The following is a 230686-nucleotide window of genomic DNA, read 5'->3' on the forward strand; positions in this document are numbered from 1 at the left end:
GTGTGAGGACCCGGCACAGCGTGCTGTTAATTGTTATTTTCCAATAAAATAAAATATGAGCATCGCAGACAAGTTTAATTCCTCGTGTTATAGGCAGCCGCTCGCATGATTTAGGCTTGGCGGACATGAACGGGATGATGCGCATAGAAGGCAGCGAAGAAAACCGGTGGCGTGCGGGCGGGACCTCTGCTGCAGATGGTCTTGGCCGATGATCGATGTCGATGCACGCCATGAAGTCTACATCGCCAACCGCAAGGCGTTGATTGCCTATGCCACGCGGATTCTTGGCTCGCGGGAGGTGGCTGAAGACATCGTGCAGGATGCCTTCCTGCGGTTCTCGCCGGCCAATGCGAATACCGGCACATCGGCGCAGACACTTGCCTATCTCTATAAGATCGTGCGCAACCTTTCCTTCGATTTTCTGAAGCGCCAGAAAGTCGAGATGCGGGAAAAGCAGAACGAACCACCATTTTGGTCGATCCCGAACGAATTGCCGACGCCGGAAGATTTTGTTGTCGTGACGGATGAGGTGCGGCAGATATCCCGGATTCTGGATGATCTTCCCGCCGATGTGCGCACGGCGCTTGAGATGCACCGGTTCGGCGGATACAATCTGGAAGAGATTGCGGCCCATCTGGGGATCTCGGTTGCGACAGCCCATCGCCACGTGCGCACAGCCATGGTCCGGGTGGCGACGATGCTGGTTGCAAATGCGTCGTGAAATACTGTCATCCGTATGAAAAAAATTCTATCGCAGTTCGTCTTTATCCAAGAGAGGATGGTTCGGCGAGACATGTCCGGCGTGACATCAGCCGATCGCTGCAGGTACGATTTTGACTGAGATTAACACCATACCGCCCGCGATCCTGGAAGAAGCCATGGACTGGTTTCTCACCCTGAAGGCGCGGCCGGACTGTCGGCAGACGGAAGACGACTTTCAGGCGTGGCGATCCCGCTCGCTTGTGCATGCGCGCGCCTGGGAACAGGCGCTGAAAACCTGGACGCTGCTGGGCGAAGTGCCGCCGGTCTACGAGCATCTCTGGCGGTCTGCCCGCTCCGTTACGGCCATCCCACTAGCGCAACGCCGCCGCTGGAAGCGGTGGACGGCCGGGATCGGCGTGGCGCTTGCCGCCAGCGCGTTCCTCTTGCTTGCCGGACCATCGCTTCTGATCCGCTGGCAGGCGGATCATGTCACCAGCACGGCCGAAACCCGAACCCTCGCGCTGGCGGATGGCACCGTCATCGAGATGGGCGCAGACAGTGCGCTTGCCACCGAGATCACGCCGTCCGCCCGCCGGGTCACGCTTCTTTCCGGCGAGGCGTTTTTCGACGTCGCGCATGACGTCTCGCGTCCGTTCACGGTCAATGCCGGCGGCGTCGCGGTTGCGGTACTCGGCACGGCGTTCGACGTCCAACTTTCGGATGACGCAACGACGGTGGAGCTTGCGCGCGGGACTGTTGCCATCTCCTACGATGGTCCGGACCACAAGCAGAATTTCGAACTTGCGCCGGGGCAGATGGCGGCAGTCGATCATAAAACCGGGGCGGTGATGCGCGATGCGATTGCGCCGGAGGATATCGCCGCCTGGAGAAGCGGGCGGATGTTTGTCAATGACATCACCGTCGGCGCGGCCACCGAGCGGTTGCAGCGCTACCATCCGGCCTGGATCAGCATACCCGACCCGGCCCTTGCCTCCCGCCGTGTGACCGGTCTCTACGATCTGAAGAACCCGGACGCAGCCCTTGAGGCGATCGTCAAACCGTTTGGCGGCAGGGTTCGCGAGGTGACACCCTACGGCCGTGTGCTCAGCCGATTTTAAGCTGACAAAAACAATCAAGAAAATTCCGATTGGATGAAAAAAATCGGAAGCCGGTCGTCTTTGGTTTGAAGCGCATGCCTGGGACGTTGCGCGGGAAACCGAGACTGAGTTAAATGCGTTCGCAGACAGGCCGCAACGGCAACAGATTTTTGACAGCAAGGCATAGCCGCGCCCACGGCCTGCGCCTGCTTGCCACGTCGGCGGTCATCGCACTGACGCCGCTTAACCCGGCATCGCTCTCTCCCGCCTTCGCGCAGGACAAGACGTCCCGGCTGAACGACACCGAAAGTTTCAACATCCCCTCCCAGCCGCTTCCCGGGGCATTAAATGCCTTCGGGCGGCAATCGGGCCTTCAGGTGACGCTTGCCGCCGCCACGTCACGCGGCGTTCGGTCAAACGCGGTCAACGGCACGCTTGCGCCGCAGCAGGCGCTGGCACAGCTTTTGTCCGGCACTGGCATTTCCTACCAGATCACCGGCGGCACGGCCGTGATCGGCCAGGCCGCGTCCTCCGGCGATGGAACGGCAGCAGCGGCGGCGGCTGGCGCGACCGCGCTTGAACCGATCTCCGTCTTCGGCGAGAGCGGCACTCTTGGCGCCGGTGAAATCCAGATCTCTGCAAAGGATCTGGAGCGGAAGAACCCGGCCAGCATTGCCGATGTCTTTTCCGGCGAGCCGGGTATTTCGGTCGGCAGTTCTCTGCCGATGTCGCAGAAGGTCTATGTCCACGGCATCGAGGAAAACAACCTGGCTGTGACCGTCGATGGCAGCCGCCAGAACAACAAGGTCTTCCACCATGCCGGCACCAACCTGATCGACCCCATGCTGCTCAAGGCCGTCAGCGTCGATGCGGGCGTGGCCCCTGCCGATGCCGGTCCGGGCGCCCTTGGCGGCGCCATTGCCTATGAAACCAAGGATGCCCGCGATCTTCTCGATGGCGATGGTTTTGGTGGCTTTGTCACCTCAAGGCACAACTTCAACAGCGATACCGTGACGACCGGAATAGCCGCCTACGGCCTCCACGAAGGCCTGGAATTCCTCGGCGCTTTCAACTTCGGAAAGGGCGACGGCTTCACGGCGGGCAACGGCGAGAATGTCGAGGGAACCAGCACAGACATCCTGAGTGGACTTGGAAAACTCGGCTACGAGTTCGACAGTGGCGACCGGATCGAAATCAGCCATGAGCGCATCCACGATGAAGCACCCCGGCCCTATCGCGCCAATGCCGGGTTTGTCGATCCTGGACGGCCCTGGAAGGAGCCGACGATCCGCGACTATATCCTGGATCGCCAAAACACCGTGTTGACATATACGGACAGCACCCCGGAAGGCTGGTGGGATCCGAAGCTTGTGCTCGCCTATAGCAGAACCGAACTGGAAACGACTGTTTTCCTCGACCCCCGCTTCAACATTGCGCCCTATGCGGCGATCGGCACGACCGAAAGTCTGAACGGCAAGTTCGAGAACAAATTCTCCCTCGATATCGGCACCATCGTCGCCGGCGTCGATTTCTATAGCGACAAGGCTGATCTTGAGGATGCGTTCGATCCGGGAACCGAAAAATCCCGCAATATCGGCCTCTACGCGCAAGCCCGGATCGAGCCCTGGGACCGCACGCGGCTTTCCTTTGGTGGACGGGGCGATAGTCAAAAGTTCACCGGAACCACCGGCGAAGACTGGAATAATTCCGGTCTTAGCGGCAATATTTCCGGCGAATACGATCTGATCGAGGATGTCCTCGTCGCCAAGGCCGGCTATTCGCATGTCTGGGCGGGCCCTACACTCGCCGAAAACTTCGTTGTGAACCCCAGATGGGACTATGGCGACGGGCCGAAGCCTATTACGGCGGATAACTACAATATCGGGCTGGAAGCCAACTATAATGGCTTTACGATTGAAGGCAGCGTCTTCCAGACAAGGCTCGATGATGCCCGAGCCCCACGTTTTGCAATCGCGCGCGCGATCGAGACGCATGACGTCCGCTCAAGCGGCTTTGAAATTGGCGGCGGCTATAGCTGGGGCGACGGCTTCTTCACGGTGAAATACGCTGATATCGATGTGGAAATCGATGGAAAGCCGGCCGATTCCGATATCGGCACCTATCTCGCCGCACCGGCGGGCCAGATCATCACCGTGCAGGCGGTACATACCTTCACGGATTGGGGTATCACGCTCGGCGCCGACACAGAAATCGCGCTCGACTATGATCACGTAGCGCCAGGCAGCAAACCCTATGAGAGCTACCAGGTCTTCAACGCCTTTCTTGAGTACAAGCCACCAACCCGGCCGAACCTGACATTCAGGGCGGACATCAAGAACATCTTCGACGAAACCTATTCCGACCGCGCAACCTATGGCCAGGAATTTGCCAACGTGGTCCCGCTCTATGAGCAGGGCCGCGCCTTCATCCTGACCGCAAGGGCGACGTTCTGACCGGCTGATTGCATCGCCGGTCCGGCGATGCGCGAAAGACGAGAGTGGGAAACCGGCGAAACATCGCCGCAGGCCGCTCTCCAAGACCCAAAGTCGAAAGACAGGAGTTCCAGATGCAAGAAGCGACAACCCGTTTTACGACGGAAAACGGCCAGAAATATCTGACCCAGCTCTGCAAGCATTTCGGCCACAAGATCGACGTCACCCAAGCGGACGATCAGGGCGAGCTCAGATTTTCCTGCGGAACAGGATATCTTCAAGCCGATCCGGATGGCCTCAACATCCGGGTGCAGTCGCCCGACGAGGCCAATCTGACTGACACCAAATCTGTGGTCGAGGATCACCTCCTGCGGTTCGCGTTCCGGGAAAACAGCGGCCCGCTTCTGTGGCAGCCGCCCGGCTGACGGTCGAAGAGACCAATCGAACTCATCCATGAATTTCATCGCGTTGGATGACAACGCTCTTGCGCGGCTCCGCGTGCCGAGGAACGACACGATGCAATCGTCTAGGCAAATCGCAGAAATGGCGACCTTTCAGAGTTTTGCCAATTGCTATCTGCGCGAAGTGAATGCCGGCACATCGGTGCTGCACAGGACAGCGGCTGGCCCGGTGGATTGCATCGAATGGTCGCTGCCCCGCCAGCAGATTATCCTTCGCGCCGAGATTACCTCAACGTCCCTCTGCGGCCCGCAGCATTTCGGCCGGGTCTGGTGCAGGGGCGCTTCGGACGCGATCTGGCGGCCGCTCGAGCTGATCTCCGCACTTCACAGCCTCATCCACGAATCCTATCGCCAGGCGGACGAGGGACAGGCCGATGTTCTGCGCGGCTTTGAACTCGAACTGCTGATGCGTGTGCTGCAAAGCTATCAGCAGACTGCACTGTTCATCGAAAAGGCGGACCCGGTTCCGGCCGATGGAGATCACTTTATCGAGGCCGAACAGTCGCTCGTGTTCGGCCATTGGCTGCACCCGACCCCGAAGAGCCGGCAGGGCATGACGTTTTGGCAGCAGGAAAGCTACGCGCCGGAATTGCGCGGCCAGTTCAAGCTGCATTACTTTGCCGCCAAAATGGACCATGTCCGCCATGCCTCGGCGCGGCCGGTGGCAGCCCCCGATATCGTCCTCTCCTTAGCAGATAGCGCCGGCGAACCCCTTGCCGCCGGGCACGACGAATACCTGCTGCCCATGCATCCCCTCCAGGCAGAGGCCCTGCTGCTCGATCCGGACATCCAGGCCATGCAACACAGTGGGAGCCTGCGCCATCTTGGCCCGGCCGGTTCACCGTTCACGGCGACCTCGTCCGTCCGCACCGTCTATAGCGGCGATAAGGACTGGATGCTGAAATTCTCGCTTCCAGTTCGCATCACCAATTCGCTTCGCCTCAACCGGCGCCAGGAGCTGGAAGCCGGGGTCGCGATGGCCAAGCTGATCGACCGGATCGGTTTTGCGCGGCGGTCGAAACACTTCCAGATCATCCAGGACCCGGCCTATATCACGCTCGACATTCCCGGCCGCAGCGAAAGCGGATTTGAGGTGATCCTGCGCGAAAACCCGTTTTCAGGCGACAGGGGCAAAGGCATCATCACCGTCGCCGCCCTGACCGCCGATCCTGTTGCGGGCGAACTGTCCCGGCTGGAACGCCTTATCCGCAACATCGCCATGCGCGACGGCGAGACCGTGTCCGATGCCGCGCTCGTCTGGTTTCAGCATTATCTCACCTGCGCAGTCGAACCGCTGATCAGGCTTTACGACGATTATGGTATCGCGCTGGAAGCGCATCAGCAAAACAGCCTGCTGGAAATCGGAACCGGCTATCCCACCGTCAGCTATTATCGCGACAACCAGGGCTTCTATCTGTCCGAACGCTACCGCAGCCTTTTGTCAGGCCATGTTCCCGAAACGGAAGCCATAGGCTCCCTCTATTTCCCGGAGGCGGAAATCCGCGACCGGTTCGCCTATTACTTGATCGTCAATCAGGTGTTTTCAATCATCAGCCGCATGGGACATGACGGGCTGTGCGGCGAAGGGCAGCTGTTGCGGATGATGCGCGCGCATCTCGAACGCTGCGCACACGGCATGACCGGCGCTGGCCGGGATTTCGCCCGCCACGTTCTCGACCTGCCGACCATTGCGTCGAAAGCCAACCTGACGACGCGGCTGTTCGATGTCGATGAGTTGCAGTCGGACAATGCGCCGTTGCTTTACCGTCCCATGCCCAACCCTTTGAGAGGGCCGGCAGCACTGACCGTTGCAAGGACCAGCCATGCCATTGCCTCTTGATCTCAAAGGGCAGCCCGGTGAGCGGGTGTTGCGCCAACTCGTGGCCGCCCTCCTCTACGAAGGTGTCATCGACGCCAGGCAAAGCGTTGACGGCGGGCTGACGCGCTTCCAATGGACATTGGGTGGCCGCTCCTACCGGTGCAGCGGGTCCGTTGGACCATTCGGACGCATTCGCCCGATGGCCGGATCGATAGAGGTCGAGGATGGCGGTATCTGGGGCGAAGTCTCGACCGCTCAATTCGTCTCCGCCCTGCCCGGTACGGGCATGGCCCGCGGCAAGCTTCTCGGCGAGATGACGCAGACGATTGGCTTTTCAGAGTGGAATGATCGCCACATCGCCCCCCGGCAACGCCGCTCCATGTCTTTTTCCGCGCTGGAAGGCGCGCTGGACGAAGGCCATCCCTATCACCCCTGCTACAAGGCAAGGACCGGATTTTCCGAGGCCGATCACGCCGCCTATGGCCCGGAAACCGGCAACGTCTTCCAACTGGTCTGGCTGCTCGTGGCCCGCAAGCATCTTCGCCATGCCTTGCCGGAGGAGGAGGCCATTTTCTGGAAAACCGAACTCGGTGACGAAACATGGATACATCTGCAAACGATGCAGGCGCAACTCGGCCTGTCAGCGGAAGACTTCGGGCTGGTGCCGCTGCATCCTTGGCAATGGCGCAATCTCGCTGAAACCTTGGGTGACGGCTGGATCAGCGCTGGCGAGGCCCATTGCCTCGGACCGGCCGGAGATCGCTACACCGCAACGCAATCGGTGCGCTCGCTCTTGAACCAGGACCGCCCGCTTGCAGCCAGCATCAAGCTGCCGCTCAACATGATCAACACCTCGTCGCGGCGCACGCTGGAGCCGCACTCGGTGTGCACCGCACCGGTGCTCTCGCGCTGGATCGCCGGTATCGTCGAGGGCGATCCGCTGTTCCGTGACCGGTATCCACTCACTGTCCTGCAGGAATATGCCGGGATCATCGCCGATGCCGACGGCCCGCTTGCAGGCCAGATCGGCGCAATCTGGCGGCAGAATGCGCAGGCAACGCTGTCGCCGGGCGAGGCGCTCATTCCCTTCAACGCCCTGATGATGGTCGAGGCGGATGGCAGGCCATTTGCGGGCGACTGGATCCAGCGTTTCGGCCTGATGGCATGGATGAACCGGCTGATCGAAATCTCCGTCCTGCCCGTCTGGCATCTGCTTGTCCATCATGGCATCGCCGTGGAGGCTCATGGCCAGAACATGCTTCTGGTCCACCGTGACGGCTGGCCGGTACGCCTGATCCTGCGCGATTTCCACGACAGCATGGAATTTTGCCCGGCTTTCCTGCGCGAGCCCGCAAAGGCCCCGGATTTCCTCTCCCTGAACCCGCTCTACCGTCAGGCCGAGCCGGACCAATATTACTGGACAGACAATCTGGATTCGCTCCGCGAACTGGTGATGGATACGCTGTTCGTCTACAATCTCACCGAAATTTCCCACCTGCTCGACCATTGCTACGACCTGCCGGAACAGCGTTTCTGGCAGCGGGTCGAAAGCCTCCTGTCGTCCTACGCCGTTGAGCACGAAGCTATGGAACGGCAGGCGCAGCTTGGCCACGACCGGCCCCATATCCTCACTGAATCCCTGATGACGCGAAAGCTGTTCGCGCTGAAGCCTGAGTACCACCACACGGTGCCCAATGCCTTGGCGGCCGATCAGCTGCAACGAAGGAGAAAGCCATGATCAAGATCGATGACAGGCTTTACGACAACGCCTATTTCGAAAAAACCTCGGCCCGCCTGACGGAGCAAACCGGCCTTTTATCGCGCGATGGCGGCCGCTACGCGGTGTGTTTTGCGGAAACGGTGGACTGGCTGTCGCTGTTTTTCGCCATCCGCACGGCCGGCGCCAGCGTCCTGCCGATCCATCCCGGCACGCCCTATGCCGCCGCCCGCAAGCTTGCCATCGGCGCCGGCTGCGACCGGCTGTTTTACAACAGCCTGACAGCGGACGTGCTCGATGCACCGTCGGTATCTTTTGAGAAAGGCCAGCTTCTGCAGATGAGCTCCGGCACGACCGGCGCGCCAAAATGCGTGGCGCGGAACTGGGACGAGATCGACGCCGAGATCGAAAGCTATGTCCGCGCATTCGCAGAGCCGGAAGATATGACCCCGGTCGTCGCCTGCCCGGCCACCCATTCCTATGGGCTGATCTGCGGTATTCTCGTGGCGCTGAAGCGCGGCCAGGTGCCGGTGGTCGTCAATACTGCCAATCCGAAATATCTCCTGAAAATTCTGCGCGAAACCGAACGGCCGCTGCTCTATTCGTCACCGGCGATCCTGCACACGCTCGCCCGGCTGTTGCCGCAGGATGAGCAGATCCACGCAACCATGACATCCGGCACGCTGTTGCCCGATGCCTGGTTCTCGCTGATCCGCGCGAAAAGCCAGCACATGTTCCAGCAATATGGCTGCTCTGAAGCGGGTTGCATCGCCATCAACCCCGACGTGACCGCAACGGGAGACATGGGGTTCGTCCTGCCGCATCTGACGGCCGAAACGGGCGGTAGCGCCGATGACGCTGGCGAGATCGTGGTGAAGAATGCGGCCGGCAGCGTGATCCACACGCGCGACCTCGGCTATCTCAGCGATAACGGCATGCTCGTCTTCATCTCCCGCATGGACGACATGATCAACGTCTCCGGATTGAACGTCTATCCGAAAGATGTCGAGGACGCCGTCATGATCATGCCCGATGTCACCGACGCCGTTGCCTTCCGCAAGGCGGACCGGTTCGCCGGCGAGCGTGTCGCGCTGCTGTTCAGCGCCAGCCAAAGTCTGGCACCGCAGTCGGTGCGCGAATGGTGCAGCCGGCATCTGGCCAGCCACCAGTTGCCGATGGAGATCCTGCAGGTCGACGCCATTCCGCGCCAGGCAAACGGCAAGATCAGCCGCCGCGACGTGGCGGAACGCCATGCTGCAGGCGAGTTTGCAACACCTTCCGCCGGAGCGGCATCATGACCCAGAGCGAAATCCTCACCGCCATCCATACGGTTTTGAGTGAACATATGCAGCATGCGCATCTCGACGGCTTCGGTCCCGATGCGCGCCTGAACGAGGACCTCTACCTCGATTCCGTGCTGATCCTGCAGATTTTCCTCAATCTCGAGCTGGAATACGGCCTTTCCGTTCCGGAAGAGGCGATCGCCAAGCAGGATATTGAGACCGTCGCCGATCTGGTTGCGCTGTACCATCAGGGCGATGCCACGGCCGTGGTCCCGGCGTTTGCCCTCACCGGCGGCACCAGCGACGAAGGCGTACATGGAGAGGCCTATTACGACATCAAGGTTCACTGCTTCGTCAGTTGCGTCTGCGACGGCCTGAAGCGCCGGGGCCTTGATCACAGGCCGTTCTACTTCGGTGTCTGGGACGCACAATTTGCCATCGGCGACCGGTTCGAACTGCTCTATCACGCCCCCGGGATCACCCAGGAATTCCTGCATGGATGGTTCCAGCGGCTTTATGGCGTCGCGGTTCGGGAGTGGTACGATCCTGAAAGGACCAAGATCGAAAACCTGGCGTCGCTGCTCGACCTCCTTCAGAACCGTAGCGACACCGGGTCCGTCATGGTGATGCTGGACATGTTCCACCTGCCGGAGCGCGAAAACAAGTTCAACCAGAACCCGTTCCCGCATTACCTGATGCTCCAGGAAACCGGCGATCCGCAAACCTGGTTCGTGCACGATCCCGATTATCGCTGGGAAGGCGAGATCGCGCGCGAAAAGGTCATTCACGCCATCATGCAGCCCACCGTCGGCGGTGGCTACGTCTTCGACAGTACGCAAGCGCGAACGCCCGAACCGGACGATCTCAAAGCCTATTTCGAAGCCTGCTTCGTGAGAGAGACGAACCCGCTCGTCGATGCGGTGCGCACCATCGTCACGGCACATCTTGCCAGAGACGGCGGCATAACATTGTCCGGCCTGACGGCTGCAGTGCGCGAACTGCCCGTCATCACCATCCGCAAATATGCCTATGAGCACGGCTTCGCCTTCTTCTGGCGCGCGCTGAAACTGCCGGCCGCGGAGTTTGAAACATGGTGCGAGGAGATCGAAGCGCTGGTGCAATCGCTCAAGACGCTGCACTACGCCTGCATGAAACTCTCCCAGACCGGAGATCGCGCGCTTTCCGCGCCAGTGTTCGAAAGGCTCGACGAGGCCGGCCGGCTGGAGACCAGGCTGAAAGACAAACTGGCGGAGATCTTCGATCTCTGGTGCGAACAGAATGTTGCGCCGCGCGTCAATGTCACAATGCTGAAAAGGGCCGTCTGATGCGAGTTTCGCTTTGCACCATCACCTTTCGTCACCATCTCATCTCGCTCGGTGAAATCGCCGCCTGGGCGCAGTCCAACGATTTCCAGGGCATCGAGCTCTGGGGCGCACATGCGCGCAATCTAGCACAGCAGCCGGACCGCAACGCGGAATGGCTGGACGGTTTCGGGCTTTCGGTGCCGATGATCAGCGACTATCTGCCTGTTGATGCCGATCCCGAAACCTTGCGCCTCAAGACCGTGGAACTATGCAGGCTCGCCCGCCGCTGGCGAACGCGGAAAATCCGCACATTTGCCGGCAATCGCGGCAGTCTTGCCACATCGGCCGAAGACCGGCGCGTGATGGTCGAACGGCTGCACGATATCTGCGCCATCACCGCCAGCTATGGCATCCACCTGCTGGTGGAAACCCACCCGCAAACATTGGCCGATACTGCCGGCTCCACCCTGCAACTGATCGCCGAGGTCGATCATCCCTTCTTCTCCATCAACTATGACAGTTTACATGTCTGGGAAAGCGGCGCCGACCCCGTCACCGTGCACCGCGAGATGAAGCCGCATATCCGTCACTATCACCTGAAGAACATTCGCGACCGGTCCGATCTTTCCGTGTTCGAACCCGCCAACGTCTATGCCGCCGCAGGACGGCGCACTGGCATGACGCCGCTGTTTGAAGGTGCTGTCGATTACACCACCTTTCTCGCCGAGCTGTCCGGCGATCCACAGATCGATGCCTCGCTGGAATGGATCGGCAACGATTGCCTCGACATCCTACGGCGCGACCGGCGGCAGGTACGGCAGGTGATCGACCGGCGTGAACCTTTACGGCGGACAGTCAATTTTTAGGATGGTGGCGAGGCGGAAACTGACGATCGCTCTGGCCGCTGCGCAATGGGCGGTTGCCTTCATGGCCACGGCGGGGCCGGTGACGATCAACATGACCATGGAGGGCGATAATCTTCTCCAGCGTAACATCAGACAGCACTTGGGGTTGCCGAAGTGCTTCGCTATGCCGTCAGCGATGACTATTGCCATGATCTTCCTATTTTACAGCGCCGCCCGTCAACCCAAAAGGGATCGAACTCTTCGCCAAAATCATCGATCAGTTCCAACGAATAAAGCGCTGCCGCGTCATCTCTAAGAAGATTAAACCGGCAACGGCATTTCGGTTGCATTTACTGCAAGTCCTTAGCAGATAATTACAATAATACTGTGGAAACGCGCCGTGACAAGCCGCCGCCCATTCCCCCTTTCCCAAGCGGACTGTACAACACCTCTAGTATAAGTTGAGGGGCAGGGGTGCTTACGATTCGGGTTGGCTTCAGCATGGTTCTCGCCGTGCTGGCGGGGTGTGCCTCGGAAAATAGCGATGATAAGTGGGCGTCGTTGATGGAAGGTGTCGAGCGGCCGCGGGCGCATGACGCGCGCGGTTATCCGAATTCCAACGTGATCAAGGGCGGCACGGTCACGGGCTCGACGCCGGCGGGATTTGCGCAGATCGGCAGTGGCGAGTTTACCGGACAGTCCATGTCGTCGGTGACGGGTGGTGCGGCGGCGGATGGGTCCGAAGGCTATACGATCAATCTCGTCGATGCGCCGGTGGCTTTGGCGGCCAAGAAAATCCTTGGCGACATCATGGGATATACCTATCTCGTCGATCCCAAGGTTACCGGCACGGTGACATTGCAGACCAGCCATGCGATGTCGAAACAGAGCCTTTTGGATATCCTTGAAGTATCTTTGGCCGCCAATGGCGCAGCGATCGTCAAGAAGGCGGACCGCTACGAGATCGTGCCCTATTCCGAGGCAACGGCATCGAACGCGATCATCAGCGGCGGCCGTCTGCCGAAGAACGAGCCGGGCATGAAAGTTCAGGTTCTGCAGCTGAAATATATCGCAGCCGACGAGATGCGCGACATCATCGAGGAGGTGAGCAAGAAGGGTGCGGTGCTGCGCACCGACCCTGCCCGCAACTATATCGTTGTCGCTGGCAACAATGGCGAGCTTTCTGCTATCCGCGAAGCGATCTCGGTCTTCGATGTCGACTGGATGAAGGGCATGTCGACGGCACTCTATCCTTTGAAGGCTTCGCAGCCGCAGGAACTGGTGAAAGAGCTCAATTCGGTGTTCGGGGCGGACGCTGGTCCCAACTCCAAAACGATCCGTTTCATCCCCAATACCCGTCTGAACGCGGTCCTTGCGATCACGTCGCGCCCGGCCTACCTGCCTAAGGTCTCCGCCTGGATCGCCAAGCTCGACAAGATCGCGCAAACCAATGAGGAGCAGCTGTTCGTCTACGAGATCCAGAACCGGCCGGCGGCGGAACTGGCAAAAGTGCTGCAGAACGTGCTCGCCAGCGCCAAATCGAATGGCGGGACTATGGCTAGGCCAAGCCCGGTGGCACCCGATCTCGTTGCCGATACGATGCAGAGCGAGGGTGTCGATTATTCTCCGGAAGCCCAGGTCGAGAGCGAACCCGCCCTTTTGACAAGCGGCACTGTTCCATCCGTCGTTGCCGATACGGAAAACAACGCGCTGCTAATCTCCACCAATGCCCGCGAATATCAGAGGATCGAGCAGATCCTGCGCCAGCTCGACGTTCTGCCAACCCAGGTCTTCCTCGAAGCTGTCATTGCCGAGGTGACGCTGAACGACGAACTCAAGTTCGGCCTTCGCTGGTATCTGGAAAACGGTAACCATTCTCTGGGCCTGTCAGATCTGGCATCCGGCGCGGTCACGGCGGCATTCCCCGGCTTTAACTGGACCCATGTTTCTGCCAACGCCCAATCGGCCCTGTCGGCACTCTCAAGTGTGACCAAGGTCAAGGTGATCTCGTCGCCAAACCTGATGGTCATCAACAACCAGCAAGCGAAGTTGCAAGTCGGCGATCAGGTTCCCGTCATCACCCAGACAAGCACCAGCACGGAATCGGCCAACGCCGTCATCATCAACTCCGTCGAAATGAAGGATACAGGCATCATCCTCTCGGTCACGCCCCGGATCAACAGTTCCGGCCGGGTGATGCTCGATATCCAGCAGGAGGTCAGCAATGTCGTTGCGACCACCACGTCGGGGATTGATTCGCCGACGATCCAGCAGAGAAAGATTGCGACCCGCGTCGTCGTTCATGACGGGGAGAGCCTGGCACTCGGTGGATTGATCCAGGAGAAGAAATCCCTCAACCAGAGAAAGGTGCCGGTGCTCGGCGATATCCCGCTGCTCGGCAATGCGTTCAAGTCGAAGACCGATGGCATCAACCGCACCGAGCTGATCATCTTTATCCGTCCGCGCATCGTCCGCGATAGCGAGGAGGCGCGTCAGGCGACCGACGAGTTCCGCCAGCAGTTTGATTTTGGAGACAGCGATACGCCCGGCAAGCGCATGAAGCGCGATCTCATCCGGTTGGCAAACTAGATGGAGACGACAGAGATCAGCGTTCTGTTGCTTCTGGCGGTTCAACTGGCGGTGATTGCCATGATCGATCTGCGCAAGCTTGTCATTCCGGATCTGTGCAACATTGTGTTGGCCGCAACTGGATTGGCTGCGCATTGGCTACTCGGCAGTTTTGACCCGGTCCGGATTTCACTTGGAATACTCGTATTCGCAGGAACGTTTTCACTGGTTCGTTTCGTCCATTTTCGGGCAAGAGGCCAGATCGGCCTTGGACTGGGCGATGTCAAAATGGCCGCTGCCGCGGGATGCTGGATCACGATTGCCAGTTTTCCGCTGTTTCTGGCGGTTTCCAGCCTCAGCGCGTTGGCATTCGCCCTGCTGACGCTTCCTTTCTGGAAGAAGGGTGCGCGGATGCAAAGAGTTCCGTTCGGCCCATTTCTCTCCGCCGGACTGTTGCTGACCTTTGTCTTTGAACTCAACTCCATCTCCGTTTTGATTGTCTAGGTGCCGTCGATGATGCGTATGCTCTCCTCCCGTTTCCAAATGTTCAGGGCAAGGCGAAAGCGGTCTGCCGAACTGGAGGCTGGTTTCTCGCTGGTGGAGCTTCTTGTCGTTTTGGCGATCATCGCCATGACCACCGCAATCGTCGCTCCCCGCGTCCTTGGCTATCTCGGCTCCGCACGAACCGATAGCGCCAAGGTTCAGGTGAAAAATCTCGAAAGCGCGCTTGAACTCTATTTTCTGGATTCGGGCCGGTATCCGACACAGGAAGAGAGCTTGGCGGCTCTTTCAACCCGTCCAGCAGGCAGTCCTGTCTGGAACGGCCCCTATTTGAAGGATGCCGGAGATCTGAGGGATCCTTGGGGCAACGTCTACCAGTACCGGGCTCCGGAGGGTGACACTTCCTTTGCTGTGATTTCGCTGGGGAGGGACGGCAAAACAGGGGGCGAAGGGGAAGACCGTGACATCCCTTAGCGCATCGCCATCCTTTTCGCGCCTGAGCGACGGCTGCCTCGATTTCTTCGTCTGGTGGCAGAACGAGATGCTGCAGATGCGGCCGCACCTGCCCTGGAGAAAGACGAAACAACGGGATCAACGTCAGGTCGTGATCGGCAAGTCCGGCTTCTCGCTTGATGGTGGCGCCTTCCAGCCCCTGTCAACGATGGGTGAGACGTTGCTCGCATTGAAGGCGGCCGGAGATTTTCAGGATGACGCGATCCGACTTGTTCTGAATGACACAAGATATCTCGAACGGACCATTTCACACCGGCGGCTTCCGCTATCGATCTTGAAACGGGCTGCCGAGCTGGACATCCTCACGGAAACGCCATTCCGCGTCGAAGACGTCAAAATTCTTCTGTCAGAGCCGCACAAACGCGATGCCACCTATTTCATTTTACGGCGTGACGTCATTGACGAGTTGAGAACGCAATTTCGGCATGCCGGGGTTGAGGTCTCCGGTATTTATCTGGGATCCGGGCAGGTCGAGGTACTCTCCGGCTTGCGGCCGGCAGATTTTTCGCAACGGCCGCACCGGGATATTCGCCGGACACTCAACTGGCTTCTTGCACTTTTGATTGTTCTTGGCTGCTTGTTTTGCGCTTACCAGGTTCAGCAAAAGACATCTACCGCAGCGGCCGTGCTTGAGGTTGAAATCGGCGAGGCCAGCAAACAGGCGCATGCCGCCCGGGCCCGTTACGATCAATATGCGAAAAAATCCCAGCAGTTGCAGGCGCTCAAACAGTCGAAAAAGCTGGAGGTGGTCAAGGCTTGGGAAGAACTCAGCCGCATTCTTCCTGACACCGCATTCCTGACTGATCTGACCATCAAGGACGAGAGAGTTGCAATAGCCGGCTTCTCGGAAAAACCGGCAACGCTGATCGGCAGTATCGAGGCAAGCGCCTTGTTTCAACGGGCGCAATTTACATCTCCTGTGGTGAAGGTTCCGGGATTCGCCGGGGATAATTTTCACATTTCATTCGAGCAGGAAGAGCAATAGAATGCTGGCTTCCCTGATGAATGCCACGAACCGGACACAGCGCATCGTTGCATTGGTTTTTGCCGTGGTGATGGTCGCCGGGTTGGCCGGCGTGATCCAGATGGCGGTGACAAGCCTTTATTCCGGCTACACGGCCATCGACGAGAAGAGAGCCTTGCTCGGCAAGCTTAAAGCCATCGCTACTGCAGGCGTGTCATTCGAAGCGCAACTGCTTCCCGAAAATGACGGAAACCCGATGCTTTTGAGCGGCGAGAATGAAGCCGTCATGAGCGCTGCCTTGCAATCCTGGCTGCAGGATGTGGTTGGCACAGCCGGGGGGCAGATAAACTCCGTCAACAATGTCAGCGAAACCGGTGAAAACGGCTTCAGGATGATTGGGCTTAAAGCCAACCTGTCCGGAAGCATGGAGGTTGTTCATCGCACCATCGCATCGATCGAAAACAACCAGCCGAGGCTTTTCATCAAAGAGGTGGTGCTGAACTCGACCTACCAGCAAACATCAGCCGAAGAAAACCTGCCTGCCGAACTGACGGCCACGATTGTCTTTCTGGGTGCTTCCGGTGCTCCAGGCAAACCGCTGTAGGGAGATCGAATGACCCTGCAAAATACGATTTTAGGGATCATCGGGGTCGTAGCCGTGGGCATAATGTCCGTCTGGTCATATCAGCTCCAGATCGCAACGACGGCCATTCCAGCTGAATTCGCATTTACCGGTATCGAACACCTGCGGGAAGATGACAGCCTATCGGCAGATGGGGCCGGCGCGGAAACCACGGAGACATACGCCCGCCCGTTATTTTCGAAAAACAGGCGCCCGTTTCAAACGGCGGAAACAACCGAGCCGGATTTGCAACCGGCTCCTCCGGTCATGGTGGAGGAAGAGACGTCAGCCGTTGCAGTCGAACGGCCGCAGCTGAAACTGTTGGGCACGGAATCCGTGGCGAAGATACCAAGTGCATTGATCACGATGGAGGATACGGGAACGAGCGCATGGTTTCACCAGGGCGACCTGATTACCGGCTGGCGCATAACCAGGATCGGGACAGACGATATTGAGCTTTCTCATGAAACTGACCAGGACTTGAGTTTTAACCTTTCCCTGTATCCGGATGCACAATGATGTCTTGCAGTGACGGCATCAAACCCAATGAGGGAAACGATGGTTTCGGCCTGATCACAGCGCTGATGTTCGTTCTTCTCGTCGCGGCGGTGATTACACCCCTCGCCGTGCTTGGGCGTGGCCAAGTCTTGGCGTCGGCCTATAGTACGCGGCGCACGGCGTTCGAGTTGCTTTCGCCCGGCCTTTCGCTTGTCGCCTACGCCGGCCAGCCGAAATCTCCGATCTTGACCGGCTGGCAGCAATGCATGGGCGATGGCAAGGTTTTCTATCTGCACATACAGGATCAGAACGGTCTGATCGGCCTGAACAGCGCGAGCAACGCTCTTTTGAAGATCGGTTTTCTATCGCTCGGTTATATCGAAAGCGATGCCACGCGATTTGCCGATCGCATCGAAATCTATCGGGAGATTGGCTCTGATGAACCGGGAACGGACAAGGATGCCGCGTTCATTGTAAAACATGCGCCCTTCGAGAATATTGCCGAACTCTACGATGTGCTCACGCCTCCTCTTCCGGACCTTGGGAAAATAGCGCGTATCTTCACCATTCAGAACAAAACCGACACTGTCACGATTGCACATTCGCCCCCAGCTCTTCGCCGGCAACTGGAGCGGCATGACCAGGCACTGCAATTTGCGGCAGCTGGTAATCTGCCGTCGGGGCATGCCGAAATTTCATTTGCGGAATTCAAGGCGGGGGAGCCTTCCGGATTTTTATCGACGGTGATGCTTGCCAGCGCGACCGGAGACGGCGCCTCTCCAAACATTCTGCAGAAGGAGACGGTGTTCACCAGCTTGAGCACTCTGGATCTTGACCCGATGGCGCCGATGCCATGCCCGGACCTTCTAAAGAGATTGACGGAGGGGCTATGATGCGAGCGCATGGGCACAGCATATCTGAGACTGATTTCATCGAATTCCTAAGGGGCAAAGGCGTCCTCTCTGTCGAATCGGCCCACCGGATCTCGGCCGCCATACGCTCAAGCCCATTGCCGTTCGATGTTGTGATCACGGAGCTTGGCCTATTGACCGAGGCCAGCCTGGCTGAATGGTTTAGGACCTATTTAGACGTACCACGCACGGTATTCCCGGCACCTTTCTCCATGGTCCCCGGCCTGGAGACCTATGATCTGGACTTTGCCAGAACACGAGGCGCCATTCCGATTGGTCTGGAGGAAGGCGAGTTGCTGGTCGCATTCGCCAATCCGCTTGAGAAGGGTTTGCTGGAAACCCTCACCTATTATTTTCAACGGGAAATCCAGATCAGAGTCTTTCCGCGAAAGGAGATTGTGCTGGCGATCGATGCGGTGGCGGCGCATTCGCAGATCGCAACCAACGATGACAATGCTCCCGCTGAGCAATCCGCCTTTGACAACGATGTCGATCGATTGAGGGATATCGCGCTGGAGGCGCCGATCATCAATTTCGTGGCAAAGATGGCGCAGAACGCATTCGATGCCGACGTGACCGATATCCACATCGAACCCTTTTCGGATCGGGTCCAGATCCGGTATCGCCGCGACGGCGTGCTCTCTCGCAGTGACACCGTTCAGAAATCGATGCTGTCAGGCATTGTCACCCGCATCAAGATCTTGTCCGGGCTTAACATTGTCGAGCGCCGCCTGCCCCAGGACGGCCGCATGCGGCTTTCGATCCGAGGCACGGAGATCGATTTTCGCGTGTCGATCGTTCCAAGCCTGCATGGAGAGACGATCGTTTTGCGCCTGCTCAGAAACCTGAATGTTTCGAGCGACTTGTCCGATTTGGGTTTTGACGGCGAAGCCCGCCGCACGATTTCTCAACTGGCGCAATCATCGAACGGAATGGTGGTTGTTACCGGCCCGACAGGCAGTGGCAAGACGACAACGCTCTATTCCCTGGTAAGCTTGCTCAACAAGGAAGGAGTAAAGATATTCACCATCGAGGACCCGGTGGAATATCAGCTTGAAGGCATTACCCAGCTTCAGGTCAATTCCGCCATCGCCCTCGACTTCGCACGTTCCTTGAGATCGGTCCTGAGACAGGATCCGGATATCATCCTGGTTGGTGAAATTCGTGACAAGGAAACAGCGCAGATTGCCATACAGGCCGCGCTGACCGGACATCTGGTGCTGACCACCTTGCATACCAACACTGCCGCTGGCGCTTTCACGCGTCTGCGGGATATGGGGATTGAAGAATATTTGATCGCATCGACGATCCGCGGCGTGATCGCGCAACGTCTGGTTCGCTTGCTGTGCCCGTCCTGCAGCGAGGATGAGGTGACCGAATGCCCGGCTTGCCGTGGCACCCGCTATTCCGGCCGAACAGTCATCTACGAAGTTCTGGAGGCGGGAGGCCGTGTGTCGGCGCTGGTGGGGTCCGGCGCGACAGAGACGGAAATCGTCAAACAGGCTGTTGCCGATGGCATGACGACGATGGCGGCCTGCGCATCCAGATTGGTTGATGCGGGCGTCACCTCGAAATTGGAAGTTTCCCGGGTTCTCAACACGGCGGCGGAAACGTGACCAGATTTTCATATCGCGCCTATGGCAAGGACGGAACCGAGACAAAAGGCATCATCGACGCAGGAAACCGGCTGGAGGCGGCTCGGCTGGTATCAAAAAGTGGGCGCAAGCTTGTTGATCTCAGAGAAGAGACGGCGAGCTTCGGTACGATCTCCGGCATCTGGGCGCAGATCGCTCCGCAACATTCGATGAATTACCATCGCCTGTTCTCGGAACTTGCCATTCTGCTGCAGGCGGGCTTCCCTATCGACGCTGCACTCAAGGCAATCGCCGCAAGTCAGAAAGGCAAATCCGGCCTTGCTGAAATCGTTGAAGCGATCGGATCCGGCAGCTCTTTTTCCGAGGCTGTGGCGAAGCGCTCCGACGCCGATCCGGCCGTCACTGCTTTGGTCGTCAGCGGCGAACATAGTGGACGTCTGGACGAAGTGGTTCTGGTACTGGCGGCCATGTTTGAAGAGGAGAAGAAGAGAAAGGCGGATGTGCTGGAGGCCCTGCTCTATCCCGCTTTTCTGGTGCTGATGATGTTCTTTGCCGTTGGGATCATCATGTTCGCCCTGGTGCCGGCGATCGATCCGGTATTTGAAGGCCTTGCCGATAAACGGCCAATGTTGATTTCCGTGCTGGCGGCGGGCCGGCTTTTTCTTCTCTCCTATGGCTGGCTCCTCCCAATCGGCCTTCTTTTGGCCGCAGCTGCGATTGTGTACGCTCGCCGGACGGTGGCGGGGCGCGACACCCTCTCCCTTCTCTGGCTCAAAATACCTTTCCTCGGCCGGATCAGCGGCGCGCGCGGCTGCGCACGATATCTGCAAGTCCTGGGAATGCTTCTTGCAAACGGGGTGCCGATGAAAAAGGCGCTGGAACTGTCAGCGCGATCCTGTCCAGTCACCGCATATCAGCCAGGAATGACGGCGATCAGAAGTGCTGTCACAGCCGGCATGCCGTTCCGGCAGGCGGCCCGGGAATCAAACCTTTTTGACAGCACCAGCATGTCGCTGATCGAGATCGGCGACGAGGCAAACAGACTGGCGGACGCACTCAAGCGCGCCGCATTTCTGCTGGAAACAGAGGCGAGCCGTGATATTCGCCGGGTTCTGACGCTCTTGACCCCAGTGATCACGATTGTCATGGGTGGCGCGATCGGCGGTATCGTCGTCTCCGTCATGGACGCCCTGCTCAGCATCAACAATCTGGCCGTCCAATGATGAAACCGAGGGCCTCCGCACCAGCGACGGCGACAGCAGGCTTTAGCCTAATAGAAATGCTGGTCGTCCTGGCGATTGTTTCGGCGGTCGCGGGGATCGCAGCCGTTTCGGTACATCAGGTCCGAAATGGCAGGTCGCCTTACACCTATGCGGCCGATATCGCCGGGAGCATGACGGCGCAACGATATCGCGCCATGAACACCGGGCGCATTCAAACATCGGACATTGATATCGAAAGAAAGACAATCTCCAATTCAGGACAAAGGGGACGCATCGCGATTCCTAAAACATGGGACTTTTCGGTCACGATCGGCCGTGGCCCAACACCGGGAGAAACCGTTCCGCAGATCATATTCCTCCCGGATGGCACCTCGTCTGGCGCAGAAATCACGGTTCGAAACCAGAGTGGTGAGGCAGCTTATGTCCGTGTCAATTGGTTGACCGGACTGACGGAATATTCTCGCAATGCGTTCTGAAGACAATATCGGATTTTCGCTTCTCGAAGTCTTGGTCGCTTTCGTGATCCTGTCTGCAGCACTGGTTGCGGCAAACCAGTCTCTGTCCTACTCGTTTCGATCCTTCGCCTCTGCCAAGACGGCGCGGGCGGCTGATCGTGTCGCCGAGGAAATCTTTGCCGAACGGCTGCTTCTATCAAATCAGCCGAGCGAGGAAGAAGGCGTTACGTCCAGCGGCCTCAAATGGAACCTGAAACGTGAACCGTTGTCACTTGGGCGAGAAAACAGTGAAATCACGGCGGAAAAATTGATCCTGGACGTGATCTCGCAGGCAGATGGCCGCGCCGCCCGGCGTTATGTTTCCTATGGTCTTGTCCAATCGCGTGGCACCGGCGATGCACCATAAAGGCGAGCGACAACCCGGCGAGAACGCGGCCGGGCAACAGTACCCGGATGACGCAGGTTTCACGCTGCTCGAAATGCTGGTGGTCCTGGTCCTCACGGCTGTGATGGCGGCAATGATGGTCGGTGGCATCCGCCAAATGCAGACCTGGACACAGATTGAGAAGCGGCAATCGGTGCAGTCAACATTGGAGGCCGCTGCCGATCATCTCTCCAGCGAATTGTCCGGTGCGCTTTCGCTGCCGGTCCTCGATCGCGGCGATGAGGCTTTCACGCCGATGATCGGGGACGCTGACAGCATCCGTTTCGTGGCCGTGATCCGAACCGGATTTTTGGCCAGGGGACTGCGGCAAACATCCTATGTGACGGAGCCATCGCCCATGGGCAAGGCTTTAGTCAGAAAATCCAGCCCCCACCGCCTGCCGCAGCAAGACGAGGTTCTGCCCATGCAATCGGACGAGTTGCAGGTGGGCGTGACCGGCCTTCAATTTTCCTATCTGACACTGGATGACGAGGAGGCGCCGACATGGCTGGGTACCTGGACGAGGCAGCCGAAACTCCCTGTGGCCGTGCGGGTCACGATTTCTCAGATCGTTGATCGTATTGAGCTGAGTGCATCGCGCACGATCTCGCTCGTGCAGTGATCACAGAACGAAGGGGTCAAACGCCACTTTAACGTGAAAATAATCATTCACCCGAGTTGCGGAAGATGCCGACTCGTGAAAAGAAAGCACTCGTATGGGTTGGTGAAAGCAGACGTTAATTGGCGGACGTCTTTCGTAAGACTCTTCCAAATTAATTAGGGCTGCCCGATGCGGATCAAAACTCTTTGCCTCTCTCTCTTGACCGGATTTTTGCTGAGCACATCGACGGGTTATGCCGCTTGCGATCGCGCTGACGTCGTTGTCTATGGCGGCACGCCGGGTGGTATCGCTGCGGCCATTCAGGCCGCGCGCTTGAAGAAAAAAGTCATTCTGCTGGAGCCGACGCAGCATGTTGGCGGCTTGATGTCGAACGGACTGACGAAGACAGACGCATCGCCACGGCCGAATGTCTACGGCGGCATCGTTGCGGAATTCCTTGCCCGCGCGAAAGAACGCTATAAGACCCCTGATCCAATCCGGATTTACTTTGAATCGAAATGGGCGGAATCGACTTTCGGAACGCTGTTGCGCTCTGCCAATGTGAAAGTTGAAAACGAACAGCGCATTTTGACAGTTGTCCGCGCCAACAAAGTCATCAAGGAAATTGGCATGACGTCCGGCCGCTCTTTCTGCGGGTCGGTGTTTATCGACGCCAGCTATGAAGGCGACCTGATGCAGAAGGCGGCAGTCGAAACGATCGCCGGCCGGGAAAGCCGCGATAAATACGGCGAGAGCGCCGCCGGTGTTCAGAAGCTGGAGCGGCCGCTCGTCGGCAACAAGTCCATCCTTGTTGATCCGTATGTCGTGCCAGGCAAGCGCGACAGCGGCCTGCTTCCCGGCGTGATCGACGTTGGTCAGAAAAATATCGGATCGGCAGACAATAGTATGATGGCCTTCAATTATCGGCTTTGCGTGACCCAAAATAAAAGCAATCGCATCCCCTTCACGCGGCCGGACGGTTACGATCCTCTTCGCTATGAAACAACAGCCAGATTCCTGGCGGCGCTTCAGAAAGCTAAAATTGCGGTCGGTCCGGGTCACTTCATCGGCAACGCGGCTGTGGTGGTGGGAAAGCTGGATGTGAATTCAACGCGTTACTTCTCCACCAATGTCTGGCACATCGGATATGACTATGCGACAGGCAATGAAGAAAAACGCAACCAGATCAGCACAATGGTCCGCAATCATATTCAGGGCTTGATGTGGTTTGCGCAATCGGATCCGCGCGTGCCGAAAGCCGTGAGAGATCACACCGCGAGCTTTGGTTATTGCGCCGACGAATTCACGGATAATGGCGGCTTCCCCCGCCAGATGTATGTGCGCCAGGCACGGCGGATGATCGGTCAGTTTGTCCTCACCCAAAAGAATCTTGCCGGCAAGACCACATACAACGACACCATCGGCCTCGGTTTCTATCCAATGGACGAGCACGGGATGATACGAACTGTCTTGAACGGCTATATCGCGGACGAGACACGCGCCAGTATTGGTGTCGGTCCCTATGAAATTCCCTATCGCGCCATGCTGCCGAAGAAGACACAGGTGACGAACCTCATCGTTCCCGTGGCAATCTCGGCAAGCCACGCCGCCTTTACATCGGTTCGTGTGGAGCCGACCTTCATGGTCCTTGGCCAAGCAGCGGGAGCAGCGGCGGCCCTTGCACCCGGTGGAAACGTCAACAATGTCAATATATCAACACTTCGAAGCACCTTGAAGCAGCACAAGCAGATCCTAAAATTCGGTAAGTGATCGGCAAACACGCATTCATGCCAATCCCTCCACTTCGCCCTCAAATGTCTCCTCCGCATCGGTCCTCAGAAAGATGAAAACCACGATTGCTGTGAGAAGGGTGATGCCGGTCAAGAGCAGCAGGAGATTGCTGAACGCCTGCGAATAGAGTGGCACCAGCGCCACGCGGTCCATCCCCGGCATGGCGTTTGCGGCCATGGTGATGTCTCCGGCGGCGAGCCTTTGGGCGGCGGTGGCGATGGCGGCTGGTGGGGCGTTTGCGTCCAATCTGCCCGCGATCAGCATGGACAGGATTGCGCCGACGACCGCCAGCGCCACGCCCTCGCCCGCCACTCTTGTGGTGCTGAAAATGCCGGTCGCCATGCCAGCGCGTTCCTTGGGCACGACGCTGACGGCCGGTCCGTCCATCAGACCCCAGGGCAGGCTGATCCCGGTACCGATGGTCAGCATCGGCAGGGCGATCATCCATGGCGGCGCACCGGCTGAGATCTGCGCCAGCCAGAACAGGCCGCCGGCCGAGATCAGCAGTCCTGTTCCACAGATCGTGGCTGGACGGAACCAGCGTGTCAGAAGCCCAGCCGCAATGGGCAGGATCAGCAGTGGCGCCGAGAGCGCGATCATCAGCGTACCCGCCGCGATCTCGCGTAGGCCTTCGATGCCGATAAAGCGTCCGGGAAGCAGGATCAGCAATACGACGAAGCCATAGGCTGGCGCTGCCGCAAGCAGTTGAACGCCGACAAAGCGTGGATAGGCAAACAGCGAGAGGTCGAGCATCGGCCGGGAGACCATCCGTTCGATCGCCACGAATATGACGAGGAGGAGCGACGCGCCGGTCAGCAATGTCACAACCCCAAAATCGCCCCATCCGCGCTCCGGCGCCAGCAGAATGCCGTAGGTGAAGAGACCAAGCGCTACAGTTTCGAACTTACGGCGTGGATACCGGTCTCCTCAGCCCGTATCACGCTCCTCCCAGATTGCCGTCGTCTGGCCGTCAACATGTCAAAACAGGATAAATCGGTCAATACTGTGATCACAGATCACGATAAGAAATTTCAGGCCGTTGGCCAAAAAATTATGGTTTTACGACAGTACGGAATAGTTATTCTATTGATATAAATGAATATTGCCCGGCGAGAATTTTTCTATGCTGCGCCCGCACAACGCAAATGCAGCAAAGAATATGATCATAATAATATTATTGTGATCACAGATCACGGTATTGACAGTTTTTTTTTATGCGCCTAGCGTCTGGCTCATGCGGTCGGGAGGACGATTGGCATGAGGCTCTGGAGACACCACTTTGACAGCGGTGCCGGAGATCTTTTGAGCAAAACGGTCGTGTTGGAGCGACGCCGGTTTCAAGGAGGAGAAGTCATGAATATCCTGGTCAAGAACGATTTCCTGAGCACGGAAGTATCGAATTTCGTGCGCGCCAAGCACTATCTGTTCATCAACAACAAGAAGGTACTGCCGCGGAGCGGAAAGACATTCGATGTGCTGAACCCGGCGAACGGCCAGAAAATCGCCGAAGCTCCGGAGGCAGGCCCAGAAGAGGTGGAAGACGCCGTCCGGGCGGCCCGCGCCGCGTTTGAGAGTGGCCCTTGGGCGCGGATGTCGCCGAACGATCGCGGCAAGTTGGTCTGGAAATTCGGCGAGCTTTTGGAAAAATACGGCGATGAGCTGGCGCAGATCGAAAGCCTCGATAATGGCAAGCCCGTCACCTATGCCCGCAATGTCGATGTGGCCTTCAGCGCCGAATTGATGCGCTATATGGCGGGGTGGTCGACCAAGATTTTGGGCAATAGCATTCCTGTTTCCCTGCCGGGCGACTGGCATGCCTATACCCTTCGCGAACCCGTCGGCGTATGCGCCCAGATCATTCCCTGGAACTTCCCGCTGCTGATGGCCGCCTGGAAGCTTGCGCCGGCGCTCGCCGCCGGTTGCACGATCATCCTGAAGCCGGCCGAGCAGACGCCGCTGAGCGCACTGCGCCTAGCCGACATCATTGCCGAAGCGGGGTTTCCGGCAGGTGTCGTCAACATTCTCACCGGCGACGGCCGGGTGGGTGCTGCCCTTGTCGAACATCCCGACATCGACAAGGTCGCATTCACCGGCTCTACGGAAGTCGGCAAGCTGATCATGAAGGGCGCCACCTCCAACCTGAAAAAAGTCAGCCTTGAACTCGGCGGAAAATCGCCGGCGATCGTCTTTGACGACGCCGATCTCGACGTTGCGATAGCCGGCGTTGCCAACGGCATCTTCTTCAATTCCGGACAATGCTGCACGGCCGGCTCGCGTATCTATGCCCACAAGAAGATTTTCGACAAGCTGATGGCCGGGCTCGCTCTGGAAGCCGGAAAAGCCAAGCTCGGCCTTGGCCTTGACCCGGCGACCACGGTCGGGCCGCTGATCTCCGACGAACAGTTTGGAAAGGTCTGCGGCTATCTCGAAGCCGGCCGCCGCGATGGCGCGGAAGTCGTGGCGGGCGGCAGCCGTTGGGGAACCGAAGGCTATTTTGTCCAGCCGACGGTTTTTGCGCATACGACACCGGAGATGTCTGTGGTGCGCGAAGAGATCTTTGGCCCCGTCGTCTGCGCCATGCCGTTCGATGACGACGATCTTGAGAGCCTGGCGCGAAAGGCCAATGATACGGTCTATGGCCTCGGTGCCAGCGTCTGGACCCGCGATATCGGCAGGGCCCACAAGATGGCCCGCCGCATCAAGGCGGGCACGGTCTGGATCAATTCACACCTGCCCAATGACGTCGCCCTCCCCTTCGGCGGTTTCAAGCAATCCGGCTTTGGCCGCGAAATGGGCTACGAGGCCATCGAGCTCTACACCCATGTGAAAACGGTCGCAGCCAGCCTGTAATCGGCCTGCCGCTGACGAAGCCATCGCGCGTGGTGGCTTCCTTTTCCCTATCCGGAGCAACGATTATGACCGACTATATCATTGTAGGAGGAGGCTCGGCAGGATGCGTCCTGGCCAACCGCCTTTCCGCAGACCCGACCGTCAACGTAACCCTGTTGGAAGCTGGCGGATGGGACAAGAGCATTTTCATCCATATGCCTGCAGGCTATTTTCAGCTGATGAAGACCGGCCGCATCGATTGGGGCTATCACACGGCGCCGCAGAAAAATCTCAACAACCGCACCATGTTTTGGCCGCGCGCCAAGGTTCTCGGCGGCTGCAGCTGCGTCAACGGGATGATCTATATCCGCGGCAATTCCAGCGATTACGACCAGTGGGCGCAGGCCGGCAATCGCAACTGGGCCTACGAAGAATGCCTGCCCTATTTCCGGAAATCGGAGACATGGGAAGGTGCCTCCGGCGAATTCCACGGCAATGACGGACCGCTGCGGACCAGCCGCCATGGTGTGCAGCATCCCTTGGCCAGGGCTTTTGTCGAAGCCGGTGTCCAGGCGGGTTATCCCCGCACCGACGATTTCAACGGTGCCCATCAGGAGGGTTTCGGCCCTTGCGACAGCACGATGACCGCCGATGGCAAGGCCAAACGCTCCAGTGCCTCGCAAGCCTATCTCCATCCGGTCCGCCACCGCAAAAACCTCTCGATCATCACCGGTGCGACGGTCAGCCGCGTCATCATCGAGAATGGCCGCGCCACCGGCGTCGAATATGTTTCCAACGGCCGGACAAACATCCTGCGCGCAGACCGCGAAGTCATTCTTTCCGGCGGCGCGATCAACTCGCCACAATTGCTGCAGCTTTCGGGCGTCGGCGATCCGCACCATCTGAAATCGCAGGGCATCAAGGTTCAGGCGGAACTTCGCGGCGTCGGCGAAAATCTGCAGGATCATCTCGCAATCGGATTGAAGAACCGCGTCACATCGCCGATTTCGCTGCTGCCGATGGTCAACCCGCTTCGGTCAGCGCTTGCGCTGGGACGTTACATGCTCAATGGAACGGGACCGGCGGCCTATCACGGCATCGAGGCTTTGGCCTTCGTCAAGACGCGGCCGGAAGCGATTGCCGCCGAACTGCAATATCACTTCATCATGATCATGTACGACGACCACGGCCGCAACATCATCCCCGAACATGGGTTCATGCCCTATTTCAACATTGCCCGGCCCAAAAGCCGCGGTTCGATCCGCATCAACTCGGCCGACCCTCTGAAACATCCAACCATCCAGCCCAACTACTTCGATGATCCCGACGACCTGCGCGTCATGCGCGAAGGCATCAAGATCAGCCGCGATATCGTCGCGCAGAAGGCTTTCGATCCCTATCGTGGCGAGGAATATGCGCCCGGCCGAGATGTCCGCACCGACAGGGAAATCGACGATTATCTGCGCGCCAGGATCGAGTCGATCTACCATCCCGTCGGGACCTGCAAGATGGGTTCGGATCCGATGGCCGTGGTGGACGACCGCTTGCGCGTGCATGGCGTGGACGGCCTGCGCGTCGTCGATGCTTCCGTCATGCCGACACTGGTTACGGGCAATACGAACGCACCCACGATCATGATTGCCGAACGGGCCGCCGACTTCATCATCAAGGGTGACGCGCAGTCCGCGCCGCAGGAAAAGCGGGCGTTTGCGTGACATCTGCCGAGAGCGCTTCCAACGGGTGCCGGTTAGAGGCATGCGTTACAACAACGGAAAAACGTCCATGACAGAGCATAAAGTCATTATTTCCTGCGCGGTGACGGGCGCCATCCACACGCCTTCAATGTCCCCCTATCTGCCGGTCACGCCGGCAGAGATCGCGGCATCCGCACTCGAGGCGGCCGACGCTGGCGCCGCCATCCTGCATCTGCACGCCCGCGACCCCATCACCGGCAAACCCGACCAAACGCCACAGGCTTTTGCGCCGTTTCTCGCCGAAATAGCCGCACGCACCGACGCGGTCATCAACCTGACGAGCGGCGGCAGCCCGTGCATGAAGATCGAGGAACGCATACAGCCGTCCATCGCCTTCAAGCCCGAGCTCGCGTCTCTAAATATGGGCTCGATGAATTTCGGCCTGTTTCCGATGCTCGACCGCTACAAGACGTTTCAGCATGACTGGGAACGGGAAGCACTGGAAAACAGCCGCGACCTGATTTTCCGCAATACGTTCAAGGATATCGAATATGCAGTATCTGCCCTTTCGGGCAACGGCACCCGCTTCGAGTTCGAGTGCTACGATACCAGCCATCTCTATAACCTCGCCCATTTCGCCGATCGCGGCCTGGTAAAGCCTCCGTTCCTGGTGCAGACCGTCTTCGGTATTCTCGGCGGCATCGGCACCCATCCGGACGATGTCCAGCACATGCGCCGGACTGCGGATCGTCTGTTTGGCAAGGATTATCGCTGGTCTGTTCTCGGCGCCGGCCGGGCACAAATGCCGGTCGCAGCGATGGCGGCTGCAACCGGCGGCCATGTTCGCGTCGGTCTTGAGGACAGTCTGTGGATGCGCCGGGGCGTTCTGGCCAAGACCAATGCCGAGCAGGTTCGCAACATCCGCAACATTATCGAGAATCTCGGCCTGACAATCGCCACACCTGATGAAGCCCGTGCGCTCCTGGATCTCAAAGGCAAAGCCTCGACGGCAATGCCGCAGAAAGCCTTGCTCGGGCAGGTGGGATAGTTTGCGAGGCGACGGATACGCTGCAATCAGTTTAAATCGGGATGTTGAATTTCAGTGATTTACCGGAACTCTTCGAAGTTTTCGACTGTTATATATTCGGCTGTTATATAAAGAATAATCCTGCAATAGGCTCTTCCGGCAGCCGCCACTTTCGCCTCAAGGGGCTCCGGAACCAATTTAAGGATCGATGCAAGTGACTGTGCAACAGGATAAGATAACCACGATCGACGTGCGAAGTGTGCACGAGCGTGTTTATGACGAGTTGCGCCGCTCGCTCCTCCAGGGCCATTATGCCGCAGGACAATCGCTCACCATAAGAGGGCTTGCTGCCACGCTCGGCACCAGCGAAATGCCGATCCGCGAAGCGATCAAGCGGCTGGTGGCAGAACGCATGATCGTCCAGCTTTCCAATCGCACCTTCCAGGTGCCGGAGCTGGAATGGGCCCAGTTCGAAGAATTGACCAGCCTTCGCATCTCCATCGAGGGCCTGGCCGCCAAACGCGCCGTCCCCAATATGGACGATGCCTTGCTGGGCAAACTTACAAGGCTTAACGCCACCATGAAAGCCGGGCTGCAGAACAACGATCGCGCGCTCGTTCTGCGCAGCAACCAGGAATTCCATTTCGCACTTTACGCCGCATCGGGGTCACCTTTGATGGTGGAACTGATCGAAATGCTATGGATGCGCAGCGGCCCTTACCTAGCCGAAGCAATCCAGAAAATCGATGACGCCAACTTTTTCTTCGCCCGCGCATCGGACATTCATGACACCCTGATCACCGCCCTGATCGCCAGAGACGAAGAAGCCGTCTTCCAGGCCTTGAAACAGGATCTATGGTCAACCGCATCCTGGTACAAAGACCGCATCGACATGGCCCGCAGCCATCCCCCCGACATCGCCCCCATGACATTCATCCGGTTTTCGGGTGACCGGTGATGGTTGATGTGTGAAGAGCGGTGGGTGCTGTCACTTTTGTGGATGGCGAGCTTTTTCGCCTCCTCATCACCAGCAGCAGAAGCCACCATCGACGAGCAGATCGACGCCGGTGACGTAGCTTGAGGCGTTTGACAAGAGGAATACGGCGGGGCCCACCATTTCATCGACATTGGCCATGCGCTGCATCGGCGTCTGTTCTTCAAACGATTTCGTCTGATGCACCATTTCAGGCCGGGTGTTCATTGGTGTCGCCGTGTAGCCAGGGCTGATCGTATTGACGCGGATACCGCGATCGACCCATTCCATCGCCATCGATTTGGTCATGTGGATGACGCCGGCCTTTGAGGCGTTGTAGTGGCACTGGTTCAGCCCGCGATTGACGATGACGCCGGACATGGAGGCGATGTTGACGATCGAGCCCCGGCCGGATTTCAGCATCGCCCGTGCTTCCGCCTGGCAGGAGAGAAATACGCCTTTCAGGTTGATGTCCATCATCGTCTGGAACTGGTGTTCCTCCATCTCCTCCGCCGGATTGGCATTGGCAATACCGGCGGCATTGACGGCCAGTGTCAAGGACCCGAGCTCCGCTTCGGTACGCGCAACCGCGTCGCTCAATGCCGCACTGCTGGTGACGTCGGCAGCGATCTGGACGCTGCGGCGTCCTGCCCGCGCAATGAAATCGGCAGTCGTTGCCAGGCCATCGTCCGTGCGGCGGTCGAGAAGCGCGACATCTGCGCCGCATTGCGCGATCCCCACGGCGATCCGCTGCCCGATACCGCTGCCTGCACCGGTCACTATTGCAACATTTCCGGACAGATCGAACAGTTTTTGCGCGTCGAGCTTGATGACAGACATTGAGCATTTCCTCTTTAAATGGTCGCCAGTTCCATGACCGAGACGTCGTTGGCGTCTTCGCGGTTCAGGATGCCGGCTTGTTTTCCCTGGGCCATGACCATGATGCGGCTGGAGACGCCCAGCACCTCCTCAAGGTCAGAGCTGACCACGATCACCGCAACGCCCCCGCGTGCGAGATCCATGATCAGATCATAGATGGATGAGCGCGCGCCGACATCGATGCCGCGCGTCGGTTCGTCCAGAACCACGACCTGCGGCTTTCGCGCCAGCCATTTTGCCAGCACCACCTTCTGCTGGTTCCCGCCTGAAAGTTCACCGGCATTTTGTCCGCCGCGCCCCTTGACGCCGAACCGCTTGATGAATTCATCGGCAAATTCGCGGATACGGCGCGACGATATCCAGCCGTTGCGGGAGATTTCACCGAGATTGGCATAGGCAATATTTTCCGCGATCGAATGCTCGAGCACCACGCCCTGCAGCTTGCGATCCTCCGGGACGAGAACGATGCCGTTGCGGATCGCATCGATCGGCGATCGCGGCGTGACCGGCTTTCCATGCAGCAGGACCTCGCCTGCGGAGATGGGATCGGCTCCGGTGATGGCACGTACCAGCTCGGTACGTCCGGCACCCATCAGGCCGGCAATGCCGAACACTTCGCCCTTGCGAACCGAGAAATTGATATCGCGGAACGTATTGGAGGGCGAAGAGAGCCCGCGAACCTCAAGCGCAACATGGTCCGACGGGGCTGGAAGAGCGGGGAACATACGCTCCAGCGAGCGCCCAACCATCGCCTCGACAATGGTGCGGATCGGAACATTGCCGGTGTCAAACTCCTGCACTTTCGCGCCGTCGCGCATGACGACGATGCGGTCTGCAATCTGACGGATTTCTTCAAGACGGTGCGAGATATAGATGATGCCGACCCCGTCTGCCTTTAACCGCTCGATTTGCTGGAACAGAAGCTGGGTTTCCTCGCCGCCAAGTGCGGCCGTCGGTTCGTCGAGAATGAGGAGACGTGCATTCAGCGTCAGCGCTTTGGCAATCTCGATCAGCTGCTGCTTTCCGGTCGACAAGCCCTCGACCAGCCGGTCGGGCGAGACGTCGAGACCCAGTCTCTTCAGGCCGCTTCTTGCACGCTCTTCCATGCCGGCACGATCGACGCGGCCGGCCTTCATCGGATAGCGCCCGACGAAAACATTTTCGGCAATGGACAGTTTGGGGAGCAGTTTCAGCTCCTGGTGGATCATGCCCACGCCTTCATCCATGGCGGCGCGGGGGGAGGCGGGGGCATAGGCTGCCCCCGACCAGGTCATCTCTCCGGCAGACGGTTGAACGGTGCCTGAGATAATGTTCGACAGGGTGGATTTTCCCGCCCCGTTTTCACCAAGCAGCGCCACGACCTCTCCCGCGTAGATATCGAGATCGACACCGTGGAGAACCTTGATCGGACCGTAGGATTTCTGGACCCCACGGAGCGAGAGGATGGGAGAGCGGGTCGTCATGGCGCTGCCTTTCGCATCAGAACGGATTACGGATGGTTCTTGACGAATTCCGGCGCATTTTCGCAGGTTGTCAGAACCGCATTCGGGGTCTGGCGCTCTTCGACCTTCTGGCCGGCGGCAACCGCAATCGCGGATTCGACAGCCAGGACACCCATTTTCTGCGTGCTCTGGGTTGCCGTTGCAATATACGGGCCCTTGCATTTGGCGAGATATTCCAGCGCCGAGACGTCGCCGTCATAACCACCGATGATCACCTTGTCGGAGAGGTTGGCGACATCGACAGCCTTGGCTGCACCCATGGCAAGACCATCGGCCTGGCCGAAGATGATCGTGATTTCCGGGTTTGCCTGCAGCATGTTCTGCGCGATCGAGAAGCCCTCGTCCGCCGACCACATATTGCTCCACTGCTGATCGACCAGCTCGACGCCCTTGTTCTCGTCGATGGCGCGCTTGCAGCCGGTGAAGCGATCGACTTCCGGCGTCGTGCCTTTCTGGCCATGGATGATCGCCATCTTGCCGGCGCCGCCAGCCTTGCCGATGATGTATTTGCAGACTTCATAGGCAGACTCGACGCTTTCGCCGGCGATGAACGTATCACCTGGCGCGCCTTCGGGCGTGCGATCGACATTGATAACGGGAATTCCGGCTTCGCGGGCGAGGCGCGTCGGAACGGCGGCGGCAGCGGCACCGGCCGGGATATAGATGAAGGCGTCGATATCCTGCGTCATCAGGTCCTGCACCTGACTGACCTGCGTGTTCGTATCGTTCTTCGCATCGACCACGACGACCTCGATGCCTTTTTCCTTGGCATGCTTTTCGACGCCCAGCTTGATCTGGTTGAAGAAGTCAGCCTGGAGATTGGGAACGGCAAGACCGATTTTCTTGATTTCGGCAGCACTTGCCGGCAGGGCCAGCAGCGAGGCAGCGGTTGCCGCCAAAAGAATTTTGGACAGTTTCATGGTTTCTCCTCCAAGTTACCCGGTGATCCCCTGCCCTCGCAGGCGCCACCGTCCTTTTTGCCGGCCCGCACCATTGCGAACCGTTTTCACCACCTCGCCGCACTCCCGCAGCGAGATGAAATTCCTATTTGCGCTTGCGGTAGGTTTCCGCCGTGACGGCGAGCACGATGACGGCGCCGATGATGACCTGCTGCAGGAAGGGCGAGACGCTGAGCAGGTTGAGACCATTGCGCAGCACGCCGATGATCAGAACCCCGATGATCGTGCCGCCGATGCCGCCGGTGCCGCCCGACAGCGAGGTGCCGCCGATCACGACCGCAGCAATCGCATCGAGTTCATAGGACACGCCCGAAGACGGCTGAACGGAATCGAGCCGGGCCGCCAGCACCATGCCGGCGAGGCCGGCGAGCAAGCTGCACACCACATAGACGAGAACGGTGGCGCGCTGGACATTGATGCCGGCAAGGCGTGCCACTTCCGGGTTCCCGCCGATGGCATAAAGTACCCGGCCTCCATGGCGGTAACGCTGATAGAGAAGGCCAATGATGAAAACCACCACCATCACGGCAACCGTCAACGTCACGAAGCCGCCGAAACGCACGATGGCCATCATGTTGAACCAGGCGGGAAAACCGATGATCTGCTGGCCGTCGGTGATCATGTTGGCGATGCCACGCGCAATCGACATCATCGCGAGCGTTGCAATGAAGGGCGGCACGTTGAATCGTGTGATCAATAATCCCGCGATCAATCCGTTCAGCGAGGCGGCGCAAAGCGCCAGCGCGATCGCCAGCGGCATCGGCACTCCGAGCACAACATTGAGATAGCCGAGCACCATCATGGCCAGCGCCATGACCGAGCCGACGGCAAGATCGATGCCGCCGATGAGAATGACCAGCGTCATGCCCACGGCCATGACGCCAAGGACGGTGATCTGATCGAGCACATTGAGGAAATTCCGCACCGACATGAACTTGTCTGTCGCGAAGGTGAGGAAAAGGCAGAGCACGATGAGCCCGATCAGCGGGCCGGTCGCCCCACGCAGGGACGGAAGCAATCCGCCGGCAAAAGCCCGTCTTTCCTTGATTGCCGCCACCATCAGCGCTTCTCCTCCAAGCCCGACCGCTACATGGAGTGAGCGGTACGCATAAATATTCACTAACGTGTGTAAATTCGTAACTGGCATTAATCTGACTGTCAATACATCATCAAGTGCTTATTTTTCGCCGGGACAGTCACGTTTTGGCTTGACTTGCCAGAAGTCCATGCAAATATAAAGGCAACTGTATATTTATTCACAGAGAGGGTTTCATGCAGCCGAACGATCTCGACCGTATCGCTCAACAGATCCGTCTGCGCGATCTGCAAGCGGTTTTCGAAGCTGGCGCCGGCCATATCGGCGGGGAAATGTCCGCCATCGACATTCTGACGGCGCTGTATTTCCGCGTTCTGCGTATCTGGCCGGATCAGCCGAAGAACCCGGAGCGGGACCGGTTTGTCCTGTCCAAAGGCCATGTTGCCCTCGCGCTTTACGTGACACTCGCCAAACGGGGCTTTATCCCTGAGGAAGAGGTGAGCACGTTTTTAAAGCCGCATTCGCGTCTCAACGGCCACCCGAATTGCAACAAGGTGCCCGGCGTCGAGACCAACACTGGTCCGCTCGGCCACGGCCTGCCGGTTGCCGTCGGCATGGCGAAAGCGGCCAAGCTGACCGGTGCTGCCTATCACACCTATGTCATGACCGGCGACGGCGAGATGCAGGAGGGTTCCAACTGGGAGGCCATCGCGTCGGCTGCTCAGTTCGGCCTGAACAATCTCACGCTGATCATCGACCACAACCGCTTTCAGCAGGGGGCATCGCTGCAAGACACCAACAATCTTGCGCCTTTCCCCTCCAAGCTCTCAGCTTTCGGCTGGGATGTCAGCGAGATCAACGGCAACGTCATGAACGAGATCGTTCCGGCTCTCGAAAAGCGCGGTTCGCGCCCGCATTGCATCGTTGCCCATACAAATAAGGGTCATGGCATTTCCTTCATGCAGGATACCGTCGATTGGCATCACAAGGTGCCGAACGCTGACCAGTACAAGATTGCCGTGGCTGAGCTTTCGGAGGCCCTTTGATGACAGACGTGACGAACTCCCCCAAGCTGCACGATTGCCGCGATGCTTTCGTTGCCGTGCTCGAACGCCTCGGCGCGGACAATCCGAAGATCGTCGCGGTGTGCAACGATTCCGTCGGCTCTTCCAAGCTTGGAAATTTCAAGTCGAAATGGCCGGAACGCCTGGTCAATGTCGGCATCGCCGAGCAGACCATGGTCGGTGTCGGCGCGGGCCTGGCCAATGGCGGCCTGCTGCCATTCGTCTGTGGCGCTGCCTGCTTTCTGACTGGCCGGTCGCTGGAACAGATCAAGGCCGACATCGCCTATTCCAATGCGAATGTGAAGCTGATCGGCATCTCCTCGGGCATGGCTTACGGCGAACTCGGCCCGACGCACCATTCGATCGAGGATTTTGCTTGGACGCGCGTCATCCCCAATCTTCCGGTTATTGCACCCTGCGATTCCATCGAGACGGCGGCGGCGGTCGAATGGGCGGCGCGTTATGATGGCCCGGTATTCCTTCGGCTATCGCGCGTCGGCGTGCCGGATCTGCTGCCGGCCAATCATACGTTCGAACTCGGCAAGGCAAACCTGCTGCGGGACGGCGATGCCATTACCCTGATTGCCAATGGCACGCTCACGCACCGGATGGTGAAAGCCGCCGAAATACTGTCGGCTCAGGGCATCGAAGCGCGCGTTCTCAACATGGCCACAGTTCGTCCGATCGACATCGATGCCGTGGTGGCAGCGGCTCATCAGACCGGCGCAATCCTAACCGCAGAAGAACACTCGACCTTTGGCGGCCTGGGCTCGGCCATTGCCGAGGTTGTGGTGGCGGAAGCGCCCGTGCCCATGAAAATCCTCGGCGTACCCGGCATCTTCGCACCGACCGGATCAGCCGAGTTCCTGCTCGACGAATTCGGCATGTCCCCCGCGGCCGTCGCGGAAGCGGCGATTGCGCTGATTGCACGCAAGTCTAACCGCGCATCCTGATGTAGGGTTTAGAGTTCGTGCCGGGCGCGGCCGGACCTCCCGGGCCGCGCCCTCAATTCCTGCTTTCCGGAGCCGCCATGACGACCGCCATCCTCGCCATCGACCAGGGCACCACGAATTCAAAGGCTGTGCTTGTCTCCACCGCCGGCGAAATCCTGTCGCGTGGATCGTCCCCGGTTGGGATAGAACATCCGCAGCCCGGCTGGGTCGAGCAAAACCCGATGCGCGTGTGGGAATCGGTAAAGGAAGCCATTGCCGCCTGTCTGAAGGCCGGTCCTGCCATCGACATCCTCGGCATCGCAATTTCCAACCAGCGCGAATCCGTTGCCGTATGGGATGCGGTTACGGGCGAACCGCTTGGTCCGGTGGTCAGCTGGCAATGCCGGCGCAGTGCACCGGCTTGTGCAGAACTGATCGCGGCCGGCCATGCGCCGCGCGTGCAAGCGTTGACCGGTCTTCCGATCGATCCGATGTTCCCCGGCCCGAAGATGCGCTGGCTGCTCGACCGCGTCCCTTCAGGCCGTGACATCCGGCTCGGCACGATCGACGCGTGGCTAATCCATTGTTTCACGGATGGCGCGGTGCATGCGTGCGACACGGCCAATGCCGCCCGCAGTCAGCTTTTTGATCTGAACAATCAGGTCTGGAGCGACGAACTCTGCGCGCTCTTTGGCGTGCCTAAATCCACACTGCCCGAAGTCCGCGACAGCGCCGCCCGGTTTGGCGTAACCCGCAATGTGCCAGGCCTTGCGGACGGCATCCCGATTGCCGCAGCCATCGGGGACAGCCATGCCGCGCTGTTTGGACATGGCGCATTCCATCCCGGCGACGGCAAGGTGACCTTTGGCACCGGCTCGTCGATCATGACGACGCTTCCGCGTTTCATTGCGCCCGAGCAAGGCATCACCACGACGATCGCCTGGTCGATCGGCGGCAAGCCGACCTATGCCTTCGAGGGCAATATTTTGGTGTCCGCAGCATCTCTTCCATGGATGGCCGAGATGCTCGGGCTTCCCGACGTGCAGGCCCTGACCGAACTTGCAGCCACCGCACAGTCCGGTGGTCCTGGCTTCGTGCCCGCCTTTGTCGGCCTCGGCGCCCCCTACTGGCACTCCGATGCGCGCGCGCTGTTTGCGGGCATCACCTTCGGGACAACACGCGCCCAGATGGCACGCGCCGTGACGGATTCGATCGCTTTCCAGGTCCACGACGTCTTCAGGGCTATGGCGTCGCAGTCTCCTGCCCCGCTTGGACGGCTCTATGCGGACGGCGGGCCGAGCCGCAATGATTTCCTGATGCAATGCGTGGCCGATACGCTGAACCACGCCATCATCCAATGTGACGCGCCGGAAGCCTCGGCCCTTGGAGCAGCCTATCTTGCCGGACTGTCGCTGGGTGTCTGGCCCGATCTCGCGGCAATCGCGGCTTTGCCGCGCATCGGCAATCCGATAGCCCCGCGCGCCGGGGATACGCCGGAACGCTTGCAAGTCTGGCAGGATGCAATCTACCGCTCGACCGTTTCCAGCCCTTCATCTATGAGTGAATAAAAATTCACTGTAGGAGATCTCCATGGGACGGCTCAACGAGTTGCGACTGATCGCCCGGATTGCTCAGATGTACCATGTCGAGGGCAAACGGCAGGCCGAGATTGCCGAAACCATGCACATGTCGCAGGCCACCGTTTCGCGGATGCTGAAGCGGGCTGAACAGGAAGACATCGTACGCACCACAGTCATCCCGCCGGCGGGCACCTTTGCCGAGCTGGAGACGGCGCTGCGGGATCAATATGGCTTGACCGAAGCCATTGTCATCGATTGTTCCGAGGACCGCGATGGTGCGATCATGGCGCGGATCGGTGAAGCCGCTGCCCATTTTCTGGAAGTCACCTTGCAGCAGGACGAAATCGTCGGCGTCTCCAGCTGGAGCCAGACGATCCTGCGCATGGTGGACAATATCCACCCGCTGAAGAACGCCAAGGCCAAGTATATCGTGCAAATTCTCGGCGGCATGGGCGACTCGTCGGTGCAGACCCATGCCACGCAACTGACGGCCCGTCTGGCGAAACTCACCGGCGGCGAGGCACGGCTGCTGCTTGTGCAAGGCATCACCTCCTCGCGGGAAGCCAAGCTCGTGATGCTGGCAGACCCGGTGGTGCGCGAAACGATGGACCTTTTTGGCCGTCTCAGCCTTGCCATCGTCGGGATCGGCGCGGTCGAACCGTCGGAACTCCTGGCGCGGTCCGGCAATACCTTTTCGCGCCAGGAAATGGCGATGCTGCATGAGGCGGGTGCGGTTGGCGAGATTTCCTACCGCTTCTACGACAAGGCCGGCAAGCCGGTGGAAACGCCGCTCAACGACCGCGTTATCGGCCTTTCGCTTGACGAATTGCGCAAAACCAACCGCGTCATGGCTTTGGCCGGCGGCGAATCCAAGACACTGGCCATCGCCGGCGCCCTGAAACTGGGCGTCATCGATGTGCTTGTGACCGACAAGTTCACAGCGGCACGGCTCACGGCCTGATCCATTCCCGGATCAGCCTTCGGCCTGCTGCGCAATATGGAGGAAAGACCATGAAACGTTTCGCAGGCCAGACGGTATTTGTGACCGGGGGCAACAAGGGCATCGGCCGCGGCATCGCCAAGCGCTTTGCCGAAGAAGGCGCAAAGATTGCTATCGCCGCAATCGAAAAAGACACGCCGGCAGCGGCCGAAGCGCTGGCGCAGGAAACCGGCGCCGAAGTGATCGGCCTCAGCCTTGATGTGACCGACGCGGGAGCCGTGAAAGAAGCCTACGGGGAGACCGAGGCGAAGCTGAGTGCCATCTCGGTTTCCGTCCAAAATGCCGGCGTCATCACGATTGCCAAGGTGGAGAACCTGACCGAGCGGGAATGGGACCTCAATCTCGACGTCAACACAAAGGGCGTCTTCCTGTGCTGCCAGGAAGCCGTCCGCCGCTTCCGCGCCAGCGGCACGAAGGGCCGCCTGATCAACACCGCCTCGGGCCAGGCCCGTCAGGGTTTCATCTACACGCCGCATTATGCCGCGTCGAAATTCGGCGTGGTCGGCTTGACCCAGAGCCTTGCGAAAGAACTCGCGCGTGAAGGCATCACGGCAAACGCGATTTGCCCTGGTATCATCCATACCGAGATGTGGGATTACAACGACCGTGTATGGGGTCAGATGCTCGGCGAATATGGCCCCGGCGAACTGATGGCGGAATGGGTTGAAGGCATCCCGATGGGCCGGGCCGGCACACCCGCCGAAGTTGGCGCACTGGTCGCCTTCCTTGCATCTCCCGACGCCGTCTACATCACCGGCCAGACCATCAATGTCGATGGCGGCCTCATCATGTCCTAGCGGGTGCAATATCCGCCCCATGTCCAACTGTTTGCGCGTCTCATTGCGGGCGCGCAAACCGTTTGGAAAGACGAACGATCGCCAGTTGAGCTTCACCGCGTGGGTTATCGAAGGCGAAGCGCCTCCACCAGTAGTGCGAAAGCCGGGGATGCCAGCCGGCAGCTCGGATAATAGAGGTGATATCCCGGAAATGGTGCAGACCAATCCTGCAGCACCGGAACGAGACGCCCTTCGTCGACCAATGGGCCAAGGTGATCGTCAGGAAGGCAGGCGAGACCCAGCCCATCCAGCGCAGCATCGATGATCATCGGGACGTCATTGCAGATGAACTGGCCGGTGACACGCACGTTGAGCGGACGGCCGTCCCTCTCGAATTCCCAAGTATATAATCCGCCAAGCGTCGGAAGACGCAGGTTGATGCAATTGTGCTGCGTCAGATCATGCGGTGTCTGCGGCCTGGGATGGCGCTCGAAGTAACCCGGCGAGCCGGCGACCATCATCCGCAGCTCCGGGCCGATCGCAACCGCGATCATGTCCTTTTCGATACTCTCGCCAAGCCGCACGCCGGCATCATACCGTTCGGCGACGAGATCAACGAACCGCTGGTCGATTGAGATCTCGATATTGACGTCCCGATATTCAGCCATCAGCCTTTTTGCGGCAGGCATAAGAATGGTCTCGGCCGCATGGCGGCTGGAGGTGATCCGGATCGTGCCGCCGGGGCTCTGGCGCATCGCGCTCAACGCATCGATCCGGCTGCGGATATCATTGAAGGCGGGACGCAGCGTCTCCATCAACTGCTCGCCAGCCTCTGTGGGAACGACATTGCGCGTCGTCCGCGTCAAAAGCCGCACCCCCATCCGCTCTTCGATACGGCGCACGGTGTGGCTCAGCGACGATTGCGACGTTCCAAGCTGGGCGGCTGCCCGCGTGAAGCTGCGCTCTTCCGCCACCGTCAAGAAGGCGATGAGATCGCCCAGTTCATCGCGCTTCATTCATGAATCCAAAGTATAGGTTCATGCACAACTTAGCATCTAATCAAATGAGACCGCCATGGCTATTTTCACTTAACGACGCGTTGATCTCCCGCTGTTCCCCAACAGGACATGCGGATGATCGTGTGCGCGTATTGGCGCGCCCCGCCGTTATCAATGGAGACAGGACATGAAAAAGCGCATTCTCGGCAAAACCGGTCTGGAAGTTTCGGCCATCGGCTTTGGCTGCATGGGGCTGGATTTCGGCTATGCGAGCAAGGTCACGAAGCAGGAAGGCGTCGCCCTCATCCGCCAGGCAGTCGATCGCGGCGTCACCTTTTTCGACACTGCTGAAGTCTACGGCCCGTTCACCAACGAAGAGATGGTCGGGGAGGCTCTGGCGCCGGTGCGCGATCAGGTCGTCATTGCCACCAAATTCGGTTTCAACATTGCCGATGGCAAGCAGTCAGGCCTCAATAGCAGGCCCGAGCATATCCGCAACGTTTGCGACGCCTCGCTGAAGCGTCTCGGGATCGAGGTCATAGACCTCTTCTATCAACATCGTGTCGATCCGGGTGTGCCGATCGAAGATGTTGCCGGCGCCGTCAAGGACCTGATCGCTGCCGGCAAGGTCCGGCATTTCGGCCTTTCCGAACCCGGCCCTCAAACCGTCCGCCGTGCCCATTCCGTTCAGCCGGTGACAACGCTTCAGAACGAATATTCGCTTTGGACGCGGGGCCCGGAGACAAACGGTATTCTGGACGTCTGTGAGGAACTTGGCATTGGCCTCGTTCCCTATAGCCCGCTCGGCAAGGGTTTCCTCACGGGCGCGATGAGCAAGGATACCAAGCTTGGCGAAGGCGATTTTCGGGCCATCCTGCCGCGCTTCACACCGCAGGCAATGGAAAAGAACCAGGCACTTGTCGATCTCTTGAAGTCGATCGCGGCGGAAAAAGGCGGCACGCCCGCACAAATCGCACTTGCCTGGCTCTCGGCCCGCAAGCCCTGGATCGTTCCGATCCCCGGCACCACCAAGCTGCATCGCCTCGAGGAAAACCTTGCATCAGTGGATGTCGAGCTGACCCAGGCTGACCTTGCCGTCATCGAAAAGGCTGCGGCAGACATCCAGATCGAAGGTGAGCGCTATCCGGAACAGCTCCTGAAGGCGACAGGCCTTTAAGCTGGCAATGGCAGACGAACACCGGATCAAAGAGGAAAATCAAATGAAGAATATTGCCGCAAGCATCGCCATGTCCGCCCTCGCAGCAACGGGTGCGCAGGCGCAGGAGGAACGGCGGCGCGTCGCTCCGCCGGCCGTCTACGACGTGGCGCCCGGCCTTGGCCATTTCACCGATGACGTGCTTTTCGGCGAAGTCTGGGAGCGCACCGAACTCAAACCACGCGACCGCAGCCTTGTCACGGTTTCGGTCATCGTCTCGACCGGAAAAACCGCCCAGATCGCCGGCCATGTCGGCCGCGCACTCGATAATGGCGTGACGCCGGAGGAGATCGGCGAACTGATCACCCATCTCGCCTTCTATTCCGGCTGGCCGAATGCGATTTCCGCAGTGGCCGAGACGAAGAAGGTCTTCGACGAACGCAACATCGGCGCCATTGCCAGCAGCGGCGCGGACCGTCTCGAACTTCAGGCTGTTGCCGAAGCTGCAAGATCGGCTTCCGTCAATGCCACGGTCGCTCCCACGGCCGCAGCACTTGCCGACCTGACCAACCGCGTGCTTTTCGGCGATCTGTGGCAGCGGCCGGACCTCTCGGCGCGCGACCGGAGCCTCGTCACCATGTCGGCGCTGATCGCCATCGGCCAGCCGGAACAATTGCCGTTCCATGCCAACCGGGCGATGGACAACGGCTTGAGCAGCGCAGAAGCCTCCGAAGCCGTCACCCAAACGGCCTTTTACGCCGGATGGCCGCGCGCCATGTCGGCAGTGCCGGTCCTGCAGCGTGTCTTCGAAAGCCGCAAAGCCGCCGCGCATGCGACGAAAACGGGAGAACCGGCCGTGCATTTACAAATTACCAGGGCAAACGCCACGCCGGCGGCGGGGCCGGCGGACTATTTCACCGGCGAAGTTCAGGTTTCCGGACACTACCGGGGAAACGAGCCGGCCAGAATCAGCGGCGCAACGGTTGCTTTCACGGCCGGCGCCCGCACCGCCTGGCACACGCATCCGCTCGGCCAGACATTGTTTATCGTTTCCGGCAAGGGCTGGGTGCAGAAGGACGGCGGCCCTGTCGAGGTGGTCGGACCCGGCGACGTCGTCTGGATACCGCCCATGGTCAAACACTGGCATGGCGCTTCGGCTAGCGAGCCCATGACCCATTTTGCCGTCGCCGAGGCTCTCGATGGAAATGTCGTCACCTGGATGGATAAGGTCTCCGATAATGATTACGGACTGGGCCTGAGGATCGACTAACCGGCTGGCTGAGCTTGAGGAGCCGTCGAAAGGCAAAATCATCGACGGTCCTCACACCGCCGCCTCTCAACGCACTTTGCGCGCCATCCCGACGGAGCGGGGTGCGGTTTCAGTAAAACCGAACTGCTGGTAAAGACGGTTTGCCGGGACGTCGGCGACCAGACTTATGTAGGCAGTTTTGGGCAGCTGGCTCTCGATATAACCGGTCAGTGCGGCCATGATCATCTTGCCCAGCCCCTTTCCCTGGTGTTCCGGCATGATCGCGATATCGGTGACCTGAAAGAAACAGCCGCCGTCGCCGATGATGCGGCCCATGCCGACAACAGCGTCACCGTTCATCAGGCAGACGCCAAAAATCGAATTGGGCAGCCCCTTTTCGGCGGCCTCGCGCGAAAAGGGGCTAAGACCCGACACGTCCCGCAATCGCAGGTAATCGTCGATCCCTGGAACGCGGGGCTCGATGCGGTAGTCGCCATGCTGGGTCACTCTAATGCCTTCCAATCCATGTCACGAAAATGCCTGACCACGATTATCGCGTTGCTGGTGGTTGATAGGCAAGCAATGCCGCTGTAAAAAGCGCAGTCACGGAGTCAAATGGCTCTGGAATTCAAAAGGAACTGTCATGGCTACCGGTACTGTGAAATTTTTTAACGACGACAAGGGCTTTGGTTTCATCACGCCTGAAAATGGGGGACAGGATGTCTTCGTTCACGTCTCTTCCCTGCAGCGCGGCAGCTCGCTCAGAGAAGGTGACAAGGTGAGCTTCGAGATCGGCCAGGACCGCAAGACCGGCAAGTCGAAGGCCGAAAACGTCAGCGTGCTTTGATTTAACGAGGCTCGTGCCTGGCCGGCGGGATATCGCATCCTGCCGGTCCAGCACTCCGTTTACCGTCATTGCGATTCACTTCGGTAAAACAAGTGGTTCGCTGGCGTTTGCGGGCAGAAGGCGATAGCTTTCTGCGAAGCGGTCAATGAATGTGAACGGCTTAACCGGACGGTCAGGTGACTTTCGGATCGATCCGTATGTTATCCTGGGCCGACCGCAGCTGATCGATCCGGGCCTTGCCATACTCGCGCGCGTCGATCTCGTTGCGGAACGATCGATTTTCGGTATGGCTGCCATTGTAGATGGTCACGACCCAAGCGCCTTTCACAAGGCTGATCTGGGATCGCACTTTCGTGCCGTCAAAACCCGTCATATGCGTCGTCTCCATTTCATTTTCACAGTGGGCATGATTCTCAATCTGGTCAGCCCCCAAATGAGGGCGTTGGTCAAAGCCTAGTACTCGTACCCAGGGTCAACGTTTCCTTTGGGACGCGGTAACGGGAACGCGATATCAACCTATTCATCCGCCCGGCCGGCGTTCGGCGTTTGACAATGCTGAGGTAACAAATGAGTGCCTCGTCTGCCGCCAGAATGAGCGCTTCTGCAACGGCCTCACTCGGCCCATTCTCTTTCAGCGCAGTCAGGCAGGCTTGAAGAGCATTCAGATATTCATCACCGGCGCTGAGCGGCCACTCCTGAAGGAGCAGTTCCGCCGCACCCATGACGGTGTCAACCGGCTTGTATCGTTCCCCAACACGCATAAGCAGCCAAATTGTAGGAAATTGGCACGATCTGCTTGAACACATGGCACCCTCCCAACTCTGGGCATATGTATATTAGCATCAATGCAATTATCGTTCCAAAACACGCCTCTCCGCGAACCGATGACTTTGGCAAGCGCGATTGGTGTGGAAAACCATATGCTGCAGGGCCGGAGGCTAGATTCACCCTATTGCACCACGCTGTGGAGTGACGGCAGATAGCTCACACACTCATCGGAGCGGGTATGAACCAACCTATTCTGTCGGACAGTGACATAGAGCTGCTCAAGCGCGCCCTTGTGGGCCGGTGCCAATATCTTGGCATAAGCCCCGATGGCGCGGCCGCCCACACGGCCGCCGGACAACTTCTCGAGTTGTTTTACCTCGGCTTCAGAAACGAACAGCAATTGGCGACAGGCCCGATTGCCATGTCCAGCGGACAGAATTGCCACTGACGGGTTGGGCTGATCGGTGGCCGTGGCCTTTGGCCGCCCAGATCACCCGCTAGCCAGGACAGATGCAGGTCAGTGCACAGCATTTGACAGGGTCAGATTCACCACTCCGATGACGATGTCCTGTAAATCCAGTATCACTGGATGTCATGGCACAGACGGGCAATACTCGTTTAGATACCCTCGGCAGCCTCGCCGACACGGCTTCGGACATAGTTTCGAATATCCAGGCTCCAGTCTTCCATCGGCGCATAATATCCGAAATGGTGGACGCGGTTGGCCATGCCGCGTTGGACGCGTTCGCAGGCCGACCAGTCCTGACGGTTGACCAGATCCCAGAAATCTACGGTGTCGGACGGGTCGAAGCCAGGTTTTTCGATCTCTTGCTGTTCAAACAGAAAGATACAGCTGATATCGGTCCGGCCCGGTCCCTTGGGCGTTAAAAGAAAACAGGCGGCGTGGTCGCAGGCGAGGCTGACGAACAGGTTGGGATAAACCAGTTCGCCCTTGTGCCGGATCAGTTCGTGCTCGTCGAGACCGGGAAACGGGCGGCGGCTCGTCGTACCCGAGGCCGTGAACGTATAGGCGCCTTCGCGGTGAGGCACGCCGTTTTCCCAATCCAGCATCGCACCGCCATTCTCACGGAAGGCCGGAACCACCGCGCACAGTTCCGGATGCACGCCGGCACAGTGGTAACATTCGTTATAATTCTCGGCGATCACCTTCCAGTTCGCATCAACTTCGTAGTGAAGCACGGCACCAACGCGCAGGCCGGCGAGCGAATAGCGGGCGATGCGCGCCGGCATCGGCCCCAGCTGCTCGGCCAGAGACGGCGCGCCTTCCGGCGTCAAGTGCAGGAACAGAAATCCGCCCCAGCTGTCCACGCCAACCGGATAGAGGGAAAAATCCTCTTTCCTGAGCGACACGCCCTCAGCGAGATGCGGCGCTGCGATCAGCGCGCCATCCAGAGTGTAGGCCCAGGAATGATAGGCACACCGGATCAGGTTTTTACCCACCACGCCGCCCTTCAACGGCGCGCGGCCATGACGCTCCTCTGTCCCGGCCGCAACACAGAGCTCGGCGCCGCGATGGCGGCAGACGTTGTAGAAGGCTTTCAACACACCCTCGCGGTTACGAACCACCAGAACGCTTTGCCCGAACACCTGGAATACCTTGTGCCCGCCGGCGAGATCGATCTCCTCGACGCGGCCGGCGCAAATCCATTCATTCAGAAAAATCCGCTGCTTTTCAAGATTGAAGATCCGGTCTTCGAGATACCAGGACGATGGCAGGCTGGCTTGCAGCTGCGCAGATTGCGCGGTCTGGGCGATATTCATGTCTGAACTCCCTCGATTACATCATGTGGCTGGGTCGCGGAAGCAACGTTCTTCCTGCCACCACGGCGGTGTAACCCGGCTTTATTAAGAGTCATCGGCACGATCTCTACCCCTTGGCGAAACGCGCGATATCGAGATAGCCGTCGGCCAGGATGCACGGCTTCAAACCGCCGCGCGCCACGGCTGCGAATGTTTCGTGGGTGAGAAACACGAAGCCGCCGGACTGTTCCATCAGGTCCTGCATCTTCCTGTAAATCCCCCCGCGCTTGTCCGCGTCCGGTTCGTTGGTGCCCTGCTGGTACAGCGCTTCGAATTCCGGGCTGTCGAACTGGGACCAGTTGTAGATGCCGATCTGCGCAGGACGGAACCAGGTCAGATTTTCCGATGGATCGACCCCGCCGGCAAAGCCCATCAGCACCATGTCGAGCGTCTTCCAGGTTTCGCCATTCTTGTCGCCCAGCGTCCAGTAGACGCCCTCATCGACAGCCTTTATCTCGACCGTGACGCCGATTGCGCCGAGCAATGCCTGAATGATCTGGCAGGTCAGCTGGCTGGTCTTGTCGTTCATGGCGGCCAGTTCGATGGTGAGATCGGAAACACCCGCCTCTTCCAGCAAAGCCTGCGCCTTTTCGGCGTCCGGCGCGTAAAGAATAGCGTCACGATGTCCGATCATGCCGGGCGGCACGACGCCGGTTGCCGGTGCCGCCAGGCCGGAATAGGAACCGTCCATGATCTGGCTGACGTCGAGCGCATATTGGATGGCGCGGCGCACCCGTTCATCCTGGAATTTGGGATTGATCAGGTTGATCGAAAGCCAAAGAAAGCGGTTGCCGTTCATCTCGATCAGCGATGTGTCGGCCGGAAGTGTATCGCGATAGCTGGCCAGAGTGTTGAGACTGATCTTGGTATAGGCAACGGCCTTGGATTCGTAGGCGAGCGCTGCTGCTTCGTCATCGGTGACGATCTCGAACTTCACCTTGGTGAAAGCTGGTGCATCACCCTTCCAGCCCGGATTGAGCGCAAGCTGAAGGTTCTGCTTCGGCACCCATTTCTCGATGATATACGGCCCGGAACTGGCGGGAATTTCGGTCGTAAATTTACCGCCTGACTTTTCCACCGCCTTGCGGCTGACAATGTGCCCCATATAATAGGGCAGCGTGGTCACCCAGAATGGGATCGACGGCGTCTTCAGGTGGATGATGCCGGTGCGCTCCCCCGTGACCTCGACCTTGTCCATCGCCTCGAAAGCATAGGCCCAGGCAGATGTATTAGCCGGATCTGCGACGCGCTCGAATGAAAACTTCACATCATCGGCAGTGACCGGACCAAAACCACCGGTCCATTCCAGCCAGTCGTGCAGTTCGAATTCGATCTCGGTAGGGGATTTTTGGGTAAGCGTCTTGGCGGCATAGGGCTGCCAGCCGGGCGTTTCGCGCACGTCGTTCAGCCGGTTGAGCGACACGAACAGGCAGCGGCCGATTTCCTCCTCGAGCAGGCCGTTCTGGAAAGCGGGATCGAGAACCTCGATATCGGAGGCGCCGCGGATCACCAGCGTATCGCCCTCGACGGCATAGCTGAGCCCCGGACGAAGGGTGATGGCGGCGGCAGCTGCGGCACTGGCAGTCAGAAACTGTCGTCTGTTCAGCGGTATGTTCGGTGTCATGATGCGTATCCCCTTATGGTTCTTCTTGATGTATTTTCTAAGCCTCTATCTCATAGCCATGGCAGACATGCCGGCCGGCGCCTCAAGTGGAAAATGGCAGCGCACGGTATGTCCTCCCGCAAACGGCATTTCCGCCGGCGCCTTGACCCGGCAACGATCCCGCGCGATACGGCAGCGTTGATGAAATTCGCACCCGGATGGGCGGTTCATGAGGCTCGGAACCTCGCCGATGACAGGCGGTTCGGCACGGAGGCGCTTCGGGTCGGGGACCGGCTCGCTGTCGAGCAATGCGCGCGTGTAGGGATGGCGGGGAGCGCGAAAAATCTCCGCCGTCGGTCCGCTTTCAACGACACGGCCGAGATACATGATGACGATACGATCGGAAACATGCCTGGCGACGGCAAGATTGTGGGTGATCAGCAGGAAGGCCGTGTCGTGCCGGTCGCGAATATCCAGGAAAAGGTTCAGCACACCTCCCTGCACCGAGACGTCGAGCCCTGCAGTCGGCTCGTCGGCAATGATCAGCCGGGGAACGACCGACAATGCGCGGGCCACGGCGGCGCGTCGGGCCTGTCCGCCTGAAAGTGCATGCGGGAAACGCGACAGAAGGCTTGCCCCAAGACCCGCCGTTGCGGCGAGATCCTCCAGATCGGTGCGGCTCATGCCGCCTTTCCCTGCAATGCGGCGCGGTTCTGCGATCATCGCGCCAATGCGCTGGCGTGGATTGAAGGAGGATGCCGGGTCCTGAAACAAAAGCGCGGCCTCGCGGCGGACTTTGCGGAAACTCGCTTTCGAGAAATCCGGCAGGGCCGTGCCATCCAGCCTGATCTCGCCACCTGAAGGACGCATCAACCCCATCAGGGCGCGTCCAAACGTGGTCTTCCCCGATCCGCTTTCGCCGACGATACTGACGATTTCGCCGGCACGGACGGCAATCGATACGTCGATAAGAATATCCAGCTTGTATGTCGGCTGAAAGAAATAATGCGGGCCTTCCGGCACGCTGACGGTCAGATGATCGGCGGATATGACCGGATTTTTCAGGGTCATGGCATCCCCCTCGCCACCGGCGCAACCCGGCGCAGCGCCTCATGATCGATGACAGGCAAACGGCCGATGCCTGTCTTGATCAGCGACGGTTCGCAGGCAAACAGTGCCTTGGTATAGGGATGACGCGGATCGGCGAAGATCGCCTCGACCGTGCCCTCCTCGACGATACGGCCGGCATACATCACCGCCACGCGGTCGCAGATTTCGGCGATGACACCCAGATGATGGGAGATCATCAAAATGGCCACGCCGGACTCGGCGCGCAATTCGCGCATCAGATGCAGGATCTGCGCCTCCATGGTGACATCGAGCGCGGTGGTCGGCTCATCGGCAATCAGGAGCGATGGCCGCATCAGAAGGGCTGCGGCAATTGCCACGCGCTGAAGCATGCCGCCGGACAACTGGAACGGATAGGTCTCGAGCCGTGCGGCCGGATCCGGCAATCCGACCTGCTTCAAGACGGCAAGAATACGCTCACGTTTTTCTTGTTTGCTTGCCTTGCGGTCGCGCCAGAGCAGATCGGTCAACTGATGGCCAAGCGTATGCAGCGGGCTGAACGCCGTCATCGGGTTTTGGAAAATCATGGCAGCGCCGGGACCGCGCAGCGATGCCACCGTCTTATCCGGCGATTGAAGAATGTCCGCGCCGCAGAGAGAAAGGTGCTGTCCGGTCATGACCGCCGATTGCGGCAGCAGGCGCAGGACCGCATGGGCGAGGGAAGTTTTGCCCGATCCGCTTTCGCCGATCACACCGACGACCTCGCCCGGCCGGACAGTGAGGTTGACGCCGCGCACCGCCGGAACGCCCCCGCTATAGGAAATCGTCAGGTCGCCGATATCGAGCACCGGCTCGGCCAATGCCGCACCCGTTAAACGGTTGAAGCCGAATTCGAGATTCATGGCCGGCTCTCCCGCGCAAGCTTCGGATCGAGCGCATCGCGCAGCGCCTCGCCGAAGAAGGTGAAACCGATCGTGGCAAGGATCAGCGGCAATCCGCCGGCGATGACCGGCAGCGGGGTGGTGCGGATGACAGCGAAACCGTCCGACAGGATATTGCCCCAGCTCGGGATTTGCGGCTTCACACCAAGCCCCAGGAACGACAGCCCGGCCTCAAGCGTGATGATCGTCGAAAGATCGAGACAGGCAAGGATGAGCAGCGGGCCAATGACGTTCGGCAGAAGATGGACGAAGAGGATGCGGCCGAGGCCGGCATTCATCGCCTGCTCCGCCTTGATGAAATCCCGAGCCTTGATGCTGAGCGTCTGCGTGCGGATCAGCCTTGCATAACTTGGGACCGAATAGATAACGATGACGAGAATGACCGTCGAAACACCGGCCCTCAGAAGCACGACCATGGCGAGCCCGAACATGATCATCGGCAGGGAGCTTAAACTGTCGAAGACGAGGATAAGGCAGGCATCGAGCCAGCGCGGGCCATAACCGGCGATCAGGCCGAGAGGCAATGCTGCGGCCAGCGCCACGGCCAAGGATACCAGCGCCACGGTCATGGCCGTGCGGGTGCCAAGAATGACGCGGGAGAAGAGATCGCGACCGAGTTGATCGGTGCCGAGCAGATGGCTCCAGGATGGATCAGCAAGCCGTTCCTTGACGTTGATAGCGGTCGGCGAATAAGGCGCGATCCAGGGCGCAAACACAGCTGTCAGCACGATCAGAATAACCAGCGCGCAACCGATGGCCCCGAGCGGCGTCGCGATGATCTGCCGCATCACGCCCGCGATGCGCGACAGCCTTCCGGGCTCGGATATGGCAGCGCGGGTCGTCATGTCCGGTGCCGCAAGTGCCATCCTATAAAGCGCTCCTGACGCGGGGATCGAGGAAAGCCGTGACCACATCGGCGATGATCATGCAGGTCACATAGAGGCCGGATGTCATCAGCACGGTGCCCATGACGACGGGATAGTTGCGCGAGATCACCGCATCATAGGTCATCTTTCCCAGCCCCGGCCGGGAGAAGACGATCTCCGCAAAGACCGAACCGGTGAGCAGCCCGCCGAAGCCGATGGCGATGACCGAAAGCACGGCGAGAAATGCCTGCTTCAGCGCATATCGATAGATGATCTTGCGTTCGGGAACGCCGAACGAGCGCAGGGTGCGCACATAAGCTTCCCCCATCGCCTCGATCATGGCGGCGCGCACGATGCGCGAGACGTAACCCACCCAACCAAGGCCGATGGCAAAAGACGGAAGGATCAGGGCCCGCGCTTGGCTCATGATATTGCCGGGCTCGCCCGCGCCGATCGCCGGCAGCCAGTTGAGCGTCACGGCAAAGATCAACAGCGAATAAAGTGAGACCACAAATGACGGCACGGCCACCAATCCCACGGACAGAATACCAATCAGCCAGTCCGGCCAGCGGCCATGATGGACAACGGCGGCGCAACCGAGCGCGATGCCGAGCGCCACGGCCCAAATGAAACTCGCAACCGCCAGCGTTACCGTATAGGGCAGCACTTCGAGGATCATGGTCAGAACCGGGCGGCGGCTCCAGACATCCTCGCCGAGATTGCCCTCTGACAGGCGCCCGAGAAACAGGCCGAGCTGCTCGAAAACAGGCCGGTCGAGACCCATCAATTGGCGGAATGCCTCCCGCATCTCCGGCGTCGAGCGCGGCCCCAGCGCCACAACGGTCGGGTCCCCGGGGATCATGTGCATCATCCCGAACAGGAGCAGCGCCACGATGAGCAGGATGACCAAGCCAAGGCCGATGCGGCGCAGAATGAAGAGGGTCATGGGCCGGCCCCCAGTTCAGCGGGGGAGCGCATCAGAGATGATCGCGGTCGAAGCATGTCGCGCCCTCCCTTTCAAACACGAGCGCATCCCGCTCGAACGCTTCCAAACGCCAGGATAGATGAAACTGACGGAGATCCGACGTCAGCGTCACCTTCGAGCGCGTTGTCACGTCGGCATCACCGCTGGCGAAACTTAAAGTCCAGCCGGTATCCAGACGCGCCGATAGCGGATCGCCTTCGGTGATCTGCATGCGATCCACCACGCGGGCGGCGGTCACGATGGCACGGTCAGTCAGGTGCTGGCGGCCGAAATCGCTGGTCAGGTTGATGGACTGCAGACCAGTGCCCACGTCAATGGCGATGTCACGACGATGCTCCTCCCGAGCGAGTTCGACAAGTGGCACGGCCGGGGAGGTTTCGGGAGGCGGGAATACCGGAGCGATTTTGTCTTTGACCCTGCGGACCGGCAGCGAGAGCGTGCACGTACCGGGCTCAATGGAGAGCTTCGGCGAAACGGGTGACGGCCACAGGATCGGCCAAAGCTGCGTGTTCAGCACCACGCGGAGGCGGTGGCCTGCGGGAACGCGGCGGCCGGTATGGTTGAGTGCGATGCGCACGGCGAATGTTTCGCCGGGCACCAGTTTTTGCGGCTCGGAACTGCCGTTGCGGTAGGCGAGATTGAGCGCACCCCAGGTGACCAGAGTCGATGTACCGTCCGGCGCGACATCACAGATTTTCGCGACCAGAAAGGCGTCGGCCACATCGCAGACAGCGGTCAAATCGATGAAGGGGGCGCCGAGCATATCGACATCATCGCTCAGCAGGGGCGTGTCGAAACACAGCCCAAGGCCGTCTTCCCGGCGCTGGTCGAGCGCCATGTCCGGGACCGTGCCGCCATAGCCGCCATAGCGGCCGAAATCGCGGCCGGCGGTTACCGGCGATGACAGCAGCATCACCGCACCCTGCGCTGCCGTCTCACTGAGTACGCCTTCGTTCAAATGCAAAAGACGCTGCGCGATATTGGGGGACGGCCATGCGGGCTCGGTGACCCAGCGGCCCGGATGATCGGCATAAAAGGGCGCCGGCGCATGCGGCTCCGTCATCCATGCCGCATAGGCCGGCTCGTCCATGATGCCGGTATCGGCCCCATCCAGCCAGTGACGCCACCAGCGGATCGCCTCCTGCAGGTAGCCGATGGCAGGTCCCGGATCGCCGAGGAAGGGATAAGCGTGGCTCCAAGGGCCGATCAGACCTTTGCGCGGGCCGGACAGTCCCTCCATCAAGCGCGGCACGGCGTTATAATAGGTATCATCCCAGCCGCTGATCGCATAGACCGGGATGGTGATTTTCGAAAAATCCTCGCAGACCGAACCACGCTGCCAATAGGCATCCCGGCGCTGGTGCTGCATCCAAATATCGGACCAGCAAGTGGTCGCTTCCAGCCGCTCCTCCCACATGGATCGCCAACGCTCACCGACGATCTGCGGGTCCGGCGGCAAGGCACCGAGCCCCAGGATGAAGGATGACCACATGGCATCCTCGGTCAAAAGACAGCCGCCATAATAATGCACATCATCGGCATAGCGATCATCCGAGCAGCAAAGAGCAATCACGGCCTTCAAGGCAGGCGGCCGGCGGGCTGCGACCTGCAGGGCGTTGAAACCACCCCAGGAAATCCCGGTCATTCCGACGGCGCCCGTGGACCAGGATTGTGCCGCAAGCCACGCGATGATCTCCTCGGCATCGTCGAATTCCTGTTCGGTATATTCGTCGGTGAGGATGCCGTCGCTATCGCCGGACCCGCGAATATCAACGCGGCAGCAGGCAAAGCCGTGACCGGCGATATAAGGGTGCATCTTCACATCGCGAAACACCGTGCCGTCACGCCGGCGATAGGGGATGAGTTCGAGGATCGCTGCAACCGGCGCCGTTTCGGCATCCTCCGGCAGCCAGATGGTGGCCGCAAGCCGGACACCGTCCTTCATCGGGATGAACACCGGATCAAGGCAGCGAACAGCGCGCGGGAAGGTTTCGGACACCCTGCTCATGGCGCCTCCCCTTTCGTCTCCGGCTGGGAACCACCGTCATCCTTGCGCGGCAGCCATTCGTAGACGGCGGGTGATGTCTGCGGATAGGCGACGAAATCCTCGCGGTTATCGACCTTCGGTTGCTGCAGCGTCCGCCACAAGGCAAAGCCGGCAAAGGCGAGCGACAGGACGATCGCATACCAGAAGAAGGAGGCAGCGCCGAACTGTTCCACGCCGGTCGCCGCGATCGCCGGACCAATGGTGCCGCCCAGGGCCCAGACCAACAGCAGATTGGACGACAGCGCCACAAATTCCGACGAGGTGGCGCGGTCATTGGCATGGGCGACGCCGAGCGGATAGAAAATTTCCGATATGCCGCCGAAGACCGAAAAAAGGATCAACAGCAACCAGAACGGTGTCGTGGCATCGATGGCGAGAAACAGCCCGCAGACCGCAGCCAGAACCAGGGAAAGCCAGAGCATCATGTTGCGCCGGTCGAGCTTGTCGGACAGCGCGCCCAGCGGAAACTGCAGGAACAGCGCACCCAGCGCCACCGCCGCCATCAGGACGACGATGCGGTCCTGGGCAAACCCAAGCTCCAGCCCGTACAGCGAACCGATGCTGGCAAAAGTCGAGGAAATCAACCCGGTCATCAGACAGGCGAGCGTGCCGAGCGGCGAGGTCCTGAATGCCCTCAAAAAATGCATGCCGACGGGCGCATGCAATTGCGGCTCCCCGACCCAGATGGCGGTGACCGGAACCAGCGCCAGCGCGTAAAAGGCGGCGGCGATCATCAGCATGGCATCACCGGCGGGATCGATGTCGCGGGCCAGCAATTGCCCCAGCCCATAGAAGAGACCGAGAACCAGGACATAAAGCGTCAGCGTGCGGCCACGTCCTGCATTCGGCACCATTGCATTCAGCCAGCTCTCGATGATCACCGATTGACCCGCATTGACAAAACCGACGACCGCCATGACCGCCATCATCACGGCGACGCCCGGCTGGATGGCGAGTGACAGGAGAAGCACGGCCGAGAGCGCGGAAAATGCCGCGTAAGCCCGCACCTCGCCGACCGAGCGGATCAACCGTACGGACCCCATGCAGCCCACGAGGAAACCGGCGCCTTCCGCCATGACGACGAGGCCGACAATATTGGCGCCGTCGCCATTGGCAATGATACGCAACGGCAGAAGCGTGTGAAACAGTCCCGAACCCGCAGCATGGAGCGCCCCACCAGCAAGCGGCGAGGCAATCGACCATGGCGACAGGCTTGGGATCGTGTTCATCAACCGCCCCCTATTCTGCAGCGACGCGCGGCGCGACGTCCGGCTCGGCATCGACAAAGGGCGCATCGCGGCGGTACGGCTTGCCGGTATCGGCAGTGCCCAGTTCACGGGCGAGCTTGTGGCCGCTATGAACGGCATGCGCGATCGCGCCGGGCGCCAGCGTATCGCCGATCCGCTCGACGCTTCTGATCCCGGCCGCAGTCAGTTCGTCCAGGCGGCTCATCAGCGCTTCATAGAGTTCGCCGCGCGGGGCCCGCATGCCGACGATCAGGATCGAATTGCAGGCAATAGCCGTCTCTTCTCCATTGAAGAGATGCGTCAGGGTGGCGACTTCGCCGTCAAAGGCCGTGACCATGTGCAGGGTCGTGACCGGCACGTTGCGTCTGGCCAGCGCCTTGTGCACCAACGGCAATTCGTTGGTCATGATCGTCCAGGCAGACGCCTGCCCGGCCGGCGTCACATAGGAAACGCCGATACCCAGCGACGCCAGATGCTCGGTCAGCACACCGCCCATGTAGTAATTGTCGAAATCGAAGACGAGCGTCGGGCCTTGCGGCATGCGGCCGGCGGCGATATCGTCGGGCGTGAACACGCTTGGATGTTCCAGCGTTCCGACCGGAATCTCCAACGTCGAATAAAGCATCTTCGTCCAGCGGGCACCGGTGGCGACGACGACGCGATCGGGGGCGAGATCGATGATCTCGTCAACCCCCAGATTGCTTTCGAGATACATAGAGACATTGGTTATCTCGTTCAGACGGCCGAGCCGGTATTCGGCGACACGGTTCCAGGCGGACAGGCCCGGCAATGTCTTTTCGAATGTCAGGCGGCCGCCAAAAGTCTTTCCCGCATCGGCCAGCGTTACATCGTGACCGGCGCGGCCCAGCGTCAGGGCGCATTCCAGCCCGGCAGGGCCACCGCCGACGATCAGCACCTTTTCCTTGACGGCAGCCGCTGGCACACGTTCGGGATGCCAGCCGCGCCGCCATTCCTCGCCCGCCGTCGGGTTCTGCGTACAGCGGACCGGCACCCCGTCATGCCAGCTGGAGATGCAGATATTGCAACCGATACATTCGCGGATTTCTTCCATCCGGCCTTCGCGGACCTTGGCAGGCAGGAAGGGATCGGCAATGGACGGACGCGCGCCGCCGATGAAATCGAGGATACCCCGGCGGATCTGCGACACCATCGTATCCGGCGAGGTGAAGCGTCCAACGCCGACCACCGGCTTTTTCGTTATTGTCTTGACGAAATCGATCACCGGCTCATGGCTGCCCTCGCCGCTGAACCGCGAGGCGGAACAGTCCGTCGGGCTCGAATCCATCTTCACATCGAACAGGTCGGGACAGTCGGCCAGAAGCTCGATCAGTTCATGCGCTTCGGACGGTTGGTTCCGGCCTGGCCGGCCGCGCAACTCTTCCAGGCTGACGCGCAGCGCGACGCCGCAATGCTGGCCGACCGCATCCTTGGTGACCTCGATCAGCTCCCGCACGAACCGCACGCGGTTGGCGATCGAGCCGCCATATTCGTCGGTGCGGTGATTATATTCCGGCAGCAGGAACTCATAGCCGAGATAGCCCATGCCCGCATAGACATAGACGATATCGAACCCGGCGCTTCGGGCCTTGCGGGCGGCCTGCGCCTGCCATTTCAGGACGTCGCGGATATCAGACTTGTCCATGATCTTCGGGCGCAGATTGCCCATGAACCCGGTATGGGTCGACATCCACGGAATGCCCGATGGCGAGAGCGGCGGCAAACGGCTGGCCCGGTTCATGACGGCGGCACCGCCATGCCAAAGCTCAACACCCGCCAGCGAGCCGTGCCTGTGGACGGCGTCCGTCATCAGCGCATGGGCGCGGATATCATTGTCGTCCCACATCGTTGCCATTGGCAAGGGCGCATCGTCAGAACTCGGATCGGTGGAACAGGCACCGGTGCAGATAACGCCCCAGCCGCCTTCGGCCTTGGCTTCCCGAAAGGCCGCGCGGACCCGTGGCAGGGCATTGGTCATGCCGCTCGCATGCGGCACCTGGTAAAAGCGGTTCGGCGCGGTCACCGGGCCGATCTTCACAGGCTCAAACAGCACGTCGTAACGGGAATCCCGCATCATGACTACCCTCGTTCCCTGCCGCTCTTTGGCGGATCATTGCAGAAAGGATAGGCACGAAAAAAAATTCACGCAATAGAAATTATACGATCTTATAATATCTGTTTTAATACGTTGTATTATATAGAAATTATGGTTATGATTTCCAAGAATTTTGGTCTCGGCGTTGCGTATCGCTGCTTTTTCTGAACTTGAAATAATTTGGAAATCGCTGTGCCGGAGATGATAAAGCTGATGTCGAATGAGCGCTGAACCCCTGTGATCAAGACCAAGTCTGCCAAAAGGCCCTCCACACGCTTCCGGCGGGAAACGCCGGAGGACCGACGCCGCCAACTCGGCGAGGCGGCTTTGCGGTGTATCGTCAAACACGGTAATGCCGGCGTCTCCGTGCGCCAGATCTCCGCCGAGGCCGGCGTGACGCAAGGGCTCATTACCCATCATTTCGGCGAGATCAACGAACTCGTCGCCTATGCTTTCGATATCATGTCGGAAGGCGTGCTGCAGGCGATCATCGCAGCGGTCGATGCTGCTCCGCCCTCGCCCCGCGAGAGGCTCGATGCCTTCATCGACGCCTCGTTTTCGCCAATGCTGTTCGACCGCGATGTGCTCGGCGTCTGGGTGGTCTTCTGGGGGCTCATCCTGCATTCGCCGCGGATGAGCGCCTCCCAGCAGGGCGAATATTCTTCCTATGTCGTCACCGTCGAGGGATTGCTCGCCGATCTCGCCAAGGCGGAGGGTTTTGCCATCGGCAATCTGCGGCTGACATCGATTGCCTTCACCGCCCTGCTCGACGGGCTCTGGCTCGCCTGGTGCTTGAACCCGGCCGCGTTCCGCCCTGAAGACGGAGTGGCGCTGTGCCGCAACTGGGTCGAGGGTATGCGGCGGGGTGCCTATGCCGAACCGATGCCGTTGCGATGAGAGAAAGGGTTTCGCATGCATGTCGTGAGCCTGCTGAAAAGCCAGATGTTCGATGTCCGGGTCGATGGAAAAACGGCGGCAACTTCAGACATCTTTCCGGATTGGCACGCCCATGACCGGTTTGGCCTGGTGATCGACGAACCCTTCGGCGGCATCGGGGCGACACATCTTTTACAGCTGGCAATGACCTGTTCTACGATATCAAGCCCAGCCGCCGCACCACGCTTGCGGTCTATCCGGAAATCTATGCATTTCATATCGGCAAGGGCCATGGAGCCCATGCGCCCTATGATTTCTGGCCGGCGCGGCGCGAAGTCATTCTCTCCGACGATCACCGCGAAATTCTCGATGCCATCAACGATCGCGGCATCACCCGGCTCGCCGTCCCCGAGCGGCAGCCAAGGCAGGTTACGCATCGTCCCAAGGAAGTTGACGCAGCCCTCGATCGCCTCGTCTCGGCTTTCGTCTATCGTCCGGACGGCAGGATCAGCAATGGCGATGTGGTGATCGCCGGCAACGACAAGCGCACGGAATACAATCCTAGGCAAGCCCTTCGCCCGTTCTCTCCCGAAGGCCAAACATCCGCCGTTTCAACGTCGGCAAGGCCGGTCAAGGAAACCGACACCTCATACCAGGACTGGCTACAGCAGCGAAGCAGCGACGTGTCAGAAGACCAGCGCCTTGCCATCGAGCAACGGCGCGAACACTTGCGGCAAAACGGCACCGTCTGGGAATCCTATCGCCGGATTGGCATTGCCGACGCACTCGCAACTCTGGCAGGAGCCGGAAGTCCCGCCAGAGATGCGGAACGTATTGGCTGAGGCGATTTGAACGGCCGGTGCTTTTCTCGTTTGGGTGTTTGCGAGGTAACGAACGTGTACTCCCTTCGACCGGGAATACACCAACTGCTGTACAGATCAGACTTTGGTCTGTAAGGCCGCTTTGCCAAAACCAGCTCCGCCGCCGCCGAATAGGCACCGCACGATTCTGCCGGAAAGCATAAAAAACTCAATCGACGCCGATCATCACATCGGAGGCCTTGATGATGGCATAGGCACATGCGCCAACAGTGAGGCCGAGTTCATCGACAGCTTGGTTGGTGATCGACGCCGTGACGATCGCCCCATTGCCGATGTCGATGCGGACATGGGAGGTCGTCGCACCCTTTGTCACTTCGACGATCTTGCCTTTGATTTGATTGCGCGCGCTGATTTTCATGGTGTTCCTCAGATTTTGTGCCTGGCTTTATCGTGCCGGACCTCATTGTGACCGGACCAGCATTGCCACAAACCCGGACCGTGAACAACTGCGGCAACCATGGTGCTCGGCGTCGCCGTCGCGGCAGCCATTCTCAACATCTCGCAGCTTTCGCGCGGAGGCGCGTCCCTGTCGCCTGCCGATTTTAGATGGTCATTCCTCGTCATCGGCGCAATCGGGATGGCTGCGTCATTGCGATATCTGAGCTTACGGAAGGACGCCGGCGCTGAAGTCTCGGGTCACAAAACAGACTGAATTCGAAGGACAGAAAACGGCATCAGCCATATAACAGTGTGAAATCAGCGGCTGTCAGTATTGCGAATGTCGAACAACCCTGTTGACTGCCTTGAATAGATTTGAGCTTGTTGTTATCGCCAAGAGCTTAAACATCGTCCAACAGGAGCTTTGTAACCAGATGCCTGCGCAATTTCGACTGCAGACGCTTGGACGCCTCCGTTTGTTGGACGCTGATGGACAGGACATTCCATTTCCACAAATGGGATTGATTATTCTTGCTTACTTGAAGTTGCGCGGCCTCTTAACCTTTTCCCGCGCCGATATTGCGACTTTGCTTTGGGGAGACGAGGATCCCGGTCAGTCATTTGCAAATCTGCGCAAATCGGCGTCGCGCATCCTGGCGCGGCAAAATACCATCGGGCACCAGTTTTTATCCTTCTCAAGTTCAGCGGTCACCATAGCGGCCGGCACGATAGAGACGGATGTTGATTTCCTGCCGACCGACGATCCCACGGTCGGCCGCGCCTTGACGGTCGCGCTCGCATCCCGGCTTCGAGAAGATTTCCTCAGAGATATTAAACCTTTAAGCAAGACCCTTGCCGACTGGATCGACCGTGAGCGCGAAGCCCATCTGAGCGTGCTGCGCCGGTGCATCCTCAGTATCGGACTGACAGGGGATGACGCGGAAAATCGCCCCATAAAAGACGCGGCCATCAAACTTCTGGAGCATGATCCAGCTGATGAGGAGGTTCGCAATCTTCTTCGTGGCTCCATGTATCAGAAAGCCGCCGCAGCAGTGGCGACGTTACAGACGGGCTTTGATCCTGCCGTGGCGATACCGGATCCTCGCCGCCCGGAGAACCGCAAGGGACTGCCCCGTCTCGTCCTGTTGCCGCCCTCGTCGGGGGAGGCAAGGCCGGAGGTTGCCTTGTTTGCCTCCGCTCTCATCGAGGACGTGACCATCGGCTTGTGCAGCCTGCGCTCCCTGTCGGTCATCGCACCCTACAGCGCTGCCAAGATGCGGGATCACGCCGACAAGGCCGCGACGTATGAACGCTATGCCATCAGTTATATTCTCGATTCCCGCCTGACGAACGAAGGCAACGGCCATTCGCTCTTCGTCCAGCTGATCTTTTTCGGCAGCGACGAGGTCATCTGGGCAGACCGTTTCGAACTCAGCGGCAACGGATTGGTCAAGTCCCGCCGCGATATCGCACACCGTCTTGCCGAGGCCGTTTCCCGGCAGATTCACATGAACGAAACGGTGCGCAGCGACTATGAACAGGATGCCGGGGTCTATCGCAGCTTCCTGCGCGGCCAGGGTCATCTGATGAACCTGGGGCTTCCCGAGGTCCGGCGGGCGCGAAAATACTTCCGCGAGGCCCTGCAGCTTAATCCGGCTTTCGCGCCGGCGCAAAGTGGACTGTCGCGCAGCTATTTCCTGGAATGGCTGGTGACAGCGAGAAATGACCGGAGCCTGCTCTCAATGGCGGAAGGTCATGCGCAGGACGCGATCGTTTCCGACCCGCATTTGCCCACTGCCTACAAGGAGCTGGGTGTCGCCAAACTCTATATGCGGCAGTTTGATGAAAGTGCCGATTTTTTCGCGACAGCGGAAGCGCTCAGCCCCAACTATGCCAATCTGATTGCCAGCTTCGGCGATGCGCTGATCCAGGCCTCACGGCCGCAGGAAGGCCTGAAAAAGGTCGAACATGCCATCGAGCTCAATCCGATCGCTCCGGACGAATATTTCTGGACTGCGGCGGGTGCCTGCTATTCACTGGGGCGTTACGAAGAGGCTCTAAGCTATATCGGCCGCATGAACGATCGGGCACCGGCCGACAGGTTGTCCGCCGCCTGCTGGGGAATGCTGGGAGACGGGCGCAAGGCCAGCCAGTTCGTCCGCAAGACGTTCGATGTTCATCCCGCGTTCGATCTTGACACGTGGATGGCGCTCGTTCCATTCAAAGAAGAGTGGCAAAGGCAACACTATAAAGAGGGCCTTATTAAAGCAGGCTTTTAATCCATCAACTCATACGAAAAGAGATTTTAAAATGGCAAATGTCGTCATCATTGGGATCGCTGGAGAAACGGGCCTTTGGGTCGCGGATTTGAACGCAGGCACGGTCACCAAATCAGCTGAACCATCGGCCGGTGCACTTCAAACGGCAAACGACCTGCGCAACAAAGGCGCCACCGTCACGAAGGGCGTCAACCTGGCGGTTCTCGCAACCTCCGCTGAAGCCGTGTCCGGCGGGTACATGGACGGCTGACGGTAACAACTGCCGCTCAGAGACGAATTCCACGATTTTGTGAGCCATTGCCGCCTGGCAGGATTATGCCGGCGCGCAGATGCAGTGCTATACGAAGCCCGACGGATGGGAAACAGCAAAGCGGCGCCCATCGATCGGGCTATTCGCAAATTCCGGTTTTGAAACTCATCTACCCGTCATCACCGCCACCGCGAAGTTTTCGGCGCGATGCGCCGAAAACAGACCAATCCGTTTTGGATGTCAGATATTCCAGCCCCAGCGTTCCGAGCCAGCTATTGCCCATTGGGTCCAGAGCCGGTGACCATACGGCAATGGATGCCAGGTGCGGCGCGATCGCCAGGATACCGCCTCCGACGCCCGATTTTGCCGGAAGACCGACACGGTAGGCAAAATCACCCGAGCCATCATATTGCCCGCACAGCATCATGATCGACAGGATGCGCCGCGCCCTGCGGGCGGCCCGCAGCTTGACACCATCCTCGTCCTCCGGATCATCCAATAGGAGGAAACGCCCCGCCTTTGCCAGTCCCCGGCAATCCAGCGTGATCGCGCATTGGTGGATATAGGCGTCCATGACCTTCTCGACCGGATGCTGTAGATTGCCATGGTGCCTGGCCATGAACATCAGGGACCGGTTCAGGTCGCCGCCGGTGCGGTCGCTGTCCATCACGTCCTGATTGAGGTCGGGGGCTTCACCATCAAGCATGCGTTTTACCAGATCAACAACATGGCGGTTGGGGCCTGCGCGTCCGCCAAGCCCGACCAGGCTATCGCAGACGACCAGCGCACCGGCATTGATGAACGGGTTTCGCGGAATACCCTTGGCACGCTCCAGATCGATGATGGAATTGAAGGGATCGCCGGACGGATCGCGGCCGACGCGCTCCCAGAGTTTCTCACCAAGCGCCTCAAGGGCGACCTCCAGTGCAAAGACCTTGGAAATCGATTGAATGGGGAAACCGACGCTCGCATTGCCCGCAGAGACCACGTCGCCGTTGCGCATGAACACAGCGATGCCGAACTGGTTGAAATCGGTCTTCGCGGGAACGGGTTTGCCGGCCGCCTCAGCCTTTTCAACCGCCTCATCGAAAATACCCGGTGCGGCCTTGCGGACGCTCGCCACGACCTCATTCAAAATGGACTTGAGTTCCGCTGCCATTCACTCGCCGTCCAATCGGGGCTTGCCGCCGGCTGCAGGCCAGTCATTGGCCGGCTCGGCCACTATCTCTTCCATCAAAGGATCGTCCGCCGGCGCGGGATCCCGCGCAAAGGCCTGGCGAAGTGCGATGATTTCGGCTTCGATGGCATCGAGGACGTCTGCTGGCTTGTCGCCTTCGACAACGAAGGTATCGACAAAGTCCTCGATCCGCTCTCGAACGCGTTCCCGTAATATCTCGCTCATTGTAGCCTCCACTTGTTGATTTCAATTCTCTGTAAGTTCAATCCAGACCGGAGCGTGATCGCTGGTGTGCTCCCATCCCCGGACATGTCTGTCGACACCGGCGCTCTGGAGCCGCTTGGCAACGGATGGACTGAGCAGCAGGTGATCAAGCCGTAAGCCGGCGTCCCGCCCATAGGCATTGCGGAAATAATCCCAGAACGTGTAGATCCGTTCATCGGGATTGAGTTCCCGGAGCGCATCCGTCCATCCCTGGCGGATAAGCTTGCGGTAGGCATCGCGGACTTCGACCCTAAAGAGCGCATCGTCCACCCAGCGCTCGGGCTTATAAACATCGAGTTCCGTCGGGATCACGTTGTAATCGCCTGCCAGAACCACGGGAACACCCAGCTTGAGCATATCAGCCGCATGCATGGTCAACCGTTTGAACCATTCCAGCTTGTAATCATATTTCGGTCCCGGCGACGGATTTCCGTTGGGAAGATACAGACAGCCGATGACCATCCCTTCGACTGCCGCCTCGATATAGCGGCTGTGAATATCGGGATCGCCGGGCAGTCCTTTGCGGGTGAGGATCGGTTCCCGGCCGCGGGCCAGTATCGCAACACCGTTCCACGATTTTTGTCCGTGCCAGATCGCGCCGTAACCAGCGCTCTCGATTTCCTTGACCGGAAATTTGGCATCCGGTGCTTTCAGCTCCTGCAGGCAGGCAATATCCGGCGATGCATCCCGCAACCATCTCAACAGGACATCGAGGCGGCCATTGACACCGTTTACATTGTAGGTGGCGATCTTCACGATCATCGTCTTTCTGCACGATCACTTCGGCGCAAAACCTGATGCCTGCCAAAATGTTCCAACGTCAATCTGCAGCAACGCCAACGGTATCGGCGACATAGGCACCCCGCTCTCCCAACGGACGCGGCGTTCCCGTGGTCGTATCGCGCGCGGTCTGGTGCTCGAGCTCCGCGTTGAGTTCCGCCCCGACAATGACGATGATCACCGAAATCCATGTCCAGATCATAAAGCCGATCAAAGCACCCAATGCGCCATACGTGGCCTGATAGTCCGCGAATGTCTCAAGATAGAATGAAAACAGGATCGAGGCCGTGACCCAGAGCAGGGTGCTGAAGACCGCACCCCAGCTCAACCATCGCGCCTTTGCCGATTCCCGGCTCGGTCCAAAATGGTATATCAGCGCAATGCCAGTGCCGACGAATAGAAGGATGACGGGCCAACGTCCGATACGGATCAAATTCTCCTGCCAGCGATCCAGCCACAGATAGGAAAGAACCGCCGGTACGCCGCCGATCGCTGCGACCAACACCGCCGCAAAGATCAACGCGATACCCGTAAAGGCCAGCGAAATCAGGTTCAGCCGTACAATGCCGCGCTTTTCCGCTTCGCCATAGGCGATATTCATTGCGTCGAACATGGCCTTGACCGCGCTATTGGCGCTCCAAAGCGCGACCATTAGCCCAAGCAGAAAGCCAAGGCTCAAGGACGATGGTTTTGCCTGAACCAGCACGTTAAGCTGAGCGAGAATGATGTCGAAAGCACCCGGCGGCAGGATGTCGGCTACAAACGTGATATGTTTCAACATCGTGCTGGGATCAGCAATAAAACCATACAGCGAAACCAGGGCGCCCAAGGCGGGAAACAACGAGAGCAGGATATAAAAAGACACGCCCGCCGCAACAAGCGTAACCCTATCGTCCATCACCTCGTTAACCACCCGCCAAAAGACGTCACGCAGCCCCTTGGCCGGGATCTCGTTCGGTGTTTCTGCACCCCGCCCCCTGCCCGGCTCCTCCGCTTCGATCCCGAAGGAAGCCCGTCCGCTACTCTCATTCATGCGCCACCTCCTGTCATCCCTTTGACTTAGGGCAGCTTGCCGTTTTTGCGACAGCATAAGGGAGGGGAACTTCCTGATATCCACCAGTCCTTGCGAGATGTCCTCAGCCAGGAGCCACACGTGCGTCCCTACATCCACAAAATCCCGGCTGCCGCTGGGTGATTTAGAGCGTTCAAGCCATATGCCACCTGTCGAGGGGAAGGCTCATCGCATGGCGACGATTTCGGATTTCCTGAAGCCGCTCGATGGGTCGTGATGACGTGCATGCTTTGAGAGAGTGCAAACCCTAGCACTCTTGTCGCGACCGATACAGCACCGTTTTGCCAGGGGCTCAGATATCGTAATGCCCCAGGCGAGAACTCCGCAAAGATCGGAACATTAGCATCAGCTCAGGACTTTGGGGCGACGGTCGCCAGCTTGCGAGAAGGGTCAGAACCTTAAGCGAGATGCGCTGTCCTGTGGTACCCGAACAATCGCGCCAGGCTGATCCGGACGAGTTCTGCATTATTTTACACTTTTTCAGTCTGCAGTATGCATAGGTCCTTCGGACTTTGTTGGCACAGCAGCTCATGAAAAAATGGTTGTAGAGCGCGTGGGTAGCGCCCAAAATCACTTGTTGGTCGCCTCAATCTCAACCGGGGCAACCTGTTGCGGCTCCCCCTGTGCCGCTCCCAAGACAGGCAGCCCAACTCCCTACCTTACGACCCGAAGAATACCCTTGACCACCTCATCTTGCAGCGAGGCCTGCTTCTCGACATTGAAATGATTGACGCGCAGGTCGCGCGATAGGTCGCGGTTGTCGAGCTTGCCTTTGAAGCCGGGGCCTTTCGTCAAGATCGCGCCCCAGCTATGGCTGGAGAAATAGAAATTCACAACGCGGGTGACATTGGCCGGAAGGGGGCTGGGGCTCGTTGCGGCAAACGAGGCCATGTAGTCCACCCGGATACCCCGTTGTTCCAATGCCTGCGCCAGGGAGATGATGGCGTTTGCTCCAAGCGAATGCCCGACCAGGATAATGGGCGACGGCCCGAATTTCTGCCGGTCGGCTAGGATTTTGTTGAGCGCAGACCGCCAGGCCATGAAGCCCTCGACATGGGCATCGACGCCTGCGGCCCGTAGCTTTCTGCCAATCTCATCGAGGCCCGTCGAAAAGATATTTGCCAATCCGCGAAAGAGATAGACCTGCGGAGGCCCACCACGCCTGCGCTTAACCGCCGCAACGGCCGGCTCCACGTGCAAACCGGTGACGGTGACAGCCAGAACTGAGGCCAGAAAGGAGCGGCGGCTGGTTAAGTGTTCAATCGGCGTTCGGGGTTTCTTCATTGCGTTACCAAGGTTTGGGAATGATGCGGCCGGTGTTTCTGGCATATTCGTCGTAGGATGCTCCAAACGCGTCTCGCATCATTGCCTCTTCGTGACGAACGCGGGAGAAATAGAGGATTCCAACTCCCACCAGACCGGCTGCCCCCGCAATGACATTGGGCAAAAGACAAAACTGAGCAGCGGCCCAAAGCCAGAATGACAGATACATCGGATGTCTGACGTAACGGTAAAGACCGTCGGTCACGAGCTTATGTTCGTTGCGGATTTCCAATGTCACCGACCAATTCTTCCCAAGCTGCCGGTGACTGGCGTAAAAGAGCCAGAGAAATGCCAGCTCGATCAAAAGCCCCAGCCAGCCAAGCCAAGGTTGAAACGTATAGTCGGCAAACGCCGGAAACCCCGTCGCGACAAAAACGATTGGGACGAGACTGAGCCCAGCGGCGGCGGCGGCCAAAGCCAGGCGATCTCTCAGCGTTTTGGCGCTGCTTGCCACCCGCGTTTTGCGCGCGCGGCTCCGATGCGGCACGCGAATGATCACCCACGCGACGAGACCAACGGCCCATACGATTGCAGCCAGTGTCGGTGTCATAGGGACGTCGCCTCTTTCTTAGGAAGTCCGCCAACAACGCGGCCTTCTACTCTTGCAGACAGGAACATTGGTCCGCAGCAAATTTGGAAGAAATCATACCAATACGGCTTCGTATTCGCGTAAACATATTGATAATGCACGCGAAAGAAGTTTCTTTTTATGCGCGCATAGGTCTCAGACTGCAGCATATCCCTGACTTTTATGGTTCGAACGACGGGGAAATCCTGACCGGCCTTCGGCGCAAGACCCATTTCCGCAACGGGGTCCGTCCGGTAGAAATTGATGGCATCCGTCAAACATTGAATCTCCACCCATTCCAATTGATCGGCATTGATGAGCTGCTCTACGGATTTCCGGAACTTCCGGCCAGCTGGATGATAGCCTGCCTTGAGTGCCGTTGATCCCAAGGTGAGGAGAACCACTTTTCGTGCCGAGCCTGCAAAATCCTTGTCGATGGAAAGGCAGCGTGCGGCGACATCGATCATCAGCAGGCCGCCGGTGCTATGGCCGATCAACAGGATCTCGTCATAGCTTTCTGCCCTTGCTTTGGCGACGATGGTCTCGGCAAAGCGCTGCAAGGTTGCATCGGCGTCCGCCCGCCGGCCACGGATGAAGTCCAGCGAAAACGACCATAGGTCCATCAGATGATGGATCGACCATCGTTTCCCGGCCACGGATAGAGCGAGGACAAAAGTCAGCACGCCTACCAGCCAACTTGCTGCACCCAACCATTGGGCTGTGACCTGCGCGGCACTGTAAGCCACCAGAGCAAACATCATCAGCACGAGAAATGGATAGACGAAATAAAGCCCGAAGCGCCAGGCCTTGTTGAAGAAATGGAACGCTGCGCCAGAAATCCAAAAATCGAAGAAGGCGCTGAGATAATGGAACAATCTGACGGGCATCGGTCGGGCGAAATCGCGAAGCACGACCTTATCCAGAGACAGAAAATTGAAATCGGTGCGTGTCGACCAGTGTTCCTCAGGCGCGCGTGTTGAGATTGTTGCGGCACCGGCTTCATTGTTCTGGGTGACGTCAACAGGCGAGATCTCCGAGCGATAGCCCCAAAGCGCATCGAAGCGGGAAACCTGTCTGAAAAGCCGGCTGAAAAAGACCTCGGGCGTTTTTGGCTCATAGCCACCAATGAAGAATACGGCGCGTTTCAAGACAGTCTGCTGCATTTCGGGACCGTAATTTGCCTTCCGGATATCGTCAAGAACTGCTGATGTGATCACAAAACAAATGCGTGGAGCATCCGCAAACGTCAGCGTGATCTAACCTTAGAATTTTTTCATGTCAGTATTTTTGAGGCCTGAACGCCTCAAAGACGCTTGGAATGAGAACTTTGTGGACGGTCTCAGAGCGTTGCTCGTTTCACGCCGCCTGGCAGTCGTTCAGGTTCGAGCGTCAGCCTGAACAGCGCGCCGCCTTTCGTTGGAAGTACCACCGCATCGCCTCCATGCAGGCGGGCGATCTGGCGGACGAGGTTCAGGCCGAGCCCGGCACCGGACGATTGGGGCTTGCTGCGATAGAATGGATCGAAAATCTTTTCGCGTTCCTCGTCCGGTATGCCCTCGCCCTCGTCCAAGACCTCGATCGCACCGTCAGGGCAGAGGCGAACCATGATCTGGCCGTGGTTTCCCGCATGCTGGATGGCATTGCGCACAAGGTTTGTAATCGCCCTTTCGACGGAGAGCCGGTCGGCGACAACGATCATGGAACTGCAATCGCTTTCGAATGCGAGATCATACCCGGCATTGATCGCCAGCGGCGCAAGGTCGGCAACAACCTGCTGGCAGAGCCCTACCAGGTCCGTGTCGGCCCGGGTCGGCATGACTGCGAACCTTTGTATGTCCAGCAATTGCTCAGCGACGGCTCCGATACGCGAGACGTCCAGAAGGAGACGGCGGTTCTGCTCGGTGTCTTCATAGCCTTCGATCCGCGTCTGCAGGATCGCAATGGGGGTTCGAAGCTCATGAGCCGCATCCGCGAGAAATCTCTCGCGGGCGGAGACATCGGTGTCCACCCGCGCCAGCGCCGCGTTGATTGTCTTGACCAGAGGCGCGATTTCCTCGACGACATCGTCGGTCGGCAGCCTCACGCCGGGCTTGTTAACGTCGATCTGGCTTGCAAGTGCCGTGATGCGTTTCATGCCCTTGAGAGAACTGTTGACCACAAGCGGAATGATCACCACAGCCAGAATAAGCGGAATGAGCGTTGTAGGGAGATAGATGACGTGCAGGGTGCGCACCATATATTCCAACACCGACCCCGGCGCCGATTTTCCGCCATAGATCGCTTTTACGGGACCAGCGTCCGTTTCCAGCAGGGCGAAGATTGCCGTCATCGGGGAATCATGGCCGACACGCACATCGAGCGCGCTGATGATGTCGAGGTTCGCCAGCACCGAGTCGAGCCCCGCCGGGGACCGGCCGATCCGGGCCTCCCTGCCCTTGTCGTCCTGAGCGACCAGCCAGAAATCAGGGTAGTCGCGGATGATCGTCTGGATGGCGCCGGTCGGGGAAATGCGCAGCGTGCCGCCGTCTAGATGGATCGATGCCGCGATCTCGGCCTTGATCGTGTCGTCCACGGGCGTGGCATCGGACGTCGCGGCGACGATCAGCCAGATCAGCGCGGCATAGAAGACCACCATCATCAGGGCGAGAGCGATGGAAAAGCGGGAGACAAGACGCCATTTCAGCGATCGTGGTTTGAACAGATATTTCACTTGGCCCCCTTGAGCATATATCCGACACCCCGGATCGTGTGGATCATCGCTTCGGCACCGGCGTCGGCCAGCCGTTTCCTCAGCCGCGATATATGGCTGTCGAGGGCGTTGGACTGGATTTCGTCATCAAAGCCGTACACCGCCTCCTCAAGCGAAGGCCGCATAACGGTACGTCCGGACCGTCTGATGAGGATTTGCAGCGCAAGTGCCTCCCGTCTCGGGAGGTCGAGATTGGTGCCGCCGACCAGAACCTGCAGAGTGCTGATATCCATCGACAGATTGCCTTCGGAGACGATGTTGGAGGCGTAGTTGGAAGCCCGCCGTGCCGCCGCCCTGATCCGCGCCAGCAACTCTTCCGCCACGAATGGCTTGCCGATATAGTCGTCGGCGCCCTCGTCCAGACCTGTGACGCGGTCCTTGGATGTGTCGTGCGCCGTCAGCATGATGACAGGCGTCGTGTCGCCTGTGCGGCGCATGTCCGACAGAAGGCTCATGCCGTCGCCGTCCGGCAACTGGCGGTCCAGCAGAACGGCTTCGTGAACACCCTCCTTTAGGGCTTCGCGACCCTGCTCGATGGTCGGGACGTGATCGACGATATTGCCGTGTTTCGACAGGACGGTGATGATCGCGGCAGCCATCTCGGGCTCGTCCTCCACCAGCAGCAATCGCATCGTCACCCTCCTCTGCCGAAACCAGCAACGCCGTTACCAGCGCTCCGTGCAAGTGCCGGTAAGCCTGTATCAACGCTGGCAAGCAGGCAAGGGCTTCCTGTTAAACATCGGATTTTCCGTAGCTTTTACGTCATCTGCAGCTCGCTATCGAAAAATTAGCGGTGATATTTCAAACCCGCAATGTTGTTGCAATGTCGGTCCCCGACTGTGGAAGTCCGGCCACGCGCCGGACCGAAACCGCGCCATTTGTCTGGCGCACGGGAGAATAAGATGAACACAGGAATGAAATTGTACGGCAGGCCCGCCCTGGCTCTGGCGCTTGCCTTGTCGCTGATGGCTCCGGGCATCGCCGAAGCCGGAAAGAAGGAACGCGCCATCGCGCTCGGGATCGGCATCGGCATGCTCGGCGGCGCACTCGCCTCGAACGGCGACCCCCGCGCCGTCATCGGCGGAGCGGTCGCCGGCGGCCTCATTGGAGGTGCTGCCCACAGGGATAGACGGGACTGGCGCGAAGACCGCCGCTCGTGGCGTGACGACCGCTGGGACCACAGACGGCCCCACCGCCGCGACTGGCGCTAAGAACTCCAAAACACAGGTAAGACTTGGAACACAGGAATGAATGACATGAAAACATTGCTCGCAACCGCCGCCTCCTTGATGGCCGTCACTTTCGCCCCAGCCATCGCACAGGAAAAACCTGGCGATGAAAAACCTGGCGAAAAGGAGATGATCGACAAGGCATTTTCCGGCATGGACACGAACAAGGACGGCAAGATCGATCGTCCCGAACTCGGGGTCTATATGCAGGCAATCGTCGATAAGCAGCGATCGGACTTCGACACCGGATTTGTCGAGGTGGATGTCAACAAGGACGGCAAGATCGACAGGGAAGAGGCCAAGGCGAATGCGATCCTGGTGACCTATTTCGACGCTCTGGACACCGACAAGGACGGTTTCCTGTCAAAGGCGGAGATGGATGCCGCGCTGGCTGAGGCCGCCAAGCTGAAAGGCTGAGATCCAAGACTGGCAATCACGTTGCCTCTGCGCCATCTTCCGTGAAGCGGGCTCCTCCAGTCCCGCATACGCGGCGGGTGGCGCAGAGGTGCTTGATTGGCAGGCATAAAAGCCAACCGGCCAAAGACCCTCCCAAACACCTCCTTGTGCGGAACCGTCCATGCTCGCGACCAGACCCATTATCCTTTCAGTCATGCTGATCCTCGGTGCCGGCTTTGCAGGCAAAGCGTTTCCACAGACCGCGCCAGGCGGAGCGGTGGAACTGGCCAGCGTCGATGTCAGCACAGTCGTTCCACGCAACATCGGCAGCGAGGTGCGGATATCCGGCTCCCTCACCCCGATCCGCCGGACCAGTCTGACGGCACGGGTCGCCGGTACGATCGTCGAGCTCCCGGTGCAGATCGGCGACGTCGTCAAAAAGGGCGATCTGCTGGTGCGCTTCGACACCGAGGGGCTGAACTCAGCACTGACCGCCCGCTCAGCCGAACTCGAGGCGATCGCTGCCCAGCTGGAACTGGCCGAAAACGTTCTCCAGCGCAATATCAGTCTGCAGGATCGCGGCGCGTCTTCGCAAGCATCCCGCCTCGAGGCCAACGCGCAGGTTCTCAATCTCAGGGCGCAGCTCCGGTCCAAACAGGCGATGGTCGCAGATGCAAAGCGCGCGCTTGACGATGGCGAGGTTCATGCGGAATTCGACGGCGTGATCGCCGCTCGCCCTGTCGAACAAGGGCAGACCATTCCGGTCAACGGCGAGTTGCTGACGGTCGTCGATCCAAAACGCATGGAAGTCGATGCGGGTGTGCCGACAAGCCGGATTCCCCGCGTGCGGATCGGACAGCCGGTCGAGCTTTCCGTCGAAGGGTTTCAGGACCGCAAGTTCACCGGCGAAGTGACGCGCATAGCACCAACCGCTGTCGCGGGATCGCGCGCCGTCCGGGTCTTCGTCGCCATCCGCAACGACGATCTGCTTTTGAAGGGCGGCATGTTCACGACGGGTGTCTTGAAGGTGGACGACCAGCAGAACGTCATCGCGCTGCCGATGCCGGCGATCCGGCACGACAGCGGCGGCCCGTTCGTCCTCAAGGTCGAGGAGGGATATTTGCGCAGACGCGAGGTTTCGCTGGGAACGGTATGGAGCGATCAGGATCTGGTCGAGGTTAGAGGGCTGTTGTCCGGCGATGTCGTTGTGTCTGCGCCCTTGCCGCAGCTCGTTGCCGGCGTACCGGTCATCGTGGAAGGTCAGTAACGCCATGTTCCTCACCCATATCAGCGTGAAGCACCCGGTCTTTGCCACCATGATGATGGTGACCATCCTGGTCATCGGCCTGTTTTCGTTCAACCGGCTCGGCATCGACCAGTTCCCCGAGACCGACCTTCCCATCGTGGTGATCACTGCCGGCTATACGGGAGCATCCCCCGAAACCGTGGAGAGCGAGGTTGCGCGGCCGATCGAGTCAGCACTCAACACGATCGGCGGCATCGACACGATCACGTCCGAATCCTACGAAGGCCGCGCCGTGGTCGTCGTACAGTTCGAACTCGACGTTGATTCCCAGGCCGCCGCGCAAGAGGTCAGAGACCGCGTGGCGCGGCTCGAAGCCGGGTTTCCGGATGGCGTGGACAGCCCGCAGGTCACGCGGTTCAATCCCGAGGACGCACCCATCGTGTCGCTCGCGGTCTCGTCGTCCAAACGCTCGCTTTCCGAGATCACCACGCTCGCCGACCGTGTCATCACCAGCCGCCTGAGTGTCATTTCCGGGGTCGGCCAGATTACGCTTGTCGGCGGCAGCGAACGCCAGATGCTCGTCGTCGTCGATCCCGACAGGCTGGAAGCCTACGGCGTCGGCGTTGCCTCGGTGATGGATGCCATCCGGCGCGAGAACCAGGACCGCGCCGCCGGCACGCTGATATCCGGCATCAACCAGCGCATCGTCACCGTCGAGGGCCGGATCGAGGATGTCGCCGGGTTCAACAGCATCATCGTCGCCCAGAGCGGCGGATATCCCGTCTACCTTTCCGATGTTGCGACCGTGGTCGATACGGGCGCCGAGGTCACCAGCCGGGCGACCTATCAGGGGGTGCCGTCGCTTGGACTGGATATCGTCAAGGTCCAGGGCGCCAATACCGTCGCCGTCGCTCAAGATCTGCGCAAGGAGATCGGAGCTTTGAATGCCGAACTCAAGGCCGAGGGCATCGAGCTGAAGATCACCCGCGACAACGCACGCGCCATCGCAGCACAGGTTTCCGAGGTGCAGCGAACGCTGATCGAGGGCGGCGTCCTCACCGTGGTGATCGTGTTTCTGTTCCTGAATTCATGGCGCTCGACTGTTATCACCGGTCTGACTTTGCCGATCTCGGTTATCGGCACGTTCGCGGTGATCTACGCCCTCGGGTTCACGCTCAACACCATGACCCTGATGGCGCTCTCTCTGTCGATCGGCATTCTGATCGACGATGCCATCGTCGTGCGGGAAAACATCACGCGCCATCTGCATATGGGCAAGGACCACATCCGGGCGGCACTGGATGGCACCAACGAGATTGGTCTTGCCGTGCTTGCGACGACGCTGTGCATCGTTGCCGTGTTCCTCCCCGTCGCCTTCATGGGCGGGCTGATCGGCCGCTTTTTCCTACAGTTCGGCGTGACGGTCGCTGTCGCCGTGCTGATCTCGCTGTTCGTTTCGTTCACGCTGGATCCGATGCTTTCCAGCGTCTGGTACGATCCGCAGTCGGAGAAGGATGCCCGTCGCGGACCGCTCGGCCAGTTGATCCTGCGCTTCGACCGCTGGTTCGAAAGGCTTGCCGGCCGGTACAGGACATTGATCCACTGGACCTTCGGGCATCGCAAGACGACGATCGGCGCCGTGGTTGCCCTATTTGTCGCGAGCCTGATGCTGGTGCCGATGATTGGTGCTGAATTCCTGCCGCCTGCAGACCAGGGCGAGGTGTCGATTTCTCTGGAAGCAAACCAGGGAGCATCGCTGGAATATATGGCGGCCAAGGTCGGACAGGTCGAGACGGCGCTGCGGGCATTCCGCTATGTCGAGACGATCTATTCGACGATCAATGCCAGCGGCGCGCGCGGTTTCAACCAGGCCGTCGTCGCAGTGCAGCTCACTGCCGGTGACCGCCGCGACATCACGACGGCCGAAGCGCTCGAACCCATTCGCCAACGGCTTTCGGCAATTGCCGGTCTCAAGATTTCTGTCAGCCAGTCGGACGCCGGCGCGACCGCTAAGCCGCTCCAGCTTTCCATACTCGGCGACGGTGACGACCAGCTGCGAAAGATATCCGGCCAGATCACCTCTGCGCTTTCAAAAATTCCCGGCGCGACGGAGGTGGAATCCTCCATCGAGAACGAACGGCCGACATTGGCCGTCAAGGTCCGGCGCGAAGCGGCAAGCGATCTCGGGGTCTCCATCGCGATGATCGGCGACACGTTGAGACCCCTTGTTGCGGGCGATGCCGTCTCCGTCTGGAACGCACCCGACGGAGAATCCTACGATGTCATGGTCCGGCTTCCTGCCACCGGCCGCCGTGACGCGGCCCAGCTCCGCAACCTGACGATCTCCACCAACCGCACCGACGCGGACGGCAAACCGATCACGGTACTCCTCGATCAGGTCGCCGACGTCGTCGAAAGCACGGCCCCGGATGCCATCACCCGCAAGGACCTGTCGCGGGAAATCCGCATCTCCAGCAATGTCGAGGGACGAACCCTTGGCGATGTGCGCCAAGACCTGGATGCTGCCATCGCAGCGATGGATATTCCAGCGGGCTACCGCTTTTCTTTCGGCGGCGACGCGCAAAACCTCGAAGAAAGTCTTGGTTATGCGGTGCAGGCCTTGGCGCTGGCAATCATCTTCATCTACATCATTCTGGCCTCCCAGTTCGGTTCGTTCATCCAGCCGATCGCCATTATGATGACCCTGCCGCTTTCGCTGATCGGCGTCCTGATCGGACTTCTGGTGACGGGATCGACGCTGAACATGTTTTCGATCATCGGCTTCATCATGCTGATGGGGCTCGTCACCAAGAACGCCATTCTTCTCGTGGATTACTCCAACCAGGAGCGGCAGGCCGGAAAATCACTGGAAGACAGCCTCGCCAATGCGGGCGCCGTCCGTCTCAGACCGATCGTGATGACGACGCTCGCCATGATCTTCGGCATGTTGCCGATGGCCATTGGCATGGGCGAAGGCGGCGAATCCCGGGCACCGATGGCCCACGCGGTCATCGGCGGACTGATCTCCTCGACGCTTTTGACGCTGGTCTTCGTTCCGGTCGTTCTGACCTATCTCGACGGTTTCGGCAGGCGCGCCGCTTCGCTGTTTCCGAAAGGGCCGGACAGCCGCGCAGCGGAAAAGGCGGGCTGACGCCTTTTTCAGTCTCCTTCCGAAACCTGCAATGTTGTCACAACGTTGCCACGGCAGAATTCGCCGTGTGGTGCCGAAGTCTTGGCGAAGGACAAGAAAGCCATCGTCAAGCGGACGCGCAAGGCCGCCGGTACGGCGTCTGCGAGAACCGGAGATCAATCCATTCAAATGAACTTTCCTGAGAGAACTATGACAATGACGAAATCCAATCCTGTGATGAAAACCCTGATGCCGATCTGCGCAGGCGGCATGCTTCTCCTGACCTTGGCGAGTTGCACGACGGCCGGAGCAGACGATTACGGCGACAGGCGGCGGTGTTCCGGGTCGCGTGATCGCTATGACTGCATGTCCATTCAGCAGCATCGCCGCGACCGCAAGCAGCTCATCAATCAGGAAAAGGCGCTGATCAACGCGGAGCAGGCGCGCGAGAACCTGCGGATGCTGAGGGAAATCAGAAGGAGACGCGGTGAATACTGATTTCCCCGGCGCGTGTGCCCGGCCTCACCAAAGCAACGTCCCAGGCAGGTACAAGAGATGACGATCAAGACCATGATCTGTCGAAAGCCGGGATGGACAACGCTCATCCGAGGCGGCCAAATTAAGAAACTGACCATTCTGCTCACCACCCCGTGAACGGGCCCAGGCCGTCGCGGAATGACTTTAGGAGATTTCCATGTCCGAGAAAAGTTGCACACCCCCCTCACCTCAGCAAAGACAGTTTATGGAGATCCGGGAGACCACCGAGAAAACCATGCTCGAGACCATCTACAAGGCGATCGACGATGCCGCTGCGGAGATGGCCGACAGGGTGCGCTCGGCAGGCATAGATATCCGCCCGACCGAGCGCGACTATTTCACCTTTGCAGCCCAGCAGGTTCTGTTTGTCCGACTTTGCGGTGGCGATCCGAACACCTTCGAGGGAGGAGATTCCGTAATCGGGGAACGGATCGTCAGCAATGGGCGGTATATAATCGATCACTACTGGAATAATAATGGCGCCCAGCCTGCGGAAAAGTCCTCGCAATGATCATCAGCGGTGCCCTTGAAGGGGCATCGTTGCGATGCATTTCTCCAACCCTAGAAACCCCTCACAGAAATGGACGAAAACCCCAGCGTTGTGCGAGATCAAGGCATTCGCGCCAGGACATGATGGCACCCGTGGTGGAAACACTGCGCAGAGAGACAGCAGCACAGGCATGGGCAAGGCTCAGGCTGTCGTTCGTGCTCCAGCTTTCGTGGATGCCATAGAGCATGCCGGCCGCAAAGGCATCGCCGGCACCGTTTGCGCCCATGATTTCAGTCTCGGGGATCGCAACGGAAGGTAGGACCGTCCTTTCGCCATCGCGGGTCACAACAAGGGCGAAGGACGGGCAGTGTACGGCGACCAGCTTCATTGCCCCCTTTTCCAGCACGGCACGGGCAGCCTGCTCGCAGGCATCACGATCCGTCGCGTCGCCACGCAACGTATCAACGCCGGCGATCGCCCCGATCTCGAGATCGTTCACGATCAGGAAATCGAGATGTGGGAGACAGGGTGCGACCAAGGCAGCCATCAGCCCCTTTTCAACGCTCGCAAGCTCCAGATTGGTCATCAGGCCCGAGGCTCGCGCCTGCTTGAGGACGGCGACCCAGCCGTTCGGTTCATCCTTCCACGGCGCATCGAGAATGCGATGCACTCCGGGCAGGCCGAGATGCAGATAGCGCATGCGCGTCGCCGAAAAGTCGAAGTGATCGGGCGTCAGGAGTGCTGCCGTACCGGCATGAAAGATATGGGTACGCCGGTGCGACGTACGCGACACATAGGCGTTGCAGAAATGCGTCGCGGCAGCATCGGTCACCGCGATCTGGCTGATATCAATCCCGGCTTTGGCGGCAGCCTCCCTGAGGTAGCGGCCGTCGCCGTCGTTCCCGACGAGACCGATCGTCTCGATCGGGATGGACGGGTCGAGTTGCCTGATATCGAGCGCCAGATTGCAGCTCGACCCACCTCCATGGCGCTCCTCCTCGAACAGCTCGGCAAGGCCGTCTTCGGCTGGCCAATGACTGAGACTGCGGTTGTAATCCACGCACCATGTACCGCCGGTGAGAATACCCCGCCTTTCATTGCTCATTTTGTCTGTTCCGGCTTGAGGACAGCTTCGGTGACGAGATTGTCGGCGGACAAATTACGGTGCGGTGCAATGCCGTCTTTTTCCAGCTGGCCGTGATAGGCCTTGACCGCCTCACCTGGCGAAACATTGCCAGAAGCGACCTCGCGCATGAACCGGACCATGGCCAGCGGATCCTCCGCCAGGTTGATCTTGCGGCCGAAGAGCGCAACGCGGGCGCCATATTTTTCAGCCTGATAGAGCAGCTCGAAGCAATCGCGGGTCGTGCCGGCACCGCCGCCGAGGACGCCGACAATGACGCTCGGGTCGTAGGATGCAAGCTCCTCCAGCGCCTTGGCGCCGTTGAAGGGGATCTTCAGGAACTGCGGACGATCCGCTTTCATCACACCCGCAAGGCAGCGCATCATGACATCATTGACATAATGCGGCTGCAGTTCCGGACCGATGCCGGAATCGACGTTCGGGTTGAACACCTCGAGGAAATATTTGAAATTGTTGCGCGCGGCATCGTCGCGAAAATCGGTGAACGCCTCCAGCGCATGATAATCGTGGTCGAGGTCGTTGTTGAAGGTGATGGAATAGAGGCCAAGATCCGTGCCGGTGATCGGGGCGCCCGGTGCCGGATCGACCGTACCGGTCGCAACCCGCGACAGCGATGCCGAGCGGAAAGGCCGGGACGGCTGCTTCGAATACGTGGCCCCGCGGCAGACCCATACATCCGTCGTATCATTGGCGCGGATCGCCGGTTTGACCGCGCTGTTGCGGAAGACGCCCATATCGGTCAGCGCTTCCATGTTGGACGCGGATGTCAGCATGATATCGACGATATCCTGCTCGACGACGGCGCGGATATTGTCCAGAAATTCCGGGCGCGTGTAGTGACGTGACCAACTGCCGTCCTTCTCGCGTTTGGGACCGCATGAGGTCATGCTTGGTCCCATATCGCCGTCCTTTGCGTCGGCGATGATGAAGTCGTTGCGGGTATATTGGCCGGCACGAATGCGCGCGAGTTTCTGATCCAGGCGATACATGAGTTTGCTCCGTTCGGTGGTGTCCGGTCGAAAAGAACCGGGCGGGATGGTTTAAGCAGTGGCGGCGCCAGTCATGATGGCGACAACGTCGTTCATGGAGTGGGTCTTCGGCGTCACCACGGCGGCACGCCGGCCGAGACGCATGATGTGGATGCGGTCGGCAAGGTCGAAGACATTGGGCATGTTGTGGCTGATCAGCACGACGGGCAGACCGCGGCTGCGGATTGACCGGATAAGTTCGAGAACCTGCCCGGTCTCGCGTACGCCGAGTGCCGCAGTCGGCTCGTCCATGATCACCAGTTTGCGTGCGAACAGCGCGGCACGGGCGACAGCCACCCCCTGGCGCTGTCCGCCGGACAGCATTTCCACGGGATTATCGATCGCCGGCAGCCGGAACTGCAGCTCGTCCATCACGCGCCGGGCTTCCTCGCGCATCCGCGTTTTGTCGAGGCGGCGAAACAGGCTGCCCATGATGCCGGGCGTGCGCAATTCGCGGCCCAGAAACAGATTGGACGCGATATCAAGCGCAGGCGCCACGGCGAGATCCTGATAAACGGTCTCGATGCCGGCATACCGGGCATCAAGCGGCCCCCTGAAATGAACGGGCTCACCATCGAGAAGGATTTCACCGCTGGTCGGATGCAACGCGCCGGTCAATGCCTTGATCAGCGTGCTCTTGCCAGCACCGTTGTCGCCGACCACGGCGAGAATTTCGCCGGCCCGCAATTCGAAATCGACGCCGTCGAGAGCCGTGACATGACCATAGGTCTTCACCACATTGCGTGCTTCCAAGACAACATGCGCGGTTGCGGCGGAAGATTGAGCGATATTGGCCGGCATCATCGTCTCCTCCGGGACATCTGGTCGAGCGCAACCGCGATGATGACGAGGATGCCCGTCACGAGGTCCTGCCAGAGCGGATCAATGCCGGCGAGTGTCAGCCCATTGCGCAGAACGCCGACGATCAAGGCGCCGATCAATGTACCGATCAGCCCGCCGCGCCCGCCGAAGAGGCTGGTGCCGCCGATGACGACGGCAGTGATGGAATCAAGGTTTGCGGTCTGCATTGCGTTCGGATCGGCATTGGGAATACGCCCTAGCGCCAGCCAGGCGCCGATGCCATAGATCAGGCCTGCCAGCACATAAACGGACATGAGATGGCGCCGGACGGGAATCCCGACAAGGCGGGCGGCCTCCGGATTGTTGCCGATGGCATAGACATGCCGGCCCCATTTCGTCTCATTGAGAAAATACCAGACAATCGCATAGAGCGCGAACATGATCACCACACCATAGGTGATCACAAAACCGCTCAGCCTCATCGTATTGCCCGTGCAGGACAAAAACGGATCGCGCACGGCAAAGGCACCGCCTTCCGATATCAGGCGAAGGGCTGCTGTCAGGATGCCGAGAATACCAAGCGTTACGATGAAGGGCGGAAGCTTCAGCCCGCTGACCAACCCTCCGGCCGCAAGCCCCGATATCGTGCAGAGCAGCACGGCAAAGCCCATCGAGAGAACAGAGTCATAGCCGAGATTGACGAGCTTTCCCGCCACGATCGTGCCAAGCACGCAGATCGCGCCGACGGCCAGATCGATGCCGGCTGTCAGGATGACCAGCGTCTGGCCAATGGCCAGAACACCGATGATGACGGTCTGCTGCAGGATGATCGACAGATTTTGCGTTGCGAGAAATCTTGGATTGGTGAATGCGAAAATCACGCAGAACGCGATCAGAACCAGAAGCGGTCCCGCCGAAGGAGCACCGACAATACGGGCCTTCCAGCTTCGCGGCCTATCGGGTGCGGAAGCAATGGCTGTGTTCATGGAAACCTCATGCCTCAAAGTCTTGCGCTATAGGCTTGACGCCAGCGCGACGGACGATCGCCCGGCCGGGACCGCGACCGGCATAAGCCTGACGCGATCCCACCGGGAGAAGAGGATCAATCACCCCAGCAGTTTTCCAGACCCCAGGCGGTGTCCTTGGATTCCAGGCCCTCCGCTGGCTTGTCGGTGATCAGGAAAGAGCCGGTATTAACGAAGCCACTGGGCTTCTTGCCGGAGGCGGCATAATCGGCGACGGCATCGACGCCCATGGAGGCCATCTTGTAAGGGAATTGCATGACGGTAGCGGCAATCTTCCCGTCCTTGACATCGCGAACGCCGGCGCATCCGCCGTCGATGGACGTCAGCATCACGTCGCTTTCCTTGCCGAAGGATTTCAATGCCGCATAGGCGCCGGCCGCAGCGGGCTCATTGATCGTGTAAACGGCATTGATATCGCCATTCTTGGACAAGAGGTTTTCCATACCGACCTGCCCCTTGTCCTGCGCGCCGTTGGTAATAGCGGCGCCCGCAATCGACGGATCGCCTTCGGCAATACCGAAGCCCTTCAGGTAACCATCATGGCGGAACGTATCGACCGTGCCGCCCGGCGTGCCATCCAGCATGGCAACGACCGCCTTCTTGTCGCCCATGGCCTTGCGGGCATAGGCACCCTGCTGCACGCCGGCTTCGAAATTGTCGGTCGCAAAAGTCGCATCAACGGCTTCGGCCGGGTCGGTCGCCGTATCGAGCGCGATTACCAGCACACCGGCGTCCCGCGCCTTCTTGATGATATCAAGCATGCCGGACGAATTGTTCGGCGTGACGAGAATGCCCTTGGCGCCGGCGCTGATCAGATCCTCGATCGCGGCAACCTGGCCTTCATTGTCGCCATCGAACTTGCCGGCGCGGGCGATCAGCTTCAGCCCTTTTTCCTTGGCGCGGGCCTCAGCCGCCTGGCGCATCTTGACGAAAAATGGATTGACCTCCGTTTTGGTAACGAGGCCGACAATAACCTCCTGCGCGGAAGCAGCGTCTGCGCTCAGAGCGAGGCCAAAAGAAAGACCGAGCACGCTGATCCCGGCTTTGAATGCATTGGAACGTGCGGATACGCACATGCGATGAAACGGCATGAATTCCTCCCAAAAGAGCAATGCCACTGAGCCCCTCCGGCTCCTGGCGAGCTTGGCCTCTCCTCAAAGGCCACGGAGATTAGGACATCCCTTTTGCATAAAGTCAAATATGAAAATCAGTTCTTTTGTATATTATTATACAAATATTGCGTCGCAACCGAATTTTTGGGGCGTTATTGCGGGGCAACACGATGCTTCGAGGCCGTTCGTGCAGCCAAATGGCTTGTCATAACGGAACCCAATTATGGATGAAATTGTACATAACCATGCTGAAACGCGAAAACACATCCTTTATCTCCACCGGCTTTGCCGTTAAACGGGGCATTGAATAGGAGCAATGCATGGATAGGCCAGAACAGGGACACGGCAAGCCGGCACTGGAAGATGCCGGCGGCATACTTTCTCTGATCGCCACCCGACGCGCATCATCGCGCGCCGAATTGCTGCAGGCATCCGGATTGTCTCGCGTCACCGTCACCCAGCGTCTGAACGCGCTGCTTCTCAGCGGCCTCGTGCGCGAAACGGAGGAAACCCTCCCAAGCGGTGGGCGGCCGACGCGGGTGCTGGCCGTCAATGCCGCAAGCGGCTTCGTGCTCGTCGCCAATATTGGCGAGACGCATATCCACCTCGCCGCCATGGACCTCAAGCCCGCCATCGTCGCGCAAACGACGATTCCCTTCACCGTCGAAAGCGGACCGAACGTCATCTTGACGCAGATCGAGGACGCATTTTCCGATCTGGCTGCGGAGGCAGCAAAAACCCACCATTTCTTCGTGGGCATCAGCCTCAGCCTGCCGACACCGGTGGATTTCAAGCGAGGCTGCGTCGTCGGCCCGTCGGTTCTGCACGGCTGGGACGATTTCGATATTATCGGCCGCCTGAAAGCCCGTTTCGACGTTCCGGTTTCAGTCGAAAACGACGTGAACCTGATGACGATCAGCGAGCACCGGCGCCGCTCTCCGCTGACGGATGATATGCTCTTCGTCAAAATAGGCACCGGCATCGGCAGCGGCATGATCGCGGCTGGCCATCTGTTCCGCGGCGCACAGGGCGCCGCCGGCGATATCGGCCATATCCAGTTCCTGTCCGATGATGCTCCCCTCTGCCGTTGCGGCAAGTTCGGCTGCGTCGAGGCCCGCGCCGCCGGCTGGGCGATCGCCCGCGATCTCTCCACCCGCGGCTTTAAAGCCGAGACCGCCCGCGACGTGATCGAACTGGTGGAACAGCGCAAGCCTGAAGCGTTGATGCTGGTGAGGGAAGCGGGGCGCACGATTGGCGAAGTCATCTCCGATGTCGTCAGCATCATCAACCCGAGCCTCATCGTCATCGGCGGAACACTGGCGCAGAGCGGCGACCTATTGCTGTCTGGCGTGCGCGAACTGGTCTACCAACGCTGCCTACCCCTGGCGACCCGCGACCTCACCATCGAGCTTTCCACCGCACAGGACGACAGCGCGCTGTTCGGTGCTGCCTATCTGCTGCTGGAGGACGTATTCTCACCGGGAAATGTCGGCCGTCTGATCGGACGTTTTTCTATGCAGCCCGGGACATAAGCCAATCAGGCAGCATTTACGCTGATGTTACGGTAGAAATCAGGTGTTTCGCCATGCTCAGTATGAGCATCCGCCAGCGAAGGGACCATTAGAAAAGCAATATGAATCCGCAGGAATTGAAAGCGGAACTATCGTCTACCTTCTGTCCGTAAGCGTTATTCTGGTTCTTCGGAAGTCTCGGCCGGTTGTGTCATCAAGGCCTGTTTCAATTCGTACCCGCCTTGGCCACATCGCGCGCCCGCAGGAACATGTTTTCCATCTGCCAGTGTTCGTTGGTGTAGCGTGGATCGCCGGCCCACTCGTCCCAGCCATGATTGCGGCGGAACTCGCCGAGCAGGCCGGAGGCAAGGATCGCCTCCTTATCGACCGGCTGCGGCTTCTCACAATCCGGCCCGACATAGATGGCGTCGTGTGGGCAATAAAGTTCGCACATGAAGCAGGTTTCGCAATCCTCTTGCCGGGCGATCTGCGGACTATGATCCGAAACGATTGCAAGGACATTTGTTGGGCAGATTTCGACGCATTTGTTGCATACGGTGCAGCGGTCTTCAAGGATGAGTTCGATCACGATGCAAGCTCCAACGGTTGGCTGCGATCCCTAAACGTCCAGACCTTGTCGAGCCCTCCGACCAGCATGCGGTGCTGCAGGCGCGCTTCCGTCTGCGGCCGGTCGTCGCGCTGGTGCATCCCGCGGCTTTCGTCACGGGCAAGAGCCGCCGCCGCCGACCAGCGCGCGGTAGCCAGCATCGCTGCGTCTCGCGCATGCGCAACACGTCGGCACCGCTACCGAGCGCATGCGCCTGGAAGATGCTCCAGATATCTTCCAGTACCTCTCCCGATCGCTTCAGCTTTTCGCCAGTGCGGAAGATGTTCTTGTTGTAGGAGAGCATTTCATCCTGGATGACCGACAGCGTTGCCCGCAGATCCACAGCACTCTGGGACACGGGCCGCAGGCCTGCTTGGCCGATCGGACGGCCGGCATCGCGTCCGCGCTGACGCGCTGCTAAGCGCGCAGCGCCCTCGCCCGCCCACTGCCCGGACGAAACCGCCCAGGCGGAATTAACATTGCCGCCGCCGGAAATTGCGCCGGCGACGAGTTCGCGGGTCGCCGCATCGCCAGGCTCTGCCATCCTCGATATTTTCGTGATGTACAAAGATTGCATCCGAGCGCCGCGCAGCGAAGTTTTTGCCATCTTCGGAAGCCCCCGCCTGGAAGATAACAGGCTGGCCCTGTGCGGAGCGCGCGATGTTGAGTGGTCCTTTCACCTGGAAGAATTCGCCCTTGTGGTTGAGCTTATGCAGCTTAGCAGGGTCAAAGAATATTCCGCTCTCTTTATTATGAACGAGCGCATCGTCTCCCAGGAATCCCAGAGACCTTGAACGACATCGAGATATTCGGCAGCCAGCCTGTAGCGTGTGTCGTGCGCCAGATGTTTCGACTTGCTGTAATTCTCCGCACTGCCTTCGAGCCAGGATGTCACGACATTCCAGCCCGCCCGTCCGCCGCTGATGTGATCCAGCGACGCGAACTGCCTGGCAACGTTGAAGGGTTCGCTGTAGCTTGCGGTCAGCGTTGCGACGAGGCCAAAACGATTCCACCGACGGACGCAACCAGGAAATGTCCTATCCCTGGGTACTGGAAGGCGTGGATGGCGCCCTGCACCTCGCGTACACCTATCACCGACGCGCCATTAAATATGTTCGCCTGGCTCCTGGCTGGGACCGTGCCGACGCAAGGAGACTGTTATGAGCAATATCATCGGAATCACCATGGGCGACCCTTGCGGTGTCGGTCCGGAAATATCGGTGCGCGCCCTTGCCGGCATGACGGCTGAAGAGCGCAAGACCATCCGCATCTACGGCAATCTTATAACCCTTGAGACAGCGCGCGAAGCGCTCGGCCTTGATATCGATCTCACTGCCCATGTCGTCGATCTGCCCATAGAAGGCGCGCCTTTGCCCTGGGGGAAACTCAGCCCTGTGGCGGGCGACGCGGCATTCCGCTTTATCGAGAAAGCAGTACGCGACGCGGAATCCGGTGTCATCGGCTGCATCGTCACGGCACCGATCAACAAGGAAGCGCTCAATCTTGCCGGCCATCACTATGACGGCCACACAGGAATGCTGCGCAGCCTTACCGGATCGACGGCCGCGTACATGCTGCTGGCTTCGGAGCATTTAAAAGTCATCCACGTTTCCACCCATGTGTCGCTCCAGGAAGCCATCCGCCGTTCCACGACGGAGAGGGTGCTAGCGACAATCCGGGCCGGTAACGCGCATCTGAAACGCACCGGCTATGAGGCCCCGCGCATCGCAGTCGCGGGCATCAATCCGCATTGCGGCGAAAACGGCTTGTTTGGCACCGAAGACGACGACCAGATTGCGCCCGCTGTCGCGGCAGCCCGCGCCGAAGGCATCGATGCCTATGGTCCGATTTCCGCAGACACGCTTTTTTACCGCGCCTACGCGGGCGCCTTCGACCTCGTCGTCGCGCAGTACCACGACCAGGGTCACATACCGGTCAAGCTCGTGGCGTTCGATACGGCCGTGAACGTTTCGGTGGACCTTCCGATCGACCGTACCTCGGTCGATCACGGCACCGCATTCGACATTGCCGGCAAAGGCATTGCCGATCACGGCAACTTGAATTCCGCAATCGCCTATGCCCGCAAGTTGGCGTCCGGCCCCGGCAAGCGAGGATGATATCATGACCATCGCTCCCATTTCGCTCCATCAACCGCGCCGGCTCGCCATCGGGGCAGGCACCATCGGCGATGTTGGTTCCTGGGCCGCTGATGCAAAATCGGTCCTTGTCATCGCAACGCCGATTACCGCCGACTTCGTTCTGCGGCTCAAACTGTCCGGCCGTATCACCCTGTTCGATGCCATTCCTGGCGAACCGGATACCACGACACTGGACGCCGCCCTCACGGCAGCGAGACAATGCAAGCCGAACCTCGTCATCGGCCTTGGTGGCGGTTCGGTGCTCGATGTCGCCAAGCTCGTCGCCGTGCTGTGGGACAGCGAACAGACACTTGCAGACGTTGCCGGCCCCAACCGGGTCACCGGCCGCCGGACCCGCCTCGCCCAGGTCGCCACCACAGCGGGCACGGGCTCCGAAGCTGGTATCCGTTCGCTGATAACCGATCCCGGCAAAGGCACCAAGATCGCGGTCGAGAGCCCGCACATGATCGCCGATTTGGCTGTCCTCGACCCGGAATTGACCTATTCCGTACCGCCGGCAGTGACCGCCGCCACCGGCGTCGATGCGATGGCGCATTGTGTCGAAGCCTTTACCAACCGTCGGGCGCATCCGATGATTGACGGTTTTGCCCGCATGGGGTTTGGGCTTGTCGGAAAGTATCTTGCGCGTGCCGTCAGGGATGGGACCGATACAGAAGCCCGCGAAAGCATGATGCTTGCCTCCTACTATGGTGGCATTTGCCTTGGACCCGTCAACACGGCTGCGGGCCATGCCATTGCCTACCCGCTCGGCACGCGCCTTCGCCTCCCACACGGTCTTGCGAACGCCATCATCTTTCCGCACGTCCTCGCTTTTAATCAAACGGTAGCGGGGGAAAAGACTGCAGAAGTGGCGGCGGCACTGGGGCTGGGCAACGATCTCGCCGGGGAACATCTGCTCAATGCGGCCCATGGCTTTTGCCGTGACCTCGGCATCGAGATGTCTCTGGCAGCCCACGGCGCGAAAACAGAGGATCTATCGCTTTATGCCAGTGAAGCGCATGCCAATCGCCGTCTGATGGACAACAACCCTATCGACATGAGCTTGGACGACGTTCTTGATGTCTATCAGGCGGCGTTTTGATACCGTTGTCACAGATTCCCCGGCTCAGCCGGGGCTTTTGTTCGATTTGAACAGGCGCTCGCGCGAACCAACCAGGTGATCAAGCATCAGCTGGTGCGCTTTTGGGCCATCACGCGCTGTGATGGCATCGGCGATCGCCTCGTGCTCGTCGAAAACACGTGAAAGGCCGGCGGTTTCACGTTTCAAAGACGCCCCGTGGAACCGCATGCCGACGGCGATATGGTCCTTCAGCGCTTCCATGGCGGTGAAAAAATAGCTGTTATGGGCAGCGCGGGCGATGGCCAGATGGAACTGGAAATCCGCATCCTCGCGGTGGGATTGCCGGTTGGTGGCGTCGCGCATGAGTTCCAATGCCTGGCGGACGGCAATGAGTGTCGCCGCATCGTGACGCTCCGCCGCCGCTGCCGCCGCCGCTGGTTCGACGGTCAATCTGAACTCGTAACAATTCACCAGGTCGGCAACGTTTTCCAGTGTGCCGAAACCAAGCGGCTCCCGCATGCCGACAGCACGAACGAAGCTTCCAGCGCCGCGCCGCGAGTAGATAAACCCCTGATCTCGCAACCGGCGCAGCGCTTCCCTGACGATCGGCCGGGACACCTCGAATTCGATTGCCAGATCGTGTTCCGTCGGCAGCCGCTCGTCCGGCCTATAGGCACCGGACTTGATCGCACGGTACATGCGATCGAAAACGAGATCGCCCAAGCTCCTGCGTGCTGTTCCTGTCTCCAGTCCCATGTCCTATCCAGTCTTGTGGCGCATCCGGCCTGCAATTTCTTTGAGCGTGTCCGGTTGTCCAAATCCACCGGATTTCGCGATAATGCAATGCCCTTGCGCATGCGCCAAGCCCAGCCCCGGCAAGCATTCACCCAGGAGGCGAAACCCTGTGATCCCCATCTTTTTCAAAATCGCCTCTGCAGTCGCACCACCGGCAAAAAGAATCGTCGATGCCCCGTCTGTCAAGGAAGGGCAGACGCTTTCTGCAAGAGCCTGCGATACCTGCTCGCTACTGACGTTTCCTTCGCCCGGAACGGCCTGCACAAGCGTCAAGGTGCTGCCATCCGCCTTGATGCCGTCAAGGCGCCCATCCGGCGCTTTCAAATGGCGGATGGTTTCATCGCGGCATAGAACATCGATTTGGGCCAGCGTGATGTCATCACGCGAGCCAATGACGAAAACGCCCGGTCCCACGGGAACATCGGCGGCAACTGAAGGTGCATTTCCACTCATCCGCTCAGCCAGCGCCTCGGCGAGGCCGCGTGCTCCAACGAGCAAGTCGATGCCGTCTGCCTCCGCCTGCATAAGCGAGCCAACCATCTCATCATGCGTCGAAATATCGGGAATTTTGGCACGCGCCGCATGCGAACCCAGCCTGCCGGCAACGGATATGGGCCGATCGACACCAAATCCCGTCACGCAGCCGTCTTTGACGATACGGCCGAAGGCCGGAATTGCGGGGATGACAAGAGCGGTCTTAAAGGGCATGGCGTCCAGTTCGGCAGCAATATGACCCTTGAGACGTGAATCCAACTTCTTGAAGAAACGTGTTCCGGCCGGCACGGCTGCGACCGCAGCCTCAATCTGCCGGCGGGCGGCAGCAGCACCGCCCTCGCGAGATGCGAGATGCGAGATTGATCGACAGAATCTGCGGGTTTTTGTCGAGCGCTTGTGCAATTGCGCTGACACCTAATGCCACTTCCACATGCATACCGCGCGCCGCAAACGGCGCCGCAGAATCCAACGAACCCGTCAGATCGTCAGCAAGAATGGCCAGCATACCGCGCCCCAGATAATGTTGTTATCTTATTTTCCCCATTTCTCATTGAAATGTCAACGAGTTTAGAAATAAGATTACAAATCAACTTGGCTTCTTCCGCCCGAGCACGGAAAGCAGGCGCTCGACTGCGTTGCCTTTGGCGTTTTAACCAGCCTGCTTCAGCACATCAGGCACGTCCTCGCCCGGGGTCCCGAGCCAGACCTTGAGTTCCCGCAGCCTGGTCTGGATATCGCCGACAGCGATCGCTGATGTCGGCACGCCACGGCTGGCAGCCAAGGCAGCACCGATCGCCGCTGCTTCGCCGGTCATCGTGCAGGCAGGCACGTTGCGGGTGGAACCGAAGGCGATGGCATCAGCCGAGATGCAGCGGCCGGCCATGATGATGTTGTCGATCTTGAGCGGGATCATCGTGCGATAGGGGATGCCATAGCCGATGCCGACGTGATCCATGATGGCTCGGCTGCCGCCGGGCTCATGTACATCGACGGGGGAATTGCAAAGGCCGATTGCATCCTCGAACCGGCCATTGCCGCGAACATCAGCCTCTGTGATCGTATATTTTCCGGTGATGCGGCGGGTTTCGCGAATGCCGAGCTTGGGCGCGACCTCAAGAAAGATCGCATCCTCAAACCCTTTGACGAAGCGCTGCAGGAAGTCGAAGGCGCAATAAGCCTGTTTGCGGATTTCGATTTCCGCCTTGCTGAGATCGCGGTCGTCCAGTCCGTTACCCTGGAAGCGGGTGACGTTGACGCTGATCTCGCCGGGGATCAGACCCGTCTTCATGGTGATGTGGTCTTTCGGGATGATCCAATCGAAGCCGTCGGCCACCTTGTCCTTGATGCGCTGCTGGAAGCCGGTGAGCAAAACGGCCATCGCATAATCTTCATTTCGATTGCCGGCTTCCTTCGGATAGACAACTTCCCACATGTCAGCACGGTTTGCCTCACAATCGGCGATCAGTGCCGGAACATTGACGTTCAGAACACGAAAATACGAAGTGATCGGCTGCGTCAGCCCGTCGGCTTCACGGCCAAGCATGAACTCGGCCCCTGCAAGGGCTGCTACATCGCCATCTCCAGACGCATCGATGAATGCCTTGCCCAGTACCAGGCTCTCGCCGGATTTGGTGCGGATGATCAACCCGTGGACTGCATTGTCCTTCATCACCGTCTGCACGACCATAGCGCGCAGCAACACTTCGACGCCGGCTTCCTCTACCATCTCGATGATGACGCGCTGCATGACTTCTGCATCGAACGTCCCGGTATATTTGCCCCAATAGGATTCGCGCACGCGGCCGTCTGCCCCCTTATAGCCGACGCAGCGGTCAAGCATTTCGTGGAAAATTGGCGAATTGATCAGCCCAGTCGGTTTCGTCAGTCTGCCACCGGTGATCAGGCCACCGAGAAAGCCGGTGCCTTCAAGCAGCAAGACCTTTGCGCCTTCGCGCGCCGCGCGGATGGCAGCGACGATGCCGGAGGAACCGGCGCCGGTGACAACGACATCATACGAGCCGAAGAGGTTCATGGGAGTAGTCCTTTCAGATGCGATGGAAATGGCGAGCGTCTGCCCTGCCCTTACCCGTTGAATTCCATGATGTAGAGACCGGCATTGTAATCGGTCACGTAGATGAGGCCCGTCTTGTCGACGAAGATGTCGCAGGTCTGGATGATCGGCTTCTTGCCGGGACGCTGGTCCATCATCGAGCGCGGCGGCGGCGGCACCAGGGCCCCGACCTCCTTCGGCTGGCGGGCGTTGGCGATATCGAAGACCCGGACCCCGGCATTCTGCCAGGTCGAAAAGATCAGTGTCGAACTCTGGAAGGTTCCCGGCCGGTTCTCGTGGATATTGTGCGGGCCGTAATGCGCGCCCTTGTGCGGATAATCCGCATCCATTGGCGGCGGCATGGTCGAAACCGGCACCGGATTGGCCGGATCCTTGACGTCGAAAATCCAGATATTCTTCAAGCCGTCCTCAAAATCGTCGAGCACAGCCTCGTCCAGCACAACCAGCAGATCGCGATCAGCGAGCGGTAGGCAATTATGCGTCCCGCCCTGGAACGGCGGCGACCAGTTGACGTGTTTGATCAGTTTTGGATTGGCGCGATCGGCGACGTCCATCACGACCAGACCGGCATCGCGCCAGGCGCCCCAAGCAATATCTCCGTTGACGAGCGCATGGTGCAATCCGAACTTCCGGTTCGCGTCCCATGAGGGCTTTTCCCCTGCGGCCTGGTGCATCCCCGGCAGCGCATAACGCCCGGCCTCGCGCGGATGCGAAGGATCGGACATGTCGATGGTCATGAAGATGAAATCCGTGTAGCCGTCGAGCAAGGCCGAAACATAGGCCCAGCGGCCGCCCGTGTACCATATGCGGTGAATACCGCCCGACACCGGCATGAAGCCGATCCGCTTCGGCTGACCGGCACTGGTAATATCGTAGACGGCAAGGCCAGCGTCCCAATTACGGGCGCTTGCCGGCGCTATGGTTCCAAGCGCTGTTCCAGCGGATGCCTTGTAGTAGCTCGCCTCATCGGCAAAGGCAGCATCGGCGAAGACGTCCTTGCCGTGAATCACCAGCAACAGATTATCGGCCACCTGCAGGTGGACATTCCAGGTATTCGGCGGGGCAGCCACATAACCGGCCGGCTTCGGGTTCTTCGGATCCCGCACATCGACAATGGAGAACCCTTGACTGAAAAGATGGCCGATATAGGCGAATCCGTTCTCCACCATGACCTGGATCCCATCGGCACGGCCGCCCTGGTCGCTGTGCCCGATGAGGCGCATGTTGCGGGCATGGTCCGGCGTCATGATATCTGTCGTGTTCACTGCAAGCTCCTGATCGTCAATCGCATTCGGCAGAAATCAGGGATGCGGCGGGCCGCACCCCTGTTGTTCATCGGGGGCAGATCACTTGACCATGTTGCCCCAGTTGTCCTTGCTGTCGACGTTTTCCTTCCAGATCATCACCGGCTGGATCAGCGTTTCCTTGGCAACCGGCTTGCCTGCAAAATGGTTTTCCATTTCGCCAACGATCGAAGAGCCCATCGAGAACGGATTTTGACCGACGTCGGCATCCTGCGTTCCCTCGCGAATACGCTGCAGGCCGAGCGGCGTGCCGTCGAAACCGATGACCGGAATGTGTCCTTCTTCGCCTGGTTTTTTCAGGCGGTCGATCTGGCGGAGCGCCGAGACGACACCGCGGATCATTTCATCATTGTGCGCCCAGATCGCCGAGACATTCGGATCGCGGGTGAACGCATCGACGGTCAGCGTCTGTGCGTTGTCGGCGGTCCATTCGGCTTTCAGGGTTTCGATCTTGATGTCCGGATATTTTGCGTCCATCTGATCGTGGAAACCCTTGTAGCGCTTTTCCGACTGGCCGGAACCAATCGCGCCGCGAACTTCCAGCACCAGCCCCTTGCCGCCTGTGACCTTCGCCACGGCATCGGCAGCGGCAGCGCCGCCGGCAACATCGTCAAAGGTATTATAGGCGACCCACTCCCCTTCCGGCGGCAGGTTTTCCAGCATGAACAACGGGATCTTGGATTCATTCGCCTTGCGCACCCCGCCCTGCAGCAGCGTCGCATCGACAGGGTTCAGCAGGATGATGTCCGGCTGCTTGCTGACCACGTCGAGCAATTGTGTTGTCTGGGTGCTGGCATCGCCCTTGCCGTCATAGACCGAGATGGTCATGCCCTTTTCGGCTGCCAGTTTCTTGACGTGATCGACCAGCGTCACCTGGTACTCGTATTGCAGGCCGAAGGCGATATAGGCAAGGCTTTTGCCCTTCAGTGCGCTGTCCTCGGCAAAGGCGGCTGAGCCGAAACCAACGCCTGCGATTGTGAGTGCCGCTGCACCTGCAGCAAGGCTCATAAAAGTCCGTCGTGTCGTCTTTATTGTTGTGTTGATATCCATGGTTTTTCTCCTCCCAATTGGACCACTGCTTCCGGTTGACAGGCAACAGACCTCCGCCATGGGCCGCTTCCGGCCATGTGGTATTGTCGATGCTGTCGCGAAAAGGCACGTTCAAGGATCAGGCCATGCGTTCTCCATCAACGCGTCCCACCGGCCTGCTTCACAGATGCGGCGATCCGCCCCTGCTCCTTGCCATCATGTTTGTTCTGCTAGGACGGCTTGGGCTGTTTGCCGGCTTTCGTTGCAATCACTTTCTTGCGCATGCCCGCCTCCAGATAATTTCGCCGGTAGACATCGAGGGCGGCGGCGGCGGCAATGACCAATCCGCTCACCACCGAGTCCCAGTTCGGCGGGACGTTCAAGAGATTGACGGCATTTTGCACGAGGCCAAGCAGCAGAACGCCGAGCAGCATGCTGCCCATATTGCCTTCACCCCCAAACAGGCTGACACCGCCGATGACGACTGCTGCAATCACCGCAAGTTCCATACCCTGGGCAGCGGTTGCCGCGCCGGCCTCGAAGCGAGCGGTGATCAGCAGGCCGGCAACCGCCGACATCAGCCCCGAGATCATGAAGGCTGCGATGATGACACGTTCCGTCTTGATGCCGGCGAGCCGTGCAGCCAGCGGATTGCCGCCGGTGGCATAGACGGAGCGGCCAAACCGCGTGCGCGACAGGACGACCTGGGCAATGGCGGCCAGCACCAGTGTCAGGACAATGACGCCGGGAATACCGAAGATGCGGCTTGCCTGCAGTTCGACGAAAATCTTTGGCACGGGCGCAATATTGGTGCCACCGGAATAGATGTAGGCAAAACCGCGCGCAATCGTCATCGTCGCAAGTGTTGCGATCAATGGCGGAATTCTGAGCTTCGTTACGGCGAGGCCATTGATCATGCCGACGCCCAACCCGGCAAAAAGTGCGGCGATGATGGCGATCTCGGGCGGAAAGCCTTGAAACTGGACCAATCCAACGGAAAGCACCGACGACAAGACGAGAACGGAGGCAACCGAGAGATCGATGCCGGAGACCAGAATGACGAAGGTCTGACCGATTGCCACAACAGCGATGATGGTTGCCGATTGCAGCACGTTCTCGATATTGCGCATCGTGGCGAAAACCGGGCTGAGCGTGGTCATGACCAGGCTGCCCAGCAGGATGACCGCCATGAGGCCAAGGCTCTGTACGAGGTCGATGAGCGAAAGCCTGCCGCGCAAGGCCGAAAGTCCGCCGGATCGTCGCGGCACGAGATCGGTCATGGGTGTATTCTCCACTGCCATTCCTTCATTCTCCTTGATGGGGTCACTGCGCGCATCGCCGGGATGCAGACATGCAGGCACCACGCTATGAATATGTCTACGCCTTCGGACCGTCCCGAAAGGGCAGTGCCCTACCCGGTTGTGGCAAAGCTCATGATCGTTTCGCTGGTTGCCTCTTCCCGTGTCAGCGACGCGGAAATCCGGCCCGAACGCATCACCAGGACACGATCGGTCAGCGTCAATATTTCCGGCAGTTCCGAACTGATCAGCAAAATCGCCATGCCGCCCTCGGCCAGCCGTAGGATCAGTTCGCTGATTTCCGATTTCGCTCCGACATCGATACCCTTGGTAGGCTCGTCGAGGATCAGAAGTTTAGGCTTGCGCGCCAGCCAGCGGGCGAGCACCACCTTTTGCTGGTTACCGCCCGACAGGGTCGAAACACGCGTGTTCGAAGACGGCGTCTTGACCGCCAGCGCCCGGATCTCGCGATCAGCGATCTGCTGTTCCTTGGCCATGTTGAGGAAACCAAAGCTGGAGATGCGATCGAGCAGGCTGAGAGTCACATTGCTTTTGACGCTCATCAAGCCGACCAGCGCCTGCCGCCGGCGGTCTTCCGGAACCAGGCCGATGCCGGCTTCGATGGCGGCTTTGGGATCATTCGGGCGGATCGCATCACCGCCGATCTCGACTGAACCGCTGTCATACGGGTCGATACCGAAGATGCAGGAAGCAAGCTCGCTGCGGCCTGCCCCGACGAGGCCGGACATCCCAACGATCTCACCGGCCCGCACCTCGAAAGAAATGTTGCTGAGGACATTGTCGCGAGAAAGATTGCTGACCCTCAAAACGACATCCCCGACAGGCCGCTTGCTGATGACGGTATCGCGAACCTCGCGGCCGACCATCATCCGGATGACCTTGTCATGATCGAGTTCCGAAATCGGCCGGCTGCCGACAAGGCGGCCGTCGCGCAGCACCGTCACGCGGTCGGCGATCCTGAAAACCTCATCCAGCCAATGGGACACGAACACGATAGCCATGCCCTTGCTTTTTAAATCGTCCACCACCGCAAAGAGCCGGTCAATTTCGGGTGGCGACAACGACGTGGTCGGCTCGTCCATGATCAGCACTTTGGAATCCTCGGAGATCGCCCTGGCGATCTCGACGAGTTGCTGGTCTGCGGAAGACAAACGCCCGGCGGGTGTCGATGGATTGAGATGCGGGGCAACGCGCGCAAGCGCGGCTGCGGCCTTATCCCGTTGACGCCGCATCTGCAGCCAGCCATAGCGCGTCGGCCAGCGGCCAAGCATGATGTTTTCCGCCACGGACATGGCCGGAACCAGATGCGCATCCTGGTGAATGGTCGCAACGCCAATATGGTGCGCAGACGAAGGATCGGCGTGCAGAACCGCGCCATCAACGGTGATCTCGCCGCTGTCCGGCGCATAAAAGCCCGCCATCATCTTGATCAGAGTGGATTTGCCGGCACCATTTTCGCCAAGCAGCGCGGTGACTTCTCCAGAACGCACGTCGAAATCGACATTGTCGAGCGCCAGGACGCCAGGAAACGACTTGGTAATACCGCGTGCCACCAGCACGGGGCGCGGTGCCTCGTCATGCAAGGACAAAGCATCGCTGCCGGCAGCGCTCATGACATCCACCCGGAAAGGGCACACTTGCCTCTGGCGATCACGTGCATCGAATTCCTCCCTCACCCATCACCGGCTCCTCCAGAAACCAGATGCAAACCGAAAGAGCATGACCCGTTCGCTGCGATGACCGGCACGCTATTGTTCCGTTATCGGCTTGTCAACTGGTAGTTATAGCGGACCAGTTGATTTTTCGTTGCGGGGGCCGCTCTGACACGATTCAGGTTAAGGATGCGATGGAAATTTTGAGGCCGGGGAAGTATGCGGCTTCCGCGTCAAAACGGCCGCTGCTTTCGCATCTGCAACAAAATGGCATTAATTATGAAAATACAAATATTTGATAAATAAAAATTTTCCGGGAAACGCTTCCGCACGACAGGGAAACCGGCTTCGCATTCGCGCCGCATGATGCGATATTTGTGGAAGAGGAACTCGCGAATTTATTTTTTTACACGTGACAGCGGCAAATCTTTGGTTTAACTGGTCCAACGAACAGTCCAGTTGTTGGTGAGCATATGTCAGCGCCGCTTTCTCCTTTACATGAAACAATCCACAAGCAGACCGCCAAAGAAATGATCCGCGACAAGATCGTTTCCATGATTGCTTCGGGCATCCTGCAGGTGGGTGACGAACTGCCCAGCGAGCGCGAACTGGCGACAATGCTGATGGTCAGCCGCGAAACGGTGCGCGGCGCGGTGCAACGCTTGGCCGCCGAAGGTATCGTCCAGGTATCACAAGGCGCACGCACGCGGGTGGCACGGGTAGACGTCGAGGTCAGTACCCAAAGAATAGGCGTCACCAACCCAACGTCGATCAACGGCTATAGTTTGGACGCCGTCCACGCCGCCCGTCTTCTGGTCGAAACGGCCGTGGTTGCCGACGCGGCCAAGCATCTCAGCGATGACGACATCCGGCGGCTGGAGGATTCCATCGCGGCCCAGCAGATGGCTTGCAATGATCCCGTCCGCTTTCTCATCTGTGACCGGGAATTCCATTTGACGATCTACTACGCATCATCGAACCGGCTGCTCGCCGATTTCGTCGTCGATCTCTATACCTATATGCTTGACCACCGGCGCATTGCCATGGCCCAGCCTGGCGCCATCGAAAAGAGCCTGGAGGACCACCGGTTCATCGTTCGCGCGTTGAAAATGCGCAACCCCGATGCTGTATCGGCCGCTTTCTCAGAGCATATCCTGCGCATCCACGATACCAGCCTTGCGGTCGATGAAGGAAAAAGCGTCAGGACGGCGCGCCCCTTTAGCGTCACGGACGGCAACAAGGAGTCCGTCTGACATGAACATATTGATCATTGGCGCCGCCGGCATGCTTGGCCGCAAACTTGTCCATGCGCTGATTGCCAAGGGCACGGTTGTCGACCGGCCCATCCGTCGTCTGGTGCTTGCAGACATTACGGCGCCGGAACGTCCGGACTTCGACGGTGAGATCGAAACGATTGCCGCCGATCTGTCGCTGCCGGGTACGGCCGAACACTTGATCGCATCGCGACCGGACCTGATCTGCCATCTGGCAGCCATCGTCTCTGGCGAGGCGGAAGCCGATTTCGAGAAAGGCTACCGTGTCAATCTGGACGGCACCCGGGCGCTGTTTGAAGCCATCCGGATTGCCGGGCAAACAGACGCCTATTGCCCCAAAGTGGTCTTTACGTCCTCGATCGTCGTCTTCGGGGAGCCTCTGCCGGATGTCATTGGCGACGACCATTGCCTGACGCCCCTGACCAGCTACGGAACCCAGAAAGCCATCGGTGAATTGTTGCTCGCCGATTATTCCCGCCGCGGTTTTCTGGATGGTATCGGCATTCGTCTGCCGACCATCTCCATCCGGCCCGGCAAGCCCAACAAGGCTGCATCCGGCTTCTTTTCCAGCATATTACGGGAGCCGCTGATCGGCGAAGAGGCCGTGCTTCCGGTCAGCGACACCGTGCGCCACTGGTTTGCCAGCCCGCGCGCGGCTGTGGACTTCATCGTGCACGCCTGCGAACTGAATACCGAGCAGCTCGGGTCCCGCCGTACGCTGACCATGCCAGGCCTTTCGGCCACAGTCGGCGACCAGATCGAAGCGTTGCGCCGCGTGGCCGGCGATGACGCCGCCAAACTCATCCGCCGCGAAGCCAACAAGACCGTTGCCGATATTATCTCCGGCTGGCCGCAGAGTTTTGATGCGAAACGCGCCGAAGCGCTTGGTTTCAAGGCCGAAATATCGTTCGATGACATCATTCGCGTCCATATCGAGGACGAACTGGGAAATACGCTGTCGGCTTGGGAGCGAGCGTAACATGCTGCTGGGCGCTGTAGCCGACGATTTCACCGGGGCAAGCGACCTTGCCAATACCCTTGCCAAAGGCGGCATGGCAACAATGCTCTTTGTCGGGCCGAACGGGGAGACGGGCGACTGCGAAGCCGGTGTGGTCGCACTGAAAACCCGCTCCATTCCGGCGAACGAAGCAGTCGCACAGTCTGTGGAAGCCGCGCGTTGGCTGCTCGCGCAGGGCTGCCAGCAAATCCTCTTCAAATATTGCTCGACATTCGATTCGACACCGTCCGGCAATATCGGGCCGGTGGCAGAAGCCCTTCTTGATCTTCTTGGGGCAGACGTGGCGATCGTTTGCCCCGCATTTCCGGCGACAGGCCGCCGGATCTTCATGGGACATCTCTTCGTCGGTGACCGGCTGCTCAACGAGTCCGGTATGGAAAACCATCCCCTGACGCCGATGACCGACCCTGATCTGCGCCGCTGGCTTCGGCGGCAGACACAAGGCGAGGTCGGCCATGTCTCGCTTGATAGCATTCGCGCCGGAAAAACTGTCCTGGCGGAAGCGATAGCTGCGGAAAGCCATGCCTCCAGGCGGTTGATCGTGGCCGACGCGATTGCCGACGATGATCTGCATGCGCTCGGCAAGGCAGCGGCAGAGCATAAACTCATCACGGGCGGCTCGGGCGTCGCTATCGGTTTGCCGCAGAATTTTCGCGATCAAGGCCAACTGTCGAACGAGAGGATTTCATTCCCTGAAGTCAGCGGACCCGGAATCGCACTGTGCGGTTCCTGTTCGTCCGCGTCGCAAAAACAGGTCGGCCAATACCTCAAACACAGGCCCGGCCTTGCCATCCACCCCAGCGCCTTAATGGAGGGCCAGATCGACGTGCCCCGCGCGCTCGACTGGATCAACAGCCGGAAGGACCACGAGCCGATGATCTACTCGACGGCTGACCCGGCCGCTGTCTCCGATGCGCAGGCCCATTTCGGTCGTGACGTGGTCGCCGCGGCCATCGAACGGTTCTTTGGCGATCTTGCCCGGACGCTCGCAGACAACGGCACTCGCCGCATCGTCGTCGGTGGCGGCGAAACCTCCGGCGCTGTCGTCGAGGCTCTGCGGCTGCAGAGCCTGCAGATCGGCGCGGAGATCGATCCGGGCGTTCCAGCACTGTTTGCCGATCGCAATGGTCCGATCGGAATTGCGTTGAAGAGCGGCAATTTCGGCTCCGAAGATTTCTTTGCTAAAGCCATGAAGAGGGTCGGACGCGCATGAACGATAATGAACTTCGCCACGACATCGTCAAATGGGGACGCTCGCTGTTTGAGCGCGGACTGACGGCTGGATCCTCGGGAAACATTTCGGTCCGGCTGGACGACGGATATCTCACCACACCGACGAATTCTTGCCTCGGGTTCCTCGATCCATCACGTCTAAGCCGGCTCGACGTTGCCGGCCGGCAGATTTCTGGTGATGTGCCGACAAAGGAACTGCCGCTGCATTTCGCATTCTATGAGCAGCGCCCGCAGGCCCGCGCCGTCGTTCATCTGCATTCCACCCATGCCACGGCGCTGTCCTGCCTTTCGGATGTCGATCCGCTGGACGCGGTACCTCCGATTACCCCCTACGTGGTCATGCGAGTTGGGCGTGTGCCCATCGTTGCCTACACGAGACCTGGCTCCGCCGATATCAAGCCGCTGATCGAGAAGATCGCGGGCAGCCACGCGGCAGCACTCTTGCAAAATCATGGCCCCATCGTTGCCGGCAACACATTGGATGCAGCCGTGTTTGCCATTGAGGAACTGGAGGAGGCCGCCAAGCTTGTCTTTCTGACACGCGGCATGGCCGTACGGATGCTGGACCAGAATGCGATTGCCGATCTCGATCAACATTTTAAACTGAAGTGAAACCCATGTCACGTTTTTCAGCAAACCTCGGGTTTCTCTGGCCGGACAGGCCACTTCTTGAGCGTATCGAAGCTGCAGCAAATGCGGGTTTCAAAGCGATTGAGCTACATTGGCCGTACGAGGTTCCAGCAGAGGCCGTTCGCGCGGCTTGTTTGAAAAATCAGCTTATTCTTCTTGGTTTGAACACCGCGACTGGCGACGCAGCCAAGGGTGAGTTCGGTTTGGCAGCACTTGCTGGGCGGCGCGATGATTTCAAAGCGTCCCTCGATCAGGCGATCGCTTACGCGCACGCCTCCGGAGCTTCCTCCATCCATGTGATGGCCGGCGTGGTGCCGGATGATGGCAAGGAGCAGGCGCGCCGCATTTTTGCGGAAAATCTCACCCTGGCTGCGGAAAAGGCTCCTGATCTAACCATTCTGCTGGAGCCGATCAATCAACGTGACAAGCCGGGCTATTTCTACTCGACGATCGGGGAAGCGGCATCGCTGATCGACGAGATCGGTCTGGCGAACATCAAAATCATGTTCGATGTCTACCATGTCGCAGTCAGCGAGGGCGATGTCCTCACCCGATTGAGGAAATACCTGCCTCTCATCGGCCATGTGCAGATCGCTGCCGTGCCCAGCCGGGCTGAGCCCGACGAAGGGGAAATAGCCTATCCCGCAATTTTTAAAGAACTTGATCGGCTTGGCTACACGGGTTGGATCGGGTGCGAATACAAGCCTCGAGCGCGAACAGAGGAAGGATTGGGTTGGACCAGCGCTTTGGGTATTTCACTTTGAGGCTGTGTCGGCATCATTAAAATGGGGACATAAATGCTAGCGACCAAGACATCTCTCACCATCGCAGCAGCCAAGGCCATCGCTGACGCTTGTGAAAAAGAAGCCAAGTCTAGGGGGCTTCGCGTTGTTATTGCAATTGTGGATGATGGCGGCCATCTTCAGCTTCTTCATCGCGACGACGGCTCTCAAGTCGGCAGTGTTGAGATCGCAACCTTGAAAGCCCGCACGGCTGTGTTGTTTCGCCGGAACACAAAAGCCTTTCAGGATGTGATTGAGGGCGAAGGACGTTATGCGCTTCTTTGCATTCCAAACGGCATTCCGCTCGACGGCGGCGTTCTCCTCAAGGCCGGCGAAGAGATCATCGGTGCAATCGGCGTCAGCGGCGCGAGTGACGAGGATGACGGCGATATCGGACGTGTCGGTGCGGCGATCCTTGCATCGGCAAAGTAGCCGGGTCATCCTTTGATCAAGCGATGCCCTCTCCTAGACATGATCGAGTAAACGCCTTGGACTGATCTCCCAATGGCTGAGCAAAATCGCCAAGCAATCCATCGGATTTGGATCGACGGGCAATGCGAGGGCTGTCCATCACCGTCAGACTGCGACGTCAGTCGCCATGGCGAGAAGGGCTGCGTAAAGCAATACCGTGCAGTTTTGCTCAGAGCCAAGAGGCGGCGCGTGCGACGCTGCGGATGTCAGCGCGGTCGATACCCAGATCGTGCAGTTCGCGTGCGCTCATGCGCCCCAGTTCGATAATGGTTTGGCGGTATTTACGCCAAGCGTTGAAAGAGCGCGCGACATTCATGATGATCCCTTTCCCGAAGGTCCGTTGGACGTCCGGAACCGCGTCGGGTTCCGCCGTCTTTCATGTCATCATCATAATTGCTCGCGTCTTGCCCGAATATCGACATTGCATCAGGCCAGCCATGCATAAAACGCATTGCGCCTTAATCATTGCTTAAAAAGCCGCCTTTTACGGCTGGCCACGGTTCAACAAGTCGTAGGACCGGATCACCTGGCTGTCGTCGATTGCGCCATCGCCCCGCCCGCTGGTGGCGAGAAACATCTGGTAGGCGGCAGCGGCAAGCGGGAGCGCGGCTTTTGCCTCACGGCCGGCCTCCAGAACGAGGCCGAGATCCTTCACGAAGATATCAACAGTGCTCGTCACAGCAGGATCGTCCTGCAGCATGCGAGGTCCGCGATCCTTTAGCATCCAGCTCGCGGCCGCAGATCCGCTGAGAATTTCGAGAATGACCTTCGGGTCGATGCCGACCTTGTTGGCAAGGGCAAAGCCTTCAGCGGCAACGGCGATATGGACGCCGCAGAGCAACTGGTTGACCACCTTCACCGTCGCGCCCTGCCCGGCTTCGGTTCCGACATGGAAGAGCTTGTCGCCCAAGGCCCGCAAGACGGGCGCCATCCGCTCGAAAGCCGCCTTTGGCGCTCCAACCATAATGCTGAGCGTGGCCGCCTCTGCTCCCGCGACACCGCCGGACACTGGCGCATCCAGAAACGAGCGCCCCGTCTTTTCGACGCGCGCGGCCATGGTTTTGACCGCGCCCGGCGGACAGGTGGCCATCAATACGACGGTACCAGCCGGCGCGAGCGCGTCGAGCACGCCGCCGTCAAACAGAGCCTGTTCAGCCTGAGCTGCATTGACGACCATGAGAATAACCGCATCTGCACCGGCCGCCGCGGCTTGCGCCGTAACGGCAGGCTTACCGCCATTGGCAGCAAACGCAGCCACGGCGTTCGAATTGAGATCGTATCCGGCAAGCGGGAAGCCTGCCAAGATCAGATTGCGGGCCATGGGCGTGCCCATGGAACCAAGGCCGATAAAGGCAATGTTCATATCGGATTTCCTCGAAATAAGCCGTCCGGCCTGGTTCGGGGAACCTCGTCATCTCGGCAGCGACAAGACCATTGATGTCTTCCCGGCAGACTGGTTTTCAAACCGCTCTGCCACCTCCCTTGCAATGCGAAACTCCTCCACCCAGACCGGGGTCAGCCGGTCAGTTCACATAAGTTTAGAAAGCAGCTTGCAAATGTTCAAACGAATTCGGGGCTCTGATTGTTGAATTCAGCTCAACCAAATGTCAGGAATGCATCGGTTGATTTCAGCGATCGAGCGACGTAATGGGAGTGGGACCATGAGGAAAATGCCGTCTTTGAAGTCGCTGCAGGCATTCGAGGCTGCAGCCCGTCGCGGCTCCTTTGCCGCCGCTGCGAACGAATTGCATGTTACAGCGAGCGCTATCAGTCATCAAATCCGGTTTCTCGAACAGGAGGTCGGCGTCAGCCTGTTTCATCGCAACACCAGAACGATTGCGCTCACCGATGTCGGGGAAAGCTATTTTCAGAGCGTGTCGGAAGCTTTTACCACGGTCGAGGCCGCAACCCGCGATATCGAGCGGCACGGCAAATCCGACATCCTGACGGTTCACTCCGTTCCCAGTTTCGCGGCACAATGGCTGATGCCGCGCCTTGCACGTTTCAGTGCGCAGCACAGCAGCATCGATGTTCGCCTTCATGCGTCGGCGGACCCTGTCGATCTCAATGCAGGGCTCGTGGACATCGACATTCGCTACGGCAGCGTTCTACCCACACGCGGCGTGGTGACCATGACGCTTCCGGAAGAGGCCATCATGGTCTTCTGCGCACCGGATGTCATTGCTCGCGGTCCGATAAAAGAGCTATCGGACCTTCGTCATCACACGCTCATTCATTCCGAAGTCAACCTGCTCAGCTGGCGCGGATGGTCCAAGCGTCATGGCGATGTCCCTCTGGATTTCGACAGAGGTCCCCGTTTCGACCGCTCGTTCATGGCCATCAGTGCTGCGGTCGATGGTCTGGGAATTTGCCTTGAAAGCCATTTGCTCGTCGAGCGCGAACGGCAAACCGGCCGCCTCGTTCCGCTCTTTGAAAATCACCATGAGATGATCGCCTGTCACAGCTTTTCAGTGCTGAAAGCCAAGCAGAACGTGCCGAAAATCAAAGCCTTTCAGAAATGGATTCTGGAGGAGTTGATACGGTCCAAATACAAGTAGGATTGCATGCGATTATGACGCAAGCTCGGACAAGCTGGATGCGGCCGCACGGCTGGCCAACGCAGAACGGTGAATTAGATTCATGAATAAAGCTTCATTTCGCGTTTGACCTAACGACCTGTCCAAACAAAGATCAGGAACAGAAGGTCCGGTTGGAGGAAATTTCGGACCTTTGGATACAGATCAGGCACGCGTGGTCGCAAGATCGTCTGCCGATCCGTTTGGGAGGAGTTCCGGATGCTGTTATCAAGCAACGATTTCGTGCGCGCTCGCATCATTATCTGCCGTGCCGTTCGGTATCGCGCTTGTAATGCATCACCTGTTTTCCCCCTGTATCAATGCTGACATGACCATTTGCGCCGACGGCCTCGCCCCGGCGCGATTGACAACACTCGTTTGACCATCATCGTCACAGGGAGGACTTTCAACGATGAACCTGACACTCAACCGACGCGGCTTTCTGGCCGGCACAACGGCCCTTCTCGCAGCGCCCGTCATCCTAAGTTATCCGCGTGGCGCACAGGCCGCCGTGACCATGACGCTTGGCCACAACGCCGCTCCCGGCAACCCGCGCGGCGCTGCTGCAGATGAATTTGCACGTCTCGTCACGGAAAAAACGGGTGGGGAATATGCGGTGCGCGTCGCCGGCGCCGAACAGCTTGGCAACGAGCAGTCGTTGCTGACCAGCCTTCGCACCGGCGCCGTCGATATGACCGTCAACAGCCAGGGATCCTGCGCCGCTCTCGTGCCTGAAGTCGCTGCCCTTGGTCTTCCTTTCCTGTTCGACAACAGCGCTGCTGCCTTCAAGGTGCTCGAAGGCGACACCGGCAAAGCGCTGGCTGAGCGGTTTGCCACCGTCAACATGGTGCCGCTTGGCTGGTGGGATAACGGTATCCGCCAGATCACCAATTCCAAGCGCCCGATCAACAAGGTCGCCGATCTCGCGGGCCTCACGATCCGCACGCCCCCGGATCCGATGACCATCGATATCTTCAAGACATTGGGCGCCAATACCGAGCAGATCAGTTTCGGCGAACTCTATATCGCGCTTCAGCAGGGCGTCGTCGATGGGCAGGAGAACCCGCTGACCAATATCGCGAGTTCCAAGCTGTATGAGGTGAACCCGTTCATTTCGATGTCCGGACACAAATGGGAAGTCTCGCCGTTCCTCATCTCTCAGATTCGCTGGGCGCAATTCGACGACAAGCAGAAAGCGGCGATCCAAGAGGCGGCCGATGGCGCGACCACGATGCAGCGCGGCCTGATCAAGGACGCCGAAGCGAAACATCTGGCAACCTTCAAGGCCAATGCGAGCCTGAAGATCAACGAGGTCGACAAGGACGATTTCCGTAAGGCATCCGAGCCAGTCGCTGAGATCTGGAAGGCCAAGCCCTTTGGCGAATTCGTCACCAATCTCATCGCAGCTGCAAAGGGCTGACCATGATTGGACCAGACGATACACCGCGGGAGAACCTGGGTAACTTCGCCATGGTTACCAGCCATCCGCTCACACCCATGCTCCGCCTCGCCAATGGGCTCGATCGTTTCGTCGCCGTCGTGGCGCGTACCATTGTGCTGGTCTCCGGCTGTGTCCTTCTGGTCCTGCTGTTCGGTAACGTCGTCGCCCGTTATGCTATGGGCGGCGGCTTCTCCTTTGCACAGGAGCTACCGGAGCGGATATTCCCCTTCTTCATCATGGCGGGTGTGGCGCTCGGTGTTCAGCACGGTGGCCATATGGCTGTCGAAATGCTGCCGGAAATGCTCGGCCGTCGCGCAGAACAGGTTTTCCGCATCCTGGCCCAGACCATCGTCATCATCGGCCATGCGGTCATGGTCTATGTGACGGTTCAGGTTGCCAATATCTCGTGGATCGACCTCAGCCCGGTTCTCAACATGCCGGCTAGCTATAGCTACTACGCGCTCGCAGGAGGGTCGGCTGCCGTCATCATCGCAACCGTGGCTCTGGTCATTCGCGTCACGATTATCGGTCCCGAGGCCATGCCCGTGCCGACCCCAGAGGAGACAGGCCAATGATGAGCCTTGCCATGATCCTTATCTTTTGCGTGCTGATGATGCTGGCGGTTCCCGTCGGTCATGGCCTTATCATATCGTCAGCTGCCGCCATCTTCTTCTTTGGCGGACTGCCGCTCAGCATCGTCGCGCAGCAGCTTTATCAGCAGACCCAGTCCTTCCCGATGCTCGCCATGCCTTTCTTCATGCTGGCAGGTACGCTGATGCTGGGCGGTAAACTTGGCACGGAACTGCTTTCGTTTGCCTCAAAGGTTATGGAGCGCTGGCGCGGAGGTCCGCTTGCAACGACGGTCGTCGCCTCGGTGGTCTTCGGCGGCGTGTCGGGTTCGGCAGTTGCCAATGCCAGCGCGCTCGGTTCCGTGCTGATCCCGTGGCAGAAGAAACAGGGCTACCCTGCGGCCCTTTGCGCCGCCAACAACTCCACATCCGCCGTCATTGATATCCTCATTCCGCCATCTATCCCGCTCATCCTCTATTCTCTGGTCAGCGGTACCTCGATTGCGGACCTGTTCACGGCGGGCCTCCTCCCAGGCGTCCTGCTGGCAGGCGGACTTTTGCTCACCTGCAACTGGATTGCCCGCCGTCGCGGTTTTTCCAAACCCGAGCGCTCCGCAACGATGCGGGAGCTTGGCCGCCTCGCCTTCTTGTCCAGCCCCGCACTGATGCTGCCGGTTCTCATCCTGCTCGGATTGCGCTTCGGCATTGCCACGCCGACGGAAATCGCCGTGCTGGCGGTCGTCTATGCCCTGATCATGAGCGTGTTCTTCTACCGTGACATCACGTGGACACGGTTCAAGGGCAACATGATCGAGGCAGGCATCGCCACCGGCGTCGTCATGCTCGTCATCATCGGCAGCGCCGTCTGCGGCTGGATCCTGACATTCGACCAGGTGCCGGAGCGCTTTGCCGAATGGATCGGCGCCACGGTCCATAACCCGATCCTGATCATCATGTGCATGAACATCCTGCTGCTATTGGTCGGCATGCCGCTCGACCTGCCGCCGTCGATCCTGCTGCTTGGGCCCATCTTTGTGCCGCTCGCCGCCACGATCGGTCTCGATCCGGTCCAGCTCGGGCTGATCATGGTGCTAAACCTTGGCATCGGGCTCTATACGCCGCCCATCGGAACGACCCTGTTCATATCAGCATCGATCGCCAAGACATCGCTTGGCGCCACTACCCGTGAGCTCTGGCCGTTCTTCCTGGTATCGATGATCGTGCTTCTCCTGGTGAGCTACGTACCGGCGCTGACCATCTACTGATCCAAGGTGGCGCGGCCGTTACGCCGCCGCGCCTCACCATCACCGCGTCCATCCACCGCATCGACGATCCCCGGATCGCCGAATGGACCCTGTCGTGCCTTCGCATGACGCCATTCGTACTGAATACAAGGAGAAGCACCCATGAGTGGGACCATCGCCACCCATCTGCCGAACATGAGCCTGCCACGCCGCGCGTGGGAAATCCGTCGCAAAGCCGTGCGCATGGGCGAAGTTCAGGGGCAAGGCTATGTCGGCCAGGCCCTCGGCATCGCAGACGTCCTTGCCGTGTCCTATTTCCATGCGCTGACCTATCGGCCCGAAGACCCGGAATGGGAAGGACGTGACCGCTTCCTGCTCTCCATCGGCCACTACGCCATCGCGCTTTATTCCGCCTTGATCGAGGCCGGCATCCTGCCCGAGCAGGAGCTGGAAACCTACGGAGCCGATGACAGCCGTCTCCCAATGTCCGGCATGGCCGCCTACACGCCCGGTATGGAGATCACCGGCGGTTCGCTCGGCCAGGGTCTCGGCATCGCCGTCGGCATGGCGCTCGGCCTCAAAGCGAAGAAGAACGCGGCTTTCGTCTACAATCTCATGTCGGACGGCGAACTTGGCGAAGGGTCGACCTGGGAAGCGGCAATGTCGGCGGCCCACCACAAGCTTTCCAACCTCGTCTGCATCGTCGATTTCAACGACCAGCAGGCCGATGGCAAATCCACCCAGATGCTCAGCGCGGAACCCCTCTCTGAGAAATGGACCGCCTTCGGCTGGCACACACAGCGGGTGGACGGCAACGATATGGACGCGCTTGTCGCCGCCTTTGATGTTGCCCGCAACCTCGAAGATGCAAGGCCCCGGGTCATCATCTGCGACACGCTGATGTGCAAGGGCGTGCCGTTCCTCGAGACCCGGGAAATCACTCATTTCGTGCGCGTAGAACCGGAGGAATGGCAGATGGCGCTCTCGGTGCTCGACGCAAACCGACCGGCTTGAAGGATAAAGCCATGACAGCAAACAGAAATTACGATCCCCATCGCAAGTGGGAACCCCGCATTCCCAAGCCTGGTGAAGGCGGCAAGACCTCGGCCATGATCGCTTCGCTCGCAGCCGAAGGTTACGACACGGTGTCGGCCCCGTTCGGCCATGCGCTAGTCGAGCAGGCCCGCAACAATAACCGTATCGTCGGCCTGACCGCGGATCTCGCGAAATATACCGACCTGCATGTCTTTGCCGAGGCCTTTCCCGAGCGCTTTTACCAGATGGGCATGGCGGAGCAGGTGATGATTTCGGCCGCCGCCGGCATGGCGCGCGAGGGGTTCATTCCCTTTGCCACAACCTATGCCGTCTTTGCATCGCGCCGCGCCTACGACTTCATCGCCATGGCGATCGCCGAGGAAAACCTGCCGGTCAAGATCGTCTGCGCGCTTCCGGGCCTTACGACCGGCTATGGCCCGAGCCATCAGGCGACCGAGGATCTCGCGATTTTCCGTGGCCTGCCAAACCTGACGATCATCGATCCCTGCGATGCGATCGACGTCGCCGAGGCCGTTCCCGCCATCATCGCCCATGACGGTCCGGTGTATATGCGCCTGCTGCGCGGCAAGGTGCCGTCCGTCCTGCGCAGGCATTGCCCGGACTACACGTTCGAACTCGGCAAGGCCAAGCTGGTGCGGGATGGCACGGATGCATTGGTGATCGCGTCGGGTTTCATGACCATGCGCGCGCTGGATGCTGCCATCGAACTGGAAAAAGACGGTGTCTCGGTTGGCGTGCTGCATTGCCCGACGATCAAGCCGCTCGATACGGAGACAATCCTGGCCGAGGCCGCAAAAGGTGGCCGCCTCGTCGTCACGGCGGAAAACCACACCCGCATCGGCGGGCTCGGCGAGGCCGTGGCATCGACGCTGCTGACCAATGGCGTGACGCCAGCATTCCGCATGATCGGTCTGCCCGATCAGTTCCTCGACGCCGGTGCGTTACCCACACTGCACGACCGGTACGGAATCTCCACCGCTGCAATGCTTTCCCAGATCCGCAGCTGGCTCTGACCACAAACGCAAAATCCACATCACCCTCCTCGCCTGGGGCGAGACATGGAAAGAAAAAGGAAATTTTAATGGCAAACGCTCTGCTCGAGGGCAAATTCGCAGTCGTGACCGGTGCCGCATCCAAGCGCGGTCTGGGCAAGGCCACGGCCAAACTCTTCGCCGAACATGGCGCGACCGTCGCGATCCTCGATCTCGATGAAGCTGCGGCCAAGGAAGCCGCAGCCGATCTTGGCGCGCAGCATGTCGGCATGGCCTGCAATGTCACCGACCTAGATGGCATCACAACGGTGATCGAAGCCCTTATTGCGAAATGGGGTCAGATCGACATTCTCGTCAACAATGCCGGCATCACCCAGCCGCTGAAGATCATGGATATCGGACCGGAGAACTACGACGCCGTGCTCGACGTCAACCTGCGCGGCACGCTCTATTGCAGCCAGGCGGTAATCCCGCACATGCGCGGCCGCAGAACCGGCAAGATCGTCAACCTCTCCTCCGTTTCGGCCCAGCGTGGCGGCGGCATTTTTGGCGGACCGCACTATTCTGCTGCAAAAGCCGGCGTTCTGGGCCTTACCAAAGCCATGGCACGTGAACTTGCGCCCGACAATGTCCGCGTCAACGCTATTTGCCCGGGCTTCATCGCGACGGACATCACCGGCGGCATGCTGACACCCGGCAAAATGGAAGAGATCAACGCTGGCATCCCCATGGGCCGCGCCGGCACGGCGGATGATGTCGCGGGCTGCGCGCTGTTCCTCGCATCCGATCTGTCGGCCTATGTCACCGGCTCGGAAGTTGATGTCAACGGCGGCTCGCTGATCCACTGATATCTCAAGCGGCGCCTGACGGGCGCCGCCCTGCCCTCAACGGAGAACAGCATAATGAAACTCGGATTGGGCAGCTATGCCTTCCGCTGGTCGATCGGGATCAAGGACCTGCAGCCCACCACGCCGATGACGGCAATAGAGGTTCTGGAGATTGCCCATGCGCATGGCCTTAAGCTGGTACAATATGCCGATAACCTGCCGCTCGACCGTCTGACGCCGGAAGAACATCGGGCGCTGAAGGCGCGTGCCGACAGCTACGGCATGTCTCTGGAACTCGGCACGCAATCCTTCGACGCGGTGGAGCTTGCACGCTACATCCCGATCGGCAAACGCATTGGCTCCAGGATCCTGCGGGTCGCGCTCGACGCGGAAGACGCGCTGATCCCCGTGCCGGAACTGGCGGCACAGATCCGCGACCTGCTGCCGGACGGAAAAGCGGCGGGCCTGCGGTTTGCGATCGAGAATCACTTCAACTATCCCTCCTCCCGGATGGTCGAACTGCTCGACGCCGTGGCCGACGAGGCACTCGGCGTCTGCCTCGACGTCGCCAATTCCATTTGCGCTGGCGAATGGCCGATGACGACGGTGAAGATGCTCGCACCCTACACAATCAACCTGCATCTCAAGGATTATCAGATCACGCCCGATCCATACGGCGTTGGCTTCCGCATTCACGGCACGCCGCTTGGCGATGGCCGGGCTGAGATTTCGGACATTCTCGATTGCCTTGCGCATTGCCCGGATGACATGAGCTGCATCCTCGAACATTGGCTGCCCCAGACACTCGACATGGAAGCCACGCGCCGCATGGAACACGAATGGCTGGAACGCACGGTGGCCGCCGCCAAACGGCTGGTCCCCGGCAACCACTGAAACCCACATCCGAACAAACCGGACCGGAATGATCATGACCCAGAAAACCAAGAAGCTCATCAACGCGCCCGAGAATATCATCCCGGAATTCATCGACGGCTTCGTCAGTGCCCATGCCGATATTTTGGCGGTGGAAGGGCCGACCGGCCGCGCTGTCGTCGCGCGACATGGCCCGCGCGATGGTAAGGTCGGGATGGTCGTCGGGGGCGGTTCGGGTCACGAGCCTGCCTTTGCCGGCTATGTCGGCCGGGGCCTGGCCGATGCCGCAGCAGTCGGCAATGTCTTTGCCTCCCCCTCGCCCCAACATATTCTCGACGCCGGGCGCGCTGCCGATGGTGGTGCGGGCGTGCTGTTTCTCTACGGCAACTATACCGGCGACGTTTTGAACTTCACGATGGCGGCCGAAGAGCTGCAGGCAGAGGGAACGCCCGTCAAACAATTTGCCGTTTCCGACGACATTGCATCTGCTCCGTTCGAGCGGCGAACCGAACGGCGGGGCGTTGCGGGAGATTTCTTCGTTTTCAAATGCGCCGGTGCTGCCGCCGATCGTGGCGAAAATCTCGACAGCGTGCATGCCGCCGCAATGCTTGCGAATGACCAATGCCGGTCGATGGGGGTCGCTCTTGGCGCCTGCTCGCTGCCGCAGACAGGCACCCTGAATTTCGAGATCGGCCCGGAGGATATGGAAATCGGCATGGGCATCCATGGCGAACCCGGCATGCGCCGCGAAAAGCTGGCGCCTGCCGATACCGTCACGGATGTGCTTATGGAGCCCATCCTGAAAGAACTGGCGCTTGATAGCGGCGATCGCGTGGCTGTCCTCGTCAACGGACTGGGCGCGACGACGCAGCTCGAACTCTTCGTCATCTACCGCCGCGTTCGTCAGATCCTTGATGCCTTGGGTATCGGCATCCATGCCAACTGGGTCGGTGAATATGCCACATCGCTGGAAATGGCAGGCGCCTCCGTCACCCTCCTCAAGCTCGATGACCAGTTGACCCGCCTACTCGATCATCCCTGCCGCACACCAGCGCTCACCGTGGGCGATGCAGGCAAGGCAGCGCCCATAACGCAGCGGTCGGAACGCAAGGTTCGAGCCGTCAAAAGGGACGTTGCTATCGACCGCGCGGCGCTTTTGACATCCGGCAGCGTCACATCATCAATTTTCGTGCAGATGATGATGGCGATTGCCGACACGATCCGCACCGAAAAAGACCATCTGTCCCAACTCGACGGTGTACTGGGCGACGGCGATCACGGCGTCACCATGGATATCGGCTGGACGGCGGTGCGCAATGAACTGGAAAACGGCACCGATAACGGGGTGATTGTTGAAGTCTGCGAGCGCATGGCACATGTGTTTCTGACCGCTGTCGGCGCGTCCTCCGGTCCGCTCTATGCCAGCGGCTTTCGCGGGGCTGGTAAGGCCGTCGCCGATCGGCTTAATCTCGATGGCGCAGCCATGGCCGCGTGGATTAAAGGCATGAGCGACGGTATACTTTCGCGAGGCGGCGCAAGCCCTGGCGACAAGACGATGGTGGATGCCTGGTTTCCAGCAGCAGAGGCCGCCGTCAAGGCAGCGCAGTCGGGTGCGGACGAGCTTGCGGTGCTGATCGCCGCGCGCGATGCGGCAAAAGCAGGCGCGGAACACACAGCAACGATCGAGAGCCGCCGCGGCCGGTCCGCGAAGCTCGGTGTACGCTCGGTCGGCCATATCGATCCCGGAGCTCTGTCAGCCTATATGATCCTCCGCGCCATGACCGCGTCGTTGCAAAACGCTTCGGCGTGAGCCTCTGCGAGCAAAGAGCCGCTGACCTGCGAAGCTTGCGCGTCGTGTCAAGTTCAGGCTGCCCCACATAGCTTCGCGCACCTCATTATCAACCAGATCGACCGTTGAGCCTCGGCAGCATTTGGCCCACCGTTCCGTTTATCCACGAAATCAGGTGTGGTGGTTTGCGTGCCCATGACTTTCTAGTCCGATCGAACCCCCAGCAAAATGTAAATAAGGACAAAATTCATACAAGAATTCAACAATTCAGGCTCTTCATATCGCATTATCCGTGCACTTATGATAAATTAATTATCTTAAACCGCACGGCGTGTCTGCCGAAAAAAACAAACGATAATGTTCTCTCTCTTTACTTTTTATTTGGTGCAGTTCCGCGCTGATATTATGGCGAGGAACTTAGAAATACCATCGCAAAAGAGCCATTTCATCCTGGGTGTAAGCTTTAAAGAGGTTGTCCATTCGGAGTAGATCTTGGAGACTGGAGTTGCCACACCTCAGTTTTCAGGATCGCTCATAATGAACATTCACAAGATGCTCGATTGACGCTTTTGCGTAGCGAAGAAATTACTTTGGCAGTGACCGGTGGCCAGCTCAATTAAGCACAGGCTGCCCGCATCATGGCGTTTCACCGAAGATCGTGCGCGCTGGGCTGCACAGCCAAATACAACGGCGCGACGATATGACGTACCCGTCATTGCGGCTCAACATCAGTCCCCCATGGACAGACGGCGGCTTGGCCGAGCGCATTGCAACTCTTCGCAAGCAGCGCCTGACCGGCAAGCACATTGCCATGGGGACGGGTGTTTTGCCTGCCACCGTCAGACGTGTTTTCAAACGCGCCGGCCTGTCGCGGATGGAGGACCTTGTGTCCATCGAACCGGCCGTGCGTTACGAATATGCCGAACGAGGTGGTCTGATCCATCTCGGCATGAAGCATCTCGGCCGCTTCGAGCGCGTCGGTCACCGCATCACCGGCAACAGGACTGGCCAGAGTAACTCCCCTGGCGTTGGCTGGGAATATGTCCATATCTCAATCGATGATGCCTCACGCATCGCCTTTACCGGCATCTTCCCGAACGAAAAGGCCGAAAGCGCGGTTGCCTTCCTCATGGCGGCCGTTGCCTATTACAACAGCCTCGGCATCACGGTCACACGCGTGATAACCGATAACGGTTCCTGCCACAAAGCCGGGGATTTCGCAAAAGCCTGAAAGAGCCTCGGCCTCAAGCACATCCGCAGCAAACCGTATACACCCAAAACCAACGGCAAGGCCAAGCGTTTCATTCAAAGGGCATTACGGATGACGCATTATCTCCCTTCGCACACTCGAAAGCTTATAGAACATCAGGTTTTTAGCGAAAGGGTAATCAAGAACCACCTCCTAGAGCCCTTAGGGCCGTCACAACCCGCGGCGAAATTGTCATTAACGGTGGGTTATCTACGAAATGCCCCCCGGTCTCAGCATCACCTACGCGGGACTAGCCCTAATCCGCAAATAGTTGTTGGAAGTTTGCCGCGGCAAACTTCTTTTCGCCACCAACCTATTTACTGAAAGCCCGTTTCTTCCAGGTTTGGGTTTACTAGGACGGATCGAGATTCAGGCTCTCAAATTGGCGGTCAGTAAGAAGTGATCAGTTTTGCGATTGGGGTTATGAGTACGATGAAACATTATGAATTGAATACGGCGCAACTGGCTCGGATCGCGCCTCCTTTTCGGGCAAGGTCGAGACGGTGCACCGCACAGCTTCACCCGTTGGTGTCAAGCGTAGGGAGCAAGTATTGACGCGCTGACGGCGGATCGTGACAACCAATATCCCATTCTCGATAATATCATTGTGTGGTCGCATCAATGGTCGATTAACGACAAAAGGATCAAGTGCTGGGGTGTTCTATACGGATCGATCACCAATACCCACGTGCTCGCCGGTACGTCTGGCCGCCCTTTACGAATCTGCATCAGATCAGGACAGTTCAGCGACATCAAATCTGTAGCGGATTTTCCCGAAGATTCATTGGCTGAAAAAGTTCCGACGCCTTGCTCCCCGTTACGACAGACAAAGGCCCACTTCACAGGCCCTATTCACCATGGCCCCAGCCATGATCTGGCTAAGATAAATGTCAATCCGGCCTAGATATGAAGATGGGGAAAACTGTCTCAACTACGCTTTTTTCTAAACGGCCTGGGAGAAAGCTTCAAGCCAGAGTTCAAACATCTTCTCGACGCGCCACCGCCTTTCTTCAGCAATATTTCCGGATATCAGCCGCATATGCTCCTTGCTCAAAAAAGCATTAAATTTGAAAACGTTGTGCGATGGACGCTGAAACGGCCGGTTGTGATATGGTCTTGAATGGGTATTTGTGTCTGCCGAGGTCGGCTATTACTTCGAAACATTTATAGTCCATCATTGGCTAGAGTTTGCCACGGCAAACTCTAGCCAAGCCTTACTATCATCCCAACCGCCTGCCCTCTTCGACCTGGCTTTTTATCAACGCCATAACCATCGGTCCCAGCGAAAACTCGCCTCGTTCTGCTCGCCGGGTCAAATCTCGCAGATATCCACCGGCTGAGTTGATCAAGCTGGCTCGCTCAAGAATAGCGGCCATCGCGACGGCAGCGTTCTCTTGCCCCATTGCCATGCACGCATCTTGATAGGCCGCAGGACTTACCCCCAGAACGGATCGAACCACGACAGCCGCAGATATTAGGTCTCGCCAGTTTCCGATATCTCCACCCGGTCCATAGTCGAGGATCGCAGGGCAGGCCCTCAAGACCAATCCGAGTGGGAAATTCTTCATCGGTTTTGTTTGAAGTGGCACATCACTCGATTTCGACGCCAGATCTGTTCGAACGCTTGGTTCAAATTCAGTAGGATAATTGGTATGTGAATTCTGTATGTGCTGCTCAATATGACTATCATTGCTGCTCAGATTTCCTGATTTTTCGTTGAAAGTCAGTCTCTTGAGAACTTCTTCCTGAAGTCTTTGCATTTTACCTAGCAGGTCTGTGACGGTCTCCAGCGTCGGCGATGCCGGGAATTTTTCGACGAGGGTGATGTACATGGCCTCGATCGCCAGCCAATCGCCGTCAGCACCTTCAGCGAGGGCGGCGCTGATGAGTTTGCGGGTATCGCGGCGGCATATTGTCAGGTTTTCTCTTGCTGCCTTCAACGCGACCCTGTCGGCCATTACCTGTTGGGCTGAAATGGCCAGTTCTTCGGCGCGGGCGAGGAGAGGTGAGAGGTCGAAGCCAAAAGCTTTTTCAATGTTGCCTGAGCTGCCCTTGCGAGCGTAGCGTTTGCCGTTTGCGCTGTCCTTGCGCGCAATCAAACCCGCGTCCACCAGGATGGCAAGGTGACGGCGGAGCGTTGCACCGGCCATCCCATGGGCGCGTAGCGCCAGCTGAATGTTTGATGGGAAGACGATGAGATTGGCGCCTTCGCGCAGCTCGGTCTCCGGATGGAAGCTTAAGAGTGCGTCCAGCACCGCGAGGCTGTTGGACTGTATCCCAAGGATGCTCATTGACGCGGAGGCGTCTCGCAAGATTTTCCATTTGTCTGCTGTCTTGCCCGGCTTGATATCAGCCAATGCCACTTGCTGTCGCACATGCGCAAGCGTCATCGGCCGCCGCCCGAACGGCGTCGTCACACTTCCTAACTGCATTCTCTCTCACCTTTCAGAAGGCAAAAGAAATTCGCTCGCCAAAACGGCGCCAAAACACTTGACTGTGATTCGAGGAAATGCGATTCTCTAGCTGCTTAGACGAGAGAGGCTTCCACGACGGCAACGTTTAGGGGGCCTTTTTCTTTTGCCGGCTTACTCTCCGTTGGTCTGTTGATCTTTTGCGCGGGCTTTGGAGCGATGCTCCTCAAACAGCGCGGTTAAATGTTCAAGCACGAAGGCCGCAAATTCCGGGGCTTTTCGCGTGTCGATGGAAATGTCGAGCTTGGCATTGGCTTTCGTCACCTTTGCCAAAGGCGCACCCGAACTGGTCTTCCAGATAAAAGGATCGGCCTTCTTCGCTTTTGGCTTCAAATAGCTGACCAAGGCCTTGAACCGGTCATCTGAGGGGAGGCGGCGCATATCGTCGGAGGAAACGAATTCCGTCGCTTCTCCGAAGCGATCGTTTTTCTCCAGGAAGTCGGCGAGGTCTGCCCAGCTTCGGCGCCCTACTCCCGGTGCTGCCCCAATCGCGTCGATCAGGTCTCCCGTTAAGCGCGAAACCACGGAAAGCATGATCGACACATCGCCTTTGTGGAGCGACATGGACGACATAATCACTTCTCGCGGAAACTGCGCCTTCAGCCGGTCTGCGAAGCGCGCCTTTTCAATATAGGTCAAATCCTGACGCTGGCTGTTTTCCTGGCCCTGCGCGACGACGAGTTGCTCGTCCGTCAAATCCCTGACGATTGCCTTTACGGACAGGCCGAGTTCCGTCACGGCGCGAAGGCGGCGGTGGCCGAATGCGACCTGGTAACGTCCAGGCAAAGACGGGTGAGGGCGCACGAGGATAGGCACTTGCTGGCCCTGCTCGCGAATAGAGTCCATCAGGCCGTCGATTTCACCCGGCATGCGGTCCTGCAGAAAGGACGGATCGATATCCGCAGGGTTCATGTCCACCACGGACTGACCTTCCGCTAGCCGCCGCTCGATTTCATCGGCACGTCCGAGCCGGTCGTTCTGCTCACGCAAGGCGTTGCCGATATTGGCCGTCAGCTTGGTCGCGGGGTCGCGTTCCTTGCGGGTGACGCCCAGAAGCGGCATGGCGCGGTTTTTTGGCGGGCCATCCTGCGCGACAGTCGGGACGTTTACGGAAACGCCGAGGAGATCCTTCCGGCTCATGCGGTTCTACCCCATGCTTTTTTGATCAGTGATTCAATTTCATCGTTTACAGCGTTCATCGCCTCCAGGGCGCGGTCATAGGTTGACCGCGTGAACTGGCTGCGTTCGACTTCGAACAATGTCTGGTTGGTCAGGCCGGCATCCGAGACGGCTGTTGTCTTCAGCATCGGAAAGTTCAAAACATTCTCGCCGAAGATCGAGCGGAGATAGCCCACCATCTGGTTCTGCGGCCCATCGCTGGGCTCGAAACGAGTGACGAGGTAGCGCATCCAGTTGAAGTTGAAGCGGGCTCCGGCATTTTCGATTTCGCGCAGCAAGTTCGATGTCATGGCCAAAAACTGGTTCATGGACATGACATCCAGCATTTGCGGATGTACAGTCACCAGGATCGATGTAGCGGCTGTGAGCGCCGACAGCGTCAGATAACCCAGCTGCGGCGGGCAATCGATTACGACGACATCGTAATTATCAGCGATATCTTCGATGACCTGGCTGATCCTGCCGTAGAACAGGGTATCGCCTTCCTTGCGCTGCATGAGCGCGCGGGGCGTATCGTGCTCAAACTCCATCAGTTCGAGATTGCCGGGTATGAGGTGGAGGTCGGGAATATAGGTGCCCCGAACCACCTCCTCAATCGGCCGCTGTTCGTCGTCGTAACGGATGGCGCCATAGAGCGTTTCGTTCGGGCCGACATCTGTTTCCGGCTGGCTTCCGAACAAAGCCGAGAGGCTTGCCTGCGGATCGAGATCGATGGCGAGAACGCGATATCCGCGCATGGCCAGATATTGCGCCAAATGGGCTGCCGTCGTGGTTTTTCCGGAGCCGCCCTTGAAGTTCATCACGGAAATGACTTGAAGCTGCTCGTCACTTCGGCGGTGCGGCAGATAGCGGCGGTTGCCGCGGCCGATCTGATCGAGATGCTTGCGAATACCGTGAATGTCTTCGATCGAAAAGATCCGGCGCCCGCCTGGGCTGGTGCTGACATTGAGCTCCAGCATGTCACCGGCAATTTGCCGAAGATAGGATTCGCCCACACCCAGCAGCTTGGCTGTTTCCGATGGCCCGAAGGTTCGGATTCCCTTTTGCGCGGTCGGCGGGAAGACCTTAAGGTGATGTGCCTGAAGCTGCGTAGACAGCGCTTCGGCATGCCGCTCCATCAAGGCTGTCAAGCCTTCGGCTAAAGGGACTGTTTTTTCGGCGGTTTGCGGCATTGCGAAACTCATTTTGTTGCCAGTGGCGATTTTTTGCGGGAAAGCGAACAATTTCCGCCGTTGGCAATAGGCTCCGATTCTGAGTTTTGGGCAAGACCTTTTTGGTTAACGATATCTTAACGTGGCGCAAACTTATCATGAAAAATCAATGACTAGATCGGTAAAAACCAAGCGGAACAAGCAATTGACGAACTCATCAAGCGCAAGAACTGAAAATCGGCGTACCTGAAAAAACGGGCAGGGGATCAATTTTCCGGAACTGTCATCCCGTTGAAGCCCGAGAAAAGGTTGCGCCAGCAGCCATGATCCGAATCGTTGCGGCCATCATCAGACTTTTTACTGTTCAGAATATACAGTTCCGGCTTGCTTTCATCGAGCATCCAGTGAAGCTTTTTCAAACGTGTCAAAAGCTCCCAACCGTCGATCATTTGCTGGGCCGTTTGGTTGGTCTTTTTTGCTTTGTAACCGAAGAACCGCGATGCAACGTTGTCAGGAACGTTGCATCCCTGATCGTGGCAGGGTAAAATAACACGTAGCTCACCAAAAGCCGGGCTGGTAGGATTATCAGTCATTATGGTGAAGCGACTGGCGGTGCGGTTTTCATGGAATTACCGACGATAACCGCCCAATCACGTTTTCCATTCTTCTTCAATGTCCGAGAAAAATCTGTCGCCATTGACAGACGCGTGATAGGCACACGTTTCAAGGACTATGAAGGAGATGCTCCATGGCCGTTGCGCTCTATGCGGACTATATCGCGGACGTGAGGGGTCTGTTCACGCAGTTGGACCGGCATCCCGAATTGTTCCAGACGTTCGAGGTTCGCCTGGAACTGGCGGCAGCCGGCAGCGTCATTGTCTATGAAACAAAGCGCAGAAGGGGCCAGACTGACAGTCTGTACTATGGCCGCTCTGCAGATGGCGCGAACCAGAAGGTTGCTCAATCCTCCGCATTTTCGGCAATGGATCGCTTTTTTGCGCTTGGGCAATTCGTTGCGCTTACCGATCCAGTGGATGGCGCGCATTCTGGCAAAGGCGCGCAGGCGGCGGCGGTAAATGCACGATATCCCCATTGCGCCGTCAATTTCTCCTATCGCAAGAAAGGCGAACCGGTCGCCCGCGCCATGCTGATGGTGTTTGTCGGGTTCAATGATGACGCTGACGCAGACAAATATGTGTCTGAAGCAGGCAATGGTTTTGTGTTGGAGAGTGAGCAGCCTTATCGCGCCGCGCGGCTTCACGAGTGGAAATAGAAAGCGGTATATAGAACGGGTTTCGCCGAGGACTACCGTCGCACTCGCCGACGTCTCATTGAAGAGAACAACGTTATTGGCGCGTCTTTGCAGGCAGTCCTGCCAAATATCTTGCTAATAAGCCCAATAGGTTCTATTCATCAAGTCATCGGATGACTGGATGAATGATGCAAGCTCTCTCGCGAACAAATCTGACTGACACGGCTGTCGAGGCGATGCGGCTGGAGATCAGTTCCGGCCGATGGCCGGTCGGTGGCCAGTTGCCGAACGAGGCGACGTTATCGTCGCTGCTGTCTGTCAGCCGCGGCACCGTGCGCGAGGCCGTCCGCGTTCTCGTTGCCAAAGGGTTTCTGGAGACGAAGCAGGGGTCAGGCACCTATGTCCGTTCCAAGACCGATCCTGTCGAAAGTTTTTCGCGCGCACGGGGTGCTGGGTTGCGCGATCTTCTGGAAGCGCGCTGCGCGCTGGAGGTCGAGGCCGCTCGCATGGCTGCCATCCGCCACGCTCCGGCGGCAATCCCGGCGTTGCGTTCACTGCTTGAGGTTCGCGGCCATAGCAACGAGGGCGACCGCGAGGACTATATCGTCCGGGATCTTGCCTTCCACAAAGCTGTCGTTGCCGCATCCGGCAATCAGGCCATGATCGAAATTTACGAATTCTTTTCCGCCTCCATCCGCGAGACCATCGAAGCCACGCTGTGCGATGAACTCCCCGAACCCGACATGCAGGCGCATGCCGCTATTATCGATGCCATTGCCTCCGGGTCGCCAGATCAGGCCGATGCGGCGACGCGCCGCTTCATGGCTCCGATACTGAGCGCACTCGACAGGATGCTTTTGTCATGACTGCCCAACCAAAACGGGTAAGGCCCCTTCAGGCTATCGATGACCAGCTGATTGATGCCGAGATCGACAGCGTGCCGCAACCGCGCGTCATTGCGCCGCCAAGTACCGCTGCGCGTTTGCTGCTCGGCGTGAGCCTCGTGCTGATCGCATTCAATCTTCGCCCGGTCTTTTCCAGCGCCTCCGCATTGCTTCCGGAAATTGCGCAGACATTCGGTCTTTCGACGGCAGCCATTGGTTTGCTCACCACGCTGCCGGTCGTCTGCCTCGGGGCCTTTTCGCCGCTCGCACCCTGGCTGGCACAAAAAATAGGAACGGAACGGACCCTCCTGGGCGTCCTTGCTTTATTGATGCTCGGAACTGCGCTTCGAAGCCTGAATTCCGTCCCACTTCTCTTTCTCGGAACGGCACTTGCCGGCGCCTGCATCGCCGTTGGCAACGTCCTTTTGCCTGGTCTCGTCAAACGGGATTTCCCTGACAAGGCAGCCCTGATGACCGGATGTTATACGATGGCGCTGTGTGCCGGTGCCGCAGCGGCTGCGGGGTTCACCTTGCCAATCGAACATCTGCTGAATGGCTCGGCACCTGCAGCTTTGGGGGCCTGGGCGCTGCCGGTTTTCCTTGTTCTGCTCTTATGGTTGCCGCAGGCATTTTGGCTCAGCCGCCGCCCGAAACAATCCGGGTTTCGGGTTCAGGCCCTGTTGCGCGATCGGCTTGCCTGGCAGGTGACGCTGTTCATGGGGTTCCAGTCCGCGCTAGCCTATTGCGTGTTCGGCTGGCTCGTGCCGATCCTGCGCGAGCGCGGCCTTTATGGCATCACGGCCGGTGCTGTCGTGTCTGTCTCGGTGATGGTCCAGGCCGGCGCCTGCCTTGTCATCCCGCATATTGCCGTGCGCCGGCCCGATCAGCGCGCCGTCGTCATGATGGTGCTTTCGTCAGCGGTCATCGCTTTGCTTGGCCTGCTTTTCGCGCCGTTATCGACGGTCTGGATCTGGGCCATTCTGCAGGGCATAGGGCAGGGGGGTCTTATCTCAGTTGCGATGACGATCATCGTGTTGCGGTCCCCGGATGCGCATGTCGCGGCGCATCTCTCCGGAATGGCACAATGCGTCGGTTATCTCCTGGCTGCGATCGGGCCGTTGATCGTTGGCCTCCTTCATTCCTGGACAGGCAGTTTCTCTGCAAGCGCCTTCCTGTTTATCCTGCTTGGAATTTCTGCCGGGATCGCCGGCTGGGGTGCAGGGCGCTCAGGACAGGTGAAGGCGCGCACGCTTGAAATCGAGCCGCAGCCTTGATCGAAGAAAGCCACTGTTTGTGAGGACAAACAGGTTTTAGGTTCAGTGATCGTGAGGACGGCTGGCTTCACCATTTGCTCCGGCCAGGACCCGGATGAAAAGCACGGCGGAGGCAGCACCCGGGTCTATGTGACCCAGCGAGCGTTCGCGCACCCTTGCCGCGCGACCCTTGGTGGCGATCATCGAGCGGGTGGCGTCGGCGCCGTTTTCGGCCGAGGTCAAAACATCGTGCCAATAGGCGCTTGCAGTCTTGTTTTCGGACAGAGCATTCCTCGCGGCGTCGGCGGCCGGGAGCCAGGCGTCGAGCATCGTCTTGTCGCCGCGCTGCCCCTTGCCGCGCTCACGAATGCCGGCAGCGATGGCTTCGATCATCTCGGTGCAGGCGGATAGATCCCAGGAGGTGCAACCGGCCAATGCCTTGGCGGCACGCTGGAAACCGGTTGCGTAAAGCGGCCCGGTCGAAGCGCCGACCGCATTCAAGAAGCCACTCGCAGCCGTCGACATCACGTCCGAGAGGCTTGCCCGGTCGAGATCGAGCTTGGACAATTCGGCATTGATGGCGCGAAAGCCGATTGACATGGTAATCCCGTGATCGCCGTCGCCAATGGCGCCGTCAAGTTCCGAGAGATGATCCTTTTCGGCCTCGATGACCTGCGACATCGTCTGGAACATTTTGACCATGCTGCGTGCCGCATTCTCCGACATGATATTCCTCCCAATGCCTTGCCAGCCTGCGGTCCTGTCGAACCGCTGATTTCATGCTTGATTGATATTCAGGACTGCGGTTTCGCAGGGATGATTCAACAGTTCGGTGAGCTGTTCGTCGAGATGCAGGATAGAGATCGATGCGCCGGCCATGTCGAGCGAGGTGCAATAGTACCCGATCCAGTTGGCCTCGATGACGACATTCTTGGCCGCCAACCTCTGCGCGACACGCCGGAACAGGATATAGAGCTCCATCAGAGGCGTTGCCCCGAACGAGTTGACGAGAACGGCCACCCGGTCGCCCGGCTGCGTCTTCATCTCCTTGAAGATATTGTCCATGATCGTGTCGACCACTTCATCGGCGGTACGGATGCGCTCGCGCGAGACGCCGGGTTCGCCATGGATGCCCATGCCGACTTCCATATCCTCCGGGCCAATCTCGAAATTGTGCCTGCGCGTCTGGGGCATGGAGCAGGGTTCAAGGGCAACGCCGACCGTGAAGGTGCGGGCATTGGCCTTGCGCGTGATGGCCTCGCAGGCATCCAGGGTCAGTCCTTGGTCACAGGCGGCACCGGCCACCTTGAAGATGAAGAAATTTCCAGCAACGCCGCGGCGGCCATCCTTGTCTTCCAGAGGGGATGAGGCGATGTCGTCGGTGGTCAGCACCGTGCGGATCTCTATCCCCTGTTCCTCTGCAATTTCAGCGGCCATTTCGAAATTCATCACGTCGCCGGCGTAATTTCCGTAGACAAACAACACGCCTTCGCCACCGGAGGCGGCGACTGCGCATTGAACGATGGGATCAGGCGGCGGGGACGAAAAGATGTTGCCGATGGCGACAGCGTCGGCCAAGCCCTTGCCGACATAGCCGATGAAGCATGGCTCGTGGCCGGTGCCGCCACCGATGACCAAGCCAACCTTGCCCTTGCGCGGTCCGTCACGTGCCACCAGCGCCCGGTGCGAACCTTTGACCGGTTGCAGATATTTGTCATGGGCTTTGATCACGCCGTCGAGCATCTCCTCCACGACATCATTTGGGTTGTTGAGGAATTTCTTGACATGGGTTCGATAGCTGCTGGGGGTGGAAACCGGCTTCTGCCGCTGCGACAGGCGGCTATCGAGGCTGGTGACGCCATCGGCCCGGAGAATGCCGCTACCGGTGGCAGCGTCCGTAATCAGAACGTTGGCATAGCCTCCGCGCAGCGCTGCGAGCAGGGCAGGCACCTTGTCAAAACCGCCGGCGACAGCGATCCGCGTGCCGATCCCGCGCAGCATATCCAGCGATATGCCGATGGTCCGGTCATCAAGCGGCCCCGTGACCGGCTTGCCGCGTTCGTCGATGAACCGTCCGGCAACGACGCCCGCCGCACCTTTTGCCAGATAATGCTGCAGAGGGACGGACTCAAAAAAGCCGCTGGTGTGGATCGTGGAGTTTGGCCTGAGCGACGAGATGCCGAAAATGATCCGGTTTGCGCGCGACAGGGTCGCGAATTGTTCCTTGAGCAGAGGCTCATCCAGAAGCATGCGCTGCATCTGCGCTGATGCGACAATGGCAGGTGCGGTGATGTTGACGCAACGCGCCGAGATCGATTTCGCGACCGCCGATGCCGTCAGTTCCGGCGTATAGGCAAAGGATGCCGTGGTGCCACCGGTCGCCTGAATAACGGTCATGTCCTGCAACGCGCCGATATCCGTATGTTCGCCGACCGACAGGATCGTCCGGCCCCAGGCGACGGCAAGCGTGTCGCCCGATTTCAGAAGCTTTTGCAATGCGTGGGCACCGGCAACGCCAAGCCGGTTGATCAGCGGCCGGGCATTGTCATCGCTCGGGACGACCAGGCAGTCCGCAAGGCCGAAGTGGCGCTTGAGTTCCTGCGCAATCGTCAGGGACGCCAGCCGCGCCGGCTCCAGTGAAATATTGACGATCCCCTTTTCGCGCGCATCGGCGAGATAGCTGTTGACGGTGGCGCGGGACACACCCATCGCATCGGCGATTTCGCCCTGCGTCATGCCGTCCTCATAGTAGAGCCAGCAGGCCCAGACATAAGGGTCGTCGCCATAGCGCAATGGCATGGCGTCGAGGCTTTCGGTCGTGCCAATCCTGTTTGCGCCGCCCTTTCGGGGTGAAAGTGCCTTGGGTGTCATGAAATTGCGATGTTCCCTCATTCGCTCCAGCGCCGCGCGTCCTGTTTGAGGCACTCAGGCTGCTGCAACAGTGCAGGCCGGGAAGATGGAAGCAATGCCGGTGGTTTGCAACAGCAATCGCAAAACTGCGGTTGCGCGGCCACAGCGTTTGTCGCCATGGCGGTTCTATCCATCGAAGACTTACTGCAAGCGCTCGCGGGCGCCGAGCGAGAGTTCCTTCAAGATGATGGCGCAGGATGTTGCGCCGGCATCGAGAACGCCGAGCGAGCGTTCGCCAAGGCGGCTGGCCCGGCCGATTTTTGCAACGAGATTGATGGTGGAATCGCGGCCTGCTTCTGCAGCGCTGACAAGCGCGGCGAGCGCATCGGCGAAAGACTGCCCCTCTCTTGTCGCGGCATCAAAAGCCTCGATCGCCGGCACAAGCGTGTCGATCAGCGTCTTGTCGCCAACCTTTGCCTCGCCGATTGACTGGATGCCTTCAAGTCCTGAATGCAGCATCCGGCTGTAGGCCTCGGCATCGATCGCCTCGGTGGTTTCGATCTTTTCGGCAAATTCGGTAAACATGACGCCGTAGAGCGGCCCCATCGATCCGCCGATTTCCGTCATCAGCAGCGTTCCCAGCGTGTCGAGCGCTTCGGCCAGCGATGCGTCCTTGCCCTTCAGCCGCTCGGCCGTCATGGCAAAACCCTTGGCCATGTTGACGCCGTGGTCGCCATCGCCGATCTTGCCGTCGATTTCGCTGAGATAAGCGCGATTTTCGATGATCCGCTCAGCGAGCGAGAGAACGATTGCGCCGCCGCCCGCATTTGGAAATGTCTGCATGATGCAATCCCCCGTCAAATTATGATGGCGCAGTGCGCCTCGGTATCGATGAGCGTCTTCAACTCGTCGTCGAGCGCCATCACCGTCAACGTCGCGCCGACCATTTCGAGCGATGTGAAATAGTTGCCGATATAGGTCTTGTGGATGTTCAGACCCCGAGCGGCGATCTCCTGCTCGATCGTATCGTAAAGAATGTAAAGCTCGTTGAGCGGCGTGGCGCCGAGGCCCGAAACCAAGACGACGACTTCCGTTTCGGAGGCAAGGTTGTGGTCATCGAGAACGATCTTGCACATATCCTTGGCGACCGCCTCTGCGGTCTTCAAGGGTTCGACACGGACGCCGGGTTCGCCATGGTGGCCGATGCCCACCTCCATCGTGCCCGGCGCGATCTGGAAATTCGGATGTCCGACCGCTGGGAGCGTGCACGGACCCAGGCCGACGCCGATCGAGCGGCAATTGTCGATGGCCTTCTGTGCGGTCGCCCGCACCTCTTCAAGACTTGCGCCGCCGGCTGCTTTTGCACCGCCGACCTTCCACATCAGGATTTCGCCTGCGACGCCGCGGCGCTTATGGCGTTCTTCCGGCGGTGCGGAGCAGACATCGTCATTGGCAACGACAGTGGCAATCTCGATACCGTCCTTGGCCGCCAGTCTGGTGGCCATTTTGACGTTCATATTGTCGCCGGCGTAGTTGCCGTACAGGCAGACTACGCCCTTGCCACCATCGGCCTCGCGCATGGCGTCGTAAAAGCTCTTGGCCGTCGGTGATGAAAACAGCTCGCCTACCGCAACAGCATCGAGCATGTTACGGCCGGTATAGCCGATGAAAGCCGGCTCATGGCCGGATCCGCCACCGGTGACAACGCCGACCTTGCCCGGCACCGGCGCATGGCGCGACACGATCACCCGCGGATTGTCGGCGAGGCGCACGAGATCGGAATGGGCCTTGACGAAACCCTTGACGGTATCTTCGACCACTTCGTCCGGATTGTTGATAAATCTTTGCATGGTAGCTCCTGTCTTATGGTCGTCCTTGCGTCAAAGGATCGTGTAACCGCCGTCGATCAAAAGATCGGCTCCATTGATCATGTCGGCTCCGGCCGAAACCAGGAAAACGGCGGCGGCGGCGATTTCTTCCGGATAGGCAAAACGGCCGGTGGGGATGCGCTTGCGGGCAGCTTCGCCCTTTTCGCCGGCCCATGCCTTCTTGCCGAGTTCGGTCAGGACGATGGTCGGCGACAGCGTGTTGACGGTAATGCCGTGTTTGCCCCATTCGGCCGCAAAGGTCTTCGACAGGCCGATGACGCCGAACTTGGCGGCGCAATAGGCGACATGCTCTTCGATGGCCACGGTGCCGGCCTGCGATGCGAGATTGACGATCTTTCCACCCTTGCCGGCGGCAATCATGGCGCGGCCAACAGCCTGCGTTACGAGAAAGGTGCCCTTGAGGTTGATGTCGATGGTCTTGTCCCAGTGATCCAGCGAGAGATCCTCGGCCGGGGCGAGAAAGACGACGCCGGCACTGTTGACCGCAATGTCGATACTGCCGAACGCGGCCAGCACATCGGCGACCGCCGCATGTACCGAAGCCGGATCGGCGACATTGCAAACGAACGGTTGTGCCCCGCCGCCAAGGCGCGCCGCCTGCGCGGCTGCGGCATCCGCATTGATGTCGAGCACGGCAACCCTTGCGCCCTTTGAGGCGAAGGCGGCGGTTACGGCGGCACCGATGCCGGATGCGCCACCGGTGACCAGCGCCACCTTGCCGGTCAAGGGAAAGTTCAGGTCGATCTGCGGGACAGTGTCGGTCATATCATCAAACCTCGATTGTGAAATGGGCGGGGCGGCCACCCTGGATAAACTGTCAAACGGAACGGCCGCCCTGCTGTATCTCTTACTTCCGTGCTTCCAGAAGCTTGTCGACATTCTCACTGGTTACCGGCGTCCACGGAACATTGTATTCCTTTTCCTTGCCGTCCTTGAACGGCATGTCAGGATACTGTGTCCAGATGGACGATTCCGGCTTGTAGTCGCCTTTCTTTGCATGGAAGATCGCAAGGTCGAGCGCGCCTTGCGCCTGGGCGCTGGCATCCTGCAGGATCGACGTCATCGTGCCGTTCTTGACGGCGGTCAGAGCGTCCGTGATGCCGTCAATGCCGGCGATGGCGAAATCCTCGGTCTTCAGGCCTGCCGACTTGATCGCCTCGATCGCGCCGAGCGCCATCTCGTCGTTCTGGCCGATGACGCCATTGATCTGGCCGGAATGCGATGTCAGCCAGTTTTCCATCAGGGTCTGGGCTTCTGCGCGTGACCAGTTTGCCGTCTGGTCCTCAAGGATTTTCACATCCGGGCATTCGGCCAGCGCCTTCTTGTTGCCCTCAAGGCGGGAAATCTGCGCGGACTGGCCGATCGGTCCTTCGAGGATGACAACATTGCCCTTGCAACCGATTTTATCGAGCACGGTTTTGGCTTCCATGTAGCCGGAGATCGTGTCGTCCGAGCCGACATAGGAGGTCAAGAGGTCCGAGTTGACGCGGGTGTTCGAGCCGACGACAGGAATGCCCGCGTCATGGGCTGCCTGAACGGCGGTAGCGCCGGCCTCGATGTCGATCGGGACGAAGATGATCGCGTCAAATTTCTGGGTGATCATCGTATTGAACTGTTCCTGCTGGACCAGGGCGTCGTAGCGGCCGTCAAAGACGGTGAGTTCGATCTCGCCGCTCTTGACGGCCGGGTGCTGTTCGAGCGCTGCCGACCAGATCTGCATGAACTCGGCATTGAGACCGTAGGGAGCCGCGCCGATCTTCAGTTTCTTGTCCTGGGCAGCAGCGGGCGACACCAGGATGGCTGTCGTTGCGGCAAGTGCAATAAGCAGTTTCTTCATTTCTTTCTCCTCCGTTGAGCATTCCGGCAGCCATCATGGCGCGCCGTTTCGATGACGGGTGCGGGCACCCGAAAGGCTTGGTTTACAGACCGTGATTGCGTTTCTGATCGAGCATGACGGCGCCGACGATCAGCGCGCCCTTCAAAACCTGCTGGTAATAGGACTGGATACCCATGAGATCGAGGCCGTTGTTCATCACGCCGATGATCAGCGCGCCGATGAGCGTACCGGTGACGCGGCCGACACCGCCCGAAAGACTGGTTCCTCCGATCACGACGGCGGCAATCGCATCCAGTTCATAGGCGATGCCGGCCTGTGGCAGAGCGGACCCCGTGCGGGCGGAAAGCATCATGCCGGCGAGGCCAGACAGGCTGCCCGAGATCATGTAGACCGAGAACTTCATGCGGGTCACGTTGATGCCGGAGGTCTTGGCCGCATGCGGGTTGCCGCCGACCGCATAGATATAGCGGCCATAGCGCGTACGGGTGAGAACCCACCAGGAGATCGCAAAGACGATGGCGAGCAGGATCACCGGCATTGGAATGCCCAGGATATTGCCGGTGCCGAGCCAGCGGAATTCGGACGTCAGCGCCGGAACGGGTTTGCCGCCGCCATAGATCAGCGTCATGCCGCGCGCCGCAGACAGCATGCCGAGCGTTGCGACGAAAGCCGGAACGGCAAAGCGCGAGACGATCAGGCCGACAAGGGCGCCGCAGGCAAGCCCGACAAGGATGCCGATCGTCAGAGCGACATAGAAGGGATAGGGGCCGCCGGCAATGCCGGCCGTCGCCGATGTCGTTGCGAAGCTGGCACTGACGATACCGGCGAGCGCCACGACCGAGCCGACCGAAAGGTCGATGCCGCGCGTCAGGATCACGAAGGTCATGCCGATCGCCAGGACACCATTGATCGAGGTCTGCAAGAGCACGTTGGAAATATTGCCCGGCGTCAGGAAATATTCGTTCGACAGCGAAAGAATGACGGCGAGCAGCAGGAAGGCGAGGAAGATGCCGTATTCCTGAATGATCAGGCGGCGCCTGTCGGAATTAAGCCAGCTATTGGCCGGTTTGTTGTCGATGCTGGACACGTTTGTACCTCTTTCGAATGCCGGACGGAAGCGTCGAGACGATTGTGCGAACCATCAGCTGATGAACGGCCTGTCAGGTGGACAGGTGCACAAGCGACTGGCCGTCCGTCTCCTCCCGGGCGTAGATCCCCACAGAACGGCCGCCACGCATCACCAGGATGCGGTCGGACATGCCGAGAACTTCATCAATTTCCGACGAGATCATCACCACCGTGCCGCCCGCGGCCGCAAAGTCGCAGATGATCCGGTAGATTTCGCGCTTGGCGCCGACATCGACGCCGCGTGTGGGTTCGTCCAAAAGCAGAACCTTGGGCTTGCGCAAAAACCATTTGCCCAGCACCACCTTCTGCTGATTGCCGCCGGAAAGACCGGAGACCGGCATGGTGTCGCGCGCAGCCTTGATCCCGAAATGCGCAATCATCTCGCGGCTGGCCGCCTGTTCCTCACGCTTGCGCATGGTGAAAGCCGGGCTCATTTCCGGCAGGCTGGCAAGGCAGATATTGTTGCGCACACTGTCGGAGAGATTGAGCCCGGTGACCTTGCGATCTTCCGTCACAAAGGCGATGCCCTGTTTCATCGCGTTGGCCGGTGTCGATACCGAAATGAGCTGACCATCCAGATGCACGTCGCCCTTGGACGACGTGTCGAGACCGAAGAGACAATTGAATATTTCCGTCCGCCCCGATCCCATCAGGCCGTAAATGCCGAAAATCTCGCCCTTGCGGACGGAAAAAGAAATGTCCTCGATCTTGCCGGGCGCCGAAAGTCCTTCAACCGCAAACCCAGTCACATCAGTCGGTTCGTTGGTCTTGATATATTCCTCGCCCAGTTCGCGGCCGACGATCAGGCGGATCAGTCCCCGCCGGTCGATATCGGCAAGCGCGCCACTTCCGACATGCGAACCATCGCGAAACACCGTGTAGCTGTCAGCGATCTGGAATATTTCCGACAGGCGATGCGAAACATAGACGACGCCCTTGCGCTCGGCCTTAAGCCGCGCGATCGCGGAAAACAGCTGTTGAGCTTCTTTCTCGCCAATCGCCGATGTCGGCTCGTCCATGAAGATCACTTCGGCATCGTGGCTAAGCGCCTTGGCGATCTCTACCAGCTGCATCTGCGCCACGGACAGGTTCATCATGTATTGATTGGCGCGGATATGAAATTCCAGCCGGTCGAGCAGCGCCTGTGCGTTCCGGTTCATCGTCTTGAAATCGATACCGCCGAAACGGGCCGAAGGCTCGCGGCCGAGATAGATGTTTTCCGCCACGGTCATATGTGGAACCGGGCTCAATTCCTGCTCGATGATGGCAATGCCGGAGGCAAGCGCCTCGGCCGGGCTGTTGAACTCCACCTGCACACCGCGCCGCCAGATCTTGCCGCCGTCGCGCTTGTGAATACCCATCAGGATGGAAAGAAACGTCGATTTGCCGGCACCGTTGCCGCCGCAGAGCGCATGCACCGAGCCGCTTTCAAGCTCGAAGCTGCCGTCGCGAAGTGCTGCGACGCCGCCGAACGACTTCGTAAGCCCTTCCACTTTCAAAAGCGGCTGCATGGCGTTCCTCCCGAACCCTTGGCAGCGCTCCTCCCTGCCAATTTGACAAATATCAGCCAGCAATCGACATATGTCAACTATGATAATTGACATATTCTGCGATGGCCTGACGTTTGTAGGCTTTGGCTACGCCGCAGGTTCGAAGGCACGCTTTCGCGATCCCCGCGCCTACACCGTGGTCCGGGTCGATAATCGATAAGTTGAATTCGAGATGATTGGTTTTGCGGCCTTCGTGCCGTCCCGCACAAGGCCGTGACGCGATCTTGGCGGGAATTGCGCAAGCACCAGCACACCCGGATTTCCGAGTGTGCCGGTGCTTGAAAACTCAAAGCGCTTCGCGATTTTTCCGGGCTGTGTGAAGCGCTTCAGGGTCCTTGATTTATGGGACAGGCGTTATTGCTTGCGCGGCCACGTATCCGCCAGACGGTATCCTGATGGCCAGGGATCAGTGGGGTCAAGCATGACCTGATGGGTGCCGGTCACCCAGGCGCGGCCGGAGATTTCAGGGATGATGGCGGCTTGTCCGCCGACGGTCGTTTCAGCGACAATCTGGCAATCGAAATGCGAGCCGATGATCGATTCGCCGCGAAATTTCTGTCCGAGTTTGATCTGGCCACGGGCGTGCAGCACGGCCAAGCGCGCCGAACAACCGGTTCCCGTTGGTGAACGGTCAAGCTTGGCCGGCTGGATCACCACCGTGTTTCTCCCATGCAGAATGCCCTCGCGTTCTTCGACCGGCAGAGTTAGCTGGCAAAAAGAGATATGGCTCCATTCCGGGTTTTCCGGATGGGAGAAGCCGAGCTGTTCGTTGGCGGCGCGGGTGATGCGGATACCGGTCTCGGCAAGTTCGCGGGCCTCGTCCGGCGTGACCGAAAAGCCGAGCGAACGGGCGTCCGCAATGACGAAGCTGTCGCCTCCATAGGCCGTATCGACAGTCAGCGTGCCCAACCCCTCCACCTCCAGTTTGGCATCGAGCCTTGCGGCGAAGGAGGGGACGTTGGTGACGGTGATGCGTTCCGCCTTGCCGTTGCGGCAAAGTGCTACAACATCGACCAGGCCGCCCGGCGCTTCCAGCACCATCCTGGTTTCCGGCTCCTGCATCGGCACGATGCCGGTATCGAGCAGAACGGTCGATACGCAGATCGAATTGGACCCCGACATGGGGGGCGTGTCTTCCGGCTCCATGATGATGAAGCCCATGGTCGCGCGCGGATCCTTGGGCGGCACCAGAAGGTTGATATGGCGGAACACGCCGCCGCGGGGTTCGTTGAGGACGAAATTGCGCAGCGTCTGATCCTCGGCGATGAACCGACGCTGTTCCCACAACGTCTTGCCGGGAGGCGGTGCGACACCGCCCACGATCACGTCGCCCACTTCGCCTTCGGCGTGGCATGAAACGATGTGGATTACCTTGCTGCTGCGCATAGTCCTCTCCTTATGGGTACACAGATTTGCCCGGCGACTGCGCCGAATATCAGCTGGCGGCAGGCTAGGGTGCCAACCTGATACTCAAAAGCGCAACGTCACCAAGATTATTACCGGCTTTTATCCGCCAAGCTGCGGAAGTGGTTGATCCCGTTGGCAGGTAAAAGTATTCCTTTTGTCGACAAAGGATTATGACATGACAGATATCGACACCAGCCCCATTCCCGAACGAAAGCGCGGCTCCGGCGTCAAGATGGTTTACGACCTCTTGCGCGACGAGATTCTCGACCTTGTTTTGCCGCCTGGCAGCCCGATCGACGAGGTACAACTCGCCGAACGCTTCAAGATGTCGCGCACGCCCATTCGCGAAGCGCTTGTGCGGCTGGCGGGCGAGGGACTGATCGATACATTGCCCAATCGTTCGACGATGGTGGCGAATATCGACTTTCTCAATATGCACACATTCTTCGATGCGCTTGTGTTGATGTACCGCGTTACCACCAAGCTGGCTGCGCAATATCACCGGCCGGAAGACCTGAAGGTTATTCGCGCTCATCAGGCCGAATTTGCAGCCGCCGTTCAGGCGCAGGATGCGCTGGCGATGATCGCCACCAATGCGGCCTTCCATTCCGCCATCGCCGAAGCCGGCCGCAATCCCTACTTCACTGGCCTATTCAACCGCCTGCTGGATGAGGGACGGCGCATGCTCCGGCTTTACTACCAGTCGTATGACGACCGGCTGCCGCAGCGCTTCGTCGAAGAGCACGACGATATCATTGCCGTCATCGCCAACCGCGACGTCGAAGAGGCCGACCGGCTGGCCAGGTTGCACGCGGAGCAGATCGTGCATCAGATCCAGAAATTGTTCGCCCGTGAAGACAGGCTCGACATGGCCCTGTGACGATGAAATTCTTGTCGACAAATAATATACAACGTGCAATATGGCTCCAGAGGCAGGATTGGGCAGCAAAGGTGCGCGCCGTTCTCTGCCTGTCCGGCAAGGTCAAAAGGAGTTTGTTATGACGGCCAAAATCTTTTCAGGCGTGATCCCCGCGCTGATGACCCCTTGCAAAGAAGACCGCACTCCGGACTTCGACGCCCTCGTGCGCAAGGGACAAGAGTTGATTGCCCAGGGAATGTCGGCCGTTGTCTATTGCGGCTCGATGGGTGACTGGCCGCTTCTGACCGATGCGCAGCGCATGGAAGGCGTCGAGCGCCTGGTCAAGGCCGGCGTGCCCGTGATCGTCGGCACCGGTGCCGTCAACAGCGCGGTGGCTGTCGAACATGCAGCCCATGCGCAGGCCGTTGGCGCGCAGGGCCTGATGGTTATTCCGCGGGTTCTGTCGCGCGGCTCTTCCGTCGTCGCTCAGAAAGCCCATTTCAAGGCGATCCTCGCTGCAGCGCCGGATCTTCCGGCCGTCATCTACAACAGCCCGTATTATGGTTTCGCCACCCGCGCCGACTTGTTCTTCGCGCTGCGCGCCGAACACAAAAACCTTGTCGGTTTCAAGGAATTCGGCGGCCCTGCCGATATGCGCTATGCGGCCGAGCACATCACCAGCCAGGACGGCGTTTCGCTGATGATTGGCGTTGATACCGCCGTTTTCCACGGCTTCGTCAATTGCGGTGCGACCGGCGCCATCACCGGTATCGGCAATGTTCTGCCCAAGGAAGTCATCCATCTGTGCAACCTGTCGCAGGCTGCCGCCGAAGGTGACGCGGATGCGCGCCTTCGCGCGCTGGAACTGGAACAGGCGCTTGCCGTCCTGTCTTCCTTCGATGAAGGCCCAGACCTGGTCCTCTACTTCAAGCACATGATGGTGATGAACGGCGACAAGGAATATGCGCTCCACTTCAACGCATCCGACGCGCTGACCGACAGCCAGCGGGGCTATGTCGAAGCGCAGTTCAAGCTCTTCAATGGCTGGTATGCCGAATGGAGCAAGCTGGAAGGCGCTGTCCAGACGTACAAGGGCTGAGCTTTAGCTCTCCTGAAGTGACAAAGGCCCTCCAATCGGAGGGCCTTTGCATATGTGGTGCCTTGCGATCGAAGGCGCTGGCCGGTGCCGCGACGGTGTTAGACCGCATCCAGTCCGAGTGCGTTCAGACGGTCGAGCTGTGCCACCTCCGAAGCCGTCAGGACAATACCGCCGGCCTGCGATTTTGCGCGGGCGGCATAGCGGCGTTGCGAGGGCAGGCGGGCGCCCTGGCCGACCATGGCCTCGAACAGGATTTCGGCGCGGGCAAAGGGGTTGCCTGGACGATCCGCGCCAAAACCTTCCGGGGAAAAGGCGATGATCAGCTCGCCATGAGCCGGCGCAAGCGCGGTGGACCCGAGCGCATCCAGCACTTCGGGGCTCGTCAGGTCGCCGATCATGATCCCGGCCAAAAGTTCGATCATCGTGGAGATGGCCGAGCCCTTGTGTTCGCCGAAGGGCAGCATCGCACCTGCAAGGGCTGCTTCCGGATCGGTGGTCGGCTGCCCGTCGGCGTCGATCGCCCAGCCTTCCGGCAGAGTTTTTCCGGCGCGTCTGTGCAGTTCGATCTCGCCGCGCGCTGCAACCGACGTTGCGAAGTCGAACACGTAGGGTGGTTTTCCGGTGCGGGGCCAGCCGAAGGCAAGCGGATTCGTGCCGAGCAGCGGTTTGGTTCCGCCGCTTGGTGCAACCGTGGCATAGCTGGGGCACATGACGATACCGGCAAGCCCAAGCTCCGTCAGCGCTTCTGCCTCCGGCCAGAGTGCGGAGAAATGCGTGCAGTCATTGATGGCAAGGGCGGCAATGCCGCTGGAGCGGGCGCGCTCGGCCAGGACAGGAAGCCCAAGTTCGAAGGCCGCATTGGCAAAGCCGCCCTTCGCATCAACCTTGACGACGGCGGATCGCTGTTGCGGCAGAAGTTCGGGCTTGGCGGCAGGATTGACCTTGCCGGCCTTGACGGTGCGCAAGGCACCCTCGATGCGATAGATGCCGTGGGATTTGCAGGCGTCGCGCTCGGCAGCAACGATGACGCGGGTGACGGCTGCGGCCTGAAGCGCGCTCAATCCGGCCTTGGTGAAGATGGCTTTTACGCGTTCCTCCAGATCAGCGATCGTCAGGGTTAGAGTGTCGCTCATGTGTATTCCTCCTTTTTAGCAGCCATAACATCCAAACGGGTTGATATATTGCATACAAAAAGTATACAAATTTTCCAAACATAATCCGGCGCAGCATATGCGCCCTTTGCGCCTGTTTGAAACAAAAGGATCTGCCCATGCCCTTCATCCCCAGCGGAAAACACCTTGTCGCCGGCGAATGGCTGGATGGTGACGGCACCTTCGCCTCGTCGCCAGCCAAAGGCCCGGTTCATCAATTCGCCGTCGGAACCGCACAGCTGGTCGATCGCGCTTGCGAAGCTGCCGAGAATGCGTTCTGGAGTTTTGGCGAAACCGATCGCAGCACGCGTGCCGCGTTCCTGCGCGCCATCGCCGACGAGATCGACATACGCGCTGACGCGATCACCGAAATCGGCAGCCAGGAGACCGGCCTGCCGGAAGCCCGCCTGATCGGCGAACGCGGCCGCACGACCGGCCAGCTCCGGCTGTTTGCCAGCCATATCGAAAATGGCGATTATCTCGACCGCCGCTTCGACGCGGCTTTGCCGGATCGCCAGCCGGCGCCGCGCCCAGAAATCCGCCTGATGCAGCGGCCCGTCGGCCCGGTCGCGGTGTTTGGCGCCTCGAATTTCCCACTGGCTTTCTCGACGGCAGGTGGCGACACGGCGGCTGCGCTGGCGGCCGGTTGCCCGGTCGTGGTCAAGGGACATTCTGCCCATCCCGGCACCGGCGAAATCATCGCGCAGGCCATCGAAGCAGCCATTCGCAGCACCGGCGTTCATCCGGGTGTCTTCTCTCTGATCCAGGGCGGCAACCGGGATGTCGGTCATGCGCTGGTACAGCATCCGCGGATCAAGGCAGTCGGCTTTACAGGGTCGCAGGCCGGCGGCCGGGCGCTGTTTGATCTTTGCGCTGCGCGCCCCGAGCCGATTCCTTTCTTCGGCGAACTCGGCTCGGTCAATCCGATGTTCCTATTGCCGGCCGCACTTGCCGAGCGAGCCGAGACGCTAGGCCAGGGCTGGGCCGGTTCGCTCGCCATGGGTGCCGGGCAGTTCTGCACCAATCCCGGCGTTGCCGTCGTGATTGACGGTGCCGATGCCGACCGCTTTGCGGCATCGGCCGTCGAAGCTTTGGGCAAGGTTGCGCCGCAGACCATGCTGACGGACGGCATCGCCAAGGCCTACCAGGATGGAGAGGCACGCTTTGCGTCGCGCAACACCGTCAAGCCGCTGCTGAACATACAATCGACCGGCCGCGCCGCATCCCCCAATCTGTTCGAAACGACGGGCGAACGGTTCCTTTCCGATCATGCCTTGAGCGAAGAGGTCTTTGGCCCGCTCGGTCTTCTGGTGCGGGTGAATTCGCAGACGGAAATGGAAGATATCGCCCGGTCGATCGAAGGGCAGTTGACGGTGACCTTGCACATGGACGAGGCCGATATCGAAATCGCAAAGCGCCTGCGCCCGCTCTTGGAGCGCAAGGCAGGCCGCATTCTGGTCAATGGCTTTCCGACAGGGGTCGAGGTCGTCGATTCCATGGTGCATGGCGGTCCTTATCCGGCCTCCACCAATTTTGGGGCAACCAGCGTCGGCACCATGTCGATCCGCCGTTTCCTGCGTCCGGTCTCCTATCAGAACTTGCCCGACGCCTTGCTGCCGAAGGACCTGCTTTCCTAATCATGCCGTGAGGCAGGCGTTGCGTTGACGATTGTTGCGCGGATATCAGCAAATACGAATATTTGTGTACTTTTTGTATACTCTTTGTATTTTGTGATTGATTTGCGCGATGGGAATCGAAATAGTGCGCCTGCCGCAGATCGGCACATCAATCTAGGGAGAGAGATTAAGATGAAACTTTCAGTCTTCGCGTTCAGCCTCCTGGCCGCAACCGCTCTGACCAGTCAGGCACATGCCGACAAGCTGGACGACATTATTGGCTCGGGCACATTGCGTTGCGCCGTTGTGCTGGACTTCCCGCCGATGGGATCGCGGGACGAAAGCAATAATGCGATCGGCTTCGACGTCGATTATTGCAACGATCTGGCCAAGGCCCTCGGCGTCACCGCCGAAATCGTAGAGACCCCATTCCCCGAGCGTATTCCTGCCTTGATGTCGGGCCGCGTCGATGTTGGTGTTGCATCCACCTCCGATACGCTGGAGCGTGCCAAGACCGTTGGCATGACCATCCCTTACTTCGCCTTTGAAATGGCCGTGACCGCCAACGAGAAATCGGGCATCAAGTCTTTTGAAGACATGAAGGGCAAGGTCGTCGGTGCGACAGCCGGCACTTACGAAGCCATTGCACTGGAAGAACAGGTCAAGGCCTGGGGCACTGGCGAATTCCGTCCGTACCAGACGCAGGCCGACGTGTTCCTGGCGCTGAGCCAGGGCCAGCTCGATGCTACAGTGTCCACCTCGACCGTGGCGCAGGCCAACGTCAAGACCGGCAAGTTCCCTGGCATTGCTGTCGTCGGCAAGGCGCCGTTCGATATCGACTATGTGTCGCTGTTCACCAACCGCGAGGAATATGGCCTGATCAATTTCCTCAACCTCTTCATCAACCAGCAGGTTCGCACCGGCCGCTATGCGGAGCTGTATGAGAAGTGGGTAGGCGGCGAGGTTCCGAACCTCGCGGTCAACGGCGTCTACCGCTAATCACAATCGTTTCGCTCGCGGCGCGGATAATCTCCGCGCCGCTGTCCTTCTTCAGGAGATGAAACGCCGATGTTGAACTACACATTTCACTGGAACCAGGCGCTGAAAGCCCTGCCGCAGATGCTGGATGGCGCTTTGGTCACCCTGCAGATCGCGCTTCTATCGATGGTTCTCGGGGTGGCATTTGCTCTGACGCTTACCGCATTTCGCCTGTCAAGCAGCCGCATCCTGCGGGGATTCGCCACGACCTGGGTTGAAATCGCGCGCAATACGCCCGCCCTGTTCCAGATCTACATGGCGCATTTCGGGCTTGGCAATTTCGGCATTCATCTCAGCCCCTATATGGCTCTCCTGATCGGAATTGCGTTCAACAATGCCGGTTATCTGGCGGAAAATTTCCGTGGTGCGCTCAAGGCCATTCCCGATACGCAGGCCCGCGCCGGCCGTTCGCTGGGCATGACACCGTTTCAGGCGTTCCGGCTGATCGTCCTGCCGCAAATGTTGCGCGTCGCCTTCCTGCCGGCCACCAATCAGATGGTCTGGGCGATCCTGATGACGTCGCTTGGCGTGACCGTCGGCATGAACACCGACCTTGCCGGGATTACGCAGGAGCTCAACGCGCGGTCGTTCCGCACCTTCGAATTCTTCGCGCTTGCCGCAGTGATCTACTACATCATTGCAAAACTCGTGACGCTCGCTGCCCGGCTGCTTGCCGCTCGCATGTTCAAATATTGAGAGAGGTGAGAGATGTTTGATACTGCACTCACCTGGAATGACCTGGCGTTTCTCGCGCAGGGCGCAGCCATGACGCTGGCGGTTACGGCTGTGTCTGTGACGGCCGGCACCCTGCTTGGCATTATCTTCGGTGTCCTTCGCGTTCAACTCGGTGCCATCTGGTCGGCGCCGCTGACCTTCGTGCTCGACGTGTTCCGCTCCGTGCCGCTGTTGATCCAGCTGGTTCTCGGCAACGCGCTGCAATCGATCGCCAAGCTGGGCTGGGCGCCGTTCACCACATCCTGCGTGGTGCTGTCGCTCTATACCGCAGCCTATTGTTCGGAAATCATCCGTGGCGGCATCGGAGCGGTGCCGGCGACGACACGTCGGGCTGCCCGCTCGCTCGGCATGACATGGTGGCAGGACATGCGCTATATTGTGGCACCTCTGGCCACGCGCGTTTCGCTGCCGGCCTGGATCGGCCTTACACTAGGCGTCATGAAGGATTCAGCGCTCGTGCTTTGGCTCGGCCTTATTGAGCTGTTGCGCGCCTCGCAAATTCTCGTGACGCGCCTGCAGGAGCCGCTGTTCATTCTCATGATCTGCGGCGTCATCTACTTCGTCATCAGCTTCCCCATCGCCCGGCTTGGCGGGTATCTCGAAAGACGGTGGTCCCCCAATGATTGAAATTAAAGACGTTCGCAAATCCTTCAGCACGCTGGAGGTTTTGAAGGGGATCAACCTCACCGTCAACAAAGGCGAGGTGGTCACCATCATCGGCGGTTCCGGATCGGGAAAATCGACACTGTTGACCTGTATCAACGGGCTTGAGCCGATCAACGCGGGTCAGATCACCATCGACGGCACCGATGTCCACGGCAAGCAGACCGATCTCAACAAGCTGCGCCGCAAGGTCGGCATCGTCTTCCAGCAATGGAATGCATTTCCGCATCTGACAGTTCTGGAAAACGTTATGCTCGCGCCACGAAAGGTGCTGGGCCTTGCCAAGGAAAAGGCCGAGGAGATCGCCGTCAGGCAGCTGACCCATGTCGGCTTGGCCGAAAAGCTGTCGGTCTATCCCAACCGCATGTCGGGCGGGCAGCAGCAGCGCATGGCAATCGCGCGGGCGCTGGCCATGTCGCCGGAATATATGCTGTTTGATGAAGTCACCTCGGCGCTTGACCCGATGCTGGTTGGAGAGGTGCTCGATACGCTGAAAATGCTCGCGGAAGAGGGCATGACGATGATCTGCGTTACCCATGAAATGGCGTTTGCCCGTGACGTGTCCGACCGGGTGGCCTTCTTCCATCATGGTGTCATGGCCGAAATCGGCACGCCGGACCAGCTGTTCGGGGCGCCGCAGCATCCCGATACCCAGGCGTTCTTGGCGAGCGTCCGCTAATGGCGCATCCCGACGTCATTGTCATCGGTGCCGGCGTCGTCGGGCTCTCGGCGGCGATTGCCGCCCAGGCGCGCGGAATGACGGTTCTGGTCTTGGACCGTGAAGGCCCGGCCGCCGGCGCATCGGCCGGCAATGCAGGGGCCTTTGCCTTCACCGATATTCTGCCGCTTGCCTCGCCCGGTATTTTGAAAAAAGCGCCGAAATGGCTGCTGGATCCGCTCGGGCCACTTTCGGTCCCACCGGCCTACGCGTTCAAGATCGCCCCCTGGATGTTCCGCTTCTGGCGGGCCTGCTCGCCCCAGCAGGTGGAAAAATCCACGACCGTGCAAACCGCGTTGATGGACCTTTCGAAGGCCGAGCTTGAACCCTTCCTGCAGCGCACGGGCACGTTTCCGATGCTGCGCAAGGACGGCAATCTGCAGGTCTATGAAAGCCAGGCAGAGCTGAATGCCTCTTTGCCCGGATGGAAGGTCCGCGAAGCGCATGGCATCGAATTCCAGCATATGGACGCGTCCGCCATGGCTGGCATCCAGCCGGGGATCGATGCGCGCTTCACCCATGGAACCTTCACACCGGGCTGGTACTCGATCGCCGATCCGAAACTCTACACGCTGGCGCTGGCGGATTATTTCCGAAGCCAGGGCGGCGTTTTGGAGCGCACCAATGTCACGGCGCTGCGGCCGGTCGAGGGCGGGGTCGAGGTTCTGAGCGAAGGTGGCGGCATCCGCCGCGGATTGCAGGCCGTGCTATCTGCCGGCGCATTTTCCCACCGCATCGCGCGCAGCCTTGGCGAGCGCATTCCGCTGGAAACCGAGCGTGGCTACAACACGACACTGCCGGCTGACGCGTTCGACCTGCGCACGCAGGTTACTTTTGACGGCCACGGTTTTGTCGTCACACGGCTTTCGACGGGCATTCGCGTTGGCGGCGCCGTCGAACTCGGCGGGCTGGAATTGCCACCGAATTTCCGCCGCGCGGAAGCCATGCTGAAAAAGGCCAGGGATTTCCTGCCCGGACTGAAGACGCAGGGCGGCACGCAGTGGTTCGGGTTTCGCCCCTCGCTGCCCGACAGCCTGCCAGCCATCGGCCGCGCCAAGGCGACACCACGGGTCATCTATGCTTTCGGCCACGGCCATCTCGGCCTGACGCAGTCGGCTGGTACTGCCCGGTTGGTTGCCGATCTGTTGACTGGTAAAACACCGCCCATCGACATTGCTTCTCTTTCGCCTCAACGCTTCTGACAAAGGTCCTTCCCCATGGCCACCTACACCTTCTCCTGCCTTGACGGGCATACCTGCGGAAACCCGGTCCGCCTCGTTTCCGGCGGCGGGCCGCGCCTCGAAGGCGCCAATATGCTGGAGAAGCGCGCCCATTTCCTGCGGGAATTCGACTGGATCCGCACCGGCCTGATGTTTGAGCCGCGCGGGCATGACATGATGTCTGGCTCCATCCTCTATCCGCCGACGCGGCCGGACTGTGACGTTGCGGTTCTCTTCATCGAGACATCAGGCTGCCTGCCGATGTGCGGTCATGGCACCATCGGCACCATCACGATGGCGATCGAGAACGGCCTGATCATGCCGCGCGAACCCGGTAAGCTGTCGATCGACGCGCCGGCCGGTAAGGTGGATATCACCTATCGCCAGGAAGGCCGCTTCGTCGAGGAGGTTCGCCTGACCAACGTGCCCGGTTTTCTCTTTGCCGAAGGCCTGACGGCCGAGGTCGAAGGGTTGGGCGAGATCGCCGTTGATGTTGCCTATGGTGGCAATTTCTACGCGATCGTCGAGCCGCAGAAAAACTTCCGCGACATGGCCGATCATACGGCAGGTGAACTCATCGGCTGGAGCCCCAAGCTGCGGGCCGCGCTGAACGCAAAATACGAATTCGTACATCCGGAACATCCCGAGATCCGGGGTTTGAGCCACATCCAGTGGACGGGCAAGCCGACCGATGCCACTGCCCATGCCCGTAACGCCGTCTTCTACGGCGACAAGGCGATCGACCGCTCGCCCTGCGGCACCGGCACGTCGGCGCGCATGGCGCAGCTCGCCGCCAAGGGCAAGCTTGCTGTCGGCGACGAATTCATCCACGAGTCGATCATCGGTTCGCTGTTCAAGGGCCGCGTCGAGGCAGCCACCACGGTTGCCGGTTGCGATGCCATTATCCCGTCGATCGCTGGTTGGGCCCGGATGACCGGGATCAACACCATCTTCATCGATGACCGCGATCCGTTTGCCCACGGTTTCGTCGTCAAATGAGCGATATGCCGCACGCCTACAGCATCCTTGGCGGCCATGCCGAGGGACCGATCATCGCTTCGGCCGAGCCTTTGAGTTTCTGGGGCGGGGTTTCACCGGAGACCGGGTGCATCATCGACGTGCACCATCCCCTGCACGGGGTCTGTCTGACCGGCGGCATCCTGATGATGCCGTCGAGCCGGGGGTCCTGCACGGGATCGGGCGTGCTTCTCGATCTGATCCTGACCGGCCGCGCGCCGGCAGCACTTGTGTTCAGCGAAGCCGAAGACGTGCTGACGCTTGGTGCTCTCATTGCAGCCGAAATGTTCGGCAAGCCGCTTCCCGTTCTGCGCCTGGCTCCGGAAAGTTTCGCCGCCTTGTCGCGCGCCAAAACCGCGCGGATCACCGCGACCTCGATCGAGGCCGGTGGTGTGACGCTTCCCATCATGCCGCCACGGCTCGCGACGCTCGATCTCAACAGCACTGATCGGGCGATGCTTGACGGCGAGCAGGGGGAGGCCATCCAGCAGGCGATGCGGATCATCTGCGCCATGGCGGCGCAGCAGGGCGCAAACCGTCTGGTGGATGTGACGCAGGGACATATCGACGGCTGTATCTATGCCAGCCCCGCCAATCTGGTTTTTGCCGAAAGAATGGCCGATATGGGCGCCAAGGTTTGCGTGCCCACCACCATGAATGCAATCTCGGTCGATCACGCCAACTGGCGGACACAAGGCGTGCCGAGCGCATTTGGCGATCCGGCCGCGAAGCTCGCCGATGCCTATGTCCGCATGGGCTGCCGGCCGACCTTCACCTGTTCTCCCTATCTTCTGGCCAGCGCGCCGCAGGCGGGTGAAGCGATTGCCTGGGCGGAATCCAATGCGGTGATTTTTGCCAATACGGTGCTCGGCGCCCGCACGCCAAAACATCCCGATTTTCTCGACTTGTGTATTGCACTCACCGGACGCGCGCCGCTATCGGGGGTCTATCTGACGGAAAACCGCAGGGCACAGTCGATCATCAATGTCGATTTGCCCGATAATGTCGATGACGCCTTCTGGCCGCTGATCGGCTATCTCGCTGGTCACGCCGCACCGGACCGTATCCCGCTCTTGCGCGGTCTTGCTTCCGCCAGTCCCACGGCAGATGATCTCAAGGCGCTCTGCGCCGCTTTCGGAACCACGTCGGCAGCGCCGATGCTGCACATCGAGGGCGTAACGCCTGAAGCCGAAGGTGCAGCAATCGAGGGCGCTGAACGAAAGACCATCACCCGTGCGGACATGGCCGGCGCCTGGAAGCGGTTGAACGCAGGACCGGAGCAGGTGGAACTCGTCGCCATCGGCAGTCCCCATGCCTCGCTGACCGAATGCCGGGCGCTTGCCGCCGCACTTGCCGGGCGTCATCGCCACGCGGACGTCGCGGTCATCGTCACTGCGGGGCACCAGGTCATCGCCGGCGCGCGTGCTGACGGCACGCTCGAAGCGCTCGAAAAAAGTGGCGTGCGCATCGTGCCGGATCTCTGCTGGTGCTCGATCAGCGAACCGGTATTCCCGACCGGCACCCGCACGCTCATCACCAATTCCGGCAAATACGCCCATTACGGCCCCGGCCTCAGCAACCGCGCCGTCCGCTTCGGCAATCTTGCCGATTGCGTGGAGGCCGCTGTATCCGGCCGCGTCCCTGTCCGGCTGCCGGGCTGGCTTGCTTAGTCAAAGGGTCGGCATTGCTGGGGAAGATAAGCGGGCATCAGCGTTGGATGCACTGCACGAATGGAGTATCGTGCGCCGTGGAAAGGACACTGCTATGGCAATACTCACTGTAACGGCGCGCGGTCAGGTGACGTTGAGCGAAGCTGTCCTCCGCCATCTCGGTGTTAAACCTGGTGGCGAAATGGAACTGAAATTGCTTCCGGATGGCAGAGCGCAATTGACCGCTGTACAGGACAATGGTTCGTTTCGCGAACTCCATGGTTTCCTCGCGGGGAAGACGAATGGCAGGGTTCTCAGTATCGAGGAGATCAGTGACGCTATTGCTGAAGCTGGCGCAGTAGCCGGGGCCAATGAGGCATGAAGGTAATTGCGTAGGGTGGGATCGGCTGTTCCAACAGCTGGCGCGAATTTAGAGGAAGTACGGAAGTCGCCCCATGTTCAAACGTGCCGGCGACAGAGTTCGGTCGCTTTCCTAAAAGCTCACTCCGCAGCAGCCAGAAACAACGTGCCCTGCGAGGACGATGCCAATGCCCGCACCTTGGCGTCCGCCTTGGCGATCAATTGGTAGAATTCGTCCTGCGCTTCGACATCGAGCTGGATGACGGCATTGACGTCGTCGGCGGTATCGCAAACGCAGGCAACCGCTGAAATGGGACAGACACCGCCAGGATATCGTTTTCCATTGCCGCTATAGGCGCGGCGTCCCCAACGCTCTGAATAGACGGTTTCCTCGCGGTCAATGTGCAAGATCGACCCTTTGCAAGCGGTCACGATACCGGCCTTGCCATAGGCAAACCAGTGATAGTTCAGCCTGCGCAGAATATATTTTCCAGTGATATCTTCACCGGAAAGCTCAGCCGGGTCTTCTATCATTCTAATCATGGTCGCTTCCTTAACTGGAAGCAATATCCGTTATGTGATCGCGCGCAGCAAGTTGAAAAATGCTGATTTCGGAAGCACTTAGTCACAAAGTGTTTCCGTTTCTTACAGTGGCGTCAGAATAAGCGACCGTTCATTGCACGTAAAATAGCGCGGAAATTGCGGGTATGCGGGTTCAGGCATGTACAAATTTGGTACACAGTGTGACCTTGGCCCGGCTGGCAATGTCTTGAAGCAATTCCCAGCGAGGCCATCATCGCCTGCCCATTCCAAATCCTCGTAAGCCGGCGTGAACGGGCGTCTCGCAAGCCGAGCGTTCGGCCCGTTACGATCCGGCGATGCAAAAATTTGAGCATCTGCTAGTGAAGAGACCGCACGAAATATGGTGCAGATTCGCTCTGGCTTCATTCATTACAGGATGATTACAGACGCGCGATTGTTCACACCGAGGTTGGTAAGAGGCTATGGCCCCGCTTGAAACGAAACGGCATATCGGCCGCATCATCGCCGAATTGCCGTCACTGATAAAACTGTCCATTCCGCTGGTCTTGGGACTGTCGGCAAGTTCACTGATCGGCGTGACCGATACGATCATGCTGGCGCCGCTTGGCACCGATGTTCTGGCGATCGTATCGCTGGTCATGGCGGTTCACATGCTGCTGACAGCGATGCTCTACGGGGTAATATCGGTGGTCGGTGTCTCGATGGCCAGTGGCTTCGGGGCGAGGGATGCCCGCATGGTCAGTTCCGCAGTCCGGCATGGCATGATGACGGCGCTGATATGTGGTGTACTGGCTGCAACGATCATGCTGTCGCTGATGCCGATCGTGCGGTTGATGGGATTGGACGCGGCGCAGGCGCGGCTCTACTGGGTGCCAATGGCGTTGTTCATGCTGCCTTTTTCGGTCTTCTTGGTGCTCAAGTCGCTTCTTGACGCGACGGACAGTCCTTGGCTTGCGGTCGGGTTCGCCTTCTTTGGCGTCGCGATCAACGTGCCGCTGAACTATCTGCTGATTTACGGGCTCGGGCCCATCCCGGCTCTCGGCATTCTCGGCTCCGGCATTGCCAGTGTTCTGGCCGAGACGATCGCTCTTGCCGCCGCGTTTTTCTATTGGCGCAGGGCAATAGCGATGCGCCGTTTCCGGCTGCGGGCGGTGGTCACGCGCAACGGTGTCTGGCAGCAGTTTTTGCAAGGGCTGCCTTTGGGGATCAGCTATCTCGCCGAGGCGGGGGCGGTGGCAATGGCGACGTTCATACTCGGCTGGTTTGGCGCAGGCGCACTTGCGGCAAACCAGATCGTCAACTCGATCGGCGCAACGCTGTATATGCTGCCTTTGGGAATGGCGACTGCCGTTGCTATCCGCATCGCGCAGGCCGATGGCTCGGGGCAGCCGGAAAGGCTCCGCCCGATCGGCATGGCAACCTTCGGCTTTGTCGCGCTGTGGATGCTGGCGACCATGGTTGCGCTGATTTTTGCCGGCCGCTCGATAGCAGAATTGCTGAGCAAGGACGCACCGGTGGTCGCTCTGGCGTCCAGCATGTTTGTCGTGGTCGCCCTGATGCAGGTGGCGGATGGATTGCAATCGACGGGGCTTGGTGCCCTGCGTGGACTGAACGACACCAAATGGCCGTCGGTCGTGTCGATCATCTCCTACTGGCTGCTGGCGCTGCCTCTCGGCTATTTCCTGGCCTTTCATACATCGGTCGGACCGCTCGGCGTGTGGATCGGTTTTGCGGCGGGTCTTTCAATGAGCGCCATCGTTTTGCCACTTCGATTTTTCCGGCTGGTCCGGATGCGGGAAGGCAACGTATAGCCCGATGGCAGCATCCGGATTTTGCTGAGAGGCAACGGCGGGCGTCAATTGCCAACGGCACTAAACATCGATAGCACTGTGGATACGAACCGCGATCGCGGTCACCGTTATCTGCAGGACTTATCGCGATTGCAGACGTATTTTCCTAAAAATATCACTGCGGAAATTTCGAGGCTACATTTGGTGAAAAAGATTCAACGCAGTTTCGTGATTGAGTACAAATCCGGTCGGAAGAAAACCGATCCAAAATCGAACTCGATCTGGGGCAATATGGATCTCAAGTCTGTCGCGCGGGATGTGGAGGACGAGGCTTTGCCGTTCCCGCGACCGGACGTAAAAGACCAAGCATCCGCAAGCGAAGTCTCCTTGCCCAATGTAAATTGGAAAGAGCCGTTGTTGACACAATCAAACACACATCCGACAACTGCAACGGCTACACAGGAGGCAACCATGGCCGATGAAACCAATTCGACAATAAGCAATGACGCACCGACCTCTGTCGTCGCGTCAATCGATGCGCCGAAGAAGCAGCGCAAACCGCGCGCCAAAAAGGCCGCTCCAGAGGCAGCTGCGGTCGAAACTGCTGCGGAACCAGACGCTGCCGCCAAGCGCGGCAAGCAGGTAAGGGGACGCAAACCCAAGTCGAGCGAGGCGGCAGTCACTGGCAAGAGTGCGCCTGTGAAACGCGCTGCGAAGGCTGCGCGTGTTCCGGCCGCTGCAGCGCCGGTTGCTGCTATTGATGATATCGCCGATCTTCTGCAGCTGGAGGAAGAAAACCAGCGTCTGCGCAAATTGCTGACGGAGAAACTCCGGTCGGAAAATGCGGACCTGCGGAAGCGGCTCAACCTTGGTTGAGACGAAGCGCGGTTGATCGGCGGCCGCAGGGTTTTGTACCCGATATGACATCCACTTTGGCGGCGGTCTTTTCTGCCGCCAGAGCTCAAGCTCGCACCCCATATGCGAGGTAGAACGCGAGGTCTAACAACATGGCGTCACCTTGGAATTTTCTTGCTCGACTGACGCGCAGGCGCCGGGATAGGGACGAGAAGCAGGAGAGTGCGACCGGCGATGTAACGCCGGAAGAGGCGAAAAGCGCTGAGCCCATTTCGGATGAAGCGGGCAACACGCCAGAACCTCTGGAGAGGCCGGCGGAAGCCAAGCCGCAACCTGCCGAAACGGTCGAAACCGCCATCATCACGCCTGAATCCGCCGAAGCGGGAAACAATGTGCACGCTAAAGCCGGCCGGAAACGCGCTGTGCCCGCAGGTCCAACTGGCGACGCGCCGGTAGTCCCGGCTTCCACTAAAAAGCCGGGGGGAAAGCAAAAACGGAACAAGGCATTCGCCGCCGTCAAGACCGTCGAAGCCGTTCCGCAGCATTCGGAAAGCGTACCCAGTTTTTCCGATGAGGTGCAAAGTATCGAGGCTGAGATCGGGCTGCTTCGCCATCAGTTGGCGCGCAAGCTTCAGCAGCAAAATGCACAATTACGGACAATGCTCGCGCGGTTCGAGCGCTGAGAGCGTTCAAACGACGGCCCCCCCGCGATCGCTCGAGATCGATATCGTAAGCGGTACTCTACTTTGGCTTTAAGTCTTGCGGCAGGTGCAGGCATCATAGCCGCCCGAAAACAGACGCCCAGCCCTCATGCCGATCATCAGCGGGATATCGCGGACATGCGATAGACGCAAAGACCGGGCAATGGCGATCGACGCTTCCGCGCAAATAGCTGCATCCTCTGCTGCATTGTGGTGCACGAAGCTTAGACCGAGATGGCTGGCAAGAATATTCAGCTTATGTGACCCGAGATGGGGCCAGACTTTCTGGGCCATCTTGACCGAGCAAAGATAGGAGAGTTCCGGGTAACCCTGCCGGTAAAGATCACTGCAGGCGCGCCAGACGCTGAAATCGAAAGCGGCATTGTGAGCGATCATGGTTGCACCACGAAAATCGTCGGCGAACTCGTCCATCACTTCGGGAAACTCACCGGCGTCCTCGACATGCTCCGGCCGGATGCCGTGAATGGCAATGTTGAAGGATGAAAAGCGCATGCCCTTCGGACGGATCAGCCGCTCCTCGATGCGCACGACACGTCCATCCTCGATCCAGGCCAGGCCGACGGAGCAGGCACTGCCGCGCTGCTCATTGGCGGTTTCGAAATCGATGGCAATGGTCTTCAAGGCGACGTTCCGTTTGGTTTTTGTGGAGCTTCTACCGGTGCCCGCCTGTTTTGGCAAACGCCCCATAACCGCTATCGTCATTCCTGTCTCACAAAAACGGCGGGCGACATCGTCTTGGCGGCGGTCATTCAAGAGACTTGATTGCTGTGAAAGAGAGGTGGTATTCGTGGATTTCTGAAAAGGAAATCCTCGCTTCCTAATCACAACAGTGAAAGCACAATCGCATGGAAAAAGGCGTGATATGACGATAGCGAACCATATCGATGATGCCCAGACTACCAATCCACTTCGTTTGGGAATCCGTCTGCGGCTTGCGCGTCAGACCAGGGGTATGACGCTGAAGGCCCTTTCAGACGCGGCCAATTGCTCCGAAAGCCTGTTGTCAAAGATCGAGAACGGCAAGGCGTCGCCGTCGTTGCCGATGCTGCACCGCCTGGTGGGCGCGCTCGATACCAATATAGGCTGGATGTTTGAGGAATCCGACGGGGAGGAGGGGATCATCTTTCGTGCAGGAACGCGGCCGCTGATTGCACTTGATCCTTTGCGGCGCGGAGAGGGGATTTCGCTGGAGCGGATCATTCCCTACTCGGCGGGACATCTGCTTCAGTGCAATATCCACCATATCGAGGAAAAGGGCGAAAGCGCCGGCCCGATCCAGCATGCCGGAGAAGAGGTCGGCTATCTCCTTGCCGGTGAAATCGAGCTGATTGTCGATGGCAAGAGCTTCATGCTGGCGACCGGCGATGCCTTTGTCTTCAACTCCGAATTGCCGCACCATTATCGCAATACGGGTCGTGAGCGGGCCAGCATTTTCTGGGTCAATACGCCAGCCACGTTCTGACCATTCCCCGCTCCCTGGAAAGTCAATTCAAGTGACTTGACAAAAATTCAAGTCTCTTGAATTATACCTCAGCGCTCAAGCGCGAGATGAGCCCGGCTACGGGCCTTTCCGAAAACAAGGGGAACCCGAATGCGCCTTTCCACATTTTTGATCCGCAGCACCGCAGCCGCCGCCATGACATTGGCTTTCGGTGCCGCTTCCGCCAGTGCAGATACATTTGCGCTTGTGACCATCAACCAGCAGGCCTTGTTCTTCAACCAGATCAATGACGGTGCCCAGAAGGCTGCGGATGCCGCCGGTGCCAAGCTGGTGATCTTCAACGCCAACAATGTGCCGGCCGCACAGAACGACGCGATCGAAAACTATATCACCCAGAAGGTCGATGGCATCATTCTCGTGGCCATCGATGTCAACGGCGTGAAGCCCGCCATCACGGCGGCAAAAACCGCCGGCATCCCGGTTATCGCCATCGACGCGCAGATCCCGGATGGTGACAACATCTCCTTCATCGGCGTTGACAATGCCAAGGCTGGCGAAGACATCGGCAAGTTCTTTTCCGACTATGTGAAGTCCGATATGTCCGGCACGGCCAAGACCGGCATTGTCGGCGCGCTCAATTCCTTCATCCAGAACCAGCGTCTTGATGGCTTCAAGAAGGCTGTCACCGATGGCGGCCAGGCCGTCACCTTCCTTGATACCGTCGATGGCCAGAACCAGCAGGATATCGCGCTGGGCGCAGCCGAAAACCTGATGACCGCCAATCCCGACATGACCACGATCTACGCCACCGGCGAACCGCAGCTGATCGGCGCCGTCTCCGCCGTCGAAAGCCAGGGCCGCCAGAAGGACGTCAAGATTTTCGGTTGGGACCTGACGGCGCAGGCCGCCAAGGGCATCGAAGAAGGCTGGGTCACCGCGGTCGTTCAGCAGGATCCGGCCGGCGAAGGCAAGGCTGCCGTCGAAGCGCTGGTCAAGCTGAAGAAGGGCGAGACCATCGAGCCGATCATCAATGTCCCCGTCACGATCGTGACCAAGGACAACGTTGCCCAGTTCAAGGACATGTTCAAGTAAGGGTTTTTCCCGCATCATCGCGGCATGGCCGGTTTTTGAGAAAACCAGCCATGCCCGTTCAGGCACTCGGGGAGAACCCATCATGACCGACGGCATACCCTACCGCGTCCGCATGACCGGTATTTCAAAACGTTACAATCCCATTCAGACGCTGGACAATGTCTCGCTGACCCTCAAGCCCGGCGAAGTGCTGGGGCTGGTCGGAGATAATGGCGCCGGCAAATCGACGCTGAGCAAAGTACTTTCCGGCGCCGTCATCCCAGATAGCGGCACCATCGAAATCGACGGCAAGCCGGTTTCCTTTTCGTCGCCCGCCGACGCACGCGCCGCTCATGTGGAAATGGTCTATCAGGACCTTTCGCTCTGCGACACCGTGGATGTTGCGGGCAATCTCTTCCTTGGCCGTGAACCGCGCCGCCGCATTCTCGGCGTGCCATTCCTCGACAATAAGACGATGCACGGCCTGACCCGCGACATGCTCGATCGTCTGGGTATCGTCATTGCCGATACGCGGCTCAAGGTCGAAAATCTCTCCGGCGGCCAGCGTCAGTCGATTGCCATCGGCCGGGCCGCTTCATTCGAGCCAAAAGTGCTCATCATGGACGAACCGACGGCAGCTCTTGCTGTGGCCGAGGTCGAAGCCGTGCTGGAACTGATCCGCACGGTCAGCGCGCGTGGCGTCAGCGTCATCTTGATCACCCATCGCCTGCAGGACCTTTTCCTCGTCTGCGATCGCATCCAGGTCATGTACGAAGGGCGCAATGTCGCCGAGCGGATGATCGGTGAGACCAGTATCGAGGAAGTGGTCAATCTGATCGTCGGACGCAAATTTTCGGCCCGTTCCGCCCGGCACGGCAATGACACCGGAGTTTCAGCATGACAATGCCTTCTTCGCAAACCGGGCATGCCGGTTCCCATGTCTCGCCCTCGCGCTTGCGCAAGGCCACGCTCTGGGACAAGCTTCTGGCAAACGGCAGCGTCGTCTCGATCGCCCTGTTCTTTCTCGTCGTCTGCGTCGTCTTTTCCGTCATCACCGATGCGTTCCTGACAGCGCCCAACCTGCTTAACATCATCCGCCAGTCGGCGCCGTTGTTGATCGTTGCCGCAGCCATGACCTTCGTCATCACCACCGGCGGTATCGATCTGTCGGTCGGCTCGGTGCTGGCGCTGGTTGCAACCTTATCGGCGACGGCATTGCAGGCGGGGATCGCATGGCCACTGGTCATTCTGTTGATGGTGTTGCTCGGTGTCGTCATCGGCGCCATCCACGGCTTCTTCATCGCCTATGAACGCATTCCCGCCTTCATCGTCACCTTGGCTGGGCTTTCAGTCATCCGTGGCCTGGCGCTTTTGATCACCGGCGGCTATTCGATCCCGGTCGATCCGGCGAGTTTCTTCACCGTCATTGGCAGATCCTGGTTCCTGGGTGTCCCGGTACCGGCGCTGATTGCCCTTGTCGTCTTGCTGATCGCCTATATCGTTTTCAATGAAACGCCGTTCGGACGTTACGTCACCGGCATCGGCGCCAATTCCGAAGCCGTGCGCCGGGCCGGCATCGATACGCGCTTTACGACGATGTTCGTCTATATTCTCTCCAGTGCTGCGGCAGCACTCGCCGGCATTATCGTCACAGCCCGCCTTGGTTCCGGTTCATCCAATGCGGGCCAGGGTTTCGAACTTGAAGTTATCGCCGCCGTGGTTCTCGGAGGCACAAGCCTGTTCGGCGGACGCGGCACGATCCTTGGCACCGTTCTCGGCGCGCTCACCGTCGCCGTCATCGCCAATGGTTTGATCCTGGCTCATATGTCCCCTTTCCTCACGCCGATTGTCACTGGCACGATCATCCTGATTGCCGTCTGGCTCAACTTCCGCCTCTTCCGGGGCGCGGTCCGGGGTAAGTGAGATGGACCATTTGTTCGATAAAGCGCCGAAAGAGCGCGTGGAGATCGGTGTCAAAACGGGAGCGGTGATGACCGTTCTGGGGCCAGTGCCGGTCACTGAGATGGGGATCACGCTGATGCACGAGCACATTCTGCTCGACGGCGCCAAATCCTGGCGTTGCCCCTGCCATCCGGAAGCGCAAGCGATCGGCGAGCAGAAGGTCAGCATGGAGATCATCGGCGAATTGCGGATGAACCCCTATATGAACCGCGACAACGTCTCGCTCGATGACAGCGATCTGGCACTCTCGGAGTTGAAACGGTTTCAGGCGCTCGGTGGTCACACGGTGGTCGATACCACCAATATCGGCATCGGCCGGGAGCCGGCGAAACTCGCCCGCATCGCAAAGATGTCCGGCCTCAAGATCGTCATGGGGACCGGCTTCTATCTCGAATTCAGCCATCCCGATTGGCTGAAAAATATGGATGTCGATGAGGTCACCGAATTCATCGTCAATGATGTCGGCGGCGGTACGGCGCAGCCGGACGTGATGGCTGGCATTATCGGCGAAATCGGCGTCAGCAAGGATTTCACACCGGAGGAACGCAAGTCGCTGCGGGCCGCCGCCCGCGCCTCGAAAATCACGGGAGTGCCGCTGTCCATTCATCTACCGGGGTGGGAACGGCTGGCGCATGAGGTTCTCGATATTGTCGAGGCGGAAGGCGCCGATTTGCGCCACACCGTCCTCTGCCACATGAACCCCAGCCATGACGATCTGCCTTACCAGAAGGCTTTGGCCGAGCGCGGCGCGTTTCTGGAATATGACATGATCGGCATGGACTTCTACTATGCCGATCAGGATGCCCAATCGCCATCCGACGAACAGAACGCGCGCGCGATCCGCTCGCTGATCGACATGGGTCATAGTGATCGCGTTCTCCTGTCGCAGGACGTGTTCCTGAAAATCATGCTCACCCGTTACGGCGGCTTCGGCTATGGCTTCATCCTGAAACATTTCCTGCCGCGCCTGAAGCGTCATGGGGTCGATCAGGCAGCCATTGACCTCATGCTGATCGACAATCCGAAATCCGTTTTCTCCAGCGTGTTCTGAACGCTGGCAATAAAGTCCAAGGAGTTTTTATGTCCAAGTCCAAAGTCCTTCTCGCAGGCGAATCCTGGGTTTCCACAGCGACCCACATCAAGGGTTTCGACCAGTTCCCGACCGTCACTTATCACACCGGTGCCGACGAACTTCTGGCCGCGCTGAAGGACAGCCCCTTCGATGTCCAGTTCATGCCGGCCCATGAGGCGCAACGCGATTTTCCGCAGACCCTGGAAGCGCTGTCTGCCTATGACGCAATCATCCTGTCGGATATCGGCGCCAACACGCTGTTGCTGCATCCAGACACCTGGATCCACTCCAAGACCACGCCAAACCGTCTTCGCCTGCTGCGCGACTATGTCCGTAATGGCGGCGCCCTGCTGATGTTCGGCGGCTATTACAGCTTCCAGGGTATCAATGGCGGCGCCCGTTACCACAGGACGCCGGTCGAGGATGTTCTGCCGGTTTCCTGCCTGTCCGTCGATGACCGCGTCGAGGTTCCGGAAGGGTTTTCGCCTGTGGTGACCGGAACGGAAAGCCACCCGATCCTCAAGGGTCTCGGCACGGACTGGCCGGTTCTGCTGGGATATAACGAAGTGACGGTGAAGGACGGAGCCGAGGTGCTGGCGACCGTTTCGACCGATTACGGTTCGCAGCCTCTTTTGGTCACCGGCGCCTATGGCAAGGGCCGCACCGTCGCCTGGACCTCCGATGTCGGTCCGCATTGGCTGCCGTCGAGCTTCATCGCCTGGCCGGGTTACAAGACCCTATTCGAGCAGATGCTGGCCTGGGCAACGGCGAAAGCCTGATCCATGCGCGTGCATGTCGTTGGCAATGTCTGCATCGACACCACCTTCCGTCTCGACCGCTTTCCAGAAGCGGGCGAGACGCGGAATGCCTTGGGGCATGCTGATGGGCTGGGCGGCAAGGGGGCCAATCAGGCCATTGCCGCTGCCCGCACCGGGGTGCCCGTCACGCTTTGGGCCGCAATCGGCCGGGATGCCAACGGCGCCTGGATCTGTCAGATGCTCGCCGGCGAGATCGAAAGTGCCTGCCTGACGGATTTGGATCTGCCGACTGACCGCTCGACCGTTGCGGTCGATGCAGGCGGCGAGAACATCATCATCAGCGGCGTTTCCTGTGCCGTTGCTTTTGATCCGATCACGCAGACCGGCCTGCTCGACAGCATTGAGCCCGGCGACGTGCTGATCATGCAGGGCAATCTTGCGGCAGGCGTCACCAGCGCCTGCCTGCGCGCGGCGCGGGCCAAAGGACTGACAACCGTGCTGAATGCCAGCCCGCTTGTTGCCGGCGTCCGGCCGGGGTTTGAAGACGTCGATATCGTCATCGTCAATCAAGGGGAGGCGGAGGCGCTCTCGGGCCTTGCTGTTGCAGCAGAGGCTGCCGCCAAGATACTGGAACTCGGCGCGCATTCTGTGGTGATCACCCTCGGCTCAAAAGGTTGCCTGCTTCTCCCCGGTGCCGGTTCCGCGGCAATCCATATTGAGGCCCCCAGGGTTGCGGCAATCGATACCAGTGGTGCAGGGGATGTGCTGTGCGGCATCTTTGCGGGATGTCTGGCAAGGGGTATGCATCCGCAAAGGGCAATCCACATTGCCGTCCAGGCATCCGCGCTGGCGGTGACGAGAGCGGGCACGCTTTCCTCATGCCCAACGGCCAAAGAACTTTCAACTCTCATTGAAACATCAGAAACGGAACACCCATGACACAATCCTCAAAACCGGTCGGCCCGGGCGCAGGCGATGCCATCACCTCCCTCTTCGGCCGCAGCAAAGCCGTTATCGGCGTCGTGCACCTGGCACCTCTGCCGGGGGCTCCCCGTTATAATGGCGAAGCCATAGAGGATATCTACAGCCAGGGCCTGGAGGATGCCCGCGCCTATCTGGAGGGGGGTTGCGATGGTGTCATCGTGGAAAACCACGGCGATATTCCCTTCTCCAAGCCGGATGATATCGGACCGGAAACCGCCGCCTACATGTCGGTCATATCGGACCGCATCCGCCGTGAACTCGGGCGTCCGATCGGCATCAACGTTCTGGCCAATGCGGCCATTCCGGCACTGGCCATTGCCGGTGCCAGCGGTGCCGGTTTCGTGCGTGTCAACCAGTGGGCCAATGCCTATGTCGCGAATGAAGGGTTTATCGAAGGCGAGGCCGCCCGCGCCATGCGCTACCGCGCAAAGCTTAGAGCCAACGGCATCCGGATCTTTGCCGATGCGCATGTGAAGCATGGCGCGCACGCGATCGTTGCCGACCGGCCGGTGGAAGAGCAGGTCAAGGATCTCGTCTTCTTTGACGCAGACGCGGTGATTGCCACCGGCCAGCGCACCGGCCATGCAGCCGATCTCGGCTATATCCGCCTGATCAAGGAGGCCGCCGGCCTGCCAACGCTGGTCGGCAGCGGCGTCACGCCCGACAATGCCCGCGATATCCTTGACATCGTCGATGGCGTCATCGTTGCCAGTTCGCTGAAATATGATGGCGTCTGGTGGAACAAGGTCGAAAAGGCGCGTGTCACTGCCTTTATCAACGGACTGAAGAAATGATCTGCTCCGCAGACATCAACGCTGCACGCCTTCTGAAAAGACTGGATGATTTCGCGGCAATCGGCGCAACGCCGGCAGGCGGCGTCAACCGGGCAGCGCTGGGACGTCAAGACCAGGCTGCCCGCGCGCTGCTGGCAGGCTTGGCGCTGGAGCGCGGTTTCCGCGTCTTCCAGGATCCGCTCGCCAATCTGTTCATTCGCCGCGATGGGAAAAACGGCAGCCTTGCCCCCTTTCTGATCGGCAGTCATCTCGACAGCCAGCCGACGGGCGGACGCTATGATGGCGCCCTCGGCACGCTGGCCGCCTTTGAGGTTCTCGAGGCTCTGGAGGATGCGGGACTGGAAACGGAGGCGTCGATTGAGGTGGTCGCCTGGACAAACGAGGAAGGCAGCCGCTTTGCACCGGGCGCGATGGGCTCCATGGCATTTTCGCTAGGGCATATTCCGCAGAATTGGCAGGATATCCGTGGAACAGACGGCGTCTTTTGGCGTGACGCCCTTGCGGAGACGCTTGCGGCCTTGCCGGTCGCCGAGCAAAGGCCGCTCGGATTTCCGATTTCAGGATATCTTGAACTTCATATCGAACAGGGGCCGTCCCTGGAAAACGAAGATATCCCGATCGGCATCGTCACCGGCGTGCAGGGAACCCGTTGGCTCGATATCACGGTTACCGGCCAGGCCGCGCATGCGGGCACGACCCAGCTGGCGTTTCGCCGCGATCCGATGATGGCGGTGACCCATGCGCTGCATACGCTTTACGAAACCATCATGCCCGAAGACGGCGATGCACGCCTGACGGTCGGAAGGATCACAGCACTTCCCGGCTCCGTCAACGCAATTCCAGGATCCGTCAGCCTCAGCATCGACCTGCGCCATCCGCAATCAGATCGCCTGGACAAGATCGAGGCACAGGTCTCGGAAGCCTTTCAATCGTCGGTGGCCCCGCATGGCTGCAAAGCCGATATCCGCCGCACATTCGATATGAGCCCGGCCCGGTTCTTCCAGCCGGTGATTGAAGGCGTGGAAAGGGCGGCACGTCATTTGAGGCTCCGGTTCAAGCATATGGTCTCCGGCGCCTTTCACGATGCGCTCTATGTGGCGCGTATAGCACCGGCCGCGATGATCTTCGTGCCCTGCAGGGATGGCCTCAGCCACAATGAGGCTGAGTATGTGGAGCCGGACCATTGTGTGGCCGGCGCTCGCATGCTGCTTCAATCGGCGCTGGAAGTGATCAGCGCCGGCGCAGGCAAACATTAATAACGCGAAAAGCCAGGGCGTAGCGGCCGCAATTTGGGCAGCTGCGCCGCGAGCGCTGCAGCCGGTGCATAGGTGCTGTGATGCATTGTCGATATTCTGATCAAAGAGAAGGGCCTATATTCTCTTCATCAAACGACGCCGGAACCAAACGCGGTTGCTGACGTCAACAGAACCTCACGAAAGGGGATCATCATGAACGTAGCACGCACCTTGAACAACTGGCGCAAGTATCGTCAGACCGTATCCGAACTCGGCCGTATGACCAATCGCGAGCTGAGCGACCTGGGTATTGCCCGCGACGATATCCGCAGCGTTGCCCGCGCAGCCGTCGCTTTCTAAGCAAGCCTTGAGTTTTGGATGAAGCGCCCGCCCTGTGCGGGCGCTTCGCGTTTCGGGCTTGCTGACGGGGCAGAGACCCGCTGGAACGCCGTATCTTCCGATGTGCATTTCCTGCATAGCTGCAGTGCAGCATAAACGCTTTGAAATCATCGCGATCAGCGTATGATCGTTTCCATCGAAGCAATGCACCTCCTCCCGCAGAGCTTCGAATTTCAGGCGGCCCACTCCTCCTCCCAAGGGGCGCCTGAAGGAACAGCGGCACTCCTCCTCCCAGTCGCTGTTCGGTTCTTTTCGAAAAGCCTGCCGCACCTCCTCCCGCGGCAGGCTTTTTCGTTTTAGGGGATTTGGCCGTCTATAAATCGAGATCGAATTGTGGCTGCCGTTCTGCATCGTCGCGAACGGGAGCGTTTGTCAGCGACGACAAGGTCACGCCCAGTAGCCGGATGGCGCGTTTGAACGGATAGACCGTGGCCAGAAGTGTCGATGCGGTATCGAGGATATCTGCGGCATTTGCAAAGGGCGTCGCTTTCGTACGGCTGCGCGTCGCCTGGGTGAAATCGGAATATTTGATCTTCACGGTCACCGTCTTGCCGCTGATCCCCTGCGCCTCGCAATAGCGCCAGACCTTTTCGGCAAGCGGCTTAAGCTCCAGCCGGGCCAGATCGAAATCGGTGATATCTTCAACGAACGTGTCCTCCGCACCGGCGGATTTGCGGATGCGGTCGGGCCGGACGAGGCGCTCATCGATACCGCGCGCGATCCCGTAGAAATAGGGACCGGACTTGCCGAAATGCTCCTGAAGGAAAGCCAGCGATTTCTGCTTCAGATCAAGTCCGGTTTCGATGCCGTATTTGCGCATCCGCTCGGCGGTTGCCGGTCCAACGCCATGAAACTTCTTCACTGGCAAAGCCTCTACAAAGCCTGGGCCGTTCTTTGGCGTAATCACGGCCTGCCCATTCGGCTTGTTGAGATCGCTTGCCATCTTGGCAAGGAACTTGTTGTAGGAAATTCCGGCGGACGCACTGAGACCGGTCACCTCAGCGATCCTCGCGCGGATTTCTGCGGCGATCTCGGTGGCGATTGCCATGCCTTTCAGGTTTTCCGTCACATCGAGATAGGCCTCGTCCAGCGATAGAGGCTCGATCAGCGGCGTGTATTCGGCAAAGATCGCACGGATCTGCTGGGAGACCGCCTTGTAAACGTCAAAGCGCGGCGGCACGAAGATCAGGTCTGGACATTTTCGCTTGGCGGTGACCGACGGCATGGCCGAATGCACGCCAAATGCTCTCGCCTCGTAGCTGGCCGCAGCCACGACCCCGCGCGCCGCCGATCCACCAACGGCAAGCGGCTTGCCGCGCAGCTCCGGATTGTCGCGCTGCTCGACGGATGCATAGAAGGCATCCATGTCGACATGGATGATCTTGCGCTGACGCACTGGCTCATCCGGCGTTTGAGCCCGGGATATCGGATCTGGAATGGCTGTAGTATCGTCGCCGGGGATATACATCAGGAGGCGTCCAGCTTGATTGCGCTTGGTCTATGAAGACAAATGCGCCGTTGAACAAAAGAGGAACATACAGCGCTGCGGCTGGGATTGTAAGTCAGATATATCGCGTCTCGCAAACTTTGGGACACTTCGTGTGGGGCAAGAGCTGGGGGCTGTGTCGTCCCGATGCGTAACCTGAGACTTGCGGGGTGCCACCGGCCTTCCTACCTCTAGGAGAGATTAAAATCCGGCGGGACCGAAACATGGATGTACACTCAGTCAAACACTCGATGGTGGCCGTTCGGACTTCCATCTCGGACGATGCCTTCACGGCCCGCTCGCTGGGCACGGTGCGCGAAGGTAGCGGTGTGGTCATTCGCGACGATGGCCTGGTGCTCACCATCGGCTATTTGATCACCGAGGCGGATGAGGTTTGGCTGACAAGGCCGGATGGCACGGTCATTCCGGGTCATGCGCTTGCCTATGACCAGGAAACGGGGCTTGGCCTGATCCAGGCGCTTGGGGCCCTGGACTGTCCGGCACTGACGCTTGGTGACGCATCGAAAACCAGGGTTGGCGATCCCGTCGTCTTTGCCGACGGTTTTGGCCGGCTGGTAGAGACCAAGATCGTCGCGAAACGCGAGTTTGCCGGATATTGGGAATATCTGCTGGATGAAGCGATTTTTGTTTCTCCCGCCCATCCATCCTGGGGCGGGGCTGCCATTGTCGGGCAGGATGGCAAGCTTCTGGGTATCGGTTCGCTCAAGCTGGTCATGAGCCGGAACGGAGAGAGTTCCGACATCAACATGATCGTCCCGATCAATCTGCTGCCCCCCATTCTCGACGATCTGCTCACGCTTGGACGCGTGAACAAGCCACCGCGCCCCTGGCTTGGCGCCTTTGCGGCCGAAAGCAATGGTGACGTGGTCGTCATGAGTGTTGCAGCGGATGGTCCAGCCGCGCAGGCCGGGCTGCGGGGAGGCGATGTTATCGCAGAGGTGCGCGATGGAGAAATTTCCAGTCTTGCTGACTTTTACCGCAAGGTCTGGAAGAGCGGCCGCGCCGGATCGGAAATCCCCGTCCGCGTCCTGCGCGACGGCCGCGAAGTCTGGCTCCGTGTCAGATCGGGGGATCGCGACGAGTTTCTGAAAAAACCGCAGCTGCAGTAAGTCCAAGGATCGGCAACAAGCAACGATCCTATAGATTTCAGGCGTCGACCTTTGGCTTACGAGCCGCGTCTGCCCGCAGGTTGCAACCACTCTTGAGGCTGGTTGATTCGCTCAAGGCGTGTTTTCGATCTCATTTAATTTATCAAGCACGACGGCGATTTCGCCTTCTGGCACGCTATCGCCAACAAACCAGCTCAATGTGTCGTAGAATCCGAGGAATGAGCCGCGCACCTTGTCGAGAATGGCTGCTGCCTCCTCGTCGGAAAGCGATAACTTTGTTTTGAGGAAATCTCTGAGGATTGTTTCCGCTTCCAGATGGGCAAAGACCAGTGATGGTGGGGATTGACGGGAGAGTTTTGCTGGAGGAAAGATCTGGGATTTGCAGGCAATCGTCTGGTTCAGGCGGACATCGCGTGACGATGCCGCGGCCTCAATGACGAAAGCGTCTGCATCCAGCACCCACTGCGCGCGCGAAACGTCGAAATACTGGAAATCGCGCGGCTGCAGAGTGAGTTCAACCGTTTTTGCTTCGCCTGGCTCCAGTTGCACCTTGGCAAACGCCTTCAGTTCCCGGACCGGGCGTTTCAGTCCCGGCTCGATGGGCTGCATGTAGAGCTGAACAATTTCCTTGCCGGCAACCTTCCCGGTATTGCGAATGGTAACAGTGACGGTGCAGCTCTCGCCGGGTGTGATCACTTCCTTGTCGAGAGACATGGTTTCATAGGAAAATTCGGTGTAGCTCAGGCCGTGTCCAAACGGGAAAGCCGGTGCGATGGCCTTCAGGTCGTAGTAGCGGTATCCGACGAAAATGCCTTCGCTATAAACATGGCGGCCGTGGTCGCCGGGATAGGTGTGCCAGCCGGGGATATCCTCGATGCGGACGGGCATGCTGGCCGACAGCTTGCCGCATGGGTTCTGGTCGCCGAAGAGAACACGGGCGATGGCCTCGCCACCGCCTTGTCCGGGGAAAAAGCAGGCGAGAACCGCATCCACTTCATCAAGCCAGGGCATCTCCACCGTATCCGGTATCGACAGAACAACGATAACGCGGTGGCCGGCAGCTGCTAAGGCGCTGATGAGGTCATCATGGCCTTTCATCAGTTTCAGCGTATCGCGATCATTGCCTTCGCCGTTGCGGCTCTTGGCGTTTTCGCTGAAGATCACGACAGCATCGCTGTCTTCAGCCGCATGCAAAACCGTATCGATGGCGGATGCTATCGCGGTCGCGTCATCGACGTCGAACGGCATGTGACGGATGGTGCAGTGTTCGCCTGCCCTTTTGCAAATCTGCTCGAAGGGAATATCGACGCGGTAAGGGTTGGTGGTCGCCGAGCCGGAGCCCTGGATGACCGGCGCGATTGCCCCATTGCCCACGACCACGATTCGCGGAGACGCGGTCGCGTCAAGTGGCAAAGCCGCGTTTTCGTTGCGCAGCAGAACGATCGATTCTGCCGCGATCTGGCGAGACAAAATGTGGTGATCTTCGAGATCAACCGGAATGCCCGGCCTCTCGTTCGCTTTGCAGCGCTGGACCAGCTCGAGCACCCGCACGCAGGCTGCGTCAACTGTTTCCCGGTCGACTTTGCCGGTTTCAATTGCAGCAAGAAGCTGCGCCTTGCGCGGTTTGCTTTCCGGCATGTCCAGATCAGTTCCCGCTGTGAGCGAAGCCGGCCTATCCTTGATCGCATGCCAGTCGGAGAGAACGAGCCCGTCATAGCCCCATTCCTCGCGCAGCACCGTCGTCAACAGCCATGCGTTTTGCGTCGCATGAATGCCGTTGACTGGATTATAGGCGCTCATGACAGTCCATGGCTTGCCTTTTTCGATCGCACGCTCGAAGCCGGCCAGGTAGATTTCGCGCAGGGCGCGCTCATCGACATCGGAACTGGTCGTGGTGCGGTCGATCTCGGAATTGTTGCAGGCGAAATGTTTCAGCGATGCGCCGACGCCGTTATCCTGCAGGCCGCAGATCAGGGCTGCGGCGAGGTCGCCGTTGATGACCGGGTCCTCGGAATAATACTCATAGGCACGGCCGGCAAGCGGCGTGCGCCGCGTGTTGATCCCCGGCCCGAGCAGCAGGTGGACGCCGAAATTCTGGCACTCCGCCGCAAGGGCAGCCCCCATGCGGTAAGCTAGGTCCACGTCCCAGGAGCAGCCGAGCAGATTGCCATTGGGAAAACAGGTGGCCGGCCGCGTCGTGCCAAACATGGTGCCTGCGTCATCCGCCTGCTGGTTGACCAGCGTCAGAAACCCTTGCAGGCTGTTGTCGTCGCTATCGCCGGCATCGATCTGCGTGGTCGAGTAGCGCACACCATAGGCGCCGTCAGTCATCAGGATGGAGGGAATACCGAGCCTTTCGATGGCAGCCGTTTTCCAAAGGCCCCGGCCGCTCAAAAGATCGGCCTTTTCCGCAGCCGTCATTTGATCGACAAGCAATGTCAGATCGTCCTGAGTGTCCTGAACCATCAAAGTCTCTTCAAATTCTGGCTGATATCAACAGATCTTCTGAAGCAGTTCCATCAGCATCATCCGTTCTGCCGGGGTGAGCGTGCTCAGTGTCTCTTGCGAAATTTCCAAGGCAATCGAGAGATTGCGATCGACCGTTGCATCGCCTTCCGCCGTCAGCGTCAAAACCAGCCGGCGTGCATCTGCCGGATCCGGTTCGGTGTGGACGAGACCGCGCTTGACGAGCCGATCGACGACGCCCTTGATCGTCGCCATGTCCATCGCCGTTTCGCGCCCAAGGTTGCCTTGCGAACATGGCTGCAAATCCTTGAGCTTCACGAGTGCTGCCCATTGGGTGGTCGTCAGCTTTTCCGAAATCAGGCTGGCAAAGATGGCGACGTGGCGCTGGTTGGCCTGGCGCAGATAAAAACCGATCTGTTCACCGAGCGTATAGTGCGTCTGGCCGCCGTTCATCTGCGAGCTTGACGGTGGCGCACTGTCTGGCAAACCAGACTTGTCTTTCAACGGAACATCCATCCGGATCCCTCAATCATGCTGCGCTACGAAGTCCGCGGGCCGTTTCTCAACGTCATGCCTGCCATAGCTTTAGAATAGCGTCTGTCGATAAAACTTCGACCTGATCCGAGAGCCTGGGGACGAGCGTCTCCAAAACGGCGTCATGCGCCTGCACATTGCTGCTGGCCAGGGCATCGGCGGCAAGTATGACGCGGTAGCCCGCATCGACCGCATCCAGCACACTGGCATAGACGCAGACATCAGTCTCCACGCCGGAGAAAATCAGCGTATCGATGCCTGCGGCCTGCAGCCGTTCGGAAAACCCTTTCGAACCGAAAATCGAGTAGGTTTCCTTATCGACGATGGAGCGGTCATCCGCGATCGCAACCAGCGGCGCGACGAGACCGAGCATGGCCGGATCGATCGCATCGAGCGTAACGGACGACCATCGCCGGTAATAGGTTTTCCACGCGCCTTTTGCAGCATCGGCATTTTGCGGAACGACGAAGCGTGCGAACAGCGTATCCGAGGGCCGGGCCCTCGAAAGTTTCAGGACGTTCGGGAGAATGACGGCAATCGCCGGCGTGTGCCATTCGGTTTCTTCGGCAAAGAGGCGTTGCATATCGATGACGAGATGCAACGTATTTTTTGAGAACGGGACCGTTTCCATGATCAATCCGCGACTGCGACAGTGTGATCGGCAGCCCAGCTCAGGGCAATGTTGTCGCCTTCGCTGAGCACGGTGCCATCGCGATTCTGCGCAAACAGCTTGAGCGGCAGGCCATCGGCCGTTTCCAGGTGATAGGAAAGCACCGGGCCCGCATAGATGACGGTGGTGATGCGCGCCCTCATGGTGTTTTCGCCGGTCTGCGCTGGCGCGATCGACATCTTCTCCGGGCGTATGGCAAGCGTCACGGTGGAACCCGCTGACGGCAATGGGCTCGTGCTTTTGACCAGAGAGCCGTCCGCCAGGCGAACGGCGCCGTTTTCGACGGTTCCGCTGAGGAAATTGGAATCGCCGAGAAATTCGGCGGCAAACCGGGTCAGCGGCTTTTCATAGACCGTTTCCGGTTCGCCGATCTGAACGATGCGGCCCTTGTCGAGAATGGCGACCTTGTCCGACAGCGTCAGGGCTTCTTCCTGATCGTGCGTGACGAAAATGGTCGTCAGGCCACTCTCGCGCTGGATGCGCAGGAGTTCCACCTGCATTTCCTGGCGCAGTCTCCGGTCCAGTGCCGATAGCGGTTCATCAAGCAGAAGCACGCTCGGCTTGATGACGATGGCGCGCGCCAGGGCGACGCGCTGCTGCTGGCCGCCGGACAGCTGCTTGGGCGTGCGGTCGCCGAAGCCGGGGAGGCGTACCATCTCCAGGGCACGGTCGACTTCCTTGCGGGCGGCTGCTCCCTTGATGCCGCGCCGCTCCAGGCCGAAGGCGACATTCTGGGCGATCGTCATATGCGGAAACAGGGCGTAGGACTGGAACATCATGCCGATATTGCGGCCCCAGACCGGGACATCGGTGACATCCTTGTTGCCGATCATCACCACGCCGTGGTCCGGCTTGATGAAGCCCGCAATGATGCGCAGCAGCGTTGTCTTGCCCGAGCCTGATGGTCCAAGAAGGCTTGTGAAGGAGCCTTCGGTGAACTCGGTGGTGATATCGGCGAGAACCGGTGTGTTGCCATAGGTCTTGGCGACGGAATCGACTTTAACGTTTGTCACTTGTGTCTCCGGGCTTGGCGAAGCGCGCAAAAATCAGGATGACGGTCATGGAGCCGAGCAGAAGCACGGTCGAGATCGCATTGATTTCAGGGGTGAAGCCCTTGCGGATCGAGGAATAGATCTGCACCGGCAGCGTCGTGTAGCCGGGCGTTGCGAGAAAGTAGGAAATCACGAACTGATCGAGCGAAACCGCAAAGGCAAACAGTGCCGCACCCAGAATGCTGGGATAGAGCAACGGCAGCGTCACGGAGAAGAACGCATGGACCGGCGTCGAGCCTAAGCTCATGGCGGCTTCTTCAAGATCGGCACGGATCGTCTTGAAGCCAGTGCCGACAACGAGGACGACATAGGGGATGGCCAGCGCGACATGGCCGATCAACAGCGCATGCATGCCACGGCCGATCCCGCTCCAGTAAAAGAAGATCAGCATTGCAGTGCCGGTGATCAGCCAGGGAATGGCGATCGGCGGGAGCAGCATCAGTTGCAGCAGGCTCTTGCCGCGAAAGGTGCGCCGCGACAGCGCCACCGATGCCATCGTTCCCAGCGCCGTTGCCAGAACGGCGGTGATGGTGGCGATGACGATACTGTTGAAGCCCGCCTTCAGAAGAACCGTATTGCTCCAGAGCGCTTCATACCATTGGGTCGAAAACGAAAAGGGCAGTTCATAGAGCGGCGAGGCATTGAAGCCCATCGCCATCATCACGAGGATGGGGGTGTAGAGAAAAACCAGGATGGCGATGAGATAGAAGCGGCCAAGCGATGTCATCAGCGTCTCCTCACAGTGCCGTGCCACGGCGCAGGACGCCGGAGAAGGTTGCGAAAATGGCAAGGACCACGGCGAGCAGCGTGAAGGAAAGCGATGCACCGAGCGGCCAGTTGAAGGCCTGCGTGAACTGGTCCTCGATTACCGTCCCCATGGTCACGCCGACGCGGCCGCCGAGAATACGCGGCTCCATGAACGAGCCAATCACCGGGATGAAGGTCAGCACGGCGCCGGAAATCAGGCCGGGAGCTGCCAGAGGCAGAAGTATCTTGAAAAGGATGGTCCACCAGCGCGCGCCAAGGCTTGCGGCTGCCTCGATGATAGCGTCATCAATCGTCGAAAGCGCGATATAACAGGTCAGGATCATATAGGGCAGGTAGCCGTGAACAAGGCCGACGACGATGGCATAGCGCGTGTAAAGGAAACCGATCGACCCCGCTTCAGGCGCCACCATGTGCAAAAGGCTGTCCAGAAAGCCGTTTTCGCGAAGCACCATCGTCCAGGAAAAGACGCGGACCAGACCGTTGGTCCAAAACGGCAGGAGAATCAGGATCAGCAGCATTTCGCGCGTCTTGCCGAAGGTCGAACGCACCAGCGCAACGGCGGCGAGAAAGCCGAGAATGGCGCAAAACAGCGTCGTCCAGAAACCGATCAGCAGCGACGTAATCCCGATCCCGACCAGATAGGGCTGATCGATGAAGGCCCGGTACTGCTTGAGCGTGAAGACGATCGGCGCCTTGCCCATCGGCGTTGCCGACAAAAAGCTGAAGGCGAACATCGTCAAGAGAGGCAGAAAAACCGCAATCGTGAGCCAGCCATAGGTCGGCATGAGCAGGGCCGTCGTCGAGACCCATGACGGGAGCGAGCGCTGGCTGCGCGGACCCGAAGGTCCGCGCGCTGACGCCAATGTCAGCTGATCATTCTGCATAGAAAGCCTTCACTTCCTGCCAGACATTGTTGAAGGCTTCGCGGCGGTCATCCGGAATTCCCGATACGATGCCCATCGTCTTCAGATATTCCGGCTTGTGCACCTGGCGGCTGAGGTCGTTAGCGGGAAGGGCTTCCAGAGCGGCCGAGTTGGAGGAGGCCGGGGCGCCGACCTTGGTTGCCCATTCGACGTAGAATGCCGGATCGATCATCCAGTTGGCGAAGGCAAGCGCGCCTTCGGCGTTCGGAGCCGATGCCGGAATGCCGAGACCATCGACCCAACCGATGCCGCCTTCTTTCGGAACGACGAAGGTGACCGGCAGTTTCGAATTGCGCTTGGAACGCACGGAACCACCGGACCAGAACAGCGACAGGTCGAATTCCTTGGCGGCAAAGGACTTGTTCCACTGATCTTCCGTCGACCACAGAAGCTTAACATTCGGCTTGATCGATTTCAGCGCTGCAGTCACAGCGGCCAGATCTTTCGGATCGTTGATGTCCTGTCCGCTCATCAGGGCGCCGACGCCGACATTGATGATCGCGTCGTCGTCCATGGCGACACGGCCCTTGTAAGCCGGATCGGCCAGAGCGGCATAGCTATCGGGAACAGGCATGCCCTCGCGAATGGCAAGTGACGTCATGCCCCAGACCCAGGGAACCGCATAGCCCTTGCCGTCCTTGCTGAAGTTTGGATTGGACAGGAGATTGTCATCGACAGTCTTGGCGTTCGGGACCTTGGTGAAATCGATCGGCTGGAGCAGATCTTCGGCGACGGCCTGCGCACAACGGGCGGCATTCAGAACGACCAGATCATAAGTGCCTGGATTGGTGCGCAGCTTTGTGAGCATTTCCGATTCGGAGCTGTAATAGTCATGCACGACTTCAATGCCGGTCGTTTCGGTAAAGGCCTTGACGGACCAGGCTTCGTCGGTGCCGTATCCCTGCCAGTTCAGGACCGTGATGGTGCCGGCCGCAAAGGCCTTGCCCGGCAGGCTGGAAAAGCCGACGCCCGCTAAAAGCAGCGCTGTGGACATCAGTTTCAAAGTATTGCGTCTGGTGATCTCTGTCATTTTTGGCACCCCTCTTAAAAATACACAGTTGCACGTGATCGTGACCGCAGTCATCGATCTCAACGGGATCGGCAAAGCCGAAGCGTTAGCGCGAAAAACGCGCCAAAATAGTTTGTGTACAAAGTAAAATCAGGGACGTGATGGTGACCGCGATGTCGATTTTCAGCGCAAGCCAAGGCCTGTCCCGAACAAGAGTGGAACAAAACATCCGAGCTAGCAATGCATTCCAAATCGCGATGCGGGGCCTGTCAGGAAAACTTAGGTTTTCCAATTCAGTCCTCAGTTCAAACCCTCTGATCTTAACGTCAGTCTTTTCATTTTTTATTTGTGTACAAACTATTATGGATGAATCTTTTTCTGTCAAGGTCTTCTTAGTGTCATCGAAGCATCCTAAGACGAAAAATAGACCTCCAGGCGTTGCGTGTCAGCGCTTTCCGCGATCTCAACGCGAATGCCTCCGGCGTTTGTGTCGTGACGGATGACGGTTCCGTCCATACGGGCGACAGTGGCGTTGCCCGCCTGGATGCCTCCCAGGTCGATAAAGCCGCCGCTGGCAACGGGCCCGATGGTAAAGGCAAACCGTCCGGCGCCGATTTCGATCTGAGACAAGCTCGTCTGCAGGTCCGTCTGCAGCACAATCCGGTCATTGATCGTCATGGACAGAACGGTAGCGTTTACGGAGACATGCAATGTCCCCGCCGGGCATAGCATGGGGCCGATCGACAGGTCCTCACCCGTATTGCGCACAGTCCACCCGGACCAGGGATCGAAATCGATGATTTCGCCCGCCGCCATCAGCGGGAGCATTGCTGCCCAGATATAGAAGGGATCGGTATCGCCCTGGTCCATCGCCTCGCCGGTCACCGCGTTATAATTCTCCGACGCGATGCGGTCCTTGCTCCAGGATGTCATGAACAGTTCATAGCTCTGGCTGGCGAGCTTGCTCGCCTCTGCCATAAAGCCGTAACGGCGCAGGCCGAGCCAAACCATATAGTTGACGTTCGGCCAGATGCGCCCGCGCCAATAAACGTTGTCGGCAAAGGCGGGGTCGTCGCGCGTGGCGTTCGGCAGGACGAAATCGCCGCCGAACGTCGCCTCGTTACTTAGGTGCTCCAGCAATCGCGCGGCCTGCACCGGCGTGGCAGCCCCGCACAGCAGCGGATAGAAACTGGTGGGCGACAGCGAGCGCACGAAGCCGCCATTGCGCTGGCGGTTGGCGAAGAGACCGCGGCTCTCATCCCACAATGTTTCGCAAATCAGCGTTCGGCAGCGTTCTGCAATCTGCGTAAATTCCTGTGCGTCCGCATGCTTTCCAAGCACCGTGGCCATGTTCGCCAGCATTTCGGCATCGAGTGCGGCCGCGCAGTTCAATCCGAGATCGAACGTCGACAAGGTGCGAGTGACGGGGTCGTAGATCGCCTCGTCATGGGTCGCCGAATTGTCCATGCCGGTCTCATTACGGGCGCCGAATGCAGTCCCTTTGTAGAGGCCTTCGCCGACATCGGAGGTGCCGCAGGAGAGAAGGCCAAACGCGCCGGGATCACGGTTTTCCCACCACCAGCGTTGATTGCGGGAAAGCGCATCATAGTTTGCTGTCAGCATCGAGCGTTCGCCGGTGCGCTGGTAAAGCTGCCAGGCGACGAGTGCTCCATTCGGGTGCTGGCTGCGATCGACCCAGGCATCGTTGGAGGTGACGATGCAGGCGATATTGCCTTGCGGCGTGGCGCTGGCCATGGCTGTCGCCATGTTTTCGCGCGCGAGGTCCGCATCGAAAACACCGGCCAGAAGTGCTGCGAACAGCTGATCGTTGTACCAGACCGCAAATTTTCCGAGGTTCCAGATCCGGGTCACCGCCGTGTAAGGCCGCGCATTGGTGTCGTCCCAGATTGTGTTCCAGGCGACCACATCGCGAATCGCGTCGAGCGATCCTTGAAACAGACCCGTCTGCGCATCTGGTATCTGCGCCGGCGCCTGTTCTGCAAGGCAGGCGCGCGCTTTTGCGATGGCGAGGTCCGCACTGTCGGCGACGGCGGCAGCGTACGCGCCCGTGCGCATCATTTCGAGATTGAAGCGAAGCGCAATGACAGGTGCCTCGTTGCTGCGGGTTGCGGTATAAAAATATCCGTTTTCCTCGAAATCGGCCCGCAGCGCTTCGATCGTCTCATGACCGGTGACGTGGACCGGCGCTTGCGCGGTGACCACAGCCACAAACCGGGTACCGATCTTCAGGAGGGTTGTATTGCCACCGCCGTCATAGATTCCGATCTCGCCGCCATCGGATGAAATCGCCAGCGTCACCCAGAACCGGAGGCCCCATTCAGCCGATACGGTTCCCTCCCAGCGTCCGCAAACGGCAAATGGACCCGTTTTCGTAGCGGAGAAGGCGACCGTCGTGCCGGTGTGGTCCGTTTCGAGTTCGATCGTCGAGCCGTCGATGGCGTGACGTCCCAGGCGGACAGGATTGCGCCGGGGCTCGATTGCCGACGTCGTCTTGCTGCGCGTGGAATAGAGCACCGGCGTGATCCGCACCCCGAGCGGCAGGAAAACCATTTCGGCCGGCCGGTCCGACCAGCTGTTCCAGGCGCGCATCAGGGGGATTGTCGAGTGTTTTGGCATGGCTCTTATCCGGTCAGTTTGAAAGCGGGATGAGTTTTGGTGCGGCGGTCAATCCGCTTTTATCTGCGGTATCGCCGCGATAGGGCGTGTGGCTGTAATAGCGGTTTGCCGCAGTGTTGGCGACGTGAAGCTCCAGACTATGCGTGCCGGGGCTGAGAGTGCTAAGCGCAAACCGGTAGGGCCGCCAGGCCCGGCGGTCGATCTCTTGGCCGTCAAGAAACGCGGTCACAGCTGTTTCCACCTGCGGCAATTCCAGAAGCCAATCGCCTTGCGTTGCTATCGTCAGGGAGCATCGGTAAATGCCCGTGCCGGAAAAATCCGCGAACCCTTGCGTTTCCCAGCCTGCATCGACAGAGATGGATTGGAAATCCGCCTCAAGCGCGGGAGAAAAACTCCAGCCATCGGCAAGCGATATCGTTTCCACAGGATCGTGAATGGCCCCGGTCTGCGTGGCTGCCTGATCCGCTACGACCTCCGATGCTTCGCGCAACCGGATGCACCGAACCTCGTGCGGCTGGAGCACGACCAGGGACCGTTCAAGATTGACCGGCGCATGGATCACGCCATCCGCCGGCGACCATTCCTCGGATTCAAAACCACAGCCATACGAGATTTCAACGACAAGGTCGTCCGATCCGTCGTTGAACAGCACAAGTCTCCACCAGCCGTCCGCCTCATATCCGATCCACTGCCATGGTTTGCCGCCTGAAGCACTCTCGACTTTCGGCCCCTCGGCTGGAAGGGACGACACCAGAGCGGCAATATCCCGGCTTTCCGGATGCCCTTCGATATGCGTGGAAACCTTAAAGCACGTCACCTGCGCGTCACTGTCGCAGATAACGGACAGGCGTTCGCCGGATGACCAGATCGCGCCGCCGGCTGTCTTGAAAGCCTCCAGTTTCCGCGAGCTCTTCATCGTTTCCAAGACGGTGACGCAGGGCAGCACGACGGCAGCGAAAACCAGCCCTGATGCGATGAGCTTCCCGTTTTCGATTGTTGCAGCAGCAAGATCGGCCTCGCTCACGAACATGAAATCGCATCCCTGCGCGAGAAGATGTTCGCACCATGCGCCGATATGCGTTGCGTGGCCGTGGCGCGGTCCCTGCGCAAAGGCGGTGTAGAGCGGATAGAGAATGGCAACCGGCGTGCGTGGTTTGGCCGGTTCGATAAAGGCGGAAATCCGGGCGGTCTCGCCGGCAAACAGGTCGTGATAATGCCACCAGGGCTCGAAGTTGATGCCAGGAGCAAAATCGAACCTCGGATTGGCGAACGGCGTCGGGTCATTGTCGCGGCCATCGGTCTGATAGACGCCGTGCCAGATGAACTGCCGCATGCCAAGGCAATGCAGGCGGATCGCCTGGGCGCGTGCCGTTTCCAGCGTCATTTCCCATTGGCCTGCGGCACGCCGGGTGGTCCGTTCGGCGCTGGCATAGGTTTCGACCATGCAGCGGCTACGCCCATTGGAGCGCGCAACGGAATCGCCGAGTTTCGGCGCCAGTTGCGCACTGAAATTGTTGGAATCCACGGCGGTTTCATGCCGGTAGGCATCGATCCCGAAGAAATCGACGGCTGGCGCCACGCGCGGATCGATGCTGGTAAAGCCGCCGTTCAGCGACCATGACGCGATATGCGGCAGGATTTCGTGTCCGGTCAGCGCGATGCCGTGCATGTCGGACCATCGTCGCAGGGTGCCGAAAAAGGCTTCGTTCATCAAAGCCGAATATCCGGCGTAAAATTCTGCCCGCAGCCGCAGCGTGCCGCTGCCGATATCCTGCAAAAGCGCCAGAAGAATTTTCGCAAAGGACACGCCGGTTCGGTGCGCCATTGTTTCCTGCAATGCCGGTGCAAAAAGCAGGCTGTTGCCGAGATCACCGGACATCTGGTCCCAGCGATAAAAGCCTGCTGCCGGCTGGTCGTAGAATACGAAGCCGGCCGGGTCCGGCAACAGACCCTCCAATGTCTTGACGAGCGGATTGAGACCGACGTCTATAAAACGCTCAGCCGCTTCCGGCAGCAGATAGTTGATCAGGCGGGATGTCGAGGAGCGGGCGCTGATGAAAACGGTGAGCGCCTGACCCGCCTCGATCCGGCCATCAAAGGCATAGGCACAGGATACGGCGTCGCTTGCGGTGATGATGATTTGCGCCGTCACATCGGAGATCGCCTCCAGAGTTTCAATGCCCGAAATGGGGTGCAGGACGGCGGCCTCGACCGTCCAGTCGCACCACTCGACCTTGCCCGCCTCATATTGCCACTCCAGAATATCCGGACCCATTGTCTCGACGAAAGGCGGATGGATGCCGCTGATCGCGCCTTCAGATGCGGATGCTGACGACCAGAACAGGTGCCGTTCGCGCACGGCATCGCAGCCATCAACCGTGCGTCCTCCGGCATGACCGCTGATCCAGTTGTAATCGTCATAGATGCCCAGTTTCAGGCCGAGTTCACCGGCAACGCGGGCAGCGTATCGATAGGCGGCGAGATATTCAGGCGACAGATAATCTTCGCGCGGCAGCGCAAGACGGGCCTGAATGAGGATCGTCCCGATCCCTTTTGCCTGGAAATCAGACAGCTGCGCGCAGCAGAGGGCTTCATCGGGAATGGAATGCCAGAACCAATAGGCGGAAGGACGAAAGGCAGCCGTCGGATTTTCAAACAGCGCCCGGTTTGTAATCTGGATAGGATCACACATGGCCGTCGAACTTCATGGTGGAGCGCGCCGCAGCGACATCGGCGAGAATGGATAGCGCCAGTGCATTTCCATCACGGGCTGGTCCGAAGAGGCCAATCGGGGCCTTGATGCGATCCATATCGTGATCGCTATATCCATGCTCGCGTAAAGCTTCACGGCGCTTTTCATGCGTGCGTTTGCTGCCCAGCGCGCCAATGTAGAAAGGATCGCGTTGCAGTGCGACTTTCAGGAATGGCAGTTCCTGGGCGAGATCGTGAAACAGCAGCGCGACTGCGGTATCGGCATCAACAAGCGCCTCGTCGAATCGCGGTTCGGATTGGCCGTCAAAGGCAAATGTCTCGAAACCCGAGTGACACGCAACCCGTGTTGCGCAATCCAGTTCGATGCCTCGGCCGCAGATCACCAGGCGTGGGCGCGGTCTGTAGCGGCGAATATAGGATGCACCGTTTTCCGTGTCCTCGATATCCGTGATGCTCTGTTTCACGGCGTCGTAGCAGAGCGCGCCCACTTTCCGGGATCGAAGACTGTCGAGAACATGGCGAAGCGGACCCACGTCTTTCAAAACGTGGATGGCAAGCGTGATACCGCCACCGCAGGGAAGCTGGATGTCGAAAAAGGTCGATCCCTCGCCAAGAAGCAGAAACCGGTCGGCTCCCCGCTTCATCGCATCGACCGCCTCGGCGGCAACGGCTGCCTCGGTGCAGCCGCCCGAGACATAGCCGCAATAGCCACCATCCATTCCAACAGCCATCTGGGCGCCAAGCGCGCGTGCGGACCCGCCGCGGATATCGACCAATGTGACCAGCGCGCTTTTTCCTTCTTTCTCAAAACGCTCGGCGGCATAGTTCAAGATCGTTTCCGGATCATCCGTCATGATGGCGCAGAAAGGCAGAGTGGGGATAACGTCGTGAAGTGATCGCGCGTTCGATACGGCGGCGTGTCTCGCACTGCCGCTGACAAAGATGCCGTCGCTCTCGAAGAACCCACGTGCGGTGATGCCGGTCTCAAACTGCTGCACGTTGCCCGCTCCTTCAGTGGCTTGCCGCCGTTACGCGCTGCATGGCGCCTGCCGTATTTGTCCATGCCGGTTTTCCCGGCGCAAAACGCGCCCTCAGATAGGCTGCGAGGTCCTTGATCTGGCCCTCGCTTAACGTATCGCCGAACGCGGGCATGGACATGACTTCCGGCGCTTCGCGTCCTCTGGTTTTGGCAAGGATGGCCGGTGCTTCGACACCGTGCAATATGACCTGCAGAATGTTGTCCGGTGTATCGGCATGCAGGTTGCTGTTCAGCGCCAGCGACGGCAGGATGGTGTTGCCTGTATGGCAGGTCGCGCATGCCCCGTTGAAGATCCGTTCGCCCTTGGGCGACAAAAGGGCTGCAGTGGACTTGGTTGTTTCGCTCGCGGCAATGGCAGCCTCGCTCTGGGCGGTCGCGACGGCGGGTTCGGTCCCACCGTTCAAGCTTGCGAGATAGTTGGCCATGGCGCGGATGTCGCTATCGGGAAGCGGCTGCATGACATCGACCACCTGCGCCATCGGGCCAGCGGCGCTGCCGTGGTCGCGCGAATGCCCGGTGCGCAGATAGTCGTAGAAGGCGTCCGCCGTCCAGCCGACGGGTCCTTTGGCAAAAGTGTTGAGCGCGGGCGCTTCCCAGCCATCGGCAAATCCACCGGACAAGAGGACATTGCCGGTCCTTTCCGCGCCCAGCACATTGCGCTGCGTATGGCAGGCCGAACAGTGGCCAAGGGTTTCGACCAGATAGGCGCCGCGATTCCACTGCGCATCGCGCGTCTCGACATAGCGGAACGGCTCGGCCTTCAGGAACAGGGCATTCCAGCCGGCCATCATCGCGCGAATATTATAGGGAAATGTCAGCTTGGTTTCCGGCGGCTTATCGGAGGCCGGACTTTGCGTCATCATATAGGCATAAAGCGCCTGGAGGTCGGCATCCTCTGCGCCGGCAAATGATGTGTAGGGATGAGCGGGATAGAGATGATGGCCGTCGCGGCTGACACCCTCGCGCATGGCACGCTCGAAGGCAGGATAGGACCAGGCGCCGATACCGTTTTTCGCATCAGGGGTGATGTTGGTGGCATAGACCGCGCCAAACGGCGTGTCGAAGCGCCGTCCGCCGGCGAACGGGGTTCCGTCGGGGCCGGCATGGCAGACATTGCAGGCGCCGGCAGCAGCAGCCATGCGTCCGCGTTCGATCGTTGCAGCGCTATAGACATTGCTGTCGGGTGTCGGGATCGTGCCGATGGCGGGGCGCCATGGCGAGGCCATGGTGACAATCCCCGAAAGGGCGGCGACGGCCCCTGCGGCGGACAGACCGACTGTCCACCATCTGCGCTTCTTTGCGGGTTCGGCCGGCGATGCCGCGTTCTTGCCGCTGTTCAGCGTGGCCAGCACCAGTTCCGGCGTCAAAGGCAATTCGCGGAAACGGATGCCGGTTGCGTCATAGACGGCATTGGCGATGGCAGAGGCGCTCGGCACGGATGCGGACTCGCCGACGCCGAGCGGTGGCTCGTCCTGCCGGGGGATCATCAGGACATCGATATCGGGGACTTCGGGGAAGGTGATGAGCGAATAGCCGCCCCATTCCTTCGAGGTCACGGCTGTCGATGAAAACTCCACCTTTTCCTTCAGCACCCGGCTGGTGGACTGGATGATATTGCCGTGGATCTGGTGACGAACGCCATCGGGATTGATCATCATCCCGGAATCCTGCGCGCAGGTCACTTTCGTGACGGCCACTTCGCCGGTCTTGGTGTTAACGGCGACATCAGCGACCCATGCGGCCCAGGCCGCCGCCTTGCCGGGAAAGGGGCCGTGGATATAGACGGCATAGGCAAAGCCGCGACCGTAGAGAAGATCGCCTTCGCCGCCCAGCGTACCCCACGTGGTGTGCGGCACCCAATTTGCCCGCGCGGCCAGCGCGTTGACGAGATCGACCGCGCGCGGATCCTGCAGATAGCGCAGCCGGTATTCGATCGGATCGACACCGGCTGCGGCCGCCAGTTCATCCACATAGCATTCATGGGCGAAGGTGTTGGGCATGGCCGAAACACCGCGAAACCAGGAAGCACGGGCGATCGGCGGCATGTCATGCACGGTGACGCGCAGATTGCCATAGGCATAGGGCGGGATCGCGGTGCGGTCGCCCATCTGCACCACGTCCGAAATTGGCGGCACCTTGCCGGTGAGGATGAGCGGCAGGGTCGGGGCGAGGTTTGAGGGATAGCGCGTTTCGAAATCATAGGCCGAGGGGCCGCCCTCCAGATCGAGGCCGCCGCGAACGTCCATGATCTGTGCTGCCCCCTTGGGCTCCCAGGCATGTTCCTGCTCGCGGCTCAATTGCACCCTGACCGGCGCTTTGACAGCGCGCGATAGAAGGGCCGCATCGGCGGTGACGTCGTCGGCGCAGTTCCGGCCATAGCATCCGGCCGCTTCAAGCCGTTCGACGAGGATCAAGTCTTCGGGCATATCCAAAAGCAGGGCGAGATCGCGGCGCATGGGAAAAGGGTTTTGCGTCCCGGACCAGACGGTCAGGCCATCGTCGCGATAGTCTGCCACGGCGCAGGACGGTCCGATCGATCCGTGCATCTGGTAGGGCCAGACATAGGTTCGGTTCATCGGCTGGGCGCTGCCGGCGAGCGCCATATCGACATTGCCGCGATCGGCAAGCTTGCGCGGGGTCGAAGGATTGGCGCGCAGCGCTGCTTCCGGTGCGTTGAGGTCCGGGCGTTCCTGCGCGGCACGCCAGACCACCTTGAGTGTCTTTGCCGCTTCGATGGCGATTTCCTCACGCGTGGCGACAACCCCGACGAAATCACCGATGGCGACCACGCCAACCAGGCCCTCGATACCGGCAACGGATGTCTCATCGATGGAGATCAGACTGTTGCCGACATGCTCGCCATGATCAAAGCCGGCATAGGGCGGGCGGATGACGCGGCCATGCAGCATGCCGGGTACGCGTACGTCGTGCACATAGGTCCAGCGCCCCGTCGCTTTCGCGGGAATATCGACGCGCGGACGCGAGGAGCCGACAATCGTATAGGCAGAGGCCGGTTTGAGTTCGGCAGAAGCGTCGATCGACAGACGCACATGCGCGCCGGCGACGAGATCGGCAAAGCTCAGGCTCCAGTTTTCACCGGTCGCAGCGCGAATGATGCCGTCGTCCAGGATGAGCTTTTCGACCGGCGTGCCGGTCCGCATCGAAGCCCTGACAAGCAGGTGACGTCTTGCGGTCGCCGCCGCATAGCGCAGCGGAATGGCGGTGATCTGGATGGTTTCGCTGGCAATGGTTGCGCCCTGGTTGGGGGCGGCTGATGTTGCCCCAAGCACCATATCGACCTGCTCGAACGGGACATGGAGTTCTTCGGCGACGATCTGCGCCAGCGACGTCCGGATGCCTGTTCCCAAATCGACATGGCCATTGAACGCCATGACGCGCCCATCCGGACCGATGGCGATAAAAAGCTCGGCCGCGTCGCCCAATTCCACATCTGAAACGATGAGCAGCATCTCGGCGGCGGCCATATAGGCCGATTTGGGTGTTTCGCGGTGCAGGGTCATGGCGAAACCTCCGTCGTCCCGTCCGTCATTGTCGTATGTGCCAGCTCCGCCTTGGCATAGGCAACGGCGCGCCGCGCGGCGGCCAGTATCTCAAGATGCGTGCCGCACCGGCAAAGATGATGCTTTAGTGCCTCGCGTATATCGCTCTCGTCAGGATCGGTATTGCGTTTGAGCAGTCCGACCGTAGCGATGATCATGCCGTTGAGGCAATAGCCGCATTGCGCCGCCGCTTCCTCGATAAAGGCCCGCTGCACCGGGTGCAGATCTCCGGCCACCGAAAGCCCCTCGAGCGTGGTCACGCGCCGCGTCCCGATTGCGCCAAGCGGCACGGTACAGGAGCGCACCGGGCGGCCGTCAACCAGAACAGCGCATGCGCCGCATTCGCCCAGGCCACAGCCGTATTTCGGGCCGTTCAGGGAAAGGTCGTTGCGCAGAATATAGAGGAGTGGTGTTTCCGGCTTGGCGTCAACGTGCCAGAGGGCGTCGTTTACGGTCAATGAAACGGAAACGGGCCGCGTCAAGGCAGCTGCTCCGGCGCCGCGTCAGCGGTTCGGCCAAAGCCTTTTGCACCCGGACGGATCGCTATCAGGCTGGCCCCTTTGTGGTGCCTGTTCCTCATAACGATGCGACTGTCACCGACATCACGCATCTGCTGCCCCTTATTTTTATATAAAAAGCGTATACGCTTCATATGGTAAGCTGGCAAGCCAAATTTTACCGTTGCAAACGGCGAGAAACCCGGTAGGCTTTGATTTATAAATTGCAAAGCCGATAAAAACTGATGCCTGGTGCTTGCTATTTAAAGCGTATACGCTACAAATTATGCCGATCATCCAATTCTGAGAACAACACGTCGAAAGACGGATAGAGGGGTCGCCATGTCCAATGAAAATGAAAAGATCGCGATTATCGGCGCGGGCCTCGGCGGCGCCGTTGCCGGTGCTCTGCTTCAGCATGCCGGTTTTGATGTCAATGTCTATGAGCAGGCGCCCAGCTTCTCCCGCCTCGGTGCCGGTATTCATATGGGGCCCAATGTCCTGAAGATCTTCGAGCGCATCGGCGTCGACCGGCAGGTCATCGATATCAGCAGCACGCCGTCCCATTGGTTCAGCCGCGACGGCATCACCGGCGACTATCGCTCGCGCATTCCGCTTGAGGGATATGGCGCAACCTATTGCACGGTTCATCGCGGCGATCTGCAAGCGATCCAATGTGATGCGCTTCAGCCCGGCACCTTGCATTTCGGCAAGAAGCTGTCACGCGTCGATGATAACGGCACGGATGTGCTGGTTGAATTCGAAGATGGAACGTCAATTCGCGCCGATATCGTCATTGGCGCCGACGGTATCAATTCGAGGGTGCGCGAAACGCTTCTGGGCGAGGAAAAGCCGAATTACAGCGGCTGGGTCGGACATCGCGCGCTGATATCCTCGGACAAACTGAAAAAATACGATCTGACCTTTGAAGATTGCGTCAAATGGTGGGGCCCAGACCGTCATATGATGGTCTATTACACAACGGCACGGCGCGACGAATATTACTATGTCACGGGCGTTCCGCATCCGGCCTGGGAGTTCGATTCGGCATTTGTCGATAGCAGCCGTGAGGAGATGGCGGCAGCCTTTGAGGGCTATCACCCGATCATTCAGGCACTGATCGAGAGCACCGACACGGTGACCAAATGGCCGTTGTTCAATCGCAATCCCCTGCCTTTGTGGAGCAAGGGCCGCCTGGTCCTGCTCGGGGACGCCTGCCACCCGATGAAACCGCATATGGCGCAAGGTGCGGCCATGGCCATCGAAGACGCGGCCATGCTCACCCGCTGCCTGCAGGAAACCGGCATCAGCGATTTCAATACGGCCTTCAAGCTTTACGAAGCCAATCGCCGTGATCGCGCGACGCGCGTGCAGACCGTTTCCAATGCCAATACGTTCCTGTTGAACCAGGAAGATCCGTCCTGGGTCTATGGCTATGACATCTATGCCGAGCCGCTGAAGAGCGAGACTGCGGCATGAGCGGGCAGGCGCTGTACGGCGCGAACATTTTTGCCAACGGGATCCGCCAGCACTACCTGCGCTATGGCGGCAAAGGCCCTGCGGTTATCCTGATCCCCGGCATTACCAGCCCGGCAATCACCTGGGGCTTTGTCGCTGAGCGGCTGGCCGAACGGTATGACGTCTATGTGCTTGACGTGCGCGGACGCGGCCTGTCCTCGACAGGTCCGGATCTCGACTATGGTCTGGACGCCATGGCGGCCGATGTCGTCGGCTTTGCGTCGGCCCTTGGGCTTTCCAGGCCGGCGTTGCTTGGTCATTCGATGGGCGCGCGCATCGCCATCCGCGCGGCGGTTGCCGCTCCCTTGGCCTTTTCGCGCCTGGCGCTGATCGACCCGCCGGTCTCCGGACCCGGCCGCCGGGCCTATCCGAGCAAGCTGCCATGGTATGTTGATAGCATCCGGCTGGCGCTGAAGGGTATCGACGCTGAGGGCATGAAGGCATTCTGCCCGACCTGGACCGACGAACAGCTGACGCTGCGGGCCGAATGGCTGCACACATGCTACGAGCCTGCCATCGTCACCGCGTTCGAGGATTTCCACAAGGACGACATCTTTCTGGATCTGCCGAAGCTGAAGCAGCCCGCCCTGTTGATGGTGGCTGGCCGTGGCGGTGTGATCGAACAGGTGGACGAGGACGAAGCGCGCGCGCTCTTGCCGGCACTGGAGATCGTTCGCGTGCCGAACGCCGGACACATGATCCCCTGGGATGATTTTGACGGGTTTTTTGCAGCCCTTGGAGATTTTCTCTCCCGCTGACCGGCAGCGGCGGATTACCCGATCCGCCGCTGTTTCTTTTTTGCCATTGTTCGTGAAGCAGAGGATGTCATCCGTGCAGAAATATTACCGTATCGGTCAGATCGTACCCAGTTCCAACACCACCATGGAAACCGAAATCCCGGCCATGCTGACAGCGCGGCAATCCATCCGCCCGGAACGCTTCACCTTCCATTCCAGCCGCATGCGCATGAAGAAGGTGGTCAAGGAAGAACTGGCGGCGATGGATGCGGAATCCGACCGTTGCGCCATCGAACTCTCCGATGCCCGTGTCGATGTGCTGGGTTACGCCTGCCTGGTTGCGATCATGGCCATGGGGCTCGGCTATCATCGCCAGTCGGAAAAACGCCTGACCGGCCGCACCCAGGAAAACGGAACGGATATCCCGGTCGTCACCAGCGCCGGTGCCCTGATCGAAGGGCTGAAGGTCATGAAGGCGAAGAAGATCGCCGTCGTGGCACCCTATATGAAGCCGCTCACCGAACTCGTCGTCGATTATATTCGCGAAGAAGGTTTCGAGGTTGTGGATTGGCGCGCGCTGGAAATTCCCGACAACCTCGATGTCGCGCGCCACGATCCGGAGAACTTGCCCGCCATCGTGCAGACGCTCGATCTGACGGATGTCGACGTGATCGTGCTGTCGGCCTGCGTGCAGATGCCGTCTTTGCCTGTCATTGCCAAGGTCGAGGCGATGACCGGAAAGCCGGTGCTGACGGCCGCCGCCGCCACCACCTACTGCATGCTGAAATCGCTCGGTCTGGAAGCGGTCGCGCCGGGTGCCGGTGCGCTTCTGTCCGGGGCCTATTAGGGAGACGATGATGCAAAGCGCGGAAACGAACTATCAGGGTGTATGGGGCAACCGGATCGGTTTTGGTCAACGTCCGGCTCTTCTCGTTATTGATTTCCTGAAAGCCTATACGATCGAGGGCGCTCCGCTCTATGCACCCGGCGTGATCGATGCGGTCGCGCAGACACCCGAACTGATCCAGGCCGCCCGCGCCGCCGGCATTCCCGTCATCCATACCCGCATTCTCTATCTGGCGGAAAACTGCGCGGATGGCGGCATGTGGGTGAAGAAGTCGCCGGTCATGAAGGCGATGGTCGAGGGCAATGTACTGGCTGAGTTCTGCGATGAGGTGCAGCCCGAACAGGGTGAACTCGTCATCGTCAAACAATATGCCAGCGCTTTCTTCGGCACCAGCCTGGCGTCGCATCTGCACGCGCAGGGCATCGACACGGTCATCATGGCGGGCTGCTCGACCAGCGGCTGCATCCGGGCAAGTGCCGTCGATGCGGTTCAATACGGGTTCAGGCCCATCGTCGTGCGCGATTGCGTCGGCGACCGGCATCCCGACCCGCACAATGCCAACCTCTTCGACATCGACAGCAAATATGGCGATGTCGTCTCAAAGGAAGAAGCGATCGCCGAAATCGCCAAGGTCAAGATCGGCTGTCCGTAACGGGACAAAATACCCACGCCTTGAATCAATAAAGGGAACAAGCATGGATCACTTCAGCTTTACGGAAATCTGCCTGCATCAGTTGAAGATGTCGGGCGTCCACGAGGGCGAAAAACTCATCGTCCTGACCCAGGGCAACGAGCGCCTCGATTATGCCGATGCCTTCATGGCGGCAGGCATGCGTCTTGGCGCCAAGATGTACCACATGCGTTTGCCGCCGGTGCCGCCGGCCGGTGCATGGGCAGTCGGCCAGACGGGTCTTGCAGCCATGCCGGAAGCGGTCGAGGCGCTGAAGGCCGCCGACATGTTGATCGATTGCATCTTTCTGCTCTTCAGCCCGGAACAGATGGCAATCCAGGCGTCCGGCACGCGTATTCTGACGGCCGTGGAACCGCCGGAGCTTCTCGCCCGCATGCTGCCGACGAAGGAATTGCGCGAGCGCGTTGAATTTGCCGGCGACCTGCTCTCCAAGGCGAAGGTGATGCGGATCACGTCCGAGCATGGCACAGACGTGACTTACAAGCTCAACACCTATCCCGCCATCACCGAATATGCCTGCACCGACGAGCCGGGCCGCTGGGACCATTGGCCGTCCGGCTTCGTGTTTACCGGTGGGGACGATGACGGCGTCGACGGGACGATCGTCGTTGCTCCCGGCGATATCCTGCTGCCGCAGAATATCTATGTGCGCGATCCGATCATCTACACGATCGAAAATGGCTGGATCACCGATATCCGCGGCGGCCTCGATGCCGAGCTTGTGAAGTCGTACATGGACGGTTTCAACGATCCGCGCGGCATGGGCATGAGCCATGTCGGCTGGGGCCTCAATCAGAACGCCAAATGGCATCGCATAGTGCCCGGCGAATTCCCGGGCGGCATGGGCATGGAAGCACGCTCCTTCTACGGCAACGTGATGTTCTCGACCGGCCCCAACAACGAGCTGGGCGGACCGAACGATACGGCCTGCCATCTGGACATCCCGATGCGCAATTGCTCGCTGTTCCTGGATGACGAGCCGATGGTTCTGAACGGCGACATCGCCGTCAAGGAAATGCAGTACAAATTCGACTGATCCTTCGGCTTCCGGCCGGATTCTCATCGAAGCGACGGAGAAATTTTAAGAGCCCTGGCCGCCATTCGTGGTGGCCTGGGCACGGCAAACCCGTGCGTTCGCTGTCGAGAGACAAGGTGGCAGAGACCACCGCTCTTGAACCACAGCGACCGCCATGATTTCAAATAAAGAGGGGTACCATGCAGTCACCAATTACAGTTGAAGACGGTCTGAGAATGGCCGGTGTCGGCGCTTTCCAAAAGCGTCTGTTCGTCATTTTCGGCCTGGTCTGGGCGGCGGACGCCATGCAGGTGCTGGCGATCGGTTTCAGCGCGCCGTCGATTGCCGCCAGTTTCGGCATTACCGTTCCGCAGGCGCTGCAGACCGGCACTTTGTTTTTCCTCGGAATGCTGATCGGTGCCTTCGTTTTCGGACGCTTGGCAGACAGGATCGGCCGCCGCCCCGTGCTGTTCATCGCCATCATCCTCGATGCGATCTGCGGTGTCGCCTCGGCTTTCGCCCCTGATCTCCAGTGGCTGCTTGTGGCGCGGTTCCTGACCGGCCTTGGCGTCGGCGGCACGCTTCCGGTCGATTACGCCATGATGGCCGAGTTCCTTCCCTCCGATAGGCGCGGCCGCTGGCTGGTTCTGCTTGAAGGCTTTTGGGCTGTTGGCACCGTCGCCCTCGCTCTTCTGGCGCTCGGTGCCGGAACACAAGGCGGCGAAGCCTGGAGGACGATTTTCTTCGTGACCGGTCTTCCCGCCCTGATCGGTGTCGTGCTGCGCTTCTACGTTCCGGAATCGCCCCTCTATCTCAACCAGCAGGGACGCTCGGACCAGGCGCGGAAAGTGCTGCAGACGGTCGCCAAGGCCAACGGCACGAATGTTGAAATTCCGCCGCTCGTGCAGCAGAAGCCGCAACGCAAGTCGATATCAGCGCTCTTTTCCGGCGATCTGCGCCGCCGGACGATTTTCCTGATGCTCGCCTGGATGCTGATCTCGGTCTCCTATTACGGCGTGTTCGTCTATCTGCCGGTAAAGCTTGCCGCCGATGGTTTCGGTTTTGTCCGTGGCCAGGTCTTCCTCGTCATTCTGGCAATCGCACAGTTGCCGGGCTATGCACTTGCGGCCTATGGCGTCGAGAAATGGGGCAGGAAGCCCACATTGATCGGCTTCCTGCTGCTCAGCGCTATTGGAACGCTGGCCTACGGCCTGGGGCAGACGGCGGAGATTATCGTGGCCGCAACCCTGCTGCTGAGCTTTGCGCTTTTGGGCACATGGGGTGCAATCTATGCATTTACGCCCGAGATATACCCGACGACGCTGCGGGCAAGCGGCATGGGCATGGCCGGCTCGGTCGCACGTTTTGGCGGTCTCCTGGCACCGTCGATCGTGGCCCCTCTGATGACCTCGAACTTCGGCCTTGCTCTGGGCGTGATCTCCGGCCTGCTGGTTGTCGCTGCCGTCAGCGTCTGGCTGATCAACGCGGAATCGAAGGATCGTGTCCTCGAGTAAATTGCGAACTGTCTCACGGCACGCTAGCACCGTGCCGTGAGACCATACCGCCGCCCACAACCGCTCGTGTCAGTCCGGTCTTGACGATCGATCCGCTTGCGATTTGCAGCGTTTTGGAAGAAGACAGAATGGAATGGGAGCGAGCGTGACAACGATGACTGGCGGCGATGACAGGAAGGACTTGGGCCGGCGGGACCCTTATCTGGTCACCGAGCAGGTGGGCCATCTGCTGCGCAAAGCCTATCAGCGGCATCTCGCCATCTTCCAGAGCAATGCCAGCGATCCCGACCTGACATCCGTGCAATTCGTGACACTTTGCGCCCTACATGACCTCGGCCCCAGCTCGCAGGTCGAACTCGTCAAGGCGACCTCGGTCGATCAGGCAACCATCCGCGGCATCGTCGAAAGACTGAAGGCGCGGGGCCTGATCGATCTTTCCCGGGATGAGGCAGACGGCCGCAAGGTGGTGATTTCGCTTTTGCCCAAGGGCGATGCGGTGCTGGAACAGATGTATCCGCAAGGCCATCTTATCAGTGAAAAGACGATGGGCCGTCTCAACCCGGCCGAGCGGGTGGCGCTTCTCTACCTTCTGCGCAAGATCGCGGAAGAGGATGAACAGGACAGTTGAAAGCCAGGGCGCCGTGCCAGAACCGACCGGAGTGTTCCCGATGGAGATCGATCCACAATCAAAACCGGTTGGCGCAAATGATATGCTTGATGGCACGGCATCGGTCGCGATCGTCCTTCTGGCTGCCGGCAAGGCAAGCCGTATGGGCGAGGGGGGAGCTCATAAGCTGCTGGCCGAATTCGACGGTATCCCGCTCGTGCGGCGTTCAGCGCTTGCTGCCCTTGGTGCCGATGCCGCGACCGTTGTCGCCGTCACCGGCCATCGCCGCGCGGAGATCGAAACCGCACTTGCCGGTCTCGACATACACATTGCCGAAAATCCCGATTATGCAACGGGTATTGCAAGTTCGCTGGTGACCGGCTTTGCCGCACTGGGCGTGCATGAAGCCGACGGCGTGCTGGTCATGCTCGCTGATATGCCGGGCGTCACACATGCCGATCTCAACGCGCTGATTGCTGCGTTCCGGAGGTCGTCCGGAGATGTGATTGTGCGGGCGGTGTCCAACGGCAAGCGCGGCAATCCGGTGATCCTGCCACGCTCTTTGGGGCCTGCGGTAACGAGGCTTGTTGGCGATACCGGCGCGCGGCACCTCATCGAGACCTCCGGCCTCCCGGTGATCGATGTCGATATCGGCGACGCCGCCCATCTGGACGTCGATACGCCGCAAGATGTCATCGCTGCCGGTGGTGTTTTGCGCGGATAGACCTGCACGCTGCCGGATCAAGGACTCTGATCGGTACCTATCAAGCCGAACAGAAATGCCGTCTCAGCGCGCGTTGCCGGGCAGGTGAAAGGCCTGCTGGAAATAGGCGCGAAAGGCGAGCATCTGCGGCGAGAGGTCGATATTCTTGCGCCAGGCCAATCCGACGTCCATCGCCGGTATGGTGTCGCGAACATTGATGGTTTCAATGCGCCGGCCTTCTAGCGACCAGGGGCGATGCACCATGTCAGACAGAATGGCCACGCCCTGACCGTTGGCGACAAGCGAACGCACCGCCTCGACCGACGACGTGCGCAGGATCACCTGCGGCTGATAGGACGAGGCGCTCCAGTATTTCAACGATGAATGGGCTGCCTCATCGACGGTCAGCATGATGTAGGGTTCCTCGGCGATCTCCGCCAGGCCGACGCTTTCTGCCTGCAGCAAATGATGTTGCGCGGGGACCCAGAGGCGGCGGGTCGAGCTCAGGACCTTTTCCGTCACAAGCGACGGGTTTAGAATGTTCGAGGTGAGCAGCACCGACATATCATAGCGGTTCGCCAAAAGACCCTCCTCGATCGATTCCCGGGTCAGTTCGAAAAGCTGGATTTCGAGCTTGGGAAAAAGCCGTCGCAGGCGCTCGATATGCAAAGGCAGGAAATAGCCGATGACCGTATAGGTCGCGGCAACGGTCAGGACGCCCTCGACCTCGTTGTTGACGACGTTCAAATGCGTCGCCTCGTCAACTTTCTTCAGGATCTCATAGGCATGCGACAGAAACTGGCGTCCGGCGGCGGTCAGGTCCATGCCGTGCGGCGTGCGGATGAACAGGCCGGCACCCACTGTCTGCTCCAGCTCCTTGATCGCCGTGGTGATGGCCGATTGGGAAATGGAAAGATCGATCGCCGCCTGCGATATTTGTCCAAGCTCTGCGGTCGCGACAAAGTAGCGAAGTTGTCTCAAACTGATCGCCATGACTGTACCCTCCCATCGAAAAAACAGAATTTCATTATCCGAAAATCAGAACAACCGATCGCGAAAAGGGCAACTATCCGCCTTTTAATGGTTCAGATACCGCTAACCTGTTGATATCGCGCCTGTTTGCGCTGCAATATTTGTGAGCAGCATGTTTCGATTTTCAGATATGATGCATTTAAAAATAGAATTTTTCAAAAGAGTCATTTCGCCCTAGCGTGTCTTTGTCAAAAAAGCGGCAAAGCGATAACGCTGCTTCATGGCAGGCAGGCGAGGGACAGACGGTGATTGAAGCAGTCGACATCAATTGCGATATGGGCGAAGCGTTTGGCCGCTGGCGTGTCGGCGATACCGACGATGCGTCGCTGATGTCGCTGATCAGTTCAGCCAATATTGCCGCAGGTTTTCATGCCGGCGATCCAAACCTCATCGATCAAACCGTGCGGCTGGCAGCCGAGCATGGTGTCGGCATCGGCGCGCATCCGGGCTATAACGACCTCCAGGGCTTCGGCCGCCGCAAGATCGAAGGCACACCTCGGGAACTGGTCAACGACATCATCTATCAGGTCGGCGCAGTGCGCGAATTTGCCCGCCGCCATGGTGCCCGCCTGCAGCATGTGAAGCCGCATGGCGCGCTCTATATGGAAATGGCGGTTAATCCCGAGCTTTCGCAGATCTTCGTGCAGTATATGCGCACGGTGGAGCCCCAGGCCTATATTTTCTGCATGGGCGGCTCGGCGACGGAGCGGGCAGCCAGGGAAGCAGGGCAGCCGGTCGTGCGCGAATTCTATGCGGACCGCGATTATGGCGATACCGGGTCGATCGTGTTTACCCGTGATGCCGGGCGCCCGGACCCTGCCGCGATCGCCCAGAAAGTCGTGCGAGCTTGCAAGCAGGGAAAGGTGAAGACCGTCTCCGGGGGAGATGTCGATATCGCCTTTGAATCCATTTGCTTCCATTCCGATACGCTCGGCGCGCTCGAAATCGTGCGTCAGATGCGCGAGGCGCTGATTGCAGCCGGCATTCGTATCGCACCGGTTTCGGCCATCACAGGCCAATGATAGATTAAAGCGGAGAGAGACATGAGCACATTTGAGATCAGATCGCCCCTGCCGGGCACCTTCTACCGGACACCGGCGCCGGACGCCGCCCCGTTCAAGGCGGACGGAGACGCGGTGGCGAGTGCAGACACGATCGGCATGATCGAAGTGATGAAAACCTTCCAGGAAATCCCGGCCGGTGTCGATGGCAAGGCCATCCGCTTCCTGGTCGATAACGAAGAGCCTGTGATGGCCGGTCAGGTGATCGCGGAGGTGGAGGTATGACCATCCGCTCGCTCCTCGTTGCCAACCGCGGCGAGATCGCGGTGCGCATCATCAAGGCGGCAAAGGCGCTCGGCATCCGCACCGTGCAGGTTCACAGTGCTGCCGATGCCGATATGCTGGCGGTGAAGCTGGCCGACGAGGCCGTCAATATCGGCCCGCCCTCCGCCGCGAAATCCTACCTGAACATTGATGCTGTTGTTTCAGCCGCCAAGGCCGCAGGGGTCGATGCGGTTCATCCGGGCTATGGGTTCCTGTCGGAAAACGCCGACTTTGCCGATGCGGTCGAGGCGGCCGGCTTGATCTTCATCGGGCCGAAGGGCGATGCGATAAGGCTGCTGGGCGACAAGGTCGCTGCCCGTGAAGTGGCGGCCCGCGCAGGGGTGCCCACCGTTCCCGGCAGCGCGGGACGGATCGCCAGCCTCGATGAGGCCCGCGCCATTGCGGAAAAAACCGGTTTTCCGATCATGATCAAGGCGGCCGCTGGCGGTGGCGGGCGCGGTATCCGCATTGCCGAGACCATGGCTGATCTCGAGCGTCATTTCCCGCAGGCGTCCGCAGAAGCCGCCGCCGCCTTTGGCGATGGTGGTCTCTACCTCGAAAAGGTGATCACCAAGGCGCGCCATGTCGAGGTTCAGATCCTCGGCGACGGCGAGAGCTTCGTCCATTGTTTCGAACGCGAATGCTCGCTGCAGCGCCGCCGCCAGAAGGTCTGGGAAGAAGCACCGTCCATGCTGTTACCGGCAGCAGTGCGCGAAAAGCTCTGCGCCAGCGCCGTGGCGCTTGCCCGCGAGGTCGGCTATCGCGGCGCAGGCACCGTTGAATATCTCTATGACGAGATCACGAAGGACTTCTATTTCATCGAGGTCAATACCCGCATCCAGGTCGAGCATCCGGTGACGGAGATGATCACCGGCATCGATCTCGTGCAGGAGATGATCAAGGTTTGTGGCGGTGAAAAACTGTCGATCGGGCAAGGAGATATCGTGGCGCACGGCCATGCCATTGAATGCCGCATCAATGCCGAGGACCCGTCCCGCAACTTCATGCCCGCACCGGGGCGGATCGAGGTGCTGACGGTCCCGGAAGGCGAGGGCATCCGCTTCGACACCATGCTCTATGAGGGATATTCGATCCCGCCCTTCTACGATTCCCTTGTCGGCAAGCTGATTGTCTGGGCGGAAAATCGCGATGCCTGCCTTGAGCGGCTGAAGGCTGCGCTTGAAGGTCTGGTGATCACTGGCATTCCAACCACGATCCCGTTGCATCTGGCGCTTGCCGGCGACGACAGCGTTAAGCGTGGCGCTTTCCATACCCGTTTTCTTGAAACATGGCTTGAGACCGAATTCGCCGGCCTGTCCGGCAAGATTGCGGAGGTTGCCTGATGGGCTTGCGTTATACATTCGGAGGCGATGAACATCTGTTCGTCGAATGCAGCGAGGAAATGTCGCTCGAGGCGTTCTTCACCAGCCTGTCGATGGCGAAAGGCGTGCGCGAGAGCGGTATCAAAGGGGTCACCGAGATCTGCCCAGCCAATGCCTCGTTCCAGATCAAGTTCAATCCCGACATCATCCATCCCGACGATATCCTGCGCGAGGTGAAGTCGATCGAGGGCGCGGCCGCCAAGGCCGAGCCGGTCTTAAAGACCCGCATCGTCGAGATTCCGGTTTTCTACAATGATCCCTGGACGCACGAAACGCTGATGCGTTTTCGCGAACGTCATCAGGACCCGGCCGGCACCGATCTCGATTATGCTGCCCGCATCAACGATTTCGGCTCTGTCGATGATTTCATTGCGGCGCATTCGGGCTCGCCCTGGTTCGTCTCGATGGTCGGCTTCGTTGCAGGGCTGCCGTTCATGTATCAGATGGTCGAGCGCCAGAGGCAAATCCAGGTGCCGAAATATCTGCGCCCGCGCACTGATACGCCGAGGCTCACCGTCGGCCACGGTGGCTGCTTCGGCTGCATCTATTCAGTGCGCGGTGCCGGCGGCTACCAGATGTTCGGCATCACCCCGATGCCGATCTTCGATCCGACGCAGACCACCAGCTACCTCCAGGATTTCATGGTGTTCTTCCGTCCCGGCGATATCGTGAAATTCAAGCCGATCGGCCGCGATGCCTATGATCAGGCGGTCGAGGATGTCGATAAGGGGCGGTTTGCACCGCCGATCCGCGAGGTCAGTTTCGATCTGCGCGAATTCCAGAAAGATATCGACGGCACCAATGCCAAGCTGGAGGGGATGCTCCATGGCCATTAAGGTTCTCCATCATGGTCTCGCGACCACCGTTCAGGATCTCGGCCGTCCGGGCTATTTTCATCTCGGCATTCCCGTTGGCGGCGCGATGGACCGCTATGCGATGCGGGCAGCCAATCTTCTCGTCGGCAATGACGAAGGGGCCGCAGGGCTTGAGGCCGTCTTCATGGGCCCGAAGCTTGAGTTCACGCAGGACGCTCTGGTCGCCGTGACAGGCGCCGACATGCCGCCGAAAGTCGATGGCACCATCCAGCCGGGCTGGACCGCGTTTCTTGTTAAGGCGGGGCAGACGCTGACGTTCGATTTCCTGAAAGCCGGCGCCCGTATCTGCATTGCAGTGTCCGGCGGTATCGATGTGCCGGAAGCGCTGGGAAGCCGCTCGACCTATCCGATCGGTGCGCTTGGCGGCTTCAAGGGCCGGCCGATCGCGCCGGGGGACGAGTTGCCGGTGGGCAAGGGCAGCCTTGCAACCGACGGCAAGACGGTGCCTGAGGCGCTGCGCCGCAGGCCGGGCGCGCCGGCGGAACTGCGCGTGCTGCCTGGCCTCTACTGGCACCGCGTCACCGAGCAGTCTCAGGTAAATTTCTTCGATGACGAATGGAAGGTTGCGCCTGAAGCCGACCGCATGGGCTATCGTTTCAAGGGCGGCCGCAAGCTCGACTTCGTCGATCGTGACCAGCCGTTCGGCGCCGGTTCCGACCCGTCCAACATTGTCGACAGTTGCTATCCCTATGGCTCGATCCAGGTGCCCGGCGGCACGGAGCCGATCATCCTGCACCGCGATGCCGTTTCCGGCGGCGGATATTTCATGGTTGGGACGGTGATTTCAGCCGACATGGACCTGATCGGCCAGTTGCAGCCGCATACGCCGGCGCGCTTCATCAAGGTGACGATGGAGGAGGCGCTACAGGCGCGGGCCGACAGGCAGGCGCTTTTGGCCGAGCTTCGCGCGGCTTTGGCTTAAACGGAGGATTATCCGGTGCTGGCTTTGCGACACGGCGATTGCGGCAAGGGAACTCGGAACGCGGCACTGCCGCTATTCCAGAACCCGCGTCAGGTAATCGGCCGTGACGCTCGGTCCCGGAATGATCGCAACGATCTTCATCTGGGCGATGGTGCGATTGACGGAAGCGTCCAGATGGCTCTCCATCATGGCGGCCGCCGCCGTCGCCGCGCCGCGCATCAAAAGCTCGACGATCAGCCGAAGTTCGGTAATGATGGCCGGGTCGCCGGGCAGGCCCAGGCGGCGCAGGAGCCGCTCGGTTGCCGTCACCGGCAAGAGGTTGTTGCGGATCAGGTCTTTCAGCCGCTCGTTCGGCGTCGCCAGAACGCAGGTCTCGATAAAGCGCGACTGGATGGTTTCCACCGTGCCGAAATAATCCTTCGGCTGCTCGCGCTCCAGCGCCGAGAGGTGCGTAAACAGATTGGTCAGCACGGCATGATCGACATGCCCGGCGCCCACGACGATTGCCTGCGGCTCCAGCATGCGGCGCAGCACGAAGTGATCCTTAACGATCTGGGCCGTCAACGGCCCGGCGATCCAGTGGGAACTCTGGTTCTTGCGGACAAGACCGCGCTCGCGCAGGCGGGTCAACACGTCGCGCACGACGGTACGGCTGACGTTGAAATGGTTCGCAAGCTCGATCTCGACAATGCGGTACTGGCCGAACACCACGCAGCCGGCGACATCCGCCTCGACGGTGTTGTAGATGCGCTCCCAGGACGACCGGCTCTGAAGCGCCTGGTCGGCATGTTGCGGGATGTGCAGGCCGAGCGTCTTGATATCGGTGCGATTGGGCTCGATCCCCTGGTCCGGCGGTCCGACGAGATAGCCGCGGCCGCTGAAGCGATGCAGAAGTCCCTCGGCTTCCAGGGTCTGCAGCGCACGCTGGACCGGCGCGCGGGAGATTTGCAGAATGTCTGCAATCGGCCCCTCGAGCAGCACCAGACCCTCAGGCAGTACACCGCCGATGATGTTGCTGCGCAGAATATCCTCAGCGATTTCGTATCGCTTCTGCACATTCGACCCGCTGCGATCTTCAGTCATCAATCCGGCGCTTTCTTTTTGGCTCATCGCCCACGGTTCAGTTTTACGCGTTTGCAGGGAGCAAGGACAAGGGTGCTGTAAAATGAATATTGAATACATTATCACGAAAATATTCATTTTATAGCGGGACTGAAAATCGAAGCCGTTTAAGCACGGATGCGTCGTCGTTTTCGGCGCTAAGCTGTGCGTTTGCGCATAATTTTGATCGAATTCGTTATTTTATAACACTGTGATGCGATCTCTGGGCGCGCCATTGACCTGGAGGTTTGCCGAGAGCGGTTGTTTTTATGATGTATTTCGATCGCCCAAAAGATAAATTCGATGTGAATTTGATTTTTTGAAAAAGCCTATTGAATACAAAAATCATTCATGTCATGATTTCCTTACTCGAAACGCTCGCAAGAAGCGTGACAGGTGGAACATTTTTGAAACGCCAAGGAACATCATTTTGACGCGCAAGTGACGCTTGCGCTGATGGCTTTTGCTTGCCTGCCGGAACCCATCAGCGGTTCGGGCATCGGCGAAGCTTTGCCGAAGGATGTTCCTTGCCTTGAAACTGGCAGGATAGCGGTGTCGGCCGCTCTTCAACTCACGAACGTCTCGAAATCCTATGGCGGCCAAAAGGCGCTGGATAGGGTCAAGCTGTCTCTGCCCGACAATGCCTATATCTCGCTTCTGGGGCCAAGCGGTTCCGGCAAGACCACGCTTCTGCGCGTCATTGCGGGTTTTGAGGAGCCGGAAGAGGGATCGATCTTGTTTGGCGGCAAGCGGATCGACGGCATCGCGCCGCACAATCGCGGCATTGGTTTCGTTTTCCAGAATTTCGCCCTGTTTCCGCATCTTTCCGTCTCCGAGAACATCGCCTTCGGTCTCGTCAACCGCGAACTCAACCCGGTTACCGACACAGCCCTCGTTAAGGCAAAGGTCCGCGACATCATTTCTTTGGTCGGTCTGAACGGCCTCGAAGATCGGGGCGTGACGCAGATTTCCGGTGGCCAACGCCAGCGCGTGGCTCTTGCCCGCACGCTGGTGACCGAGCCGAAGATGGTTCTGCTCGACGAGCCGCTTGGCGCGCTCGATGCCAATCTGCGCTCGCGCATGCGCACGGAATTGCGGGCCATCCGCGAGCGTTGCGGCGTGACCTTCCTGCATGTGACGGGCAGCGAGAGCGAAGCGCTTGCGATGGGCGATACGGTTCTGGTTCTCGATCATGGCCACATTGCCCAGTCCGCGCAGTCGGATCTTCTCTACAATCGTCCCGCTTCGCCCGCCGTGGCGCGCTTTCTCAATTGCTATAATCTGTTTTCCGGCGGTGTCACGGACGATGTCTTCGTCAGTCCGGCCGGCCGATTTGCTCTCGGAGGCTTTCGCCAGGTGGCATCGCCGCCTGCCTATGCGATCCGCTACGACCGGGTGGATATCCGGGGCACTGATGCACCGGTTCAAGACGACGAAGTTCGTCTCGAAGGCAATTTTGTCGCCAGCGAATATTCCGGGGCGGCGATCAATTCCTTCTTCTCGCTCGATGATGGCCGCATGTTCGAGGTGGAATCTCATCTCAGCCGCGCGGCACCGCAGGCCTATGCCGAGAAAGGCCGCTACGCGCTGGTCTGGAAGCGGGAGGATGCTCTTGTCTTTGCGTGAACACACCCTGTCACAAACGCCTTTGCCTGTTGTGGAGAATGAGAGATGACGATGGCCGCGATTGGCGATGAAACACAGGTTGAAACTTCAGCCAAAAGAAAGCTCTCCGGCCCTGCGCTCTGGCTTCTGGCGCCCGGCGTCATCTGGATGGTGCTGTTCCTGGTGCTGCCGATCCTGATGATGGTCTATGTTTCCTTCTGGACGCAAACCACCTTCAAGATCGAGCCGACGCTCACCCTGAAGAGCTGGATCACGTTCTTCAGCAGCGAAACTTATCTGGGTGCGCTCTGGACGACGGTGCGGATCTGGCTGATCGTGCTGGTTTCGACAGTGCTTGTCGGCTATCCCACAGCCCTTTTCGTCGGCCTGTTCGTCAAGAACAAGACGATCCAGACCGTTCTTCTGGTCCTGTGCGTCATTCCGTTCTGGACCTCGTTCCTCATCCGGGTGCTTGCCTGGCGGCCGATGCTCGGCAAGGAAGGCGCCATCAACCTGATCCTGATGAAGATCGGCATTGTACAGCAGCCGATCGAGGTCCTGCTATTTTCCGAACTGTCGGTGATCATCGGCATGACGCAGATCTATTGCGTCTTCATGGTCGGGCCGATCGCCTTCATGCTCGGCCGTATCGATCCCTCGGTGATCGAGGCGGCGCAGGACCTTGGCGCGAGCTTCGGCCGCATCTTCCGTACCATCATCCTGCCTCTGTCCATGCCGGGCGTGGTTGTCGGCGGCATCTTCGTCTCGGTCATGGTTCTCGGTGAATTCGCAACCTCTGCCGCACTGTCCGGCCGCAAGGTCAACCTGCTCGGCAATATCATCGTGACCCAGGTCGGGTCGCTGAAATGGGCCTTTGCGGCGGTGGCCGGCGTCGTGCTGACCGTCTTGATGGGCGCGGTGGTTGCCGCACTCCTCCGGGTTGTCGATCTCAGAAAGGAGCTTTGATCATGAACGCCTCCGGCATCAAATTCGGTCTTGGCACCTATACCGCGCTCTTTCTCGTCTTCCTCTATGGCCCTCTCGTGGTTCTGGCGATCCTGTCGTTCCAGACCGGGCCGGAGGGCGGGCCGCAATTTCCGATCATCGAGTGGTCGACCTATTGGTACAAGCATCTCTTCGGCCTGACACCGCCATCGCGCATCTCGCCCTTGCCGATCAACGAGGCGCTGTTCCGCTCGATGGCGCTGGCAGTGATGACGATGATCGTTTCGACGGTTCTCGGCGTTTCCGCAGCCCAGGCGTTCCGCCGCAAGTTCAAAGGCTCCGGTTTTGTCTTCTATCTGATCGTCCTTGGCATGATGGTGCCAGGCGTTCTCGTCGGCCTCGGCATGGCGCTGGTCGCCAATTCGCTCGGGATCGACCGCCACTGGTGGGGCACGGCCTTCGTGCTGCATGTGGTCTACACCTTCCCCTTCGCATTCCTGGTGATGTTGGCGATCTTCAATCGCTTCGATCCCAGCGTTGAAGAGGCGGCCTGGTCGCTCGGCGTATCGCCGGCCCGTACCTTCCGCAAGATCACGTTCCCGCTGATCTTTCCGGGCGTGCTGTCGGCCATGCTGTTTGCCTTCACGCTGTCTTACGACGAGTTCTCGCGCACGCTGTTTGCTTCTGGCCGTGACCTGACGCTACCGCTTGCCATTTACGGCACCTTCTCGGTCGAAGTGCATCCGAACGTCTTTGCTTTCGGCGTGCTGACGACGCTGTTCTCCTTCGCATTGCTTGGAACCTATGCCGTTCTGATGACGCTGTCGGTGCGCCGCGCCAAGCAAATGGCGATCCAGGAGGAAGCGTGATGGCGGTGGAAAAACGCTCTGCCATCGTCACCGGTGCAGGCTCCGGTATCGGCCGTGCAATTGCGCAAAAGCTCGCCGCCGACGGATATGCGGTGACGGTCAACGATCTTTCGTTTGAGAGAGCCGAGGCGGTCGTGCGTGAAATCCAGGCTGCTGGCGGAGCAGCGGCCGCCGTGGCGGGCGACGTTTCGTCTGAGGCGGATGTTGCCGCAATCCATGCGGCCGCGCTGGCCGCGCATGGTGAGACACATCTGCTCGTCAACAACGCAGGAATTGCGCATCAGGCGCTGTTTGAAAATCTTGAGGTCAAGGATTTCGACCGGATGTTCGCGGTCCATGTGCGCGGCATGTTCCTGATGACCAAGGCGGTGCTGCCCGCCATGCTGAAAAGCGGCGAGGGCGTGATCGTCAATGTCGCATCGCAACTCGGCCAGATCGGCGGCGTCGAGCTCACCCATTATTCCGGTGCCAAGGCTGCCATCATCGGCATGACCAAGGCGCTGGCCCGCGAGGTTTCTAAGCGCGGCGTGCGCGTCAATGCGGTCGCGCCGGGTCCGATCAACACGCCGCTCGTCATGGAGCTTTCGGACGGCTGGCGTGCAGCCAAGAAGGCCGAACTGCCGCTCGGACGTTTCGGCGAGCCGGAGGAAGTTGCCGAGACCGTCGCCTTTCTGGCGTCGCCGGCCGCAAGCCTGTTCGTCGGCCAGACGCTTGGGCCGAATTCCGGCGATGTGATGTTGTGAGGAAGCGAGTATGACAGAACCATCAAAACGTATTTCCATCGTTACCGGCGCCGGGATCGGCATCGGGCAGGCGACGGCCAAGGCTCTTGCCGCACGCGGCGACCACGTCGTCGTCACCGATATTCTTGAAGACAAGGGAACTGAGACCGCGCGGGCCATCGTGGCCGCCGGCGGCTCTGCCGAATTCAAGCTTTACGACGTGCGCTCGACCGAGGCGACGAATGCCCTGGTTGCGGATATCGAAAACCGCCATGGCGGCATCGACGTGATCGTCGCCAATGCCGGGATCGCGCACCGCACGCCTCTCTCTGATCTCACCGACGAAAAGTGGGACCTGACCTTCGACATCGACCTCAAGGGTATTTTCCGGCTGGTTCGGGCCGCAGCACCCGGCATGCGGGCGCGCAAATCCGGCAGCATTGTCGCGCTCTCCTCGATCATGGGCATTGCCTATGGCTGGGACGAACATGTGCATTATTCCGCCGCCAAATCCGGCGTCATCGGCCTGGTGCGGGGTCTCGCCGTTGAGCTCGCCCGCGACGGTGTACGGGTGAACGGCATTGCGCCGGGATATATCCGCACGGCGCAGCTGCTGTCGGAAGAAAATTCGCTGGGTCCGGCGGGCGCCGAAAAAGCCGCCGAATTCATCCCGATGGGGCGGCTTGGCACGCCGGAGGATATCGCTGACGTCATCGCGTTTCTGGCGTCGAATGGCGCGAGATACATGACCGGCCAGGTGCTGGTCGTGGATGGAGGCCTCCTCGTGGGGCGCTACTGAACCGTCTGGGCCGCACGGCGGGCGCTACCGCCGCCTGCGGCCTGCGGAAACTGAAGAATGAGCCGCGATCAAACGGGGTTCGGGGAACAACAATCAACTGGAGAAGAGACATGTCCAACATGGAAATCAATCGCCGCTCCCTTCTGAAGCGGTCCGCAGGCATGATGGCGCTCGCCATGGGCGGCGGCACGCACCTTCTGTCGTCTCGTGCGGCCTATGCCCAGGCGGCCGATCTTGCCAGCCAGAGCCTGCGCACCATCGGTCTTTCGGTGACCGTACAGGAGCGTATTCTGGAAGAGTTCAAGAAGGCGTCGGGCGTCGGCAGCACGTCCGGCACGGCCGCGACCTTCCCGGATGCGCAGACCAAGATCCTGTCCGGCTCGAAGGATTACGATTGCTGGGAAATCATCGCCGAGCGCCTGCCGTCGATCGTCATGACCGACAATGTCGAGGTCATCCCGGCCGCATCGTTGAAGAACTGGGCCAACATCCGCGAAGTCTTCACCAAGCCGAGCGACAAGTGGGATGCCAAGGCGCAGATCACCGGCCAGATCTGGGCAGACGAGGCGCAGACCACACTCAATATGGTGCCTGCGGTCTATAACTACGATTCCATCGGTTACAATCCCGACGTGGTCAGTGCCGAAGAAGCCAATACATGGGCTGCGATCTTCGATCCGAAGTGGAAGGGCAAATCCGGCCTCAATACCGATCCGCTGATCGCCTTCGGTCAGGCGATCATGGCCATGAACACGCTCGGTCTCTCCGACGTGAAAAACCCCGGAAACGCGACGGCGGCGGAAATCGACGAGGCTGCGGCCTTCCTGATTTCGAAGAAGAAGGAAGGCCAGTTCCGCGCTCTCTGGGGCGATTTCGGCGAGCTGGTCAACCTCATGGCATCGGGTGAAATGGTCGTCTGCGATGCCTGGCAGCCAGCTGTCATGGCCGTCAAGGCGCAGGGCAAGCCCTGCAAATACGCCGTGCCGAAGGAAGGCTATCGCGGCTGGGCGATCGGCCCGACGATGATCGCCGGTACGGCCAACCGCGAAGCCGTCATCGCCTATGCCGACTACTGGCTCTCCGGCGAACCGGGCATCGCCGTCTCCGAACAGGGCTATTACTCGCCATCGACCAACATCAAGGATGTTATGGCGCCGGAAAAATATGCCTTCTGGTATGAGGGCAAGCCTTGGGCCGGCGCCGAAGAGCGCGGCATCAAGGAAGGCGATCTGCGCGATGGCGGCTCGCTCGAAGAGCGCGCGGCCAATGTTGCCTACTGGCATCAGTGGCCGGATGAATACGACCATCTCATCCAGAAATGGGACGAATTCCTGAGCGCATAACCTCTACCTCCCCCTTGAGTGGGAGGTTGCGCGAACGCGCGGGTTGGGGTGATTTGTTGGTTTTTTCAACGGTCACCCCACCCGGCATTGCATCCAGCCCTTCCCGTAAAGGGAAGGGTCACAATCTGACGTATTCCTTATCCTGTCCGGAGCGACACTCATGATCTACGACCTGGAACTCATCAATGTCGGCAAGGTTTACGACAACGGGACACCGGCGGTCATCGATTTCAATCTGTCCGTCACCAAGGGCGAGTTCATCGCGTTTCTGGGACCATCCGGCTGCGGCAAGACGACGACGCTGAGGATGATCGCCGGATTTGAAGGCATTTCCTCCGGCGACATGATGATCAAGGGCGTGCGGATGAACGACGTGCCGCCGCAGGGGCGGCCAACCTCGATGATTTTCCAGAGCTATGCTTTGTTTCCGCATATGACGGTGCGCCGCAATGTCGGCTATGGCCTTGAGGTCAAGGGCATGGCGAAAAGCGAGCGCGACGCCAAGGTTGACCGGATCCTCGCCACGCTCGGACTGGAGGATATTGCCGAGCGCAAGCCGGACAAGCTGTCCGGCGGCCAGCGCCAGCGCATCGCGCTTGCACGCGGCCTCGTGGTCGAACCGGATATTCTTCTTCTCGACGAGCCGCTGGGCGCGCTTGACGCCAATCTGCGCAAGGCGATCCAGAACGAGCTGAAACTGCTGCAAAAGACTTTGGGCATCACCTTCATCTTCGTCACCCACGCCCAGTCGGAAGCGCTGGCATTGTCCGACCGTATCGTCGTCATGAACCAAGGCCGCATCGAACAGATCAGCCCGCCGCATCAGCTCTATACCCGCCCGAACACGCCGTTCGTCGCGCAGTTCATCGGCCGCAACACGATCTTCCAGGGTGAAGTGCAGGGTGCAGAGGGCGACAATATCACCGTGTCCACGCCTGTGGGCATGTTGTCTGGGCGTGCCAATGGCGCCGTGCCCGGCAAGACGAAGGTCAATCTGGTCATCCCCGCAGAGGCCATGGAAGTGCATGCGGCAGATGCCGGCCTGCGCGAGCGTCTCGTCGGTAATATCGGCGGCAATGTCGTCGATGCACGGATCGAGCGGTTCGATGTCGTCGGTCACATCTCGCATCTGACAGCCAGCCTGCCGGATGGCCGCGCGGTCTCGCTCGAGGCGCATATCGATAAATATCAGCCGGAGGCCTTTCCGGTCGGGTCCGGCGTTCTTCTGTCATGGAACCCGGCGCAAGCGACCGTCATCCCCGTTCACTGAGACGACTTTTCAAACAAGAAACCACAAGGAGACATACCATGGCGAAGGAAATCTTTTGCAGCTTCGGCGTCGACGTCGATGCCGTTGCAGGCTGGCTCGGCTCTTACGGTGGCGAGGATTCGCCTGATGATATTTCGCGCGGTCTTTTTGCCGGCGAAGTTGGCAGCCCGCGTCTCCTGAAGTTGTTCGACCGCTTCGGCATCAAGACGACATGGTTCATTCCCGGCCACTCGATCGAGACATTTCCCGAGCAGATGCAGGCTGTGGCCGATGCGGGCCACGAGATCGGCATTCACGGCTATACGCATGAAAACCCGATCGCGATGACGCGCGAGCAGGAAACCGAGATCCTCGACAAGTGCATCGATCTCGTCACCAAGCTCTCCGGCAAGCGGCCCACGGGCTATGTTGCGCCATGGTGGGAATTTTCCAACGTCACAAATGAATTGCTGCTCGAGCGTGGCATCAAGTACGACCATTCGCTGATGCACAACGATTTCACGCCCTACTACGTGCGGGTCGGCGACAGCTGGACCAAGATCGACTATTCCAAGAAGCCGTCCGATTGGATGGTGCCCTTGAAGCGTGGCCAGGAAACCGACCTCATCGAAATTCCGGCCTCCTGGTATCTCGACGATTTGCCGCCGATGATGTTCATCAAGAAAGCCCCGAACAGCCACGGTTTTGTTAATCCGCATGATATCGAACAGATGTGGCGCGACCAGTTCGACTGGGTTTACCGCGAAATGGATTACGCTGTTTTCCCGATCACCATCCACCCGGACGTGGCCGGCCGGCCGCAGGTGCTGATGATGCTGGAACGGCTGTTTGCTCATATGAGCAAGCATCCGGGCGTGAAGTTCGTCACCATGAACGAAATCGCCGATGATTTCGCCAAGCGCTTTCCACGCAAGAAGTAGGGCGGTTTGAAATAAAAAACCCCCTCTGGCCTGTCGGCCATCTCCCCCACAAGGGGGGAGAAGACCCAGGACTAGCTCTCCGTCCTATAACGTGTTGGAACGCGTTGAGGGTGCGGCAGGTTAAGCCCCTCCCCCTGTGGTGAGGGGTTGGTGAGGGGTTTTTTCAACTACGATGTTTTAGTCGCTGGGGTTGTAGCAAAACCCAGGTTCGGAGAGAGATCATGTGCTCGCTTTGCGGGGTTCTCGGAGGCAATGAACACTGGGCCGATGCGGTGGCGCGGCCGGGTGTTTTCACGCGCAATGTCGAGAGGATAGACCGGCGGCGTGAGCGTGCCAACCGGGTTCGGGTGGCCAATCGCGTGCTTTCAGGTTTCGGCATGACGCTGTCGGACTGGCAGGGGGCATCCTTCGTGCTGTCGACACGCACCGGCAAGAGCGAGATCATCGAAGATCTCGGTCATCTCTGGCCGGCGGCCGAGCGGCTTTCGGGCCGGGATTGCGATCCGTTGAACATTCAGATCATCGAGCGGATGGAGGCGGCGCGCGATGGCGGATAGCCCGGCCTTTACCCCCGTCAACCTGCTCACCGGCTTCCTCGGGTCGGGCAAGACGACGCTCTTGAAGCGGCTTTTGACCGATCCCGCTTTGGCAGACACGGCCGTGCTCATCAACGAGTTCGGCGAAGTCGGCCTTGATCATTATCTGCTCGAGCGGATCGACGAGACGATGATCCTGCTGCAATCGGGATGCCTGTGCTGCACGGTTCGCGGCGAGCTGGCCGACGCGCTGCGCGATCTGCATTCCAAGCGCGAGCGCGGGCTGGTTCCAAATTTCAAACGCGTGGTGATCGAAAGCACCGGCCTTGCCGATCCCTTTCCGGTTTTATCGACACTCAAGGCAGACCCCGTGCTGCGGCATCATTTCAGGCCGGGAAATGTGATCGCGACCGTCGATGCGGTCAACGGCATGCGCCAGCTCGATACCTATATCGAATCGAACCGGCAGGTGGCGATCGCCGACCGGCTGGTGCTGACAAAGACGGATATTGCAGACGAAGCCGGGTTGGCGCTGCTTTTGGAACGCCTGCGCCGCATCAACCCCGATGCGGCTCTGCTATCGGCGGGCGATGAGGTGCTTGATATCGCCGGTCTGTTTGACGAGACACAGGCCACGCGCGGCAGTCTCGCCCAGTCGCCAAGCGGATTTTATTGCGAAACGCCGGCCAAGCTGGAAACGGCCGATGGCGGCGTCCATCAGGCGGCGGTCAGCTCCTTCGTCATGAGCGTCGACGGTGCCATCGACTGGACGGCCTTCGGCGTCTGGCTGACCATGCTGCTCAACCGGCACGGCGAACGGGTGCTGAGGGTCAAGGGAGTTCTCAATCTGGAAGGGGAGGCCCGCCCGGTAGCCATTCATGGCGTCCAGCATCTGGTGCACCCGCCCACCCATATGGAGGCTTGGCCGTCGGACGACCGGCGGTCGCATATCGTCTTTATTGTTGACGGACTCGATGCCAGTCTGCTGAAACGGTCTTTCGAGGCCTTTACCCTTGCAGGGCCGGTGCCGTCCATCACGGGCGGTGTGCGGGCCACACGACAGGACGTCCAGACCTCTTGATGAACAAGCATCAGCCAGCACCACAGACACCCGCCACGCCTGCACTCCATCTTCAAGGCCGTCCGAAACTGCGCGTGCTGGGTACCGCGATTTCCCTTTTGGAGGAATTGCGTCTGCGGGCCGAGCAGGATCTCGGCATTGACGTGACTTTCGACAATAACGACTTTCTCACGACGCAGCACAAGGCGGCACAGGAGCCGGGCAGCTACGACATCTACGATCAGTGCTTTCACAATCTCGATATCGTCTGGTACTGGCGCGCCGTACAGCCGATCAGCACGGAGCGGATCACGCTGTGGTCCGAGATCAACGATCTGACCAAGACCGGGCATATCGGACCGAACGCGCGGCTGGGGCAGGGCGATGTGCCGGCCAAGAAGCTGTTCGTTCAGCCCAATCTTGCGCTCGGCGATACGCCGTCGCATCGTATTTCGATGCTGCCGACTACGCATAATTTCGACAGTTTCGCCTATCGCACCGATGTCGTGAAACAGCCGGTGGAGATGAATTCCTGGGCATCGCTGCTGAACGAGAAATGGGCGGGCCGCGTTTCTCTGGTCGACGAGCCCGCCATCGGCATTTTCGATGCGGCGCTCGCAGCCCAGGCGGCCGGGCTGATGTCGTTCGACAATATCGGCAATATGAGCGTGGCGGAGATCGACCGGCTGATCGACCTGCTGGAAGCCCGCAAGAAGGATGGCTTCTTCCGGGGCTTCTGGCGGACGGCGGAAGATGCCGCGCGGCTGATGGTGACGGGCGAAACCGACGTGCAGAGCATGTGGTCGACCGGGATCAATATCCTCAATGGGCAGGGCATTCCCGTTGAGCAGGCCGTCCCCGTCGAAGGCTATCGCGCCTGGCATGGCGGCCTTTGCCTGTCGAGGGATTTAAGCGGACGCGCACTCGATGTGGCCTATGACTATCTCAATTGGTGGATTTCCGGCTGGCCCGGCTCGGTCGTCGCCCGTCAGGGCTATTATATCTCGACGCCGCAGCGTTCCCGGCAGTTCATGACGCCGGCAGAATGGGATTACTGGTACGAAGGTTTGCCCGCCAAGACCGATCTTCCGGGGCCGGATGGATCGGCGCGGATCAGCAAGGGCAGCGTCAGGGCCGGCGGATCCTATTGGCAGAGAGCCAATTGCATCGCCGTGTGGAACACGACGATGGATGAACACAATTATCTGGTTCGCCGCTGGATGCAGCTCGTCGGACGATAGAGAGGGAACGATGGCTAAGAGCAATCGTGGAAAAACCATCGCCCAGCTTTCCGTGCTGATCCAGAGTGGTGTGCTCGATCCTGTGGCACTCGCTGAGGAAACATTCGCGGCTATCCGGGCAAACGAGGATCAGTCGATCTTTGTCAGCCTTCTGGAAGAGCGCGCTCTGCAGGAAGCGTCGGCCTCATCGAAGCGGATCCGGGAGGGCCGGTCGCTTGGGTTGCTCGATGGCATTCCCGTTGCCTGGAAGGACCTTTTCGATATTGAGGGCATCGCAACGACAGCCGGATCGGCAATCTTGAAAACGGCCGAACCAGCCACCTGCGACGCAGATGTTGTGAAGGCTCTCACTGGCGCCGGCATGGTCAGCATCGGCCGGGTCAATATGAGCGAATTCGCCTTTTCCGGTCTGGGTATCAACCCGCATTACGGAACGCCTGAAAATCCGGCCTCAAAAGATGGCGCGCGGCTCCCCGGCGGGTCGTCGTCAGGCTCCGGCGTTGTGGTGGCCGCAGGGCTCGTGCCGATCTCGATCGGCAGCGACACCGGAGGATCAGTGCGCATTCCCGCCGCCTTCAACGGTATTGTGGGCTATAAGGCAACGCGCGGCCGCTATTCCATGCGCGGTGTTTATCCTCTGTCGAAAAGCCTCGATTCGCTCGGCCCGCTGTGCCGCACGGTGCAGGACGCCGTATGGATCGATGCGGCGATGCGCGGTCTGGGCGCGCCTGATATTCGCCGTGGCCCGATTGAGGGCCTGTCGCTGGTCGTCCCCGAAACCATCGTTTTCGACGGTGCGGAAAAGGGCGTCATCTTGGCCTTTGAAGCGGCTTTGAAGCGGCTCGAAAAATCCGGCGCGAAAATCCGTCGGCAGGCTTTTCCGGCCTATGCCGAGATATTCGAGCTGATGGCAAAAAATGGTCCGCTGGTGACTGCGGAAGCTTTTGCGATGCATCGGGAACGTCTGGCGGGACCGCAGGCCGAAGACATGGATCAGCGCGTGGTGGCTCGCGCGCGGCTGGGTGAAAAGATCACCGTGACCGGATACATCGAAACACTTGCCGCTCGCGAGCGGCTGAAGGCGGAATTTGCATCCAGTATCGGACCGGGTGAACTGGTCGTGTCTCCAACCTTGCCGCATGTTGCGCCCTTGACCGCACCGCTTCTGATCGATGACGAACTCTTCGTGAAAACCAACGCCCGGACGTTGCGCAACACGCTGATCGGCAATTTCCTCGATGGCTGCGGCGTCTCCATTCCCTGCGGCACCGGCGACGCCGGCATGCCCGTCGGCCTGCTGATATCCGGCCTGCCGGATGGTGACGAGCATCTGCTGTCAGTCGCTCTCGCCGCAGACGAGATCATACGGTAGCTGCAAAGCGCGAACTGCACCTCGATTAACTTCACTGAAATTTTCATTGTCGCGATACCGACATCTGTCCTCTGCAGAACGATGAAGGTTTCGGCATATTTATGACTTTTTTGGCAACTTATGATTGCTCTGGCTTAATATTTACTCAGCGGAAAAAATCGCCTCCGCTGAACGGGCTGCTTTAACGGCATACTGCAATCTGGCACGGCCTTTGCTTTTTAACATGTATGCAAGACTTACATACCGAGCCCCGTCAGATGAACATCGAGGAAACCATCGTTTCCGGAATTCTCTCTGCGCGCATACGTCCGGGCACACGTCTTAGCGAGAACCAGTTGGCAGGTTTGTTCGGTGTTTCGCGCACTTTGGTGCGCGAAGCGATGATGCGGCTTGAGACGCGCGGCATCGTGCATGTCAGCCCGAAGCGCGGGTGGTTTGTCGTCGAGCCATCAGCGGAAGACGCGATGATGGTCTATGAGGCGCGGCGCATCATTGAATCCGGATTGCTGCGCGGCATGCGGCCGCTGACCGAAACCGGGCGCAGCATTCTGGTTGCACATCTGCAGGAGGAAAAGGCTGCGATGGCTGCGGGCAACCGCCAGCGCCTGACCTGTCTCATGGGCGACTTTCACATCCGCATCGCCGAGCTTTGCGGCAATACCGTGCTCATCGAGATACTGCGCGATCTGACGGCGCGGACCATTCTCATTTCGATGCTCTACCAATCGGATTTTCATGCGGCACAGTCCCATCACGGCCATTGCCGCATCTTCGACGCGATGGCCGCAGGCGATTTTGTGAAAGCTGCGGAATTGTCGGTCGAGCATCTCGACGATGTTGAAACAGGGCTGGACCTGACGATGCGTCCCGACGCGCTTTCCGAGCTGCGCCTGTCCCTGGACCTTCCACCCAAGACTGCACCTTTGGCATTGCATTTGCCTTTGGTGAAACGATCCACAACCTCAAAGGAGTTTTGAACACATGCTTACAAGACGCGTATTTTTTGCCATTGCGACACTCGCAGCCACTGTCGGCTTTGCATCAGTCTCGCATGCCGATGCGCTCGCCGATATTGCCGCCCGTGGGACGCTCCGCGTCGCTGTCCCCCAGGATTTTCCGCCCTTTGGCAGCGTTGGCACCGATATGTCGCCGCAAGGATACGATATTGATGTGGCAAACCTGATCGCCGAAAAGCTCGGCGTGAAAACCGAGCTTGTCCCCGTCACCAGCGCCAACCGCATTCCCTATCTGCAAACCAACAAGGTCGATCTGGTAATCTCCAGCCTTGGCAAGAATGCCGAGCGTCAAGCTGTGATCGACTTTACAACCGCCTATGCCCCGTTCTTCAACGGCGTCTTTGCCCCGGCAGACGTCGCCGTGACGAAGGTGGAGGATCTCGCGGGCAAGACGGTCGGCGTGACACGGGGTGCCGTCGAAGATCTTGAACTGACAAAGATCGCGCCTGTAGGCACCGACATCAAGCGTTACGAAGACAATAACGGCACGATCTCCGCCTTCCTGTCCGGACAGGTCAATACGATCGCGACCGGCAATGTCGTGGCGGCCGCCATTCTTGCGCGCAATCCGCCCAAGCGCCCGGAAATGAAATTCTTGATCAAGAATTCGCCTTGCTATATCGGCCTCAACAAGGGGGAAGCGGCGCTCTTAGAAAAGGTCAATGCGATCATCGCCGCCGCCAAGGCTGACGGTTCGCTGGATGCCATCTCGCAAAAATGGCTGCAAACCGGCCTTCCCGCCGACCTCTGATCCCATTCAATCATTGTTCGTCACCCCGCAAGCCATTGGCGGGGTGACAGTCCCGCCGTCGATAAAGAGAGGGCAACGATTTGAGTTACGATTTCAAATTTGACTGGCTGCTTCAGTATTATCCGCACATAATCAAGGGCATCCTGATCACCCTTGAACTGATCGCTGTCGGTGCAGTCCTTGGTATTATACTCGGCATTGCCTGCGCCTGGGCGCGTGCGCTCGGACCGGCTTGGCTGAAACCCGTCGTGACCGCTTATGTGGAGATGATCCGCAACACGCCGTTCCTCATCCAGCTGTTCTTCATCTTTTTCGGCCTGCCATCGCTTGGGCTGCAATTGAGCGAATTGCAGGCAGCCAATATCGCCATGGTCGTCAATCTCGGCGCCTATAGCTGCGAGATCATCCGGGCCGGCATTCAGGCGACGCCGAAAGGCCAGTTCGAGGCCGGCGCCAGCCTTGCCATGACCCCGTTCGAAACCTTCCGTCATGTCGTGCTTGTGCCTTCGCTGCAGAGAATCTGGCCGGCACTGTCCTCGCAGGTTGTCATCGTCATGCTCGGCTCGGCCGTTGTCTCGCAGATCGCTGCGGAAGACCTGACCTTCGCCGCCAACTTCATCCAGTCCCGCACTTTTCGCGCGTTTGAGGCCTACATGGTCTCGACTGCCATCTATCTCTGCCTCGCTATTTTGCTGCGGCAGGTGCTTGCCATCATCGGTGGCCTGATCTTTCCCCGGAGGCTGGCGCGATGATCGAATTCACCACATGGGATATTCTGCGCAATCTTCTGCTCGCCACGCGCTGGACTATCGTGCTGTCCCTCGTTTCCTTTGTGGGTGGCGGCGCGGTGGGTCTTGTGATCCTCTTCATGCGCATCAGCCACCGCCGCTGGCTGCGAGCCGCCGGCAGATATTATATCGAGCTGTTTCAAGGCACACCGCTGTTGATGCAGCTCTTCATCGCGTTCTTCGGCCTTGGGCTTTTTGGCATTGACGTGCCCGCCTGGCTCGCCGCCGGCCTGGCGCTCATCCTGTGGACGGCGTCTTTCATTGCGGAAATCTGGCGCGGCTGCGTCGAGGCGATTGCCAAAGGCCAGTGGGAAGCGTCCTCCAGTCTCGGCATGGGGCGGCTTCAGCAGATGCGGTACATTATTTTGCCGCAGGCCATGCGGATCGCCGTGCCACCGACGGTCGGGTTTTCGGTGCAGGTGGTCAAGGGAACGTCGCTGACCTCCATCATCGGCTTCGTCGAACTGTCGAAGGCCGGCACGGTGGTCACCAATGCCACGTTCCAGCCCTTCATCGTCTACGGCCTCGTCGCCCTCATTTATTTCTGCCTGTGCTGGCCTCTGTCCAAGAGCAGCCAGATCCTGGAAAGGAAGCTCAATTTCGCTCATCGAAATCACTGAAGTCCGCAAGAGCTTTGGTTCCAACGAGGTCCTGAAAGGCATCAATCTCGATGTGGAACCAGGCGAAGTCATCGCCATCATCGGCAAGAGCGGATCGGGAAAATCCACCCTGCTTCGCTGCATCAATGGGCTGGAGACCATTTCCGGCGGCTCCATCTCTGTCGCTGGCGCGCAACTCCTTAATGATGAGGTGCATCTAAAGGCGCTGCGATTGAAGGTCGGCATGATCTTCCAGCAGTTCAATCTTTTCCCGCACCTGACAGCCGGCGGCAATGTCATGATCTCGCAAAAAGTCGTCCGCAAGACGCCGAATGCGCAAGCCGAAGTGGTGGCGCGCAAGATGCTCGACCGCGTCGGCCTAGGCCACAAGTTCGATGCCTATCCGGACGAGCTTTCGGGTGGCCAGCAGCAGCGCGTGGCGATCGCCCGGGCGCTTGCCATGCAGCCGATTGCGCTTTTATGCGACGAGATCACGTCGGCGCTCGACCCGGAACTCGTTGCTGAAGTTCTCGCCGTCGTGCGGGAACTCGCCTCGGAAGGCATGACGCTTTTGATGGTGACGCACGAGATGAAGTTTGCCCGCGATGTCTGCTCGCGCGTCGTGTTCATGCATCAGGGCAGGGTGCATGAGATCGGGCCGCCGGAAGAGGTTTTCGCCAATCCGAAAACCCCGGAATTGACCCAGTTTCTCGGCATGCTTTAAGCGCGGCGGCTACAGGTAATAGTTTGCGATCCTGCGGCCATCGACGACGCTGACCCTGAAGGCCGTGCCGTACAGATCCTCCAGCAGCGGCGCAGAGATAATGTGTTCCGGCGTGCCCTGCTGGAAGATGCGGCCATTGCGCATCGCCACGATCCTGTCGGCATGGCAGGAGGCGAAATTGATGTCGTGAAGGACGACGACGACGGTCTTGTTCAATTCGCCGGCGGCGCGGCGGATCATCCGCATCATCGAGACGGCATGGCGGATATCGAGATTGTTGAGCGGCTCGTCCAAGAGCACGTAATCTGTATCCTGACACAGCACCATGGCGACGAAGGCGCGCTGGCGCTGGCCGCCGGAAAGTTCGTCGAGAAAGCGGTCGCGCAGCGCAGTCAGGTCCATGTAATCGAGCGCCTGTTCGATATGCCTGGCGTCCTCGCCCGTCAGACGGCCGCGCGAATGCGGGTAGCGGCCAAAGGCGACGAGGTCGCCGACGGTCAGACGCGCCGTCATGGTGTTATCCTGGCGCAGGATCGACAGGCGTTTTGCCAGCACGTCCCCCGGTGTTTTCGTAACATCCAGCCCATCGATCGTGACCGTGCCGGCATCCAGGCCAATCAAACGGCTGATCATCGACAGCAGCGTCGATTTGCCCGCGCCGTTCGGGCCGATGATGGCGGTGACGCCGCCAGCGGGAAGCTCCAGATCGACGCCATCGACGACGACGGTCTCGTCATAACGCTTGGTTGCGCCGTGCACACGGATCATCGGGTTTTTCCCCTTACGAGCAGGATCAGGAAGACAAGACCACCGGCAAATTCGATGACAATGCCGACGGCCGTATCGAATGCGAAGAGCCGTTCCAGAACGAGTTGGCCGCCGACAAGGCTGATGATGGCGGCAAGGATCGCTGCCGGCAGCGTGAAACGGTGCAGGCTGAGCGGCATCATCTGATGGGCAAGGCTTGCCACCAGCAGGCCGAAGAAGGTGACAGGTCCGACGAGCGCCGTCGAGACCGAGACGAAGATGGCGATCAGCACGAGGATCTGTGTCGTGACGCGGCGATGATCGACCCCAAGCGTGATCGCGTTCTCGCGGCCAAGCGACAGGATGTCGTATGTGTGAAACAGCCGCCATGCTCCCAGGCTTGCCGCACTGATCAGGACAGCGGATAAGGCCAGAAGGCCAGTATCGAAACTATTGAAGCTGGCAAACAGGCGATCCTGCAGCACGATGAAATCATTGGGATCGATGACGCGCTGGAGAAAGCTGGAGATGCTGCGGAACAGGATGCCGAAGATGATGCCAACCAGCATCAGCACATGCAGGCTGCGCACCGCGCCCGAGAACAGCCAGCGGTACAACAGGCAGGAGAACAGCACCATGGCGCCGCATTCGGCAACGAAAAGCAAGCGCGGATCGAGCGCACTTGTTGCCTGAGCGCCCAGAAAGAAGACCAGGATCGTCTGGATCAGCGCATAGAGCGCATCGAAGCCCATGATCGAGGGCGTCAGGATCCGATTGTTGGTGATGGTCTGGAACAGGATGGTCGAGACGGCGATGGCATAGGCGACGAGCAGCATGCCCAAAAGCTTGGCACCGCGAAACGGAAGAATGAACGACCAGCTTCCCTTCGCATCCAGCGTCATGAAGGCGCAGCAGACGGCCAGCGCCAGAATGCCAAGCACGATCAGGGTGCGCCGGGAGCTGCTAAGGAGAACGGCTCTAGGCTGCACGCGAGCGCCTCCGAAGCACGAGATAAAGGAAGAAGGCGCTTCCGAGCACGCCAAGCACATTGCCGACCGGGATTTCGAAGGGCGCGATGACCAGGCGGCCGACCATGTCGCAGGTAAGCACGAGCCCCGCTCCACAGATCGCGACCCAAGGCAGCGAGCGCCGCAGCCTGTCCCCCATCACCATGGCGACGACATTGGGGACGATGAGGCCGAGGAACGGCACCATGCCGACGGTCACCACCACGGCGGCCGTGACCATCGAGACGATGACGAGACCGAATGCGACGACGCGGCCGTAGTTGACGCCGAGATTGGTGGCGAAAGCCTCGCCCATGCCGATGACGGTGAAACGGTCGGCTGCGGCATAGGCGAGCGCCGTTAACCCCAGTGTGAGCCACAGAAGCTCGTAGCGCCCGCGCAGAACGGCGGAAAAGTCGCCGGTTGTCCAGGCGCCCAGCGACTGCATCATGTCGTAGCGATAGGCAAAGAAGGTCGTGATGGCATTGATGATGCCGCCGAGCATGATACCGACAAGCGGCACCATCAGCGGTGTGCGCAGTGGAATGCGGCTGAGGATCAACAGAAACAGGCTGGTACCGGCCAGTGCGAAGAGTGTCGCAACCAGCATCTTCACGGAAACCGGCAATTCCGGCGCCAAAAGCAGCACGAAGAGGATACCGAGACCGGCGGATTCCACCGTGCCGGCGGTCGACGGTTCGACAAAGCGGTTGCGCGCCAGCATCTGCATGATCGTGCCGCACACGGCCATGCCGGCGCCGGCAAAGATCAGCGCCAGCGTGCGCGGGATGCGGACCTCGACAAGCACCAGCCGCGCAGTCGCATTCTCTCCGGATAGGAGGCCGGACAGCGAAATGTCGCTGACGCCGATAAGGACGCTCGCGACCGACAGCAGCAACAGGGCTGTAAAGGCAAAGAAATATTTCAAAACGCGCATGCACCAGTGATGTCGATGGGAGGCCGTAGCCGGCCCCCCGTCAGTTTTCAATCCTTGCTGAACGCTGTTGTCAACTGATCGACCGTGCGCTGCATGGCGGAGATGCCGCTGCCGACCAGATACCAGGCGCCGGAATCGACATAGACGAGATGACCGGCCTGCCATGCCTTGGTCTTGCGCACGATTTCGTTGTCGAGAAACTGCGCGGCGGCAACGCCTTCGTCGCCGATTGCGGCGTCGCGGTCGAGGACGATGAGCCAGTCCGGATTGGTCTCCAGGATATATTCGAACGAAACCGCCTGGCCGTGGCCGCCGGCCTGCGGGGTTTCCGCCGCCGGCGCGATGCCATAGACGCTGTGGATCATGCCGAAACGGGAGCCGGGACCAAAAGCGCTGATCTTTCCACCGGCCGTCAGGATGAACAGGCCCGTGCCCTTGCCGTTTGCAAGTGTCTTGAGACCGTCAACCGAACTATCAAGCTTGGCAAGGAGAGCATCAGCCTGCGGTTTCTTGTCAAACAGGCCACCAAGTGTCTCCACATTGGCCTTTGCTTCGGGGAAGAAGTTTTTCGCATCCACGGAAAGGTCGATGGTCGGTGCGATCTTGGCGAGTTCCGCATATTTGCCGGACGAGCGGCCAGCAACGATGATGAGGTCCGGTTCGGCGGCATTGACCGCCTCATAATCCGGTTCGAACAGCGTGCCGGCTTTCAGGTATTTGGCGTCATTAAAGCTCTTCAGATAGTCCGGTTTGGGGCCGCTGGGCACGCCGGCGACTTCGACGCCGAGCGCTGTGAGCGTGTCGAGCGAGGCTAGATCGAAGACGAGAATTTTTTCCGGCTTGGCGGGCAATGCCGTTTCGCCCTGTTTGTGCTTGATGACGATATCGGCCGCAACAGACGCGCTGCCGAAGGCGGCGGCCGCTGTGAAGGCAAGTGCTGCAAGCAGCGATGCGGGCTTGAAGAAACTCATGCGATAACTCCCTTGGCCTCGTCGAGACCGCCATTCCATGAAGAGAAGCGCGGGGAAACCCCGCGCTTGATGTTTAGAACTGCGTTTTCATGCTGATCCAGAGCCGGCGGCCCTCCATCACCGTATTGAAATCCGTCGCTTCCACCTTCTTGTCCAAGATGTTGTAAACGGCGGCATTCAGCGTCACCGTATCGTTGACTGCATATTGCAGGCCGAAATCGAGCGTCGCATAGGGGTCGTATTTGCGGCCCGGCTGACCGTTGATGGTCACAGCCTTGCCGTTGGTGCCGATGCGGGCACCGGCTGCAATCTCAGAACCGTGATAATTGGCGCTCGTCCAGGTCGTCAAGCCCTCGATGCCGGTCGTCCAGTCGGCGCGGATATTGGCCGTATGCTCCGGCGTGCGGGCGAGCGGAAAGCCTGAATAGAGGCCAGTCTTCTGCTCCGACTTGGTATAGGTGTAGCTTGCCCGCAGCGAAAGATCCGGCGTCGCATGCCAGGTGGCAGCCAGTTCGACGCCCTGCATCACGGCGTCATCCATATTGTAGTTGTACCAGAGGCGATAGTTCGGGTCCTCGTCCCAGCGGGCCGGGGTGCCATCGGCGTTCAGTACCATGGCATTGCCGATCTTGTCCTTGAAGTCGGTATAGAAATAAGTGCCGCTCAAAAGGACGTCGCCATTATCCCAGATGGCGCCAAGTTCGTAGCTGGTGCTGCTCTCGGCCTTGAGGTTCGGATCGCCGATGATGACGCCGCAGGTGCCGGCCGGGCCATAGGTGCAGCCGCCGCCGCCGGTGGTCATGGCATAGCCCGGCGCGATCTGGCGGATTTCCGGCGCACGGAAGCCTGTCGATACGCCACCCTTCACCGTCAGTTCGTTCGTCGCATTCCAAACGCCGTAGAGACGCGGGCTGAAATGGGAGCCGTACTGTTCGTGGTGATCCATGCGCAGGCCGCCGGTCAGTGCAAAGTCATCGACCATGCGCCATTCGTCTTCCGCAAAAAGCGCCCATTGCGTTGCGGAAAACGTCTCTGTTTGACCTGAGCGGCGGCCGGGGTTCTGGTCGTTCAACCGCGCTTCGAAATACTGGCCACCGGTGACCAGCGTGTGTTCACCCAGCAGATCGAAGGGCGTGGTGAACTTTCCGTCGATGACGGTGTTGCGGATTTCCGGTCTGCGAGGATCGAGATCGTAGCGTCCGGAAACCGGGTTATAAGTATAAGCGTCGCGTTGGCCCCATTCCTGTTGAATGGAAAAATCGGAGGTGGTCGGCCCCCAACGGCCGGTATGGGACAGCGACCAGCGGTCGCGTGAATTGACCCGGTAGGCTTCGTTATCTCCAACATCCAGCGTGTTGCCGATCGTTTCGTTGCGGCGTATGCGCTGGCGTCCGCCTTCCAGGGCGATGTCGTGATCTTCGTTCGGCGTCCAGGTCAGGCGGCCTGAAAGGTCGAAATCCTTGGCGCCGAGAACGCCGCCGAGCAGTTCGTCTTCGCCCCGGCGATATCCGCTTCCCCAAAGCTGAAGGCCGAGCGTATCCTGAATAAGCGGACCGTTCGCATACCAGGAGACCTTGCCGCTATCGCCAAAGCGGGAATGTTGCTGGAGCGTGCCTTCCGTGGTGACGGAGCCCGACCAGGCGGTGCCGATCTTGCGGGTGATGATGTTGATGACGCCGCCCATGGCATCGGAGCCATAGAGCGAGGACATCGGCCCCCTCACGACCTCGATGCGCTCGATCGCCGAAAGCGGCGGAATGAAGCTCTGCTCATAACCGGCGCTGCCGTTCGGGCGCGCATCGCGGGTGCCCTGGCGTTTGCCGTCCACCAGAATCAGCGTGTAGGTGCCCGGCAAGCCACGAATGAAGATGTCTCTTTCGTTGGCGGTGCCGGTCACCGACACGCCCTGAACCTCGCGCAGCGCGTCGGTCAAGTCGCGGAAAGAGCCCTTTTCCAGCTCTTCACGCGTGACGACGGTAATGCTTGCGGGCGCTTCCTTGACGCTCTGCTCGAAACCGCTGGCGGTGACGACGATCTGCTCCAGAGCGGTGGCTTCTTCCTGAGCCTGTGCGAATGCGCAAGCCGGTGCCATCAACGCCGTGGCTGTCATCAGGATGGCACAATGCTGCCGGGTTCGTCCGCCTTGATGCGGATTGTCTTTTGTCGTTGTCACGTCCGTCATGGATGCCCCCTGCATTAACATCTGTGTTATTCCTCGTGGTCTTAACTTGAGGAAACCGTTCCACTTATGTAGTCGGTATACGGGCGGTCAATGACGATGATTTCGAATGGTTCTAAATTCGAATTATCGCAACTTGCAGAGGCTGGACGGCGTGAAATCGGATGGTGACATGGCAGAAGCGAACGGCGAAGACGGTGCAGGAAAACTGGACCGTCCAAACCAGTTGCGCCTGCTCGTGGTCTTCGATGCGCTGTTGCGGGAAGGGAGCGTTGGGAAGGCCGCCGCCGGTCTTGGTCTGCAAAGTTCGGCGGTCAGCCGCATGCTGGGGCAATTGCGCGACATGTATGGTGACCCGCTTTTTGTGCGCACGGCAAAGGGCCTGGTGCCGACGCCGCTCGCCGAGGGGCTGCGGCTGCGCCTGCGGGCGCTGGCTGCCGAAACCGAGCAGCTGATCCTTGCGCCGCTTGCCATGCCGGTTTCGGGCGCGCCAGCGGTTGCCGACGGCTGGACACGATCGCCGCTGATCGCCGCGCCGCCGCTTGCCGTGCGCCGAAGCGCACTTTTGCAAGGCGAGCCTCCACCGGAAGCATTCGCCCGCAAGCTCGCCCGCATCGGCCATAATGCAGAGCCGCAAAAACGGCTTGCGAAATACATCGCCACCGCCGGAAACGGCATCGGCCGAAGCCGTCCGCTGACGATAGAAGAGGCCGAAGACGCACTGGCGATCGTGCTTGCGGGCGAGGCCGATCCGGTGCAGGCCGGCGCGCTTCTGGCCATCTTGCAATACCGGGGTGCGAGCGCTGCGGAGATGGCGGGCTTCGTGAAAGCCTTGCGCCGCCATGTCGGTGCCTATGCGCCATCCGATGGCCTGGCCGATCTGGACTGGCCGGCCTATCTTTCGCCAAGGCTCCGAAGCCCGCCGTGGTTCCTGCATGCGGCAAGACTGGTCGCCCAGGCCGGATACAGGGTCATCCTGCACGGTCATTTTGGTCATGGACCCGATGCCGGCAAGCTCGAACTGGCAGCCGAAACCGCCAGCATTCCGGTTTGCGCATCTCTGAGTGAGGCAAAGCTGGCGCTTGCCAACCGTTCGATCGCCTATCTGCCAATCGGCGCAGCCTCGCCCCAGATCCAGAGCCTGTTCGGGCTGTATTCCATTCTGGAAATGCGCCTGCCGGTCAATGCGGTCGTGCGGCTGTTGAACCCGCTGGGCGCGCCGGCAAGCCTGCTCGGCGTCACGCTGTCCTCGCAGCGCGATATCATGCGCGATACGGCGATGCTGCTCGGCGTCCACGATATGTCGATCCTCGGCGGCAATCGCGATTTCGCGGAGGCCACGCCGTTTCGCGCAACGGAACTTTATAGACTGGTGGGCGGCGAGCCATTCGATACGCGCATTGCCGCGCGCCGGAATATCGCGGCGGTGACCCCGCCCGTTGCCTATACCAGCCGTGAATATTGGAATGCGGTGTGGACCGGTGCTGCGCGCGATGATGCAGCTGTGGCGGTCATTGTGGATACGGCTGCAGCCGCCTTGCTGACGATGCCAGCCTGCCCGCTGCAATCGTTCGACGCCGCGAGGGCGGCAGCCTCAACGCTGTGGAGCGAACGCGGGATGGCCAAAGCTTAGACCATTTTCCGTGCGTATTTCTCGCTGCTCTGCGCCAACTTAAAGACGCCGTGAGCGAGCCCAAACGATCAGAATCCACCAGACCGTGCGCTCATTTATGGACTGCCATATTGGGCTCATGCCTGGCGATATAGGCCAAGGCATCTGCGGCAGGCATGGCGCGGCCAAACAGATAGCCTTGTCCCTGCTGGCATCCCTGCGCCAGCAGCGCTGCGGCCTGTGAGGGCAGCTCGATGCCTTCGACGGTGACGTTCAGACCCAGTCCCTGGCTTAATCCCATCAGACCGCGGATCAGCGCGGAGGCTTCGGCATCCTCTTCCATCTTGTCGATAAAGCTCCGGTCGATCTTGATCCGGTCGACCTTGAAATTGCGCAGATGGTAGAGGTTGGAATAGCCGGTGCCGAAATCATCCAGTGCAACGCGCACGCCCGCTTCGCGCAGGGCGCCGACCACCTGTTGGGCGCCTTCGAGGTCCTGCACCAGCGCCGATTCCGTAATCTCGATTTCAAGCCTGTATGGGGGCAATCCGGCTTCTCCGAGAATGGAGAGAATGCGCAAGCCCAGGGTCCGGTCTTTCAGTTGAGATGCCGAAATATTGAATGCCAAGGTCATATCGTTTGGCCATTGGCATGCCGCCTGCGCGGCCTGGCGCAGCAGATGGTCGGTCAGTTCGCTCATCAGACCGCAGCTTTCGGCGATGGGGATGAAGCGATCCGGCGGCACGTTGCCGAGTTCCGGGTGCTTCCAGCGGGCAAGAGCCTCGAACCCGGCAATATCGGCGGTTTGAAGATTCATCAACGGCTGGTAATGCGGCTGTATCGTCCCCTGTTTCAAGGCGGTGCGGAATTCACGTTCGATCAGGTCGCGTTCGCGAACATGCGCATCCATGCCGGCTTCGAAAACGCAAAGCGCCGAACCGGGTTCGGCTTTGGCGCGGTAAAGGGCAATATCCGCCTTGCGCATGATTTCGGGCGCGTCGCCGCCGTTTTGGGCCAGCAGCGTGATGCCAATGGCGACACCGATCTGATGCTGGATGGAACCGACGGTGATTGGTTGGTCCAGCTCATGGATGACCCGCAGCGCAAGGGCCTTGGCGTCGTCTTCACCAGTTCCCAGATGCGCCAGGATCGCGAATTCGTCGCCGCCAAACCGCGCCACCAGATCCTGTTGCCGGATCGCATGCTGCAGGCGTTTTGCGACATGAATGAGCACATCGTCACCCGCGCCATGCCCGTAGACATCGTTGACGCGCTTGAAATCGTTCAAATCCAAAAGCAGGACCGCGTGAAGCTCGTTCGCTCTGGAGCGTTTGGACAGGATGGCCTTGAGAGCTTCATCGAACTGGCGGCGGTTGGGCAATCCCGTCAGAGCATCCTGATGGGCAAGCCTGTGGGCGTGCGATTCCGCTTCGATCCGGCGCGCCACTTCGCGGCGCTGAAGAAAAACCACCCTCCAGCAGAGCAAAAGCAGGCCGCCCAACATGATCTGCGCAAGGATCAGCGCCTCGCCGAGATCGATGGCATGCTCGTGCACAGATTTGTCGGGGGCGTCCGAAAATATGTTATACTCATAAGCAGCGAAGATGGCGGCACCCAGCAGGAATGCAGCCAAAATAACCTCTTCCAGCATGGGCCAACGGCGCCTTGCTGCGGTGATGCGCGGTATTGCTGAGGAAATCTCCATGGTTCAACCTGCCTGGTTTGCCGGAATTCTAGAACGGTAGACATTGCAAAACAGAAATCCAAAGACTCTCTCTCGCGTGTTTGGCAGGCCCTCCCCGATATCAAACAGGAATTTTGCGGACTGACATTAATGTATAATGTGCTAAAACACAATCGGACGTAGACTGGAATCCAGATCATCGCGCCGGACGGGGAGGCACGGTGCAAATTTCGGTGTGGACTTGCGCTGGCGCGAAACCAGCTCGGCGGCCGCAGCGCGCCGGTTCATGCATCTGGCTTGCAACCTACATGCCGTGACCGAGAGTGGCCTTGCCGGAATTGGTTGCAGATGTGTATAGCGCAAGCCCGCCGATTGGGAATCAACGGAGTTCTATAGCAAGACCATGAGTAGTTCTGACAAAGCCGGTGCTTTGAACATCGACGCGATCGATTTGCCGAAATGGTTTATTGACGACGCAAAGGCGGTGTACCGGCATGACAATTTTCAGGCTGCGCTGCGGCTCTTCGCGCAGTTGTCGATCGAGATTTTTCACCGCAATTTCATGCTTGTCAGGGTTGTCAGCGAGGAAACCCGCTACATGATCGGCGCAGCACTGCTGGCCCTGTGTCTGAACAGGGATGCCTCCGATCCGAGCTCGGGCGCCACGCTGTCGAAATTGCGGCTGTTTTCGGCACAGAATAATCTCTCCGGCCCGAACCGGGTCTCCGCTCTCGTGGCCCTCATGGTGCATTCCGGCTATCTCCGCCAAGACAGTGTCAGCTTTGACCGGCGGGTGAAACGGCTGGAATTGACGGAGCGGGGACTGTCCCTTGCCCACTCCTTCACGGTCGCAATGCTGCGGCCACTGCAGCTCTTGTCCGAGAAACACAAGTACGAAGATGTGCTGCATTCAAACCCGCGTTTTATCGGAAATTTCTACGCAGAAATCCTGCGGCTTTACGCTGAAGGTGGGCGGTTTGCCCCGAAAATTCCGGTTTACAGCCTTTTTGTTGATCAGAATGGCGGACGGGAAATCCTGTTCATCTTGTGGCTTGCGCTGATAGACGCGGAGGCAGCAGGGCAGCGAACGGTCTCGTGCTCCTATGGCGAAATCGCCCGCTCGCTCGGCGTTTCCCGCGGGCATGTGAGGCGGCTGATCGAAAGCAGCGAAAAAAACGGCCTCCTGATCATTCAGGCGGCCGGTGGACGGTCCGTCGAGTTGCTGCCGAAATTTGTCGACCTGGTGGAAACCATGGCGGCGCTCGAATTCGCGCTTGTTTTGCGCGCTGCCGATGCAGCTGCGGCCGCTGTTCCCGCTGATGAACCGCCGGGTCCAATAGCACCGTAAATGTTCTGTTATTAATTCCAAACGCCTGGTTTTTCCGGGCGGTTTTTCAAGTGGTCAAAGGCCCGTGTGATCGCACTATAACGGGTCAGGTTTTGCTGCGGATGAGCAGCTGTGCGTTTTCATTTTCAAGTTATCCTGGATGCGTTTATCGGACCCGATCACGTCCGGGGACGCTGCCGCCGATTCGCAAGGCCGCAATACCCCTTTCCCTTACCCGGCTAAACCGTTCGTTGCTGCTTACGTTGCGTCTTCAACCTCCGCATGCCGCCTTTTTGGATGCGACCCAATTTGATCGGATGGGGTCGAATATTGCCATGCGCGGGAGCGTGCGTGTGATGGGCGAATTAAGCAGTTTGGCCGGTATAGCCGCTTCAGGCGGGATGTCTTCGCTCTTCATTGCCTTGGACGAATGATTTGGACTGGTGGGCAATTTGTTGGAACTTCAAAATTTCAAGGAATGCGCCATGAGACGTCCCAGAATTAAGACTGCGTTGATATCGAGCCTGTGCCTGCTTGCCGCCATCGTTGCCGCTTTTGCGGTCTATTCGCTGGTCGGCCTTCAGACGATCAACAACAATATCGAGGAAATGGCCGAGAACTGGCTGCCCAGCGTGCAATATTCCGAAGCGATGGATGCAGCCCTTGCCAATGTCCAGATCAGCTACAAGAACCACATTCTTTCGATCGATGCGACCCGCCAGGGCGAAGCCGAACAGGCGATCCTGACCGAGCGCAAGAATTTCGAAGCGCAGGCCGCGCGCTACGAAACCTTCATTTCGGAAGATGCGGAAAGAGTATTGCTCAGCGATGTGCGCGGCAAATTCGATGATTATGTGAAAGCCGGAGAGAACCTTCTGGTTCTGTCGCGCGCCAACCGCAACGAGGAAGCGCAGGCCTTCATGTATGGCGCGATGGAGCCGGTCTCCGAACAGATCGCCTCGGGCATCGAAAAGATCGTTGACCTGAATGTTGCCGGCTCCAAGACATCCCATGATCAGGCTCAGGAGATTTTCAGCCGGATCTTTGCCATATCGTCGATCGCGGTGGCGCTGTGCCTGATCATGATCGGGGCGGTGATCTGGTTTGCATTTTCCGGTGTTGCCCGGCCGATCGAAACCATCACTGCATCGATGAAGACACTGGCCGGTGGCGATGCGGCGACGCCAATCCCCTTTGCCGGCCGGGCCGACGAGATCGGCGAGATGGCGGCAGCCGTCGAAGTGTTCCGGATCAATGCCCTGGCCAACCGGCGGCTGGAGGAGGAAGCGCAGGAAAGCCGCAACCTGACCGAGGAAGAGCGCAAGCGCAAGGCGGAAACCGACCGGATCCGGTCTGAAGAAATGGCGCAGGCGACCTCCGGTCTGGCCAGCGGCCTCAAATATCTGGCAGGCGGCGATCTGTCGTTCAAGCTCGAAGAGCGCTTTGCACCGGATTATGAAAGCCTGCGTTCCGACTTCAACGCCGCCGTCATCCAGCTGGCCGACACGCTGCAGGCCGTTGCGCTTTCCACCGGGCATATTGACGGCGGCACGCGGGAAATCAGCCAGAGTGCCGAGGATCTCGCCAAGCGCACCGAGCAGCAGGCTGCCTCGCTCGAGGAAACCGCCGCAGCGCTCGACCAGATCACCACCAATGTGAAGCATTCGTTCGGCCGCGTTGACGAGGCCCGCAATGTCGCTGTTCAAGCCAACAAGAGCGCCAAGCATTCCGGCCAGATCGTCACGGATGCGATCGAGGCGATGCACAAGATTGAGCAATCGTCGCGCCAGGTCACCAACATTATCAGCGTCATCGACGAGATCGCGTTCCAGACGAACCTACTCGCCTTGAATGCCGGCGTCGAAGCGGCGCGTGCCGGTGAGGCCGGCAAGGGATTTGCCGTCGTCGCCCAGGAGGTGCGCGAACTGGCGCAGCGGTCCGCGCAGGCCGCCAAGGAAATCAAGGGCCTGATCTCGAGCTCGTCGGTGGAAGTCGAAAGCGGCGTCCGGCTGGTCAGCGAGACCGGACAATCGCTCAAGACCATCGAGGACTACATCGTCGTCATCAACGGCCATATGGATGCAATCGCAACCTCCGCCAAGGAACAATCGATCGGCCTGGCCGAGGTCAACACGGCGGTCAACCAGATGGACCAGGTGACCCAGCAGAACGCGGCCATGGTGGAGGAAAGCAACGCGGCCAGCGCCACGCTTGCCAGCGAAGCCGGACGCCTGCGCGAGCTGATCGGCCAGTTCCAGCTCGGCGGCCAGGCAGCAAAGAGACCGGCCGCCATGCTCGCCGACAACACGCGGCACGCAGCCGTAGCCTCCACGCCCTACAAACTCACCAGCCGCATCGCCAAAGCCTTCAACGGCAACGCGGCGCTGAAGGAAAACCAGTGGGAGGAGTTTTGAGGCAGGGATCAGGCCCCGGGCTTGGACGGGTAAGCCGCGGGTCAAATAACGGCGGGGCCTGGGGTGACCGGACCCTGCGAAAACGAGGCTGATGTCTGCGCTGCACGGTAAGTGAGCGCGCAGACATCGCAATTGAACAGGGGAGGTGGCCGCATCGATGCGGCCGTCTCCTTTACCGGGCGCTCGGCTGTAAGGCCAAGCTGTCCGGTGGACCGCAGACAATCGTCACGGCGACATGCCGATGAGAATGTAGCGGAGTCTCGGGCAAAAGCGGTCACAAGTCTTTGTCCTCCTCAGGTTTTGATCTGAGGACATCCAGTGATCCGGCCTATCCGGCCACACGGTCTCATTCAGTTCGAGCCACTTAAACTGCCCAGTTTAGAGCGCCAAACGGAACGACCGGTCATAGCGGTCTGTCGTCTCAAGGACGATCTGGACCTTGCCGTCGCCAAGACCATCGAGCCAAACGGCAATCGCTGTAGGCACGTCGCCGATCTGGCATGGCGACCGAGGGCGCTTTCGAATGAATCCAAAGGCGCTTTGGCGATATTGCATCCGATGACATCGCGGCGTGCCTCTTTCTGTGAGGCGAGTTCCGCTGTCGCGGCGTCCATCAACTATTCAGGTTTGGGCACCAAAAACGGCCCAAGGACCAGAGCCAGCAAACGGTTTCCAACGACCGGATCGCGCGCGGTCTTCCGTCCATCCCCTTAGGCACGGTTCAGACATACAAGTTTCCTGCGAGCACCGGGACCAGGCATTTTGGCTTCTTGCGCATGTCGCCAGGCGACTGCAAAACACCAGAAAAAATGACGCTATATGCAAATAGACGATGGCCGCATCGCTGCGGCCATCGTCTTTGTCAAAAAGCCATCCCCTTTCACCGAAGGGAGAGGGGATGACCGCTATGGTGCCGTCATTCCGCCGGCGCTGCTACGCCCGAATGGTCGGGAGATGCTGCTTGCTTCTGGCGTCCCTTGAAAATCCACCGGGTTCCGAAGAACAGAACGGGGATCAACAGGATGCCGAGGAAGGTGGCGGAAATCATACCGCCCATCACGCCGATACCGATCGAGTTCTGGCTGCCTGAGCCGGCTCCGGTCGCGATCGCCAGCGGCAGAACACCGAGGATGAAGGCGAAGGAGGTCATCAGGATCGGCCGCAGGCGCTGGCGTGAGGCTTCCAGCGTCGCCTCAAGCAACGGTTTGCCAGCCTGCTGTTGGGCAATTGCAAACTCGACGATCAGGATCGCGTTTTTGGCGGCGAGGCCGATCGTGGTCAAAAGGCCGACTTTGAAATAGACGTCGTTGGCCTGCCCAAACAGCGTCGCCGCCGCCAAAGCTCCAAAGATCCCGACAGGCACCACCAGCATGACGGAAAAGGGGATAGACCAGCTTTCGTACAACGCCGCCAAGGCGAGAAAGACGACGAGGACGGAGATGGCGTAGAGCTGGAGGGCCTGGTTGCCCGACAGGCGTTCCTGCGCCGAAAGGCTCGTCCAGTCATGGGTGAATCCCGACGGGAGTTGCTCCATCATCCGGTCGATTTCGACCATGGCCTGGCCGGAGCTCGCGCCGGCGGCTGCTGCACCCTGGATCTGTACGGCCGAGGCGCCGTTGTAACGCTCCAGCCGTGGAGAACCATAGGTCCATTTGCCGGTTGCGAAGGCTGAAAATGGCACCACCTCGCCCCGGTCATTGCGGACGTGCCAGCGGTCGAAATCCTCCGTTTGCATGCGGAAATCCGCGTGCGACTGCACATAGACCCGTTTGACGCGGCCGCGATCGATGAAGTCGTTGACATAATTACCGCCCCAGGCCGTCGAAAGGGTTGAATCGATGTCGCTGAGATTGAGGCCAAGCGCACTTGCGCGGCTGCGGTCGATGAAGATGGAATATTGTGGTGTGTCTTCCAGACCGTTCGGACGTGTTCCGGAGAGAAGATCGCTCTGGCGTGCAAGGCCGAGCAACTCGTTTCGAGCCTCCATCAGCGCCGTATGACCGGCATTTTGGTTGTCGCGAATGAAGAAGTCGAAACCGGCCGAGTTGCCGAAACCTTGAATGGCGGGAGGATTGAGGGTGACGACATTGGCATCCCGGATCGGTGCCAAAGCGCGCATGGCACGTCTGACGATCGCTTGTGCGCTGGCTTCCGGGCCTACGCGCGCCTCCATATTCTTGAGTTCGACGAAGGCGATCGCAACATTCTGGCCCTGGCCGGTGAAGTTGAAGCCGACAATTCCGAACACGCCGGTGACATAGTCTGCTTCCTGTGTGCGGAAGTGTTCAATCACGGTGTCGAGCACTTTGCGGGTTCGATCGGCCGTTGCCCCCGGTGGAAGCTGGATGCTCGAGAAGATACGGCCCTGATCCTCTTGCGGCAGGAAGCCGGTTGGCAACCGGTCCAACAGCGTGACGGTGCCTGCCAAAAGCGCCACGAACAAAATCAGAGAGAATGCCATGCGCCGGATCAGGACATTCACGCAGCTTTTATAAGCCTGCGTGAAGCGTTCGAAACTCCGGTTGAACCAGCGGAAAAAGGCGTTCTTGTCCGCGTGATGTTTCGGCTTGCGCAACATCGTCGCGCAGAGCGCCGGGGTGAGCACGAGCGCCACCAGAACGGACAGAAGCATCGCAGTAACGATGGTGATCGAGAACTGCCGGTAGATGACCCCGACGGAGCCGGAGAAGAAAGCCATCGGGATGAAGACGGCCGAAAGCACCGTGGTGATGCCGACGAGCGCGCCGCTGATTTCTCCCATCGACTTGATGGTTGCCTCGCGCGGCCCCAAACCCTCCTCTTCCATGACGCGCTCGACATTTTCGACCACGACAATGGCATCGTCCACGAGAAGGCCGATGGCCAGCACCATGCCGAACATGGTCAACGTGTTGATCGAATAGCCGAAGAGCGCCAGCACGCCGAAGGTTCCGAGAAGCACGACGGGAATTGCCAGCGTGGGAATCAACGTCGCGCGTAGATTTTGAAGGAAGAGGAACATGACGATGAACACGAGCACGACGGCTTCGACGAGCGTTTTGAACACGCCTTCGATCGAGAGCTGCACGAAAGGTGCTGTATCATAGGGGTATTCCACCTGCACATTGGCAGGGAAGCTGCTCAACTGCTGCTCGATGACCGTTTTCACGGCCTTTGCGGTCTCGATCGCGTTCGCATCGGCGGTCAGCCGCAGACCAATGCCGCCGGCGGCGAGGTCGTTATAGATACTGCTTGTCGAATAGCTCTCGGCACCCAGTTCGACGGTTGCCACATCTCTCAGCTGAACGACGGCACCGTCGCTCTCGCTTTTCAGAATGATGGCTTCGAATTGCTCCTTGGTCTGCAGACTGCTGCCGGCGGTCACGCTGGCGTTCAGCTGTTGTCCCTGTCTTTGTGGCAGGTCCCCCAATTGCCCGGCCGAGACCTGGCTATTCTGGTCCTCGATCGCGTCGGTGACGTCGCTGACGATCAGCTGATATTTTGCCAGTTTGTCCGGATCGAGCCAGATACGCATGGCATAACGCGAGCCGAACAGCTGCGTGTCGCTGATCCCCGGCACGCGGCGCAGCGCATCGTTGAGCGAATTATCGATGAAATCGGCGAGGTCATTGACCGTCTGCTTTCCGTCCGTCGACATGAAGGACACGATCATGAAGAAGCCAGCGCCGGATTTCGCGACAGTGAGGCCGCTATTCTGTACGGCGTCAGGCAACCGCCCCTGGACGAGCTGCAGACTGTTTTGCACCTGCATCTGCGCCACGTCCGCATCGGCCTCGTTGTCGAAGGTCAATGTGATGGACGCCTGGCCTGTCGAGGTCGAGTTGGACGTGATGTAGGAGAGGTTGTCGAGGGCGGTCATGCCCTGTTCGATGATCTTTGTGACCGAGTTTTCGACCGTCTCGGCATCGGCACCGGGATAATTCGCCGTGATGCGAATGGTTGTGGGGGCGATCTGCGGATATTGGGAGATGGACAGCGTGGTGATCGACAGGGCGCCTGCGAGCATCACGATAATGGCAAGGACCCAGGCAAAGATTGGGCGATCGATAAAAAAGCGCGACATGTCTTAATCCTAGCGGGCCGTGGCGAGGGAAATGCCGGGTGAAGGGCTGTTGCTGTTTGCCTGAGCGGCGGGTTTGTCGGCGCCTTCCGTAATGGCCACCACAGCACCGGTCCGATCATCGATCCGGACCGCACTCACCTCGACATCCTGACCGGCGCGCGCCCGCTGCGAGCCTTCCACCACGAGGCGATCACCATCTGCGACGCCGCCGCTGACCAGCCAGCTGTTGCCAATGCTGCGATCGACGGCAATAACCCGCTCCTCGATCTTGCTCTCCGCATTGACGAATTTGGCGGTTGCCTCGCCCCTTGGATTTCTCGACACGCCGCGTTGCGGCAGAAGGAAGATTTTTTCGCGAATGCCTTCCTCGACGATGGCCTGGACATACATGCCCGGCATCAGCAATCCATCCGGATTGGGAAAGAGCGCGCGCGTCGAGACCGTGCCGGCCGTCATGGACACGGACGAGCCTGCGAACTGCAGTTTGCCGGGATGCGGATAGCGCGACCCGTCCTCAAGAAGCAACTCGACGGTCACGGATCCGCCATTCGTGGTGATCCGGTTTTCCGCGACAGCTTTCTTCAAATTTAACAGATTGACGCTGGATTGAACGACATCGACATTGATCGTGGCAAGCTGCCGGATCGTCGCGAGTGCCGTCGCCTGATCTGCAGTGACGAGCGCGCCCGGCGTGACGCTCGACGCGTCGATGCGGCCGTCGATCGGCGCGCGGATCTTGGTATATTCCAGATTGATCCGTGCTGTCTCCAGCGCCGCAGCGGCTGCGGCAACGTCGGCTTGCGCCTGCAGCATGGTGGTCTGCGCCTCGTCCAGGTCCTGTTGGCTGACGGCGTTGCGCGTGGTCAAATTCATATAGCGCTCAAGGCGGGCCGTGGCGCTGGGAATGGCACCATTTGCGCGCTGCAGGGCTGCTTCAGCATTTCGGAAGGCGGCTTCGAACGGGGCCGGATCCAGCTCATAGAGAATGTCACCGGCTTTGACATCACTACCCTCGTCGAAATTCCGGGTGCGGACGATACCGCCGACACGCGGTCTCACTTCAGACACCATATGAGCGCTTGTGCGGCCCGGCAATTGTGCGGTCAGTGTCACCGTTTGCGGGCGAAGGGTTTGCGCGCTCACCTGTACTTTGGCAGGTGCTGGCCTGGGTGCGGCCGCCTGTTCGTCGCTGCAGCCAGCGAGGCTGGCCGTTATCAAGAGGGCTGCGGCAAAATGGAGGGGCATTCGTCGCGCGATCATTGGAAATCCTCGTTTAAGCAGCGTTGTTCGTTGATACGGACCGGTTTTCTGAATGGCCTGTCCGGGAAAAAGCCCTTAAAAGAGCTCTTGTGCGGCCACGCTAGCCGCCGTTTGTCGCAGAGATGTGCCAGAGACGTTCCAGTCTGTAATATTTTGTTTCCACTGCCCAAGTTTGTTGCACCGCAGCAAGCTTGTGACACTTTATTACAATTTTTTGAGTGCCTGCATTTCCGTGCGGCGATATAGTGCGGTTCTCAACCAACGGGCCCGGTAATGAGCAACGAACCTCACATTGTCGTCGTTGACGATCATCGCGACATTCGCGATCTTGTGGGTGCCTATTTGTCCCAGCACGGCTTTCGAGTGAGCGTCGCGGAAAGCGGTGCTGCCTTGCGCAGAATATTGGAACGTGGCGCAGCCGACCTGATCATTCTCGATATCATGATGCCGGGTGAGGACGGCTTGTCGGTCTGCCGGCAGCTTCGAAGCGGCAACCAGCTTCCCATCATTTTTTTGACGGCCATGGCTGACGAGACCGATCGGATCATCGGGCTGGAGCTTGGGGCGGACGACTATCTGGTCAAGCCCTTCAATCCGCGCGAACTGCTCGCCCGCGTCCGGGCGGTTTTGCGCCGGACCGCCACCAACGCACCGGCGCCAAGGGAAGTGGCGAAAAATCAGATCATCGATTTCCATAATTGGCGCCTGCATGTGCGCCGGCGGGAACTTCAGTCCCGTGACGGACTGGGGGTGGCACTGAGTACGGCCGAGTTCCGCCTGCTGAAGGTTTTCCTAGACCATCCTCATTCTGTGCTCACGCGTGACGAATTGCTGGACCTGACGGTCGGGCGCACGGCGGATTCTTTCGATCGCAGCATTGACAACCAGGTCAGCCGGTTGCGCAAGAAAATCGAGCCGGACCCGAAAAACCCGGTCATCATTCAAACCCATTGGGGCGGCGGATACAGCCTCTCCGTGGAGGTGAGCGTGCAATGAAGGTGCCGTTGTGGAGGAGGAGCTTAGCGGGTCAATTCATCGTGTTCATTTTGGGCGCGCTTCTCGTTGGGCAAACGGTCGCCTTCATGATCTCATCGCGGCAGCGCGAAACAGCGATCCGGCAGACGATCGAAAGCGAATTCATAGCCCGTACAGACGCATTATCGAGCATGCTGGCCGAGGTTGCTCCGGACATGCGGCAGAATGTTCTCCTAGCGGGTTCGGTGGGCAATTCGCGCTTCTGGCTATCGGATCGTGATCCGGCAAATGACGCGCGCGCATGGTACGAAACGGCGCAATCTCATTTGCGCATTCCAATCGAAGACCTAATCCGCTCGCAGGGTCTTGACGGATTCACCATGCCATCCGGCAGCCGGCCAGTGGCGCTGGGCGATCCCGATGTTTCGGATTGGCAACCACTCTTATCCGATCCCGATATTGCAAACGCGCGCTTCCTCCACTTCTCCGGCCAGGAAGGCATGGGCATTGTGCAACCCGTGAATGACGGCACCTGGCTCAATGCGGTCT

208 protein-coding genes and 5 pseudogenes (1 of these 213 running past the window's edge) are annotated in these 230686 nt (G+C 59.5%); 128 read left to right on the forward strand and 85 right to left on the reverse strand.

Translation table 11 applies throughout. From position 1 onward, the window contains the following. Window positions 1-208: 208 nt before the first annotated feature. The 9 genes from ASD32_RS07495 (at window position 209) to ASD32_RS07535 (ending at window position 11681) form a co-directional block, all read left to right on the forward strand. Window positions 209-721: a sigma-70 family RNA polymerase sigma factor gene (locus ASD32_RS07495; protein WP_060637387.1), complete on the forward strand. Its 513-nt coding sequence runs from the start codon at window positions 209-211 to the stop codon at window positions 719-721. A gap of 112 nt (window positions 722-833) precedes the next feature. After that, window positions 834-1820, forward strand: coding sequence for a FecR family protein (locus ASD32_RS07500; RefSeq protein WP_156383090.1), 987 nt, complete (start codon window positions 834-836; stop codon window positions 1818-1820). 113 nt (window positions 1821-1933) lie between these two features. Continuing rightward, entirely contained in the window at window positions 1934-4252 is a 2319-nt protein-coding gene (locus tag ASD32_RS07505; RefSeq protein ID WP_060637389.1) for a TonB-dependent receptor, read from the forward strand. Between the two features lie 113 nt (window positions 4253-4365). Further along, window positions 4366-4656 (forward strand): DUF2218 domain-containing protein, encoded by a 291-nt coding sequence (locus ASD32_RS07510; protein WP_060637390.1) that lies wholly within the window; start codon window positions 4366-4368, stop codon window positions 4654-4656. A 118-nt stretch (window positions 4657-4774) separates the two neighbouring features. Continuing rightward, window positions 4775-6532 carry an IucA/IucC family protein gene (locus tag ASD32_RS07515; RefSeq protein WP_244490122.1) on the forward strand — a complete coding sequence of 586 codons (1758 nt, stop codon included), beginning with the start codon at window positions 4775-4777 and terminating at the stop codon, window positions 6530-6532. Continuing rightward, window positions 6516-8249 carry an IucA/IucC family protein gene (locus ASD32_RS07520; protein ID WP_060637391.1) on the forward strand — a complete coding sequence of 578 codons (1734 nt, stop codon included), beginning with the start codon at window positions 6516-6518 and terminating at the stop codon, window positions 8247-8249. The genes ASD32_RS07515 and ASD32_RS07520 overlap by 17 nt, the downstream gene beginning before the upstream one ends. Continuing rightward, a complete protein-coding gene (locus ASD32_RS07525) occupies window positions 8246-9526 on the forward strand; it encodes an AMP-binding protein (protein ID WP_060637392.1) in 1281 nt (426 codons plus the stop codon). Before ASD32_RS07520 ends, ASD32_RS07525 begins: the two co-directional genes overlap by 4 nt. Then, complete coding sequence (locus ASD32_RS07530) at window positions 9523-10836, forward strand: DUF6005 family protein (RefSeq protein ID WP_060637393.1); 1314 nt, start codon at window positions 9523-9525, stop codon at window positions 10834-10836. Before ASD32_RS07525 ends, ASD32_RS07530 begins: the two co-directional genes overlap by 4 nt. After that, complete coding sequence (locus tag ASD32_RS07535) at window positions 10836-11681, forward strand: sugar phosphate isomerase/epimerase (RefSeq protein WP_060637394.1); 846 nt, start codon at window positions 10836-10838, stop codon at window positions 11679-11681. The genes ASD32_RS07530 and ASD32_RS07535 overlap by 1 nt, the downstream gene beginning before the upstream one ends. On the opposite strand, the gene ASD32_RS29455 is transcribed toward ASD32_RS07535, so the two are convergent. Beyond that, window positions 11658-11870: a hypothetical protein gene (locus tag ASD32_RS29455; RefSeq protein ID WP_156383091.1), complete on the reverse strand. Its 213-nt coding sequence runs from the start codon at window positions 11868-11870 to the stop codon at window positions 11658-11660. The genes ASD32_RS07535 and ASD32_RS29455 overlap by 24 nt on opposite strands. Before the next feature lie 264 nt (window positions 11871-12134). Between ASD32_RS29455 and gspD the strand changes: the two genes are divergently transcribed. From gspD to ASD32_RS07605, 13 genes are all read left to right on the forward strand, one after another. Continuing rightward, window positions 12135-14249 carry a type II secretion system secretin GspD gene (gene gspD, locus ASD32_RS07545; protein ID WP_244490123.1) on the forward strand — a complete coding sequence of 705 codons (2115 nt, stop codon included), beginning with the start codon at window positions 12135-12137 and terminating at the stop codon, window positions 14247-14249. Then, a complete protein-coding gene (locus ASD32_RS07550) occupies window positions 14250-14732 on the forward strand; it encodes an A24 family peptidase (RefSeq protein ID WP_060637397.1) in 483 nt (160 codons plus the stop codon). Between the two features lie 18 nt (window positions 14733-14750). Next, window positions 14751-15203 (forward strand): type II secretion system major pseudopilin GspG, encoded by a 453-nt coding sequence (gene gspG, locus ASD32_RS07555; protein WP_156383104.1) that lies wholly within the window; start codon window positions 14751-14753, stop codon window positions 15201-15203. 67 nt (window positions 15204-15270) lie between these two features. Further along, window positions 15271-16227 (forward strand): PilN domain-containing protein, encoded by a 957-nt coding sequence (locus ASD32_RS07560; protein WP_156383092.1) that lies wholly within the window; start codon window positions 15271-15273, stop codon window positions 16225-16227. Between the two features lie 16 nt (window positions 16228-16243). Next, window positions 16244-16810 (forward strand): type II secretion system protein GspM, encoded by a 567-nt coding sequence (gene gspM, locus ASD32_RS07565; RefSeq protein WP_280139417.1) that lies wholly within the window; start codon window positions 16244-16246, stop codon window positions 16808-16810. A gap of 9 nt (window positions 16811-16819) precedes the next feature. Further along, window positions 16820-17347, forward strand: coding sequence for a hypothetical protein (locus tag ASD32_RS07570; protein WP_060637400.1), 528 nt, complete (start codon window positions 16820-16822; stop codon window positions 17345-17347). After that, window positions 17344-18219, forward strand: a complete 876-nt coding sequence (locus ASD32_RS07575) for a hypothetical protein (protein WP_060637401.1) — start codon at window positions 17344-17346, stop codon at window positions 18217-18219. The genes ASD32_RS07570 and ASD32_RS07575 overlap by 4 nt, the downstream gene beginning before the upstream one ends. Further along, on the forward strand, window positions 18180-19853 hold the full coding sequence (locus ASD32_RS07580) for a GspE/PulE family protein (protein ID WP_244490124.1): 1674 nt from the start codon (window positions 18180-18182) through the stop codon (window positions 19851-19853). Before ASD32_RS07575 ends, ASD32_RS07580 begins: the two co-directional genes overlap by 40 nt. 188 nt (window positions 19854-20041) lie before the next feature. After that, window positions 20042-21055 carry a type II secretion system F family protein gene (locus ASD32_RS07585; RefSeq protein ID WP_244490125.1) on the forward strand — a complete coding sequence of 338 codons (1014 nt, stop codon included), beginning with the start codon at window positions 20042-20044 and terminating at the stop codon, window positions 21053-21055. Continuing rightward, complete coding sequence (locus ASD32_RS07590; RefSeq protein ID WP_280139418.1) at window positions 21055-21531, forward strand: GspH/FimT family pseudopilin; 477 nt, start codon at window positions 21055-21057, stop codon at window positions 21529-21531. The genes ASD32_RS07585 and ASD32_RS07590 overlap by 1 nt, the downstream gene beginning before the upstream one ends. After that, window positions 21521-21916 carry a type II secretion system protein gene (locus ASD32_RS07595; RefSeq protein WP_060637405.1) on the forward strand — a complete coding sequence of 132 codons (396 nt, stop codon included), beginning with the start codon at window positions 21521-21523 and terminating at the stop codon, window positions 21914-21916. The genes ASD32_RS07590 and ASD32_RS07595 overlap by 11 nt, the downstream gene beginning before the upstream one ends. Continuing rightward, window positions 21846-22556, forward strand: a complete 711-nt coding sequence (locus tag ASD32_RS07600) for a prepilin-type N-terminal cleavage/methylation domain-containing protein (RefSeq protein WP_082546679.1) — start codon at window positions 21846-21848, stop codon at window positions 22554-22556. Before ASD32_RS07595 ends, ASD32_RS07600 begins: the two co-directional genes overlap by 71 nt. Window positions 22557-22724: 168 nt before the next feature. Continuing rightward, window positions 22725-24305: an FAD-dependent oxidoreductase gene (locus ASD32_RS07605; protein WP_082546680.1), complete on the forward strand. Its 1581-nt coding sequence runs from the start codon at window positions 22725-22727 to the stop codon at window positions 24303-24305. A 15-nt stretch (window positions 24306-24320) separates the two neighbouring features. Here the strand turns inward: ASD32_RS07605 and ASD32_RS07610 are convergent, their stop codons facing one another. Continuing rightward, complete coding sequence (locus ASD32_RS07610) at window positions 24321-25151, reverse strand: hypothetical protein (RefSeq protein WP_156383093.1); 831 nt, start codon at window positions 25149-25151, stop codon at window positions 24321-24323. A gap of 528 nt (window positions 25152-25679) precedes the next feature. Between ASD32_RS07610 and ASD32_RS07615 the strand changes: the two genes are divergently transcribed. From ASD32_RS07615 to ASD32_RS07630, 4 genes are all read left to right on the forward strand, one after another. Next, window positions 25680-27176, forward strand: coding sequence for an aldehyde dehydrogenase family protein (locus tag ASD32_RS07615; protein WP_060637409.1), 1497 nt, complete (start codon window positions 25680-25682; stop codon window positions 27174-27176). A 65-nt stretch (window positions 27177-27241) separates the two neighbouring features. Then, complete coding sequence (locus ASD32_RS07620) at window positions 27242-28870, forward strand: choline dehydrogenase (RefSeq protein ID WP_060637410.1); 1629 nt, start codon at window positions 27242-27244, stop codon at window positions 28868-28870. A gap of 67 nt (window positions 28871-28937) precedes the next feature. Beyond that, window positions 28938-29897 (forward strand): 3-keto-5-aminohexanoate cleavage protein, encoded by a 960-nt coding sequence (locus ASD32_RS07625; protein WP_060637411.1) that lies wholly within the window; start codon window positions 28938-28940, stop codon window positions 29895-29897. A gap of 193 nt (window positions 29898-30090) precedes the next feature. Next, window positions 30091-30834 (forward strand): GntR family transcriptional regulator, encoded by a 744-nt coding sequence (locus tag ASD32_RS07630; RefSeq protein ID WP_162252648.1) that lies wholly within the window; start codon window positions 30091-30093, stop codon window positions 30832-30834. A gap of 66 nt (window positions 30835-30900) precedes the next feature. On the opposite strand, the gene ASD32_RS07635 is transcribed toward ASD32_RS07630, so the two are convergent. From ASD32_RS07635 to ASD32_RS07650, 4 genes are all read right to left on the reverse strand, one after another. Next, a complete protein-coding gene (locus ASD32_RS07635; RefSeq protein ID WP_060637413.1) occupies window positions 30901-31689 on the reverse strand; it encodes an SDR family oxidoreductase in 789 nt (262 codons plus the stop codon). Window positions 31690-31703: 14 nt separating this feature from the next. Then, window positions 31704-33191, reverse strand: a complete 1488-nt coding sequence (locus tag ASD32_RS07640) for a sugar ABC transporter ATP-binding protein (RefSeq protein ID WP_060637414.1) — start codon at window positions 33189-33191, stop codon at window positions 31704-31706. A 26-nt stretch (window positions 33192-33217) separates the two neighbouring features. Further along, on the reverse strand, window positions 33218-34150 hold the full coding sequence (locus ASD32_RS07645) for a substrate-binding domain-containing protein (protein ID WP_060637415.1): 933 nt from the start codon (window positions 34148-34150) through the stop codon (window positions 33218-33220). A 124-nt stretch (window positions 34151-34274) separates the two neighbouring features. After that, complete coding sequence (locus tag ASD32_RS07650) at window positions 34275-35249, reverse strand: ABC transporter permease (RefSeq protein ID WP_060637416.1); 975 nt, start codon at window positions 35247-35249, stop codon at window positions 34275-34277. A 212-nt stretch (window positions 35250-35461) separates the two neighbouring features. Here ASD32_RS07650 and ASD32_RS07655 point away from each other — a divergent pair, with 212 nt between their 5' ends. The 5 genes from ASD32_RS07655 (at window position 35462) to ASD32_RS07675 (ending at window position 40598) form a co-directional block, all read left to right on the forward strand. Next, the gene (locus ASD32_RS07655) at window positions 35462-36271 is read left to right on the forward strand and encodes a transketolase (RefSeq protein WP_060637417.1); all 810 of its coding nucleotides are present in this window, start codon (window positions 35462-35464) and stop codon (window positions 36269-36271) included. After that, window positions 36271-37242 carry a transketolase family protein gene (locus ASD32_RS07660; RefSeq protein WP_060637418.1) on the forward strand — a complete coding sequence of 324 codons (972 nt, stop codon included), beginning with the start codon at window positions 36271-36273 and terminating at the stop codon, window positions 37240-37242. The genes ASD32_RS07655 and ASD32_RS07660 overlap by 1 nt, the downstream gene beginning before the upstream one ends. Before the next feature lie 77 nt (window positions 37243-37319). Further along, entirely contained in the window at window positions 37320-38789 is a 1470-nt protein-coding gene (locus ASD32_RS07665) for an FGGY-family carbohydrate kinase (protein WP_060637419.1), read from the forward strand. 22 nt (window positions 38790-38811) lie between these two features. Beyond that, on the forward strand, window positions 38812-39762 hold the full coding sequence (locus tag ASD32_RS07670) for a sugar-binding transcriptional regulator (RefSeq protein WP_060637420.1): 951 nt from the start codon (window positions 38812-38814) through the stop codon (window positions 39760-39762). 50 nt (window positions 39763-39812) lie between these two features. Further along, window positions 39813-40598 (forward strand): SDR family oxidoreductase, encoded by a 786-nt coding sequence (locus ASD32_RS07675; RefSeq protein ID WP_060637421.1) that lies wholly within the window; start codon window positions 39813-39815, stop codon window positions 40596-40598. 104 nt (window positions 40599-40702) lie between these two features. On the opposite strand, the gene ASD32_RS07680 is transcribed toward ASD32_RS07675, so the two are convergent. Next, complete coding sequence (locus tag ASD32_RS07680) at window positions 40703-41593, reverse strand: LysR family transcriptional regulator (RefSeq protein ID WP_060637422.1); 891 nt, start codon at window positions 41591-41593, stop codon at window positions 40703-40705. A gap of 169 nt (window positions 41594-41762) precedes the next feature. Here ASD32_RS07680 and ASD32_RS07685 point away from each other — a divergent pair, with 169 nt between their 5' ends. Both ASD32_RS07685 and ASD32_RS07690 read left to right on the forward strand, forming a co-directional pair. Next, complete coding sequence (locus ASD32_RS07685) at window positions 41763-42752, forward strand: aldo/keto reductase (RefSeq protein WP_060637423.1); 990 nt, start codon at window positions 41763-41765, stop codon at window positions 42750-42752. A gap of 43 nt (window positions 42753-42795) precedes the next feature. After that, entirely contained in the window at window positions 42796-44001 is a 1206-nt protein-coding gene (locus ASD32_RS07690; RefSeq protein ID WP_060637632.1) for a carboxymuconolactone decarboxylase family protein, read from the forward strand. Window positions 44002-44067: 66 nt separating this feature from the next. Here ASD32_RS07690 and ASD32_RS07695 read toward each other — a convergent pair whose 3' ends face one another. After that, on the reverse strand, window positions 44068-44487 hold the full coding sequence (locus ASD32_RS07695; RefSeq protein ID WP_060637424.1) for a GNAT family N-acetyltransferase: 420 nt from the start codon (window positions 44485-44487) through the stop codon (window positions 44068-44070). A gap of 136 nt (window positions 44488-44623) precedes the next feature. Between ASD32_RS07695 and ASD32_RS07700 the strand changes: the two genes are divergently transcribed. Beyond that, complete coding sequence (locus ASD32_RS07700) at window positions 44624-44827, forward strand: cold-shock protein (RefSeq protein WP_060637425.1); 204 nt, start codon at window positions 44624-44626, stop codon at window positions 44825-44827. A gap of 172 nt (window positions 44828-44999) precedes the next feature. Here the strand turns inward: ASD32_RS07700 and ASD32_RS07705 are convergent, their stop codons facing one another. Further along, a complete protein-coding gene (locus ASD32_RS07705) occupies window positions 45000-45200 on the reverse strand; it encodes a hypothetical protein (protein WP_156383094.1) in 201 nt (66 codons plus the stop codon). A 633-nt stretch (window positions 45201-45833) separates the two neighbouring features. Here ASD32_RS07705 and ASD32_RS07715 point away from each other — a divergent pair. Next, window positions 45834-46043 (forward strand): hypothetical protein, encoded by a 210-nt coding sequence (locus ASD32_RS07715; RefSeq protein ID WP_060637428.1) that lies wholly within the window; start codon window positions 45834-45836, stop codon window positions 46041-46043. Between the two features lie 170 nt (window positions 46044-46213). Here the strand turns inward: ASD32_RS07715 and ASD32_RS07720 are convergent, their stop codons facing one another. The 9 genes from ASD32_RS07720 to ASD32_RS07760 form a co-directional block, all read right to left on the reverse strand. Next, the gene (locus ASD32_RS07720) at window positions 46214-47377 is read right to left on the reverse strand and encodes an aromatic ring-hydroxylating dioxygenase subunit alpha (protein ID WP_060637429.1); all 1164 of its coding nucleotides are present in this window, start codon (window positions 47375-47377) and stop codon (window positions 46214-46216) included. Between the two features lie 106 nt (window positions 47378-47483). Next, window positions 47484-49040, reverse strand: coding sequence for an ABC transporter substrate-binding protein (locus ASD32_RS07725; RefSeq protein ID WP_060637430.1), 1557 nt, complete (start codon window positions 49038-49040; stop codon window positions 47484-47486). A 45-nt stretch (window positions 49041-49085) separates the two neighbouring features. Further along, window positions 49086-50090, reverse strand: a complete 1005-nt coding sequence (locus tag ASD32_RS07730; protein WP_060637431.1) for an ABC transporter ATP-binding protein — start codon at window positions 50088-50090, stop codon at window positions 49086-49088. Continuing rightward, the gene (locus tag ASD32_RS07735; RefSeq protein WP_060637432.1) at window positions 50087-50989 is read right to left on the reverse strand and encodes an ABC transporter ATP-binding protein; all 903 of its coding nucleotides are present in this window, start codon (window positions 50987-50989) and stop codon (window positions 50087-50089) included. Before ASD32_RS07735 ends, ASD32_RS07730 begins: the two co-directional genes overlap by 4 nt. Beyond that, window positions 50986-51894, reverse strand: coding sequence for an ABC transporter permease (locus tag ASD32_RS07740; protein WP_244490126.1), 909 nt, complete (start codon window positions 51892-51894; stop codon window positions 50986-50988). The genes ASD32_RS07735 and ASD32_RS07740 overlap by 4 nt, the downstream gene beginning before the upstream one ends. A gap of 1 nt (window position 51895) precedes the next feature. Continuing rightward, window positions 51896-52840: an ABC transporter permease gene (locus tag ASD32_RS07745; RefSeq protein WP_060637433.1), complete on the reverse strand. Its 945-nt coding sequence runs from the start codon at window positions 52838-52840 to the stop codon at window positions 51896-51898. Between the two features lie 31 nt (window positions 52841-52871). Next, window positions 52872-54887 (reverse strand): CocE/NonD family hydrolase, encoded by a 2016-nt coding sequence (locus ASD32_RS07750; protein ID WP_060637434.1) that lies wholly within the window; start codon window positions 54885-54887, stop codon window positions 52872-52874. Further along, complete coding sequence (locus ASD32_RS07755) at window positions 54884-56155, reverse strand: MFS transporter (protein WP_060637435.1); 1272 nt, start codon at window positions 56153-56155, stop codon at window positions 54884-54886. The genes ASD32_RS07750 and ASD32_RS07755 overlap by 4 nt, the downstream gene beginning before the upstream one ends. 10 nt (window positions 56156-56165) lie before the next feature. After that, window positions 56166-58268 carry an FAD-dependent oxidoreductase gene (locus ASD32_RS07760; protein ID WP_060637436.1) on the reverse strand — a complete coding sequence of 701 codons (2103 nt, stop codon included), beginning with the start codon at window positions 58266-58268 and terminating at the stop codon, window positions 56166-56168. 255 nt (window positions 58269-58523) lie between these two features. Here ASD32_RS07760 and ASD32_RS07765 point away from each other — a divergent pair, with 255 nt between their 5' ends. Next, a complete protein-coding gene (locus tag ASD32_RS07765) occupies window positions 58524-59183 on the forward strand; it encodes a TetR family transcriptional regulator C-terminal domain-containing protein (protein ID WP_200953580.1) in 660 nt (219 codons plus the stop codon). Here ASD32_RS07765 and ASD32_RS07770 read toward each other — a convergent pair. After that, complete coding sequence (locus tag ASD32_RS07770; protein ID WP_060637437.1) at window positions 59156-59761, reverse strand: hypothetical protein; 606 nt, start codon at window positions 59759-59761, stop codon at window positions 59156-59158. The two genes, ASD32_RS07765 and ASD32_RS07770, sit on opposite strands and share 28 nt — an antisense overlap. A 430-nt stretch (window positions 59762-60191) precedes the next feature. Continuing rightward, window positions 60192-60401: a molybdopterin-binding protein gene (locus ASD32_RS07775; protein ID WP_060637438.1), complete on the reverse strand. Its 210-nt coding sequence runs from the start codon at window positions 60399-60401 to the stop codon at window positions 60192-60194. A gap of 96 nt (window positions 60402-60497) precedes the next feature. Here ASD32_RS07775 and ASD32_RS30625 point away from each other — a divergent pair. The 3 genes and pseudogenes from ASD32_RS30625 to ASD32_RS07790 all read left to right on the forward strand — a co-directional run. Next, window positions 60498-60695 (forward strand): annotated as a pseudogene (locus ASD32_RS30625) (MFS transporter); the annotation flags it as partial. A gap of 160 nt (window positions 60696-60855) precedes the next feature. After that, on the forward strand, window positions 60856-62700 hold the full coding sequence (locus ASD32_RS07785) for a hypothetical protein (protein ID WP_156383096.1): 1845 nt from the start codon (window positions 60856-60858) through the stop codon (window positions 62698-62700). Between the two features lie 31 nt (window positions 62701-62731). After that, complete coding sequence (locus ASD32_RS07790) at window positions 62732-62950, forward strand: hypothetical protein (RefSeq protein ID WP_060637441.1); 219 nt, start codon at window positions 62732-62734, stop codon at window positions 62948-62950. Window positions 62951-63119: 169 nt separating this feature from the next. Here ASD32_RS07790 and glsA read toward each other — a convergent pair whose 3' ends face one another. The 9 genes from glsA to ASD32_RS07835 all read right to left on the reverse strand — a co-directional run bounded on the left by glsA (window position 63120) and on the right by ASD32_RS07835 (window position 71515). Beyond that, window positions 63120-64109, reverse strand: coding sequence for a glutaminase A (glsA, locus tag ASD32_RS07795; protein ID WP_060637442.1), 990 nt, complete (start codon window positions 64107-64109; stop codon window positions 63120-63122). Further along, window positions 64110-64352 carry a hypothetical protein gene (locus ASD32_RS07800; RefSeq protein ID WP_060637443.1) on the reverse strand — a complete coding sequence of 81 codons (243 nt, stop codon included), beginning with the start codon at window positions 64350-64352 and terminating at the stop codon, window positions 64110-64112. A gap of 21 nt (window positions 64353-64373) precedes the next feature. Further along, window positions 64374-65147, reverse strand: a complete 774-nt coding sequence (gene xth, locus ASD32_RS07805; protein ID WP_060637635.1) for an exodeoxyribonuclease III — start codon at window positions 65145-65147, stop codon at window positions 64374-64376. Window positions 65148-65211: 64 nt separating this feature from the next. Further along, the gene (locus tag ASD32_RS07810; protein WP_060637444.1) at window positions 65212-66204 is read right to left on the reverse strand and encodes a YihY/virulence factor BrkB family protein; all 993 of its coding nucleotides are present in this window, start codon (window positions 66202-66204) and stop codon (window positions 65212-65214) included. A gap of 693 nt (window positions 66205-66897) precedes the next feature. Then, the gene (locus ASD32_RS07815) at window positions 66898-67527 is read right to left on the reverse strand and encodes a lipase (RefSeq protein WP_060637445.1); all 630 of its coding nucleotides are present in this window, start codon (window positions 67525-67527) and stop codon (window positions 66898-66900) included. A gap of 4 nt (window positions 67528-67531) precedes the next feature. Further along, window positions 67532-68116 (reverse strand): protein-S-isoprenylcysteine O-methyltransferase, encoded by a 585-nt coding sequence (locus ASD32_RS07820; protein WP_060637446.1) that lies wholly within the window; start codon window positions 68114-68116, stop codon window positions 67532-67534. After that, complete coding sequence (locus ASD32_RS07825; RefSeq protein ID WP_060637447.1) at window positions 68113-69297, reverse strand: hypothetical protein; 1185 nt, start codon at window positions 69295-69297, stop codon at window positions 68113-68115. The genes ASD32_RS07820 and ASD32_RS07825 overlap by 4 nt, the downstream gene beginning before the upstream one ends. Window positions 69298-69473: 176 nt before the next feature. Then, the gene (locus ASD32_RS07830) at window positions 69474-70844 is read right to left on the reverse strand and encodes a HAMP domain-containing sensor histidine kinase (protein ID WP_060637448.1); all 1371 of its coding nucleotides are present in this window, start codon (window positions 70842-70844) and stop codon (window positions 69474-69476) included. Further along, the gene (locus ASD32_RS07835) at window positions 70841-71515 is read right to left on the reverse strand and encodes a response regulator transcription factor (protein WP_060637449.1); all 675 of its coding nucleotides are present in this window, start codon (window positions 71513-71515) and stop codon (window positions 70841-70843) included. Before ASD32_RS07835 ends, ASD32_RS07830 begins: the two co-directional genes overlap by 4 nt. Window positions 71516-71785: 270 nt before the next feature. Here ASD32_RS07835 and ASD32_RS07840 point away from each other — a divergent pair, with 270 nt between their 5' ends. From ASD32_RS07840 to ASD32_RS07865, 6 genes are all read left to right on the forward strand, one after another. Then, window positions 71786-72094, forward strand: a complete 309-nt coding sequence (locus tag ASD32_RS07840) for a hypothetical protein (protein ID WP_200953581.1) — start codon at window positions 71786-71788, stop codon at window positions 72092-72094. Window positions 72095-72139: 45 nt separating this feature from the next. After that, complete coding sequence (locus ASD32_RS07845) at window positions 72140-72529, forward strand: EF-hand domain-containing protein (RefSeq protein WP_162252650.1); 390 nt, start codon at window positions 72140-72142, stop codon at window positions 72527-72529. Window positions 72530-72689: 160 nt separating this feature from the next. Further along, window positions 72690-73775: an efflux RND transporter periplasmic adaptor subunit gene (locus ASD32_RS07850; RefSeq protein WP_060637452.1), complete on the forward strand. Its 1086-nt coding sequence runs from the start codon at window positions 72690-72692 to the stop codon at window positions 73773-73775. A gap of 4 nt (window positions 73776-73779) precedes the next feature. Further along, on the forward strand, window positions 73780-76905 hold the full coding sequence (locus ASD32_RS07855; RefSeq protein WP_060637453.1) for an efflux RND transporter permease subunit: 3126 nt from the start codon (window positions 73780-73782) through the stop codon (window positions 76903-76905). An 81-nt stretch (window positions 76906-76986) separates the two neighbouring features. Next, window positions 76987-77382 (forward strand): hypothetical protein, encoded by a 396-nt coding sequence (locus ASD32_RS07860; RefSeq protein WP_156383097.1) that lies wholly within the window; start codon window positions 76987-76989, stop codon window positions 77380-77382. A 196-nt stretch (window positions 77383-77578) separates the two neighbouring features. After that, on the forward strand, window positions 77579-77932 hold the full coding sequence (locus tag ASD32_RS07865) for a hypothetical protein (protein ID WP_060637455.1): 354 nt from the start codon (window positions 77579-77581) through the stop codon (window positions 77930-77932). A 61-nt stretch (window positions 77933-77993) separates the two neighbouring features. On the opposite strand, the gene ASD32_RS07870 is transcribed toward ASD32_RS07865, so the two are convergent. The 5 genes from ASD32_RS07870 to ASD32_RS07890 form a co-directional block, all read right to left on the reverse strand. Further along, entirely contained in the window at window positions 77994-79016 is a 1023-nt protein-coding gene (locus tag ASD32_RS07870) for a carbohydrate kinase family protein (RefSeq protein WP_060637456.1), read from the reverse strand. Further along, window positions 79013-80044 carry a hypothetical protein gene (locus ASD32_RS07875; protein ID WP_060637457.1) on the reverse strand — a complete coding sequence of 344 codons (1032 nt, stop codon included), beginning with the start codon at window positions 80042-80044 and terminating at the stop codon, window positions 79013-79015. The genes ASD32_RS07870 and ASD32_RS07875 overlap by 4 nt, the downstream gene beginning before the upstream one ends. A gap of 51 nt (window positions 80045-80095) precedes the next feature. Further along, a complete protein-coding gene (locus ASD32_RS07880) occupies window positions 80096-80884 on the reverse strand; it encodes an ATP-binding cassette domain-containing protein (RefSeq protein ID WP_060637636.1) in 789 nt (262 codons plus the stop codon). Then, entirely contained in the window at window positions 80884-81870 is a 987-nt protein-coding gene (locus tag ASD32_RS07885; protein ID WP_060637458.1) for an ABC transporter permease, read from the reverse strand. The genes ASD32_RS07880 and ASD32_RS07885 overlap by 1 nt, the downstream gene beginning before the upstream one ends. Window positions 81871-81986: 116 nt before the next feature. Beyond that, on the reverse strand, window positions 81987-83027 hold the full coding sequence (locus ASD32_RS07890) for a substrate-binding domain-containing protein (protein ID WP_244490127.1): 1041 nt from the start codon (window positions 83025-83027) through the stop codon (window positions 81987-81989). A 314-nt stretch (window positions 83028-83341) separates the two neighbouring features. On the opposite strand from ASD32_RS07890, the gene ASD32_RS07895 reads away from it, so the two are divergent. Beyond that, window positions 83342-84553, forward strand: coding sequence for an ROK family protein (locus ASD32_RS07895; protein WP_060637459.1), 1212 nt, complete (start codon window positions 83342-83344; stop codon window positions 84551-84553). Between the two features lie 205 nt (window positions 84554-84758). Here ASD32_RS07895 and ASD32_RS07900 read toward each other — a convergent pair whose 3' ends face one another. From ASD32_RS07900 to ASD32_RS28905, 3 genes and pseudogenes are all read right to left on the reverse strand, one after another. After that, a complete protein-coding gene (locus tag ASD32_RS07900; RefSeq protein WP_060637460.1) occupies window positions 84759-85121 on the reverse strand; it encodes a 4Fe-4S binding protein in 363 nt (120 codons plus the stop codon). Then, window positions 85118-85300, reverse strand: coding sequence for a hypothetical protein (locus ASD32_RS07905; protein WP_060637461.1), 183 nt, complete (start codon window positions 85298-85300; stop codon window positions 85118-85120). The genes ASD32_RS07900 and ASD32_RS07905 overlap by 4 nt, the downstream gene beginning before the upstream one ends. Before the next feature lie 405 nt (window positions 85301-85705). Further along, window positions 85706-86139: pseudogene (locus tag ASD32_RS28905) on the reverse strand (LLM class flavin-dependent oxidoreductase); the annotation flags it as partial. A gap of 2 nt (window positions 86140-86141) precedes the next feature. Between ASD32_RS28905 and ASD32_RS30630 the strand changes: the two are divergent. The 3 genes and pseudogenes from ASD32_RS30630 to ASD32_RS07925 all read left to right on the forward strand — a co-directional run. Then, window positions 86142-86303, forward strand: a pseudogene (locus ASD32_RS30630) (glycosyl hydrolase); the annotation flags it as partial. Next, the gene (pdxA, locus tag ASD32_RS07920) at window positions 86300-87256 is read left to right on the forward strand and encodes a 4-hydroxythreonine-4-phosphate dehydrogenase PdxA (protein ID WP_060637464.1); all 957 of its coding nucleotides are present in this window, start codon (window positions 86300-86302) and stop codon (window positions 87254-87256) included. The pseudogene ASD32_RS30630 and the gene pdxA, both read left to right, overlap by 4 nt. 4 nt (window positions 87257-87260) lie before the next feature. Continuing rightward, the gene (locus ASD32_RS07925) at window positions 87261-88379 is read left to right on the forward strand and encodes an iron-containing alcohol dehydrogenase (protein WP_060637465.1); all 1119 of its coding nucleotides are present in this window, start codon (window positions 87261-87263) and stop codon (window positions 88377-88379) included. Window positions 88380-88403: 24 nt separating this feature from the next. Here the strand turns inward: ASD32_RS07925 and ASD32_RS07930 are convergent, their stop codons facing one another. The 7 genes and pseudogenes from ASD32_RS07930 to ASD32_RS07960 all read right to left on the reverse strand — a co-directional run bounded on the left by ASD32_RS07930 (window position 88404) and on the right by ASD32_RS07960 (window position 96984). Then, window positions 88404-89114 carry a FadR/GntR family transcriptional regulator gene (locus ASD32_RS07930; protein ID WP_060637466.1) on the reverse strand — a complete coding sequence of 237 codons (711 nt, stop codon included), beginning with the start codon at window positions 89112-89114 and terminating at the stop codon, window positions 88404-88406. A 3-nt stretch (window positions 89115-89117) separates the two neighbouring features. Next, a pseudogene (locus tag ASD32_RS07935) lies at window positions 89118-90153 on the reverse strand (four-carbon acid sugar kinase family protein). 144 nt (window positions 90154-90297) lie between these two features. Further along, entirely contained in the window at window positions 90298-91680 is a 1383-nt protein-coding gene (locus tag ASD32_RS07940) for an FAD-dependent oxidoreductase (protein ID WP_060637467.1), read from the reverse strand. Window positions 91681-91730: 50 nt separating this feature from the next. Then, window positions 91731-92966, reverse strand: coding sequence for a hypothetical protein (locus ASD32_RS07945; RefSeq protein WP_060637468.1), 1236 nt, complete (start codon window positions 92964-92966; stop codon window positions 91731-91733). 99 nt (window positions 92967-93065) lie between these two features. Beyond that, complete coding sequence (locus ASD32_RS07950; protein WP_060637469.1) at window positions 93066-94073, reverse strand: sugar ABC transporter substrate-binding protein; 1008 nt, start codon at window positions 94071-94073, stop codon at window positions 93066-93068. Between the two features lie 209 nt (window positions 94074-94282). After that, complete coding sequence (locus ASD32_RS07955) at window positions 94283-95353, reverse strand: ABC transporter permease (RefSeq protein ID WP_244490128.1); 1071 nt, start codon at window positions 95351-95353, stop codon at window positions 94283-94285. 110 nt (window positions 95354-95463) lie between these two features. Then, window positions 95464-96984, reverse strand: coding sequence for a sugar ABC transporter ATP-binding protein (locus tag ASD32_RS07960; RefSeq protein WP_060637471.1), 1521 nt, complete (start codon window positions 96982-96984; stop codon window positions 95464-95466). A gap of 569 nt (window positions 96985-97553) precedes the next feature. On the opposite strand from ASD32_RS07960, the gene ASD32_RS07965 reads away from it, so the two are divergent. From ASD32_RS07965 to ASD32_RS07990, 6 genes are read left to right on the forward strand one after another with little or no spacing between them, the layout of a single operon-like run. Continuing rightward, on the forward strand, window positions 97554-98276 hold the full coding sequence (locus ASD32_RS07965) for a FadR/GntR family transcriptional regulator (protein WP_244490129.1): 723 nt from the start codon (window positions 97554-97556) through the stop codon (window positions 98274-98276). Between the two features lies 1 nt (window position 98277). Further along, a complete protein-coding gene (gene denD, locus ASD32_RS07970) occupies window positions 98278-99276 on the forward strand; it encodes a D-erythronate dehydrogenase (RefSeq protein WP_060637472.1) in 999 nt (332 codons plus the stop codon). A gap of 1 nt (window position 99277) precedes the next feature. Beyond that, a complete protein-coding gene (gene otnK / locus ASD32_RS07975; protein WP_060637473.1) occupies window positions 99278-100528 on the forward strand; it encodes a 3-oxo-tetronate kinase in 1251 nt (416 codons plus the stop codon). Beyond that, window positions 100525-101160, forward strand: coding sequence for an aldolase (locus ASD32_RS07980; protein ID WP_060637474.1), 636 nt, complete (start codon window positions 100525-100527; stop codon window positions 101158-101160). The genes otnK and ASD32_RS07980 overlap by 4 nt, the downstream gene beginning before the upstream one ends. A 5-nt stretch (window positions 101161-101165) precedes the next feature. Continuing rightward, a complete protein-coding gene (locus ASD32_RS07985) occupies window positions 101166-101942 on the forward strand; it encodes a TIM barrel protein (protein ID WP_060637475.1) in 777 nt (258 codons plus the stop codon). Between the two features lie 33 nt (window positions 101943-101975). Then, window positions 101976-102392, forward strand: coding sequence for a heme-binding protein (locus ASD32_RS07990; RefSeq protein WP_060637476.1), 417 nt, complete (start codon window positions 101976-101978; stop codon window positions 102390-102392). Between the two features lie 208 nt (window positions 102393-102600). Here ASD32_RS07990 and ASD32_RS28910 read toward each other — a convergent pair whose 3' ends face one another. Beyond that, window positions 102601-102747, reverse strand: a complete 147-nt coding sequence (locus tag ASD32_RS28910) for a DUF1127 domain-containing protein (RefSeq protein WP_082546688.1) — start codon at window positions 102745-102747, stop codon at window positions 102601-102603. A 168-nt stretch (window positions 102748-102915) separates the two neighbouring features. Further along, a complete protein-coding gene (locus tag ASD32_RS07995; protein WP_060637477.1) occupies window positions 102916-103794 on the reverse strand; it encodes an NAD(P)-dependent oxidoreductase in 879 nt (292 codons plus the stop codon). 298 nt (window positions 103795-104092) lie between these two features. Here ASD32_RS07995 and gcvA point away from each other — a divergent pair, with 298 nt between their 5' ends. The 10 genes and pseudogenes from gcvA to ASD32_RS30635 all read left to right on the forward strand — a co-directional run. Beyond that, window positions 104093-104989 carry a transcriptional regulator GcvA gene (gene gcvA / locus ASD32_RS08000; protein WP_060637478.1) on the forward strand — a complete coding sequence of 299 codons (897 nt, stop codon included), beginning with the start codon at window positions 104093-104095 and terminating at the stop codon, window positions 104987-104989. A gap of 430 nt (window positions 104990-105419) precedes the next feature. Then, entirely contained in the window at window positions 105420-106427 is a 1008-nt protein-coding gene (locus ASD32_RS08005; RefSeq protein ID WP_060637479.1) for a TRAP transporter substrate-binding protein, read from the forward strand. Window positions 106428-106429: 2 nt separating this feature from the next. Beyond that, window positions 106430-107023 (forward strand): TRAP transporter small permease, encoded by a 594-nt coding sequence (locus tag ASD32_RS08010; RefSeq protein WP_082546689.1) that lies wholly within the window; start codon window positions 106430-106432, stop codon window positions 107021-107023. Then, on the forward strand, window positions 107023-108282 hold the full coding sequence (locus ASD32_RS08015) for a TRAP transporter large permease subunit (RefSeq protein ID WP_060637638.1): 1260 nt from the start codon (window positions 107023-107025) through the stop codon (window positions 108280-108282). The genes ASD32_RS08010 and ASD32_RS08015 overlap by 1 nt, the downstream gene beginning before the upstream one ends. Window positions 108283-108423: 141 nt before the next feature. Then, a complete protein-coding gene (locus ASD32_RS08020; RefSeq protein ID WP_082546690.1) occupies window positions 108424-109275 on the forward strand; it encodes a transketolase in 852 nt (283 codons plus the stop codon). A gap of 11 nt (window positions 109276-109286) precedes the next feature. Next, a complete protein-coding gene (locus ASD32_RS08025; RefSeq protein WP_060637481.1) occupies window positions 109287-110330 on the forward strand; it encodes a transketolase family protein in 1044 nt (347 codons plus the stop codon). A 68-nt stretch (window positions 110331-110398) separates the two neighbouring features. Then, window positions 110399-111157 carry an SDR family NAD(P)-dependent oxidoreductase gene (locus ASD32_RS08030; protein WP_060637482.1) on the forward strand — a complete coding sequence of 253 codons (759 nt, stop codon included), beginning with the start codon at window positions 110399-110401 and terminating at the stop codon, window positions 111155-111157. Window positions 111158-111211: 54 nt separating this feature from the next. After that, complete coding sequence (locus tag ASD32_RS08035) at window positions 111212-112030, forward strand: TIM barrel protein (RefSeq protein WP_060637483.1); 819 nt, start codon at window positions 111212-111214, stop codon at window positions 112028-112030. 34 nt (window positions 112031-112064) lie between these two features. Next, window positions 112065-113819 carry a dihydroxyacetone kinase subunit DhaL gene (gene dhaL / locus ASD32_RS08040; RefSeq protein ID WP_060637640.1) on the forward strand — a complete coding sequence of 585 codons (1755 nt, stop codon included), beginning with the start codon at window positions 112065-112067 and terminating at the stop codon, window positions 113817-113819. 506 nt (window positions 113820-114325) lie between these two features. Next, window positions 114326-115119 (forward strand): annotated as a pseudogene (locus ASD32_RS30635) (DDE-type integrase/transposase/recombinase); the annotation flags it as partial. 1148 nt (window positions 115120-116267) lie between these two features. Here the strand turns inward: ASD32_RS30635 and repC are convergent. The 4 genes from repC to ASD32_RS29465 form a co-directional block, all read right to left on the reverse strand. Then, entirely contained in the window at window positions 116268-117479 is a 1212-nt protein-coding gene (repC, locus tag ASD32_RS08050; RefSeq protein WP_060637485.1) for a plasmid replication protein RepC, read from the reverse strand. 153 nt (window positions 117480-117632) lie between these two features. Further along, window positions 117633-118658: a plasmid partitioning protein RepB gene (repB, locus tag ASD32_RS08055; RefSeq protein ID WP_060637486.1), complete on the reverse strand. Its 1026-nt coding sequence runs from the start codon at window positions 118656-118658 to the stop codon at window positions 117633-117635. Then, window positions 118655-119869, reverse strand: coding sequence for a plasmid partitioning protein RepA (gene repA / locus ASD32_RS08060; protein ID WP_060637487.1), 1215 nt, complete (start codon window positions 119867-119869; stop codon window positions 118655-118657). The genes repB and repA overlap by 4 nt, the downstream gene beginning before the upstream one ends. A 245-nt stretch (window positions 119870-120114) precedes the next feature. Next, complete coding sequence (locus ASD32_RS29465) at window positions 120115-120441, reverse strand: hypothetical protein (protein WP_156383098.1); 327 nt, start codon at window positions 120439-120441, stop codon at window positions 120115-120117. Window positions 120442-120596: 155 nt separating this feature from the next. On the opposite strand from ASD32_RS29465, the gene ASD32_RS08070 reads away from it, so the two are divergent. The 3 genes from ASD32_RS08070 to ASD32_RS08080 all read left to right on the forward strand — a co-directional run bounded on the left by ASD32_RS08070 (window position 120597) and on the right by ASD32_RS08080 (window position 123258). Continuing rightward, a complete protein-coding gene (locus ASD32_RS08070) occupies window positions 120597-121121 on the forward strand; it encodes a hypothetical protein (protein ID WP_060637489.1) in 525 nt (174 codons plus the stop codon). Window positions 121122-121288: 167 nt separating this feature from the next. After that, complete coding sequence (locus ASD32_RS08075) at window positions 121289-121966, forward strand: FCD domain-containing protein (RefSeq protein WP_060637641.1); 678 nt, start codon at window positions 121289-121291, stop codon at window positions 121964-121966. Beyond that, the gene (locus tag ASD32_RS08080) at window positions 121963-123258 is read left to right on the forward strand and encodes an MFS transporter (protein WP_060637490.1); all 1296 of its coding nucleotides are present in this window, start codon (window positions 121963-121965) and stop codon (window positions 123256-123258) included. Before ASD32_RS08075 ends, ASD32_RS08080 begins: the two co-directional genes overlap by 4 nt. A gap of 42 nt (window positions 123259-123300) precedes the next feature. On the opposite strand, the gene dhaL (ASD32_RS08085) is transcribed toward ASD32_RS08080, so the two are convergent. From dhaL (ASD32_RS08085) to ASD32_RS08130, 9 genes are all read right to left on the reverse strand, one after another. Further along, on the reverse strand, window positions 123301-123963 hold the full coding sequence (gene dhaL, locus ASD32_RS08085; protein ID WP_060637491.1) for a dihydroxyacetone kinase subunit DhaL: 663 nt from the start codon (window positions 123961-123963) through the stop codon (window positions 123301-123303). A gap of 51 nt (window positions 123964-124014) precedes the next feature. Next, window positions 124015-126108, reverse strand: a complete 2094-nt coding sequence (locus ASD32_RS28915; protein WP_082546692.1) for a bifunctional sugar-binding transcriptional regulator/dihydroxyacetone kinase subunit DhaK — start codon at window positions 126106-126108, stop codon at window positions 124015-124017. 180 nt (window positions 126109-126288) lie between these two features. Continuing rightward, a complete protein-coding gene (dhaL, locus tag ASD32_RS08100) occupies window positions 126289-126930 on the reverse strand; it encodes a dihydroxyacetone kinase subunit DhaL (RefSeq protein ID WP_060637492.1) in 642 nt (213 codons plus the stop codon). Window positions 126931-126944: 14 nt separating this feature from the next. After that, entirely contained in the window at window positions 126945-127937 is a 993-nt protein-coding gene (locus ASD32_RS08105; protein ID WP_060637493.1) for a dihydroxyacetone kinase subunit DhaK, read from the reverse strand. A gap of 30 nt (window positions 127938-127967) precedes the next feature. Beyond that, window positions 127968-128741: an SDR family oxidoreductase gene (locus ASD32_RS08110; protein ID WP_060637494.1), complete on the reverse strand. Its 774-nt coding sequence runs from the start codon at window positions 128739-128741 to the stop codon at window positions 127968-127970. A gap of 82 nt (window positions 128742-128823) precedes the next feature. Continuing rightward, on the reverse strand, window positions 128824-129813 hold the full coding sequence (locus ASD32_RS08115) for a substrate-binding domain-containing protein (RefSeq protein ID WP_060637495.1): 990 nt from the start codon (window positions 129811-129813) through the stop codon (window positions 128824-128826). 82 nt (window positions 129814-129895) lie between these two features. Continuing rightward, on the reverse strand, window positions 129896-130900 hold the full coding sequence (locus ASD32_RS08120) for a sugar ABC transporter permease (protein WP_060637496.1): 1005 nt from the start codon (window positions 130898-130900) through the stop codon (window positions 129896-129898). Between the two features lie 73 nt (window positions 130901-130973). Next, entirely contained in the window at window positions 130974-132452 is a 1479-nt protein-coding gene (locus ASD32_RS08125; RefSeq protein WP_060637497.1) for a sugar ABC transporter ATP-binding protein, read from the reverse strand. A gap of 393 nt (window positions 132453-132845) precedes the next feature. Next, window positions 132846-133877: a proline racemase family protein gene (locus tag ASD32_RS08130; RefSeq protein ID WP_060637498.1), complete on the reverse strand. Its 1032-nt coding sequence runs from the start codon at window positions 133875-133877 to the stop codon at window positions 132846-132848. 196 nt (window positions 133878-134073) lie between these two features. On the opposite strand from ASD32_RS08130, the gene ASD32_RS08135 reads away from it, so the two are divergent. Together ASD32_RS08135 and ASD32_RS08140 are read left to right on the forward strand one after the other, a co-directional pair. After that, window positions 134074-134778, forward strand: coding sequence for a GntR family transcriptional regulator (locus ASD32_RS08135; protein WP_060637643.1), 705 nt, complete (start codon window positions 134074-134076; stop codon window positions 134776-134778). Window positions 134779-134896: 118 nt separating this feature from the next. Further along, on the forward strand, window positions 134897-135856 hold the full coding sequence (locus ASD32_RS08140) for a dihydrodipicolinate synthase family protein (RefSeq protein WP_060637499.1): 960 nt from the start codon (window positions 134897-134899) through the stop codon (window positions 135854-135856). A gap of 98 nt (window positions 135857-135954) precedes the next feature. Here ASD32_RS08140 and ASD32_RS08145 read toward each other — a convergent pair whose 3' ends face one another. Then, window positions 135955-136989: an Ldh family oxidoreductase gene (locus ASD32_RS08145; protein ID WP_060637500.1), complete on the reverse strand. Its 1035-nt coding sequence runs from the start codon at window positions 136987-136989 to the stop codon at window positions 135955-135957. 137 nt (window positions 136990-137126) lie between these two features. On the opposite strand from ASD32_RS08145, the gene ASD32_RS08150 reads away from it, so the two are divergent. From ASD32_RS08150 to ASD32_RS08190, 9 genes are all read left to right on the forward strand, one after another. Continuing rightward, window positions 137127-138644, forward strand: coding sequence for an aldehyde dehydrogenase (NADP(+)) (locus ASD32_RS08150; RefSeq protein WP_060637501.1), 1518 nt, complete (start codon window positions 137127-137129; stop codon window positions 138642-138644). A gap of 171 nt (window positions 138645-138815) precedes the next feature. Further along, entirely contained in the window at window positions 138816-139622 is an 807-nt protein-coding gene (locus tag ASD32_RS08155) for a transporter substrate-binding domain-containing protein (protein WP_060637502.1), read from the forward strand. A gap of 69 nt (window positions 139623-139691) precedes the next feature. Beyond that, entirely contained in the window at window positions 139692-140357 is a 666-nt protein-coding gene (locus ASD32_RS08160) for an amino acid ABC transporter permease (protein WP_060637503.1), read from the forward strand. A 12-nt stretch (window positions 140358-140369) separates the two neighbouring features. Next, on the forward strand, window positions 140370-141023 hold the full coding sequence (locus ASD32_RS08165) for an amino acid ABC transporter permease (RefSeq protein ID WP_060637504.1): 654 nt from the start codon (window positions 140370-140372) through the stop codon (window positions 141021-141023). After that, window positions 141016-141738, forward strand: a complete 723-nt coding sequence (locus ASD32_RS08170; protein ID WP_060637505.1) for an amino acid ABC transporter ATP-binding protein — start codon at window positions 141016-141018, stop codon at window positions 141736-141738. Before ASD32_RS08165 ends, ASD32_RS08170 begins: the two co-directional genes overlap by 8 nt. Then, window positions 141738-142979, forward strand: a complete 1242-nt coding sequence (locus tag ASD32_RS08175; RefSeq protein WP_060637506.1) for an FAD-binding oxidoreductase — start codon at window positions 141738-141740, stop codon at window positions 142977-142979. The genes ASD32_RS08170 and ASD32_RS08175 overlap by 1 nt, the downstream gene beginning before the upstream one ends. A 15-nt stretch (window positions 142980-142994) precedes the next feature. Next, a complete protein-coding gene (locus tag ASD32_RS08180; protein WP_060637507.1) occupies window positions 142995-143996 on the forward strand; it encodes a 4-hydroxyproline epimerase in 1002 nt (333 codons plus the stop codon). After that, complete coding sequence (locus ASD32_RS08185) at window positions 143993-145684, forward strand: aconitase X (RefSeq protein ID WP_060637508.1); 1692 nt, start codon at window positions 143993-143995, stop codon at window positions 145682-145684. Before ASD32_RS08180 ends, ASD32_RS08185 begins: the two co-directional genes overlap by 4 nt. A 94-nt stretch (window positions 145685-145778) precedes the next feature. Further along, a complete protein-coding gene (locus ASD32_RS08190) occupies window positions 145779-146045 on the forward strand; it encodes a hypothetical protein (RefSeq protein ID WP_060637509.1) in 267 nt (88 codons plus the stop codon). A gap of 119 nt (window positions 146046-146164) precedes the next feature. On the opposite strand, the gene ASD32_RS08195 is transcribed toward ASD32_RS08190, so the two are convergent. Further along, the gene (locus ASD32_RS08195; RefSeq protein ID WP_060637510.1) at window positions 146165-146566 is read right to left on the reverse strand and encodes a hypothetical protein; all 402 of its coding nucleotides are present in this window, start codon (window positions 146564-146566) and stop codon (window positions 146165-146167) included. Between the two features lie 461 nt (window positions 146567-147027). Between ASD32_RS08195 and ASD32_RS08200 the strand changes: the two genes are divergently transcribed. From ASD32_RS08200 to ASD32_RS08210, 3 genes are all read left to right on the forward strand, one after another. Then, on the forward strand, window positions 147028-148377 hold the full coding sequence (locus ASD32_RS08200; protein WP_060637511.1) for an MATE family efflux transporter: 1350 nt from the start codon (window positions 147028-147030) through the stop codon (window positions 148375-148377). Between the two features lie 183 nt (window positions 148378-148560). Continuing rightward, window positions 148561-149232 (forward strand): hypothetical protein, encoded by a 672-nt coding sequence (locus tag ASD32_RS08205; RefSeq protein WP_060637644.1) that lies wholly within the window; start codon window positions 148561-148563, stop codon window positions 149230-149232. Between the two features lie 131 nt (window positions 149233-149363). Continuing rightward, the gene (locus tag ASD32_RS08210; protein WP_060637512.1) at window positions 149364-149894 is read left to right on the forward strand and encodes a hypothetical protein; all 531 of its coding nucleotides are present in this window, start codon (window positions 149364-149366) and stop codon (window positions 149892-149894) included. 69 nt (window positions 149895-149963) lie between these two features. On the opposite strand, the gene ASD32_RS08215 is transcribed toward ASD32_RS08210, so the two are convergent. Continuing rightward, window positions 149964-150554: a 3'-5' exonuclease gene (locus ASD32_RS08215; protein ID WP_060637513.1), complete on the reverse strand. Its 591-nt coding sequence runs from the start codon at window positions 150552-150554 to the stop codon at window positions 149964-149966. Between the two features lie 241 nt (window positions 150555-150795). Here ASD32_RS08215 and ASD32_RS08220 point away from each other — a divergent pair, with 241 nt between their 5' ends. From ASD32_RS08220 to ASD32_RS28920, 10 genes are all read left to right on the forward strand, one after another. Continuing rightward, on the forward strand, window positions 150796-151395 hold the full coding sequence (locus tag ASD32_RS08220) for a cupin domain-containing protein (RefSeq protein WP_060637514.1): 600 nt from the start codon (window positions 150796-150798) through the stop codon (window positions 151393-151395). 129 nt (window positions 151396-151524) lie between these two features. Further along, on the forward strand, window positions 151525-152466 hold the full coding sequence (locus ASD32_RS08225; RefSeq protein ID WP_060637515.1) for a substrate-binding domain-containing protein: 942 nt from the start codon (window positions 151525-151527) through the stop codon (window positions 152464-152466). An 82-nt stretch (window positions 152467-152548) separates the two neighbouring features. Then, the gene (locus ASD32_RS08230) at window positions 152549-153346 is read left to right on the forward strand and encodes an ATP-binding cassette domain-containing protein (RefSeq protein ID WP_060637516.1); all 798 of its coding nucleotides are present in this window, start codon (window positions 152549-152551) and stop codon (window positions 153344-153346) included. Then, window positions 153343-154368 carry an ABC transporter permease gene (locus tag ASD32_RS08235; protein ID WP_060637517.1) on the forward strand — a complete coding sequence of 342 codons (1026 nt, stop codon included), beginning with the start codon at window positions 153343-153345 and terminating at the stop codon, window positions 154366-154368. Before ASD32_RS08230 ends, ASD32_RS08235 begins: the two co-directional genes overlap by 4 nt. A gap of 1 nt (window position 154369) precedes the next feature. Next, the gene (locus ASD32_RS08240) at window positions 154370-155458 is read left to right on the forward strand and encodes a phosphotriesterase (protein WP_060637518.1); all 1089 of its coding nucleotides are present in this window, start codon (window positions 154370-154372) and stop codon (window positions 155456-155458) included. Between the two features lie 29 nt (window positions 155459-155487). Beyond that, window positions 155488-156258 carry a glutamine amidotransferase gene (locus tag ASD32_RS08245; protein ID WP_060637519.1) on the forward strand — a complete coding sequence of 257 codons (771 nt, stop codon included), beginning with the start codon at window positions 155488-155490 and terminating at the stop codon, window positions 156256-156258. A gap of 3 nt (window positions 156259-156261) precedes the next feature. Beyond that, on the forward strand, window positions 156262-157176 hold the full coding sequence (locus tag ASD32_RS08250; protein WP_060637520.1) for a ribokinase: 915 nt from the start codon (window positions 156262-156264) through the stop codon (window positions 157174-157176). Next, window positions 157173-158015: a BtpA/SgcQ family protein gene (locus ASD32_RS08255; RefSeq protein WP_060637521.1), complete on the forward strand. Its 843-nt coding sequence runs from the start codon at window positions 157173-157175 to the stop codon at window positions 158013-158015. Before ASD32_RS08250 ends, ASD32_RS08255 begins: the two co-directional genes overlap by 4 nt. After that, entirely contained in the window at window positions 158012-159271 is a 1260-nt protein-coding gene (locus tag ASD32_RS08260; protein ID WP_060637522.1) for a Zn-dependent hydrolase, read from the forward strand. The genes ASD32_RS08255 and ASD32_RS08260 overlap by 4 nt, the downstream gene beginning before the upstream one ends. 192 nt (window positions 159272-159463) lie before the next feature. Then, window positions 159464-159610, forward strand: a complete 147-nt coding sequence (locus ASD32_RS28920) for a DUF1127 domain-containing protein (RefSeq protein WP_082546694.1) — start codon at window positions 159464-159466, stop codon at window positions 159608-159610. 352 nt (window positions 159611-159962) lie between these two features. Here the strand turns inward: ASD32_RS28920 and dinB are convergent, their stop codons facing one another. Continuing rightward, window positions 159963-161045: a DNA polymerase IV gene (dinB, locus tag ASD32_RS08265; protein ID WP_280139415.1), complete on the reverse strand. Its 1083-nt coding sequence runs from the start codon at window positions 161043-161045 to the stop codon at window positions 159963-159965. 314 nt (window positions 161046-161359) lie between these two features. Here dinB and ASD32_RS08270 point away from each other — a divergent pair, with 314 nt between their 5' ends. Further along, entirely contained in the window at window positions 161360-162265 is a 906-nt protein-coding gene (locus ASD32_RS08270; protein WP_060637523.1) for a S1C family serine protease, read from the forward strand. Window positions 162266-162376: 111 nt separating this feature from the next. On the opposite strand, the gene ASD32_RS08275 is transcribed toward ASD32_RS08270, so the two are convergent. The 12 genes from ASD32_RS08275 to ASD32_RS08330 all read right to left on the reverse strand — a co-directional run bounded on the left by ASD32_RS08275 (window position 162377) and on the right by ASD32_RS08330 (window position 180117). Further along, on the reverse strand, window positions 162377-164731 hold the full coding sequence (locus ASD32_RS08275) for a glycoside hydrolase family 3 C-terminal domain-containing protein (RefSeq protein WP_060637524.1): 2355 nt from the start codon (window positions 164729-164731) through the stop codon (window positions 162377-162379). 27 nt (window positions 164732-164758) lie between these two features. After that, on the reverse strand, window positions 164759-165247 hold the full coding sequence (locus ASD32_RS08280) for a MarR family winged helix-turn-helix transcriptional regulator (protein WP_060637525.1): 489 nt from the start codon (window positions 165245-165247) through the stop codon (window positions 164759-164761). Between the two features lie 52 nt (window positions 165248-165299). Then, window positions 165300-165896: a cysteine hydrolase gene (locus ASD32_RS08285; RefSeq protein ID WP_060637526.1), complete on the reverse strand. Its 597-nt coding sequence runs from the start codon at window positions 165894-165896 to the stop codon at window positions 165300-165302. 2 nt (window positions 165897-165898) lie between these two features. Then, entirely contained in the window at window positions 165899-166948 is a 1050-nt protein-coding gene (locus tag ASD32_RS08290) for an ABC transporter ATP-binding protein (protein ID WP_060637527.1), read from the reverse strand. Next, window positions 166935-167714: an ABC transporter permease gene (locus ASD32_RS08295; RefSeq protein WP_060637528.1), complete on the reverse strand. Its 780-nt coding sequence runs from the start codon at window positions 167712-167714 to the stop codon at window positions 166935-166937. The genes ASD32_RS08290 and ASD32_RS08295 overlap by 14 nt, the downstream gene beginning before the upstream one ends. Before the next feature lie 10 nt (window positions 167715-167724). Next, complete coding sequence (locus tag ASD32_RS08300) at window positions 167725-168639, reverse strand: ABC transporter permease (protein WP_082546696.1); 915 nt, start codon at window positions 168637-168639, stop codon at window positions 167725-167727. Then, the gene (locus tag ASD32_RS08305; protein WP_060637529.1) at window positions 168629-169708 is read right to left on the reverse strand and encodes an extracellular solute-binding protein; all 1080 of its coding nucleotides are present in this window, start codon (window positions 169706-169708) and stop codon (window positions 168629-168631) included. Before ASD32_RS08305 ends, ASD32_RS08300 begins: the two co-directional genes overlap by 11 nt. 390 nt (window positions 169709-170098) lie before the next feature. Then, window positions 170099-172324, reverse strand: coding sequence for a trehalase family glycosidase (locus tag ASD32_RS08310; protein ID WP_060637530.1), 2226 nt, complete (start codon window positions 172322-172324; stop codon window positions 170099-170101). Between the two features lie 13 nt (window positions 172325-172337). Further along, the gene (locus ASD32_RS08315; protein ID WP_060637531.1) at window positions 172338-175016 is read right to left on the reverse strand and encodes a hypothetical protein; all 2679 of its coding nucleotides are present in this window, start codon (window positions 175014-175016) and stop codon (window positions 172338-172340) included. After that, a complete protein-coding gene (locus ASD32_RS08320) occupies window positions 175009-176034 on the reverse strand; it encodes an XdhC family protein (RefSeq protein ID WP_244490130.1) in 1026 nt (341 codons plus the stop codon). Before ASD32_RS08320 ends, ASD32_RS08315 begins: the two co-directional genes overlap by 8 nt. A 13-nt stretch (window positions 176035-176047) precedes the next feature. Further along, entirely contained in the window at window positions 176048-179596 is a 3549-nt protein-coding gene (locus ASD32_RS08325) for a molybdopterin cofactor-binding domain-containing protein (RefSeq protein ID WP_060637532.1), read from the reverse strand. Beyond that, window positions 179593-180117 carry a (2Fe-2S)-binding protein gene (locus tag ASD32_RS08330; RefSeq protein WP_156383099.1) on the reverse strand — a complete coding sequence of 175 codons (525 nt, stop codon included), beginning with the start codon at window positions 180115-180117 and terminating at the stop codon, window positions 179593-179595. The genes ASD32_RS08325 and ASD32_RS08330 overlap by 4 nt, the downstream gene beginning before the upstream one ends. A 357-nt stretch (window positions 180118-180474) precedes the next feature. Here ASD32_RS08330 and ASD32_RS08335 point away from each other — a divergent pair, with 357 nt between their 5' ends. The 8 genes from ASD32_RS08335 (at window position 180475) to ASD32_RS08370 (ending at window position 187785) form a co-directional block, all read left to right on the forward strand. Further along, window positions 180475-181611: an FAD-dependent monooxygenase gene (locus tag ASD32_RS08335; RefSeq protein WP_060637533.1), complete on the forward strand. Its 1137-nt coding sequence runs from the start codon at window positions 180475-180477 to the stop codon at window positions 181609-181611. Beyond that, window positions 181608-182408 (forward strand): alpha/beta hydrolase, encoded by an 801-nt coding sequence (locus ASD32_RS08340; protein WP_060637534.1) that lies wholly within the window; start codon window positions 181608-181610, stop codon window positions 182406-182408. Before ASD32_RS08335 ends, ASD32_RS08340 begins: the two co-directional genes overlap by 4 nt. Before the next feature lie 73 nt (window positions 182409-182481). Continuing rightward, window positions 182482-183234 (forward strand): Asp/Glu racemase, encoded by a 753-nt coding sequence (locus ASD32_RS08345; protein WP_060637649.1) that lies wholly within the window; start codon window positions 182482-182484, stop codon window positions 183232-183234. 10 nt (window positions 183235-183244) lie between these two features. After that, window positions 183245-183886, forward strand: a complete 642-nt coding sequence (locus tag ASD32_RS08350; RefSeq protein ID WP_060637535.1) for an N-carbamoylsarcosine amidohydrolase — start codon at window positions 183245-183247, stop codon at window positions 183884-183886. Between the two features lie 43 nt (window positions 183887-183929). Next, entirely contained in the window at window positions 183930-184961 is a 1032-nt protein-coding gene (locus tag ASD32_RS08355) for a hypothetical protein (protein WP_060637536.1), read from the forward strand. Between the two features lie 179 nt (window positions 184962-185140). Further along, window positions 185141-186454, forward strand: a complete 1314-nt coding sequence (locus tag ASD32_RS08360) for an MFS transporter (protein ID WP_060637537.1) — start codon at window positions 185141-185143, stop codon at window positions 186452-186454. A 154-nt stretch (window positions 186455-186608) separates the two neighbouring features. Next, the gene (locus ASD32_RS08365; protein WP_060637538.1) at window positions 186609-187082 is read left to right on the forward strand and encodes a MarR family transcriptional regulator; all 474 of its coding nucleotides are present in this window, start codon (window positions 186609-186611) and stop codon (window positions 187080-187082) included. Then, on the forward strand, window positions 187066-187785 hold the full coding sequence (locus ASD32_RS08370) for an NTP transferase domain-containing protein (protein ID WP_162252652.1): 720 nt from the start codon (window positions 187066-187068) through the stop codon (window positions 187783-187785). The genes ASD32_RS08365 and ASD32_RS08370 overlap by 17 nt, the downstream gene beginning before the upstream one ends. A 63-nt stretch (window positions 187786-187848) precedes the next feature. Here ASD32_RS08370 and ASD32_RS08375 read toward each other — a convergent pair whose 3' ends face one another. After that, on the reverse strand, window positions 187849-188757 hold the full coding sequence (locus ASD32_RS08375) for a LysR family transcriptional regulator (protein WP_060637539.1): 909 nt from the start codon (window positions 188755-188757) through the stop codon (window positions 187849-187851). 284 nt (window positions 188758-189041) lie between these two features. Here ASD32_RS08375 and ASD32_RS08380 point away from each other — a divergent pair, with 284 nt between their 5' ends. Genes ASD32_RS08380 through ASD32_RS08400 form a run of 5 tightly spaced genes read left to right on the forward strand, consistent with a single transcriptional unit; the run spans window position 189042 to window position 193300 of the window. Next, a complete protein-coding gene (locus tag ASD32_RS08380) occupies window positions 189042-189818 on the forward strand; it encodes a 5-oxoprolinase subunit PxpA (protein ID WP_060637651.1) in 777 nt (258 codons plus the stop codon). Window positions 189819-189839: 21 nt separating this feature from the next. Beyond that, window positions 189840-190082, forward strand: a complete 243-nt coding sequence (locus tag ASD32_RS08385; RefSeq protein ID WP_060637540.1) for an acetyl-CoA carboxylase — start codon at window positions 189840-189842, stop codon at window positions 190080-190082. Beyond that, on the forward strand, window positions 190079-191464 hold the full coding sequence (locus tag ASD32_RS08390) for an acetyl-CoA carboxylase biotin carboxylase subunit (protein WP_060637541.1): 1386 nt from the start codon (window positions 190079-190081) through the stop codon (window positions 191462-191464). The genes ASD32_RS08385 and ASD32_RS08390 overlap by 4 nt, the downstream gene beginning before the upstream one ends. Next, complete coding sequence (locus tag ASD32_RS08395) at window positions 191464-192339, forward strand: carboxyltransferase domain-containing protein (protein ID WP_060637542.1); 876 nt, start codon at window positions 191464-191466, stop codon at window positions 192337-192339. The genes ASD32_RS08390 and ASD32_RS08395 overlap by 1 nt, the downstream gene beginning before the upstream one ends. Next, the gene (locus ASD32_RS08400; RefSeq protein ID WP_060637543.1) at window positions 192329-193300 is read left to right on the forward strand and encodes a biotin-dependent carboxyltransferase family protein; all 972 of its coding nucleotides are present in this window, start codon (window positions 192329-192331) and stop codon (window positions 193298-193300) included. The genes ASD32_RS08395 and ASD32_RS08400 overlap by 11 nt, the downstream gene beginning before the upstream one ends. Before the next feature lie 72 nt (window positions 193301-193372). Here ASD32_RS08400 and ASD32_RS08405 read toward each other — a convergent pair whose 3' ends face one another. Continuing rightward, entirely contained in the window at window positions 193373-194383 is a 1011-nt protein-coding gene (locus ASD32_RS08405) for a GntR family transcriptional regulator (RefSeq protein WP_060637652.1), read from the reverse strand. Between the two features lie 570 nt (window positions 194384-194953). Between ASD32_RS08405 and ASD32_RS08410 the strand changes: the two genes are divergently transcribed. The 17 genes from ASD32_RS08410 (at window position 194954) to ASD32_RS08490 (ending at window position 210961) form a co-directional block, all read left to right on the forward strand. Further along, on the forward strand, window positions 194954-196027 hold the full coding sequence (locus tag ASD32_RS08410; protein WP_060637653.1) for an ABC transporter ATP-binding protein: 1074 nt from the start codon (window positions 194954-194956) through the stop codon (window positions 196025-196027). A 45-nt stretch (window positions 196028-196072) separates the two neighbouring features. Next, window positions 196073-196972, forward strand: a complete 900-nt coding sequence (locus tag ASD32_RS08415; RefSeq protein WP_060637544.1) for an ABC transporter permease — start codon at window positions 196073-196075, stop codon at window positions 196970-196972. Window positions 196973-196974: 2 nt separating this feature from the next. After that, window positions 196975-197820 carry an ABC transporter permease gene (locus ASD32_RS08420; protein WP_060637545.1) on the forward strand — a complete coding sequence of 282 codons (846 nt, stop codon included), beginning with the start codon at window positions 196975-196977 and terminating at the stop codon, window positions 197818-197820. Further along, window positions 197820-198563 carry a glucose 1-dehydrogenase gene (locus ASD32_RS08425; protein WP_060637546.1) on the forward strand — a complete coding sequence of 248 codons (744 nt, stop codon included), beginning with the start codon at window positions 197820-197822 and terminating at the stop codon, window positions 198561-198563. The genes ASD32_RS08420 and ASD32_RS08425 overlap by 1 nt, the downstream gene beginning before the upstream one ends. A 10-nt stretch (window positions 198564-198573) precedes the next feature. After that, on the forward strand, window positions 198574-199341 hold the full coding sequence (locus tag ASD32_RS08430; RefSeq protein WP_060637547.1) for an SDR family NAD(P)-dependent oxidoreductase: 768 nt from the start codon (window positions 198574-198576) through the stop codon (window positions 199339-199341). Between the two features lie 110 nt (window positions 199342-199451). Then, a complete protein-coding gene (locus ASD32_RS08435) occupies window positions 199452-200684 on the forward strand; it encodes an extracellular solute-binding protein (protein ID WP_060637548.1) in 1233 nt (410 codons plus the stop codon). 160 nt (window positions 200685-200844) lie between these two features. Continuing rightward, window positions 200845-201954, forward strand: a complete 1110-nt coding sequence (locus ASD32_RS08440; protein ID WP_060637549.1) for an ABC transporter ATP-binding protein — start codon at window positions 200845-200847, stop codon at window positions 201952-201954. A gap of 38 nt (window positions 201955-201992) precedes the next feature. Then, on the forward strand, window positions 201993-202874 hold the full coding sequence (locus ASD32_RS08445; protein ID WP_060637550.1) for a polysaccharide deacetylase: 882 nt from the start codon (window positions 201993-201995) through the stop codon (window positions 202872-202874). A 221-nt stretch (window positions 202875-203095) separates the two neighbouring features. Next, a complete protein-coding gene (locus ASD32_RS08450; protein WP_060637551.1) occupies window positions 203096-203431 on the forward strand; it encodes a hypothetical protein in 336 nt (111 codons plus the stop codon). After that, entirely contained in the window at window positions 203421-204491 is a 1071-nt protein-coding gene (locus tag ASD32_RS08455) for a GTP-binding protein (RefSeq protein ID WP_060637552.1), read from the forward strand. Before ASD32_RS08450 ends, ASD32_RS08455 begins: the two co-directional genes overlap by 11 nt. Beyond that, entirely contained in the window at window positions 204491-205711 is a 1221-nt protein-coding gene (locus ASD32_RS08460; RefSeq protein ID WP_060637553.1) for an extracellular solute-binding protein, read from the forward strand. The genes ASD32_RS08455 and ASD32_RS08460 overlap by 1 nt, the downstream gene beginning before the upstream one ends. Window positions 205712-205721: 10 nt before the next feature. Continuing rightward, the gene (locus tag ASD32_RS08465; protein ID WP_060637554.1) at window positions 205722-207083 is read left to right on the forward strand and encodes an amidase; all 1362 of its coding nucleotides are present in this window, start codon (window positions 205722-205724) and stop codon (window positions 207081-207083) included. Window positions 207084-207310: 227 nt separating this feature from the next. After that, the gene (locus ASD32_RS08470) at window positions 207311-208060 is read left to right on the forward strand and encodes a GntR family transcriptional regulator (protein ID WP_060637555.1); all 750 of its coding nucleotides are present in this window, start codon (window positions 207311-207313) and stop codon (window positions 208058-208060) included. Window positions 208061-208064: 4 nt separating this feature from the next. Beyond that, entirely contained in the window at window positions 208065-208850 is a 786-nt protein-coding gene (locus ASD32_RS08475; RefSeq protein ID WP_060637556.1) for a transporter substrate-binding domain-containing protein, read from the forward strand. 80 nt (window positions 208851-208930) lie between these two features. Then, on the forward strand, window positions 208931-209602 hold the full coding sequence (locus tag ASD32_RS08480; protein ID WP_060637557.1) for an amino acid ABC transporter permease: 672 nt from the start codon (window positions 208931-208933) through the stop codon (window positions 209600-209602). Next, complete coding sequence (locus ASD32_RS08485) at window positions 209599-210258, forward strand: amino acid ABC transporter permease (protein ID WP_060637558.1); 660 nt, start codon at window positions 209599-209601, stop codon at window positions 210256-210258. Before ASD32_RS08480 ends, ASD32_RS08485 begins: the two co-directional genes overlap by 4 nt. Further along, window positions 210236-210961 carry an amino acid ABC transporter ATP-binding protein gene (locus ASD32_RS08490; RefSeq protein ID WP_060637654.1) on the forward strand — a complete coding sequence of 242 codons (726 nt, stop codon included), beginning with the start codon at window positions 210236-210238 and terminating at the stop codon, window positions 210959-210961. The genes ASD32_RS08485 and ASD32_RS08490 overlap by 23 nt, the downstream gene beginning before the upstream one ends. A gap of 9 nt (window positions 210962-210970) precedes the next feature. Here ASD32_RS08490 and ASD32_RS08495 read toward each other — a convergent pair whose 3' ends face one another. The 5 genes from ASD32_RS08495 to ASD32_RS08515 form a co-directional block, all read right to left on the reverse strand. Then, on the reverse strand, window positions 210971-211729 hold the full coding sequence (locus ASD32_RS08495) for an ABC transporter ATP-binding protein (protein WP_060637559.1): 759 nt from the start codon (window positions 211727-211729) through the stop codon (window positions 210971-210973). Continuing rightward, window positions 211726-212655: an iron chelate uptake ABC transporter family permease subunit gene (locus tag ASD32_RS08500; RefSeq protein ID WP_060637655.1), complete on the reverse strand. Its 930-nt coding sequence runs from the start codon at window positions 212653-212655 to the stop codon at window positions 211726-211728. The genes ASD32_RS08495 and ASD32_RS08500 overlap by 4 nt, the downstream gene beginning before the upstream one ends. Before the next feature lie 31 nt (window positions 212656-212686). Continuing rightward, entirely contained in the window at window positions 212687-213652 is a 966-nt protein-coding gene (locus ASD32_RS08505; protein WP_060637560.1) for an ABC transporter permease, read from the reverse strand. A gap of 47 nt (window positions 213653-213699) precedes the next feature. After that, window positions 213700-214623 (reverse strand): siderophore ABC transporter substrate-binding protein, encoded by a 924-nt coding sequence (locus ASD32_RS08510; RefSeq protein ID WP_060637561.1) that lies wholly within the window; start codon window positions 214621-214623, stop codon window positions 213700-213702. 73 nt (window positions 214624-214696) lie between these two features. After that, window positions 214697-216715: a TonB-dependent receptor gene (locus ASD32_RS08515; RefSeq protein WP_244490141.1), complete on the reverse strand. Its 2019-nt coding sequence runs from the start codon at window positions 216713-216715 to the stop codon at window positions 214697-214699. 259 nt (window positions 216716-216974) lie between these two features. Here ASD32_RS08515 and ASD32_RS08520 point away from each other — a divergent pair, with 259 nt between their 5' ends. After that, window positions 216975-218435 (forward strand): glycosyl transferase family protein, encoded by a 1461-nt coding sequence (locus ASD32_RS08520; RefSeq protein WP_060637657.1) that lies wholly within the window; start codon window positions 216975-216977, stop codon window positions 218433-218435. 91 nt (window positions 218436-218526) lie between these two features. Here ASD32_RS08520 and ASD32_RS08525 read toward each other — a convergent pair whose 3' ends face one another. Next, window positions 218527-220065, reverse strand: a complete 1539-nt coding sequence (locus ASD32_RS08525) for an EAL domain-containing protein (RefSeq protein ID WP_060637562.1) — start codon at window positions 220063-220065, stop codon at window positions 218527-218529. A gap of 436 nt (window positions 220066-220501) precedes the next feature. On the opposite strand from ASD32_RS08525, the gene ASD32_RS08530 reads away from it, so the two are divergent. Next, window positions 220502-221446: a hypothetical protein gene (locus ASD32_RS08530; RefSeq protein WP_156383100.1), complete on the forward strand. Its 945-nt coding sequence runs from the start codon at window positions 220502-220504 to the stop codon at window positions 221444-221446. A 464-nt stretch (window positions 221447-221910) separates the two neighbouring features. Next, on the forward strand, window positions 221911-223839 hold the full coding sequence (locus ASD32_RS08535; RefSeq protein ID WP_060637658.1) for a methyl-accepting chemotaxis protein: 1929 nt from the start codon (window positions 221911-221913) through the stop codon (window positions 223837-223839). Between the two features lie 916 nt (window positions 223840-224755). On the opposite strand, the gene ASD32_RS08540 is transcribed toward ASD32_RS08535, so the two are convergent. Both ASD32_RS08540 and ASD32_RS08545 read right to left on the reverse strand, forming a co-directional pair. Continuing rightward, window positions 224756-227902 (reverse strand): efflux RND transporter permease subunit, encoded by a 3147-nt coding sequence (locus tag ASD32_RS08540; RefSeq protein WP_060637564.1) that lies wholly within the window; start codon window positions 227900-227902, stop codon window positions 224756-224758. Window positions 227903-227911: 9 nt separating this feature from the next. After that, window positions 227912-229162 (reverse strand): efflux RND transporter periplasmic adaptor subunit, encoded by a 1251-nt coding sequence (locus ASD32_RS08545; protein ID WP_060637565.1) that lies wholly within the window; start codon window positions 229160-229162, stop codon window positions 227912-227914. Window positions 229163-229435: 273 nt separating this feature from the next. Between ASD32_RS08545 and ASD32_RS08550 the strand changes: the two genes are divergently transcribed. Both ASD32_RS08550 and ASD32_RS08555 read left to right on the forward strand, forming a co-directional pair. Continuing rightward, on the forward strand, window positions 229436-230158 hold the full coding sequence (locus ASD32_RS08550; protein WP_060637566.1) for a response regulator: 723 nt from the start codon (window positions 229436-229438) through the stop codon (window positions 230156-230158). Between the two features lie 41 nt (window positions 230159-230199). Beyond that, window positions 230200-230686 carry the 5' portion of an ATP-binding protein gene (locus ASD32_RS08555; RefSeq protein WP_244490131.1) on the forward strand. Its footprint extends 875 nt past the window's final position, so only the first 487 of its 1362 coding nucleotides appear in the window; its start codon is at window positions 230200-230202; the stop codon falls past the right edge of the window.

It is taken from the genome of Rhizobium sp. Root483D2 (genome assembly GCF_001426685.1).
Classification (GTDB): Bacteria; Pseudomonadota; Alphaproteobacteria; order Rhizobiales; family Rhizobiaceae; genus Pararhizobium; species Pararhizobium qamdonense.

Bases quoted from the DNA above. Each gene is read 5' to 3' on its own strand.
- ASD32_RS07495 (WP_060637387.1), top strand. From the start codon at position 209: ATGATCGATGTCGATGCACGCCATGAAGTCTACATCGCCAACCGCAAG.
- ASD32_RS07505 (WP_060637389.1), top strand. From the start codon at position 1,934: ATGCGTTCGCAGACAGGCCGCAACGGCAACAGATTTTTGACAGCAAGG.
- ASD32_RS07510 (WP_060637390.1), top strand. From the start codon at position 4,366: ATGCAAGAAGCGACAACCCGTTTTACGACGGAAAACGGCCAGAAATAT.
- ASD32_RS07515 (WP_244490122.1), top strand. From the start codon at position 4,775: ATGGCGACCTTTCAGAGTTTTGCCAATTGCTATCTGCGCGAAGTGAAT.
- ASD32_RS07520 (WP_060637391.1), top strand. From the start codon at position 6,516: ATGCCATTGCCTCTTGATCTCAAAGGGCAGCCCGGTGAGCGGGTGTTG.
- ASD32_RS07525 (WP_060637392.1), top strand. From the start codon at position 8,246: ATGATCAAGATCGATGACAGGCTTTACGACAACGCCTATTTCGAAAAA.
- ASD32_RS07530 (WP_060637393.1), top strand. From the start codon at position 9,523: ATGACCCAGAGCGAAATCCTCACCGCCATCCATACGGTTTTGAGTGAA.
- ASD32_RS07535 (WP_060637394.1), top strand. From the start codon at position 10,836: ATGCGAGTTTCGCTTTGCACCATCACCTTTCGTCACCATCTCATCTCG.
- ASD32_RS29455 (WP_156383091.1), bottom strand. From the start codon at position 11,870: ATGGCAATAGTCATCGCTGACGGCATAGCGAAGCACTTCGGCAACCCC.
- ASD32_RS07550 (WP_060637397.1), top strand. From the start codon at position 14,250: ATGGAGACGACAGAGATCAGCGTTCTGTTGCTTCTGGCGGTTCAACTG.
- gspG (WP_156383104.1), top strand. From the start codon at position 14,751: ATGCTCTCCTCCCGTTTCCAAATGTTCAGGGCAAGGCGAAAGCGGTCT.
- ASD32_RS07560 (WP_156383092.1), top strand. From the start codon at position 15,271: ATGCTGCAGATGCGGCCGCACCTGCCCTGGAGAAAGACGAAACAACGG.
- gspM (WP_280139417.1), top strand. From the start codon at position 16,244: ATGAATGCCACGAACCGGACACAGCGCATCGTTGCATTGGTTTTTGCC.
- ASD32_RS07570 (WP_060637400.1), top strand. From the start codon at position 16,820: ATGACCCTGCAAAATACGATTTTAGGGATCATCGGGGTCGTAGCCGTG.
- ASD32_RS07575 (WP_060637401.1), top strand. From the start codon at position 17,344: ATGATGTCTTGCAGTGACGGCATCAAACCCAATGAGGGAAACGATGGT.
- ASD32_RS07580 (WP_244490124.1), top strand. From the start codon at position 18,180: ATGCCCGGACCTTCTAAAGAGATTGACGGAGGGGCTATGATGCGAGCG.
- ASD32_RS07585 (WP_244490125.1), top strand. From the start codon at position 20,042: ATGAATTACCATCGCCTGTTCTCGGAACTTGCCATTCTGCTGCAGGCG.
- ASD32_RS07590 (WP_280139418.1), top strand. From the start codon at position 21,055: ATGAAACCGAGGGCCTCCGCACCAGCGACGGCGACAGCAGGCTTTAGC.
- ASD32_RS07595 (WP_060637405.1), top strand. From the start codon at position 21,521: ATGCGTTCTGAAGACAATATCGGATTTTCGCTTCTCGAAGTCTTGGTC.
- ASD32_RS07600 (WP_082546679.1), top strand. From the start codon at position 21,846: ATGGCCGCGCCGCCCGGCGTTATGTTTCCTATGGTCTTGTCCAATCGC.
- ASD32_RS07605 (WP_082546680.1), top strand. From the start codon at position 22,725: ATGCGGATCAAAACTCTTTGCCTCTCTCTCTTGACCGGATTTTTGCTG.
- ASD32_RS07615 (WP_060637409.1), top strand. From the start codon at position 25,680: ATGAATATCCTGGTCAAGAACGATTTCCTGAGCACGGAAGTATCGAAT.
- ASD32_RS07620 (WP_060637410.1), top strand. From the start codon at position 27,242: ATGACCGACTATATCATTGTAGGAGGAGGCTCGGCAGGATGCGTCCTG.
- ASD32_RS07625 (WP_060637411.1), top strand. From the start codon at position 28,938: ATGACAGAGCATAAAGTCATTATTTCCTGCGCGGTGACGGGCGCCATC.
- ASD32_RS07635 (WP_060637413.1), bottom strand. From the start codon at position 31,689: ATGTCTGTCATCAAGCTCGACGCGCAAAAACTGTTCGATCTGTCCGGA.
- ASD32_RS07640 (WP_060637414.1), bottom strand. From the start codon at position 33,191: ATGACGACCCGCTCTCCCATCCTCTCGCTCCGTGGGGTCCAGAAATCC.
- ASD32_RS07645 (WP_060637415.1), bottom strand. From the start codon at position 34,150: ATGAAACTGTCCAAAATTCTTTTGGCGGCAACCGCTGCCTCGCTGCTG.
- ASD32_RS07650 (WP_060637416.1), bottom strand. From the start codon at position 35,249: ATGGTGGCGGCAATCAAGGAAAGACGGGCTTTTGCCGGCGGATTGCTT.
- ASD32_RS07655 (WP_060637417.1), top strand. From the start codon at position 35,462: ATGCAGCCGAACGATCTCGACCGTATCGCTCAACAGATCCGTCTGCGC.
- ASD32_RS07660 (WP_060637418.1), top strand. From the start codon at position 36,271: ATGACAGACGTGACGAACTCCCCCAAGCTGCACGATTGCCGCGATGCT.
- ASD32_RS07665 (WP_060637419.1), top strand. From the start codon at position 37,320: ATGACGACCGCCATCCTCGCCATCGACCAGGGCACCACGAATTCAAAG.
- ASD32_RS07670 (WP_060637420.1), top strand. From the start codon at position 38,812: ATGGGACGGCTCAACGAGTTGCGACTGATCGCCCGGATTGCTCAGATG.
- ASD32_RS07675 (WP_060637421.1), top strand. From the start codon at position 39,813: ATGAAACGTTTCGCAGGCCAGACGGTATTTGTGACCGGGGGCAACAAG.
- ASD32_RS07680 (WP_060637422.1), bottom strand. From the start codon at position 41,593: ATGAAGCGCGATGAACTGGGCGATCTCATCGCCTTCTTGACGGTGGCG.
- ASD32_RS07685 (WP_060637423.1), top strand. From the start codon at position 41,763: ATGAAAAAGCGCATTCTCGGCAAAACCGGTCTGGAAGTTTCGGCCATC.
- ASD32_RS07690 (WP_060637632.1), top strand. From the start codon at position 42,796: ATGAAGAATATTGCCGCAAGCATCGCCATGTCCGCCCTCGCAGCAACG.
- ASD32_RS07700 (WP_060637425.1), top strand. From the start codon at position 44,624: ATGGCTACCGGTACTGTGAAATTTTTTAACGACGACAAGGGCTTTGGT.
- ASD32_RS07705 (WP_156383094.1), bottom strand. From the start codon at position 45,200: ATGACGGGTTTTGACGGCACGAAAGTGCGATCCCAGATCAGCCTTGTG.
- ASD32_RS07715 (WP_060637428.1), top strand. From the start codon at position 45,834: ATGAACCAACCTATTCTGTCGGACAGTGACATAGAGCTGCTCAAGCGC.
- ASD32_RS07720 (WP_060637429.1), bottom strand. From the start codon at position 47,377: ATGAATATCGCCCAGACCGCGCAATCTGCGCAGCTGCAAGCCAGCCTG.
- ASD32_RS07725 (WP_060637430.1), bottom strand. From the start codon at position 49,040: ATGACACCGAACATACCGCTGAACAGACGACAGTTTCTGACTGCCAGT.
- ASD32_RS07730 (WP_060637431.1), bottom strand. From the start codon at position 50,090: ATGACCCTGAAAAATCCGGTCATATCCGCCGATCATCTGACCGTCAGC.
- ASD32_RS07735 (WP_060637432.1), bottom strand. From the start codon at position 50,989: ATGAATCTCGAATTCGGCTTCAACCGTTTAACGGGTGCGGCATTGGCC.
- ASD32_RS07740 (WP_244490126.1), bottom strand. From the start codon at position 51,894: ATGGCACTTGCGGCACCGGACATGACGACCCGCGCTGCCATATCCGAG.
- ASD32_RS07745 (WP_060637433.1), bottom strand. From the start codon at position 52,840: ATGACCCTCTTCATTCTGCGCCGCATCGGCCTTGGCTTGGTCATCCTG.
- ASD32_RS07750 (WP_060637434.1), bottom strand. From the start codon at position 54,887: ATGAGCAGGGTGTCCGAAACCTTCCCGCGCGCTGTTCGCTGCCTTGAT.
- ASD32_RS07755 (WP_060637435.1), bottom strand. From the start codon at position 56,155: ATGAACACGATCCCAAGCCTGTCGCCATGGTCGATTGCCTCGCCGCTT.
- ASD32_RS07760 (WP_060637436.1), bottom strand. From the start codon at position 58,268: ATGATGCGGGATTCCCGTTACGACGTGCTGTTTGAGCCTGTGAAGATC.
- ASD32_RS07775 (WP_060637438.1), bottom strand. From the start codon at position 60,401: ATGAAAATCAGCGCGCGCAATCAAATCAAAGGCAAGATCGTCGAAGTG.
- ASD32_RS07785 (WP_156383096.1), top strand. From the start codon at position 60,856: ATGCCTGCGCAATTTCGACTGCAGACGCTTGGACGCCTCCGTTTGTTG.
- ASD32_RS07790 (WP_060637441.1), top strand. From the start codon at position 62,732: ATGGCAAATGTCGTCATCATTGGGATCGCTGGAGAAACGGGCCTTTGG.
- glsA (WP_060637442.1), bottom strand. From the start codon at position 64,109: ATGGCAGCGGAACTCAAGTCCATTTTGAATGAGGTCGTGGCGAGCGTC.
- ASD32_RS07800 (WP_060637443.1), bottom strand. From the start codon at position 64,352: ATGAGCGAGATATTACGGGAACGCGTTCGAGAGCGGATCGAGGACTTT.
- ASD32_RS07810 (WP_060637444.1), bottom strand. From the start codon at position 66,204: ATGAATGAGAGTAGCGGACGGGCTTCCTTCGGGATCGAAGCGGAGGAG.
- ASD32_RS07815 (WP_060637445.1), bottom strand. From the start codon at position 67,527: ATGAAGAAACCCCGAACGCCGATTGAACACTTAACCAGCCGCCGCTCC.
- ASD32_RS07820 (WP_060637446.1), bottom strand. From the start codon at position 68,116: ATGACACCGACACTGGCTGCAATCGTATGGGCCGTTGGTCTCGTCGCG.
- ASD32_RS07825 (WP_060637447.1), bottom strand. From the start codon at position 69,297: ATGCAGCAGACTGTCTTGAAACGCGCCGTATTCTTCATTGGTGGCTAT.
- ASD32_RS07835 (WP_060637449.1), bottom strand. From the start codon at position 71,515: ATGCGATTGCTGCTGGTGGAGGACGAGCCCGAGATGGCTGCCGCGATC.
- ASD32_RS07840 (WP_200953581.1), top strand. From the start codon at position 71,786: ATGAACACAGGAATGAAATTGTACGGCAGGCCCGCCCTGGCTCTGGCG.
- ASD32_RS07845 (WP_162252650.1), top strand. From the start codon at position 72,140: ATGAAAACATTGCTCGCAACCGCCGCCTCCTTGATGGCCGTCACTTTC.
- ASD32_RS07850 (WP_060637452.1), top strand. From the start codon at position 72,690: ATGCTCGCGACCAGACCCATTATCCTTTCAGTCATGCTGATCCTCGGT.
- ASD32_RS07855 (WP_060637453.1), top strand. From the start codon at position 73,780: ATGTTCCTCACCCATATCAGCGTGAAGCACCCGGTCTTTGCCACCATG.
- ASD32_RS07865 (WP_060637455.1), top strand. From the start codon at position 77,579: ATGTCCGAGAAAAGTTGCACACCCCCCTCACCTCAGCAAAGACAGTTT.
- ASD32_RS07870 (WP_060637456.1), bottom strand. From the start codon at position 79,016: ATGAGCAATGAAAGGCGGGGTATTCTCACCGGCGGTACATGGTGCGTG.
- ASD32_RS07875 (WP_060637457.1), bottom strand. From the start codon at position 80,044: ATGTATCGCCTGGATCAGAAACTCGCGCGCATTCGTGCCGGCCAATAT.
- ASD32_RS07880 (WP_060637636.1), bottom strand. From the start codon at position 80,884: ATGCCGGCCAATATCGCTCAATCTTCCGCCGCAACCGCGCATGTTGTC.
- ASD32_RS07885 (WP_060637458.1), bottom strand. From the start codon at position 81,870: ATGAACACAGCCATTGCTTCCGCACCCGATAGGCCGCGAAGCTGGAAG.
- ASD32_RS07895 (WP_060637459.1), top strand. From the start codon at position 83,342: ATGGATAGGCCAGAACAGGGACACGGCAAGCCGGCACTGGAAGATGCC.
- ASD32_RS07905 (WP_060637461.1), bottom strand. From the start codon at position 85,300: ATGCTGGCTACCGCGCGCTGGTCGGCGGCGGCGGCTCTTGCCCGTGAC.
- pdxA (WP_060637464.1), top strand. From the start codon at position 86,300: ATGAGCAATATCATCGGAATCACCATGGGCGACCCTTGCGGTGTCGGT.
- ASD32_RS07925 (WP_060637465.1), top strand. From the start codon at position 87,261: ATGACCATCGCTCCCATTTCGCTCCATCAACCGCGCCGGCTCGCCATC.
- ASD32_RS07930 (WP_060637466.1), bottom strand. From the start codon at position 89,114: ATGGGACTGGAGACAGGAACAGCACGCAGGAGCTTGGGCGATCTCGTT.
- ASD32_RS07940 (WP_060637467.1), bottom strand. From the start codon at position 91,680: ATGAACCTCTTCGGCTCGTATGATGTCGTTGTCACCGGCGCCGGTTCC.
- ASD32_RS07945 (WP_060637468.1), bottom strand. From the start codon at position 92,966: ATGACGCCGGACCATGCCCGCAACATGCGCCTCATCGGGCACAGCGAC.
- ASD32_RS07950 (WP_060637469.1), bottom strand. From the start codon at position 94,073: ATGGATATCAACACAACAATAAAGACGACACGACGGACTTTTATGAGC.
- ASD32_RS07955 (WP_244490128.1), bottom strand. From the start codon at position 95,353: ATGGCAGTGGAGAATACACCCATGACCGATCTCGTGCCGCGACGATCC.
- ASD32_RS07960 (WP_060637471.1), bottom strand. From the start codon at position 96,984: ATGAGCGCTGCCGGCAGCGATGCTTTGTCCTTGCATGACGAGGCACCG.
- ASD32_RS07965 (WP_244490129.1), top strand. From the start codon at position 97,554: ATGATCCGCGACAAGATCGTTTCCATGATTGCTTCGGGCATCCTGCAG.
- denD (WP_060637472.1), top strand. From the start codon at position 98,278: ATGAACATATTGATCATTGGCGCCGCCGGCATGCTTGGCCGCAAACTT.
- otnK (WP_060637473.1), top strand. From the start codon at position 99,278: ATGCTGCTGGGCGCTGTAGCCGACGATTTCACCGGGGCAAGCGACCTT.
- ASD32_RS07980 (WP_060637474.1), top strand. From the start codon at position 100,525: ATGAACGATAATGAACTTCGCCACGACATCGTCAAATGGGGACGCTCG.
- ASD32_RS07985 (WP_060637475.1), top strand. From the start codon at position 101,166: ATGTCACGTTTTTCAGCAAACCTCGGGTTTCTCTGGCCGGACAGGCCA.
- ASD32_RS07990 (WP_060637476.1), top strand. From the start codon at position 101,976: ATGCTAGCGACCAAGACATCTCTCACCATCGCAGCAGCCAAGGCCATC.
- ASD32_RS28910 (WP_082546688.1), bottom strand. From the start codon at position 102,747: ATGAATGTCGCGCGCTCTTTCAACGCTTGGCGTAAATACCGCCAAACC.
- ASD32_RS07995 (WP_060637477.1), bottom strand. From the start codon at position 103,794: ATGAACATTGCCTTTATCGGCCTTGGTTCCATGGGCACGCCCATGGCC.
- gcvA (WP_060637478.1), top strand. From the start codon at position 104,093: ATGAGGAAAATGCCGTCTTTGAAGTCGCTGCAGGCATTCGAGGCTGCA.
- ASD32_RS08005 (WP_060637479.1), top strand. From the start codon at position 105,420: ATGAACCTGACACTCAACCGACGCGGCTTTCTGGCCGGCACAACGGCC.
- ASD32_RS08010 (WP_082546689.1), top strand. From the start codon at position 106,430: ATGATTGGACCAGACGATACACCGCGGGAGAACCTGGGTAACTTCGCC.
- ASD32_RS08015 (WP_060637638.1), top strand. From the start codon at position 107,023: ATGAGCCTTGCCATGATCCTTATCTTTTGCGTGCTGATGATGCTGGCG.
- ASD32_RS08020 (WP_082546690.1), top strand. From the start codon at position 108,424: ATGAGTGGGACCATCGCCACCCATCTGCCGAACATGAGCCTGCCACGC.
- ASD32_RS08025 (WP_060637481.1), top strand. From the start codon at position 109,287: ATGACAGCAAACAGAAATTACGATCCCCATCGCAAGTGGGAACCCCGC.
- ASD32_RS08030 (WP_060637482.1), top strand. From the start codon at position 110,399: ATGGCAAACGCTCTGCTCGAGGGCAAATTCGCAGTCGTGACCGGTGCC.
- ASD32_RS08035 (WP_060637483.1), top strand. From the start codon at position 111,212: ATGAAACTCGGATTGGGCAGCTATGCCTTCCGCTGGTCGATCGGGATC.
- dhaL (WP_060637640.1), top strand. From the start codon at position 112,065: ATGACCCAGAAAACCAAGAAGCTCATCAACGCGCCCGAGAATATCATC.
- repC (WP_060637485.1), bottom strand. From the start codon at position 117,479: ATGCAGTTAGGAAGTGTGACGACGCCGTTCGGGCGGCGGCCGATGACG.
- repB (WP_060637486.1), bottom strand. From the start codon at position 118,658: ATGAGCCGGAAGGATCTCCTCGGCGTTTCCGTAAACGTCCCGACTGTC.
- repA (WP_060637487.1), bottom strand. From the start codon at position 119,869: ATGCCGCAAACCGCCGAAAAAACAGTCCCTTTAGCCGAAGGCTTGACA.
- ASD32_RS29465 (WP_156383098.1), bottom strand. From the start codon at position 120,441: ATGACTGATAATCCTACCAGCCCGGCTTTTGGTGAGCTACGTGTTATT.
- ASD32_RS08070 (WP_060637489.1), top strand. From the start codon at position 120,597: ATGGCCGTTGCGCTCTATGCGGACTATATCGCGGACGTGAGGGGTCTG.
- ASD32_RS08075 (WP_060637641.1), top strand. From the start codon at position 121,289: ATGCAAGCTCTCTCGCGAACAAATCTGACTGACACGGCTGTCGAGGCG.
- ASD32_RS08080 (WP_060637490.1), top strand. From the start codon at position 121,963: ATGACTGCCCAACCAAAACGGGTAAGGCCCCTTCAGGCTATCGATGAC.
- dhaL (WP_060637491.1), bottom strand. From the start codon at position 123,963: ATGTCGGAGAATGCGGCACGCAGCATGGTCAAAATGTTCCAGACGATG.
- ASD32_RS28915 (WP_082546692.1), bottom strand. From the start codon at position 126,108: ATGACACCCAAGGCACTTTCACCCCGAAAGGGCGGCGCAAACAGGATT.
- dhaL (WP_060637492.1), bottom strand. From the start codon at position 126,930: ATGCAGACATTTCCAAATGCGGGCGGCGGCGCAATCGTTCTCTCGCTC.
- ASD32_RS08105 (WP_060637493.1), bottom strand. From the start codon at position 127,937: ATGCAAAGATTTATCAACAATCCGGACGAAGTGGTCGAAGATACCGTC.
- ASD32_RS08110 (WP_060637494.1), bottom strand. From the start codon at position 128,741: ATGACCGACACTGTCCCGCAGATCGACCTGAACTTTCCCTTGACCGGC.
- ASD32_RS08115 (WP_060637495.1), bottom strand. From the start codon at position 129,813: ATGAAGAAACTGCTTATTGCACTTGCCGCAACGACAGCCATCCTGGTG.
- ASD32_RS08125 (WP_060637497.1), bottom strand. From the start codon at position 132,452: ATGCAGCCGCTTTTGAAAGTGGAAGGGCTTACGAAGTCGTTCGGCGGC.
- ASD32_RS08130 (WP_060637498.1), bottom strand. From the start codon at position 133,877: ATGCGCAGCAGCAAGGTAATCCACATCGTTTCATGCCACGCCGAAGGC.
- ASD32_RS08135 (WP_060637643.1), top strand. From the start codon at position 134,074: ATGACAGATATCGACACCAGCCCCATTCCCGAACGAAAGCGCGGCTCC.
- ASD32_RS08140 (WP_060637499.1), top strand. From the start codon at position 134,897: ATGACGGCCAAAATCTTTTCAGGCGTGATCCCCGCGCTGATGACCCCT.
- ASD32_RS08145 (WP_060637500.1), bottom strand. From the start codon at position 136,989: ATGAGCGACACTCTAACCCTGACGATCGCTGATCTGGAGGAACGCGTA.
- ASD32_RS08150 (WP_060637501.1), top strand. From the start codon at position 137,127: ATGCCCTTCATCCCCAGCGGAAAACACCTTGTCGCCGGCGAATGGCTG.
- ASD32_RS08155 (WP_060637502.1), top strand. From the start codon at position 138,816: ATGAAACTTTCAGTCTTCGCGTTCAGCCTCCTGGCCGCAACCGCTCTG.
- ASD32_RS08160 (WP_060637503.1), top strand. From the start codon at position 139,692: ATGTTGAACTACACATTTCACTGGAACCAGGCGCTGAAAGCCCTGCCG.
- ASD32_RS08165 (WP_060637504.1), top strand. From the start codon at position 140,370: ATGTTTGATACTGCACTCACCTGGAATGACCTGGCGTTTCTCGCGCAG.
- ASD32_RS08170 (WP_060637505.1), top strand. From the start codon at position 141,016: ATGATTGAAATTAAAGACGTTCGCAAATCCTTCAGCACGCTGGAGGTT.
- ASD32_RS08175 (WP_060637506.1), top strand. From the start codon at position 141,738: ATGGCGCATCCCGACGTCATTGTCATCGGTGCCGGCGTCGTCGGGCTC.
- ASD32_RS08180 (WP_060637507.1), top strand. From the start codon at position 142,995: ATGGCCACCTACACCTTCTCCTGCCTTGACGGGCATACCTGCGGAAAC.
- ASD32_RS08185 (WP_060637508.1), top strand. From the start codon at position 143,993: ATGAGCGATATGCCGCACGCCTACAGCATCCTTGGCGGCCATGCCGAG.
- ASD32_RS08190 (WP_060637509.1), top strand. From the start codon at position 145,779: ATGGCAATACTCACTGTAACGGCGCGCGGTCAGGTGACGTTGAGCGAA.
- ASD32_RS08195 (WP_060637510.1), bottom strand. From the start codon at position 146,566: ATGATTAGAATGATAGAAGACCCGGCTGAGCTTTCCGGTGAAGATATC.
- ASD32_RS08200 (WP_060637511.1), top strand. From the start codon at position 147,028: ATGGCCCCGCTTGAAACGAAACGGCATATCGGCCGCATCATCGCCGAA.
- ASD32_RS08210 (WP_060637512.1), top strand. From the start codon at position 149,364: ATGGCGTCACCTTGGAATTTTCTTGCTCGACTGACGCGCAGGCGCCGG.
- ASD32_RS08220 (WP_060637514.1), top strand. From the start codon at position 150,796: ATGACGATAGCGAACCATATCGATGATGCCCAGACTACCAATCCACTT.
- ASD32_RS08225 (WP_060637515.1), top strand. From the start codon at position 151,525: ATGCGCCTTTCCACATTTTTGATCCGCAGCACCGCAGCCGCCGCCATG.
- ASD32_RS08230 (WP_060637516.1), top strand. From the start codon at position 152,549: ATGACCGACGGCATACCCTACCGCGTCCGCATGACCGGTATTTCAAAA.
- ASD32_RS08235 (WP_060637517.1), top strand. From the start codon at position 153,343: ATGACAATGCCTTCTTCGCAAACCGGGCATGCCGGTTCCCATGTCTCG.
- ASD32_RS08240 (WP_060637518.1), top strand. From the start codon at position 154,370: ATGGACCATTTGTTCGATAAAGCGCCGAAAGAGCGCGTGGAGATCGGT.
- ASD32_RS08245 (WP_060637519.1), top strand. From the start codon at position 155,488: ATGTCCAAGTCCAAAGTCCTTCTCGCAGGCGAATCCTGGGTTTCCACA.
- ASD32_RS08250 (WP_060637520.1), top strand. From the start codon at position 156,262: ATGCGCGTGCATGTCGTTGGCAATGTCTGCATCGACACCACCTTCCGT.
- ASD32_RS08255 (WP_060637521.1), top strand. From the start codon at position 157,173: ATGACACAATCCTCAAAACCGGTCGGCCCGGGCGCAGGCGATGCCATC.
- ASD32_RS08260 (WP_060637522.1), top strand. From the start codon at position 158,012: ATGATCTGCTCCGCAGACATCAACGCTGCACGCCTTCTGAAAAGACTG.
- ASD32_RS28920 (WP_082546694.1), top strand. From the start codon at position 159,464: ATGAACGTAGCACGCACCTTGAACAACTGGCGCAAGTATCGTCAGACC.
- ASD32_RS08270 (WP_060637523.1), top strand. From the start codon at position 161,360: ATGGATGTACACTCAGTCAAACACTCGATGGTGGCCGTTCGGACTTCC.
- ASD32_RS08275 (WP_060637524.1), bottom strand. From the start codon at position 164,731: ATGGTTCAGGACACTCAGGACGATCTGACATTGCTTGTCGATCAAATG.
- ASD32_RS08280 (WP_060637525.1), bottom strand. From the start codon at position 165,247: ATGGATGTTCCGTTGAAAGACAAGTCTGGTTTGCCAGACAGTGCGCCA.
- ASD32_RS08285 (WP_060637526.1), bottom strand. From the start codon at position 165,896: ATGGAAACGGTCCCGTTCTCAAAAAATACGTTGCATCTCGTCATCGAT.
- ASD32_RS08295 (WP_060637528.1), bottom strand. From the start codon at position 167,714: ATGACATCGCTTGGCCGCTTCTATCTCATCGCCATCCTGGTTTTTCTC.
- ASD32_RS08300 (WP_082546696.1), bottom strand. From the start codon at position 168,639: ATGCAGAATGATCAGCTGACATTGGCGTCAGCGCGCGGACCTTCGGGT.
- ASD32_RS08305 (WP_060637529.1), bottom strand. From the start codon at position 169,708: ATGACAGAGATCACCAGACGCAATACTTTGAAACTGATGTCCACAGCG.
- ASD32_RS08310 (WP_060637530.1), bottom strand. From the start codon at position 172,324: ATGCCAAAACACTCGACAATCCCCCTGATGCGCGCCTGGAACAGCTGG.
- ASD32_RS08315 (WP_060637531.1), bottom strand. From the start codon at position 175,016: ATGTGTGATCCTATCCAGATTACAAACCGGGCGCTGTTTGAAAATCCG.
- ASD32_RS08325 (WP_060637532.1), bottom strand. From the start codon at position 179,596: ATGACCCTGCACCGCGAAACACCCAAATCGGCCTATATGGCCGCCGCC.
- ASD32_RS08335 (WP_060637533.1), top strand. From the start codon at position 180,475: ATGTCCAATGAAAATGAAAAGATCGCGATTATCGGCGCGGGCCTCGGC.
- ASD32_RS08340 (WP_060637534.1), top strand. From the start codon at position 181,608: ATGAGCGGGCAGGCGCTGTACGGCGCGAACATTTTTGCCAACGGGATC.
- ASD32_RS08350 (WP_060637535.1), top strand. From the start codon at position 183,245: ATGCAAAGCGCGGAAACGAACTATCAGGGTGTATGGGGCAACCGGATC.
- ASD32_RS08355 (WP_060637536.1), top strand. From the start codon at position 183,930: ATGGATCACTTCAGCTTTACGGAAATCTGCCTGCATCAGTTGAAGATG.
- ASD32_RS08360 (WP_060637537.1), top strand. From the start codon at position 185,141: ATGCAGTCACCAATTACAGTTGAAGACGGTCTGAGAATGGCCGGTGTC.
- ASD32_RS08365 (WP_060637538.1), top strand. From the start codon at position 186,609: ATGACTGGCGGCGATGACAGGAAGGACTTGGGCCGGCGGGACCCTTAT.
- ASD32_RS08370 (WP_162252652.1), top strand. From the start codon at position 187,066: ATGAACAGGACAGTTGAAAGCCAGGGCGCCGTGCCAGAACCGACCGGA.
- ASD32_RS08375 (WP_060637539.1), bottom strand. From the start codon at position 188,757: ATGGCGATCAGTTTGAGACAACTTCGCTACTTTGTCGCGACCGCAGAG.
- ASD32_RS08385 (WP_060637540.1), top strand. From the start codon at position 189,840: ATGAGCACATTTGAGATCAGATCGCCCCTGCCGGGCACCTTCTACCGG.
- ASD32_RS08390 (WP_060637541.1), top strand. From the start codon at position 190,079: ATGACCATCCGCTCGCTCCTCGTTGCCAACCGCGGCGAGATCGCGGTG.
- ASD32_RS08395 (WP_060637542.1), top strand. From the start codon at position 191,464: ATGGGCTTGCGTTATACATTCGGAGGCGATGAACATCTGTTCGTCGAA.
- ASD32_RS08400 (WP_060637543.1), top strand. From the start codon at position 192,329: ATGGCCATTAAGGTTCTCCATCATGGTCTCGCGACCACCGTTCAGGAT.
- ASD32_RS08405 (WP_060637652.1), bottom strand. From the start codon at position 194,383: ATGACTGAAGATCGCAGCGGGTCGAATGTGCAGAAGCGATACGAAATC.
- ASD32_RS08415 (WP_060637544.1), top strand. From the start codon at position 196,073: ATGACGATGGCCGCGATTGGCGATGAAACACAGGTTGAAACTTCAGCC.
- ASD32_RS08420 (WP_060637545.1), top strand. From the start codon at position 196,975: ATGAACGCCTCCGGCATCAAATTCGGTCTTGGCACCTATACCGCGCTC.
- ASD32_RS08425 (WP_060637546.1), top strand. From the start codon at position 197,820: ATGGCGGTGGAAAAACGCTCTGCCATCGTCACCGGTGCAGGCTCCGGT.
- ASD32_RS08430 (WP_060637547.1), top strand. From the start codon at position 198,574: ATGACAGAACCATCAAAACGTATTTCCATCGTTACCGGCGCCGGGATC.
- ASD32_RS08435 (WP_060637548.1), top strand. From the start codon at position 199,452: ATGTCCAACATGGAAATCAATCGCCGCTCCCTTCTGAAGCGGTCCGCA.
- ASD32_RS08440 (WP_060637549.1), top strand. From the start codon at position 200,845: ATGATCTACGACCTGGAACTCATCAATGTCGGCAAGGTTTACGACAAC.
- ASD32_RS08445 (WP_060637550.1), top strand. From the start codon at position 201,993: ATGGCGAAGGAAATCTTTTGCAGCTTCGGCGTCGACGTCGATGCCGTT.
- ASD32_RS08450 (WP_060637551.1), top strand. From the start codon at position 203,096: ATGTGCTCGCTTTGCGGGGTTCTCGGAGGCAATGAACACTGGGCCGAT.
- ASD32_RS08455 (WP_060637552.1), top strand. From the start codon at position 203,421: ATGGCGGATAGCCCGGCCTTTACCCCCGTCAACCTGCTCACCGGCTTC.
- ASD32_RS08460 (WP_060637553.1), top strand. From the start codon at position 204,491: ATGAACAAGCATCAGCCAGCACCACAGACACCCGCCACGCCTGCACTC.
- ASD32_RS08465 (WP_060637554.1), top strand. From the start codon at position 205,722: ATGGCTAAGAGCAATCGTGGAAAAACCATCGCCCAGCTTTCCGTGCTG.
- ASD32_RS08470 (WP_060637555.1), top strand. From the start codon at position 207,311: ATGCAAGACTTACATACCGAGCCCCGTCAGATGAACATCGAGGAAACC.
- ASD32_RS08475 (WP_060637556.1), top strand. From the start codon at position 208,065: ATGCTTACAAGACGCGTATTTTTTGCCATTGCGACACTCGCAGCCACT.
- ASD32_RS08485 (WP_060637558.1), top strand. From the start codon at position 209,599: ATGATCGAATTCACCACATGGGATATTCTGCGCAATCTTCTGCTCGCC.
- ASD32_RS08495 (WP_060637559.1), bottom strand. From the start codon at position 211,729: ATGATCCGTGTGCACGGCGCAACCAAGCGTTATGACGAGACCGTCGTC.
- ASD32_RS08505 (WP_060637560.1), bottom strand. From the start codon at position 213,652: ATGCGCGTTTTGAAATATTTCTTTGCCTTTACAGCCCTGTTGCTGCTG.
- ASD32_RS08510 (WP_060637561.1), bottom strand. From the start codon at position 214,623: ATGAGTTTCTTCAAGCCCGCATCGCTGCTTGCAGCACTTGCCTTCACA.
- ASD32_RS08515 (WP_244490141.1), bottom strand. From the start codon at position 216,715: ATGGCACCGGCTTGCGCATTCGCACAGGCTCAGGAAGAAGCCACCGCT.
- ASD32_RS08520 (WP_060637657.1), top strand. From the start codon at position 216,975: ATGGCAGAAGCGAACGGCGAAGACGGTGCAGGAAAACTGGACCGTCCA.
- ASD32_RS08525 (WP_060637562.1), bottom strand. From the start codon at position 220,065: ATGCTGGAAGAGGTTATTTTGGCTGCATTCCTGCTGGGTGCCGCCATC.
- ASD32_RS08530 (WP_156383100.1), top strand. From the start codon at position 220,502: ATGAGTAGTTCTGACAAAGCCGGTGCTTTGAACATCGACGCGATCGAT.
- ASD32_RS08535 (WP_060637658.1), top strand. From the start codon at position 221,911: ATGAGACGTCCCAGAATTAAGACTGCGTTGATATCGAGCCTGTGCCTG.
- ASD32_RS08540 (WP_060637564.1), bottom strand. From the start codon at position 227,902: ATGTCGCGCTTTTTTATCGATCGCCCAATCTTTGCCTGGGTCCTTGCC.
- ASD32_RS08545 (WP_060637565.1), bottom strand. From the start codon at position 229,162: ATGATCGCGCGACGAATGCCCCTCCATTTTGCCGCAGCCCTCTTGATA.
- ASD32_RS08550 (WP_060637566.1), top strand. From the start codon at position 229,436: ATGAGCAACGAACCTCACATTGTCGTCGTTGACGATCATCGCGACATT.